This window comes from Prevotella scopos JCM 17725 (assembly GCF_018127785.1).
GTDB lineage: Bacteria > Bacteroidota > Bacteroidia > Bacteroidales > Bacteroidaceae > Prevotella > Prevotella scopos.
The window spans coordinates 288358-519043 of the sequence record NZ_CP072389.1 but is presented as its reverse complement, the minus strand read 5'-3'; the positions used below and the strand labels follow the sequence as shown (position 1 = coordinate 519043).

The 230686-nt window shown below is 39.4% G+C and carries 174 protein-coding genes, 8 pseudogenes and 2 CRISPR repeat arrays (2 of these 184 running past the window's edge); of the genes and pseudogenes, 93 read left to right on the top strand and 89 right to left on the bottom strand.

The genetic code is table 11. The features are described 5' to 3' along the window. Positions 1–53, bottom strand: the start of a protein-coding gene (locus J4856_RS01935) for a glycoside hydrolase family 25 protein (protein WP_025839857.1). 826 nt of this gene lie to the left of the window's left edge; only the first 53 of its 879 coding nucleotides appear in the window; the start codon lies at positions 51–53; its stop codon lies beyond the left edge, outside the window. A 376-nt stretch (positions 54–429) separates the two neighbouring features. Further along, positions 430–2073 carry a diphosphate--fructose-6-phosphate 1-phosphotransferase gene (locus J4856_RS01930; RefSeq protein WP_025839858.1) on the bottom strand — a complete coding sequence of 548 codons (1644 nt, stop codon included), beginning with the start codon at positions 2071–2073 and terminating at the stop codon, positions 430–432. A 267-nt stretch (positions 2074–2340) separates the two neighbouring features. Between J4856_RS01930 and J4856_RS01925 the strand changes: the two genes are divergently transcribed. The 6 genes from J4856_RS01925 to J4856_RS01900 all read left to right on the top strand — a co-directional run bounded on the left by J4856_RS01925 (position 2341) and on the right by J4856_RS01900 (position 8971). Beyond that, positions 2341–2613, top strand: coding sequence for a hypothetical protein (locus J4856_RS01925; protein ID WP_025839859.1), 273 nt, complete (start codon positions 2341–2343; stop codon positions 2611–2613). After that, entirely contained in the window at positions 2613–3164 is a 552-nt protein-coding gene (locus J4856_RS01920) for a 1-acyl-sn-glycerol-3-phosphate acyltransferase (RefSeq protein ID WP_025839860.1), read from the top strand. Before J4856_RS01925 ends, J4856_RS01920 begins: the two co-directional genes overlap by 1 nt. A gap of 7 nt (positions 3165–3171) precedes the next feature. Beyond that, positions 3172–5760 carry a golvesin C-terminal-like domain-containing protein gene (locus J4856_RS01915; RefSeq protein ID WP_025839861.1) on the top strand — a complete coding sequence of 863 codons (2589 nt, stop codon included), beginning with the start codon at positions 3172–3174 and terminating at the stop codon, positions 5758–5760. Positions 5761–5798: 38 nt separating this feature from the next. After that, positions 5799–6128, top strand: coding sequence for a hypothetical protein (locus tag J4856_RS01910; protein ID WP_025839862.1), 330 nt, complete (start codon positions 5799–5801; stop codon positions 6126–6128). 85 nt (positions 6129–6213) lie between these two features. After that, positions 6214–8343, top strand: a complete 2130-nt coding sequence (locus J4856_RS01905; RefSeq protein WP_065368033.1) for a YgiQ family radical SAM protein — start codon at positions 6214–6216, stop codon at positions 8341–8343. Between the two features lie 112 nt (positions 8344–8455). Further along, positions 8456–8971, top strand: coding sequence for a hypothetical protein (locus J4856_RS01900; RefSeq protein ID WP_234967287.1), 516 nt, complete (start codon positions 8456–8458; stop codon positions 8969–8971). Here J4856_RS01900 and J4856_RS13085 read toward each other — a convergent pair. Further along, a pseudogene (locus J4856_RS13085) lies at positions 8962–9171 on the bottom strand (plasmid mobilization protein); the annotation flags it as partial. The gene J4856_RS01900 and the pseudogene J4856_RS13085 sit on opposite strands and share 10 nt — an antisense overlap. An 822-nt stretch (positions 9172–9993) precedes the next feature. Here J4856_RS13085 and J4856_RS01895 point away from each other — a divergent pair. Genes J4856_RS01895 through J4856_RS01885 form a run of 3 tightly spaced genes read left to right on the top strand, consistent with a single transcriptional unit; the run spans position 9994 to position 12164 of the window. Further along, positions 9994–11559 (top strand): acyl-CoA carboxylase subunit beta, encoded by a 1566-nt coding sequence (locus J4856_RS01895; RefSeq protein ID WP_004359500.1) that lies wholly within the window; start codon positions 9994–9996, stop codon positions 11557–11559. 17 nt (positions 11560–11576) lie between these two features. Continuing rightward, entirely contained in the window at positions 11577–11726 is a 150-nt protein-coding gene (locus tag J4856_RS01890; RefSeq protein ID WP_004353441.1) for a hypothetical protein, read from the top strand. 9 nt (positions 11727–11735) lie between these two features. Next, positions 11736–12164 (top strand): biotin/lipoyl-containing protein, encoded by a 429-nt coding sequence (locus J4856_RS01885; RefSeq protein WP_025839864.1) that lies wholly within the window; start codon positions 11736–11738, stop codon positions 12162–12164. A gap of 842 nt (positions 12165–13006) precedes the next feature. Here the strand turns inward: J4856_RS01885 and panD are convergent. Next, positions 13007–13351, bottom strand: coding sequence for an aspartate 1-decarboxylase (panD, locus tag J4856_RS01880; RefSeq protein WP_025839597.1), 345 nt, complete (start codon positions 13349–13351; stop codon positions 13007–13009). Positions 13352–13354: 3 nt separating this feature from the next. Beyond that, positions 13355–14206: a pantoate--beta-alanine ligase gene (gene panC, locus J4856_RS01875; RefSeq protein ID WP_025839599.1), complete on the bottom strand. Its 852-nt coding sequence runs from the start codon at positions 14204–14206 to the stop codon at positions 13355–13357. Between the two features lie 227 nt (positions 14207–14433). Here panC and J4856_RS01870 point away from each other — a divergent pair, with 227 nt between their 5' ends. The 4 genes from J4856_RS01870 to J4856_RS01855 all read left to right on the top strand — a co-directional run bounded on the left by J4856_RS01870 (position 14434) and on the right by J4856_RS01855 (position 19525). Continuing rightward, positions 14434–15243 (top strand): glycogen/starch synthase, encoded by an 810-nt coding sequence (locus tag J4856_RS01870; protein ID WP_025839600.1) that lies wholly within the window; start codon positions 14434–14436, stop codon positions 15241–15243. A 33-nt stretch (positions 15244–15276) separates the two neighbouring features. Beyond that, on the top strand, positions 15277–16722 hold the full coding sequence (locus J4856_RS01865; RefSeq protein ID WP_025839602.1) for a DUF4270 domain-containing protein: 1446 nt from the start codon (positions 15277–15279) through the stop codon (positions 16720–16722). Continuing rightward, on the top strand, positions 16712–16843 hold the full coding sequence (locus tag J4856_RS01860; protein ID WP_025839604.1) for a hypothetical protein: 132 nt from the start codon (positions 16712–16714) through the stop codon (positions 16841–16843). Before J4856_RS01865 ends, J4856_RS01860 begins: the two co-directional genes overlap by 11 nt. Positions 16844–16981: 138 nt before the next feature. Further along, positions 16982–19525 (top strand): ATP-dependent Clp protease ATP-binding subunit, encoded by a 2544-nt coding sequence (locus tag J4856_RS01855; RefSeq protein WP_065368031.1) that lies wholly within the window; start codon positions 16982–16984, stop codon positions 19523–19525. Between the two features lie 758 nt (positions 19526–20283). Here J4856_RS01855 and imm40 read toward each other — a convergent pair. Continuing rightward, complete coding sequence (gene imm40 / locus J4856_RS01850) at positions 20284–20637, bottom strand: Imm40 family immunity protein (RefSeq protein WP_025839606.1); 354 nt, start codon at positions 20635–20637, stop codon at positions 20284–20286. A gap of 214 nt (positions 20638–20851) precedes the next feature. Then, entirely contained in the window at positions 20852–22597 is a 1746-nt protein-coding gene (locus J4856_RS01845) for a phospho-sugar mutase (RefSeq protein ID WP_025839608.1), read from the bottom strand. Between the two features lie 189 nt (positions 22598–22786). On the opposite strand from J4856_RS01845, the gene J4856_RS01840 reads away from it, so the two are divergent. Further along, the gene (locus J4856_RS01840) at positions 22787–23137 is read left to right on the top strand and encodes a DUF4491 family protein (RefSeq protein WP_025839610.1); all 351 of its coding nucleotides are present in this window, start codon (positions 22787–22789) and stop codon (positions 23135–23137) included. Between the two features lie 80 nt (positions 23138–23217). Here the strand turns inward: J4856_RS01840 and nadC are convergent, their stop codons facing one another. The 8 genes from nadC to J4856_RS01800 all read right to left on the bottom strand — a co-directional run bounded on the left by nadC (position 23218) and on the right by J4856_RS01800 (position 33229). Next, positions 23218–24075, bottom strand: coding sequence for a carboxylating nicotinate-nucleotide diphosphorylase (gene nadC, locus J4856_RS01835; RefSeq protein WP_025839612.1), 858 nt, complete (start codon positions 24073–24075; stop codon positions 23218–23220). A gap of 15 nt (positions 24076–24090) precedes the next feature. Continuing rightward, positions 24091–25083 (bottom strand): quinolinate synthase NadA, encoded by a 993-nt coding sequence (gene nadA / locus J4856_RS01830; protein WP_025839614.1) that lies wholly within the window; start codon positions 25081–25083, stop codon positions 24091–24093. Between the two features lie 68 nt (positions 25084–25151). Continuing rightward, positions 25152–26744: an L-aspartate oxidase gene (gene nadB / locus J4856_RS01825; protein ID WP_025839615.1), complete on the bottom strand. Its 1593-nt coding sequence runs from the start codon at positions 26742–26744 to the stop codon at positions 25152–25154. 185 nt (positions 26745–26929) lie between these two features. Beyond that, positions 26930–27637, bottom strand: a complete 708-nt coding sequence (rprY, locus tag J4856_RS01820; RefSeq protein ID WP_025839617.1) for a response regulator transcription factor RprY — start codon at positions 27635–27637, stop codon at positions 26930–26932. Positions 27638–27678: 41 nt separating this feature from the next. Further along, positions 27679–29235, bottom strand: a complete 1557-nt coding sequence (locus tag J4856_RS01815) for a sensor histidine kinase (protein WP_065368030.1) — start codon at positions 29233–29235, stop codon at positions 27679–27681. 609 nt (positions 29236–29844) lie between these two features. Continuing rightward, positions 29845–31215, bottom strand: a complete 1371-nt coding sequence (gene tilS / locus J4856_RS01810; protein WP_025839626.1) for a tRNA lysidine(34) synthetase TilS — start codon at positions 31213–31215, stop codon at positions 29845–29847. Continuing rightward, positions 31205–32407: a class I SAM-dependent rRNA methyltransferase gene (locus J4856_RS01805; protein ID WP_025839628.1), complete on the bottom strand. Its 1203-nt coding sequence runs from the start codon at positions 32405–32407 to the stop codon at positions 31205–31207. Before J4856_RS01805 ends, tilS begins: the two co-directional genes overlap by 11 nt. 147 nt (positions 32408–32554) lie before the next feature. Then, complete coding sequence (locus J4856_RS01800; protein ID WP_025839629.1) at positions 32555–33229, bottom strand: 3'-5' exonuclease; 675 nt, start codon at positions 33227–33229, stop codon at positions 32555–32557. Between the two features lie 103 nt (positions 33230–33332). Between J4856_RS01800 and J4856_RS01795 the strand changes: the two genes are divergently transcribed. Genes J4856_RS01795 through J4856_RS01785 form a run of 3 tightly spaced genes read left to right on the top strand, consistent with a single transcriptional unit; the run spans position 33333 to position 37955 of the window. Beyond that, positions 33333–35798, top strand: a complete 2466-nt coding sequence (locus J4856_RS01795; protein WP_065368029.1) for an FtsK/SpoIIIE family DNA translocase — start codon at positions 33333–33335, stop codon at positions 35796–35798. A gap of 41 nt (positions 35799–35839) precedes the next feature. Continuing rightward, the gene (lolA1, locus tag J4856_RS01790; RefSeq protein WP_025839631.1) at positions 35840–36454 is read left to right on the top strand and encodes an outer membrane lipoprotein periplasmic chaperone LolA1; all 615 of its coding nucleotides are present in this window, start codon (positions 35840–35842) and stop codon (positions 36452–36454) included. 1 nt (position 36455) lies between these two features. Then, entirely contained in the window at positions 36456–37955 is a 1500-nt protein-coding gene (locus J4856_RS01785) for a DUF5687 family protein (protein ID WP_025839632.1), read from the top strand. Between the two features lie 711 nt (positions 37956–38666). On the opposite strand, the gene J4856_RS01780 is transcribed toward J4856_RS01785, so the two are convergent. Beyond that, positions 38667–39557 (bottom strand): IS256 family transposase, variant Zn-binding type, encoded by an 891-nt coding sequence (locus J4856_RS01780; protein ID WP_143150379.1) that lies wholly within the window; start codon positions 39555–39557, stop codon positions 38667–38669. Between the two features lie 257 nt (positions 39558–39814). On the opposite strand from J4856_RS01780, the gene J4856_RS01775 reads away from it, so the two are divergent. The 3 genes from J4856_RS01775 to J4856_RS01765 are packed head-to-tail and all read left to right on the top strand — an operon-like array spanning position 39815 to position 42135. Continuing rightward, positions 39815–40855: a hypothetical protein gene (locus J4856_RS01775; RefSeq protein ID WP_025839965.1), complete on the top strand. Its 1041-nt coding sequence runs from the start codon at positions 39815–39817 to the stop codon at positions 40853–40855. A 50-nt stretch (positions 40856–40905) separates the two neighbouring features. Beyond that, entirely contained in the window at positions 40906–41118 is a 213-nt protein-coding gene (locus J4856_RS01770; protein ID WP_025839964.1) for a hypothetical protein, read from the top strand. A 33-nt stretch (positions 41119–41151) separates the two neighbouring features. Further along, complete coding sequence (locus tag J4856_RS01765) at positions 41152–42135, top strand: hypothetical protein (RefSeq protein ID WP_065368027.1); 984 nt, start codon at positions 41152–41154, stop codon at positions 42133–42135. Positions 42136–42304: 169 nt separating this feature from the next. On the opposite strand, the pseudogene J4856_RS01760 reads toward J4856_RS01765, so the two are convergent. After that, a pseudogene (locus tag J4856_RS01760) lies at positions 42305–44805 on the bottom strand (zinc-dependent metalloprotease). 53 nt (positions 44806–44858) lie between these two features. Continuing rightward, positions 44859–45548 carry a peptidylprolyl isomerase gene (locus J4856_RS01755; RefSeq protein WP_065368026.1) on the bottom strand — a complete coding sequence of 230 codons (690 nt, stop codon included), beginning with the start codon at positions 45546–45548 and terminating at the stop codon, positions 44859–44861. 347 nt (positions 45549–45895) lie between these two features. Here J4856_RS01755 and J4856_RS01750 point away from each other — a divergent pair, with 347 nt between their 5' ends. Next, positions 45896–46807 carry a DMT family transporter gene (locus J4856_RS01750; RefSeq protein WP_025839960.1) on the top strand — a complete coding sequence of 304 codons (912 nt, stop codon included), beginning with the start codon at positions 45896–45898 and terminating at the stop codon, positions 46805–46807. 173 nt (positions 46808–46980) lie between these two features. Here the strand turns inward: J4856_RS01750 and J4856_RS01745 are convergent. Continuing rightward, a pseudogene (locus tag J4856_RS01745) lies at positions 46981–47188 on the bottom strand (4Fe-4S binding protein); the annotation flags it as partial. A gap of 626 nt (positions 47189–47814) precedes the next feature. Here J4856_RS01745 and gcvT point away from each other — a divergent pair. From gcvT to J4856_RS01705, 8 genes are all read left to right on the top strand, one after another. Beyond that, positions 47815–48900 carry a glycine cleavage system aminomethyltransferase GcvT gene (gene gcvT / locus J4856_RS01740; protein WP_025839826.1) on the top strand — a complete coding sequence of 362 codons (1086 nt, stop codon included), beginning with the start codon at positions 47815–47817 and terminating at the stop codon, positions 48898–48900. Between the two features lie 48 nt (positions 48901–48948). Then, complete coding sequence (gene gcvH, locus J4856_RS01735; protein WP_025839825.1) at positions 48949–49329, top strand: glycine cleavage system protein GcvH; 381 nt, start codon at positions 48949–48951, stop codon at positions 49327–49329. A gap of 125 nt (positions 49330–49454) precedes the next feature. Next, positions 49455–50765, top strand: coding sequence for an aminomethyl-transferring glycine dehydrogenase subunit GcvPA (gene gcvPA / locus J4856_RS01730; RefSeq protein ID WP_025839824.1), 1311 nt, complete (start codon positions 49455–49457; stop codon positions 50763–50765). 31 nt (positions 50766–50796) lie between these two features. Beyond that, positions 50797–52287 (top strand): aminomethyl-transferring glycine dehydrogenase subunit GcvPB, encoded by a 1491-nt coding sequence (gcvPB, locus tag J4856_RS01725; protein ID WP_025839823.1) that lies wholly within the window; start codon positions 50797–50799, stop codon positions 52285–52287. A gap of 45 nt (positions 52288–52332) precedes the next feature. Continuing rightward, a complete protein-coding gene (gene lpdA, locus J4856_RS01720; protein ID WP_025839822.1) occupies positions 52333–53697 on the top strand; it encodes a dihydrolipoyl dehydrogenase in 1365 nt (454 codons plus the stop codon). Positions 53698–54395: 698 nt separating this feature from the next. After that, positions 54396–55001 (top strand): riboflavin synthase, encoded by a 606-nt coding sequence (locus J4856_RS01715; RefSeq protein ID WP_025839821.1) that lies wholly within the window; start codon positions 54396–54398, stop codon positions 54999–55001. Between the two features lie 251 nt (positions 55002–55252). Continuing rightward, a complete protein-coding gene (locus tag J4856_RS01710; protein WP_025839820.1) occupies positions 55253–56326 on the top strand; it encodes a sensor histidine kinase in 1074 nt (357 codons plus the stop codon). Next, entirely contained in the window at positions 56301–57011 is a 711-nt protein-coding gene (locus tag J4856_RS01705; protein WP_025839819.1) for a LytR/AlgR family response regulator transcription factor, read from the top strand. The genes J4856_RS01710 and J4856_RS01705 overlap by 26 nt, the downstream gene beginning before the upstream one ends. 97 nt (positions 57012–57108) lie before the next feature. Here the strand turns inward: J4856_RS01705 and trmB are convergent, their stop codons facing one another. Continuing rightward, a complete protein-coding gene (gene trmB, locus J4856_RS01700; RefSeq protein WP_025839818.1) occupies positions 57109–57906 on the bottom strand; it encodes a tRNA (guanosine(46)-N7)-methyltransferase TrmB in 798 nt (265 codons plus the stop codon). 135 nt (positions 57907–58041) lie between these two features. Here trmB and J4856_RS01695 point away from each other — a divergent pair, with 135 nt between their 5' ends. The 3 genes from J4856_RS01695 (at position 58042) to J4856_RS01685 (ending at position 61737) form a co-directional block, all read left to right on the top strand. Beyond that, entirely contained in the window at positions 58042–58836 is a 795-nt protein-coding gene (locus tag J4856_RS01695) for a Cof-type HAD-IIB family hydrolase (RefSeq protein ID WP_025839817.1), read from the top strand. A gap of 56 nt (positions 58837–58892) precedes the next feature. Further along, positions 58893–59525, top strand: a complete 633-nt coding sequence (locus J4856_RS01690) for a cation diffusion facilitator family transporter (RefSeq protein WP_025839816.1) — start codon at positions 58893–58895, stop codon at positions 59523–59525. 856 nt (positions 59526–60381) lie between these two features. Continuing rightward, on the top strand, positions 60382–61737 hold the full coding sequence (locus J4856_RS01685; RefSeq protein ID WP_025839815.1) for an alanine/glycine:cation symporter family protein: 1356 nt from the start codon (positions 60382–60384) through the stop codon (positions 61735–61737). Between the two features lie 193 nt (positions 61738–61930). Here J4856_RS01685 and J4856_RS01675 read toward each other — a convergent pair. Beyond that, positions 61931–64096: pseudogene (locus J4856_RS01675) on the bottom strand (alpha-amylase family glycosyl hydrolase). A gap of 90 nt (positions 64097–64186) precedes the next feature. Next, positions 64187–65071 (bottom strand): ACP S-malonyltransferase, encoded by an 885-nt coding sequence (fabD, locus tag J4856_RS01670; protein WP_025839812.1) that lies wholly within the window; start codon positions 65069–65071, stop codon positions 64187–64189. A 202-nt stretch (positions 65072–65273) separates the two neighbouring features. Here fabD and J4856_RS01665 point away from each other — a divergent pair, with 202 nt between their 5' ends. After that, the gene (locus tag J4856_RS01665) at positions 65274–66464 is read left to right on the top strand and encodes an IS256 family transposase (RefSeq protein WP_428842427.1); all 1191 of its coding nucleotides are present in this window, start codon (positions 65274–65276) and stop codon (positions 66462–66464) included. A 267-nt stretch (positions 66465–66731) separates the two neighbouring features. On the opposite strand, the gene J4856_RS01660 is transcribed toward J4856_RS01665, so the two are convergent. The 8 genes from J4856_RS01660 to J4856_RS01625 form a co-directional block, all read right to left on the bottom strand. Continuing rightward, positions 66732–67910, bottom strand: coding sequence for a PD-(D/E)XK nuclease family protein (locus J4856_RS01660; RefSeq protein ID WP_065368025.1), 1179 nt, complete (start codon positions 67908–67910; stop codon positions 66732–66734). 461 nt (positions 67911–68371) lie between these two features. Further along, positions 68372–70078, bottom strand: a complete 1707-nt coding sequence (locus J4856_RS01655) for a DUF4153 domain-containing protein (RefSeq protein WP_065368024.1) — start codon at positions 70076–70078, stop codon at positions 68372–68374. Between the two features lie 72 nt (positions 70079–70150). Continuing rightward, entirely contained in the window at positions 70151–70534 is a 384-nt protein-coding gene (crcB, locus tag J4856_RS01650; protein WP_065368023.1) for a fluoride efflux transporter CrcB, read from the bottom strand. Between the two features lie 31 nt (positions 70535–70565). Then, on the bottom strand, positions 70566–73313 hold the full coding sequence (locus J4856_RS01645) for a DUF5686 family protein (protein ID WP_373277355.1): 2748 nt from the start codon (positions 73311–73313) through the stop codon (positions 70566–70568). A 190-nt stretch (positions 73314–73503) separates the two neighbouring features. Further along, entirely contained in the window at positions 73504–74811 is a 1308-nt protein-coding gene (locus J4856_RS01640; protein ID WP_065368022.1) for an inositol-3-phosphate synthase, read from the bottom strand. Between the two features lie 29 nt (positions 74812–74840). Then, positions 74841–75635, bottom strand: a complete 795-nt coding sequence (locus tag J4856_RS01635; protein WP_025839892.1) for an HAD family hydrolase — start codon at positions 75633–75635, stop codon at positions 74841–74843. Positions 75636–75755: 120 nt separating this feature from the next. Beyond that, positions 75756–76799 (bottom strand): CDP-alcohol phosphatidyltransferase family protein, encoded by a 1044-nt coding sequence (locus J4856_RS01630; RefSeq protein WP_234967325.1) that lies wholly within the window; start codon positions 76797–76799, stop codon positions 75756–75758. 52 nt (positions 76800–76851) lie between these two features. Beyond that, positions 76852–78480, bottom strand: coding sequence for a sugar phosphate nucleotidyltransferase (locus J4856_RS01625; protein WP_025839890.1), 1629 nt, complete (start codon positions 78478–78480; stop codon positions 76852–76854). Between the two features lie 376 nt (positions 78481–78856). On the opposite strand from J4856_RS01625, the gene J4856_RS01620 reads away from it, so the two are divergent. After that, the gene (locus J4856_RS01620; RefSeq protein ID WP_428842427.1) at positions 78857–80047 is read left to right on the top strand and encodes an IS256 family transposase; all 1191 of its coding nucleotides are present in this window, start codon (positions 78857–78859) and stop codon (positions 80045–80047) included. A 176-nt stretch (positions 80048–80223) separates the two neighbouring features. Here J4856_RS01620 and J4856_RS01615 read toward each other — a convergent pair whose 3' ends face one another. The 8 genes from J4856_RS01615 to J4856_RS01580 all read right to left on the bottom strand — a co-directional run bounded on the left by J4856_RS01615 (position 80224) and on the right by J4856_RS01580 (position 88679). Next, positions 80224–81462, bottom strand: a complete 1239-nt coding sequence (locus tag J4856_RS01615; RefSeq protein ID WP_211817816.1) for an ISL3 family transposase — start codon at positions 81460–81462, stop codon at positions 80224–80226. A gap of 656 nt (positions 81463–82118) precedes the next feature. After that, positions 82119–82931, bottom strand: a complete 813-nt coding sequence (locus tag J4856_RS01610; RefSeq protein WP_242403126.1) for a hypothetical protein — start codon at positions 82929–82931, stop codon at positions 82119–82121. A gap of 38 nt (positions 82932–82969) precedes the next feature. Continuing rightward, positions 82970–83563, bottom strand: a complete 594-nt coding sequence (locus J4856_RS01605; RefSeq protein WP_025839660.1) for a hypothetical protein — start codon at positions 83561–83563, stop codon at positions 82970–82972. A 313-nt stretch (positions 83564–83876) separates the two neighbouring features. Beyond that, entirely contained in the window at positions 83877–84938 is a 1062-nt protein-coding gene (locus J4856_RS01600; protein ID WP_025839659.1) for a relaxase/mobilization nuclease domain-containing protein, read from the bottom strand. Further along, entirely contained in the window at positions 84922–85353 is a 432-nt protein-coding gene (locus tag J4856_RS01595) for a plasmid mobilization protein (protein WP_007135880.1), read from the bottom strand. Before J4856_RS01595 ends, J4856_RS01600 begins: the two co-directional genes overlap by 17 nt. 362 nt (positions 85354–85715) lie before the next feature. After that, complete coding sequence (locus J4856_RS01590) at positions 85716–86183, bottom strand: DUF3408 domain-containing protein (protein ID WP_007135879.1); 468 nt, start codon at positions 86181–86183, stop codon at positions 85716–85718. Positions 86184–86187: 4 nt separating this feature from the next. Further along, entirely contained in the window at positions 86188–87195 is a 1008-nt protein-coding gene (locus J4856_RS01585; RefSeq protein WP_025839658.1) for a toprim domain-containing protein, read from the bottom strand. A 209-nt stretch (positions 87196–87404) separates the two neighbouring features. Next, entirely contained in the window at positions 87405–88679 is a 1275-nt protein-coding gene (locus J4856_RS01580; RefSeq protein WP_025839657.1) for a virulence-associated E family protein, read from the bottom strand. A 630-nt stretch (positions 88680–89309) separates the two neighbouring features. Here J4856_RS01580 and J4856_RS01575 point away from each other — a divergent pair. The 4 genes and pseudogenes from J4856_RS01575 (at position 89310) to J4856_RS13430 (ending at position 91308) form a co-directional block, all read left to right on the top strand. Then, the gene (locus J4856_RS01575; protein ID WP_025839656.1) at positions 89310–89597 is read left to right on the top strand and encodes a helix-turn-helix domain-containing protein; all 288 of its coding nucleotides are present in this window, start codon (positions 89310–89312) and stop codon (positions 89595–89597) included. Between the two features lie 2 nt (positions 89598–89599). Beyond that, positions 89600–89890: a helix-turn-helix domain-containing protein gene (locus J4856_RS01570; protein WP_006045711.1), complete on the top strand. Its 291-nt coding sequence runs from the start codon at positions 89600–89602 to the stop codon at positions 89888–89890. 124 nt (positions 89891–90014) lie between these two features. After that, positions 90015–90407, top strand: a pseudogene (locus tag J4856_RS01565) (ThiF family adenylyltransferase); the annotation flags it as partial. A gap of 133 nt (positions 90408–90540) precedes the next feature. After that, positions 90541–91308, top strand: a pseudogene (locus J4856_RS13430) (transposase family protein). Positions 91309–91528: 220 nt separating this feature from the next. On the opposite strand, the gene J4856_RS01555 reads toward J4856_RS13430, so the two are convergent. From J4856_RS01555 to J4856_RS01525, 7 genes are all read right to left on the bottom strand, one after another. Then, a complete protein-coding gene (locus J4856_RS01555) occupies positions 91529–93883 on the bottom strand; it encodes an AIPR family protein (RefSeq protein ID WP_007135871.1) in 2355 nt (784 codons plus the stop codon). Position 93884: 1 nt separating this feature from the next. Then, positions 93885–94889 (bottom strand): PD-(D/E)XK motif protein, encoded by a 1005-nt coding sequence (locus tag J4856_RS01550; RefSeq protein ID WP_025839654.1) that lies wholly within the window; start codon positions 94887–94889, stop codon positions 93885–93887. Then, complete coding sequence (locus tag J4856_RS01545) at positions 94879–97659, bottom strand: Z1 domain-containing protein (protein ID WP_025839653.1); 2781 nt, start codon at positions 97657–97659, stop codon at positions 94879–94881. Before J4856_RS01545 ends, J4856_RS01550 begins: the two co-directional genes overlap by 11 nt. Before the next feature lie 2 nt (positions 97660–97661). After that, positions 97662–99134 carry an ATP-binding protein gene (locus tag J4856_RS01540; protein ID WP_007135868.1) on the bottom strand — a complete coding sequence of 491 codons (1473 nt, stop codon included), beginning with the start codon at positions 99132–99134 and terminating at the stop codon, positions 97662–97664. Further along, a complete protein-coding gene (locus J4856_RS01535) occupies positions 99100–100410 on the bottom strand; it encodes a DNA cytosine methyltransferase (RefSeq protein ID WP_007135867.1) in 1311 nt (436 codons plus the stop codon). The genes J4856_RS01540 and J4856_RS01535 overlap by 35 nt, the downstream gene beginning before the upstream one ends. 7 nt (positions 100411–100417) lie before the next feature. After that, on the bottom strand, positions 100418–100627 hold the full coding sequence (locus J4856_RS01530) for a helix-turn-helix transcriptional regulator (protein WP_006045720.1): 210 nt from the start codon (positions 100625–100627) through the stop codon (positions 100418–100420). An 82-nt stretch (positions 100628–100709) separates the two neighbouring features. Beyond that, positions 100710–101186, bottom strand: a complete 477-nt coding sequence (locus J4856_RS01525) for a hypothetical protein (RefSeq protein ID WP_234967307.1) — start codon at positions 101184–101186, stop codon at positions 100710–100712. Between the two features lie 30 nt (positions 101187–101216). On the opposite strand from J4856_RS01525, the gene J4856_RS13425 reads away from it, so the two are divergent. Continuing rightward, positions 101217–101360 (top strand): helix-turn-helix domain-containing protein, encoded by a 144-nt coding sequence (locus tag J4856_RS13425; protein ID WP_081457513.1) that lies wholly within the window; start codon positions 101217–101219, stop codon positions 101358–101360. Positions 101361–101526: 166 nt separating this feature from the next. Continuing rightward, entirely contained in the window at positions 101527–102057 is a 531-nt protein-coding gene (locus J4856_RS01515) for a DDE-type integrase/transposase/recombinase (protein ID WP_234967306.1), read from the top strand. A 268-nt stretch (positions 102058–102325) separates the two neighbouring features. Here J4856_RS01515 and J4856_RS01510 read toward each other — a convergent pair whose 3' ends face one another. The 5 genes and pseudogenes from J4856_RS01510 to J4856_RS01490 form a co-directional block, all read right to left on the bottom strand. Continuing rightward, positions 102326–102751: a hypothetical protein gene (locus J4856_RS01510; RefSeq protein ID WP_007136140.1), complete on the bottom strand. Its 426-nt coding sequence runs from the start codon at positions 102749–102751 to the stop codon at positions 102326–102328. A gap of 107 nt (positions 102752–102858) precedes the next feature. Next, positions 102859–104067: pseudogene (locus tag J4856_RS01505) on the bottom strand (tyrosine-type recombinase/integrase); the annotation flags it as partial. Positions 104068–104095: 28 nt separating this feature from the next. Further along, positions 104096–105325: a site-specific integrase gene (locus tag J4856_RS01500; RefSeq protein WP_065368020.1), complete on the bottom strand. Its 1230-nt coding sequence runs from the start codon at positions 105323–105325 to the stop codon at positions 104096–104098. Positions 105326–105899: 574 nt separating this feature from the next. Next, a complete protein-coding gene (locus tag J4856_RS01495) occupies positions 105900–106676 on the bottom strand; it encodes an IS3 family transposase (protein ID WP_244885761.1) in 777 nt (258 codons plus the stop codon). An 83-nt stretch (positions 106677–106759) separates the two neighbouring features. Next, complete coding sequence (locus tag J4856_RS01490) at positions 106760–107158, bottom strand: transposase (protein ID WP_065367980.1); 399 nt, start codon at positions 107156–107158, stop codon at positions 106760–106762. A 734-nt stretch (positions 107159–107892) separates the two neighbouring features. Here J4856_RS01490 and J4856_RS01485 point away from each other — a divergent pair. From J4856_RS01485 to J4856_RS01470, 4 genes are all read left to right on the top strand, one after another. Further along, complete coding sequence (locus tag J4856_RS01485; RefSeq protein WP_025839428.1) at positions 107893–108462, top strand: FG-GAP repeat protein; 570 nt, start codon at positions 107893–107895, stop codon at positions 108460–108462. A gap of 59 nt (positions 108463–108521) precedes the next feature. Continuing rightward, on the top strand, positions 108522–111008 hold the full coding sequence (locus J4856_RS01480) for a DUF3160 domain-containing protein (protein ID WP_394365419.1): 2487 nt from the start codon (positions 108522–108524) through the stop codon (positions 111006–111008). Then, positions 110974–111954 (top strand): CapA family protein, encoded by a 981-nt coding sequence (locus tag J4856_RS01475; RefSeq protein WP_065368019.1) that lies wholly within the window; start codon positions 110974–110976, stop codon positions 111952–111954. Before J4856_RS01480 ends, J4856_RS01475 begins: the two co-directional genes overlap by 35 nt. A 153-nt stretch (positions 111955–112107) precedes the next feature. Next, positions 112108–112917: a hypothetical protein gene (locus J4856_RS01470; protein ID WP_025839426.1), complete on the top strand. Its 810-nt coding sequence runs from the start codon at positions 112108–112110 to the stop codon at positions 112915–112917. A 1079-nt stretch (positions 112918–113996) separates the two neighbouring features. Here the strand turns inward: J4856_RS01470 and J4856_RS01465 are convergent. The 3 genes from J4856_RS01465 to J4856_RS01455 form a co-directional block, all read right to left on the bottom strand. Continuing rightward, on the bottom strand, positions 113997–114611 hold the full coding sequence (locus J4856_RS01465; protein ID WP_025839424.1) for a DNA alkylation repair protein: 615 nt from the start codon (positions 114609–114611) through the stop codon (positions 113997–113999). Between the two features lie 95 nt (positions 114612–114706). Beyond that, a complete protein-coding gene (locus J4856_RS01460; RefSeq protein ID WP_025839423.1) occupies positions 114707–116884 on the bottom strand; it encodes a tetratricopeptide repeat protein in 2178 nt (725 codons plus the stop codon). Positions 116885–116919: 35 nt separating this feature from the next. Further along, positions 116920–117840 (bottom strand): ABC transporter substrate-binding protein, encoded by a 921-nt coding sequence (locus J4856_RS01455; protein ID WP_025839421.1) that lies wholly within the window; start codon positions 117838–117840, stop codon positions 116920–116922. Between the two features lie 63 nt (positions 117841–117903). Here J4856_RS01455 and radA point away from each other — a divergent pair, with 63 nt between their 5' ends. Further along, positions 117904–119304, top strand: a complete 1401-nt coding sequence (gene radA / locus J4856_RS01450) for a DNA repair protein RadA (RefSeq protein ID WP_025839419.1) — start codon at positions 117904–117906, stop codon at positions 119302–119304. A 168-nt stretch (positions 119305–119472) separates the two neighbouring features. On the opposite strand, the gene J4856_RS01445 is transcribed toward radA, so the two are convergent. Continuing rightward, complete coding sequence (locus J4856_RS01445) at positions 119473–121002, bottom strand: RagB/SusD family nutrient uptake outer membrane protein (protein ID WP_025839417.1); 1530 nt, start codon at positions 121000–121002, stop codon at positions 119473–119475. A 7-nt stretch (positions 121003–121009) separates the two neighbouring features. Further along, positions 121010–124348, bottom strand: a complete 3339-nt coding sequence (locus J4856_RS01440) for a SusC/RagA family TonB-linked outer membrane protein (RefSeq protein WP_025839416.1) — start codon at positions 124346–124348, stop codon at positions 121010–121012. Between the two features lie 254 nt (positions 124349–124602). On the opposite strand from J4856_RS01440, the gene J4856_RS01435 reads away from it, so the two are divergent. Beyond that, the gene (locus tag J4856_RS01435) at positions 124603–125127 is read left to right on the top strand and encodes an RNA polymerase sigma-70 factor (RefSeq protein ID WP_025839413.1); all 525 of its coding nucleotides are present in this window, start codon (positions 124603–124605) and stop codon (positions 125125–125127) included. Between the two features lie 307 nt (positions 125128–125434). Next, positions 125435–126412 carry a FecR family protein gene (locus tag J4856_RS01430; RefSeq protein ID WP_025839412.1) on the top strand — a complete coding sequence of 326 codons (978 nt, stop codon included), beginning with the start codon at positions 125435–125437 and terminating at the stop codon, positions 126410–126412. Between the two features lie 328 nt (positions 126413–126740). Here J4856_RS01430 and J4856_RS01425 read toward each other — a convergent pair whose 3' ends face one another. The 6 genes from J4856_RS01425 to tamL all read right to left on the bottom strand — a co-directional run bounded on the left by J4856_RS01425 (position 126741) and on the right by tamL (position 134787). Further along, complete coding sequence (locus tag J4856_RS01425) at positions 126741–127697, bottom strand: hypothetical protein (protein WP_065368018.1); 957 nt, start codon at positions 127695–127697, stop codon at positions 126741–126743. Positions 127698–127702: 5 nt separating this feature from the next. Next, complete coding sequence (locus J4856_RS01420; protein WP_025839411.1) at positions 127703–129787, bottom strand: alpha amylase C-terminal domain-containing protein; 2085 nt, start codon at positions 129785–129787, stop codon at positions 127703–127705. 42 nt (positions 129788–129829) lie between these two features. Then, on the bottom strand, positions 129830–130942 hold the full coding sequence (locus tag J4856_RS01415; protein WP_025839409.1) for an MORN repeat-containing protein: 1113 nt from the start codon (positions 130940–130942) through the stop codon (positions 129830–129832). 289 nt (positions 130943–131231) lie between these two features. After that, positions 131232–131396 (bottom strand): rubredoxin, encoded by a 165-nt coding sequence (gene rd, locus J4856_RS01410; protein WP_025839407.1) that lies wholly within the window; start codon positions 131394–131396, stop codon positions 131232–131234. A 198-nt stretch (positions 131397–131594) separates the two neighbouring features. Next, the gene (locus J4856_RS01405; RefSeq protein ID WP_025839405.1) at positions 131595–132401 is read right to left on the bottom strand and encodes an MBL fold metallo-hydrolase; all 807 of its coding nucleotides are present in this window, start codon (positions 132399–132401) and stop codon (positions 131595–131597) included. 121 nt (positions 132402–132522) lie between these two features. Continuing rightward, positions 132523–134787 carry a translocation and assembly module lipoprotein TamL gene (tamL, locus tag J4856_RS01400; protein WP_025839402.1) on the bottom strand — a complete coding sequence of 755 codons (2265 nt, stop codon included), beginning with the start codon at positions 134785–134787 and terminating at the stop codon, positions 132523–132525. Positions 134788–134873: 86 nt separating this feature from the next. On the opposite strand from tamL, the gene J4856_RS01395 reads away from it, so the two are divergent. The 3 genes from J4856_RS01395 (at position 134874) to J4856_RS01385 (ending at position 138348) form a co-directional block, all read left to right on the top strand. Continuing rightward, a complete protein-coding gene (locus J4856_RS01395; protein WP_025839400.1) occupies positions 134874–135596 on the top strand; it encodes an RNA methyltransferase in 723 nt (240 codons plus the stop codon). 52 nt (positions 135597–135648) lie between these two features. Continuing rightward, entirely contained in the window at positions 135649–136698 is a 1050-nt protein-coding gene (hisC, locus tag J4856_RS01390; protein WP_025839398.1) for a histidinol-phosphate transaminase, read from the top strand. A 282-nt stretch (positions 136699–136980) separates the two neighbouring features. Beyond that, positions 136981–138348: a DDE transposase gene (locus tag J4856_RS01385; protein WP_211817815.1), complete on the top strand. Its 1368-nt coding sequence runs from the start codon at positions 136981–136983 to the stop codon at positions 138346–138348. 189 nt (positions 138349–138537) lie between these two features. On the opposite strand, the gene J4856_RS01380 is transcribed toward J4856_RS01385, so the two are convergent. Next, positions 138538–139209, bottom strand: a complete 672-nt coding sequence (locus J4856_RS01380) for a YggS family pyridoxal phosphate-dependent enzyme (RefSeq protein WP_025839508.1) — start codon at positions 139207–139209, stop codon at positions 138538–138540. 33 nt (positions 139210–139242) lie between these two features. Then, positions 139243–139722, bottom strand: a complete 480-nt coding sequence (locus J4856_RS01375) for a DUF4494 domain-containing protein (protein ID WP_025839507.1) — start codon at positions 139720–139722, stop codon at positions 139243–139245. Positions 139723–139947: 225 nt separating this feature from the next. Between J4856_RS01375 and J4856_RS01370 the strand changes: the two genes are divergently transcribed. Further along, positions 139948–141153 carry a pyridoxal phosphate-dependent aminotransferase gene (locus J4856_RS01370; protein WP_025839506.1) on the top strand — a complete coding sequence of 402 codons (1206 nt, stop codon included), beginning with the start codon at positions 139948–139950 and terminating at the stop codon, positions 141151–141153. A 240-nt stretch (positions 141154–141393) separates the two neighbouring features. Continuing rightward, entirely contained in the window at positions 141394–142641 is a 1248-nt protein-coding gene (locus J4856_RS01365; RefSeq protein WP_025839503.1) for an ABC transporter permease, read from the top strand. An 863-nt stretch (positions 142642–143504) separates the two neighbouring features. On the opposite strand, the gene ribH is transcribed toward J4856_RS01365, so the two are convergent. Both ribH and J4856_RS01355 read right to left on the bottom strand, forming a co-directional pair. Then, entirely contained in the window at positions 143505–143981 is a 477-nt protein-coding gene (ribH, locus tag J4856_RS01360) for a 6,7-dimethyl-8-ribityllumazine synthase (RefSeq protein ID WP_025839500.1), read from the bottom strand. A 6-nt stretch (positions 143982–143987) separates the two neighbouring features. Next, positions 143988–144662 carry a tetratricopeptide repeat protein gene (locus tag J4856_RS01355; RefSeq protein WP_025839498.1) on the bottom strand — a complete coding sequence of 225 codons (675 nt, stop codon included), beginning with the start codon at positions 144660–144662 and terminating at the stop codon, positions 143988–143990. 299 nt (positions 144663–144961) lie between these two features. On the opposite strand from J4856_RS01355, the gene recF reads away from it, so the two are divergent. Further along, the gene (gene recF, locus J4856_RS01350) at positions 144962–146068 is read left to right on the top strand and encodes a DNA replication/repair protein RecF (RefSeq protein ID WP_025839496.1); all 1107 of its coding nucleotides are present in this window, start codon (positions 144962–144964) and stop codon (positions 146066–146068) included. A gap of 3 nt (positions 146069–146071) precedes the next feature. Beyond that, on the top strand, positions 146072–146362 hold the full coding sequence (locus tag J4856_RS01345) for a DciA family protein (RefSeq protein ID WP_025839494.1): 291 nt from the start codon (positions 146072–146074) through the stop codon (positions 146360–146362). Between the two features lie 1091 nt (positions 146363–147453). Here the strand turns inward: J4856_RS01345 and dapA are convergent. The 4 genes and pseudogenes from dapA to J4856_RS01325 all read right to left on the bottom strand — a co-directional run bounded on the left by dapA (position 147454) and on the right by J4856_RS01325 (position 151777). Further along, positions 147454–148338: a 4-hydroxy-tetrahydrodipicolinate synthase gene (gene dapA / locus J4856_RS01340; protein WP_025839492.1), complete on the bottom strand. Its 885-nt coding sequence runs from the start codon at positions 148336–148338 to the stop codon at positions 147454–147456. 171 nt (positions 148339–148509) lie between these two features. Continuing rightward, a pseudogene (locus tag J4856_RS01335) lies at positions 148510–149436 on the bottom strand (EamA family transporter). Between the two features lie 10 nt (positions 149437–149446). Continuing rightward, entirely contained in the window at positions 149447–150208 is a 762-nt protein-coding gene (gene truA, locus J4856_RS01330; RefSeq protein ID WP_025839490.1) for a tRNA pseudouridine(38-40) synthase TruA, read from the bottom strand. Positions 150209–150232: 24 nt separating this feature from the next. Then, the gene (locus J4856_RS01325) at positions 150233–151777 is read right to left on the bottom strand and encodes a ComEC/Rec2 family competence protein (RefSeq protein ID WP_025839488.1); all 1545 of its coding nucleotides are present in this window, start codon (positions 151775–151777) and stop codon (positions 150233–150235) included. A gap of 111 nt (positions 151778–151888) precedes the next feature. Between J4856_RS01325 and J4856_RS01320 the strand changes: the two genes are divergently transcribed. Next, positions 151889–152728, top strand: a complete 840-nt coding sequence (locus J4856_RS01320; RefSeq protein WP_025839487.1) for an EFR1 family ferrodoxin — start codon at positions 151889–151891, stop codon at positions 152726–152728. A 9-nt stretch (positions 152729–152737) separates the two neighbouring features. Next, positions 152738–154555, top strand: a complete 1818-nt coding sequence (locus J4856_RS01315; RefSeq protein ID WP_025839485.1) for a M6 family metalloprotease domain-containing protein — start codon at positions 152738–152740, stop codon at positions 154553–154555. A 136-nt stretch (positions 154556–154691) separates the two neighbouring features. Here J4856_RS01315 and J4856_RS01310 read toward each other — a convergent pair whose 3' ends face one another. From J4856_RS01310 to pheT, 3 genes are all read right to left on the bottom strand, one after another. Continuing rightward, positions 154692–156356, bottom strand: coding sequence for an AMP-binding protein (locus J4856_RS01310; protein ID WP_025839483.1), 1665 nt, complete (start codon positions 156354–156356; stop codon positions 154692–154694). Positions 156357–156790: 434 nt separating this feature from the next. Beyond that, positions 156791–157522 (bottom strand): YebC/PmpR family DNA-binding transcriptional regulator, encoded by a 732-nt coding sequence (locus J4856_RS01305; RefSeq protein ID WP_065368016.1) that lies wholly within the window; start codon positions 157520–157522, stop codon positions 156791–156793. A 12-nt stretch (positions 157523–157534) separates the two neighbouring features. After that, the gene (pheT, locus tag J4856_RS01300) at positions 157535–160003 is read right to left on the bottom strand and encodes a phenylalanine--tRNA ligase subunit beta (RefSeq protein ID WP_065368015.1); all 2469 of its coding nucleotides are present in this window, start codon (positions 160001–160003) and stop codon (positions 157535–157537) included. A gap of 282 nt (positions 160004–160285) precedes the next feature. On the opposite strand from pheT, the gene ypfJ reads away from it, so the two are divergent. Beyond that, positions 160286–161170: a KPN_02809 family neutral zinc metallopeptidase gene (gene ypfJ, locus J4856_RS01295; RefSeq protein ID WP_025839481.1), complete on the top strand. Its 885-nt coding sequence runs from the start codon at positions 160286–160288 to the stop codon at positions 161168–161170. A gap of 310 nt (positions 161171–161480) precedes the next feature. On the opposite strand, the gene J4856_RS01290 is transcribed toward ypfJ, so the two are convergent. Continuing rightward, positions 161481–163055, bottom strand: a complete 1575-nt coding sequence (locus J4856_RS01290; protein ID WP_025839480.1) for an NAD(P)/FAD-dependent oxidoreductase — start codon at positions 163053–163055, stop codon at positions 161481–161483. 154 nt (positions 163056–163209) lie between these two features. Here J4856_RS01290 and thrA point away from each other — a divergent pair, with 154 nt between their 5' ends. The 16 genes from thrA to J4856_RS01215 all read left to right on the top strand — a co-directional run bounded on the left by thrA (position 163210) and on the right by J4856_RS01215 (position 188149). Beyond that, positions 163210–165645, top strand: coding sequence for a bifunctional aspartate kinase/homoserine dehydrogenase I (gene thrA / locus J4856_RS01285; protein WP_025839478.1), 2436 nt, complete (start codon positions 163210–163212; stop codon positions 165643–165645). A gap of 760 nt (positions 165646–166405) precedes the next feature. Further along, a CRISPR array of direct repeats spans positions 166406–167738; the repeat unit is 37 nt; unit sequence CTCAGAGAGTATCTTCCATTAGAACAAGGATTAAGAC. 436 nt (positions 167739–168174) lie between these two features. After that, positions 168175–168846 (top strand): CRISPR-associated endonuclease Cas6, encoded by a 672-nt coding sequence (locus tag J4856_RS01280; RefSeq protein WP_025839854.1) that lies wholly within the window; start codon positions 168175–168177, stop codon positions 168844–168846. A gap of 10 nt (positions 168847–168856) precedes the next feature. Then, positions 168857–171331: a type III-A CRISPR-associated protein Cas10/Csm1 gene (cas10, locus tag J4856_RS01275; protein WP_025839853.1), complete on the top strand. Its 2475-nt coding sequence runs from the start codon at positions 168857–168859 to the stop codon at positions 171329–171331. A 16-nt stretch (positions 171332–171347) separates the two neighbouring features. Next, positions 171348–171812 carry a type III-A CRISPR-associated protein Csm2 gene (csm2, locus tag J4856_RS01270; protein WP_025839852.1) on the top strand — a complete coding sequence of 155 codons (465 nt, stop codon included), beginning with the start codon at positions 171348–171350 and terminating at the stop codon, positions 171810–171812. Positions 171813–171831: 19 nt separating this feature from the next. Further along, on the top strand, positions 171832–172509 hold the full coding sequence (gene csm3, locus J4856_RS01265; protein ID WP_025839851.1) for a type III-A CRISPR-associated RAMP protein Csm3: 678 nt from the start codon (positions 171832–171834) through the stop codon (positions 172507–172509). Between the two features lie 2 nt (positions 172510–172511). Then, positions 172512–173513, top strand: coding sequence for a type III-A CRISPR-associated RAMP protein Csm4 (gene csm4 / locus J4856_RS01260; RefSeq protein ID WP_025839850.1), 1002 nt, complete (start codon positions 172512–172514; stop codon positions 173511–173513). After that, complete coding sequence (csm5, locus tag J4856_RS01255) at positions 173506–174618, top strand: type III-A CRISPR-associated RAMP protein Csm5 (protein ID WP_025839849.1); 1113 nt, start codon at positions 173506–173508, stop codon at positions 174616–174618. The genes csm4 and csm5 overlap by 8 nt, the downstream gene beginning before the upstream one ends. Before the next feature lie 3 nt (positions 174619–174621). After that, entirely contained in the window at positions 174622–175743 is a 1122-nt protein-coding gene (locus tag J4856_RS01250) for a PDDEXK family nuclease (protein WP_025839848.1), read from the top strand. A 9-nt stretch (positions 175744–175752) separates the two neighbouring features. Then, positions 175753–177081 (top strand): TIGR02221 family CRISPR-associated protein, encoded by a 1329-nt coding sequence (csx2, locus tag J4856_RS01245; RefSeq protein WP_025839847.1) that lies wholly within the window; start codon positions 175753–175755, stop codon positions 177079–177081. Continuing rightward, positions 177062–177418, top strand: a complete 357-nt coding sequence (locus tag J4856_RS13070) for a hypothetical protein (RefSeq protein ID WP_025839846.1) — start codon at positions 177062–177064, stop codon at positions 177416–177418. The genes csx2 and J4856_RS13070 overlap by 20 nt, the downstream gene beginning before the upstream one ends. Positions 177419–177435: 17 nt before the next feature. Then, the gene (locus J4856_RS01240) at positions 177436–178881 is read left to right on the top strand and encodes an ATP-dependent DNA helicase (RefSeq protein WP_025839845.1); all 1446 of its coding nucleotides are present in this window, start codon (positions 177436–177438) and stop codon (positions 178879–178881) included. A 256-nt stretch (positions 178882–179137) separates the two neighbouring features. Then, the gene (gene cas1, locus J4856_RS01235; RefSeq protein ID WP_065368014.1) at positions 179138–180115 is read left to right on the top strand and encodes a CRISPR-associated endonuclease Cas1; all 978 of its coding nucleotides are present in this window, start codon (positions 179138–179140) and stop codon (positions 180113–180115) included. Positions 180116–180192: 77 nt separating this feature from the next. Further along, complete coding sequence (locus J4856_RS01230) at positions 180193–181209, top strand: CRISPR-associated primase-polymerase type B (RefSeq protein ID WP_025839844.1); 1017 nt, start codon at positions 180193–180195, stop codon at positions 181207–181209. A 56-nt stretch (positions 181210–181265) separates the two neighbouring features. Next, positions 181266–181736, top strand: a complete 471-nt coding sequence (gene cas2, locus J4856_RS01225) for a CRISPR-associated endonuclease Cas2 (RefSeq protein ID WP_025839843.1) — start codon at positions 181266–181268, stop codon at positions 181734–181736. Between the two features lie 203 nt (positions 181737–181939). Then, positions 181940–183852: a CRISPR direct-repeat array (repeat unit 37 nt; unit sequence CTCTGAGAGTATCTTCCATTAAAACAAGGATTAAGAC). Positions 183853–184330: 478 nt separating this feature from the next. Continuing rightward, positions 184331–185620 carry a serine--tRNA ligase gene (serS, locus tag J4856_RS01220; RefSeq protein WP_025839805.1) on the top strand — a complete coding sequence of 430 codons (1290 nt, stop codon included), beginning with the start codon at positions 184331–184333 and terminating at the stop codon, positions 185618–185620. Between the two features lie 171 nt (positions 185621–185791). Further along, entirely contained in the window at positions 185792–188149 is a 2358-nt protein-coding gene (locus J4856_RS01215; RefSeq protein ID WP_065368013.1) for a bifunctional dihydroorotate dehydrogenase B NAD binding subunit/NADPH-dependent glutamate synthase, read from the top strand. Positions 188150–188241: 92 nt separating this feature from the next. Here the strand turns inward: J4856_RS01215 and queC are convergent, their stop codons facing one another. After that, positions 188242–188898: a 7-cyano-7-deazaguanine synthase QueC gene (queC, locus tag J4856_RS01210; RefSeq protein WP_065368012.1), complete on the bottom strand. Its 657-nt coding sequence runs from the start codon at positions 188896–188898 to the stop codon at positions 188242–188244. A 117-nt stretch (positions 188899–189015) separates the two neighbouring features. Between queC and J4856_RS01205 the strand changes: the two genes are divergently transcribed. From J4856_RS01205 to J4856_RS01190, 4 genes are all read left to right on the top strand, one after another. Then, a complete protein-coding gene (locus tag J4856_RS01205) occupies positions 189016–190266 on the top strand; it encodes a phosphoglycerate kinase (RefSeq protein WP_065368011.1) in 1251 nt (416 codons plus the stop codon). A gap of 584 nt (positions 190267–190850) precedes the next feature. After that, complete coding sequence (locus J4856_RS01200) at positions 190851–191486, top strand: SanA/YdcF family protein (protein ID WP_065368010.1); 636 nt, start codon at positions 190851–190853, stop codon at positions 191484–191486. Between the two features lie 112 nt (positions 191487–191598). Further along, a complete protein-coding gene (locus J4856_RS01195; RefSeq protein WP_234967257.1) occupies positions 191599–191976 on the top strand; it encodes a LytTR family DNA-binding domain-containing protein in 378 nt (125 codons plus the stop codon). Then, complete coding sequence (locus tag J4856_RS01190; RefSeq protein ID WP_025839807.1) at positions 191966–192874, top strand: hypothetical protein; 909 nt, start codon at positions 191966–191968, stop codon at positions 192872–192874. The genes J4856_RS01195 and J4856_RS01190 overlap by 11 nt, the downstream gene beginning before the upstream one ends. 350 nt (positions 192875–193224) lie before the next feature. Here the strand turns inward: J4856_RS01190 and J4856_RS01185 are convergent, their stop codons facing one another. Both J4856_RS01185 and J4856_RS01180 read right to left on the bottom strand, forming a co-directional pair. After that, positions 193225–193830, bottom strand: coding sequence for a hypothetical protein (locus J4856_RS01185; RefSeq protein ID WP_242403137.1), 606 nt, complete (start codon positions 193828–193830; stop codon positions 193225–193227). A 99-nt stretch (positions 193831–193929) separates the two neighbouring features. Then, positions 193930–195474, bottom strand: coding sequence for an alpha-L-fucosidase (locus J4856_RS01180; protein ID WP_025839808.1), 1545 nt, complete (start codon positions 195472–195474; stop codon positions 193930–193932). 248 nt (positions 195475–195722) lie between these two features. On the opposite strand from J4856_RS01180, the gene J4856_RS01175 reads away from it, so the two are divergent. The 4 genes from J4856_RS01175 to J4856_RS01160 are packed head-to-tail and all read left to right on the top strand — an operon-like array spanning position 195723 to position 201284. Further along, on the top strand, positions 195723–197039 hold the full coding sequence (locus J4856_RS01175) for an MFS transporter (RefSeq protein ID WP_025839809.1): 1317 nt from the start codon (positions 195723–195725) through the stop codon (positions 197037–197039). 54 nt (positions 197040–197093) lie between these two features. Next, entirely contained in the window at positions 197094–197882 is a 789-nt protein-coding gene (gene nagB, locus J4856_RS01170; protein WP_065368009.1) for a glucosamine-6-phosphate deaminase, read from the top strand. Then, positions 197882–199870, top strand: a complete 1989-nt coding sequence (locus tag J4856_RS01165) for a glucosamine-6-phosphate deaminase (RefSeq protein ID WP_025839810.1) — start codon at positions 197882–197884, stop codon at positions 199868–199870. Before nagB ends, J4856_RS01165 begins: the two co-directional genes overlap by 1 nt. A gap of 19 nt (positions 199871–199889) precedes the next feature. Next, complete coding sequence (locus tag J4856_RS01160) at positions 199890–201284, top strand: sialidase family protein (protein ID WP_025839811.1); 1395 nt, start codon at positions 199890–199892, stop codon at positions 201282–201284. A gap of 134 nt (positions 201285–201418) precedes the next feature. Here J4856_RS01160 and J4856_RS01155 read toward each other — a convergent pair whose 3' ends face one another. From J4856_RS01155 to bamG, 6 genes are all read right to left on the bottom strand, one after another. Then, positions 201419–202339 carry an IS256 family transposase, variant Zn-binding type gene (locus J4856_RS01155; protein ID WP_428842426.1) on the bottom strand — a complete coding sequence of 307 codons (921 nt, stop codon included), beginning with the start codon at positions 202337–202339 and terminating at the stop codon, positions 201419–201421. Between the two features lie 536 nt (positions 202340–202875). Then, positions 202876–204540 carry an AMP-binding protein gene (locus tag J4856_RS01150; protein ID WP_065368008.1) on the bottom strand — a complete coding sequence of 555 codons (1665 nt, stop codon included), beginning with the start codon at positions 204538–204540 and terminating at the stop codon, positions 202876–202878. 217 nt (positions 204541–204757) lie between these two features. Further along, positions 204758–206905, bottom strand: a complete 2148-nt coding sequence (locus tag J4856_RS01145; protein WP_025839664.1) for a peptidylprolyl isomerase — start codon at positions 206903–206905, stop codon at positions 204758–204760. A gap of 100 nt (positions 206906–207005) precedes the next feature. After that, entirely contained in the window at positions 207006–208271 is a 1266-nt protein-coding gene (locus J4856_RS01140; protein WP_025839665.1) for a hemolysin family protein, read from the bottom strand. A 216-nt stretch (positions 208272–208487) separates the two neighbouring features. Continuing rightward, positions 208488–209138: an LPS export ABC transporter periplasmic protein LptC gene (locus tag J4856_RS01135; protein WP_025839666.1), complete on the bottom strand. Its 651-nt coding sequence runs from the start codon at positions 209136–209138 to the stop codon at positions 208488–208490. Between the two features lies 1 nt (position 209139). Further along, positions 209140–210447, bottom strand: a complete 1308-nt coding sequence (bamG, locus tag J4856_RS01130; protein WP_025839667.1) for a BamG family beta-barrel-assembly machinery protein — start codon at positions 210445–210447, stop codon at positions 209140–209142. A gap of 153 nt (positions 210448–210600) precedes the next feature. Between bamG and J4856_RS01125 the strand changes: the two genes are divergently transcribed. From J4856_RS01125 to J4856_RS01110, 4 genes are all read left to right on the top strand, one after another. Next, the gene (locus J4856_RS01125; RefSeq protein WP_025839668.1) at positions 210601–211776 is read left to right on the top strand and encodes a lipoprotein N-acyltransferase Lnb domain-containing protein; all 1176 of its coding nucleotides are present in this window, start codon (positions 210601–210603) and stop codon (positions 211774–211776) included. Positions 211777–211781: 5 nt separating this feature from the next. After that, a complete protein-coding gene (locus J4856_RS01120) occupies positions 211782–212150 on the top strand; it encodes a hypothetical protein (RefSeq protein ID WP_025839669.1) in 369 nt (122 codons plus the stop codon). A gap of 86 nt (positions 212151–212236) precedes the next feature. Continuing rightward, positions 212237–215596 (top strand): preprotein translocase subunit SecA, encoded by a 3360-nt coding sequence (gene secA / locus J4856_RS01115; protein ID WP_025839670.1) that lies wholly within the window; start codon positions 212237–212239, stop codon positions 215594–215596. Next, positions 215577–216329 carry an ABC transporter ATP-binding protein gene (locus J4856_RS01110; RefSeq protein WP_025839671.1) on the top strand — a complete coding sequence of 251 codons (753 nt, stop codon included), beginning with the start codon at positions 215577–215579 and terminating at the stop codon, positions 216327–216329. The genes secA and J4856_RS01110 overlap by 20 nt, the downstream gene beginning before the upstream one ends. A 512-nt stretch (positions 216330–216841) precedes the next feature. Here the strand turns inward: J4856_RS01110 and J4856_RS01105 are convergent. The 4 genes from J4856_RS01105 to J4856_RS01090 form a co-directional block, all read right to left on the bottom strand. After that, positions 216842–216997, bottom strand: coding sequence for a hypothetical protein (locus J4856_RS01105; RefSeq protein WP_172823696.1), 156 nt, complete (start codon positions 216995–216997; stop codon positions 216842–216844). 15 nt (positions 216998–217012) lie between these two features. Further along, the gene (locus J4856_RS01100; RefSeq protein ID WP_025839672.1) at positions 217013–217903 is read right to left on the bottom strand and encodes an RluA family pseudouridine synthase; all 891 of its coding nucleotides are present in this window, start codon (positions 217901–217903) and stop codon (positions 217013–217015) included. Between the two features lie 134 nt (positions 217904–218037). Continuing rightward, on the bottom strand, positions 218038–218571 hold the full coding sequence (locus J4856_RS01095; RefSeq protein ID WP_065368007.1) for an HD domain-containing protein: 534 nt from the start codon (positions 218569–218571) through the stop codon (positions 218038–218040). Positions 218572–218660: 89 nt separating this feature from the next. Further along, positions 218661–220439 (bottom strand): biotin/lipoyl-binding protein, encoded by a 1779-nt coding sequence (locus tag J4856_RS01090; RefSeq protein WP_025839673.1) that lies wholly within the window; start codon positions 220437–220439, stop codon positions 218661–218663. A 151-nt stretch (positions 220440–220590) separates the two neighbouring features. Here J4856_RS01090 and J4856_RS01085 point away from each other — a divergent pair, with 151 nt between their 5' ends. The 6 genes from J4856_RS01085 (at position 220591) to J4856_RS01060 (ending at position 224836) form a co-directional block, all read left to right on the top strand. Next, positions 220591–221406, top strand: coding sequence for a hypothetical protein (locus J4856_RS01085; RefSeq protein ID WP_025839674.1), 816 nt, complete (start codon positions 220591–220593; stop codon positions 221404–221406). Positions 221407–221740: 334 nt separating this feature from the next. Next, entirely contained in the window at positions 221741–222577 is an 837-nt protein-coding gene (locus J4856_RS01080; RefSeq protein WP_025839675.1) for a MotA/TolQ/ExbB proton channel family protein, read from the top strand. A 124-nt stretch (positions 222578–222701) separates the two neighbouring features. Next, positions 222702–223217: a hypothetical protein gene (locus tag J4856_RS01075; RefSeq protein WP_025839676.1), complete on the top strand. Its 516-nt coding sequence runs from the start codon at positions 222702–222704 to the stop codon at positions 223215–223217. Beyond that, complete coding sequence (locus J4856_RS01070; RefSeq protein ID WP_025839677.1) at positions 223214–223759, top strand: ExbD/TolR family protein; 546 nt, start codon at positions 223214–223216, stop codon at positions 223757–223759. The genes J4856_RS01075 and J4856_RS01070 overlap by 4 nt, the downstream gene beginning before the upstream one ends. Next, positions 223756–224232: an ExbD/TolR family protein gene (locus tag J4856_RS01065; protein ID WP_025839678.1), complete on the top strand. Its 477-nt coding sequence runs from the start codon at positions 223756–223758 to the stop codon at positions 224230–224232. The genes J4856_RS01070 and J4856_RS01065 overlap by 4 nt, the downstream gene beginning before the upstream one ends. 94 nt (positions 224233–224326) lie before the next feature. Beyond that, a complete protein-coding gene (locus tag J4856_RS01060) occupies positions 224327–224836 on the top strand; it encodes an Lrp/AsnC family transcriptional regulator (protein ID WP_025839679.1) in 510 nt (169 codons plus the stop codon). A 531-nt stretch (positions 224837–225367) separates the two neighbouring features. Here the strand turns inward: J4856_RS01060 and J4856_RS01055 are convergent. Beyond that, entirely contained in the window at positions 225368–225727 is a 360-nt protein-coding gene (locus J4856_RS01055; protein WP_083130825.1) for an RsiV family protein, read from the bottom strand. Between the two features lie 96 nt (positions 225728–225823). Here J4856_RS01055 and J4856_RS01050 point away from each other — a divergent pair, with 96 nt between their 5' ends. Together J4856_RS01050 and J4856_RS13320 are read left to right on the top strand one after the other, a co-directional pair. Next, positions 225824–227014 carry an IS256 family transposase gene (locus J4856_RS01050; RefSeq protein ID WP_044081378.1) on the top strand — a complete coding sequence of 397 codons (1191 nt, stop codon included), beginning with the start codon at positions 225824–225826 and terminating at the stop codon, positions 227012–227014. A gap of 327 nt (positions 227015–227341) precedes the next feature. Next, a complete protein-coding gene (locus J4856_RS13320; RefSeq protein ID WP_262502761.1) occupies positions 227342–227464 on the top strand; it encodes a hypothetical protein in 123 nt (40 codons plus the stop codon). Between the two features lie 374 nt (positions 227465–227838). Here J4856_RS13320 and J4856_RS01040 read toward each other — a convergent pair whose 3' ends face one another. Then, positions 227839–229461 (bottom strand): MFS transporter, encoded by a 1623-nt coding sequence (locus J4856_RS01040; RefSeq protein WP_065368006.1) that lies wholly within the window; start codon positions 229459–229461, stop codon positions 227839–227841. 161 nt (positions 229462–229622) lie between these two features. After that, positions 229623–230686, bottom strand: the 3' end of a protein-coding gene (gene dpp5, locus J4856_RS01035) for a dipeptidyl-peptidase Dpp5 (RefSeq protein ID WP_025839740.1). The gene runs 1096 nt beyond the window's last position; 1064 of the gene's 2160 nt are visible here — the last part of the coding sequence; its start codon lies off the right edge, out of view; it ends in the stop codon at positions 229623–229625.

The window sequence follows — 230686 nt, the reverse complement described above, 5'->3', positions numbered from 1 at the left end:
GGCAGATGCGCCCAAGTTTTTAGTAGTGAATGAAGTACTTTGGAAATAAACATGTTCTTGCTTTAGGGTAATTTGAAGTTTTACTTAAACTCTGTGTTAACTTGTATTTTACAAACTCTTCTCATGAATGAGGAATTTCTCTTCATGAAAAACGAATTAGTATCGTATTCGAACAAGTTGATGATGGGAATTCAATTGGATACTATATGACCACGTAAATCAAGACTATTAAGTACTACTTATAACCATAAAATATGTCTCTATTCTTTACATTAATACAATAATAGAAGAATAAGAATTAAATGAATTATTAATTCTATTGTCAACTCATTAAATAGTTATAAGACATGACAAAGTTTATGTTGTATAAAGCAAAAGAAGAAACAGAGGATATAATTACCCCTCTATTTCTTCTTTATAAATATACTATTACTTAGCCTGCTCTAACTCAAGTGTCTTGGTAGTCAAATCACATACTGAAGAAGGACCCCAATACTGGATAGGACCTGGATAAATGTAGCAAGTCTCTTTAGCCCATTTCTCACGCTGAGCAGCAAAAGTCTTGAATGGAGCACCATCAAGCTCAACAAGTGCCTTACGAATAACAGGTTTCATCTCACCATTACGTCTCTCCATATTCATCATCATAGTGATTGGCACACCTCCTGCCTTCCACTGATCAGCACTTGCAGTTGTGTTCTTAACGATAGCCATGTAACCAGTCTTGCCATTTGCAATCAACTGAGCTGCAGATGAACCAAGTGCGTAACAGTAGTCTGCATCAAAGTTAGAAGGAGCTGCACAACGACCCTCGTAACCAAAGAAGTGGTGCAAAGGAGAGAACTTACCATTGTACTTACCTTCCTTCTTCCACTGATCAAGCTTAGCTGCAACCATCTCAGAGATAAGCTTTTCTGTCTCGATGAGAGATACCTGTACGTTTCCGTGTGGGTCACGATCGAGAGAAAGCTGACGAGCAACACCCTCTGGAAGTGTCTCAAATGTAGCCTTGTTCTCTGCAGAAAGGTGTTCAAGGATATACTTACGCTGTGCATCCTTGTCAAGGTTCAAATAATCAGCGCCATGAGCAGCGAGCAAATCATTCAACTCCTGAATCAAACGACCGATAGCAGGAATAAACTCGATAAGACCTTCTGGAATCAAAACAACACCGAAGTTGTTGCCCTGCTCTGCACGGTATGCAACAACACCTGCGATATACTCAACGATATCATTCAAAGTCTGATCCTTAGATTCAATTTCCTCAGATACCAAGCAGATGTTTGGCTGAGTCTGCAAAGCACACTCAAGAGCGATGTGAGATGCAGAACGACCCATCAACTTGATGAAGTGCCAATACTTACGAGCAGAGTTACAGTCACGCTCAATGTTACCAATAAGCTCAGAGTATGTCTTAGTTGCTGTATCGAAACCGAAAGAAGTCTCAATCTGATCGTTCTTCAAGTCGCCATCAATAGTCTTAGGGCAACCAATAACCTGAACACCATAATTCTTAGAAGCATAGTATTCTGCCAATACACAAGCATTGGTATTAGAGTCATCACCACCGATGATTACAATAGCCTTAATATCCAACTGGCGGATAATCTCAAGACCCTTCTCAAACTGCTCTTCCTTCTCGAGTTTAGTTCTACCAGAACCAATCATATCGAAACCACCAGTGTTGCGGTAAGCCTGAAGATTTTCTGCTGTAATCTCAATGTATTTGTGATCAACAAGACCACCAGGACCCATGAGAAAACCATAAAGACGGTTTTCTGGGTTTAACTTCTTAACCTCATCAAAGAGACCAGAAATAACATTGTGTCCACCAGGAGCCTGACCACCTGAGAGAATGATACCAACGTTAATCTTAGCATTGTTTGCTGCGTCAGATGGAACAAACTCTACGAGAGGCATTCCGTACGTGTTAGGGAATAACTTCTTGATTTCCTCCTGATTGTCAACACTCTGTGTAGGAGCACCTTCCTTCACCTTTACTGCACCCTGAAGAGCCTTTGGTAACTTTGGCTGATAGCCTGCTCTTTCCTTCTGCAATGCGCTAATTTCCATGTGTTTAATTTAAATGATTTAAATATAATGATTTGTTTTATATCTTTAATTCCGATAATTAAATGCAAACGAGAACAAAGGAAGTTTACCTTCACTTTGTCATTACATCATATCTTCTGCAAAATTACCTTTTTTATCCGATAAAAGAAAAGAAAAAAAGCTAAATTAAAATTTTAACTCTATTTTTATGTGAGAAAGCTTTGCTTTTCTATTTTTTTATTTATCTTTGAACGTTAATATGTAAAATATAGCTATTTAGGATTAAATATGAGTAACAAAAGAGATTTGAAACGCACCATCAATTATATTTGTGGTGATTTGTTCACAGAGGGTATCGCAGCATCTCTCTATGGTGAAAATCGTGATAATGACAATACAGAGGCTATCCTCACTGCCATCTTGGTAATGCACAGCAACTACATCAGACGCGTGTCTCATGTTCAACCTGGTATGCCTGCTAAAGTCTATTTCAAAGACTTAAAGGATAAGTTTAGTAAAGAAGTCAATGAGATTGTTGATCAACTCAATAACCTTGCATAATGTTACAAGCTTTATCTAAGTGGCTTCTTTATAATTTTATGGGGTGGAAGAAGGATGTTAGGTTTACTTTGCCTGACAAAGCTATTATTTGCCTTGCACCTCATACGAGTAATCTTGATTTTCTTATAGGACAACTTTATGCCCGGGCTGAAAAACAGAAAAGTAATTTCCTCATGAAGAAGGAATGGTTTTTCTGGCCACTAGGTCCTATCTTTCGAAGTCTTGGAGGTATTCCTGTATGGCGTGATAAGAAAACGAGTATGACAGACAGATTAGCTGATTATGCAATGAAGGCTGATAAGTTTCAACTTTGTATTACTCCAGAAGGTACCAGAAGTTTAAACCCTGATTGGAAGAAGGGCTTTTATTATATTGCTTTAAAAGCTCAACTGCCTATCTATCTATATGGTTTAGATTATGAACGGAAACTGATAGAGTGTTCTAAGGTCATAACACCTTCAGGTGACATAGAAAAAGATATGAGGGAAGTCAAATTGTATTTCAAAGACTTTAAGGGTAAACATCCAGAATTGTTTACGATTGGAAACTAGACGGATAATGAAGATAAAACTACTGTTTACAGCACTTCTTGCAATATCGTTTGCGAATACCTTTGCACAAGTGGGTAAATCAACATGGGGGAAAACCAATTATGACGATGCGCCTTGGGTGAAAAATGTTTCTCGCCCAAATGAAATAACAGAGGGATTACAAAACAGACATCTTTCTGTTTGGTCGTCCCATGGAAAATATTATGATGCAAATAAAGGCGGATGGAAATGGCAAAGACCCATCTTGTTCTGTACCACGGAGGACCTTTATACACAAACGATAGTTCTTCCTTATCTCATTCCAATGCTTGAGAATGCAGGCGCCATTGTCTTTACACCACGTGAAAGAAACTGGCAAAAGAATGAAATTATAGTTGATAATGATAGTCGTATCGACTATAAGGAAGAAAGTATGAAGAAGAAGTGGGCTACTACATCCACAAAAGGTTTCGCACTACATTATGGCAGCTATAACGATGGTGAGAATCCATTTACAGCAGGTACAGCGCGACAAGTTAAAGCAAGAAAGCGTAACAGTAAGCTTAGTTCAGTCGTCTATCAACCAACCATCCCTGAAACTGGACGCTACGCTGTCTATGTAAGTTATCAAACACAAAAGAAAAGTGTTGATGCAGCTGAATATATTGTTTTTCACAAGGGACAAGAAACTCATTTCCGTGTGAACCAGCGTATGGGTGGAGGCACATGGGTTTATCTTGGTACGTTTGATTTTGACAAAGGAAATAGCATCAATAACTCTGTTGTTTTGACAAATCATAGTTCTCGTAGAGGCATTGTCACCACGGATGCCGTTCGCTTCGGTAGTGGTATGGGCAATATTGTTCGTGGTGGAACAATAAGTGGCGTTCCACGCTTCCTTGAAGGAGCAAGATACTCAACACAATGGGCTGGAGCTCCATGGAGTGTCGTCAGCAAGAGTAATGGTTCTAATGATTATAACGACGATATCAACTGTCGATCATTGATGACGAATTGGCTTGCAGGAGGCTCTTGTTATCTCCCTGATAAGAAGGATGGGAAAAAGGTTCCTATTGAACTCACATTGGCCATACACAGCGATGCTGGCGTAAAAGCTGATGATAGTTTTGTAGGCACTTTGGGCATCTGTACAACACAAAGTGGAGACAACACTTTAGGTGATGGTCTTTCACGTAAGGTTTCTAAGACCTTTGCAGAACAGTTGGTAGCCAATGTTAAGAAAGATTTAGATAATGCTTTCCACATGAATTGGACTACCCGTTCCATTTGGGATCGCAACTACAGTGAAACTCGTCTTCCCGAAGTGCCATCAGCAATCCTTGAAACTCTTTCGCATCAAAACTTCCCTGACATTAAGTTAGGACAAGACCCTAATTTCAAGTTTACTTTAGCACGCTCAGTTTATAAGACCATCTTGAAATATGAAGCAAACATGCATGGTAAGACTTATACGGTTCAACCACTTGCTCCACAAAACTTCAAGATTGAATATGTATCTTCTAAGAAAGTGAGATTACAGTGGAGGCCTACCTCTGACACTAGTGAACCATCAGCTAATCCAACATCCTACAATGTTTATGTTGCAATGGGAACAAGAGGATTTGACAATGGTGTGAATGTTAGTAATCCTTATTTTGAGATAGACTTGCTGCCAGGTGTTGTATATAACTTTAAAATAACAGCTTGTAATCGTGGCGGAGAAAGCTTCCCAACAGCTACACTTTCAGCCTTATACAATGAAGGAGCAAAACAGACAATTCTCATTATCAATGGCTTCCATCGTCTTTCTTCTCCCGCAGTTGTCAACACAAGTACAGAACAAGGCTTCGACCTTGAAGCTGACCCAGGCTTAAGCTATGGTCCTGTGGCTGGATGGACAGGAAGGCAAGCCAACTTCAATAAAGCTATGATGGGCAAAGAAGGTCCTAATGCCTTAGGTTATGGTGGCGAGGAACTTGTTGGTAAGATTATTGCGGGTAATGACTTCAATTACGTTAAAGATCACGCAGAAGCTTTACGATATGCCGGAAAATACAATGTTGTAAGTTGTGATAGTAAGGCTGTGGAGTATAATGAAGTAAACCTTACTAAATATGCAATGATCGACTTACTCCTTGGCAATGAAAAGGATGATGGACATAGTTTGTATTATTACAAAGCTTTCAAGCCTGCACTTTGTCAACAACTATCAAAGTATCTAAATGCACATGGTAAGCTCTTTGTCAGCGGTTCTTATCTTGCATCCGATATGCAAGCTGTTGATGAACAGGAATGGTTGAGAAACAACCTTAAGATATCCTTTGATGGTGCAAACTATGACAACTATAATTCTGTAGTAAGTGGTATGGGAATGTCCTTCGATGTTTATCGAACTATTAATGAGCAGCATTACGGTGCTTACACTCCTGACAACATCTTACCTGCTGACAACGCTTTCAGTACATTAACTTATGCTGATGGACGGACAGCTGCTGTGGCATATAAAGGAACTGACAATAGTGTCTTCACATTATCATTCCCCTTCGAGTGTATCAAGGATGCTGCAACACGCAATAGCATCATGAAGGGTATTGTAACGTTTCTGATGAAGAAGTAATAACAAAGAAATTGGAATAATCTAAAAGCGTAAAGACTATGTATAAAATTCAAGCAAACGCTTCGGGAACACGAAGCATTGAGGTTACTGACAACCATCTTGAGACTATTCAGAAGTATTCACTTCTTTCTGGATTGGTTGATTCCAATGGTATTATCGACGAGAACATCCTCGATAAACTGAAATTCAATGTTCGTGGACTTCTTGAGTCAGAACCTGGTAAAGATAAAGACTTATTGAATTTATGTCTTGATGTCATCTATAATCAAAACATGAAAGCCATCGGACTTAAAAATCTTGTTTTACTCTACAAAGAATGGGGCGTTTCGCATAAAGACGCTGAAGAGGAAAACAAAGAAACAATTTGAATAGTAAACAACTAGGTAGAATAAGGTTCAGATTCTCATAAGTCAATAATACACTCACAGATAACTTTAATTAAAACAAAGACATTTGAGTTCACAAAAAGAAAATAAAAAAACTGCAAAGCAGCATAAAAAAGTAACAGCAACCAAGCGACAAGATAGAGAAGAGGCTGTTAAAAATGAGACTAAGACAGCCAGACCTTCAAGATTTCAGCTAACAGACTTCCTCCCTACTACAAAGAGAGAGGTTGAACTCCGTGGTTGGGATCAGTTAGACATTATCCTCTTTTCTGGTGATGCCTATATTGATCATCCTGCCTTTGGAGCAGCTGTTATTGGCAGAACCCTTGAAGCAGCAGGGTACAAGGTAGCTATCGTACCACAACCTGATTGGCATGGTGACTTCCGCGACTTTAAAAAGTTGGGGCGGCCACGTCTCTACTTCGGTATATCACCAGGCGCCATGGACTCGATGGTAAACAAATACACAGCCAATCGTCGTCTGCGTTCTGAAGATGCATACTCTCCTGATGGCAGACACGACTTGCGCCCAGAATATCCAAGCATCGTTTACTCGAATATCCTCAGACAACTCTATCCAGATGTACCTATTGTCTTAGGTGGTATTGAGGCTTCGTTGCGACGTCTCACCCACTACGATTATTGGAAAGATTGTCTTCGCAAGAGTATTCTCTGTGATGCACGTGCCGATATGATTATCTATGGCATGGGTGAAAAACAAGTGGTAAGGATTGCACAGGAGTTGGAAAATGGTGCTAATATCAAAGACCTGAAACATATTCCACAAACAGTTTATCTTTGTAAAGAATCAGATATTCCAGAAGGAATTAAGGCGGATGATATCGTACTCCATTCACACGAATCTTGTTTGCATAATAAAAAGTATCAAGCGGAGAACTTCAAATACATAGAGGAAGAATCGAACAAGAAACATGCACAACGAATTCTGCAAGCTGTTGACAATGTCTATGCTGTTGTTAATCCTCCCTACCCGACAATGACAACAGAGGAGGTAGATGCGGCATACGATCTCCCTTACACACGTGAACCACACCCAAAATATCGTGGTAAGACAATCCCTGCTTACGAGATGATTAAACACAGTGTGAATATTCATCGCGGATGTTTTGGAGGTTGCTCATTCTGTACGATTTCTGCACATCAAGGTAAGTTTATCAGTTGTCGTTCCAAAGAAAGTATCTTAAAGGAAGTAAAGCAGGTTATGCAGATGCCCGATTTCAAGGGCTATCTCTCTGATCTTGGTGGTCCATCAGCAAATATGTATGGTATGGCGGGTAAGAACCTGAAAGCTTGTGAGCATTGTAAACGTCCAAGCTGCGTAAACCCAGAAATATGTCCTAACCTTGAAACTGACCACACCAAACTGCTTGAAATCTATCATGCAGTCGACGAATTGCCTGGAATCAAGAAGAGTTTTATCGGTTCTGGTGTACGTTACGACCTTCTCCTGCACAAGAGTAAGGATGAGAAGAGTAACGAGGCTGCCAGACAATATACTCGCGAGCTAATAACACGCCATGTTAGTGGTCGTTTGAAAGTTGCGCCAGAGCATACATCAGATCGCGTATTGGGACTTATGCGTAAGCCGTCGTTCCAACAATTCTATGCTTTCAAGAAGATTTTTGACCGCATTAACCGTGAGGAGAATATGCGACAGCAGATAATTCCTTACTTCATATCTTCTCACCCTGGCTGTCAGGAGGAGGACATGGCAGAGTTGGCGGTACTGACAAAAGACCTTGACTTCCATTTGGAGCAGGTGCAGGACTTCACCCCTACCCCAATGACTGTTTCTACAGAAGCTTGGTACACGGGCTATGACCCTTATACCCTCGAACCAATCTTCTCTGCAAAGACACCAAAGGAGAAACTTGCACAGCGACAATTTTTCTTCTGGTATAAGCCTGAGGCACGCCGTGACATTGAGCGAGAGCTTCACCGCATTGGACGTAGTGACTTGATTGCTAAGCTCTATGACAATGTTCCGAAGCGACACCCTCGTGCGGTCTATGATCCTAAGGCAATTGGAAGTACACCCGACATTCCAAACAAAAAACGGAAGGGAAGAGAGGAAAAACCAACAGAGAATCGCAGAAAATCTGCTAAACAAAATGGGAAACAGCCAAAGAGTTTCAATCCAAACTTTTCTGGTAACCATCGTCGCAGACAAAAATAAAAATGCAAGAAGGGTGATATGTCATTTAATGACGTATCACTTAATCCTATTTGTATATGAAAATGAAAAAAAAAGTCATTATTGTATCACCTAATCCTATTTGTATATGAAAATGAAAAAAAAAGTCATTATTATATGTTTCCTGATAATTGCATTGTGTGTATTATTTCTTGAAGTCTTAAATATATCAATTGGTTATTATGGATATGGCTATGATGGAGCAAGAATGTTTTCTTTAACTAAACAGGAATCCAAAAATAATGGTGTATTTGTCAAGGATGTAAAATATAAAGTGTCCCCACTATTACATGTAAAAAGTATTTTTGTTGAAAAGGGATTTAAATGGGACAACTTCATGAACATGCACGCAATCAAGCTAACAAAAAAGGATGATACTGGAAATAATCACCCAGAACTCCCATACCAAATAATAGTTGAATATGATAAATATAACTATGATGATAGTGTTTACTGTATCGTAACCCCATATAATAAGAAACTAAAGAATAGTCATTTCAATGATACTTTGTTTTTTAGAGTTTCTATTTCTCCCTTGAATAATATAACGCACACAAGTTATTACACTCTTAAGGTGTGGGATGATACGAAAAGAGATGATATTAGGTAGTGTCTGAAACTCTCCCCGAGGATTCGGGCACGGACAAAATCGGATTTGCTTACGACACCCGATATATTGTATAAGGCAATGACACGCAGCTGGTCTTTCACGTCGGTCATACGGGTGTCCCATCTATACCAGCATGGCACTTCCTCTGTCTCTCTGTGTCCGTAACGATTGTTGTTGGCTACTTCTAATTTTAGCCTAATCTTATGTTTTATTCTGTTATCTAATCACGACTTTGGAGTGATTTAATCCCCTTTCGGGGCAAGGGTCTTTGTGGTACAAATGGTAATTTGTGGTACAAAGACACACCTTGTTTTTTTTAACTTATAACAATAAAGTGAAATTAAAAAGGGCTTTCCACCCTATTATTTAGCGCATCAAATAATCTAAACACAACTAAGAAAAGGACTACTAAAAACAAACATTTACTGGTAAAATATTACAACAAAAAGAAGATGAAAAAGCACAGCAAATCATCGAAATAGAAGTTTTTTTAGCGCAATCACAACCAATTAGTTTTCAACCAGTTACACAACCACCCAATAAAAGGTGCTTAATTAGACTTCAAAAGGGCGTTAGTAAGACCTCAAAAGGGCATCTCTTACAAGTCAATTAAGCCTTAATTAGAAGCTAAAAGAGCATCTTTTATTTTTCATGATGTGAATTTTCATTACAAAATAGAAGTGTGAATGATAAACACAGAACGATTAGCAACCTATCGCTTTATCAATAACTCAAAAAACATTTATCATCATCAGAATAGCATGTAACAGATACATCTTGTCTATTAAACACCATCTTTTTCCCACGGAGTTATGTAATTAGATACGGATAGAAGTCATTAAACGTAAAACCTTAACAATATTTAAAGAGGTGAAGATAACTATCTCCACCTTTTTTAGTAAATTTGCATTTGATTCTGTTATAAGGTCTTTTTAACTCATTGCGAGTATAATGAGTTGAAGGTTACAGATGATAATTGAAGTAAAAACAAGAAGCTATAAATAAGAAAATAAATTCAAATTATGAGTAAGCAAACAGAAAAGATCAAGGCACTCGTGGAGAAGCGCGAGTTGGCACGCTTAGGTGGTGGTCAGAAGGCCATCGACAAGCAGCATGAGCGCGGAAAGTACACTGCACGTGAGCGTATTGAAATGCTGGTTGACAAAGGCAGCTTCGAAGAATACGATATGTTCAAACTCCATCGTTGTCATAACTTCGGTATGGAGAAGAAGCAGTACCTCGGTGATGGTGTTGTTGCTGGTTCAGCAACTATCGACGGCCGTCTCGTCTACCTCTATGCACAGGACTTCACCGTAAATGGTGGTTCGCTTTCTGAAACAATGGCTCAGAAGATCTGCAAGGTAATGGATATGGCTATGACCAACGGTGCACCAGTCATCTGTATGAATGACTCTGGTGGCGCACGTATCCAGGAGGGTATCTCTGCTTTGGCAGGTTACGGCGAAATCTTCGAGCGTAATATCCTCGCTTCTGGTGTTATCCCACAGATCTCAAGCATCCTTGGTCCATGTGCCGGTGGTGCGGTTTACTCTCCAGCATTGACAGACTTCATCATCATGAAGGAGCAGACAAGTTACATGTTCCTGACTGGTCCTAAGGTTGTAAAGACCGTAACTGGTGAAGATATAGACGCAGAGCACCTTGGTGGTGCAAGCGTTCACGCTTCAAAGAGCGGTGTAACAAGCTTCACAGCTAAGACTGAGGAAGAGGCAATGGACCTTATCAAGAAGCTCCTTTCTTACATTCCTTCAAACAACCGCGAGGAAGCACCACGTGTAGAGTGTACCGACCCTATCGACCGCAAGGAAGATCTCTTGAACGAGATTATCCCAGACGATCCTAACCAGGCATACGATATGTACAAGGTAATTCAGGCAGTAACTGACAACGGAGAGTTCTTCGAGGTTCAGCCAAAGTTTGCTAAGAACATCATCACTGGTTTCGCTCGTTTCAATGGTCAGAGTGTTGGTATCGTAGCTAACCAGCCATCAGCCTACGCAGGAGTATTAGACACCAACGCAAGCCGTAAGGGTGCGCGCTTCGTTCGTTTCTGCGATGCTTTCAATATACCAATCGTTTCACTTGTTGACGTTCCAGGTTTCCTCCCAGGTACTGGTCAGGAGTATAACGCTGTAATCCTTCATGGCGCACAGTTGCTCTATGCTTACGGTGAGGCTACAGTTCCAAAGATTACTATCACATTGCGTAAGAGCTATGGTGGTTCACACATCGTTATGGGTTGTAAGCAGCTTCGTTCTGACCTCAACTTCGCATGGCCAAGTGCAGAGATTGCCGTTATGGGTGCATCTGGTGCTGTTGCCGTTCTCTGTGGTAGAGAAGCTAAGGAAGTTAAGGAGCAGGGTGGCGATGTTAAGCAGTTCCTCGCAGAAAAGGAAGAGGAGTACTCAGAGAAGTTTGCTAATCCATATCAGGCTGCTCAGTTCGGCTACATCGATGATGTTATCGAACCACGCAACACTCGTTTCCGCATCTGCCGTGGCTTGGCTCAGTTGGCTCATAAGAAGCAAGACTTACCAGCAAAGAAGCATGGCTGTATGCCAATGTAATCAGGAGGCACGCAACTATGGATAAAAACGTATATGCAGCTATTGCAATGGCACTCTATGAGTTTGCCGGAAACAATGTTCACGATAACGAACCAGGTATTATCACTATTCTGCCAAAGCAGACAATGTGGGATGCTAAGTTCGAGATAATGACAAAGAAACCATAATAGACAACAATGAAAGAATTCAAATATACTATCGACGGCAAGGAATATAAAGTCGAGATTGGTGAGATTAATGCCGAGAATGTTGCAGAAGTATCTGTCAACGGTGAGCAGTATGCAGTACAGATGGAACAGCCTGCTGAACCAGAGAAGAAGAAGGTTGAGCTTGGTAAGCCAGCTGCTGCTGAAGCAAGTGAGGAGGCAACTCCTGCAGTTGCAATCAACAGTTCTGCAGCTATTAAGGCACCTCTTCCTGGAACAATCACATCTATTGAGGTTGCTGTCGGTCAAGAGGTAAAGGCAGGCGACACTGTTGTTGTCCTTGAGGCTATGAAGATGCAGAACAACATCGAAGCTGAGAAGGATGGCAAGGTAACTGCTATTGCAGTGAAGGTCGGTCAGGCTGTGCTTGAGGACGACCCATTGGTTGTTATTGAATAATTCTGCTATCAGTTGACATTCGTCACTGATGCTATTATCATTATCTTAAGAGGGTGTGTCATTACGACATACCCTCATTTTTTTGATAATAGGACTCTATAACGAATCGTTTGGGTAATTCGTTATAGAGCCTAAGATGTCACAAGATATAGCCTCTAACTAAACACAACTCCAAATTAACCTTAGTTTTAATACGCTTAACGCACATTCTATCCCTACCCTCCAATATACAACAATGATATTAATCTATTGGTGTCCGATAAAACTTTTGAGGAGTTATCTGTATTAGATAAAATAGACTTAAACTTATGATTTCATTAATTTATTTGGTTATTATAAGGCTTCCCTTGTCAAAATAAGCACATTTTATAATGCTTACAGTTTAAAACTGAAAACCAAGCCCATGGATAAGTAAAACGGCTGCAACACCGATGGGTAAAGAGATACAGAACTTTCAGTTTATTTTTATCGGACAGCAATAATATTAATCCTTCGCACATGTGGTGCATACCATCCGCACCATAAGTGCTAAGCACCCGCACCACATGTGCTAAGCACCCGCACCAAACCGATGGAATATCAATACACAACCAACATGATTCGTTATAGAGCCGATAATAGTATATCAATATATAGGACATAGAAAAACACACAATCACATTTCTTTTTTCCAAGTAGGCAGATGATTATCTATTATTAAGTTACACCTTATTAATAAACAATATCCTTATCTTACTCTGAAAGAAGAAATGTGATTGTATGTTTATATCAGCAAGGACGCTACGCCCTACACTTACATCATCAAAGGGTTAATCCTTTAGTTAATTCTGTTTTCTATCTGTTTATAGTCGATTGCCTTCCTTAGGGAATACAATTGAAGGCTTGAAGGTTTTTGCTTCTTCAAAATCCATCAATGCATAAGAGATAATAATCACCTCATCCCCTACTACAACCTTGCGAGCTGCTGCACCATTTAGGCAAATACAGCCAGAACCTCTTTCTCCCTTAATAATATAGGTTTCAAAGCGTTCACCATTGTTGTTATTCACAATTTGAACCTTCTCACCTGCTATCATATTAGCAGCATCCAACAAGTCTTCATCAATGGTAATACTACCCATATAATGAAGGTTTGCCTCTGTGACTATAGCACAGTGTAACTTACTTTTTAATACTTCAATCAGCATTTTTTATCCTCTGTATTTTATGTGATCAATAAGACGAATTGGTGTGTGACCACAATAAACAGTAATACAACCTACAACATACGCTTCCCATGTATTCACTTCAAGGAGCGTGTTGCCATCTACAATATCAAAATACTCTACTTCAAGACCATCAATAGCATTAATATCCTTAATAACTTTATCATGGGTTTCAGCAACGCTGTGAGTCTTAGAAAACTCAACACTATTGCTTAGAGCCTCGTATATCTTCGGTGCTATTGCACGCTCCTCGAATGTTAACAACATGTTACGTGAGCTCATTGCTAATCCATCAGCCTCACGAACGATAGGACATTCTACTATCGTGAGTTTGTCATTCATACCAATGAAGTGTACAAGGCGTTTGATAACAGCAATCTGCTGCCAGTCTTTCTCACCAAAATAAGCTTTATCAGGATGAACAATATAAAATAACCTACTGACAACTTGACACACACCATTGAAGTGGCCAGGCCGTTTAGCTCCTTCCATCACAGTTGATTGTGGTGGAAAATCGAATTGACGATGGTCAGGTTTTGGGTAGATCTCCTCAACTGAAGGGGCAAACACAAAGTCTGCTCCACAAGCTTCAAGAAGCTGACAATCAGCTTCTAATGTACGAGGGTAGCGTTCTAAATCACCCTTATCATTAAATTGTGTAGGATTAAGAAATACAGAAACGACCGTTACATCATTGTCTTTAACACTTTGTTTCACAAGTGATGCATGACCAACATGCAATGCACCCATCGTTGGAACTAATCCAATAGATTTATTTTCTTTACGACAAGAGAATAGTTCGTTCTGAAGTTCAACAATCTTTTGAATAACTTTCATCAGTCACTAAAATTAAAATCACTGCAAAGTAACAACAAAATAATTAAATAGACGAGATTTTAATTAAATAATCTCAATGTGTCACACTTTTTATTTGTTTTCAAGAGAAAGCAAGAGATGTCTCGTTTTTTTTTAGTACCTTTGCAGAAAATAAGTTGCGCATTGAAAAACTATCATTCTTTGCGTTAGCTTACAGTAGTTGCTGATATAAAAAACCAACATAAAGAATGGGAAAAAAAGTATTATTTGTTAATCAAGAAATCATGCCTTACGTGCCTGAGACAGAGATGTCATACTATGGCTCTGAAATGCCTCATATTATGCAGGAAGCTGGATATGAAATCCGTACTTTTATGCCAAGATGGGGGAATATTAATGAACGCAGAGGACAGTTGCATGAAGTTATTCGCCTTTCAGGTATGAACTTGATTATAGACGATACTGATCATCCATTGATTATTAAGGTGGCAAGTATTCCTCAGACACGTATTCAAGTTTATTTCATTGATAACGAAGATTATTTCCAAAAACGTCCAGCAATGACAAAGGATGAATTGGGTAATGACTATGCTGACAATGGAGAACGTGCAATCTTCTTTGCAAGAGGTGTGCTTGAAACGGTTAAAAAGCTAAGATGGGCACCTGACGTTATTCATTGCCAGGGATGGATGTCTTCAGTTATTCCATTCTATGTGAAAACGGCCTACAAAGATGAGCCACAATTTGCCAACTCAAAAGTTGTAACTTCACTCTTTGAAGACCAACCACAAGGTAGCTTAGGTGCGAATTTTAAACATTGTCTAGAATTCCGTGATGTGAAAGCAAAACTGTTGAAGAACTATAGTGATGACTTTAATTTCATGGAATTAGGTAAATTTGCGATTGACTATTCTGATGGTGTCATTGGTACTAGCGACAAAGTTAATGCTGATCTTATCAACTATGCTAAGACGAATGACAAGCAACTATTGGAGCATACAATTGACGATGCTAAACTGAAAGATAAGTATTCAGAGTTTTATGACAAATTGTTCTAAAATTCTTTGAGTTATACAATTAAGAGATTATAAATGAGAAGGAATTTCATTGCAGCTTTTATGCTTGCAGCTTGTATTGGAATGGTATCATGTGATGATACTACAGATAACCTTGGAGGCTCACTTATTGATAATGGCGATAAACTTTCTATAAAGGCAGATACCTTCAACGTAGCTTCTGAGACAATGGTTGCTGATAGTGTTATTGCACGTTCTTCAACTGGATATTTGGGTAGAATGATTGATCCTGAGACAAATACATCTGTAACAGGTAATCTTATGTCACAATTCCATGTGCTTAGCAATTATGAGATGCCAGCAAAGGATTCGATCATGAGTCGTGATGCAAACAATGAGATAATTGCCGACTCTTGTGATATAAGACTTTATTATAGCAATTATTATGGCGACTCGCTAAGTCAAATGAAACTCACTACATACGAGCTTTCAAAGCCTGTTGAAGAGGGTGTAACCTATTACTCAAACTTCGATCCTGAGACACGAGGTTATATCCGACCAGTTGCACAGGGTGGTATTGCTGAGAAACGTTCGTTTACACTGACCGATTATACAGAAGCTGATAGCATCAGAAAGATGAAAGGTTATAATCGCAATATCATTGTACGTTTAAATAATCCGTATAAGGACAAGGCTGGGGTGACTTATAAGAACTACGGAACATACCTGCTTCGTAAATATCATCAGGATCCATCGGCATTCCGTAATCCTTATCGTTTCTTGCATGAGGTTTGTCCAGGCTTCTACTTCAAGATAGATGGAGGTTATGGTTCTATGGCACATATTCAGACTGCACAGTTGAATATTTACTTTAAGAATAAACAAAATGGTAAAGTGTCAGCAATATCAACCAGTTTTGTTAGTACCGAAGAGGTTCTCCAGTTGACAAACTTCTCTAACGACAATACGCAGTTGCAGCAGTTAGCAAATGAGTCAGGACACACTTATCTGAAGACACCTGCCGGTTTGTTTACGAAGTTAACGTTACCTGTTTCTGACATATTGAATGGTCATAGCACTGATTCTATTAATTCAGCAAAGGTTGTTCTTTATCGAGAAAACAATAGTTCCATATCAGGCTACCAATTCGGAATACCACAGAATGTTGTGATGGTTCCAGCAGATAGCTTACATTCATTCTTTGCTAATAACAGATTGCCAGACAATAAGACTTCGTTTCTAGCATCTTACAACAAGATAACAAATAGCTATGTGTTCAACAACATCTCTGGAATTATCAATCTCTTCGCACGCAACACATCAATGCCTGCATGGGGAAAGGTTGTGATTGTTCCTGTTGAATTACTAACCGTGACACAAGGTTCTGGTAGTAATCAGAAAAAGGTTATTACTAAAGTATCTCATGACATGGGACTCTCAAGTACAAAACTGTTAGGGAACACATCTACAGGAAAGAATATTCAGATCTCGGTCATATACGGTAAGTTCAATGGCAGATAACTTTTTAGAGCGTCATCGTGAAGAATATGAGTTGCGTAAAGCTGCATGGCTTCGTAAGAAAAAGCACTTGGCACGACAGCCAAAGGCAAGACTTCAGAAACCTGACGATGAGGCATTGTAAAATAACATAAGAAGTAGAATCGGACTTACAACTTACGTGTATGTCCGATTTTCGTTTTTGGCACACCTTTTGTATATAGTAACCTACTAATATAGGACACATTGTCCGTAAATAAAATAAGAAAAGAAAGGTTAGGATATGATGAATCAATTCTCCCTAAAGGTTTCTGAAATACTTTCATTCAGCAGAGAGGAAGCGGAACGACTGACAAGTAAATCGGTTGCTCCAGAGCATATCATGCTTGCCATTCTCAGAGAAAAGTCAGGACCTGTATGGGAACTATTCAATCAATGGGAGATTGACATAGATAATATTAAAAAAGAAATAGAAAAGAATATTCTTCAAGACACCACTGATACAACTGCTTCAGTACCAGATATGCTTTTAAACGAGCAGGCAAATAACATTCTGAAATTAGCCGTACTTGAAGCTCGTTTACAGCATACACAAACGGTGGATATTCTTCATCTCTTCCTTGCAATTCTGCATGATTCTTCTAACAATGGTGCTAAGAAGGTATTGGAAGAAAGTGGATATAATTATAACAACGCAATTTCGATGTTACAACAACGCACAAACCAACCAAAAAATGGTATAGGCATGGCTGATGAGGAGGAAATGGATGATGACATGATGTCTTCATCGTCTTCAGAAAACAGCAATAATGCAAAAACAACACAAGCTCCACGTACAAAATCGAAAACACCAGTTCTCGATAGTTTCGGAACTGATCTCACCCAAGCTGCATCAGAGGGAAAACTAGACCCAGTTGTTGGTAGAGAGAAGGAGATTATGCGTGTTAGTGAGATTCTTGGCCGAAGAAAAAAGAATAACCCTATTTTAATAGGTGAGCCTGGCGTTGGTAAGAGTGCAATTGTTGAAGGTTTAGCTCAACTTATTGTGAAGCGTCTCACCTCACCTATACTCTTTGACAAACGTGTCATCACACTTGATTTGACAGCTGTGGTAGCTGGCACAAAGTATCGTGGCCAGTTTGAAGAACGTATTCGTGCATTGATTAAAGAAATAGAGCAAAATCCAGATATCATTGTGTTTATCGACGAGATTCATACACTTATTGGAGCAGGTTCTTCACCTGGTTCTATGGATGCAGCAAATATCCTCAAACCAGCATTGGCAAGGGGTACTATACAGTGTATTGGCGCTACAACGCTCGACGAATATCGTAAGTCTATTGAGAAAGATGGAGCTTTGGAACGTCGTTTCCAGAAAGTACATGTTGAACCAACGTCAGCTGAAGAGACACTTCAAATCCTTGAAAATATCAAAGATCGCTACGAGTCTCATCACCATGTAAGCTATACAGAGGAAGCTTTGCAAGCTTGTGTAAAGTATGCTGATCGGTATATTACCGATCGTTTCTTCCCTGATAAAGCAATTGATATTATCGATGAGGCAGGTTCACGTGTTCATCTGCAACATGTAAAGGTACCACAATCTATCATCGATATTCAGAAGGAGATTAAGGTTGCACAAGAAAAGAAGCAAGCTGCTGTAAAGAATCAAAACTTTGAACTAGCTGCAAGCTTCCGTGACAAGCAGACAGAGCTAGAAAAGAAGCTTAAAGATGAACAGGAGAAATGGCAGAATGGTGATATTGAAGATAAGGTTGAAATCAATGAAGAAGCCATTGCTGACGTTGTTTCCATGATGACGGGTGTACCAGTTCAGCGCATGCAAGAGGCAGAAGGTATCCGTCTGAAGAATATGGATGCTGAACTCAAGCAGGTTGTTGTTGCTCAAGACGCTGCAATCGATAAAATGGTGAAGGCCATTCAGCGTAATCGAGTTGGCTTGAAAGACCCTAACCACCCTATTGGAGCCTTTATGTTCTTAGGTCCAACGGGGGTAGGTAAAACTTATCTCGCAAAGCGTTTAGCTGAGATGATGTTCGGTTCTTCTGATGCTTTGATTCGTATTGACATGAGCGAATATACAGAGAGTTTCAACACCTCTCGTCTTGTTGGTGCTCCTCCAGGATATGTTGGTTATGACGAAGGAGGGCAGCTAACCGAGAAAGTACGTCGTCACCCCTACTCTATTATCTTACTTGATGAGATTGAGAAAGCACACGGCAACGTCTTTAATATGCTGTTGCAGGTGCTTGATGAAGGTAGATTGACTGATGGAAATGGTCGATTAATTGACTTCCGCAATACTGTTATCATTATGACTTCAAATGCGGGTACACGTCAGCTGAAGGAATTTGGACAGGGTGTAGGCTTTAAAGCAACGAACCTTAATGGGCTTTCACAGAGTGAAGGGGACAAGGAACGTGCACGTGCTATCATCCAAAAGAGCTTAAGCAAGCAGTTTGCACCAGAGTTCCTTAATCGTTTGGATGAGATTATCACCTTCGACCAATTAGACCTCGAGGCAATAAAGAAGATTATCAATATAGAACTCAAAGGTCTCTTCAAGCGTGTGCATGAGTTAGGTTATGAGATAGAGATAACTGATGATGCCAAAGAGTTTGTGGCCACTAAGGGTTATGATGTTCAGTTTGGTGCACGTCCATTGAAGCGTGCTATCCAAAATCATATTGAGGATGGACTGAGCGAACTCATTCTCTCTGGCGAAATCAAGGCTGGTGACACCATCAAGATATCAAAAGAGAAAGATAATGATAAACTGAAATTTGATATTCTACCAACAGAATAACAGCTAAGAGTGGGAGTTATATCTCTCCACACTTGTGCTCTATATCATCATAAGTCCGTCTTTGGAGATAAATTAAAGTCTACATGCTTTCTCATTAAGCTCTAATGAACATTCAAAATAGACTTAGTTAATATTCAAAAGGTGTTTAGTCAACAGCTGACTAAGCACCTTTTTTTTATGCTCTTTTGTCATTCTTATTGACTGATAAATTCAGATAAGAAAGGATAACATGCTACTCATGAAAAGAGACAGCCGTAATTACGTATTATTACAAGAAAAGTTTAAAATTCATTTGCTGTCATTTTTAACATTTCATGTAACTACACTGTAAGCTAACCAGTTAAGTTCATGAAACGAATGACAGATATGACAGCAAATTTAAAACTATGGGAAGACACTCAATAAGCCGTCTATTAGAAAAGTGGCCACATCGGGATGCGATAACTTCATCTTTCTACACAATATAGAGAATATAATAGTTCTACAAAATAATTCATATCTAACGAACGCAGCTTTATAGATATTATATAATACTTACTTTTATTCTTACTAATACCAACACAAAACTTTACTCGTCTTAAAAAGGGTATGTAAGGTTTTATATGTACAGAAATATCAAAAATAGTATCAGAGAACCACCTTCTAACTTCCCTTCCATAGTAATCACTATCTATAACAGCGATTCGAAGAGGAACAGGAACTTTGTCTGAAGCAGCCAATCAGCCAAAGACTGCACAGCCTTCTCTAAAAGTATTCGATTATTTTAATTGATCTTCTATGGTAAAGGAAAATAAAGGTTTATCACAAGAATGACTTTTGTAAGCCCTTATGTAAGATTCAGATCTATTACAACTGTTTTGTACGTTATTGTAATATGACTCACTTTGAGTCCTATCATAATACCAACTATCATCTAAATCCTCTATTGTAGAATCAGTCAAACTATATACATCACCACCTAAGATTGGAATCAATAAAAGTTTGCATATTTGCACTATTTTAAGTGCTTCTTGGTCTGGGAAAGCATAATCTTCAATACCTAAATGCTTCAAGGAATAATATTCAGAAATATCATTATCTTGAATAATTGAAATTATATCACTCTTTTTCATATACAAGAGACTAAATAATCTATGACTTTGAAAGGATAAAATATCAAATAGCGTAGCCCACTAAAAGAGATAGAAAGCTATCCAAAGATTTATATACAAGAAGGCATAAAACAATAAAAAGCAGGAGTTTCCACAAATAAAACTTTATAGAGACTCCTGCTTTAACTATAATATAAAGCCCTCGCAAATATTATCAAAGGCTAAAAATAGACCATTACAAACCCAAACTCTTCTTGATAGCTTCAATCTTTTCACAAGCACGCTGCTCGCAAGCAGGGAAATCAGAAGCAGAGTTCATTGTATCCTTTATCTCAAGATAGAACTTAATCTTTGGTTCAGTACCTGATGGGCGTACGCTCACCTTAGTACCGTCTGTGCAGAACCACTGGAGAACATTGCTTGTATCAGGCATATCCATCTTCTCCTTAGAGCCGTCAGCCTTTGTAATCTCAAGACTCTGGAAGTCCTTATAAACATCGATTATACTACCACCAAGTTCCTTAGGAGGATTAGAACGGAAGTTCTTCATCATCTGCTGAATCTCATCAGCACCGCTCTTACCAGGACGCTCAACATTGATTGTGAACTCATGGCTGTAACCATACTCCATATAGATATCCATAAGAATATCATACAAAGTCTTACCATGATCCTTTGCATACGCACAAATCTCTGCCAACAAAGCACAAGCACTTACGGCATCCTTATCTCGTACGAAGTCTTCAGCAAGGAAGCCATAGCTTTCCTCACCACCGCCGATATACTGTTGCTTACCCTCAGAGAGAGCAATCTCACGTGCAATCCATTTAAAACCTGTGTAGCAATCACGCATCTCTACGTGCTGCTTCTCTGCAATCTTACGGATAACCTCTGTTGTAACAATTGTCTTTACAATAAAGTCTGTTGGCTTCATCTTGCCAACAGCCTGACGATTAGTGATGATATACCACAAGAAAATCAGGCAAGTCTGGTTACCATTAATCAGTACCCACTCATCATCACTATTCTTACAAGCCATACCTACTCGGTCAGCATCTGGATCTGAGGCCATCAAGATGTCAGCATCAAGGGCCTTCGCATCACGCAAACCAAGTGTCAAAGCTTCTGCAATCTCTGGGTTTGGACGGTCAACAGTTGGAAAATTACCATCCTTAACCATCTGCTCCTTAACACAATGAACATTGTCAAAACCCCAAGAAGCCAACGCACGTGGAATCATTACGCGACCAGCACCATGTAGAGGAGTATAGACAATCTTAAGATCATGCTGATTCTTGATTACCTGTGGATCAATGCTGATAGTCTTTACCTGCTCCAGATAAACCTTATCAACATCCTCACCTATAATCTGAATCAACCCCTTATTGCCTTCGAATTTAACATCCTCAACCTTTACTTTGTTTACCTCGTCAATAATACCCTTGTCATGAGGTGCAAGTACCTGTGCGCCATCGTCCCAATAAGCCTTGTAACCATTATACTCACGTGGGTTATGACTTGCAGTAATATTCACACCTGCCTGTGCCTTCAAATAACGAATAGCAAAAGAGCATTCTGGGGTAGGACGGAGATCGTCGAAGAGATAAACCTTTATACCATTAGCTGAGAAAATATTTGCAACCGTTTCTGCAAAGAGACGTGAATTATTACGACAATCATGGCAAACAACAACACTAATCTGCTCCTTATCTTTAAAACAAATCTTCAGATAATTAGCAAAACCCTGCGTTGCCATACCAACAGTGTAGATATTCATGCGATTAGAACCAGCGCCCATGATACCGCGAAGTCCACCTGTACCGAACTCTAAATCTTTATAGAAACTTTCAATCAGATCTGCCTTATCCTCATTCTTAATCATAGCCTCGACAGCTGAACGAGTCTTTTCATCAAAAGCAGGAGACAGCCATTGTCTTGCTTTTGCTTCGCATTGTGCGATAAGTGTTTGGTTATTGTCCATAATTTAAGCTTTTTCTTATTTACAACTTATATTTGCAAATGTAATCAATTAATCTGAGAAAGACGCTTGCAAGTAGAGTTTTTTTTGTATTTTTGCACCTAATCATTAAACAGAGTTTTTGCTTAGAGCAAAGTGCTTTAAAGCTATTTCTCTCAACAAGAATTCAATTAAATTCTAAACTTAACATAAATGGAACTAAATTTTGAAGGGATACTCCTTGCTGTATGTACGTTTTTAATTATTGGACTTTGCCATCCATTAGTCATAAAAACCGAGTATTATTTCGGAACTAAACCTTGGTGGATATGGCTGATTACAGGTATCTCATGCTGTGTTGCTGCCCTATTTGTTCAAACTATTTTTTGGTCAGCCCTCCTTGGAGTTCTCGGCGCTTCATTCCTTTGGGGTATTGGTGAACTTTTAGCACAAGAGAAACGTGTTCTTAAAGGATGGTTCCCAATGAATCCAAAGCGTAAAGCGCATTACGATAATCTTAAAAAAGATGACTCCGTATGTCCAGTTTGTAAGAATAAAGAATAAAATATGATGAATACCGAATTCTCTTCATGAAGATTTTTCCATCAAGAGAATTCGGATTAAAAACGTTTAAAGTTTGTTCTTTAAACAACAGCCTTGAAGCTCATATCAAGCCCTTTAACGCTATGTGTTAATGCTCCAAAAGAAATAAAATCTACCCCAGCTTTTGCATAAGGAATCATTGTGTCAAAAGTTATACCACCACTTGATTCCGTTTCACAGCGTCCTGAGACAATTTCAACAGCTCTATACGTATCCTCTGGAGTGAAATTATCAAACATAATACGATCACAGCCTTCACTGAGTGCTTCTTCCAACTCTTTAAAGTTTCTCACCTCACATTCAATCTTGAGGTCTTCTTTGCCATGTTGTTTGCAATATTGTTTTGCTCGTGAGATAGCATTATAAACTCCTCCGCAGAAGTCAACATGATTGTCTTTTAAGAGAATCATATCAAAAAGTCCAATTCTATGATTCATTCCCCCACCAATCTTCACAGCTTCTTTTTCCAACATTCTCATGCCAGGTGTTGTCTTACGCGTGTCTAGGACGCGTGTCTTTGTACCTGCATCAATGAGTGCCTGCTGGTATTTATGAGTCATCGTAGCAATACCACTCATACGCTGCATGATATTGAGCATAAGGCGTTCTGTCTGCAAAAGGCTCTGCGTTCTGCCCTTCACACTCATAACAATATCGCCAGGCTTCACATGAGCACCGTCTTCTACATAGACTTCTACCTGTAGTTCAGGGTCAAAAAGATGAAACACCCTTTTAGCAACATTAACTCCTGCCAAGACTCCTTCTTCCTTAATCAGTAATCTACTTTCACCCATAGCATCAGCAGGGATGCAGCAAAGCGTTGTATGGTCACCATCACCTATATCCTCACTGAAAGCAAGTTCGATAAGTTTATCGTTTAGTTCTTCTACTGACAACATAATAATATATTTAAATTATAAACCTAATCTGTTTGAGATATCCAACATTCTATGAATTGATTTGACAGCCTTCTTTGCCATTTCTGGCTCAACCTCAATAGCAGGCCACTCATACTTCAAGCAATTATATAGCTTTCGCAAAGTAATATATTTCATATACTCACACTCATTACAAGGGCTATCACTATCATTAGGAGGAGCAGGAATAAAGGTCTTTTGTGGTGCCAATCGCTGCATTTCAACAAGAATACCACTCTCTGTCACCACTATAAACTCCTGAGCATCATTCTCAACACTATACTTCAATAAGGCAGATGTACTTCCAACCTTATCAGCTAAGCAGAGTATAGTAGGTGGACATTCTGGATGAGCCAGTACTTTTGCAGCTGGATGTTCGCGTTTTAACTGCTGAATCTTCTCCACAGAGAATCTGTCATGCACTTCACATGCACCATCCCAAAGCAACATCTCACGTCCTGTTTGCTCGCTGATATAATGTCCTAAGTTCCTATCTGGTCCAAAAATAATAGGAGTTTCCTTTGGTAAAGACTCAACAATCTGCTTTGCATTACTGCTCGTCACCACAACATCTGTCACAGCTTTGGTTGCTGCAGTTGTATTGACATAGCTTACCACGGTATGATTAGGGTGTGCTTTTACAAACTTCTCAAACTCATCAGCAGGACAACTCTCGGCTAATGAACAAGAGGCGTTAAGGTCAGGGACGAGTATAGTCTTCTCAGGACATAAGATTTTATTCGTCTCACCCATGAAATGTACACCACACATAACAATGATATCGGCTTCTGTGGTTGCTGCCTTTTGTGCCAAAGCCAGACTATCACCTACAAAATCTGCCAACTCCTGAATTACGCCTTCTGTATAATAATGTGCCATGATAAGTGCATTCTTTTCCTTACACATTCGACGAATTTCAGCTTTCACATCAGTCCTTTCAGGAATAGGTTCATCTATAAAACCTTGTTCCAGCCATTTTTTTCCAATCATGTTATTATGTATTATAAACCGAGAATAAAAGTATTTTTACACTTCTCGTATCTTCTAACTTTATTCTTCTACTTCTTCTCGTCGTATGCATGCTTCGGATAATCTACCGTATAATGTAATCCTCGGCTTTCCTTACGCTCTATGGCTTGTCTTGTTATCAGATAACCGACATTTATCATATTACGAAGTTCGCATATATCCTTCGTTGCCGTAACACGCTTAAAGAGGTTTTCTGTTTCCTCATACAATAAGTCGAGTCTTGCCCAAGCACGTTTCAAACGTAAATCACTTCGAACAATACCAACATAGTTGCTCATGATTTCGCCAACTTCCTTAATACTCTGTGTGATTAAAACATGCTCTTCATTAGTCATTGTGCCTTCATCGTTCCACTCAGGAATATTTGTATTAAAATCATAGGTGTCAATCATCCGTAGTGTATGTTCTGCAGCAGACTTAGCATAGACGACTGCTTCTATCAGCGAGTTGCTGGCAAGTCGGTTTCCGCCATGCAATCCCGTGCATGAGCATTCACCGACCGCATAAAGTCTATGAATAGAACTTTCTGCATTCAAATCGACCTTTATACCCCCACAGATATAGTGAGCACTTGGACAAACTGGAATATATTCTTTTGTTATATCAATCCCAATGCTCAAACATTTCTCATATATATGTGGAAAATGATGCTGCGTTTCTTCAGCATCTTTATGTGTTACATCAAGACAAACATGATTTAGTCCATGAATCTTCATTTCATGATCAATAGCTCGAGCAACAATATCACGTGGAGCAAGAGAAAGACGTTTATCATACTTCTGCATGAACTCTTGACCATTCGGAAGTCGCAACACTCCACCATAGCCACGCATAGCCTCAGTAATCAGAAATGCAGGATGTGTCTCAGAAGGATTATAAAGAACCGTGGGATGGAACTGTACAAACTCCATATCCTTGACTGTTGCCTTAGCTCGATAAGCCATTGCGATACCATCGCCAGTAGCTATAACGGGGTTGGATGTCATTGCATAGACAGCACCCACCCCACCAGTTGCCATAAGTGTAACCTTACTCAAAAAAGTATCAACCTTTTGGGTTTCAGGGTTGAGAATATACGCACCATAACATTCAATATCTAGAGTTCTACGCGTTACCTTTACCCCCAAGTGATGTTGTGTAATAATCTCAACAGCATAATAATTTTCAAAGATAGTAATATTAGGATTAGCTCTTACAGCATCCATTAGTCCACGCTGTATCTCAAAGCCTGTGTCATCAGCATGATGAAGAATACGAAAATCACTATGACCTCCTTCACGATGTAGGTCGTATGTACCATCCTTATTCTTATCAAAGTTCACCCCCCATTTGACAAGTGCCTTGATAGCTTCTGGCGCATTACACACAACTTGCTTCACAGCCAAAGGGTCGGAAATATAATCACCAGCAACTATAGTATCATTGATGTGCTTTTCAAAATTATCTATGGCAAGGTTTGTTACAGCCGCTATTCCTCCTTGTGCTTTAGCTGTATTGGCTTCGGCTAAAGATGTTTTGCAAACAAGGGCAACTTTTCCTTTACCACTATTTGCTACACTTAGTGCATAGCTCATTCCTGCGATACCACTTCCGATAACCAGGAAATCGAAATTCTGTATCATCGATGCTCTGTATGATATTAAACAATTAGTCGGTGCAAAAGTAATAAAAAAAGAATATAACGATGTAAGAAAAGAGAATTAATATTTGCAATCGTAAAAGAAAAAACGCTATCCCGACCTCTTACAGAGGAAGAATAGCGTTTTTGTATTATCGTTCTGTAAATAAAACTTTATAGATTAACGTTTTACTGCTCTTCAGGAACAATGAGTTTATAACCCTTACCATGGATGTTGATAATCTCAATTTGTGGGTCTGGTTTCAAATGCTTACGCAACTTAGTAATATAAACATCCATTGAGCGAGCATTGAAGTAGTTATCATCTATCCAAATAGTCTTCAAAGCATAATCACGCTGAAGAATTTCATTAGAGTGTGCGCAAAGCAAAGCAAGCAACTCATTCTCCTTTGTTGTCAGCTTTGTTGCCTTGTCTGGGTTGTTATCCAAAGTAAGCAACTGCTTCTGTGTGTCAAAGGTGAAACGACCAATATTGTACATTGTTGACTCTTTGGTCTTCTTTCCTCTTACACGACGAAGGATAGCTTCAATACGGAACACTAATTCTTCCATAGAGAAAGGCTTTGTGATATAATCATCAGCACCAATCTTGAAACCTTCCAAGATATCCTCTTTCAACTGCTTTGCAGTAAGGAAGATGATAGGAACTTCTGCATTTGCTTGACGTATTTCTTGTGCAAGTGTGAAACCATCTTTCTTTGGCATCATAACATCAAGTACACATATATCATATTTGCTCTTTAAGAAAGCTCTGTATCCAACTTCACCATCTGGGCAAAGGTCAGCCTGATAGCCCTTTGCTTGTAGATACTCACTTAATAGTGTTCCGAGATTCTCATCGTCTTCACACAACAGAATTTTCAATTTATCATCCATAACTTATACGTATTAAATTGTTTATACTCTCTATTTAATTATTATTCTTCACCTTCTTCATCTCGAATAACTGGTAGTTTAATGACAAATTTTGTTCCCTTGCCATATTCACTCAGTACTTTGATTTCACCTTCATGGAGGTCAACCATCTTCTTCACGTATGCCAAACCAAGTCCAAAACCTTTTACATCGTGGAGGTTTCCAGTGTGAACGCGATAGAACTTATCAAAAATTTTCTTTAAGTTCTCCTTCTTTATACCCTGTCCCGTATCACGAACTGAAAGGTAGAGGTTCTCATTGGTGTTCCACGTTTTCAGATAAACATTTAAAGGCTCATCTGGTTTTGCATATTTAACGGCATTGTCCAAGAGATTAAATATGACATTCTGGAAATGCATCTCGTCAACATACATCAGTGAATCTACCGCTTCAATCTCTGTATAGACCTTACCTCCGGTGTGCTCAACACGCAAACTGAACGAATGAGCAATCGTTTCAACCATTTCGTTAAGGTCGGTGTATTTCTTCTTCAACACAGCCTTCTTACGATCGTACATACTCATTTGGAGTACCTTCTCAACGAGAAATCTCAGACGTTTTGACTCATCATTGATGACACCACCCAGATGTTCAATCATCTTAGGACTCATTGTTAGCGTCTTATCATTCATCATCTGGGCTGCCAGAGAAATGCTAGCAATTGGTGTCTTAAGTTCATGCGTCATGTTATTGATAAAGTCGTTCTTTATCTCACTATAACGTTTCTGTTGAAAAATGATCACGATAGTGAAGATAAAAGTAAACAATAGTACGAAAGTGAATATGATTGATGGAATCATAAATCGCACACTCGAGAATATGTAGTTGTTCATTTGTGGGAAATGAACCTTTACAACACCCATTCTGTTTACAGGGTCATTGCGGAACAACACCTGTGAATAGGTATTCTCCTCACCATCACTCACATAGTCAGGGCATTTATAAACCTCACGACCATCTTGTGTTGTCACTGTAAAGTGATAAGGGATATTAATACCATTGTTCATCATTTCCGCCTTGAGGTCTTGATCCAAAAGCTTAAAGTTTATTCTATCGCGTAACGGCTTATCTGAAGCAGAATAAAGGATATTGTATATCACCTCTTCTAGCATTGCTTTTTGATAAACATAACGATTGCGAACAATTTCTTGCATGTTGCGCTTTGTTGCCGACAATGTACTACTGTCATTACGCAAGATCATGGCCTTTGGTGTCAATGAAGGCTTTGCTTGAAGCAATTTTGCCTCGAATGATGTATAAGGCTCACCCTGATTATCCGTAACTGGAGCTTGGTGAGCAGCTGTTGATGTATCTTTATCTGTATTCTGATCTTCGTTTTTGGAATGTTCCTTCTTATTTACATCATCCTCTAAATAACGAAGAGTCTCATTCAATTCCATATTACGAGAGGCCTGATAGAGGGCACGGTTGACTGACTCGTCAAACTGTTCCTTCTTCATCTCAGCCATTTCTTCAATATAGTTGAGCTGGAGCAGAAGCAAACCAAGGAACGAAAGTCCCATGATTGTGGCTATTGTCCAAATTGTTGTCTTCTTCATTACTCTCTGTTTATATGCATACTGCCTTTAGAAAAATCTATGCACAGCATTCAAATATTTTTTACGACCACAAAGATAAGAGTTTCTTAAATAATTAACATCTAAAAGTTAACGAAATACATTATATTTAACTTTATTAACCGATTAGCAGTTTAATAATTGATAATTATTAAATATAAAACTAGCAAACCATCTAAATTGCTATGAAAATATTCTACAAGTACTTCTCACATAAAACCATAATAATTGACGATAATACAATTTTCATACGAGTTGTTCATCATCTTCTTTATATATAGAAAGGTAAAGAAATAACATAGTATGCGTTTAATAATTGTGTAGCTGCTCTACACATGTCGTGCGGGTGCTTAACACCACTTGTGCAGGGCATGAGCACCAATGGTGCAGAGCACATGCACGCAATAAGAATAAACTATAGTGTGTTGGTTATGTGTGTTTATAAAAGCGTCCATTCTATTTCAACGAAGATACTACAAAAAGAATGTTTATCTATGCCATAATAGAAGAACAAAGTTTCTTCCGTTTTAAGCTTAAATTACTTTAGTTGAATATGTAATCTCCGCTTCATCATATTGGACAATAGAACAATTATAAAATCTCTATTCGTAAACAAGCATTGCTCTCTGGAGTCAACTTAAAACTATCATTGATACGTTGGCCGACAACCCAAAGGATGGTACCAGAAGCATCCAGGAGAACCAACTGATTACGTTTCTCAAACCGATTACGTTTGAGATTCGTAAGGAAATCACTCACAAGCTGAGTTCCACGCATGCCAAGTGGAGTAAAACGATCGCCTTCTATAACACATCTCAAAGTCAAAGGGAAACGAATCGAAGTTGCATTAAGGTCAACTATTTTTGGACTCTTTGAAAAAGAAACGTTTGCGGATGGCAGCAAAGTTCGTTCTGTCAACCGAAGAGAGAGATGCTCATCATAGACATAACGTCCAGTTTCTGGGATAACGAGCGTGCGTGATTCAGCCTCATCACGAGGCAAAACTATAAACACCTCACGGTCGTGAGTGAGTTCATGTGTTGACGAAAACCACATTTGTCCCGTCTGACCATCAAGATGGGAAGCCATTTCTTTTATCTGGGAAGATGAAAAGCCAAGTGGTTTAAGCAAGTGAAAAAGCAAGTAAGCGGGTGAAGAATATCCTCTTATTATTGACAAACTAAGCTGAAAAGGTTCATTTTTCAGACTATTAGAATTAACTTCAAACTCTGGATTAAAGAAACGAACAGCTTTATTCAAAACCGCTTTAAGTGATGCCTGTACAATCGCATCGACTTCTGAGAGATGATATGCTGTCGTTAAAATAGTATCATTAACCGATGGATTAATCTCTGACAACTTTGGAAGAACATTCAATCGGATCTTATTCCGCACTACGTCATCAACTAAATTAGTGCTGTCTGTAACATAAGAAACAACTTGTTGACGAAGATATTCTTCTATTTCTTGACGCGTAACACACAGTAAAGGGCGTATAACATCATTCATGCGCGGACGAATCCCCACCAAACCATTCAGGCCTGTTCCGCGAATAAGGTTTATTAGAATCGTCTCAACGGAGTCTTCTTTATGATGACCGACACAAATGCCATCAGCCCCCAACGCCTCTTTCAACTGAAAGAAATAACGATATCGTAGTTCGCGTGCTGCCATCTCAATACTCACCTTATGCAAGTCAGCATAAGTTAGTGTATCAAAATGGACTTTGTGAAACGGAATATTCTCACGTTGACATAGCTCCTCGCAAAACTGTTCATCTCTCTGACTCTCCTCTCCACGCAGGTGAAAGTTGCAATGAACAGCCTCTATACGATAACCTAAATTCTTGAGTAATAACAAAAGAGCAACACTATCTGCACCACCAGATAGCGCAATTAAATAAAGAGCATCTACTCGAAGCAGATGCTCAGAAGCTATAAATCGTTTTACTTTATTCAACATATAAGACTAATCCCTTTAAATATTCGCCTTCGGGATGATAAATATTTATTGGATGGTCAGCAGGCTGATGTAGCTGATGTAGGATGCGGACCTTACGTCCAGCTTGGGCTGCAGCCGTAAAGACAGCCTGTCGGAAATTGTCTTTCGTAACGACTTGTGAACAACTGAAGGTAAACAAGAGTCCCCCAGGCTTAATCTTTTCAAATCCCTTAACATTCAATCGCGTATAACCACGTAATCCATTCTTCAATGCACTACGATGCTTAGCGAAAGCAGGTGGATCGAGTATGATAAGGTCATACTTTCCATCGTTGTCATCAAGATATTTGAAGGCATCCTCACAGATTGCTTCATGACGTGCATCACCAGGGAAATTGAGATTTACGTTCTTATTCGTCAATTCAATAGCCTTAGCCGAACTATCCACAGAATGTACTACCTCTGCCCCACCACGCATGGCATAAACAGAGAAACCACCTGTGTAACAGAACATGTTTAGTACACTTCGTCCCTTCGCATAATACTCTAACAGAGAACGATTCTCACGCTGATCAATAAAGAAACCGGTTTTCTGACCTTTCAACCAGTCGATATGGAACTTTAAACCGTTTTCAATTGCAATATTATTTTCAGTATATCCATAGATGAAACCATTCTCCTGTCCAAGTTCAGCCTTGAAAGGGAGCGTAGTTTCACTCTTATAATAGATACTATCCAACTCATCCCCCATCACTTTAACAAGAGCTTCCGCAACGGCTTCACGACAAACATGCATACCTACAGAATGGGCTTGCATAACAGCAGTCTTACCATATATGTCGATTATCAAGCCTGGGAGATTGTCACCCTCACCATGTACGAGACGATAAGTTGTGTTTGGAAATTCACCTGCTCTGGTACTTTTTTTACGAATAATACCGATAGATTGGCGTACATGAAGGGCAGCACTCAAGCGACTTTCCCAAAACATATCATCAATCTTTACGTCGTGGAAAGAAAGGACACGGACTGCAATTGAACCTATTTGGAAGTGTCCGACAGCGATAAACCTATTGTCATGCGTCATAACACGTACAATATCGCCTTCTTCAAGCCCTTCCTCAATCTTGTTGATAGCACCCGAAAAAATCCATGGATGAAAACGAAGAAGACTCTCTTCCTTGCCTCTTTTTAAATATACTTGTTTATACATAAAGTTCCTTTTTAGCGTTTATCGTATTGCTCTGCTTGATGATTGCTAAATTATTTAATGAAAGAAGATATTGAGCGATGTAATTGATAATCTTACTTTCTTGATGAGAAATAGCAATCTTCTACCAATAATAATTAAACAAAGACATTATTCTTTTGTTATTTCTTCCTCATTATCTGTATGTTCAGACACATCTTTTACCTTTGGCGGAACTACTACGAGTTCATAATCACCATTATGTTTTAATTCATGCAGACGCTCATAAAGCATTATACATGTCCAGGCATCAGTGGAAGCATATATCTTCTGTTTATCGGTCAATATCTGGTTCTCCCAATTTGATAACTGCTCACGTTTCGTTATACGCTCATGGAAAACATTGGCATAAAGTTTCTGAAGGCTCATGTCTTCAACTCCTAAAGACTTAACATAGTCTTGAAGATCAATAAAATAACCAGGCTTAAAATCTACACGCTGATGTAACATCAAGATATCATCGCCTAATGAGAGACCTACCTTCGGTACAGTTTTATCTTCAAGAAAACGTTTAATACAATCGGGTACACCTATGATATTCAGACGAAAGAGAAAACAAACTTCATGGTCACAGGCTTGCAAGAGTGCAACTTTACGGCGTTGTCCCTTCTTGAAGACAGGACGTGTTTCTGTATCGATACCGATAATGTCCTTAGAAAGCAAGTAATTCACCGCCTTCTCTGCCTCTGTTTCATTTAAGACAACGACTATCTTACCGGGGAAGGTAACCCTTGGTAACTGTGAAATTTTACTCTTGTCGAATTTATTGTATAATACTGTACTCATTTCAGATTGCATACTAACTTGCAAAATTAAAAAAAAAGTTTGAAAAACGACACTTATATGGCACTTATTTATTACTTTTGCAAGTATAAAAGAGTAACGATAAATGGCAAAGAAGAAAACAACACAGAAAAGTAAGACTTTCACCGAGGCGCTCGGACTAAATAACATTATTAACGACAAGACTGGGTTTGTTGCAGGGCTCATCCTTTTATGCGTTGCTATCTATATCTGTGTCGCTTTTTTTAGCTATTTCAGCACAGGTGCAGCAGATCAAAGTTTAGTTACTGACCTTCGTCCAAGAGAGGTTGAGAACGCTAATAGAGTTTTCCAGAATGTATGCGGCTCACTTGGAGCTATCATTTCATACGGACTCATCTCTCGCTGTTTTGGTATTCCTGCTTTTATTATTCCTGCTTTTATTGCTCTTTGCGGATTACGCATGATGGGAGTTTATAAGAAGCTAAACCTCATGAAATGGTTCATGGGCATGGCTTTGGTCATGATTTGGCTCTCCGTTACCTTTGCTAAAGTTCTTACTCCTTTAATGGGAGATCAGGTATATAACCCAGGCGGAGACCATGGTGCTTTCTGCGTACAATACATGGAGAATCTCGTTGGTTCACCAGGATTGATTGCTATCTTAGTGATTGTTATGCTGGCTTACCTCACCTATATCACTTCTGAAACAATTACTGTTGTCCGTAAGATGATAAATCCTTTTGGTTATATTCGCGACAAAGTTAAGTTCACTGTTGTACATGACAGCAAGGGCGAGAACGCTGAAAATTTATCAGAGAATGAAGCGATTGAAGATGAAAACGTTGTAAAGCCAACTGAATATGTTGATTCAAATATCGCAGAACCTATTGATTTATCAACCGAATCAACAGTTACTCCACAAGAGTCAGATGTGGTGGCGCAACAAAAAGGCAATGAGAAAGCAAATAAAGGAGCGCAGCAAAATACGCCAAACTTTGAAGTTGAAAAAGAAAACGTGGTAGAACAAGCCAATAGCAACACGCTGGCTAACAACAACCTTCCATTGACTCCTATCAACCCACGTGAACCTTTTACGAAATGGAAGTTTCCGTCACTTGATCTACTCAAAAAATATCCTTCTGATTCCAAGACTAATTATGTTAGCCAAGAAGAGCTAGAAGCTAACAAAGATCGTATTATAAAGGTCCTGAATGATTTTGGAGTTCAGATAAGTAGTATCCGTGCTACGGTTGGTCCTACAATTACGCTTTATGAGATTACACCTGCACAGGGAGTTAGAATTTCTAAAATTAAGAATCTTGAAGATGATATTGCTTTGAGCTTAGCAGCCATTGGTATTCGTATCATCGCTCCTATGCCAGGCAAGGGTACGATTGGAATTGAAGTTCCAAACGCAAAGCCAAGTATCGTATCAATGTTCTCAATTCTAAATTCACGTAAATTTCAGGAGTCAACAATGGAGTTGCCTATTGCATTGGGAAAGACGATTACCAATGAGGTATATATGGTCGACCTTGCAAAGATTCCTCACTTGCTCGTTGCGGGTGCTACAGGTCAGGGTAAATCAGTTGGACTGAATGCGATTATTACCTCTCTTTTGTATAAAAAACATCCAAACGAACTGAAGATTGTACTTGTTGACCCAAAGAAGGTGGAGTTTAGCGTTTACTCTCCGATAGCAAAACCTTTCATGGCTGCTGTTGAAGAAAATGAGGATGAACCAATTATCACTGATGTCCAAAAGGTTGTGAAGACGCTGAAAGGTCTTTGCGTACTTATGGATGAACGTTATGACAAGTTGAAGGCAGCTCGTGTAAGAAATATAAAGGAATACAATCAAAAGTTCCTAAGACATGAACTGAACCCAGAAGAAGGTCATGAATTTATGCCTTATATCGTTGTCATCATTGATGAGTTTGGTGATTTAATCCTTACTGCAGGTAAAGAAGTCGAAATGCCGATCACACGTATTGCACAGCTCGCACGTGCCGTTGGTATGCACATGATTATCGCAACACAACGTCCAACAACAACGATTATCACGGGTAATATTAAAGCAAACTTCCCTGGACGTATTGCTTTCCGTGTAGGAGCAATGATGGACTCACGCATCATCCTCGATCGTCCTGGCGCACAACAGCTCGTAGGACGAGGTGATATGCTTTACCTCAATGGCGCTGACCCTGTTCGTGTTCAATGTGCATTCGTAGATACTCCTGAGGTGGAAAACATCACCAAGTTCATCGCTAACCAGTTAGGACCTGTCCGCCCATTGGAAATCCCAGAGCCGTTGTCTGATGACGAAGTTGGTGGAGGCGGATCACTTGACGCACAAACGCTTGACCCATTATTTGAGGAAGCAGCCCGTGCTATTGTTGTTACGCAGCAAGGTTCAACAAGTATGATACAGCGCAAAATGTCTATTGGCTATAATCGTGCTGGTCGTTTGATGGATCAAATGGAAAAGGCTGGTATCGTCGGTGCTGCTAAGGGTTCAAAACCACGCGAAGTATTGATAAGTGATGAGGTAAGTCTTGACAACCTACTCACCATCCTTCGTGGACAATAAGTTCTTTACAATACGAATAAAACAAATAAAACGATAGGATAATGAGACAGATTAAGTATTTATTATTGTTCGTTGCCATCATGGTGGCAAATGTTGCAATTGCACAGAATACAAATCAAGCTAAGGCTTGTTTGGATAAAGCTACTGCTAAAGTGTCTAGCCTAGGTGGCTTTACAGCACGTTTCGCACTTTCTAGACCGGGTAGTGTTGGTAGAACATCGGGCACTATTTCTGTGAAAGGGACAAAATTTGTAGCTACTACCCCACAGACAACAGTGTGGTTTAATGGTACAACACAATGGTCATATATGAAATCTACTGACGAGGTGAATATTTCTACACCAACAGAGGCTCAGCGTCTTTCAATGAATCCTTATGCCTTGATGACACTATACCGCCAGGGCTATAACCTATCTATGACTACAGAAGGGGGTGCCTATGTAATACATATGAAGGCAACCACCCCAAAACGCAATATCCCAGAAGCTTATGTGACTGTCAATAAAGCTTATCAGTTACAGACCATAAAGATTAAACAGGCTAATAAATGGACCACTATTTCAGTCTCGGACATTCAACGTAAAAACCTTCCTGACGCCATTTTTACGTTTAATAAAAAGAGTCATCCATCAGCTGAGATTATTGACTTGAGATAAAATGACTTATTGGGAGGCTATACAAACATTGCATAAGCACTTCTACATATCTAGTAGGAGGAATAAGATATGGCAAGCCAACAGCGTAGCAAAATATTTTTACTACGCGTTGGCTGTTTTTATTTATGCTTATTTTGTGTGGATTGGATACAAGTTAGCCGACCTCAAAAGCATTGATAATCTTGGAGGTTATCGTTTCGTTTATGCCGTGCTACCTTTGTTTCTGTTTTTTGATTATCTTTTTAGATATACAACCGACCACCGGTTGCTGATGCATATACGTCCATATCTACTCTTGTCGCTTCCTAAACACAGTTATACTGATTATCTAATTCTACGTCAATTGATTGTTTTTAAGAACGCAAACCTCCTCTTTCTCTTCATTCCTTTTAGCATCAAAACCATCATTCCTGAATTAGGTACAAAGGCACTGATTGGCTATACCGCAGGATTATATCTTCTTCTCCTTATCAATGGACAATTCTTCCAGTTTACGCAAGTGTTGACTGCACGTGGTGTTCGATATTGGCTCATACCTATTCTTACTTATACTTCTATCTCACTAATAGCTATCTTCATCCCTACCCCACAAACTTACTTTGCACGTTGTGCAGAAATGGGTAATGCGATGATTAGAGGTGAGTTTTGGATATATGCGCTAATGGTATTAGTGCTGATAGGAATGATTTTGCTAAACCGTACTGTACTTGAACATCGAATCCGCGAAGAACAATTTTCATCTACATTATCTAAGAGTGTCAAAAACAATCTTAAACTTACGTTCTTTGATCGTTTCAAACATATCGGAGAATACCTTAAAATTGAGTTTTGGACAATCACTCGCAATAAGAGAATACGTCTTCTATTCATTTTTAATACTATTGGTATCATCGTTTTTAGTATGATTACTGCTTTCGATCAAGAGAGTGAAATAGTTCAAACCAATGGATTCCTTTACTACAGCTTTATTATTTTTGGGTTAAGTTCACTCACAAGATTGATGTGCTATGAGGGAAATTATTACGAATGTTTACTGATGCAGCGCAATAGCATCAAAAATCTTCTGCTTGCAAAATATTACTTTTATACAGCCTTGCTATCTATTCCCCTCCTAGCATTCCTTCCTGTAGCGATTTGGGGAAAGGTAAGCTTTTGGACAATACTTGCCTTCGCACTCTTCACAGCTGGCGTTACTTATCGTATCCTCTTTCAAATGGCAGTATATAATAAGGTAACATTCTCCCTAAAAGCTACGCATACGGGAAAGAATACAAATACCAACTATATACAACTCGTGGTGACGATTATAGCTTTATTCAGCCCATTCCCTATCTTAGCAGTGGGAACATTTTGGCTAGAACAACCAATCCTTACCAATATCCTTCTTTCTCTTCTCGGTATCATCTTCATTTTCACACACCGTCATTGGATTAGTACAATCAGCCAAACGATGAAAGATAATCAGTACGAACAGTTAGAAGGCTTTCAGAGAAGTAGGTAATAGAATAGTTGAGTGACGTAGGATTTGCTTTTGTTTTCACCTAAGAATATATTAAGGATACTTAATAGCACATAAGATACAATAAAGAAAGTTCCTATCATTCTTGTCTTTTAGAGAAGTCACATAACATGTTAGTTTGCAGCAAGATACGAAAAATATTAAAAGTAAAATTTACCATTATGACTCTATAACGAATCGTGTGTGTAATTCGTTATAGAACCTAAAAATATAGTCAAAAAATATAGCCTCGAAATAAACAAAACTCCAGATTAACCTTAGTTTTAATACACTTAACGCACATTAAATCCCTAACCTTCTATATACAGCAATGGTGTTAACCCTTCGCACATGTGGTGCATACCATCCGCACCATTAGTGCATACCACTAGCACCACATGTGCTAAGCACCCGCACCACACGTGTGGAATATCAACACACAACACACACGATTCGTTATAGAGCCACCATTATGAATTGACTTGCTTGAAACGAAGAATTGCATGTTTTATTGAAGAAAGACTGGTGAACTATAAACCTAATTTGCAAGCTGTTTATTCATACAAGACATCTTATATTGTAAAAATTTAATCTTTTTTCATTAATTAGCTTCCTTTTTATCAACTTTTTTGGCTTATGTGACAAAAGTGTGCTTATTTTAGCGTCGTTTTCTCTTATGTGACAAAAATGTGCTTAAAATCTCCCATTCCCCTTTTATTTCTTAGGAGAATGGGACTTTATAAAGTCTTGGATGAAGATCTTTCTTCTTTCCATACTGATCCCCTTGTGTAGGTTCAATTTTGTCTTTAAATCTGCATTGAGTGATTCAATGGCATTGTTTGTATTTGGCATCTTCAATTCAGGGTAATCATAGTATGTCCACAATGACGACATATTCCTTTTAAGGCTCAAAAAAGCACTACGTAGAGCTTTATGAGTATAATGTGATTTTCCATCTTCTGTTGTTGTCCGTTCCTTAAGAAAATCCTCCCACTTGGTGTACCATTCCTTTAAAGCCCCAATAAAGGACTCCTTGTCCGTATGACATAACATCTTGGATAATTCAAGCAGTTCTTTTGAAGCCTCAAGCTTGGGTCTTGAAGTTAGTTTTGTCTTTATAGTCATTACTTGATGGAACTGGCATAATTGGAATTTATAATTGGGAAAAGCTTGCCTAAGTCCCTTAAAACCATCGCATACAAGCCCTTGAATGGTATACCCAAGTGACTCCAAGTAGCTTATGCCCTCCTTATAGTCTTCAAGACGTTCATGCCTATTGATAAACTTAAACCAAAGTACATCACCAGACAATGAATCCTTCATGATAACGACACCAAAATTACGTCCCCAATAGGTGGCATCCATTAAAACCACTACAGGGCGAACAAGAAGGTTGGGAAGTTCTTCTTTATAAGATTTGGTGAGTTTTCTATAAATTGTCCTGGTTGAAACTCCGTACTCCTCTGATAGATCTTTGACTGTTAGATTACCCTTGGAATAACGATTATTGACAATGGTATTGGTAAGGCGATTATGTCCAACAAAGCTCCTCTTACAGCACTTACAATACCAGCGTTGACTACCATTAAGATGACCACGTTTTATAGTCGATTTTGAGCCACAATAAAAGCAGATTTTTTGCCATAAAAATATAAATAAAACAAAGATAATGATTATTAGATAGTTACAAGGATTTTAAGCACATTTTTGTCATATAGGCCACTTTTTTTTATCTTTGCATCAAATTGAGACTTTAAAAGAGTTTCAACAAAGCGTAGTCTATAAATCCTTCTTCCCTTTTAGAATAGAGACAGATTGAATTGACTACAAACTTGACAAATAGAATCTAATGCTTAATTATTATGTTTAAGAACTTTATCGTCTGTTTTCTAATGGTATTGCTACCCATAAAGATATGGGCACAGAAGCCTGTAATGTTCGATTTTCCAGAGCCCGCTAAAGATGATGTGATTTCTACATTGATAGAGAAGAATGGCATCACGTTGCGGTTCAGTTCAAAATCAGGAAAAGAATCATTACCTCAATATTCACATAATAAAGAATACTCTTATCTAAAACTTGATATTGATGAGCTGTTGACTATTGAGGGTAAAGAATGTGTGATAACATCAATTAAGTTCATTATATTAGATAACCAAAGATGTCTTAAGGTATATGAGGATAAAGATATTAAGCTTTCATGTAGGAAAATTAACAACAGGTCGTCACTTTATAAACAACAAATGGATGAAAAAATAGAAAAAGTTACCTTCTGTCCTCAAACATCCTTAGCCGCTTACATAAAGTCCATAGAAGTATCTTACATTCCTCTAGTTTCAATATCTGCAGCGAAAAGAGCCACATTTTATTATGGTGATAAATCATTTATAATTCCTGATGGAGTTGTTGCTCGTACTTATAAAATTGAAGGTAATATTCTCTCTCAAAACAAGGAGTATAAAGCAGGAATGGTACTTCCAAAAGGTACTGCTGTCGTTTTAGAAGCTAATGAAGGAAAATATTCATTTGAAGAAACACAAGATGCTGGTGAAACAGATTCTCAAAATGCTTTACGTGGATCTGACGTAAAGACGATGACAACAGGAGGGGAAATTTACTATGTATTTGGTAAGGGTCGTAATGGAATTGGATTCTATTGGAAGGAACCTGAAGGGAAACCATTTACAACCGAAGCACACAAAGCCTATCTTGTTTATTCTCCGCCCATAAGCTCACAAGCGAAGAACTTTCTTGGTTTTGATGTTACTTTGGAAGTACAAAAGCCCATTGTAACTGAAAAGGCAACTATGAATAGTCCTATTTATAATCTCTCTGGACAACAAGTGAAGAGAGATTATAAAGGTATAATAATAATGAATGGTAAAAAATATCTTAATAGATAGCCATCTAAAAGTCAGATATTACATAACGACAAATAACTGATCTTTATAACATGAAAACATATATCAAACCATCAATGCGTGTGTATGACATCTTATTTCCTTCTCATTTGTTAGGTGATTCAACAACAAAGTCTGGGAACACTTTGCAGAATGATAAAGGATTGGTTCATAATCATACAGAAGAGGATATAATACAATTATCGAAAGAAGATATGTTCTCTTCTTTCAGTAATTCAGCTTCTGATTCAGAATGGGATAAATAACAAGATTCAATTATAACCTAAACAATTACGAATATGAAAAAACAAGTAACATGGAGTTGGCTTTTATTGTGCATATTTTTATTTGCTGCCTGCGAAAAGCCTGTATTGGAGAGTAGTGATAGTAATAAAAAATCAAAAGAAAAGAACAAGTTGACAAGAGTTATACGTATTCTTCCCAAGGAACTAAGTGTCGAGACTTTCGAAGAGTCAATGGGAGCCAAGGAACAACCATTTACGAGGGCTGGTAGTACTAGCAGATTTTATGCTATCAATGTCTATGAGAAGAAACCTAATGATGAAGGGTATTCTATGTATGCTTACGGCTTGTTTACCAGTTTATCAAAGATAGCATTAAAGATGAATGTGGAAAGCCTTTATAAGGTGGAATGTCTAATAGTTGAGGAAAAGGATGATAAACTCTTTGTCAGTGATGGTGTTTATTCTGCTCCATTTTTTCATGGAAACAACTATGGAACAAAAGCAACCAATAGCTTTGTTTTCTCAAAAGAAGAAAACTTTACCGGCTTAAAAGCAGGTGCAACGACTATTGCAGATGGGAAGGTCGTAAATCATCCTCGTGTTGTAAAGCTCTATGGTACAGTGAGCGATTTTAGTCCGAAAGCAACAAATACATTGCCTATTAACATGAGACGAGCAGTGTTCGGCTTGCATTTCAAAATAACACCGCCTGAAGAAGGGAAGCTGACGGTCAGTTATTTAGGATGGTACGTCTATGTAACGAAAGCGAGTGCAGCCTACGAGAATAGAAAAGTTTATTCTTTTGACGATATTGAAAAAGGAAGTCAAGAGGGTTATCAAACACAAGTTGACATGCAGATAACATGGACAAAGGATGATGGAACAAATGAAAAGGAGACAAAGCAGGTCGTATTAAAACGTAATGTCATGACAGTTATCGAAATAAAAGTTGAAGGGCAGAAGCCTCATGGTTTTACATTTAACGAAGAATCTGGTGATATGAAAACAGAGAATGTTGAATGGAATTTGATATTCTAATTCTTATAATCCACTCCCCTTAACTCAATCATATAATCAAATAAGGAAGAGTACGAATCCGTACTCTTCCTTATTTTTTCACAACTTCAGTTCAAGATGATCTTTTGTCAACGCTCCTGTTGGGACTTTTTGGAAAACAGTCTTTCCATCAATATCTGTTACATTAATATTACTTCACAGTCACCCGACGTTCACGAATCAGCTTTATCTGGCGCAGGATATCATTATAATGAAGCAGATTAATACCTTCACTCTGTGCTGCCTGTGACTTACAGAACTGCTCAACAATATCTAGATTTTGCATCAGATAGAGCATGATGTCTGAACTATTGACACGATCTGTTGCAGTAGGTTTATCCTTCTGAACAGGATTCAAAAGACTATTTATCTGTTCTACATAATGACGCTCAAGTAAACGACGTGTGCGTACCTGCATGTCATTCAAACCTGTTAATGGTTTCCAAACACTATGGAACAAATCATTCAGATAATCCTTAAACTGATAAGCTCCTGTTGCACGCTGATCCTTATAAATCTTATCCATAATGGTTCCGTTCATCATCACCTTTAAGATGCGCTCTTGGTAGCTGCTGATTTCGTCAACAAGATCAGTGCCAGCAACATCCGTCATGGATGACGGATAAAGCCAAAGTGGTGCCTCGAACACTTGACGTCCGATATAATCAACTGCGTCTCTACCCTTCTTTGCTGGTGCAATTTCGTAAGGTTTCTGTCCAGGCATGTTGTTGAGATAACGACCACCGATATTTTTCAGGACATGGTTAGTGTAACGACCATACTGACTTACAACACTTCTCCACAACTCGATACGATCATCATACTGGTCATCAGGCTGACGTGTCCACTCCGGGAGTTTCTCAACGATACGCTTTAGGTTCTTAATACCATAGTCGCTTGCCTTTACATTATCATCGCCAAGATCTTCTGTTTGAGCACGTGGGTCCTCGTTCTTACCCTCACCACCAAACCACAGACGGGAGTTCTTTGCAAGAATAACCGTAGTCTCTGTCATCAGCTTCTCTTTTTCATCCTTTTCATCTTTGAACTCTGGGCGATACTGATAACCCCAACGGATGGCCCACTTATCGTAATCATTCACACGTGGGAAGAGACCACGCTCGGAGACACCATCTTCTGGCTGTGCAACGTAATTGAAACGAGCATAGTCCATGATGCTGGCTGTGTGACCATGTTCCTCAACCCACTTCTTATCACGCAGCTTCTCAACAGGCGTAGCATGGCTTGCACCCATGTTATGACGAAGACCAAGTGTGTGTCCCACCTCATGGCTTGACACGAAACGTACCAACTCACCCATAAGTTTGTCATCCATATGTGCCGTCTGTGCTCGTTTATCCAAAGGTGCACATTGTGTGAAATACCATTTTGTTAAAAGGTTCATCACATTATGGTACCAACAGATATGACTCTCGATAATCTCACCACTACGTGGGTCAACAATACGAGGTCCGTATGCGTTCTCTATTTCGGCAGGGAGATAACGGAGAACATTGAAACGAGCATCGTCAACACTCATTGTCGGATCATTTGGCCACTCTTTTGCTTGTATCGCATTCTTAAAACCTGCTTCCTCAAAAGCTACGTTCCAATCTTCAATACCTTTCATCAGATAAGGTACCCACTTCTTTGGTGTTGCAGGGTCAATATAAAAACACGATAGGTTTGATTGGCTCTACGAGTTTTCCTTTTGCGTATGCTCTTTTATCTTTTGGTTCAAGACGGAAGCGAGAGATAAACTGCTCGCGGTCAGTCTTAGTCTGATCATCACTAAAAATAGTATATCTATTTGTAAAATAACCCACACGCTTATCCCAAATACGCTTACGCATAGGAACCTTTGGAAGAAGAACCATACTTGTGTTCAGCCCGATGGTAACAGCGCCAGTTTGCGATGCTGGTGCAGTAGTCGGCGAACTGGAATAAGTACGGGTCGATACAATCTCAACATTGATAGGATAAACCTTCATTGTATCAATAAAGGTTCTGTCAGCCATCAGTCCACCTAACTTCAACTGTTTAGAATAGTCTGAAGAAACGCTAAGCACAGAATTATCCTTTGAGAACAATGTCGTTACATCAATCAGCTGTGCTTTAGTATCTTTGTTCCGACCAATCACCTTAAAGGAAGCCACAATAGGGTCAGCTGTAGAAGCTTTCAAAGTACGTGAGATACTACTCTTGGGATCAGCCTCTTGTGAAAGAACATAGGCACGAAGCAGCATTGTCTTGTTATCGCGTTGTTCAAAATAAACTGTTTGTTGGTTTACAGCCTCACCTGCAAACTTACCAAAGTTCTGAGGGACGGCTGTAAAAACGAGTTACAGCAAGCAGATAGCGACCGATAATAGAATCAGGAACTTCAAAATACCATTGGTCATCAATGTGTCTAACGATGAAAAGTCCATTCTGGACACTTCCCTTTTTCTTTATAAGTTGTTCGTAAGCAGAAGGCTTTTCTTTTTCTTTATCAGGCGTTTTCTCTTTCAGAGAACTCTGTTTTGTAGTGTCTTTCTGCTGTGTAATAGTATCTTTTACTGCATGATAGGCATACCTGTTGCCTGCTACACCTACTCCACTTCCTAGCATGAATGCAAACAGGCAGGCTGTAGCTTTTCTGTTAATTGACATAAAATTAATTGTAGTTTTACGTTATATATACAATAGAATAAATAAAGATTACTTTATTTCACGATGATAGCTTTTCGAATTCGGACATCAGCAAGTGGGCGTTCTTTATCATCAGTTGGTTGTTTTTGAATACGATCAACAACATCCAATCCGTCTAGCACCTGTCCGAAGACAGTGTACTGACCATCCAAATGAGGAGTTCCACCAATTTCTTTATACATCTTGCGTATCTCTGGTGTCATTTGCACCATACTATCTGTATGTGCGTTAAGGCGCTCTTGCGTCTTATCGAGTTGTCCATCAGAGAACTTTGTTCCCCAAACAATATAAAATTGTGAAGCTGACGACTCACGTTTCGGATTGACATCATCACCCTCACGTGCTGCAGCTACTGCGCCACGTCGGTGTAATAACTTTGGATAATTTATCTCAGCTGGGAGCGAATATGTTTCTGGCGTATCTCCTAAAGCCTCTCCAGGTTTAGCGTTTTTTGAACCGAGGTCACCCGTTTGTATCATGAAATCTTTAACAATACGGTGGAACAAAACACCGTCATACGCACCACTACGGACCAACTTCAAGAAGTTGTCACGATGACGTGGTGTTTCATTATAAAGTTGGATGAGAATGTTTCCACTATCCGTTTCCAACAAAACCTCATGACGTAATGTGTCAGTTAACGACTGTGCTTGAACATTAGCTACGACCAAAGTTAGCAAAAGAGAATATAATAACTTCTTCATCTTTTTTTATAAATTAAAATTATGCACAAAGATAAACAATAAAGAATAAATATCCTAACTAAACGAAGCAAAAAAAATAGTTGAAAGAACAGAAATATCAAGTAAAGAACGTACCTTTGCATGATGAATGCAAGTCAATAATGGCATCATTCTCGAATTATTTTCGTGAAAAGAAAATATTATTTTCATAGAAATAAATATTTCTTCTCATGTAAATAAAGTTTTCTTTTCAAATAAATAATTTGTTAGAACATGCTTCTCAGCAGTAAAGAAGGAATGGAGAATAACGCTTGATATGACTGATGTTCAATCGTTTAATAGCCTTTAGATAATAGGATTAATAGTCAATGACACAAACAAAAAGTATATTTCAGCGTCCACTATGGGTTACCATTTTTGCCCTCACAGCTGCAATAGCATGGGGCTGGGCATATCCGTTGATAAAATTAGGTTTTGCGGAGTTTGGTATCACATCAGATATGACAGGATCAAAAATGCTCTTTGCGGGAATTCGTTTCTGTCTTTCAGGACTCATCGTCTTAGCAATAGCAGGCGTTAAAAAGCGTGATTTCAAGGTAAGAAAGTCTGTCGATTGGTGGTATATTCTTTTGTTCTGTATGATGAATACTACACTGCATTACGCCTTCTTCTACTTTGGACTTTCACATAGTGAAGGCTCACGAGCAGCAATTCTTAACTCGTTAAGTGTTTTCTCTGTGGTCATTTTTGCATGCATCTTCTTCAAAACCGATCGTATGACCATGAAGAAAATCATTGGTTGTTTTGTTGGATTTGCTGGTATTCTATTCCTAAACTTAGGCGGCGTAGAGAGTGGACGATTCACTTGGTTAGGTGATGGAATGATTATTCTCAATGCTCTTTGTGGTGCAACAGCATCACTACTAACGCGTGGATTGGGTAAACGAGTAGATGTCTTTGTTGGTACCGGCTACAGCTTGGCGATAGGTGGTGCATTGTTGATTATTCCAGGTCTGGCTATGGGCGGAGAGCTACCACAGATAACTTTCTTGGGAATTACCTACTTAACCTTACTCATTGCTATCAGTACATTGGGCTTTACGCTCTACAACAAATTACTAACATGCAATCCAGTCGGGAAGGTTGCCATCTATAACTCACTCATTCCTATTGTTGGAGCCGTTACCTCTTGTTTATGTCTTAATGAAACATTCTACATTAAGTATATGATAGCAGGTGCTTTAGCAGCAGGTGGCATATATATCATTAGTAAGAGTTAGTTTCAAATAAGAAGTTCGGAATAAGGCCAATCAGGTTCGCTCAGCGTAAACTCACATCTGCCCCAAGTCAATATATTCTGTCTGCATCTTCATGAGACTAAATCTATTGACATGGGGAATCATTGTGTATCGACGCCACTGAGATTTGACAAAAAGAAAAGTGATGTTTCAACTCACACCCATTTATTTATTTTTGTTACAGGTAGCTTGAAGGGACTTCCCATTGGACAAACGAAACGGCAATAAGGACGTGGCACAAAGAATGACAACAAAACAAACACAATTGTTACCAAGGGAATTATCCAAGGTGCAGAATTAAAAACAAAGGGCCACAAACAGCTCGTAGTTCATCCACTGTGACCAAACACCAGTTAGCAATAGATAAGGGGTCTTCCGGAATTTGGAGTGATGGTATTATACTTTTCAGGCTTCCTTGTTGATAAAAAAGTATTGTAAACCCTTAAATATAAGCTTTTTGTTGTGTGAATAACCCATGTAAGATAAGTGTAGATTTTGTAGCCTTTATTTTAGCACTTTATATTCTTTAATATTCAGTAAACAAAGGGATTTGGAAGAACAGAACTCACAAAAGTTATTGATAATCAGATATTAAATGATATCACTCCAAATTCCGGAAGAACCTTTTTTCCTTTTTTTAACCACTGAACACGTAATTCCCTTGCAACTTTCCGTCACATCGAACTGCAGCTACTGCCAACACCAATATACACGTTAAAAGGGAAATATTTGTTGTAACTTATTCATTAAGCTTACACCTTATATATAATTCTGATTGATGCAAAATCACTAATAAATATCATAATCACCTAACACATTATATATATGTTTACTTTTTATCACTTTCACTTTATTAACATCATTTTCTTTGATATTATTTTGCAAATTCACAGATAATAATTACATTTGCACCACACTTAAATATAGGTCAACCGAAAGATCTACGAAGTAGACTACCAGAGGAAGAACCAATTATAAACCTAAACAATATGACAAATAAAAGAACTTGCCTATATGACAAACACGTTGCACTAGGCGCACTAATTACTCCTTTTGCAGGATTTGACATGCCAATCCAATACACTGGAATCATCGATGAACACAATGCAGTAAGGGAATATTGTGGCGTATTTGATGTTTCTCACATGGGAGAAGTGATTGTATCAGGTCCTGAAGCTGATAAATTCATTAATCATATCTTTACAAATGATGTAAATGGGCTTGCTGCAGGTAAAGTACTTTATGGTATGATTTGTTATCCTGACGGAGGCGTTGTGGACGACACATGTATCTGTAAACTTGACAACCAGCTATTCCTTATGACTATCAATGCTTCTAACATTGAGAAAGACGTGGCTTGGATTGAGGAGAATGCTGAAGGCTTCGATGTTAAAATCGAAAACAAGAGCGAGGCATATGGTCAGTTAGCAGTTCAGGGTCAAAAGGCAGAAAGTATGTTAGAAGATGTACTTGGTCTTCCTTGTAAAGAACTGAAGTTCTATGAGGTGAAACGTCTTCAGAAAGACGGTCAGGAAGTCATCGTTTCTCGTACTGGTTACACTGGAGAAGATGGTTTTGAAATCTATGGAACACCTGAATATATCACAAAAATATGGGATAAACTCATTGAAGCTGGTGTAAAACCTTGTGGATTGGGCTGCCGAGACACGTTGCGTTTTGAAGTGGGCATGCCACTTTATGGTAATGAACTCTCAGACAAGATTACTCCTGTGATGGCGGGTCTATCAATGTTCGTGAAGTTCGACAAAGATGAGTTTAATGGAAAAGAAGCTCTTTTGAAACAAAAGACAGAAGGTGTTAGCAAACGATTACGTGGTATTGAGCTTGACGACAATGCTATTCCAAGACATGGATATAAAGTTCTGAAAGATGGCGTAGAAGTTGGTGAAGTTACTACAGGCTATCGACTTGTTTCTGTCGATAAGAGTTGCGCAGTAGCATTAGTAGATGCATCAGTTCAAATGGGCGATAGAGTTGAAATACAAATTCGCAAGAAGACATTCCCAGGAACTGTTGTTAAAAAGAAGTTCTATGATAATCATTATAAGAAATAAGATCTTAGAAAACCTATTAAGCAAATAAACAATCATAAAAATAAGAAAATGGCAAAAGTAATTGAGGGACTCTACTATTCAGAGTCACATGAATTCGTTAAAGTAGTAGGCAACAATGGCTACATTGGTATTACCGATTATGCACAGCACGCTTTAGGTAACATCGTATATGTTGATATGCCAGAAGTTGATGACGACATAGAAATTGACGAAGATTTTGGTGCGATTGAGAGCGTTAAAGCAGCATCAGACCTTAAGGCTCCAGTATCAGGTAAGGTTATTGAAGTAAATGAAGCCTTGGAAGATGAGCCAGACTTGCTGAATAAAGATTCATACGAAAACTGGATTATAAAAGTTGAACTCACAGATACAGCAGAGCTGAAGAATCTTATGGATGCCAAGGCTTACGAAGAGTTCTGTGCAGAATAAACTTATAACAAACATTATGTAGGCGTTTATAAATGCTAATAGGTGATGATAAAAGCCTATCATCATTTATAAACGCTTGTTTGTGAATATATCAATCTACTACTAACCTAAACTATCCTAAACAAATGATTCATAAGTTTTTGCCTCACACAAATGAGGATATCCAACAGATGCTTGAACGTATTGGTATAAAGAACCTTGACGATCTTTATACAGAAGTTCCTGAAAGCATCCGTTTTAAGGGAGATTACGAGATTCCTGAAACTATGAGCGAATTGGAAATATGCGCATTCTTTGATAAACTTGGTAAAAAGAATTGTACGTTAACATGCTTTGCTGGTGGCGGAGTTTATGACCACTATGCACCAAGCGTTATCCCAAATCTTCTCAGTCGTTCAGAGTTTCTGACATCCTATACACCTTATCAAGCAGAGATTTCTCAGGGTACACTCCATTATATCTTTGAGTTCCAAAGTATGATGGCTGAACTTACAGGTATGGACATTGCCAATGCTTCTATGTATGAAGGTGCAACTGCTACTGCTGAAGCAATGATGGTAGCATTTGATAATGCAAAGAAGGCAGATACCGTCTTATATTCTGAGACTTTGTGTAAAAATATCATTGGCGTATTAAAGACTTACGCACACTTCCATGGTATCAAACTAAAAGCAATTAAGGCTGTTGATGGTGTAACATCACATAGTGACTTACAGAACTTAATGAAAGCAGGTGGCGTAGCAGGTGTTATCGTACAACAACCTAACTGCTATGGCATTATCGAAGACTTCACAGGTTTTGCTGATATTTGTCATAACGAAAAAGCAATGTTTATTATTAACAGTGTAGCTGCTGACCTCGCATTGCTAAAGACACCAGGAGAATGGGGGGCTGATATTACTGTAGGTGATATTCAGAGTCTCGGATTACCGATGGCATTTGGTGGACCATACGCTGGATATATGTGTTCTACTGAAAAACTAATACGTAAACTCCCGGGACGTATCGTAGGTAAGACGGTTGACAGTCGTGGACAACGTGTATTTGCATTAACACTTCAAGCACGCGAACAGCATATTCGTCGTCAGAAAGCAACATCAAACATCTGTTCTAATCAAAGCTTGATGGCACTTTATGCTACAATCTATATGAGCATAATGGGAAAGGAAGGTATAAAAGAAGCTGCTCAGATTGGTTATGATGGTGCACATTATCTTTGCGAGCAACTGGTTGCCACAGGTAAAGTTAAACTTGTATATAACCAACCTTTCTTTAATGAATTCCTTGTTCAATTAGAAGACCGCGATGCCTTCTTCGATAAGGCCATCAAGAAGGGTATTCTTCCAGGTATCAAGGTTGATGATGACAAACTCCTTATCGCCGTTACAGAGAAACGCACAAAAGAGGAGATTGATACACTCGTCGGATTATTATAGTCACACAAAGTCTTTCTAAATCTAAACAACAATGAACAATAAACTATATGGCAATCTGATATTTGAATTATCTCATCCAGGAAGACGTGCTTACAGTCTGCCAGAAAACCCTTTTGGACATCATCCTCTTCCCGACACTTGTAAGCGTGAGAAAGATGCAGAGTTACCTGAATGCGATGAATTGACGGTTGTACGTCATTATACCAACCATAGTGAAAATAACTTTGGTGTTGATAACGGATTCTATCCATTGGGCTCATGTACAATGAAGTACAACCCTGTTATCAATGAAGAGATTGCGTCAATGCCTGCATTTACAGCGCTTCACCCTCAACAGCCAATTGACACTGTTCAAGGAGCATTGGAAGTTGAATACAATATTCAACGCGCACTTGCGTCTATCACGGGTATGTCAGAAGTAACCCTCAATCCTTATGCTGGTGCACATGGTGAACTTACTGGATTGATGATTATCTCATCATATCATCAACAGCGTGGTGACACAAAGCGTACAAAGATTATCGTACCTGATTCTGCGCATGGTACAAACCCTGCATCAGCTGCTGTATGTGGTTTGGAGATCGTGGAAGTAAAGAGTACAGCTGACGGTCTCGTTGATGTCAACGACTTGAAACCATTATTGGGTGACGACATTGCTGGTATGATGATGACAAACCCTAACACATTGGGACTTTTCGAAAAAGACATACCAGAGATTGCAAAACTGATACATAGTTGTGGTGGTCTGTTATATTATGATGGTGCCAACCTTAACCCTCTGTTAGGTGCAGCTCGCCCAGGAGACATGGGCTTTGACGTCATTCACCTCAATCTTCACAAGACATTCTCTACACCTCATGGTGGTGGCGGTCCTGGTGCAGGTCCTGTTGGTGTTTGTGAAAAACTGATTCCATTCTTACCAAAACCTCATGTAAGAAAGGCAAAGGATGGATTTGTTGTTGACAATCCTGATTGTACAGAAGAATTCTCTAGTTCAAATATACGTATTAGTGGATATCTTGGTAACTTCCTCGTAATCCTAAGAGCTTATACTTATATCCTCACACTTGGTAAGAAGCACATCAAGGAGGTTGGACCTTTTGCTACATTGAATGCTAATTACATCAAAGAATGTCTGAAAGATGCGTATGAACTACCTATTGACACGCTTTGCAAGCATGAGTTTGTATTTGATGGTTTAAAGGATAAGAGTACAGGAGTGACAACGATGGATGTAGCTAAGCGATTACTCGATTATGGCTACCATGCTCCAACAATTTACTTCCCACTCTTGTTCCATGAGGCTATGATGATTGAGCCAACAGAAACAGAAAGTAAGGATACCATTGATGGATTCATTGAGGTGATGCATATCATTGCAAAAGAAGCTATCGAAAATCCTGATCTTGTTAAGGGTGCACCATATAACACACCGATTGGTCGTGTAGATGATGTTCTGGCTGCGAAGCATCCAATCCTTACTTATCGACAACTTGTCAATGACACGCAGGAGAATGCATAACAATTCTGTAGAAAGAACATTGTAACTCTATAACAGAGCTAGAATATGAAAAAAACAAATCTATTAATAATCGGTTCGGGACCTGGTGGTTACCGAACCGCTTCCTATGCTGCCCAAAATGGTTTGGATGTAGTCATTGTTGAAAAGGCAAAACCAGGTGGAACCTGTCTAAATGCAGGTTGTATCCCAACCAAGTGCCTTGCGCATGACGCAGAACTACGGCTTACGGCTTCCACTCTCTATGACACAACTCCCCCACTCGACTTTACAAAGGTTATGGAGAGAAAGGAAGGAGTCATCAGTCAACTCAGAGAGGGCGTAAGTTCGCTACTTAGTCAGCCAGGCATAGAATTCATTAATGGTGATGCACACTTTGTTTCTAATCATGTAGTCGAAGTAAATGGTGAACAGATAGAGGCAGACAATATCATTATCGCAACAGGTTCCCGCTCGAAGATGCCTCCATTCATGAGTGAAGAAGACTTCCTAAATCAGCCTGACACAGAACCAAATATTGTCACATCTACTGAACTTCTTTCTATCTCTAAGGTTCCTCAACGACTCACAATCATTGGTGCAGGAGTTATCGGAATGGAGTTTGCTTCTGCTTTCTCTGCTTTCGGTTGCGAAGTGACAGTTATTGAGTTTATGAAGGAATGTCTGCCACCTATTGATAGTGATATCGCTAAACGCTTAAGAAAGACACTAGAAAAAAGAGGTGTTACTTTCTATATGCAGAGTGCTGTTAAACAAGTCATATCACCTTTAGAAGGTGAGCAAGCAGCTACTATAGTTGTTTTCGACAAAAAAGGCAAAGAAGAAAAAGTTGAAACTGACCTTGTATTAATAGCTACAGGAAGACAAGCTAACTATGATAATATCGGTCTTGATAAAACAGATGTAGAAACAAATCCAAAGGGTATTGTTGTCAATGACAACATGGAAACCAACGTTAAGGGTGTTTATGCTATCGGTGATGTCAATGCACGTCAGATGTTAGCTCATGCTGCAACGTTCCAAGGCTTCCATGCAATCAATCATATCCTTGGAAAGCAAGATAACATTCGTCTTGACATCATGCCATCTGCTATCTTTACGTATCCTGAAGCAGCATGCGTGGGTAAGACAGAAGACTTATGCAAAGCCGAAGGTATTAAGTACACTACACGAAAAGGATTCTATCGCTCTAATGGTAAGGCCTTAAGCATGGAAGAGACAGAAGGAATGATAAAGGTTTTGATAGCTGAAGATGGTTCTTTACTTGGTGCACACTGCTATGGTGCGCATTCTGCCGATTTAATTCAAGAAGTAGCAGATTTGATGAACTGTGATGCAAAGCTTTATAAAATACGTGATATCATTCACATTCATCCAACATTGAGTGAAATTCTCCAAGATGCACTCCTATAAAGGAGGAGTACTTGAGCCTGAATATATGTGAATTAGTAAAACTTCTGACTAACGATAAGTAGTATATTACGTTCTCAAGAAGTCATAAGGTAGTTATTTTCAGCACCAACGATGCTCTTGAGCACTACAATATGGACAAGCTTTAACCGTTAAACAAGAAGAGTAAAAGAAGTTTATTAAACCCTATAAGTAGATTATACAGACAAATTGCTATAGGCTGTGTTTTCAATACAGCACTAACTTTTAAGTATAAAATATTTGGGAGATAAAAATCTTTATACTAACTTTGCATACAGAAAGGATACAGATTTAGTCGTATCGATTCGATCGGGATAGTCATCAAATAAATTAGAAAACCCGAGATGACTTCTTTTGTTAATGGCGGGCCACATAAATCGCACTTTAGCGACTAAGCCGCAAGGTCAGTGGATTACAAAGACGAGGAGCTCTCTTATCATTGATACTCGGACTTTTCATCACATCGTCGATACGACTTTTCTATTTCCCATTTCTTAAAAGAAGAGGGATTGAGGTGGGGTTCCAAACTGGTACCCCACCTTTTTCAATTATTCAAGTATATAGATAATATGTAAAACTTAACCTCCAATAAGAAGCCTGTGAAGTTATAAAGATTACCTATCCACGCTTATACAGACCTCCAGACTTTCTTAAAAGAGGATAATAAAAGGAGATTAGCAATGTTCTCAGGAATTGTAGAAGAGATGGCAACCCTTATAGGGATTGAACACGAACAGGAAAATATTCATTTCACATTTCGTTGTTCATTCACAAAGGAATTAAAGATTGATCAGAGTATTGCACACAATGGCGTATGCCTAACAGTAGTTCGTTTCCAAGAAGACAGCTATACCGTCACAGCTATGAAAGAAACCCTTGAACGTTCAAACTTAGGTTTACTCAAAGTTGGTGATCGTGTGAATGTTGAACGTTCAATGATTATGAACGGCAGACTAGATGGACACATCGTACAAGGTCATGTTGACCAAACAGCAAAGTGTGTCAACATGGAGGATGCTGATGGAAGTACCTATTTCACATTTGAGTATCCAAACAATCGTGAGATGGCGCAACGTGGTTACTTTACCGTTGACAAAGGTTCAGTTACTATCAACGGCGTATCTCTAACCGTGTGCGAACCAACAGATAATAGCTTTAAAGTAGCAATTATTCCTTACACACGAGAGAATACCAATTTTGCTGACATTAATGTTGGTACTATTGTAAATCTTGAGTTTGATATACTAGGCAAATACATTGCCCGATTAAATAGTCTTACGCAATAGGTTTTGTAAATATTTATTGTCATCAAAACAAATTACCCTAAACGGCATTAAAAACAAGGTAAAATGCCTTTTCAGTGTCATTTAGGGTTATGCTTTTATGAAAAATAAGTTAATTAACCCGCTTTTGTATATAGATTATTATTGGATAATGTAAAAAAAAACCACATAATCAGTCAATACATTTTATTTTACAAAAAGTTTTATTACCTTTGTTTGCAGATATACGTTATATAGACAAACAAAAGTAATTAATGAGGAAACAAACAGACATATCCAAAACATTTTGGAACCAGATAGTCATCTGGATTCCGCTTTTCCTCATTCCCATTTTGTATGCTCCCCATGGACATACAACATGGCAGAACGATTTGTCTTTTTATATCGTACCACTTTCAATGATGGCGGTTGCATATATAAACTACTTTGTACTTGCACCAATGTTATTGAAGGGCAGTAAGAAGGAGTTTTGGGTTATTAACACCATACTCATTGTTTTCTTATCAGTTTTGCAACACGAATGGTTATACTACACATCGGGTGAGCAAAGCCTGATAACTTATCCTTATCAAGTATCTATTAAGGAAGAAGAAGTTTACCCACACGTATTTTTCATCATCCGAAACATCTTTAATCTTAGTCTATGTGCTGGTGTTGCAACATCTATTCTTATGGCACAGCGATGGGCAAAGGCAGAGAAAGAAAGACGTGAGGCAGAAACAGCCATGACAAAAGCTGAGCTAGTCAACTTACGTCAACAGGTAAATCCACACTTCCTTCTGAACACGATGAATAACATCTATGCGCTCACTGCATTTGATACGGAAAAGGCGCAAAAAGCAATTATAGACCTTTCAAAGATGTTACGCCATATTCTTTATGACAATCAGCAGCCATATGTATGTCTAAAAGAGGAGGTAGAATTCCTGCACAATTATGTAGAGTTGATGATGATACGCATTCCTGAGAATGTGGAAATCAAGCGCGAATGTGATATCCCAGATAATTGCAATATACATGTTGCTCCTATGATATTCATCTCCTTGCTGGAAAATGCATTCAAACATGGCATTAGTCCGGAGCAAAAGAACTTTATTCACATAAAGTTAGAAGCTAACAATGAGAGAATCATCTTCTCCATTGAGAACAGTAATTATCCTAAGGGAGAGACAGAAAGGAACGGACATGGCATCGGTCTCAAACAAGTAGAACGCCGTCTAGAACTCGCTTATCCTGGTAAATACAAATGGGAAAAAGGATTTGATAGTAACAAAAACATATATTCAACAAAAATAATCATTTATGACACTAAACTGTATAATCATTGACGACGAACCTTTAGCAGCGGACTTGCTTGCAAGTTATGCTAAAAAAACACTTTTCCTGAATCTAATCGGTGTTTTTAATAGTGCTGTCGAAGGCGTAAAAGCCATCCGTGAGAATAGGGTTGACCTCATATTCTTAGATATTCAGATGCCAGAACTGAGCGGACTCGAGTTTGCTAGGATTCTACCTAAGGAAACTAAGATTATTTTCACAACCGCATTCAGTCAGTATGCTATTGATGGCTACAAGGCAAATGCTATTGACTACCTTATGAAGCCTATCAGCTACGATGATTTTTTAGCTAGTGCGAACAGAGCTTTAGATTGGTTTCAAAGTACACGTCAGCTAGAGAACACATCTAACGATCGTTTTATCTTTGTAAAGAGTGAATACAAACTGGTGAAAATCATGTTTGATGATATTCTTTATATCGAAGGATTAAAGGACTATGTTAAGATCTATCTTGCTAACGATCATAAGCCTATCATGAGTTTAATGAATATGAAGAAGATAGAGGAATCACTTCCAAAACCTGAATTTATGCGTACGCATCGCTCTTACATCGTACACATGAAGAAGATTGATGGAATTGACCGTTTCCGTATTGTCATCGGTGATGCTATCCTCCCAATATCAGATAGTTACAAGGCTACCCTTCAAGATTATCTTGATGGTCATACGTTATAAGAATATTTAGAAGTCACAAAAAAATTAAAGACACTAATTTCTATATCTTTCAACGAAATAGAAGTTAGTGTCTTTTTCTATGCTTTAGCTTTTCGTCCTACTTACTCGTTGTCAACCCACTACGTTTTGTACGCTTAAAAGAGCGATAGTCATCAAGTTCAATTTCAATATCTGGTTCTATCAATCCACCCTCTCTAGGTAACAGAAACTTCATGTATTTAATATTCAATCCACGCTCAATCCATTGATTTTCATAATAAGTATGAATACCCAGAATCTCACGTGTCTTCTCATCCATCAGCGTCTCGGAACCACTACCCTCTCCTAACTCGTTACCATAAAGGTCTTCCGTACGGAAGAGTACAGGTAGCTTGTTCACATTCACCATATAAGTAGTGTATGTAAAAAGGAAATTAGAATCTGTTTTAAGATGTACAATACCCCCATCTATCAAAAAATGGCGGTAACGATTCATAAAGAATGTAGAAGTCAACCGCTTGTGTGCATTCTTCATCTGTGGATCAGAGAAGGTTAGCCATATCTCTTGCACCTCATTCTCACTGAAGAAGCGGTCAATAATCTCTATACTAGTACGCAAAAAAGCAACATTTTCTAATCCTTCTTCTAAGGCTTGCTTTGCACCCGTATAGATGCGAGCACCTTTGATGTCAACACCAATAAAATTGATATCTGGGTAAACACGCGCAAGTCCAACAGTATATTCACCCTTACCACAACCCAACTCCAGCACAATAGGGTTATCATTATGGAAATATTGTTCATGCCAATACCCCCTCATCTCAAAAGGAACGGTGCTTACGACACTATAAGGATACTGAAAGACGTTTTTAAACGTCTCCATCTCTGCAAATTTCTGTAACTTACCTTTACTCATGAGTGCAAAGATACAATAAAAATAAGTAACGAACCCTACAGAGTAGTATTTTATTTATTTAGACTGACTGGACAACCATAATTTAACAACATTACAAGATAATTTTGTACCTTTGTACACAAAAAGAGATTCATTATGGCAATTAAAGCTGCATTCTTTGATATAGATGGAACCTTAGTCTCATTTCAGACTCACAAAATTCCTGCATCTACAATAAAGACTATTGAACAAATAAAAGAACGAGGAGTGAAGATATTCATCTCCACGGGACGTCCTGTAGCTATAATCAATAATATAGATGCCATCCGTCATCTCATTGATGGGTATATCACCTTTAATGGTGCTCGCACCTTTATTAACGATGAAGACATCACTTTGATGCCTATCCCTGAAAATGAAGTACAAGCAATGATTGAAGATGCCAGCCGTCGCGATTATGCCGTTTTAGTTTGTGGGAAAGACGACGTTGCACTCCATAACCACAAACCGATCTTTGATGAAATCTTCGTTCATGACTTGGGCGTTAACAATATCGATATTAACAAACTAGTAGAACCATTACTTAGCCAACCCGTCCTTCAGCTTACACCATTTTTTAGTGTGGCAGCAGAGGAGGAGATATGCCCTTCAATGCCGCATTGTATTTCAGCACGATGGCATCCAAGTTTTACCGATATCACCGTACAAGGTGCAGATAAAGGTACAGCATTACGTCAGCTAGCTAAGCATCTGGGAATCGGATTAGATGAATGTATTGCATTCGGAGATGGTGGAAACGATATATCAATTCTTCAAACAGCGGGCATTGGTGTAGCAATGGGAAATGCTTTTGAAGGAGTAAAGACCGTAGCTGATTATGTAACAACGAGTGTAGATGATGATGGAATACGCAATGCCTTCATTCATTTCGGAGTTATCAAGAACGCTTGATTCAAGATTTTTATTTAAGACAGATTGTAGTCATCAAACAGGAACAAAAGAAAACAATGTCAAACAATATAGACCGTTCTTCACAAGAGAAACGTACAGCCTTTGTGGTTGTCTTCGCCTTCTGCGTAATGCTTGCCGAGATTATCGTAGGATTATCTTCTCACTCTATGGCACTTTTCGCTGATGGAGTTCACATGGGATCGCATGTGTTAGTTATTGGACTTAACTGGGCTGCATATGTACTAGTACGTTCTTTGCAAAATAAGCGTGCAACTCATTATGATACTGAAAAGGTTCTAAACTTGGCAGCTTTTACAAGCGGAATCTTTTTGGTTCTCACAGCAATCTTTATTATTGTTGAAGCTGTTGAACGATTCTCAACTCATGAAGAAATATTCAACTATGAGCTTGCATTACTCACAGCAGGGATAGGCCTGTTGGCCAACACGATAAGTGTTTCCGTTCTTCACGGTCATCATGGCACGGCAGATTATAATAGCCATGCTGCCTACCTTCATGTTCTTTCAGATGCTTTGACGGAGATTGGAGCCATCATCGGAATACTCTGTGCAATGTTTTGGCATATCACTTGGATTGATTCTGCCGTAGCTGTTATCAGCGCATTAGTTGTTCTACGTTGGGCAAAACGACTCCTATGGGATACAGGCAGACTCTTGACGAAATCTTAAGTTTACTTGTTTTGCTGAATACAAGATGACGGATTTGACCATAAATATAAAGGAGTTTGAGCCGTAAAAAGGTTCATATATCTACCTTAGGCCCTCGTAGAAGAATCTAAAAATTCTTTGGTTTGCATAGTTCCTCACTGATCAGACCACAAAAACTACACCTCCTCCATTACCTTAGTTTCACAATGACTATCTCACAACACATCCCAAACCATCCATTACACTATATATCATAGTGAACATAACCTTCTGCACAACTGGTGCTAAGCATCCGCACCAATTGTGCTAAGCCTCCGCACCAATTGTGCTAAGCCTCCGCACAAAACATGCCAAGTATCAACACAACAGCGAACGATGATGAACATTCTCAAACATTGCGTAAGTTAATACCATAACCCACTCTATCCCATTGGCTGCGTTAGATTTACACAAAGTTAATTGGCTGTAAGTGTTAATATTTAGAACAAAAAGGATATAGTATTCCTCTACTATCTCTTACATAGCTTAATATTTTGTCTCTATACCATCTCATATAGGTAAAATGCTTCTATTTTGTTTATAAAACAATGTGTATGAAACGCTTAGGCTAAACTAAACAAGTACTTTTCATCGACGGACACAATGTATTTCATTATCTTCTGAACTCTAGCAACCGACATAATCCTTTAAAATATCTATCTATAAAACTAAACATTAACAATAACCCTGATATAAGTATTAAAAGTAACAATATAACCAAGAGAAAATAAGCAACTATCATAAAATGTCATTCTTTAACAAAAAAAATCGCAAATCACTTGGAACATATTACAATAAATTCTATATTTGCGCATTCCTAAATTAAAACTATACCCCTATGAGTCTATTAGATTATGTGAAAGCATTTAATGGCATTCTATGGAACGATTTTCTAATGTATGCCCTTCTTGGTCTAGGTCTTTTTTACACTGTTTACCTAGGATTCCCACAAATTAAACATTTGGCTTTAGCCTTTAAGTATGCCTTTGGACCTATTTTTAAGAAAAAAGAAGAAAAACAAGATAACAATATCAACTCCTTCCAGGCACTTGCAACTGCCGTAGCTGCACAAGTAGGTACTGGAAACATTGGCGGTGTCGCTACAGCTATCGCCATGGGAGGAATGGGTGCAATCTTCTGGATGTGGCTGTCAGCTCTTTTAGGTATGAGTACCATTTTCTCTGAGGCAGTTTTAGCACAGATGTATAGAAAGATTAAAGACGGAGAAGTTGTTGGTGGTCCAGCTTACTACATCCATCATGGCTTAAGAAGTAAGATATTAGCATGCTTCTTCTCAGTTTGCTTAATCTGTGCTCTTAGTCTTGTTGGTAACATGGTACAGGCCAACTCTATAACAATAGGTATCACCTCTATTTGTAACATCAGCCCTTATATTGTTGGTTTGTTGATTGCTGCAATGGTAGCCTTTGTAATTGTTGGCGGACAAAAACGAATCACAAAAATAGCAGAGTTTGTAGTACCCTTCATGGCACTCATTTACATTATTGGTTCTATTATCATATTGTTCATGTTCTCTGACCAGATTGGTAACGTCATCTCATCTATCTTCACAGATGCTTTCTCATTAAAGTCAGTGGCAGGTGGAGCAGCAGGAACAGTAATGCGCAACGCTATTCGTTATGGTGTAGCTCGTGGTTTGTTCTCTAACGAGGCAGGTATGGGTTCTACACCACATGCACACGCATTAGCAAATGTGAAAGATCCATCAATACAAGGTTTTGTTGGTATGGCTGGAGTTTTTGTTGATACCATGCTTATTTGTACGTCAACTGCTTTGGTTATCATGGTTACAGGAGCCTACAAGGATGGTTCTCTACAATCAGTTGCTATCACCCAAGAGGCATTTAGAATAGCATTTGGTGAATCAGGACTAACCTTCCTTGCAATAAGTTTGTTCTTTTTCGCTTTCACGACAATCATGGGTTGGTATATCTTTGGTGAAATGAATGTGAAATATCTATTCGGCCCTGGCGGCATAAAGTACTACCGATTGCTCGTCATCATTTGTATCTTCGTGGGATCAATATTTACAGCAAACTTAGTATGGGAACTCGCTGATACGTTTAATGGTCTTGTTGTTATCCCCAACCTTATAGCCTTAATCATATTAGCGCCGAAAGTAAAACGAACATACAAGAATTTCCTCAAACGCAGACATGCTGAAAACATATAATGAGATTTTAATTTTATGATTGAGTTACACTGTTATCTAGAAGAATAAAAACAAATGATAAATATCAGATTCTAAAAGACAATCTGTACTCAAAAAAAATCAAAGAAAATTATAACTTTAAAAATAATCCTCACTTATCTATATCAGTTAAGTGAGGATGTTTCTTTATATAAACTATTTTCTTAAATGCGCTCTATGCAGGAATAACCTTAAAGCGAATTCGGAATGCATGCTTCTCTTCATCCCAGTTTGTGCCCAACATCTCAAAACGCCCAATCTGTGCAGTTGAACGGACGTGTTTACCAATACACAGACAAACATCGAAGTCGCCAATACGAACCAGTCGTAACATATCCGATGCATCATTTGGAAGTTTGCCTACATCAACACCTTCAGGGATACTATTACGATCAACCATCTCAAAAGTTACAGGTAAATCATCCTCTATCAAACGATTCATCTCATCCGCTATTGCCTTCTCTTCTTTCCGATCAGGTTTATGGTCGATGATAAAAGTCATCTTACTCTTCTTTCGTTCAATATGAGCATTATTGCTACGTTCTGCCCCAAACATACGCTTCATCACCTGATTTAGCAGATGTTCTGCCGTGTGAGCAGGAGGGAATTCCTCTTTATTGTGTGCATTTAATACGTAGTCCACTGTTTACTTCTTTATGTGAAACTTATAAATTCTACCATAGTTCGCTTCGATATCCAAAGGTACTTGACCATCACGCTTCAACGCTACTTCTTTTGTAAAGCCTGAAAGCAAGTCGGTCATCTCCACCTTTTGTTCTGGAATACCAAGTAAGTCGAAAGCGTGAGAAGGAATCGTCACGTTGATTTTTACGCAACTCTCATCGAAGTTAGCAACTATCAACAACACTTCATCATCCGCTTTACGCAAGAAGGCAAACTGCTTATGAGGATTAAACTGCTGGCTCTGAGGGTTGACATACATCAAATCAAAGGTCAATCCCTCACGTATAGCTTTCTCACGATTACAGAAACGGAGAATTTCTTGATAAACAAGTGATAACTTCTTCTCATCGATTGTCAAAGCTTTGCGATTGAAGAATCCTTTATAAATAGCATCAACCGTCCAATAATCAAAGATTGTTGAACGACCATCCTGCCCAGAGAACCCTTCTTTATCCATACCTCTTTCACCAAACTCCTGACCAGCATATACCATAACAGGATTCTGTTGAAGCAGAGCAGAAACAATCATACCAGGAACTCCCTTCCAAGGATTACCTGCAAAGAAATCAAAAGCAATACGCTGCTCATCATGATTTTCAAGGAAGTAAAGCATGTGGTCGCGAATATCATCAACCTTTTGCCACTCATGCGTAATAGAAGAAGCAGGACACTCGTCGCACATCACACCACGAACACAGTCGTACATTCCCACCTTATCATAGAGATAGTCGAAACCTGACTCAACATACATACGATATTGATTAGGATCGTAAACCTCACCAATGAATATCATCTCAGGATAACGCTCCTTCACCTGCTGTGTTGCGTATGCCCAAAACTCATGTGGAACCATCTCAGCCATGTCACAGCGGAAGCCATCAACGCCCTTTGCTGCCCAGAAAAGAAGAATATCAGTCATCTTCTTCCATGTAGAAGGAAGAGGATGATAGTGATAACTTCTACCGCCTGCATCACAATAGTCTACACCATAATTTAGCTTTACAGTCTCGTACCAATCGTTCTGCTGTGGGTGAGAATCGAAACGGTCGTTACCAGTACACTTTGCTGGGAACTCATAATAAGCCTCAGCATCATGAGCATAGACATTATCAACAACCCCAGAAAGATCAAGCTCTTCGCCCGGACAGTAATAGAAATTGTTCTGCGCATCAAAGTGCTTTCCTGTATCATCACCTTCTCCAATATCTTCAATACCCTTTGGCTTAGCAATGCTCTTGTATTGGCGAGCAACATGATTAGGTACAAAGTCGATAATTACCTTCATTCCTTCAGCATGTGTGCGAGCTACCAGTGCGTCAAACTCTGCCATACGTGCATCAACATCTACCGCAATATCTGGGTCGATATCATAATAATCGGTAATAGCATAAGGCGAACCAGCACGTCCCTTTACAACACGAGGGTTCTGTGTAGGAATACCGAAGGATGAATAATCAGTACATGTAGCATGACGGATAACTCCTGTAAACCAAAGATGAGTGACACCATAGTCGTGAATGCGACGCAACACACCCTTATCGAAGTCATTCATCTTCCCTACTCCATTCTCTTTTAGAGTACCATACTCTTTATTCGTAAGATTTTTATTACCAAAAGTACGAGTGAAGACCTGGTAGATAACTAATTTAGTTTTCATAAACAAAATAAAAAAGAAAAACCCTCCTTCGTCCCCACTCTCAAAAGGAAGGGAACGGAAGAGGGGTAACTATTTTATTATAATTTTGAATCAAAGAGCGTGTGCATTGACAGTCTTGTCAATACGGCCAATCATACCCTGCAAAGCAGCACCAGGTCCGCACTCAACGAACTCTGTAGCACCATCAGCAATCATATTCTGTGCGCTCTTTGTCCAACGTACGCTTGATGTAAGCTGAGCGATGAGATTCTTCTGAATTTCAGCTGGATCTGTATGTGGCAATGCATCTACGTTCTGATAAACTGGGCACTTTGGTGCATTGAATGTAGTTGCCTCAATAGCTGCCTGCAACTCATCCTTAGCTGGCTGCATCAATGGAGAGTGGAAAGCACCACCTACCTTCAATGGCAATGCACGCTTAGCACCAGCCTCCTTCATCAACTCGCAAGCCTCATTGATACCCTCTGTTGAACCAGAGATAACCAACTGACCTGGGCAGTTAAAGTTAGCTGCAACACATACCTTACCTTCTTTTGAAACTGATGCACAGATTTCCTCAACCTTCTCATCAGGCAAACCGATGATTGCTGCCATAGTACCTGGATTCTGCTCACAAGCCTTCTGCATAGCATTAGCACGAGCAGAAACGAGTTTCAAACCATCTTCGAAACTTAATGCACCAGCTGCAACGAGTGCTGAGAACTCACCCAAAGAGTGACCAGCAACCATATCTGGCTTGAACTCATCGCCTAAACAAAGGGCAGAAATAACACTATGAAGGAAGACTGCAGGCTGAGTTACCTTTGTTTCTTTCAGCTGCTCGTCAGTACCAGCAAACATAATATCGGTTATCTTGAAGCCAAGAATCTCGTCAGCCTTATCGAAAAGTTCCTTTGCTAATGGGTTATTGTCATAGAGGTCCTTACCCATACCAACGAACTGAGACCCCTGCCCAGGGAATACAAATGCTTTCATATACTATTGAATTGTTTAATTATTAATATTCTACAGTGTGCAAAGGTACAGAAAAGAAAGGAGATAGAAAAGAAACTAAGTAAAAAACACTATCTGACGATGTCATATCAACTGTGTCAACGGCTAACACAATAAACTCATATAACCGCTGTTATATCAGCATACTTAGATTTAGCAAATGACACAAGACGAGTACGCCGAGATGTTGTCTCAGGCAAAAGAACAGTTCAAACAAGGTACTCCTTTGTTTGGTAAGGATGGTGCATTCCATCGTGTATTGGAAGATTTCCTCAATTCAGCTCTCGAGTGTGAGATGGACTCTCACCTTTATAACACTAAGACATCCACAAAGATTAATCGCCGTAACGGCAAGATGTCCAAGGAGGTTCAAACAGAGTATGGTCCTGTAGAAATAGATACTCCACGTGACAGAGAAGGGAGTTTTACCCCTGAGATTATCAAAAAACGACAGACGATATTAGCAGAAGGTTTGTCCGATAAGATTATCAGTCTTTATGCTACAGGTCAGAGCATGTCTGACATAAGTAAGTTCCTTGAAGAGAACTATGGTACCAAGATATCCAAAGAGACAATAAGTAACATTACGGACAAGGTCTGGCCTGAGATAAAAGCCTGGCGCACACGCTCTTTGGAAGAAGTCTATCCGATAGTTTGGATGGATGCTATCCATTACAAGGCACATGACGACACGGGTGCTACAACATCTCGTGCAATATATAATGTCATTGGTGTTGACAAGGAAGGACATAAAGATCTTCTGGGTATGTATGTATCTCATAGCGAGGGCGCTAACTTCTGGCTCAGCGTACTTACAGACCTTCAAAACAGAGGTGTCAAAGACATTCTTATAGCTTGTGTAGATGGCCTTACGGGCTTCCCAGATGCCATCCAGAGCGTATTTCCTAAGACGGATGTACAGCTATGTATTGTACATCAAATCCGTAACTCAGTGAAGTATGTCGCCAGCAAGAATCAGAAGGAGTTCCTAAAGGATTTGAAGATGGTTTATGCTGCACAAACTAAGGAGAAAGCAGAGATAGAACTCGATAATTTGGAGAAAAAGTGGGGTAAGCAATATCCTATCGTCATCAAGTCGTGGCGTGACAAGTGGGATAACCTCTCACACTATTTTGACTATACGGAACCTATCAGACGTATCATGTATACTACCAACATTGTAGAAGGTTATCATCGTCAGATACGTAAGGTAACAAAGACAAAGGGAGTTTTCCCAACTGACGAAGCTCTCTTCAAACTCGTATATCTTGCCTATCGTAACATCAAAAAGAAATGGACTCAGCCATTGCGAAACTGGGGCCAGACAGCCCAACAGTTCGCTATAAAGTTTGGCGACCGCTTCCAATTATTATAGGTTCATGAAGTTAGGCATCCGGAAATTAGGCAGTTCAAAAATACTGTCGTATCTTTGCAACACCAAGAGAAGATGCGATGGTTTATACCACCAGCAAATTAAAAATCAGGCTGGGCATCGAGCCCAGCCTGATTTTACCAAGAGAAAGACTGCTCCGGTTTGCCCATCAGCATTACTCATGCTCCTAAAGAAATGAAGCCAATGACACAGTTCAGATGACGTACCCCACTATCTGGTTTGCATCACACTCCCCTCTCATAAATATAATTAATTTGTATTCATCTTATCTTGTACTAACTTTATTAAAGCTACTAAGTCTGCATAACCAGACTCTACTGTTGTATATTTCCAACAATACCACCATATATTATCATTAGTTATCCAGCCTTCTAACTCTCTTTCCATCAATAAAGATTCACAGAAAGTCTTTACTTCTGGTATAAGTTGATCACTTATATGATGCCTACCAAAGCCATAATATATATTCTTATTCTGAAGATTTTGTTCTATAAGCACTGCTATTTTGTACTTTTCACTATAAGGCAATATTATTCCTGTCTTGAGATAGTTATCATCATTACTATGGTGTAACAATTCAAAAGTATTAAACTCCACACCCAACTTAATACTCCATTCTTCAAATATTTTTTTATATGCCTCTATCATTAAAGCATCTATATAACCTGACAAGTTATCTATCGCACTCTTATTAGCTTTCAAAGCGCGAAGCTGTTCTTCTCCATTTTTATCTTCAAGTTGCAAACTTGAGGTTATAAGATTCTTAATATTTGGATCCATCTTTTTGTATTTATAATTGTTTGTCAATTGTATTAAATAAGCTTTATACTGGTAAATACCAGAAGCCAAGTCTTCCTCCTTACGTGGTATCTCTTGATAATATTCATCTAACCAGTCTATTATATCCTCTTTATAAGAAATATCAACATATCGCTTAGAAAAACGACCTTTAAAATTTCCCCAAGTCTGTTCAGATGCATGTTCATATTGTGTACGCGTAATGTAAATAATATAAATCTTTAATAACGAATAACCAAGGCGTATACACTTTTTGATATACCTACTTAACTGTTCTGATTGCTCTTTTGCTCCATGTATCTTATTCTCTATAATAATAGCATACTTATTATGTTCACAAATAAGACCATCAATTCGATACCTCTCAGATGTAATCTGAGGTGAAACCACACTTTCTTCATCAAAATCGAATCTCCTATCATATCTCCTTTTTAAGAAACTAATAAAAGAATGTAAAGTAGTTTTATCCCGAAGCAGGTTTACCAATATCCGACTATGAGCATTCTCATCTGCCCAAACTTCTTCCAATAAATTAAATTTATATGGAAGTTTATTTAATTTTTCACCTAACAACTTCGTTAGTATTAACAACTCTTTGTGACCTAATGGTCTAAACAAATTATTTGGCATCACGATATAATTCTTTTTATAATAGCAACTTTACACTTAAACACAAATCGGTCATTAGAACACAACATTCATCTATCTTACTTTCCATATTATTTCCTAACATCTTTTTTGTCGATCAGATTAGACGGTCTTATTCACTAATGAACGACATGAGCTTGAAAGTTGCTGTCACTACTGTCAGCCTAACATATAACATAAACATCTTATAATGTGTATATTACAAGAAATGTTAAAAGTGACAGCAACTAAAAACAAAATCTATTTAGGTTCTAATGATTGATTTGGATTAAAATTTAAATAAATAACATTATAATTTACCCATACCAACGAACAGAAAGCCCCACCCAGAGAAATCGAATGCTTTCATATTCTATTGAATTGTTTAATTATTAATATTTTACAGTGTGCAAAGATACTGAAAAGAAAGGAAATCATGAAGAAATATTCTCTAAAATAGAACATTACTTCTTAAACAAGATTCCTCTTAAATCTACACTATGCTCATTCAAATCACCTTCAAGATTGGTCATGTAAAAGCAGATATTCTTACCATAGAATGTTATTGGAAGAGGATTGTCTGCTTTATCCATCTCATCCAATGTATTAATAGGAATAGAGATAACATCCTCTACTTTCTTATCATTCAGTATATAGTCCATCGTTATAAACATAGTATTATTCTTTGTTTCAAATGAAAAACGTTCTGAAGAATAATCATGTCCTACAATTCTATAAGAAGTATATCCCTTAGGAATTCTACAGAGTGAATCTGAATGTTTACAATCAATATCTACAAAGTGACTTTCTGTTTTAACCTCTGACCTATATAAAAATTCATATATAAAGACTCCCTTTCTATCAACAAGTTCATCTATAGCCAACGTATCAAATGTGCTTGATAAATAGTAAAGTTTATCGGAAAGCTGTTCACCTTGAACTTCTCCTATTTTATTTAATAGTTTCTTATACGTAGCACTATCCATTGGAAACTTCGTTACGCCATTTTCCATAGCGATCTGCTTTATATCACTTTGCAACTTATTACGTGTAAAAGTAAAGACATTATAAGGCAATACCGTGAGTGTCAGCATCAAAACTGTAAACGAACCTACTATCCATGACAAACGCTTAGACTTTACCACGTAAAGCCCAATGCAAACAGCATAACACCAAAGGTTGAAGGCAAGTAAATATATACGTAATACAGATATTCCATAATCGTTAAAACGACGGATAATACCAATAGACATCAAAAACAATAAGGGTAATACGACTATGGGAAGATAACGTAAAACTAACTGATCAAAGCGTTTCTTCTCTGCTTGGAAATTGACAGGATAAAGCAGATAGACAATGACAATTGTCAGGAACATCAGTGCAGTTACCAACCAACTGACCCAACCATTAGGCAACGTCCACGTTAGAACGATCTTAATAACATAAAGATACAAAGTTAAAAGGTAGACCAAATGAAGTGGTATCACCAAGAAATGTATGACACCATTCATAAACTTATTCTCCGTCCAATTACGAACAGCATATTTATCTTCTCCTGAAGGGGTTTGAAGCACAACTAACGAAGGTGCTAAGAAGAAGAAACAGAAGATAAGGAGATAGAGTACTTGCGTTTCCTCAACATGAAAATCGAACAGAAAAATAAATGACTGTATCAATAACTCCAGACCTAAAAACAAAATTAATGATACAATAAGAGACAAAAAGATATGCTTAACAAAACCTAAGACAAAATTGATTGCAGGTCTATCATCTTTCTGCCCAACAAAAGGAATAACCCAAAGAGCCAATACAATAGCAACACAACAAGCAACACAAGATGCCTTAAAAGAATTATTCAAGGGAAAATTATGCGAGAAGAAAACACAGATAGTCGTCCAAAGAATATTTGATAAAAGATTTATTATCAAGCTTTTTCCTCTGGATTTATTCTCTGAATATAAGTGAACAACATAAGAGAAAACAGTTCCCGACAAAGGCCAAAAGATCATGAAAAACTCTATTCCTGACTCCAAGTTCTGTCGCTTATGGCTGAATATCCATAAATATACTGTTGCTATAATAATATAACAAAAGGTAAAAGGAAAACGTTTTAACGTCTTGACAATATGATCATATTTGTCTGCAAGACTCATTTTATTGAACAGCATCATGAGTATAATTCTTTAAATATAAGTTTCTTCTAACTTAATTATCAAATAAAAGAAATAAGGATAATGGTAGAATTAGTGAATAGACATAACAAGGTGGCGACCAGCTAATAAAGCGATAAAGCCTAATGCAAGGGAGGAAATGATATAAAGGGAGGAAACAATAAAACCATCCCCTCCCTTTAATAACGTTGCATGCTCATTCATAAAAGTTGAAAAGGTTGTAAAACCTCCACAAAAACCAGTAGTAAGCATAAGGCGAACAGCTGGACTAACTCCTCCATTATCACTGGATAATGAGGAAAAAACCCCTATAAGGAAACATCCAAGTACATTTACAACCATTGTTCCCAAAGGAAATGAGCCAGCTACCGCTAACTGAACATACTTCGAAATTACCATTCGAAGACTGCCACCAACAAAACTTCCAATACCGACTAAGATAATATCCTTTATCATATCTAACGATGATTAAATTTGCTCATAGGGATTAGAAAACCAGATTAAAACCAAATCTAATACCATTCTTTGATATTCCAGGAGCATTCGTATAAGTAAGTCGACGAACGTAATCAACCTCCAAAAACTTGAAGATATTATGTACTCCGACAACAAACTCCATGTAAGGATCGCGCGTCATTACACGTGTATCGACAGGGAACTTATACAATTCTGTATCATTAGCATTCTGTGGTAAGTATGGGTTGTTCTTATCTGTTAAGTGTCCCCACATTCCTTTAAAAGCAACATACTCACGCCACTTCAGTTTCTTAATGAGTGGAAGACGATTGAAAATCTTACCTTCTAAGTCCCACGCAAGATTAAACTGTGCATATCGGTCATTAAGGAATTCAAGTCCTTTCATAAGGTTGAACGTTCCTTGATGCTCGAAATAAGACGTGTTTACAGGAGGAGTGATAAGGAATTGGAATGGCACCTTGTTCCATTGTGCACCACCTTGCACACGCGTATCAATGTGGCCCCAGCTACCTAACCAGAAACGTTTATAAATAGAAACCTCAGTAAGATTACTATTAAAGTCGCCCCCTAAGAAATGCTTAATACCCATTGTATGCTTAACATTGAACTCTGGTGCATCGAGATTTACAGTCATACGCTTTTGCTTTGAGTTCACATAAGACTGTCCAGGACGATAATTGAATCCAAGACTAACCTCACTCACACGCAGTTTATCTACCAGCGTACCATCCATCTTCTCATATACAAGTTTACCTGTTGGCCTGTTACTCTCAGTACGAAGTTCCAAACTTGTAGCCAAACCATAATCAGTCTCCCAATTAAAGTTTATCTTCTGACGATTAACAAAATACATCTGCTCAACCTTCACTGGGCGGAATGTCATGAAGATATTATCTTTATTATGCTTCAGATACTTATCTGATGGAGACTCTACGTCACTTGTTGATTCGAAAGATATGGTACGGATAGGGAACTCAATAGGCTGATACTCGGGCTTATTAAACGAGTAGGTAACCTTTGCATCGTAATAATTGCGATGTGACTTTGTACCATAAGCATAGTAACCCTCAAAGAACCAATGAGGATTAAACTTAGCTGTAGTACGGGCAGAAGCACGTAAACGAATGCCATCAACAAAGTTCTTTGAGATAAAAGTGTTGACAGGACCAATATCAAACTTACTTGGCTTGTCTTCTGAACCTGTTTCAATGAAGTTCTCTATCAAAGCCTTAGATGCAAATATCACCCACTTAAAATGCTTAGTATTTGCCATTCGCTTGATAAATGAGTCCATCCCAGCCTCACTCTTCGTCAGTTGCGTTGTTCTATGTGCTGCCCAGAAATCATTATCGCGCATCTTAGCATTGGTATCGTATATAATCTTTGCCTTACCCTTAAATTGTTTGTCATCAATAGGGGCAAAAGAATAGTTTGTTATACCGGTAGTGCGAATGACAATAGCACGTTGCAAGAGGTCTGTCAGCTTCAACTCAGCAATCATGTTGTCTGTTGTCAAAGCCCACTCTCCATTGCTTAACTTCGTGAATTCCTGCTGAAACTTCATTGCATCAACAAAGTTAACACCTGTATTAGCAGGCAACTGCATATCACACTTCTTCACATGAAGTGAACTATCATTCAACACATACAACTCACCACGGAATCCAAAATCCTGTTGGTTGGCTGGCATAAACTGCAAACGAATACACTGATCCTGATTTACATAGACCGTATCGTCAATATAGAAATGATAGAATGAAATAGCTGTAGAGCCTATTGGAGAAGGAAAACGTTTCTGAAGGAGGTCAATATGATCATCATAAAGATTGATATCCTTAAAGAGGTCCTTCACAATTGTATTCAAAGCTTCACCCGTCTGTATAAGTTTTGAAATACCCTTAGTAGACTGTCCCAACACGATATCCTTCTCATCACGTGGATTCTTACGATAAAGATGCTGCGTAAGCGTCTCATCTACAGATATTGGAAGAATAAGTTTGTTATTATAAGGACAAGTCTCCACTTGGTCAAGAAGCCAAGGAGCCTTCTTAAACATAGAGCCTTCAAGTTCATCAGGTGTAAGGTTATTAATAGCCATTGTCACCTTCTGATACTTATCATACTGATAGTAATCATGGTTCTCCAAATGGGTTTGCTTCTTCGCAGCAATAACACGCCGCATCAACTCTACTGCTGGATTATCCTTACGAGAATACTTATGACGTCGCTTAGCCTTCACAACAATCCCTTGAAGTTGCTTAGAGTCTGCAATAAGAGTTACTTTCAACTCTCTTGAAGTATGTGCAGTAATCTTGATATGACGTGGCTTATAACCTACAGCAGTAATAGTAAGCTGTTCACCCACCTTTCGAGCTATAGAAAAATGCCCATCAGCATCACTCGATGCACCTAACTTTAAATTCCGATAGAGCGCATTAGCATAAGGAATACTATCTCCCGTCTGCCAGTCAACCACGTAACATTGGAGCAAAGTACTATCTATCACTGCTGCCTTAGCAGCTATCTTAGCTAAAGAATCCATCATTTGAAGCAATGAGTCTGTAGCTATCACCATCGAATCAGTTGCTGTTAACAAAGAATCTTTAGCTACAAACGAAGAGTCTTTACCCGCCAACAACGAATCAATGTGCATAACATAAGGCTTTGAATTAAAGTACAAAGATTCAAATGTATATGCATGTGCTGAAAATGATACGAACAAAAAGAGAAGAGAGATTATCACTCTCGTCTTTATCATTCGCAGTCCTTCTCTTGTCTTATCAAAGACAAAAAATGTATGATTCGGCTTATTTAGACTCATTAATCTGTTCATATCTTACTTTAGTGTTAGAATCATGCAAGACAACTTATTATCGTCATTTTGCATTCAAGAGTTCTCCTATCCCATAAAAGGGTTTAGAGGACTTTTCTGTTAATTGAGGAGATTATTAATCTATCTCTTCATCTGCTTCATAGCCACCCATCTCTCGAATGGCATTCTTCAGCATGGTATACTGTTCAAAGAGGTTATTGACAGCTTCCTCACCACGAGTGAAATCGTGCATTGGACTCTTGAGGAAGATACTCAAGAAACGCTGAATACCATAACGACCAGCCCTTGCTGCAAGATCAGAGAGCAGTGTGAGGTCAAGAAGCAATGGTGCAGCAAGGATTGAGTCACGGCAAAGGAAATTAATCTTTATCTGCATTGGATAACCCATCCAGCCAAAGATATCAATATTGTCCCATCCCTCCTTATCGTCATTACGAGGTGGATAATAATTGATACGCACTTTATGATAGATATTACCGTAAAGATCGGGCTGCTCATCAGCTCTACAAATGGTCTCAAGTGTCGACAACTTACTTACTTCCTTTGTGTGAAAATTAGCTGGTTCATCAAGAACCAAGCCGTCACGGTTGCCCAAGATATTCGTTGAGAACCAACCAGCAAGTCCAAGGTTACGTGTCTTGATAATAGGAGCAAAGCCCGACTTAACCAATGTTTGACCAGTCTTAAAGTCCTTACCTGCAATAGGCATACATGTCTTCTCTGCTAACTCCCACATAGCAGGTATATCAACCGTTGTATTAGGAGCACCCATAATAAACGGACAACCTTCTGTCAATGCCGCATAAGCATAACACATAGATGGAGCAATATGCTCTCTATCATCTGACTTCATAGCCGATTCCAATTGCTCAAGTGTCTTATGATATGCCTCGTCGTATGGTACATAAATCTCGGTAGAAGCTGCCCAGATAACAACTACACGCTCACAGCCATGCTCTTTCTTAAAGTTCTGAATGTCTTTCTGCAATTCCAACACCATATCCCAACGTGTCTTGCAGTCTTTAACATTGTCACCATCCAGTCGCTTAGCATAGTTTCGATCAAAAGCAGCCTTCAGAGGTTTGATAGCCATCAGTTCCTCACGTACAGGTTCGATATCCTTTGCCTTCAACACTTCAGCATATACTGCAGCCTGATAAGCATTCTGAGGATACACATCCCATGTACCAAAGACGATATCGTCTAAGTTTGCCAATGGAACAATATCTTTGTAATGAAGATATTTCTTATCTGCTCCGCGTCCTACACGGATTTTATCATATTGAGTCATAGAGCCGATAGGCTTCGTAAGACCCTTGCGTGTCATTAACACTCCAGTCATGAAGGTCGTAGCAACAGCGCCGCAACCAACGACCATTATTCCTAATCTGCCTTCTGCAGGCTTTACGTTTGTTTGCTTCATGATTAATACTGCAATATTTAATTAACGCATTAAAGCGGCGTATATTGTCTTAATATAGGTTGTAGTTCAACTAAATTCTTAATAACATAATCTGCCACACACGTTGTTGGCTCTTCCGACGTCCACCCTTCACCTTTTAACCAAATTGTATGGCAACCCATTTCATGAGCTGGAAGTATATCTTTTGTGTAGCTGTCACCAATCACAACAACGTTCTCAGCCTCCTCATCCAAAGAATTCACAGCTAAATTAAATATCTGTGAATCAGGCTTTCGAACACCTACAACAGCACTTTCTGTTACTGTTTCAAAATAAGAAGATAAATCAAACTCCTCAAGAACAACCGACATATTCCCATAGAAGTTTGTTACCAAGCCTAACCTATGGTTCTTCTTTAACTCAGATAGGACTCGCCTACTCTCTGATATATTGGTTTTTACCTTCTCATAAATATCATTCAACAGAATTCTTTGCATCTGTTCAGCCTCAACCTTATCTGCCGCTAACCAACCACAACTAAGTAAGTATTCAAACTCTATACTTAACTTATTCGTTAACATCGAGAAGAATGTGTCATGTGACTGTATAATAGGCTGCTTTCCTAAGGTACGCTCTGCATGTACATAGGCTTCACGAAACTGCTCTTCTGTCACAGGAATTCCATTCCTTTTGTATGCATACCATAGAAACTTACCCCAATGACAACCTGCAGTATCAAGTGTACCACCAAAGTCAAAAAGAAGTGTTATCGACTTCTGCTCATCTCGTTGAGTAGGAAGTGGTGATGCTTCTGTTGATGGTTTCTTGTTCAACTTACTATTCATTCTAAACAATCTAGTTATTAACGATTATAATTAACTGGTGTTCAATTACCTTATTCAATAATGAAAAGTATTTCTTTAACTTTGTATCAATCCAAAGTTGTAGAGCATTACTTGTCTCGGTTACTCCTTAAGCATAAGACGTTTACATAAATTCTCATGCCTTTTGTGCATATAAACATACAGCAAGTTATACAAAGTTATTTCAACTACTAAGTAAACCCATGGACAATTCAACAAACAAGTGACATATAAAAGGATTGCACGACTATTGAACGTCATGAAGTTTGTGAATGGCATTAATGGTCTGCTTCCCTTCAAGAAGCTATCTTTAAGTTCCTGAGGAACCTGTTCTATACTCCCATACTTTTTAAGTAACGCAGCATGAAACTTCTGAAAAGCCGGGGTTCTGCGCTCTTGGCTTTTACAATAACGCTGGTAATTAATATGAAAAGCACGATCCCAAAAGACACCCTTCTTTCCTTTCAAGCTTTCAACTATATCATGTTCATGTTCGTACGAATCTAGTTCTGATCCATCCTTACCCTTTAAGAAATAAAGATGAATCTGTCGGTAATAATCGCTCAATGAACTTTGTGGGGAGTGACATAACAAACTTGCAATGGCTGCCAAGGCTAATCCCCATAAGCCCCACACCTCTGATGTACCGGGTATTGGCTGATACCAAAGTCGTAAGACTATAGCAAGATAGATTGAGAAAAACCACACATCACCTGCAAACCCATCTAAACAGCGCCCCTTCATAGACTGTTGACGAGTAAGCCTTGCCAGTTGTCCGTCTGTTGAATCACAAAAGTTTGCTAACATCAAGAGAAAAATTCCGATGATATTATATAAGGTATCGGTAAAGTAAAACATTACACCCGCACCAATTCCAAGGAAGATAGAAAGAATGGTAATAGTATTAGGCGTAACACCCAAGCGATGCCAGAACAAGGCAAATGCTAAACCTATGGGGCGAGTAAAATAGATATCAAGCCATTCTTCCGTGTCCATAGACTTGAAAGAGGCATGAAGAAGACTAAAAAATCCTATCTTACCATCTTGTCCTTCGCCCAAATAAGGTGAAGAGGACTGAGCTGCAAAATGAGCGTTGTCTTTTGTTTGCTGAGCAGTTGCTATATTATTTTGTTCTTCTTTTGTCATTGTATTCTGATTATTTAGAAACGATTCAAGTTGAAGAATAACTGACTATCAATCAACTACAACTATTCATATCGCCCTTACACTTCTCGTTAGAGGAGGTTTTATAAGAAGCCTCAACCTTCTGTTTCATCCGTCTAACGATAGCTTTTGCCGCTTCTTCCCTACATCTTGAGAAACTGGGAAAGTCATTAAAATCAATGATGACATAACTGCCATCCTCCCGTACTATCGCATCACCACCATAAATAGGCGTCTGTAGTAAACAAGCTAATCTCTCCGCATCAGCCTGTAAGTTAGAAGATGAAAATGAATAATACCGCGGTTTACCATTCCTTTCTTCATCACCAAACTTTGTTTCAGTATCAGCACCTGAATAATAATAACGGAAAAAAACAGTACCTTCAACACCATAGAACTTCACAACGTCACCTTTTACGTGTGCTTGCGTCACAACATCTGTGATACCACGCTGCATAAAGGTTGATTTTATCTTTTCGACTTCTGAACAATCATGACAGAAACAGACGTCTTCTTTGCTTTGTGTCGATGCATCAGCGCGCTTTACCCAATAACCATCATTACCTTCATCAGGTGGTAATGGGAGATGGTTTTCACGCATCACCTTATCTATATTACTCCTTTGACAAGCCCGAACACCAACAGATGAGTTAAGAACTAATATACCACTTCGCTCCAACTGTTCAAGACACTCTAAAGTCTTTGTGCTGCGCGCCATAGAAATAATTTGGCAATTGGCATTTACAGAATCTACTAATTCAGATGAAACAGACTGATTATAAGTACTAAAACGATTGACAAAATCATCTTCACTTATTATCGTGGCATCTTCTAAAAGACTACCAACCTCTTGCAATACAGCTAAATCTTTCTCCTCAGAATTAGGTGAATAGCAGGCTGCACGTTGTATCAACAGGGTTTTCCCCTTACAACAAGAAGATAAGTTATTTACTCCTTCATCAGCCTTTCTTATATCATCTATATGGTCGATATCAAACACCTTTGTCAGCGGATAAGCTTCTATTCGCAAGCCAGCTGCAACCAATGCACGCTGAAAATTACGCATCCGTCTCTCACCTTTTTCTATACAAGATTCAAGAATATCAAGCGAAGAAGCTGTCAACCCATATATACCTGCAGAAATAAAGCGAGAATCTACTTGTGCATTATCGTAATAGCCATTAATGCGCATGACATTGTCAACACCAACATAAAGTGGTTTTTCATCATCAATATAATCTGTAACACCCATCAAAGCGGCTGTCCCATGTGCTATCTTATCTTGAAAGGATAAGACGTAATCATGAAACTCTCTCTCGTCAAAGATTGTATCGACTGTTGTTAGGATAAAAGGTTCATCATGAAGAAAGTCGCACAATTCATAAAAACTATGCATTGAACTCTGCGTAGACTTTACGACAAAACACAACGGGATGGGCAAACCATTCAAACCTTCGTCTTGTATCATCTTCAAATGACTTGCCACATCATACATCTGCTCATTACAGATAACAACAATCTCCGTGGCATTATTTTCCATGAAAATCCTTATTAATCTGTCTATGAGCCGTTCTCCCCTTACCTTCACCAATGGTTTAGGTTCGGTGATACCTTCTTGAGCCAGTCGTGAACCATCGCCAGCTGCAATAATTGCGAATTTCATCATTGCAAAGATACATAATTCTAAGGAGATAAGCCCCTTTCTCGGTAACGTTTTTCTACTTAAATATACCCCAAAAGAAACTTTTATAATACTTTTATCGACTTACAAGCCTTAATACTTAACTAACCCCTCTGAAAGTGACAGAAAACAAATAAGATAAATAAAATAATAACAGCCTCATTGGAGTACATAAGAGCACGAAGAAATTTTATTACAAAAACAAGGAGAAAAAGAGGTTCTTCCGTTAAATGCGTAGACGTCTATCATGCGACGATGTCATATCAACTGTGTCAACGGCTAACACAATAAACTCATATAACCGCTGTTATATCAGCATACTTAGATTTAGCAAATGACACAAGACGAGTACGCCGAGATGTTGTCTCAGGCAAAAGAACAGTTCAAACAAGGTACTCCTTTGTTTGGTAAGGATGGTGCATTCCATCGTGTATTGGAAGATTTCCTCAATTCAGCTCTCGAGTGTGAGATGGACTCTCACCTTTATAACACTAAGACATCCACAAAGATTAATCGCCGTAACGGCAAGATGTCCAAGGAGGTTCAAACAGAGTATGGTCCTGTAGAAATAGATACTCCACGTGACAGAGAAGGGAGTTTTACCCCTGAGATTATCAAAAAACGACAGACGATATTAGCAGAAGGTTTGTCCGATAAGATTATCAGTCTTTATGCTACAGGTCAGAGCATGTCTGACATAAGTAAGTTCCTTGAAGAGAACTATGGTACCAAGATATCCAAAGAGACAATAAGTAACATTACGGACAAGGTCTGGCCTGAGATAAAAGCCTGGCGCACACGCTCTTTGGAAGAAGTCTATCCGATAGTTTGGATGGATGCTATCCATTACAAGGCACATGACGACACGGGTGCTACAACATCTCGTGCAATATATAATGTCATTGGTGTTGACAAGGAAGGACATAAAGATCTTCTGGGTATGTATGTATCTCATAGCGAGGGCGCTAACTTCTGGCTCAGCGTACTTACAGACCTTCAAAACAGAGGTGTCAAAGACATTCTTATAGCTTGTGTAGATGGCCTTACGGGCTTCCCAGATGCCATCCAGAGCGTATTTCCTAAGACGGATGTACAGCTATGTATTGTACATCAAATCCGTAACTCAGTGAAGTATGTCGCCAGCAAGAATCAGAAGGAGTTCCTAAAGGATTTGAAGATGGTTTATGCTGCACAAACTAAGGAGAAAGCAGAGATAGAACTCGATAATTTGGAGAAAAAGTGGGGTAAGCAATATCCTATCGTCATCAAGTCGTGGCGTGACAAGTGGGATAACCTCTCACACTATTTTGACTATACGGAACCTATCAGACGTATCATGTATACTACCAACATTGTAGAAGGTTATCATCGTCAGATACGTAAGGTAACAAAGACAAAGGGAGTTTTCCCAACTGACGAAGCTCTCTTCAAACTCGTATATCTTGCCTATCGTAACATCAAAAAGAAATGGACTCAGCCATTGCGAAACTGGGGCCAGACAGCCCAACAGTTCGCTATAAAGTTTGGCGACCGCTTCCAATTATTATAGGTTCATGAAGTTAGGCATCCGGAAATTAGGCAGTTCAAAAATACTGTCGTATCTTTGCAACACCAAGAGAAGATGCGATGGTTTATACCACCAGCAAATTAAAAATCAGGCTGGGCATCGAGCCCAGCCTGATTTTACCAAGAGAAAGACTGCTCCGGTTTGCCCATCAGCATTCCTCATGCTCCTAAAGAAATGAAGCCAATGACACAGTTCAGATGACGTACCCTATCATGCAGTGCATATAGTCTTAATTTGAAGTATTCTTCATTTCTGAACCCATATATCTGTCTTTTCAAAACCTTTATTTTGTTGTTAATTCCTTCTATAGTTCCGTTTGTTATATAATGGTCATACCATGCTAATATATATGTCTTGTATGCTCTAATAGTTGACGCCATTTTCATTAATGGCTGTATTTTGGATTCTATAGCTTGCTTTACCCATTCATCCAACACAGCTTTAGCCTTTTGCTTACTACACTGATTCCATATTTCCTTAAGATCTTCTTTGAGATAATAGGCAATCATTAGCGGACGGTTTAGGCTTAGGGCGTTCTCCAGTCTATTTCTGTGTGCATGATCAAAAATATCATTTCCATTTCTAAGCAACAACCAACGTGTTCCTTTGATTACTTTACGCTTGTTGACGTCCTTTTCCACATGCCATAACTGTCTTCTTAGCAAGTCCAGCTTTTCGTTCATAAGCTTGGTTACATGAAAGTGGTCTACTACAAGTGCTGCATTGGGAAGATGCTCACTTACAGATCTTGTATATGCTGCAGAAAGGTCTGTACACACTGCTTGTATATGTTCTTTGTCCTTGCCGAGACGGTCCCAGAAACCATCAAGGGCATTCTTCCCATTGCCATCACCGACATAAACAATATGACCATTATCCAAATCTACAACTATGGTCTTATATACATGCCCCTTATGAGTGGCAAACTCATCAATGGAAATACGCCTTAAAGTAGAAAGGTCTGGGTTGGAGTAATTCGACTGCAGAAACTCCATCTGTATATTACGCACTACATCCCAAGATACCTGAAGAAACCATGATATGTCCTGGATTGTAGCAAAGCGAGACAAGTCAAGCACCATATTCGCAAAGGCTATTGTGTGCCGGCGTTTCCCTTTCGCAAAGGCGACGTTTTCTTGTTTGATACAGCCACAGTCGTGACATTGAATACGCTGTACACGCATGTCTATATAAGTCTTGCTCAAACCTATAGGAACACTTACAAAGCGACGAATATGACTGCCGTTACGATTAATATTATGACTCCCACATACAGGACAGCAAAGTTTTTCCTTTGGAGTTTGGATTTCTAAAACTAAGTTATTACCTTCGTAGCGCAGATTCTGACAATCTTGTTGGGAGACGCCTAAGGCGTTTTGCATTATGCTGGTATTCATGTTCTTGAAGTTTGGTCACTACAAAGATACATAATACCAGCTTTTTATATATAACTAATCAGAGATATCTATCCATTTAACGGAAGAACCGAAAAAGAGACTTAATAACAGCCTAAATTAGTATTTTCAACTACTACTGTAACCAAAAGACTATCAAACAATTACAAGACCGTAAAGTAAAAGATGCCTAATTGGACTTCAAAAGGGCGTTAGTTAGACCTCAAAAGGGCATCTTTTGCCTTGCAAGATAATATCTAAAATACAACTTGTTGAAAATAAAGAAGTTACCTTATCGCATAAGCCAAACAGGTAACGATTTGGAAACGAGCGGGCTACTCGGCTTCGCTGTTTTCTGCCTAACAAAGAACGCTTGTTATTCTGTTTACAAAGATAATACTTTGTTTCCGAATAACAAGCGTTTTTAAGGATAAAAAGCAAGCAGGTATGCCAAAATGTAAATATCTTTTTGATATTCTTATAGCTTAAAACAAACCAATATGAAAAGACCATTTCAATAACCGCTTTTGAGAAAAAGAAATGGTCTTTATTTGATTTCAGAAGAATTCTACTTATAGTTTGATAAGTACAAAGTTATAGATTTACTTTTTAGCACATCTTCATAATAAAGAGCCTAACTATAACTTATTGTAAATCTGTTATTGGTCTTTTTTTTTAGAGTTTGATTTGTATAAACTATTTGTTATTACTCCTCTAAAAATGTCTTCATTGAGAAATTCTAATGTTCTATTAAGTTCTGATACATTATGAGTAGGAAGGATAAGTTTTCCCTCATTATTAATCTGGGCTTTTATACCATATTTCTTTAAGAGACTTTTTTTTGTCCGAAGGGATTTACCTATAAATGTTGAGACATTTGTTGTAGATGATAATACTTTGATTAGTCTTCTGGTCTTAACATTTGCAATATCTTTAATACGGACAGCATTAGCTTCTAAGTTTTCATTTTCTCCAAAAGAATCAATTTCTCCATTAGTTGCTTCAGTCACAAAATCTAGTAAAGGAAAAATCTGATTGGCACTTGTGTAACTCTGAAAATAAAACTTTCCATCTTCATATATGGCATTAACTTTTTCTTCAATTACAAACGCCTTTTCTTGCATTTTTGCAAAAGAATTCCCGTATTCAACTTTCAAGACAGTTTTACGCTTTAATATGTTTCTTTTGTTAAATACTTGAAAAAGGTATCTCCCTTCTTCATACCAGAAAATACTTTTAGGAATATCTTCCTCTATATTATATTCAGACATATCTGCTTGATTGTCAGGTATTCTACTGAAGTCGTCTGGCAAGAAGAAATTTACATAAGTAATGTTTTCTCCTTTTCTTGCCATTATATCTCCATTAAATTCATCTTCTTCCATTTCCGCAGTTTTCAACCTCGCTGCACCACTGATAAAAATATTTCTAATATCATTAACCACATCCTCATTGAGTGAAATATACTTCACTGTGTTGTCTGACATTAAAGCGTAAAATTGGCTCATATTTATTCTTTGTCTTTAATGATTAATCCCATATAATCTGTTATATCTGTATATGACTTTATCTCTTTTCTATTTCTAATACATTTTTTTGAAAGTAGTATATATGTATTCTCTTTAGTATGCACCTCATAATAGCGATAGCCTAATATTGAACAAATTATATTATAGTTACTGTTATTGTAACTAGTTATTGCTATAAGACAGCCTTGTAGTACAATGCTAAAAAATAAAATTTTAAAATCTAAATTATCAGCAAAAACCGTGAGCCATGGAATTACTGATGACAGAACTTGTTCCACTCCATTTTGCGACATATTTGTATAAGAAGTAACTGTTATAGTCTTTCCCTCTTTTGGACGCTTACCTTTATGTTTAAGATAGAGTGATACTCCTATTATGCAGAACAACATAAATAGTAGGCTACCATTAATAGCCAACCATTCAAAGCTATTAAGATACGTTTTGTCTGAGAAAAAATTCCTCCATACATTACAATAACTTTCATAATTTTTCACAATGCCAGTTAATGCCAATGAGAAGAAAGTTGGTGCAGTTACAGTAATTGTAAATAATATTTTTGAAAATTTTACTGCCATACATCTATTCTCTTTTATTTCATTAAGAAGATCACATATCTGTAAGTAAGACATATGAATACTATATTCCTGTTTTTATAATATAGTTTCCTAAGAGGTCTATAGCTAATTTTTAATCTAATAAGTCCTCAAATCCTTATAAATCTTTGTTTTATTCAAGAACATTCTGCATTCATAAGTTAGATTAGAAAAGCTGTTTTCTGCCTAATAAAGAACACTTGTTATTCTGTCTGCAAAGATAATACTTTATTAACGAATAACAAGCGTTTTTGATGAGATATTCTTTATTCTGCACTTTTGTATGCTGCTATGTTTATATTCCTCTTCCACGTTTCCTCTTTCTGTTAGCTTGGTTTCTGAGTTTGCGCTGCCACGCTGTTTCAGCATAGTCATTGCCCTGTGTGGATGGTGTAATCAAATCGCCCAAGCCTTCCACAACTTCATCAGCTGCGCCAACAATGGTGTCTGCCACTGCACCAATGGAATCTTGCACTCGTGGGGTGTCATTGTCTCGTGAAATTGAGGAACGGCTTGGAGGTACGAGTTGATAACCTGTATCAGGGCGTTCTTTCCTTTCTGTCGGCTCTTGTACTGTTAGATGTGGTTTCTTTGGCTCTTCCTTGTTGGTTGTTTCAAAGTTCTTCTGCAAGGAACGGTAGCCGAATTCCCTGCCGATTTCGGAAGCTTTGAATGATTCTCCTGCGTATGAGAACTTCAAGCCACAGACCTTGCCTTGCTTGTTCTTCATGCGCTCTATGGCGATGCCGTTTTTGTTCAATTCATAAAGGAACATGGAATGCCCTGTGATGCCTGTGCCTTTGTACTTATCAAGCAAGGCATAGCAAATCTTCTGCACCTGCTGCTTCGTCTGCTCTCTTATTGGACTGGCTTTTGTCTTTTGGTGTCTCCTTTCTGCCTTGACCTCCTTTGCGATAGTCAAGTTTTTCTCCCTGCTTATTTCCTCCGCCACTCTCGCTGCCCTGTTGCTCACAAAAGTAGTATCATAGACCTCTCCGTAAAGGCTGATGCGGTTGGCGATGATGTGAATGTGTCTGTTGTCGGTGTCCTTGTGCGTTACCGCCACCCATTGATGGTTGTCAAGTCCCATTCGCTTGGCAAACAGATGGGCTATTCTCATAAGCTCGGATACAGGCAGTCTTTTCTCGTCTTGTGGTGCGATGCCTATTTCAATGCGGAGGAACTTGTTCCTGCAACGGCTGTTATAGTCACTGACCACTTTCATTTCCTCATAGATAGTCTTTGGCTCCCTGCTGCAAAGGTTGTGGAAGGCAAGCCGACTGCCAAGTTTACCCTCTCTGAAAATATAGTCTAAAGCCGTGCTGCCATGCGCTATCGCCTTACATTTTCCTATCATCTCTTGTTAGATTTAAGACCTTATATATCTCATCGTTCACATGAAAATGGGGGTCGTAAAATCGCTTAAATGCCTCTTTGGCACATAGCGAGAGGTTCTTTGTGATATGTAACCAATCCTCGTTCTTGACCTTGATGAGGTTAGAAATCTGCCCGTAGAACCTTCCTGTATGCTGAAGTATGGCAATGGCTTCCCTTTCATTTTCGGTCATCTTGGGAACGGCTGCCACCTCTCCATTTAGGAGTATCTCACGGCAGTAATCGGAAAACTTACGTCCCGTACTTTCTGCCTTTGACTTAATACGCTGCTTTTCTTCTAAGGTGCATCTTACCTTAATGAACTCTGTCTTATTCATCCGCTGTTCTTCCTTATCCTTTGGCTGCCATCGGGCAGCTTTTCCTTTGTATCTATTCATATAAGTTTCCTTTGAAAGTTAATCATTATAGATAATTTGTTGTTGCTTAATTTCTGAATGCTGACCGATGAGAACGTAGTGATTACGGTCTTATCTCCCCGATAGTCTGACGAGGGGAGCAAGTGCAGTTTGTGGGTACAAACTGACGTCTTGCAATATCAGTTAAAATGCCGATAACACCTAAGGGTGTTGCCCCTACCGAAAGTGAATGCACGACATTCCGTGTTTAACTGCGTTCGTGGTATTCCCACCGTTCAGGCATTGGACTAATAATTATGGTTTTATTTCTTTTGGGGAAGAGTCGAGGGTTTCAAGGAAAAGGGAGGACCTTTCCAAGAAAAGCCCTCGCTCCTTTTTCGTGCTTATAGCTTTCTCCACTTCTCTATATCCTCGTGGTATTCCTCCAAATGACTGCGGACGAGGTTCTCCACGAAACTTGAAAGGTTGCTGCCCCTGTCACCCAATCTTCGCACGATGAGGTCTGCACGTTCCTGTGTTTCCTTACTCAGATAGACAGCCTTTCTATTACTGAGTTTGGCAGGTAAAAGATAGGCTTGCTTGTAGGCTTCAAGCGTTTCCTTTCTCATTTTGGCACTGATGCGTTTCTTAACGGGTGCATTCTCTGGCAGCCTTGCTTGTTCAGTTTCGTGTGAAAACTCGGTACACCGTGATACCTCTGTGTTCTGTAATGGCTCGACATCCTCTGATGGCTTACCACTCCTTGTCATCTTTGTGTGCTGCTGGCTACTTCTTCCGAGCAGTTCTTCTTCGTTACCACCTAAATAATATGAAAGGTCATACTCTACCTCTGTTGTTTTCTTCTTTTCCATTTTTCTATCTCATTTTATGTTTAACTTGTTTTACCTTTATAGAGTTGCTTTGCATTTGCTGCATCACCTGTGATAGTTTCTTCTGTTGCTCACGTACCCTATGTACGTGATATTCGTTGAGGTCTTTGAAGTTCCTGTAATGCACTGACATATCCTCGACCTTGAAACCAGCCCTGATGAAATCATTGGTTGCCCTCTTTCCTGCATCATCATTGTCAAGGAAGGCACGGATATGGGTTAGGTGTCGGTCGTTCAGATAGCGGATAGCCCTTGCAACATTGCTTACGGAGTTCATCACGAGGCAGACACTCATTACTCCTTCTTTCATTGAAAGGAGAGAAAGGAAATCCATAAATCCCTCGAACACGCATACAGGCTGTATCTTATCAGCGTCCTTGTCTCTCAACTTGTCTATGAATATCGGAGTAATGTCCTTCGGGGCAATCGTTCCCTTGAAGGAACCATTGTCCCGAAGCTCATAGCCTCCCGATTGATTGGCAAAGCCGATGGCTTGATAGTGCAGCCCTCTTACCTCATAGCTGATACAACGCAGAAAGGGCATCGCCTTTTCCATGTTGATGCAGCGTTCCTCCATGAGGTATTTCTGCAAATGGGACGGCAAGGTGTCTGATATACCTGTCAATCTCCTTGCTCCTTTTGCAGATGCTGCTTGTCTGATACTTTCCAGCTTGGAAGTTTCTTGTACACACTCTCTTTGAGGACTACACGCAGTATAATCGGGAGTGTTCCGTCCTAAGTGTCGGATGGCTTCCAGTAGCGTGCAGCCTTCCAACCTCATACAAAGGTCAATAATACTTCCGCCCTTGCTTTCGGCATAGTCTATCCAGAGGTTCTTCTCTGTGTCCACCTTGAAGCTCGGATGCGTGTCTTCACGAAATGGTGAACGGTAGAGAGCATAGGCAGGTGTGCTGCGCACTGGTTTGATACCTTTCCTCTCAAGATACTCCACTATGGGGTATCTCTTGATGCGTGATAAATCTTCTTCTTTCATTGTCGTATTGTTTTATTGGTTAAACATTTTTCCATTCTGATTTTTATATCGGATTATATTTTGATTATACTGATAGGGCAAACTTCATTGATGCTTTTTCGTTTCCTAAAGTTTTTCCACAGCAAACTTTTTCTTACTACATACTATTTTGTAATAAGTGGTTGATTATCAGTATCTAATTGTAGTATATAACAATACTACTCATACTACTACATCAGGCTACTACAACTGTTAAGCAGGGGACATGGCAGAATTTTCCTAATCTTATACACATAGACAGGACTACTGCCTTCACGCCTCTTGCTTACCTTTTCAAAGCCAGCCCTTTTGAGTGCTTCGCCCATACGTTTGAGTGTCAAAGGTTGATGCGTATAAACACCTAAATAAGCGAGTATTTCGGTAGTGGTCATGTAAGTACAATGAGGATTGTCCTCTGTTGGCTTTTCAAAACAGCGTAATAGTAATTCCATTTCTGCGGTCTGTACTTGGAAGTCCTCACTCTCCTTGTAGAGTTCCGTGATTTCTTCATCGTTAAACCAATATCGAAAGCCTGCGTTTAGCAAGGCTTTCGCTTCGGTATAGACGGCATCCATAGAAATTTCCTTTGCTCGTTCAATATCAATGGCAAGCACCTCAAAGGGCAGAAATCGTCTGCTTCCTGTCGGGTCTGTCAAAAAATCATTGCCGTTTACCGATGCTACAAAACTCGCCAAGTGTGGGTGTTCCTCCACATACTTGTCGTAGGGCATACGGTATTTGACCATCGGGCAGGTGATGAGGTTCTTCAGCTCGTTCTCGTCACGTTTGTTAAGGGCTTTGAGCTGATCGTCGATGTTCACGATAAGGTTCTGACCGATATAGGTGAGTGTGTCCTTCTCCTGCGGATATATCTTGCCTGTGTAGCTGTAACCTTTAAGCGCGGGCGGACAAAGCAAATCAAGAAAGGTAGTCTTGAACTTTCCTTGTTCTCCTGTCAGTACAAGACAAGTATGGTTACGGCACTCACGGTCGTCTATAGCGTTGGCAACTACTGCAACAAGCCATTTGATAAGGTATGGCAGCCACTTTTCAGAGTTGCGGACGATAACGCACGATGCAAGATTGGCGATGGCGCATTGGTTTATCTCTATCTTGTACAGCACTTCTGAAGCATCAACCGTTGGCAAAGTCTTGAAATACTCCTGTATGGGATTGATACGGGGAGAAAAGCTGCTTTCAATGATGGAATAGAGATTATCAGCGGAAGTAATAATACCTTTCTCGCTATCAAGTTCCCTGCGAAAGGTATTGATGTCATAACGGCTGACCTTACTATACACATTGGCATATTGGGGAGAAAACTCTGTTCTGCCAAGTACAGTGTTGAACCTGAAGTCATAATGGGTGGAGAAGTAGCTTTCTATCTCCTTGTTTTTGGAAGTTTGCCTACTATGCTTCGGCTTATCTTCTGTGCGTATATTGCTATTGTCTGCGCATTTCTTCATAATCGTCCTAAAATGATTTCTGAAAGTGAAGTTAAGGAAGATAATTTTGATAGCCAAGCATTCTCGGTGTGCTTGCATAATGTTGCACAGACTTGCTATAAATTTCCTTGTAGGAAATCATCAAACATCTTAGTTTTTAGTGGATTAAATGGAGAAATCAAAGGGTAAAAGGAAATGATACAAGTACCAATAATTGATTGGCTTTGTAACAAACCACATTCAAATGCGGTATTCTGCACATTTGGGTAGTGAGCTATAAGTAAAGGAATAACAAAGAACGGATAAGGCAAAAATAACTACCTATTTAAACAAAAAGCAATCCACAAAAAGATGTAAGCAAAAATTAAGAGCTTATCTCTATGTTCTCAGAAATCTTAGAACAAGGCAGAATACTTATGTCAAATGGTAGGTTGTATCTTTAATTCTATTGGCAGTGAAAGAAGAAAAGTGGGTGTTTCAGTGTTGATAACGACAAGAAATGAGGAAGAAATTTTCATCGTGTTTCCTTTGTTTTCCCTGCTGTTCCTTAGTGCTTTGAGCATAAGGATACTATCCCTACTTTTGCATCGTGCTGGGGCGCAGAACGCTGCAACACAAGAAAACAGTAACAACAAACAAAACAATAGAAGTATGGGGTATTTAATAATTACAGACCAGAACTGGCAGAAACTAAGGGACGAGATATTAAGTCTTGCCGACTGCTGCCACAAGGCATTTGGAGAGAAGTGTAAGCACACAGATTGGCTGCACAATGGTGATGTGTGCAGGTTACTTAACATCAGCAAGCGCACCTTGCAGCACTACCGTGATACGGGCGTGCTGCCGTTTACACAAATCGAACACAAGTGCTATTATAGGCGTGAGGACGTGGAGCGGTTGTTGCAGACAAAATCAGAGAAAACCAAGAACAATAAATAAAGATGGAAACAGTAAGAGATTTGAACATGGATTCGGACGAGATGCAGGTGGTGCTGTCCGCCATAAGAAGTGTGAGCAAACGGATAAAGGATGTAGCAGAGACATACAAGCCTCTCTTTGGCGGTGAGCATTTCCTCACAGGTAAGGAGGTGTGTGAACGGCTATATATCAGTCCTCGAACATTACAGGATTATAGGGACAAAGGGATTATACCCTATACGCAGTTTGCGGGGAAGATACTCTATAAGGTTTCAGATTTGGAGAGGCTACTAGAGGAAAATTATAACACATAACAATTTTAGCACACCTCTATTTGTTATAAAATCTAAAAAAAACTGTTTCATCTTCTTTTTACACTTTTGTGTAATGTATTTCTTGATATACACTTCTAATTTCGCAAAAAATAAATTATCAGTTATGGAAGAAAGATATAGTAGAAACAGACTCTATGTGAGTGAAAACGAACAAAGCATCATCAAGGATTATAAGATATTCCTTGGTGGTGCTGGTATCGGTAGTATCGTGGCAGAATGTGCTTTAAGATTAGGTTTTGAACATATCACCATTGTTGATGGTGATAAGGTAGAAAAGACTAACTTAAATAGACAAAACTACACGGGAAATGACATCGGTAGGTATAAAGCTGAGTGCTTGGCAGAACGATTGTTAAGTATAAACCCTAATGCACATATAACCGTACATACCGAGTTCTTAACGTCAGATAATATCGAAGCATTGATTGCCAATCACAATGTTGCTATCAATGCTTTAGATTTTAAGGACGAAACTCCTTTTGTCTTTGATAAAATCCCTTATTTCCGCAGCGTTTTTGCTTGCAAGAAAAGCAAGTGCATGATACATAAAAGTATTCAAACACTTGCGTATGTCAGAAAATTCACTTATCTTAGTGCTACTAAACATATAAAATAATCAACCAACTGACATGACAAAAGTAGCAATAAAATCTGACAAAATAACCTCTTTGGGTGGAATTTTTCACGTAATGGATGTTTTTTCCAAACTTGGACTCAATCAAATTATTGACTCCTCGCTTGGTCAGCGTGGCAGTACAAGTACGGCATTCCAATATAGTGATATTATTTCATCGCTGTTTTATAGCTATTTATGTGGTGCTGATTGCTTGGAAGATATTAACACGCTCGTTGCTCAGTTTTCATTATCTCCCAAATGTACACTTCCTGGGGCAGACACTGTTGGTCGTGGTTTAAAAGAACTTAAGGAAGCAAATGTGGTTTACGCTTGTGATAAATTCAAGCACGCTTATAAGTACAATAAGGCTGAGAAATTAAACCAACTTCTTCTGACGATGGTTAAGCATCTTGGTTTGACACACTAAGGAAGCAGCGTTGATTTAGACTTTGACCACCAGTTTATTCCTGCGCACAAATACGATGCAACATATTCTTATAAAAGTGATTACGGTTACTTTCCTGGCTGGGTACACCTGCCTTTCTCCTTTCTTGAGCAGAACACCTTCTTTATGCTCGTTACAGCAATGTTGAAGAACTTCTACCTTTTTCTCATTGATAAATTGTCTCAACAAATAGAACCTCTAAAGAAAAGCAGTCGTTTGAAGAAGTTCATATTACACTTTATCAACGTACCTGCCAAATGGATTAAGACAGGAAGGAGATACGTCTTAAACCTATACACACCCAAAAAGTATTATATCAAGATTTTTAAAGAATAGCTTCAAACTCTTTGCTGAATTTTATCTTCCCTATTCCCTATGGGTAAGGGAACTTGTGTCCAATAACCCAACCTATTTGAGGTAAGTTGAGCAAAAAATGACAAATCGACCTTTCTCGTAGGGTTAAATGAGACGCAAGCAAGTTTTGAAACAAACAAGGAAATTGTTTGCGGAAATAAGGTTATTTGTTAATGTTCGTTTATTATTAAGCATATAGTCCTTATTCTGTAAACCCTCTTTTTTTGAGAGTTATATAGTTCATATACATTCCTCTTTTCATTCTTTCACCCAATGGACGTTTCCCATTGGCTATCTCATCCATAACTTTCCATTGCCAATCTTTGAGGACACGACGTCTGCGATCCCACTCAACCATTTTTTGAACCAACTCAATTGTGATATTATCGTTATCATAATCAGTTGAGGAAGCATGACTTGCACTATGTGCTTTATCGTCTTCGGAAGTAAGCTTATCTGCCTCAAACAACAATTCGATATTCTTCTCACAAACGATATTATAAATATTTATGGCTTTTCTTCTATCTGAATCAGTAAACTTATGATTAAACTTCAACTTATGAGCCGTTTCTTGAGCAGCAGACTGATAATTGATAGACAAACAATCAGTTTCTTTTCCCCATTCAGCAATTTTTCTCCACAATGAAAATGGAATAGATTCTATAATTTCCATATCATGAGCTACATCTTCATCGTTCTTATCAGGATTCAGCGAAAAACCTTTTCTGACTGGAGTTGAAGAATTTATGAGATCAGACTTTATATCATTCAAATCATAAGACCAAGTGTATGCCTTAACCTTCTCCCAGCATTCTTCTTTTTTTGACCACTCGATATAATGTGAAACAGGTGATTCATTGAGAATGAATTCATTAATCTGTTTCATTAGCTCATAAATGAAATCAGAAAGTGCGTTAGAAAGGCATTGGTTCTTCCAAATCTTATAGAGGTTTAGCTTTCCCTTCGTTATGGTAGTTAATAAAGAAATAGCATAAGGAACAACTACTTGTTTCAACTCACCAATATTATTTCCAGATACTTTGGTACCATATCTTTTATCGGCAGTTCTGAATAATATCGTTTTGGCAATGGCATCTTCATAATAGATGCTATTGAAGTTTTTAATACTTTCAGGTAAGTTATTATTTATGAACTTACTGTAGTTCTTTTCGTTACCACGTACCACGATAAACGGACCGATTGCAATCTTTTTCCCATCATACACTTCTTCGTATGCGTTTATATATTTGGCAAGTTCTACCTTCGTAATAACCTGCTTCTTGGGATATTTCAAGTCAAAGGCAGTTTGGCGAGATTTGGTAAACCCCTCCTTTTGACGAAGATTTTTATATTGGCCTCTTGCTCTTTCAAAGAACCAATATGTCTGGATGTTTGAATCTTCTGTTATTGGTGTCATGATGTATCGTGATAACTTCTCAAACGCAATAAGATGGGCATTATTGGCTGTAAAATCAGCCTCATTCACCTTGTTTTGTGTATTTGCATATCGAGAAATGCGTGATACAATATCGGCAAATTCTTCTGCTCTTTTGATCACCGAGATTTTAGCTTGAACAAAAATTCCAGAGATGTCAGCCTTATCCTTTTTCCATGTATGGTAGATAGATGCAGTTGTTTGACCGCCATTTACAATCTGTAAATTAGAAATCTTGACAATGTTTCTGCCTATAGAATCTAATTCGATGTGATTAGCAGTAGCCGCTAATCCATTATTGAAGGCCAAGAACATATGTGACTCTTTTTTAATTGTATCTCTGATACCTTTGTTAATTTTTCCCGTAAATTGGAGGAAAGAACGAACATTTTGTTCCAATAATCTGGCACCAAACCTTTCATATAAATTGGCCAAACATATTCCAGGTATAATAGCTACATATGCTTGATAGTCTGGGTTTTCAGAAGCTGCTGATAAACATGGGACAGTATAGCCTTCCTCCATAAAATTAATCTCAATAGGCACGCGTGACTCTACTGTAACTTGGTAAAGATAGCGAAGGTCAATCACCCGGAAGAATACTTTATATCCACAGATTTCTATATTAGCAGGAATTTCCCCTTTATATTCTCCATTAGTTAGGATAAAGGCATTAACTCTCACCAAATTCTCTTTTAATTCTTCATATGAAGATAGAGTATTTGCGAACTCAAATATTTCAGATGATTCTGCAACTTCATTTGCATAATCACCATATACAGCCTTTCTGAAGAAATTAATAATTCTGGTAGCAGCTCTATCAATTTCAGCTTTAGGAGTTGAATATATGCTTTCTTCACACCCAAAAATAGAAATAAATAAGTCAACAGTTTCATAATTATCAGCTATTGCATAGCCATTAATTTTATGTTGCTTTTTTGTTCCTAAGTCTTTTTCATCAAAAGCTACTGTTGCATTTTCAGTTTCTCCAGCTTCTGACAATACATCAAGAACATATCTAGTAAATGTTTGCTCTTGATTATCGCCATCTTCATTAGATAGTTGGCGGGTTGCAATCTCTTGAATGAGAGATAGATAATATTTATTTATGTCAGTATTCATGTCACTTTATGGTATTAAATAAAACACCTTCAGGAACTAAATGTTCATCGCACATGCCGATAGAAATAACATAAACGACATTACTAACTCCGTTTCTAAGATCATTCTCCATGATTCTTGGAAAATCAGCTAATACTTTATAGTACTTTTCGCTCCTTTTTTTATAAAAACGCTCAGCATATAAGAATTCATGACAAGATATGTACTTCGCTTCAATGAGCTTTTCTTCGAAGATACATAGTGCAGGTACATTGCCACTGAGAAGGGCCTTTATTTCTGACACAATCATAGGCAAACTTTCTCCATTAGTTTTGGATACTTCTAAAACTAAATGATAAACAAATAAATGAGCGACAAGTGAATTATCAAGTTGTCGTTCTCCGTTTATAGTTATGAATTGAGCATTATTGGTAGATGTTGTTTTTACTTCAACTGCCCAATTATCGCCTTGAAAGTCCTTATTTGTTTTCTCAACTCCAGTCCACAATTGTAAAGTAGAAACATAGGTATCATTTGAACTTCTATTTAACAATTTTCTAAGGAAAACCAATTCTCCGTATAAACCTTGCTGTTCTTCTTTTGATAATCCTTCGAATTTAATTTTTCCGAACAAATCCTTCCATCTATGTAGTTGATTTACAACTTCTTGAGCCATTTCTTTTGTAGAAGATAGTGGTTTTAAAGTAGTTATTAAATCTTCACACAATGCGGCGAAAACTCTTTGGTTTTCATTTCTCATCAGTTGAACATGGAGCATCTTTTGTCCTGGCATTGAAGCATCCAAAAGCTGCCTAATTCTTAATTCGCTCAAATTGCTTAAAGACGAAATATCAATCTTGAATTCTTTCGAGAAAGAGACCGCTATCCCAACTATATCATCGGGATAGCTATATGTGGCATATACTTGTATTGGTAATGATGCGTCATACAGTTTCTTCACAACCCCTATAGTTGCAAGGCTTTTTAATGAGCTCCACAACTCTATAATATGATATTTATTCTCCATACTCATTGTCGTTTTCATTATCGAAATTGTCTTCAATATCGGCATATTCTCCTACCATATTCACTTTATAATTTACAGCTATAGATGTATCTGTTGCAGGAAACGAAATAGCAAACCCTACAAAAGGATCATCACCTACTGTAAACACGATTGAACCTTCAACGGGCACATTATTCTTCATAACGTTGGCACCAATAGGATTTAATGGATATATAATTAGAAGTGGTTGAGCTTTGGGTCTGAAATTACTACGTACAACTAATGGCTTGGGATATGCCTTTGCCCAAGTTTTACCACTTTTAATAGCCTCTTGCTTTGTTGCTTCAAGAGCTTCATTTAGCACATTCTTATCTAAATCCACAAATTCATCGGCTTGATTACCTACTATATGATTCTTTCGAATAAAGTAAGTTTTGTAATCGGTATCAATAGCTCTATTACGATAGAAACAATTAACTTTATATTTGTTACAGAAACAATATTCCTTATTCGGTCCACTACCAGCCGTTTTGTTCATTAGAACTACGCTCCAATTCGTTAATTCGCCATATCCTTGTAACTCATTAATATACTTAACTATCAACTCAAGATTTACCTTTTTGAGAGATTCTGCAACAGTAAATTCATTGAAATAATCAGAGATTTGGTTTGCTGGAACGTTCTTCCAAAGATAGTCTCCGTCTTTGATTAGCGGCTCACCTAAACCAGATAGAAGCTCTTCGGTTGCAACAAGGTTTCTATTCTTTAATCCCTTGTCAATTGGCAATTGATACGTTTCAATGAGGCGAGAAGCCCATGATACTTGAATTTCTTTGGTATTTCTCATTTTATTAAGAGCTGTAATCTGCAGGCATCCAGGATGCGTACGCACCTTAAGGGCATACTTATCAGGAGTACTTCTCGATTCTGCAAGGTAGTTGAACTCATCACGCAACTCAGCACTAGCAACAGCTATGTGTCGATACCATTCATTAAGTTCCGCACTTGTAAATAATCTGCATAAATCAACATATCCAGGACGATAACCAAACCATCTGCCCATCTGCATTAATGTGTCATACATTTTAGATGCACGTAGGAAATAGCTTATTGAAAGACCTTCCAAAGTTAGACCTCGAGATAGTTTGTCTCCGCCTATAGCAATTACAGAAACCCCATTTTTAGAACTCAGTTGATAATCAAGAATATCACCTGAAGATCCGTTAATGGATTTCACTTCAATTTTCTGAACAACTTTGAAAAGCAAAGGCTTAATATCTTCCCACTGGTGGACTTGCAAGCAATGATCAATATTGGAAAGCGACGAATTTTTAATTTTATTGGTTGTTTCAGTATAGTCATTCTCTAGCAAATCTTGAAATTCACTGAGCACAGATGAATCGTTTGCTTCTATCTCTTGCTTATAATAAGAAAACTGCTGAGCGACCAATTCTTTAATCTTATTTTGCCATAGCTGATAGCGAGAAACGTGGATAAGCATAGAGTTATGCTTGTTTTCTTGGCCTCTTGCTATACGTATAGCGCATGTCAATATAAAGCTCTTAATAGCCGTCTTTAATGACTCTGGTATATCTGTAAATGTTGGCTTGGGATCATTCTTTTTGTGCCCCTCTGGTATGAAAGTCAGATAATCGCTAATAGGAACCACAATTGGCAACAAGTCTTCTTCATCCTCAACATCCATACTTGTCCCAAATACTTTTTCAGGACCAATATAATTAGTTGGTGCAGGTAGATTGATAATGAAGTCACGTGGAAACAGATCTGATTCGTCTTGTGCTATAAATATATTAGCAAAAGGGGTGGCTGTATATCCAACATAGGCAGACCTATTGAATTGTCCAATCAGCGTTCTAATAGCTTTATTAATTGCTGTTGGGTCTAAATCCTTATCTTTCTTTGTATTGATTGAAGCATTATCCGCTTCATCATCAACCAGTAGCAACGATTTATTGGCAATCTTGTGACCCCCAGCTTGAGCTTTTAGCCAAGTGTTCAAGCGCTTTAATACTGATGCGTTCTTTTTTACAACCAAAATTATAGGTTGCGGTGCATTGAAGTTGAAGCCAGCTGTATTTGCTGCCCTACTATTGAAATCGCCAGAATCCAAACTTGTGGTATAGGAATTAGCTATAGCGGAATCAAAACCAGGAATCAGTCCCACACCGATTTTGGTAGTATTATTGATATTATATGCTCGTTCGTATTGGGTATCAAATCCTAAAAAGCCCTCATCTATTCTACTTTGAGTTTGGCTTCTCAGATTATTCAATATGCCAGCTAGTACAACGATAAAATTGAAGCCAGCATCAGCAGCTTTGCAAATTAAGCCTGTGTAATTAGCTGTTTTACCAGATTGAACTTGACCTACAACTAACCCTTTTTTATCAATTGTGATATTGGTCAGCTGTGGATTAAACAAATTATCTAAAATGCGGTCACTCATATCATCTAATTTTTGAATGACAAGTGGAGCAAAGCCTTTTTGTTCAGACAGATATTGTTTATATCTCACCCAAAAGTCCCAAGTAGATTTGCGTTCAGCTTTGAAATCTCTAAGCCAAGGTTGTCTTCTTTCATTTCCTTCTAGAATTTGAAAATCCTGAATTCTTACTCCATACAAGGATAATAATTCGTTTTTTACTTGCGCAATATCCATATTGGGAAAGATTAGTGATACCCTTGCTATAGCATCATTAATCTGATCGTCTGTTACAACAGCATTTGGTCCGATTAGGACTCGGCACATATTAATAATTTGATTCTGCATAGCTATAAATTTTCGATTAAATCCTCAAAGAGATTAAATGGTTCTACTGTTTTTAGATATGCTTTGGCTTGTTCAGATGTCTTTCCCATTTTAATTTGGTTATCATACACCATCCGCATCATATCTGTTATGATTGAAGGATTGATACCTGTAAAAGGTTCAAGTTGAGACTCTTCACCTTTTGCTTCATTGATATAAATAGTCTTAGTTGGTAACGTTTCCTCAATAAAACTAAGGAGAGTGTTAATAGCCTTCTCTGGGTTATCATGAGCCATACTTTTAATTTGCTGAATCATATCATGTTCACGATTAACCACAAAAGACCATTTGTTATCTTTTTTCTTCTCGCACCATAGAGGTTGGAAAGATGTACCAGCTTTCTGCTTCAGAATCTTTCCTCTATGTCGATAGACTTCACAGCCAATTGATCTTACAGCTTTAGCGTAAGATTCAAGTTGACTTCTATTTTGCATTGGAGGATAGGCTCTTGATTTTTTAATATCAATCTGCCATTCAGTGTCCAATGTATTAGGTAAATCTATCTTAATTCGCACTAATTTATAGTGTTCTTCCTTTCTAAATAGTCCAAGCCAATCACCTGCTAAAAGTAATCTTTTTCCTCTATACACATAGAATCCCTGCTGAGCTGCCCATCCATTTATACCTTCGGCTTTAGTATAGGCTACTTCGCTAGAGAAAGCACTTTTATGAGGCAAAACATACCCCTTGACAGATATTCCACCAATAATATTCTCGGTGGGTCTTATCTGCGTCTTTGGTTCATCTTCACAGAATGGATTCCAAGGCTCTATCTCATGTTCACACCAGAAAATCTTCACAACTTTTTCTTCAATAAAACGGTGAAAAGTCATTGAAATGTGTCGTTTCACCTTATCTAATTGTGAAGAAAATTTAGCCTTTGAGTTAATATCAATCTCACTTGTTTCTGGGTTAATGATTCGGTCTAAACCTGACCATACAACCAAAGTGCCATGAGAAACATCATCAAGAGCATTTATATATTCATCAGGAATCCATTGAAGAAGTTCCCATTGGTTTGTTTTTGCAACATAGTCTAAGTCCCAAGTCCAATAAACGGGCTTGTAATCAGCCTTTTTGCTATATACGGTAAGTCTTCTACATTGAGAGAATGAGGCGGTTTTCAGTCCCAAACCAAATCGACCTAAATCACTTTTTGAACGTTCTTCCAAAGGATTTTGAGAACCCGGTCTCATAGCTTCAATCAGTTCTTGGTGGTTCATTCCAATACCGTCATCTTTAATAGTTATAATGGATTGGCCACCTTTCCAGATTCTTGAAATCCAGATATTATTCGCTCCAGCTGATATAGAGTTATCTAATATATCAGCCATTGCTGTTTCCAAACTATAGCCCATAGCTCGAAAAGTCTCAACCATAGACGCAGCAGCAGGTGTAGCATTAGCGGTTTTGAGTTCTTCGTAATTCATCTTCATGAGCTAATATCTTTTTTATCTCTAAAGCAATCTTCTCTGCAAGTACTACAGGGACAGCGTTACCAATTTGTTTAAATGCGGCAGAGCGACTTCCTTCAAAGAAGTAGTCATCTGGGAATGATTGTATTCTTGCAGCTTCACGTATTGTAATAGAGCGTACATTATCCGTAGTTGGATTAGGAGTTGGATATATGTAATAATGTCCATCCATAGCGATATGCGCTACAACGGTGTGACATACCCCGTTAGGATCTACCACACAAAACCTATTTAAGAATGTCTGCGTATTTTTATGTTTTTGTAGTGAAGGGTCAAGCTTATCATACCGTAAACGTTTCCCTTCATTCCATTGTTCAACCGCTTGCTTATAGATTTCTCTGTCTGTAGGATTGTTAGGACGTGCAATGTGCTGAGTGGTAAAGCTCAAGACTCCTCTAATTCCTGATTTTTTAAGGTATTCCATATCGTTTAAAGGCTTTGTGTAATGAACAATTCCACAAAGTGTACCTTCACCAGCTTTGATTATAGGCAAATCACAAAACAAATCCCTCATTATTTTGTATGGTATTTGCTCTTCAAGAAGGTACGGATAGTGATACGAGGTATCTTCTTGTGTGTCTCTTTTATTTTGCCAACCAACAATAATGACCCTATGACGTTTTTGTAAAACGCCATGCTGTGATGCTATCTGTTCACGAAAATCTATATTGTAATCCAACTCACGCACCAATCGAATAAGATCCCTAAATGGCTCTCCACCTTTAGCAGTAAGAATTCCCAAAACATTTTCAAATACAAACATTTTGGGCTTATAGCGCTTAAGGAACGCTACATAGAATTTATATAAGTCATTACGAGGGTCTTCTTCTATTTTCTTTCCTAATCTGGCACGGCCAGCGACAGAATATGCTTGGCACGGTGGACCTCCAATTATCATATCAACGGGCGTCCCATTACAAAGCTTGTCAACTCTTTCAAAAAGGCTTGGCAATGTTTCTTTCCCTATAGCTTCTTGAATTACAGAGTCAATCACAGATTTAGGAACTTTATTCCAAAGCCAACTTCCATCTGTCTTTTCCTTCTTATTTTTGAGGTATTCTTCGTATATTTCAAGTTTTCCGTTCTCCTTTAAATAATGAAATGCTGCACGAGTTTTCAATGAATCACAAGCATAGTGATCCATCTCAATATGTGCTATGGGTTCATAACCAGCTCTGATAAAACCTTCTGATAGCCCACCAGCACCTGCAAACAAATCTATAAATCTGTACTTCATACGTTAATTATTTTGTTTTATTAAGCAGTTCTGATACATCAACATCTAAGAGATTAGCTATCTCTATCAATTGGTGGACAGAAGGTTGTGAGCGGTTAGTACACCATCTGGAAACCGTCATGTCTGATTTTCCTAATTGATCAGCAAGCCATTTGCTTGTCTTGTGATTATCTGCTAATGCGGCTTTTAATCTATTGGGTATTTGTTTAACGCTCATAATCTCAGCTGAATTTCTTCTATTAAAACGGCAAAAATACTCATTTATTGTTTATTTTCCTACAGATTTTTGATATTTAACCCTAATCAGCTTGCTTTTTTAAGCTCACAATGAACTTATACTCGTTGATTATCTCCTTTTCGGTTACTTCCGATATATCAATCTGACAATCTGGTGATTTGCGTAATACCATCATCATTTTTTCAAGTGATGGCAGCTTCGTTGAGCCATCATAGTGAAAGTTTGCTTCATAACATTCGAATCCTATTTGGCCTATCTTACCCATATCTGGCTTGCCATTCTTCACCAATGAGGAATAAGGGTACCATTTGATATTTGCTACATCGTCAACATTCTCCTCTATGCACTTATATACGTGAATCGGATTTTTGATATTCCTTACTTCCGCAGCGTTTTTGCTTGCAAGAAATGCAAGTGCCTGATACATAGAAGTATTCAAACACTTGCGTATGTCAGAAAATTCACTTATCTTAGTGCTACCAAACATGTAAAACAATAAACCAACTGACATGACAGAGGTAGCAATAAAATCTGACAAAATAACCTCTTTTGGTGGAATTTTTCACCAATAAAGCGTTCAGAGTTAAGTATTGTTCAGGCACTTAAGCGTTTAGGAATCCCAAGGCGTACCTTTTATAATTGGTATAAGAAATATGCTATAGGAGGTTTGAATGCTCTCAGAGCAACACATTGTAGAGCACCGACAACGTGAAACCCGCATACCTGATAATATTCGACAAATAGTGGTTGAACTTTCTTTAGAGCACCCGGAGCTCACCCCTAGGGAATTGTCAGTTCTTTTATTGGAAGAGAGTCAGATATTTGTTTCAGAGTCAAGCTTTTATCGTATATTACACGAAAGAGATCTATTGGAACGTATGGAGCATGATTTTATCTTTGCAGCTGATGAGTTCCATCATAAGACTAAATTCGCTAATGAGATGTGGCAGACCGATTTTACCTATTTCAAAGTCAAGGATTGGGGCTGGTATTATCTCTCTACGGTAATTGATGACTACAGCAGGTATATTATCCATTGGGAGTTATGTCCGAGTATGACTTCTGATGATGTATCCAGAACTATAGATAAAGCAATTGAGAAGGCAGGAGTTACATTCCAGAATCCTCCTTGTCTGTTATCAGATAATGGACCATGTTATATTGCTTCCTCTCTCAAACAGTATCTCTGTAAGGAATATAATATCAAGCATATCCATGGCAAACCCTTGCAGACGCAGAGAAAGATAGAACGATATCACAGATCGATGAAAAATGTGATTAAGCTAAATCATTATTTTTGTCCCTCTGAATTGGAAAATGCTATCGATGGGTGGGTGAAATATTATAATGAGAGAAGGTTTCATGAATCGTTAGATAATCTTACACCCAAAGACGTATATTTAGGGTAAGGGGAGAAAATCAAAAAGATAAGAGAAATAATAAAGCAAAATTCAATCAACAAAAGAATTTTTAATAATATAACAATGAAATATAAGAGTAAATAACTACATTTGCAGTTGTGCACTTTTGTTTGACAACGTATAGTACGTAGTCGTGTCGTAGTAATATGCACAAGTAACCATCAGCTACAACGTATTCCTTTCTCTTTCACCGTATTATCTTGTGTTGTAGTGATGTAGTAAGACAACAGTGAAAGAAAAAGGATTGATACATTATTCAGTTATTGACATCCTTGCCATATATGATGATTGGGGTAAGTGCGTTCCTTGGACGCATCAACTCACTGCACACATGCCTTCTGAATAGGTGGGCTTCTACGCAGTCAAGTTGAAAGGAAAGGGCGATGATTGTCGGTAGTGGGTAAAGCGGTGCGTAGCCCCTTACCTTCTTATCTGTGACAATCTTCCTTTCACCTGCATCCCTTTCATCTGGAGACAAGACGGAATCTTCGGTTATCGCCCGAAGTCTGCCATTGACTTTTCTCCATGTAACTCCGAAGAACCTTGCAAGCTCGCCCTCGGTCATGGCTACTTCGCCTTTTCCCCTGCGGATAACCTGCATACCATTTCCCCACTCGAAGTAGCTGCGCCCCGTGTTCAGACGGATTGCAGTCTTGGTCTTTATTCCATCTTCCGTATTCATGCCGTTTTCTCCATGCTTTTGTTTCTGCTTGTGTTGGCAATAGCCATTGTCCCTATGGTAATAGTTTCCTTTACCGTTACCTTATCATCCTCTTTGTTCTTTTCCTAGTGTTTGGCGATGAGTCTGTCCATATCCTCCGAGATCTTGCAGTCCGTTACCTGCGCATAAATCTGCGTACTTGCAATTGATGCGTGTCCCATCATCTTGGCGATGCTCTCAATGGGAATACCTGCACTTAGACACATCGTTCCGAAGGTATGTCTTCCCATATGATAGGACAGACGTTGTTTGATACCACAAGCCTTGCCTACGATGCTTAACTTCGCTGCTAACACACTTCTACTGCAACAAGGTTGAAAGATAAGACGGTTATCCATATCCGTATTATTGCCTTCTTCTTTCACCGCTTGTAGCTGCCTTTGTTGCGCGATAATCGTCTTGGCAATGGGGTGTAACGGCACAATGGACTCCACCTTGGTCTTCTGACGCTCCTTTCTTATATACATCTGCCCGTCCGCTGCGCTCTTGATATGTCCAGATGTCAAGTGTTCCATATCTGCAATAGCTAAACCTGTGAAACAGGAGAAGATGAACATCCGCCTTGCAAGTTCGGCATCGCTATCACACATCTTCATTGCCATTAGGTTTGCTACATAACTCTTGCTAAGAAAACGAATTGTCTTTTCCACCTTTTCATATTCTGCATGCTCAAATGGATTATAACGAATGATGCGCTGGCTTACCGCACGGAACATCAAACGGCTCAGCCAACAAAGATAATTGTTGATAGAAGAACCTTTCAACCCTTTCTTTTTAAGAAAGAAGCGGTATTCTTCAAACAGTTCCTCCGTTATACTTCGGATTTCTATATCCGTACTACCTAAGTCCTTTATAAACTCGCACAGCATCCTGTTAGCATAGCAAAGGTTAGTGTATGTACCTTCTGCCTTTGATTTTCCCACACCTTCCTTTACCGATTGTAGTTCTGCATTGCTAAGCTCCAACAAAGTGGTGGGAGAAGTTGCAATGCCCTGCAATCTGTTTTTAAGCAGTTCAGCACTTATCACTCCGTCTTTTAAAAGCAGTTCCTGATAGGTCTTTTCTACAAGTTCTCTGAATGATTGCAGGCGAAGGTTTGTTTTCTTATCTGTAGTTATTCCTTGCTTGGCATTCCACTCCGCAGGCTTACATTCTTCGTTTGTAGTAATGACAGAGTTCTTGCCATCTATCGTGATACGGCAGAGTATGGAGGTAAGACCATTTGCTTTGGTCTTTTGTCTGTTGATATAAAACAGTGTCTTGAATGTACTTCTCATCATGATTTTAGTTTTAATACTACTATTGCTAAATACTCATCTGCATATCCTCCGTGAAAGAAAGGAAACGCTCAAACTCCACAAACAGCTTCTGTGGCGTAACCTTTGCGTACCGTTCGGTCATACTCACGTTACTATGCCCCAACATCTTGCTCACCGTTTCTATCGGTACTCCTTGTTCAAGGGTAATGAGCGTGGCAAAGGTATGCCTTGCCGTATGCGTGGTAAAGGGAAAGGCTATGCCTGCTCTTAGGCGCAATGCTTTAAGATACGATTGATAGGTGGCATATTTCATCTGTGGCAATAGGCTTTCCCTTTCATCGCTCTTGTACTTCTCTATTATTCTGATGGCTTCGGGCAACAACTTGATACGGCAAAGTACGCCTGTCTTCTGCCTGTTGAACTTCAGCCAAAGACTTCCCTCATCATCACGGACAAGATACAATCTGCTTAACTCCATCAAATCGCAATAGGCAGCACCCGTATGGCAAGCAAAGACAAACAAGTCCCTTGCGGTTCCCATTTCCTCCTCCAGCTCTTCAAACTCTATATTCATTAGTCTGTCAAGCGAACACCTGTCAAGTGCTTTGGGAAGTTTCTTGTCGCCTTTGCTTACCTTGATTTTGTCAAACAACAAAATATCGGCTAATCCTTCACGATAAGCCAATCTACACACCGTTTTCAGATGGGTAGCGGCATTATAGAACGTACTTTCCTGAAACCCACAAGTATCCATAAAGTATTGTTGGAAGTCGTATATGAATTGCTCAGTAAGCTGTGAAAATGCCAAATCAGAAACATTATACCTCTTTTGTATAAAGTTCTGCAAATGGGTACGAGTGGAATAGTAGCCAAATATACTTCCCTCCTTGATGTCAATGCCGATATGGTTTTCTTTCTCTTTGATGAGCCTATCCATTCTTTCAATAAGCATACATTTAGATTGAACGCTTCCTTGAAATACTTCCTTTACATCAGTTGCATCAAATGGGCAACCTTTGGATAGCAGAGATTGATAGGCTGTTTGGACGGATAGCAGCAGACTTTCCAGCCTGCCGTTCACTTCCACTGCCTCACGGCTCTTGCCACTCATTCTACTCTCACGAGGACTCCACAAATCGGGGTTGCAAGACAGTTTGCAACTGAACTGCGCAATACTCCTACCAAGTGTTATACGTCCCATGATGGGAGCCTTACCCGACTTGTCCATACCGCTCTTTTTGAGGTAGAGCAACACCTTCATCTTTTCTGTTTGCATACGCTTTAATCTTTATGGGCAAAGTTACCCGAATTAAAGCGTTCTTTACTTATGCAGAAAACTGCCGACCAAAGCAACAAACACACGAACCAAATAATTTCAGTTACCTATATCTGCATTTCGTTACCTATTCCCAATCTTGGTAATGATTTAGTAACTGAACTTCTGCTTAAATCCGCACTTTCCTGCCTTTTACAAATAGAGCAGTTTTATGCAAATCGTTTCATATCCTATTCATTATCAGTCAGTTTGCACAAACTTCTATTTTTCTTCATTTTCAAGGATTAGTTGCAAGCCTATTGGGCGTCTTTTCGAAGTCTAAAGGGCACATATTACTTTTTAATATGACTATGCCTAAATTTACTTCACACTTTTCTGGTTATTGTTACTAAATTGGTTTACACATTTTTTACTTGCTTCCTGAACAGCTTTACACCCCCATGGAAACTTTACTGATTCGCTTTACATAGTCATAAATCTTGACAATGAAGTCTGAACGTGTGTAGCACATGTTCAAAGTTAGTATTTTTCCTTCAACTTACAAAATTTAATACCATGAAACGCACAGAAACCCTTATGCTACATTGCAGTGCTTTTCTCTCATTTGTCTTGGCGTAAGCATGCCGTTGCTCATATGGGGTCTCTTATTGTTGTAGAAGTCTATGATACCAGCAATAGTGCATCGTGCATCATCGAGGTTCTTCGGTCGTTTCATGTGGTAGAGCCACTCTTGCTTTATTATTCCGTTCACTCTTTCGGCGATTGCATTATCTGTAGGGTTGTAGTCTTCAGTCATGCTTATGCCCGAGTGTATACTCTCCAGCCTTGCCACGTAGGCGTTGCTGCAGTATTGAACCCCACGATCAGAGTGGTGCGTCATCAGCGAGAGATTCATACCCTGTGAATGTTCTATTGCCATGTCTAGGGCAGCAAGCGTATTGACAGCCTGCAGACTGTCAGAAAGCTTCCATCCGATTATCTCATGAGTGAATGCATCGGTTATGAGGTGAAGATAGACCACACCATCCTCAGTATCTATATATGTGATGTCTGCTACCCAGAGTTGTGCAGGACGTGTAAGAACCATTCCTTTTGCCGTGTTCTTATACTTGAAATAGTTGTGATTGGAGTTCGTGGTGTGGCGACATCTGGATGGCTTCAGCATAAGGTGATGCTTGTGCATTAGCTGGTAGAACCTGTCGCGACCAAGCATTAAGCCAGGATAGATATCCATAAGCATGTGCAAAAGTTTCTGTGCACCTATTCGAGGAGCATCTGCACGAACATCCATTACTGCACGTACGACAATTTTCTCAGTAAGTTTACGATGCTCCCTCTTCTCTTTACTCACAGAGTAATAGCCTTCACGAGTCTTGCCAAACAGTCCACTCAGCAGCCCAATTGATAAACAAGGGTTGCTGACTCGAAGGCTGTCTACTGCTTGGCGCCAGCTTTTTTTAGCAAATCCTCACCATATTCCTTACTGCTTATCTCTATGACTTTCATCAAACCTTGATTGCGAAGTTCAGAATACTCCAAAGCTTTCTTCAAATTCGATACTTGTTCTTCAAGCTCTTCCTCACGAGTTAGAGGGGCTTTCTCCATAGCTTTCTTACTACGCATAGCTTTTAATTTAGTAATAATATCATGCGACAAAGATAGCTTTTTTTCATCTAAATCATACTTTTTTTGCCATTGATAAAAGCTGGCACTATTAATGCCGTACTTACGACAGATGAAATTAATTGACACTTCTGATGAGTAATACTCACGAAGTAAAGTGAGAATAAAGTCCTCACTGAATGTTCTGTGTTTAGAATGTTTACTCCCCATTTTGAATTTTAAATGTTAAAATGATGTGAAGTAAATCTGCTATAAGACAAATAGTTAGAAAATTTATTACATTTAATAAATGACATGGTTCTCGAAAAGTAGAATATAGTTTTCTATGAAATACTAAAAGAAGACATCGTTAGCATCTTGTTCAAGAATTAAAAAGCAAAAATAAAAATCGAGAAAAAAGCGTTTTAGATACAAATAAAATAAAAAACAGTAGAAAACTAAGCGAAAAAGGCAGGCTTAAAGGTCATTATAGTTAATTTTATGTTAAAGCGTGAGCAATCTAAACAAAAAATTTGCTTGTTTGAATATTATATCCTATCTTTGCATATATAAAATTAGAGGATGGCAACAACATCATAGCACAGATTGTTAAAAACAAAAAGAAATAAATCCTCTATAAATATTCACAAGCCAAGTTGAGATTTAATTTGACTTGTATGAGATGAAAAGAGGTTATAAAAAACTATTTTACTAAGGACACCAAAATATACATAGCTACTTAGTTGCGTTAACCACACAGGGATAATTCACGCAAGTAAGAGATTGAAATACATAGGTTAGTTTTTTAAGGTGAAGGATAACAAAATTGTCGCGAGGTCCTATACAGCATATTGCTGGGATATCGAAGACACTCAGCCAGTCCTGATTTCACGTCGGTGAAATCAGGATTTTTTATTTGAAATATTTTGTTTTATCCGTGAAAGTACCTAAATTTGTAACCATATATGTTTAAGAATAGATACAAGCGGTTTGGCTGTCTGCTGCTTTTTATCCTACTTGTAGAAAAAGCTATGGCACAACAGCCCTTGACCTTTGAGTTAGAACGTGTCAACGATTCGCTTTCATGGCTGTGCCTATACTCTAAGGTGCAAGTGAATACTGAGCAGAAAGGACACAAATACAAGTGGAAAACCAGAAAAGCAATTGCCAAATGGAAACTTCCCTACCCTGTTTATCAACTGGTAACAGGAGATGTTAATGGAGATGGAAAGGACGAAGCAATCGTTGGGGTTATCAAACCGACTCGCTTCTACCCACAGCCTGCACGTAAACTCTTCATTTTTAAGCAGATAAATGACAAAATACGCCCTATGTGGATGGGGTCGCGTATGGGTGGAATATTATGCGATTTTCGTTTTATTGAACCATACGTGCGTACATTGCAAGCAACCACCGATGATAAATATGTTGTTGCAGACTATGTTTGGGACGACTTCGGGCTCTCTTTCGTGCGCTTTTTAACTGAAGCTGTTAGCCACGAAGAAGCCGTTAAACGATTTGTTGCAAGCGAATAAATGTAAAACATAACTATTAAAAATAAAACAAGATGAACCACAATTCCTATTACAAGCTAATGCAAAAGAACGCATTCAGAACAGTAGCTATTGCATTCCTGATTTTGTTGTTCTCACCTACTGCATGGGCACAAAGTGAAAAGATAGATGGCAGCAGAGGTGATGCCTATATTGAACGTACAAAGGAAAAGAAGACTCCTCTTATTCTCCCTGGTACTGGAAAAATAAATATTGAAAAACTGAAGGGCAAAATTGATACGCAGATGGACATCTCTAAACTCAATCTTGTAGAACTGCGTGCTATTCGAAATGCCTTTGCCGCAAGACAAGGATACCCTTTCAAGGATGCTACGTTACGTGCATTATACAATACAACAACATGGTATAATAATGCACTTTGGAATGTTTCTGAAAAGGAGGAGACCAGTGGTAAGAAGTTCTCACCACGCTATACGAAAGAACAACTTGCCTTTACAGAGCGCATCCGTGCACAAGAAGCGGAATTACGAAAACTGAACTTTAAACCAGCGAATAGTAAGGACGTGGTGAATATGAAGAATCTTATCAACCCGTTCCAGCTGAAAGAGTTCGACCCAAAGCTATATAGCATGTTGGGACAGAATGGTTTTGCTATCGTTCCTGCCGAACATAATCAGCTTTTCCACGTATATGAGAAGAACGACTATGCTGATTTTCCAAGCTTCGTAACCACTGACCTCTACCTACAACAGTTCCATCTCTATTTTGATTGTGTATTGCGCGATGTGGAGGAAAAGCACTTAGACTCACTGATGATTGTCTTTTCTTCCAAAATGGGAGCAGAGATGAAGACACTTACAAGCAGTCAAAATGCAGAAATAAAGGCTGCAGCGGAATATGGTCAGGCATGGTTTGCCGTCGCATCTTGGCTTTTTAGTCATGATAAAGCACCAAAATCAATGGCTACACTAAATGCCCCAGAAGCATACAAGAAGATGGTAATGGAAGAAATTACTAAGTCTTTCGAGGCTGAAAATGGATATTCTGATATGCTTGAATATGACTCTCAGACAGGAATGTTTGCTTATTCGCTCTTCCGTCCACGTGGTCACTATACCCGTTCTAAGGTTTGTAGTCGTTACTTCCGTGGTATGATGTGGTTGCAAACAGCCCATTTTGGTACGGACAAACCTGCTAAGATGAAGCAGATTGCACTTATTGCCAATGTCTTCAACCAACAACCAAAGCTCAAAACCATATACGACAAGGTAAGTGAACCAATCACTTATCTTATGGGAACACCTGATAATGCTACCCTCATACAGGTTGCAGAACTTGTTAAGAAGATGAACTTACCTATAGAAAAGCTATTATCTTCAAATAAAGACATGGGTAAACTGACAGCAAACATTGAAGCAATAGCAAAGAAACAGACACGTATCGAGTTGAAGAAAACACATGGTAGCAAATATGTTGTAGATATTATGCCGCAGCGTTATCAACCTGATGCAGAGGCATTGATAGCTACTACGGATCAAGATAGCCCTATCTCTCTCCGCCCATGTCCAAAGGGACTCGACTGGATGGCTGTGATGGGATTGCCAGGTGCCGAACGTATTCTCATGGACGAGCTGAAAGAAGCACAGAAATGGAAGGATTTTCCAAAGGCATTAACCACTGCTCGTAAGAAAGTTGCTAATACTCCTTGGGAGGCTTGTGTAGCAAATCAATGGATGTACACGCTCCAGTCATTAGGTGACACCGCACAGTCGCTTCCTTATTTCATGCAGACACCACAGTGGCAGAAAAAGAATTTGAACACAGCACTTGCCTCTTGGGCAGAATTAAAGCATGATGCTATCCTCTATGCAAAGCAGCCGATGTTAGCAGAGTGTGGTGATGGAGGTCCTGAACCACCTGTCGTGAAGGGATATGTAGAGCCTAACGTGAAGTTCTGGGAGAAAGCTATTGCACTCGTAACAAGAATGGATAAAGTCCTCACAACTTACAATTTACAGACTGAAAAGGCAAAGGCTGTATATGAACGAATAAAGGAAATGGCTGAATTCTGCCGTGATATCAGTATAAAAGAACTGAATGGTGGAAAGATAACTGATGAGGAATACAACCAGATTGAAATCATTGGTTCGACCGTAGAGAACATCTCTTTGGAGCTTGTCAGCGAGGACAATCAGATGTTGCAGGGATGGTCTGATGTAGTGAGTACCGACAAGAAGGTTGCAGTTGTTGCCGATGTCTTCACTGCTGGAGGCGAGAATGTTGCCATAGATGATAAATGTGTGCTATATGAAGGAGTTGGTCCTGCCTACGAAATATATGTTGTTGTAGAGATTGATGGATTCCTCTATCTTACACGCGGTTCTGTACTCTCCTATCGTGAGTTCACTCGTTTGATTTCAGACCCACGCATGACGGACGAAGAATGGCAAGAGGAGTTAAAGAAGTCACCAACAGGTGGAACGCCATCATGGATGAAAGAGATCATAGCTCCAGTAAAAGGAATGAGTGCTGATGATGAAGAGACATTCTATAGCTCGGGCTGTTAAAGTTATTATATGCTTATTAACTCCTATCCTACTATCTTTCAATGGGATAGGAGTTAACTTTATCAATCAGAAGAAGTCAGCTCAAAAAAGACCTGACGACACTTTACGTATCGTTATTACAGGTGACCTTCTACTTGACAGAGGAGTAAGACAGAAGATTGATATGGTGGGAGTCGATGCTCTCTTCTCACCTACTATCGACTCATTGTTTCACTCTTCCAACTATGTAATTGCCAACTTAGAGTGCCCTGTGACTAAAATTAGGGAACGAGTGTTCAAACGTTTCATCTTTAGAGGCGAACCCGAATGGTTGCCAACACTACGTCGTCATGGCATAACGCACCTCAACTTAGCCAATAATCATAGTATTGACCAAGGAAGAAGAGGACTTTTAGACACACAAGAACAGATTAAAAAAGCAGGAATGATACCTATCGGGGCTGGTAAGAATATAGCGGAAGCAGCAGAACCAGTACTCATTTCTACAAGTCCACGCCATGTTTGGGTAGTTTCATCCCTACGTTTACCCTTAGAAAACTTCCTCTATCTTCCTCAAAAACCTTGTGTTAGTCAGGAGAGTATAGATAGTCTTATCATGCGAGTTAAACACTTACGAGCCACAGATAAGAATTGTTATATTCTCCTTATACTACATTGGGGATGGGAACACCACTTCAGAGCCACTCCACAGCAGCGTGAGAATGCACACAAACTAATAGGTGCAGGGGCTGATGCTATTGTTGGACACCATAGTCATACGCTCCAGACAATAGAGACGTATCGAGGGAAACCGATTTACTATGGTATTGGAAACTTTATTTTTGACCAAAGAAAACCGATGAATTCACGGGCTTGTGTAGTGGAGTTATCCATTACTGCAGACAAGTGTAAAGTAAGGGCTTTACCTATAGAAATCAAGAACTGCACACCATACCTTAGTAAATAGCGTTTTCAGATTGTGCTTATTTCTCACTTTTGGATAACTTTTCAGCGAAAAAGTTTGGAAGTTTACGTTTAAGTATATACTTTTGCAGCAGGTCTGAGGGTATGGCTTAGCATTAAGCTATACCAAAAAGAAAAATGAAAAAGTAAACACAATATGAAGCGACAAGGACAAGCACTATCGTTAAAGAATCTAACAAAAAGTAATGTGTGGGACATTCAGGAAAACGATGTCTTCCGCCTTTGGGCACAAGCAGAACGTGACGCCGATTTAAGGGATAATGAGCGTCACTATATTGATGTGATTAAAAGTGCCTTTACCATTGAAGAAGTGAAAGTTGACAAGCCAGAGATAATTAAGAAATACGAAGAACGTGGCTGCCAAGTTGGTCAAGTTAGACTTGATGAGGGTACAATCGTAAAATGGGCTTTGAAAAAGAAGCCTATTCAACGTATTACAGACTTAACATTGGAGAATATCCATCATATATCTGCTCAGAAACTTATTGAAGTTCTAGAGCGTAACTTTGGAGGCGGTTGGGAGAGCTTACCTCAGAGTGTGCAGGATATTATCTTAAATGGATTTGATATAAGTACAACAACGCTTCCAACAGCTCGCTTGAAGAAAGCTGGTGGTCTTTATGAGAAGAAAGTTGCTGATGGCTTTGAAGTTCTTGAGATTTCTAAAGGCTCATGGACAGAAGCTATTTTTGCAAAAGAAAAGCCTATCCCAATTGTAGCCAACAAGAAAACAACATCATTTGACGAGATTGAAGACGAGAACCTCTTGAATGACGAAGATGATGAAGATTTATTGTTAGAAGAAGAGAAGAATACTGATGAGGATGAGGACGAGGACTTCGATGAGGACAAGCTCACAGAGGAAAGTTATCGTACTACATTTGACACCAACCCAGAAGAACTGGAGATGCAAGCCGATGAGGATGGAGAAGATGTAGATTTCTAAACAGCATTATAGTAGGCTATGTGTGATTAAACATAGTACCATAAAAAAAGGCCCAATCAACATCATTTGATTGAGCCTTTTCTTGTTACTGAGATAAATATTATTCTCGTTTCTTTTTCTAAGCCTCACAGCCATCCATTATAATAGCAATGGATGCGAATAGTTTGTTTTAGTGCTTTTTAGCCTTCTGTGCCAAAGCCTGACGACGTGCATTCTGAATCTCAAGGAAACGAGCATCAACGCTACTATCAAACTCCTGATTTTTAATTATTAATCTTTCCATAAATGAATTGTTATCTTAAATACTAAATCGGTTACAAAGATACATTTTTCAAGTAATTACAACAAATTTATACATTCTTTTTTATACTTCTTTCAATCACTTTTTGACCAGAGTCAACACCATTGATTTACATCAAAAATTTACTTCGATTTTCATAACAACCACAATAAAAGATCGTTATATCAATATTCTTTCGTACCTTTGCCTTGAATACACAAAGAGAAATAAGTAATAACAGCAAGACCAAAGGGGTTTTGCACAAAAGAAGAAAGGTAGATTATGTTAACATTTGGTATTATTACTATCATTGCAGCCGTAATTGCTGAAGCTTTGATTGTTTCAAAGAAGATTAATCTTGATTAATAAATCAGTTAAACAAAAGACCAGAAATTTAATGGAACACTGTTATAATGTTTAACATTTGACAGATAAAAAAAAGTCGATATATCCACATTGATGTATCGACTTCTTTTTTGTATGTTTTATTATAAGCTTTCAGCGAATATCATTCAGAACCTTTCAGCAGGCAAAATACATTCAGCAATGTAAATTCCTGACAACCCTGTCAGCTATAATAGATACTTAACTTACAGCATTTCAGCAAGGTACGCAAAGTATTAAAAATAATAGCAAAATGAAATGCAACTTTTATTGTAAAATCTGTCATCGCTTCTGACTCATGTAAGAATACATTTACTTTAAAGTTTAGAGCGATATTAGCCCTAGTTACCTTACCCTTCCCACTGTTTCAGCGGTTCAAGCCAGACAAAAGATAACCATTAAAAAGACTAAGACTTTATAGAATATTGAGATCAGCAAGCGCTTTCTGTGCAATAACATCAAACTCCTCACCTAAATCGCAGAAGCTCAAGACACAATTATAAGCCGCATGCTTTAATGAGAGATTCTCACCTTCCAATGTCGTACGAGCTTGATCAAGGAACTCGTTGATTCCACGTTCATTAGGTTCCATACCTCGGGAAAAAAGACGCGCAAGGAGTTGGTAACCACAAAGCTGATACATATCACGACCTGAAGCAATCCATTTATACGCCAAAGTTGGTGCAAAATCAAGATATTGGAGTAAGTTGAAAGCCAGCAATTCAGCCATTTCCTGAGTACGAAGGCGTTCCATCCAAACTTCAACAAGATCCTCATCCATCTTCTCTGCTGGCATAATTAATGTAGCAAGCACTTGACACTCACGGATATCTTCTTTCCATAGTTCTATGGCAAGAGCATAATCTTTACCATATTCAGTTGCCATCTTCTGCAAATCAGGGAGTGGTACACCCCAGTTTATTTTATACGAAACACCTTTCTCACGCATTGAGTGGGATGCAACACCATTCATCAACAATCGGAAAGACTGTTTTATCTCTTTTAGTTTCTCGTGTATCTGTTCATCCATTATTATCTTTACCTATTAAATTTGAAAAAATTATTGTAGCCATTCCATGCTACGACGTCCTTATTATTAAGTCTTTGAGAACATAATCGCAGTTATTATCCACCTACTAAGCTTAACATCAAGTAGCAGTCGGTTTCGGAAATATTGTAGAGTGACAGCGTTTCAACATCACTTTGGAACTCATCTAACAACATTTCTGAACTCCTCCCACTCTTTGCTAACCATTCACGGAATAAATCAACAGCCTGCTGAATATTACCCATGGCCCACTGACAATAGCCAGCATTCAGATAATCCTCATGAGCAGGGGTTGATGTTAGGAGGGTATCATAGAGCTGTGCAGCTTTATCAAGACTCTTATCTGCCAGCATTGCCCATGCAAGGACACGTTTCACGTTCATATCATCAGGGTATTGATAATCAAGACGGAACAACTCCTCACGCACCTCACTGGTCCTACCTAACTTCAAAAGAGCGACACAACGATTCATTGTGTAATTCTTCTGTCCTGGTTCTAACTTCAACAAAGCAGAATAAACTTCTGCTGCAGTGACATAATCCTCCATATCAAGAGCTGCCCTCGCTTTACCTTTCAAGGCCCATAGGTTTTCAGGTTCTTTCTTCAAAGCATAGTCAAAGAACTGATAAGAGAACTCTGCCTTACCCATATCAATATTTGTATAACCCATCAAAATCGCATAGCGTGAGTCTTCACTCTGGAAAGTTGTCAATAGTTCAGCAAGTTCTTCAAATTGTCTATGCTTATACAAATGTAATGCTAAACGCAATTTAACCTTATCTAGTCCTGTACCCATAAAGGTTTTATAGGTAAAGAAGAAGGTGTCTGCAACAAAATCACTCTTACCATTATCCTCAAATGGATTGATAAAATCGCTTGCAGTAGGATAGAGACGGAAGAAACGATAGAGATCCTGAAGATAGGTACGTCGAATGCTCATTGCATCTTCCATATCATCACTTTCAGCCAAAGGACCTAACATTGCATCAGAACCTATCACCTCCTTAATATCAGCAGGCAACTGATTAATGATTTGCTCTAACGCAAAAGCAAAGGAGTATCTATCCGACTCACAGAAGTTACTTCTTTCCATGAGTGTGTTTAAGAACTTAGTATCGCCTAATTTATTTATCACAGAGCGCAAAGCGGGGTGATTCAAATAAAAAGGAATGAACCAATTCACCATGTCATTGAAGAAAGGAAATCGTTTCATCTGACTAAAACCGCCGAAGTAGATATCCGAACCCTGCTTCTGCATGTCCATCATTTTGCGAACGTTTTCTTCCAATTGTTCCATTCGTTTCTCATCAGCATCTTGATGAAGGATATTCTCTATCGCATCTTCTTCTTTCTCCATGATACCAAGACGACCTATCGTAAGATTAGAATTACGCATGAGATCGGGCATGATGTCACGTTGTATCTTATCATTATCCCTCTCTGCGTCCTTACTATAGAAGAATTGTATTTGCAAAGTCAACAACTCTTTGGCTATTGCAGGATTCTCACAGAGTTCACGTACGATTGCATCTTGCTCAGGAAAGATATCCATTCCCTCGAATATCGATAACACCCAGCCAACCAATGCACGTTGTCTCACATGTTCATCAGTGGCTTTTTGATATACATTAGCAAGCGTCTTAAACTTGTTGATATCAAATTGATTCATAGCGCCAAGGCTAATAGCGCTAACTATCACTTGTTGATCAGTTGATGCAAGAGTTGGAGAAAGGAGTAAATCAGTATAGAAAGTACAATCGTCATCAGTCCATTGACAAGATGTCCATAAAGCATTAAAAAGACGATTGATAAATGATAGATGACGTTCGTAAAGTTCAGCTGTTTTTTGTTCTCTCGCCTCTTCTGGCTGAAGTGAGAGCATAGCAATGTCTGAAACAAAGGCTTCTAACACAGTACGAACAAAATCATGACTTGTATTCAGATGGTCAATAACCTTAAACGAGTTAACGTATGCACCTACATTCTTACAACGCCAGCTTATCTCAAGATTGGCAGCAACTCTATAAAGTCGCTGTAACAAAGAGTTGTAGAGCGATTCACGATGACTATCTGAAAAACCTCGTCCCATATAATCGACCATCAACTGATAATCTGTTTTGATTGCTTCAAACTCACCGTGACCCATAAGCGATGGACGCTGAGCGTAAAGTTGATCTAATCGATCAATAGCTTTACTCAATCGCTTGTCCATCAACAAACCTATAGTCTTACTAAGAATCTCATCTACATTCACTGCCCTACTCCTTAATTTTATTACTATACTATACCTTACTTACTAACTTTACCGCTATTAAGATAATTGCGTGCCATAAGTAAGTCTGCCTTACGTGGTGGACCAATCTTCGTATATTTGATGTCAGGTAATGCACGTACAACAGCTTCATCAACCTTCATATATTTCTGAATTAAGTCAGAATAATACTTAACACCATGCTTATTGATTTGGTCAACAGCTTTATCATAAGCCTCAGCAAAGGCGATTTCTTCATCTTGACGACGTATTTTATCCATTATAGCCACCACACCAAGATGAACACCAGCATCCTCCGAATTAAAAAGAGAATTATTATCAGCCGATAAAGCCTTGGCTACTTGTGGCTCAGAGAACCAATAGGCGTCTATCTCGTGATTTTGCAACATAGCAAGTCTCACGAATACATCATTAATTTGTACACGGAAGACTTGATACTTTGGCTTTGCCTTCTTTACGACCATATCAGTCAGCAGGTCTGTTCCTGAGTAACGAGTCATAGCAACAATCTTGTCACTCAAATCAGAAAGTTTCTTTAGTTTTGAACCTTTGTCAGCAATAAGTTGCCAATTAAGATTTGTATCTGTCAGATAGTGCATTAACACTTTGTTTCTATGCTTCAATCGTTCCGTACGAACAAGGTCGCTGAAGACAGCTTGTACACTCCCTCCTATCATTGCTGTATCACAATCCATCTGCGCATTAAACCTACAAAGTCTAATGTCAACCTTGACAGTATCATATAACAAGCTATCCTTCAATAGATATGCTGGAAGGCAATCCATTGTTGGCATCACTGCTATCTTATAGGCTTTCTGATAAGCTTCACGCTCAGCCAGTTGCTTCGCTTTACGTTCTGCTTGCAGTTCTTTATCGCTCTTACCACAGCCGACAAGCATAAGCACAGCCAGGAGGAGCAGGTAATTAATATGTTTCATATAGTTGCAAAATTAAGAATAAATTTTGTAACTAAGAAAAATCTTATTACTTTTGTCTTACTTATGGCAAAGGACAAGATAGCTTTCGTCTGCAGCAATTGTGGACAGGAAAGCACAAAATGGATTGGCAAGTGTCCCAACTGTGGACAATGGAACACATTCAAAGAGATTCGTATTGCTGCTGATACGGGTTCACAGGCTGCACGCAATGCTGCAACAACATTACGTAATGCTGCTTCGGGCGGTTCTGTTTCAGCTTTAGCAAACAAGCCTCAACGACTGCGTGATATATCCTCACACGATGATCCACGTATCGATATGCACGATGGTGAGTTAAATCGTGTGTTAGGTGGTGGTTTGGTAACAGGTAGTATCGTTCTGCTTGGTGGAGAACCAGGTATTGGTAAGAGTACGCTAACACTCCAAACCATTCTCCATTTACCGCAGCGTGTACTCTATGTCAGCGGTGAGGAAAGTCCTCATCAGATCAAAATGCGTGCTGAGAGAATTTCTAAGGATATATCCGAAAACATCATTATCTTATCTGAAACATCTCTTGAACATATCTTTGAGCATATTCGTGACGTACAACCAGAACTTGTCATCATTGACTCAATCCAAACTATCTCAACAGAAGACGTTGATAGTAGTCCGGGAAGCATTACACAAGTACGTGAATGTGCATCAGCTCTTCTACGTTTTGCCAAGACAAGTGGTGTCCCAGTTATCCTTATCGGCCATATCAACAAAGAAGGAAGTATAGCAGGTCCAAAGATATTAGAGCATATTGTTGACACCGTGATTCAATTTGAAGGCGACCAACACTATATGTACCGTATCCTCCGGAGTATTAAAAACCGCTTTGGCTCGACCTCCGAACTTGGAATCTATGAAATGGAACAACAGGGACTTCGTGAGGTGAGCAATCCTTCCGAACTTCTACTTACAGAAGACCATGAAGGATTATCAGGTGTGGCTATCTCAAGTACAATAGAAGGAGCACGTCCTTTCCTTGTTGAGACACAAGCACTTGTATCTTCTGCTGCCTATGGGACCCCACAACGTTCAGCTACAGGCTTTGACCAACGTCGTCTGAACATGCTTCTCGCTGTATTGGAAAAACGTGTTGGTTTTAAGCTGATGCAAAAGGATGTCTTCCTGAACATTGCTGGTGGATTACGCGCGACAGATATGGCAATGGACCTTAGTGTTATAGCTGCTGTACTCTCATCAAATGTCGATACACCAATAGAGCAAGGTTGGTGTATGTGTGGTGAGGTTGGATTAAGTGGTGAGGTACGTCCCGTCAGTCGTATCGAACAACGGATTGCTGAAGCAGAGAAACTTGGTTTTAGTCATATTATTATTCCAAAGTACAACCTTTCAGGACTTACAGGCAAATATAATATTCAACTACACCCAGTAAGAAAGGTTGAAGAGGCACTTAGAGCATTGTTTGGGTAGGAAACTCATACCAAACACAGTAATTGCATTTTTCATAAACAACCCATTTCGTTTTGGTAAATGGAGCCTTGCATCGCACTCTCCTAGATGAACATAATTGAATGTGCAAGGCTTTCTAATGACCTTCATATCTTTAAAAGAGTTGTATTATAAAAGGTAGAAGACTAATTACCTCTGCCACCACATTGGTGTTGCATAATCATCTGGACCACCTAAAAGTTCAACAGCCTTCTCATAATTGCTGCGATTGTTAATCAGTTGATTCTTATCGAATGGAATTCTATTAGGCGTCAACAGCGTATAACCATTTGTAGCCTGCGGCACTGAGAAGATGCGAGGATAGCCTGTGCGACGAATCTCGTTCCATCCCTCCTGTCCATTTGGGAACAAAGCAATCCACTTCTGCGTTATCAGACGCTCCATTTTTTTAGCCATAGGGGCAACATCATCCCATTTAATCGTAATTGTAGAAGCCTTTACAGCAGCCCTACCAAAACCACCTAAGGCATCAGTGTAATTGGCTTCTGTTGAAGTGTCATCCAACAGATAGGTAGCTGCACCATCGGCTCCCCATTGCTCGAAAGATAATGTCACACCTTGCTCATAATAATCCTTCACTGTTCCACTGCCCATATTCCAGCCACGTAATACTCCTTCAGCCTTACAAAATGCCATCTCCGATGCTGTAAGCCAAATTCCAGGTGTCGTCTCTTGCATATTTACAGACGAATAAAGACGCTTAGCAACAACATTGCTTCCTATCGTAGCCCCAGCCCGACAACCAATATATTTACGTTTACCTTGAGTTAATGGTTGCAAAAAATACTTACTCATTCGTGGATCTTTATATCCAGTCATAAAACTTTCAATATCAGCACAGATACGACTATCACCCCATGAAACAGCAGTTGTCCACAAACCAGCTTTATTATAACGAATGGTACAGTTATCCTCGTTTCCTTCTATGACCCCCTCCCGCACTGCTTTCTCAGCTAAAGAACGTGCCATCACAGGTTCTACATTACTAATACGCACAGCGATGCGCAACTTTAACGAATTGGCAAACTTACGCCACTTGTTGAAATCGCCTTTATAAACAAGGTCGTATGGTGCAAAGGTTATCATTTCCTTAGCAAGTTGTGTGTCAGATGAGATGTAAGAAGTAGCCTCATTTAGGTCCTTTATCAGTTGTAAATAAATATCCCGCTGTGACACGTAAACAACATGATTATCCGCATTCACACTGAGGGGGAACGGACCATAGATATCAGTGAATCGCAGGAAAGCTTGTGCACGAAGAATCAAAGCCCAAGCATAAGTGATATTCTCTTTACCATTCAGATTAACCACCTCGTTATACGCAGACACAAAAGGAGGCGCATAAGATGCTGGCCAAGCACGCCATATATTACTTGCATTGAATAGTGTATGATTTTTCGGCTGTTCTTTTGAGTAAGTTGTGTACCGACCCAGATAGTTACCCACAAAGTCAATCATTGTTTGATAAGCATTTTCTTGCTCTGGGAAAGCCACTCCCTGCATCTGAATCAAGAATGAGCCAACAGCATAGTTATCTCGACTCAACTCTTCTTGTGATAACTTACTCCCTGGACGATTAATATCAACAAACTCACTCGTGCAGGAAGATAAGACCACCAGCAAGCAGAGGGACAGAAAAAGTCTCTTACTACAATACATTATCATCTTAAAGTTTTACATTGATACTAAAGCCCAACGAACGTTGACTAGGCTGCATGAAATAATCAAATCCTTGGTAATAAATATCCGTTGAAGGGGTAGCTTCAGGATCAAAAGGTGCTTTACAATAAAGCATCAAAAGGTTTCTCGCTGTCAAAGCAATCGACACCTTTGCTCCGCGAATCAGTTTATCAAAGGTATAACCCAAATAAAGCTCTTTGATTCGCACATTAGAAGCGCTATAAACATACTCCCCCCAAATAGGAGTATCTCCACCAACGATTGTATAAAAATTCTCCGTTGAAACTAACTGATTACCAACAGTAACGCCACCATTGTTTCTTAGTCTGGCTGTCTTCTTAGAAACACCATACGAATCCATGAAAGCTTGTGTCTGTGACACGCAGACTCCACCTAAACGGGCCGTTATCAGCATCCCTAACTCAAATCTCTTCCATGTGAAATTATTTTTCAATCCAAGATGTGCTTTCGGCAAAACGGATCCAACTAAATTTGGTGATGACAACTCCATCTGCATCACCTGCCCATCAGCATTGACGAGAATATTCCCTTGTGCATCACGCTTAAAATCAGTGAATGTATAGAGATCACCCATCGTACCACCTTGTGTCAATATCACTTCACATCCATTTAGCCCACCTTGTCGGAGCGTTTCGTTAGGATTGTCAAGTAATCGTACAATCTGATTATCATTTGTACTATAAGTCATATTCGTCTCCCAGCGAAGATTCTTCCACTTCTTATTATAGCCTACACTCAACTCTAATCCTCTGTTCCGTACATCTCCAGCTTGTATGTACTCACGATTAAAAGCACCACCAAGCGTAATTTGACGAAGGAAGGTCTGATTCTTCGTGTCCGATTGGTAAAGCGTAAACTTCATTGACATGGTTTCCTTAAACAAATGAGCCGTCATACCAACTTCCCATGAGTTTGTACGCTCAGGATAGAAGTTATCAGGAAACTTATAGGTGACCGTATGGTAAGTACCTGTTGAAGGGATATACTCATAACGCCATGAGGATGAAATATTAGGAGAGATAGCGGATCCAACTGAAGCCCACGAAGTACGGAACTTCAAGAAATCAACAAACTTTGGCAACCTAAGCATCTTTGAGAGAATAGCCGACATACCCACAGAAGGATAGAAGAAGGACTGCTGAGCTGTATTACTCAACGACGAATCCCAGTCGTTACGTCCTGTCATCGTGAGATAAACACGTTCTTGCCAGCCTAACTCTACACTTCCAAGTACCGAATGAATTGCATGACGCGTTATATCAAAGATTGGCCGATTATCACTTGACACTCTACTATAGTCGATGCCGTTAGGAGTAAAAATATTCGAAGGAGCCTTTAACCCTCCTTGAAAACCAGCAATATCATAAGATTTATTAGTGAAAGCCGTACCTACATTAGCAACAAGCGACAAGTCGCCCCATCGTTTAGAGACATCAGCCATAACATCTGCATAGAAAGAACGGTCATTTAGCTTACTGTAACTATAATATCCGTAAGGCGAGTGAGCAAAAATATCAAGCGTTGAAGCATATCGTTTGTCTTCCAATTTGTTTACAGCTTCATCCCAACGGAGTCTTCCTTCAAGGGCTAACCAAGTCGTAAAATGATACTTCACACCAAAGTCAGTGAGGTATCTATTACGCTTCGTTGTCTTCAACATACGATTAGTAACCCAATAAGGGTTTTGCATCTTCAAGTCATCTCCATAGTTCCAGTTCTGCAAATTGATATTGCGTACTGCATCATAAGTTTCAAACTCCTTAATAGCATCAAAGCTTTCTCCACGTGGGAAGAGATAGACAGATGTCAGCGGATTGAAGTATTGCCCCTGCGCCAACATATTCCTATCATTTTCTCTAACAAACTTGAAAGAGAAAGTCAGCCTTAATTTATCTTGTAATGCCGTAAAAACATTCTTGAATGTAAGATTATAACGTTCAAAAACATTATTCGGAATGATACCACGCACTGTAGAGGAACCCAAAGAAAGATAGACTTGATTGTGCTCTGTCCCTGACATCACTGTTGCATTATTCGTAAAGTTTACTCCTGTACGGAAGAAGTCGTTAGGCGTGTAACTACCAGTACCTGAAGCATTTTTCGTCCCCCATGACTTCATCTCATTAGTACGATTGCCGTATTCATTCTGAAATTCTGGTAATACAAAAGAAGAGAGAAACTGTGTACTTGTAGAAAACTCCACAGAAGTTTTACCTACTCTGCCTGACTTAGTCTTTATCATCACCGCACCCTGCGCTGCTGCCGACCCATAGAGAGCCGCTGCTGCTGCACCACTGAGCACTGACACACTCTCTATATCATCAAGATTGATATCAGAAATACCCTCTGCGCCTGGCTGCGACGAATAGATACCTCCTTTGATATCATCGTTACTACGATTATTGATAGGAATACCATCAATCACGTAAAGAGGTTGGTTGCTCTGTGCCAAAGACTTCGGCCCACGCATTACCACACGTACTGCGCCTCCCATTCCGGCAGCTGATTCATTGACAGAAACGCCTGCCATTCTGCCTGCCAAAGCGTTTGCAAAATTAGTTGTCTTCACCTTGTTTAGCTCTTCACCCTCCATCTGCTTGACATTATAGTTCAGGGCTGTACCCGAACGGCTGATACCTAAGGCTGTTACAAAGACTGTCGCTAACTCAAAGGAACTCTCCTTCAAAACAAATAACTGATGATCACTATTCTCTATATACTTTTCTATTGCATCAAAACCAATGCAAGATATAACCAAAATAGGGTTTGGCTTTTCTGATTTCAAAATAAATTTACCCTCTAAATCAGACAATGCACGAACCTTAGAACTACCCTTTACCATAATGGTTGCACCAATAATAGGATTACCCGCTACATCTTGCACCTTCCCATTAAAGGTATAGAGCGTTGGTATAACAGGTTCCTCTCTCTTACGTTGTTGGTAAGTTGGTTCCGTGCTATTCGTATATCGATATTTTATAGCTGCTTTTTCCTTCTTTAGATAGATAATATTATCAATAATTTTATAAGTTATCCCTGTATTTTCAAAGAGCCTACTCAACACGAAATCAATAGGTAAATTACTTATAGAAACAGCATTAACCTTCTGTTTACCAAGTGCATCATCGTAGAAGAAACGATACTTAGTTTTAGTTTTAATTCGTTGTATAACAGTCCTTAAATCAGTTTGATTAGTTGTTAGTGACACCTGTGCAGAAGTACTATGTACACCTATCATCAAAAGAAAGGCACACATAAACGTTCTGAGGAAAAGTAATACTTTCGGACTATCAACTATCACCATGAAATCAGTTCAAATAGTATTATTTTACAATACACTAACAACACATTGAGTTTATACACACAAAGATAGACAATTATCTTTATTTAATAAAGATGGCTTATGCCCATTTCACATAAATTAACCCGCTCGTTCGTCTAAACAGATATAAAAAGTGTATCTTTGTTCATAAATACAAAATCTCCTGTAAACACCCTCGCAAAAGATAAAATTGTAGATAGGATAGAACTGGATACAGCAGGGCTAAAAAATAGACAATGACATTACCAGAGCAAAGGTTCCGCCAGATATTTAGGGCATTATATCCCTCCCTCTCCTTTTATGCTACTCGGCTTGTACAAGACGATGAGGCAGAGGATATCGTGCAGGAAGCTTTCATGGAGTTGTGGAAACGCAAAGAAGATATTGAAGACGAAAGCCATATTAAGGCTTTCCTCTATCGAATTGTCTATACTCGTGCCCTGAATGTCATTAAGCATCGCACCATTGTAAACAATCATGCTGACAGCGTAAAGAAGGTTACGCAGTTCAAGTTAGATTACTATAACCCAGAGGCTAATGACGTGATGGGCTATATTGAAGGACTGGAGACAAGAAAGCAAATCAACGACGCCATTGGAGAACTTCCGGCTAAATGTCGCGAAGTTTTCATACTGAGTTACCAGCACGACAAGAAAAACAAGGAGATAGCAGAGCAATTAGGTATCTCAATTCGTACGGTTGAGGTGCATCTCTACAAGGCTTTAAAGACCTTAAGAGCACGACTGAAACAACACGCGTAAAGACTATTCCAAGGAGAAAATGACTGCTTGCAGAAATTATTTTCATGAAGAAAAATATTTTTCTTCATGAAAAGAAATAATTATTTCCATGAAAAGAAAGTTTTTTTATCATGAAAAGAATTCTATTTCAACCATGAGTAAACTATGTTAAACGAACACCTAAGCAAACAAGACAGCATTCTTTATAACATTTTTTTTTAATTCCTATTACGTAAAAAAGCCAACTAGGTTGTTATAAGTAAAGAGTTGCGGTAAAACAGCTTACAAAAATATTAAAATAAATTCGCTTCAGTTGAAACAAAAAAGAATGAGTGAAATCAATAATAAGATTATAAAAGACTATCTTGTTGGCAAAGCAACTGCCAAAGAGATGGAGCAGCTGGCAGAATGGTTAGCGGTCTCGGAGGAAAACCAAAAGGAATTCTTCGAGATGGATTTAGCTTACCATTTAGGGAAAAACAGCCAGATTGCCTCATCTAAGAAAATTGAAGAAGCCGAAACTAAATTATTCAACCAGATTAAAGAATACGAAGAAAAAACAATTAATAATAGCAGAATCCACCTCTTCCGTTATGCAGCAGCCATCGTTGTAGCAGTATTATTGATTGGAGGAGGACTCTTTGCCTTCCTATACCAATCAGCTGAGATAACCACGATTACTGCCATGAATGAGGTAAAGAAGGTAGTGCTACCGGATAAATCTATTGTATGGCTCAATAAAGGAACAACCATCAGTTATGCAGAAGACTTTGATGGCAACGAACGAAAGGTTAACTTAAAGGGTGAAGCCTTATTCAAAGTCACAAAGAACGCTAAAAAGCCTTTTATAGTAAAGAGTGATGCGGCTTCAGCAAAGGTATTGGGAACAACCTTCAACTTCAAAGGACAAGCTGCTGATGGAAAAGAAGTTATCAGCTTGATAGAAGGTAGATTGGAAGTTACTGGACTCAACGGAGAGGGAAAAGTTGTTCTTCATCCAAACCAGAAAGCTACTATCAGCAAAGATTCAAAAGCCATTACGACTGAAAATAGCTATGCCCCAATCGACGCGGTATGGCATGACGATATGATTCCATTCAGCAATATGCAAATCAAAGAGATTGCTCATATCCTTGAGCAACTCTACGATTATAAGATTATTGTTAATTCAAAATTAGATAATAAGAGAACTTACACTGGTGTTATCAAGAGAAGTAAGGATATAAGAACCATATTAGATGGACTCTCTTATACCATCTCCTTCCACTACACCATGAACAACAAAGAGATAACCCTCACAGAATAAACCTCTGCAAGAGTCATTTTCTTTAATCTATAACGGCTAAATCAATCACTAAAATCCCTATTCCCATTGCTTACAATCTGTAAAAGCAAAAGGGGATAGGTTTTTTTATTCAAAAAGATTAGCATGAAGAAAGAATAACATGAATTTAAGAAGTAGTGCATATGCTCAACACCATTCGTTTTTACCATCGGCACCAATTGTGTATATTATCAACACCAATCGCGTATTAGAAGAAACATAAAAGGGTTGACCTGTATTAAAACAACAAGATAAACAAAAACAGCATATGCTCAATTGCTATACCTCATTCCTAACTATAAATGAAAAACTATCTCTGATAATAATAAGCAGCATAACTTCCTTTTCCATAAGGTGGTATCAGTCTTAATCCTTGCTTCTTAAGCGATAGTATCTTAAGTGCTTCCTTATAGTAGCGCGGACGAAGACTATCAGAAGGGTAATACTGCGGGAGATAACGGGCGAAGTCATAGAGATTACGATCTAATAAGAAACCAACCAGCTGGTAATTAGCTGATTTACAAGTTACCTTATAGAGAACGCTATCAGGCAATAACCACGAATGAACTTTCCCTGGGCGTAATATACTTGCACCTCCCATTAAAGGATAATGAAAGAGACTATCTGACAAATGTCCTCGACGAGCAACAGCATAGACCGTAAGCATAGAGGTGACAGAGTCAGTATGTGACATGATTCGCACAATATTCAGCGCACCCGCATAATCTTTCTTGTCGATCAAAGCCTCAACTTTAGCACGTTGATGGAAATAGCGGTCACTATTACTGAAAAGCCCTGTAAATAAAAAGAAACAAAGAAATATTAAGAGGTTAATCCATATTATTTGTGAGAATGGTCCATAGCTACGCAGTTCGGGTTCATAAGGTTCGAAGCGTTTGACAGCAAGCATTACAAAAGTATAAACCACCAATAACAATGGAGCAACCCATAACCAATTACCAAATGTAACACTATTGGATGTTGGTTGTAGATCAGAGATGATTGTAAGAACCAGAAAAGAAGGAAAGTAAGTCAATCCAAAACCACGCTTGTTTAACTTGACCAATGAGCTTACGCCCACTTGGAGCAACTTTAAAGTAAGCGTTATCAATAGTGCACCTAACAATGGGTCATAGAAGGTTTGCCTTCCAGAAGCCAAATGTTGTACTACTGTCATTACATCTGCTTGGAAGAAAAATAGATAGCAAAATGTGAATGAACAAAATAGTACTGTACAAACAGCATGCATAAACTTACTTTCCATCATTGTTTTTACTTCTTTCTTAATACAACAGCACTACGCGCTGGTATGTAAAGTTTGAGCCAACCTTTGTGATCTTGCTGATAAAGAGGGTCAGCATTCGTGAAGTGCTCTACAGTGTCATCAGCAAATCCAAAACCACCGAACTCTTTAGCGTCAGTGTTTAAGACTACGTTATAAGAACCTTCTGGTACCAAGAACCCATAATCTGAATAAGAACGTATAGGTGAGAAATTGAATACAAAAATCAATTCTCCTCTGCTGAATGCCAATATCTGATCACCATCATTGTGCCATATCTCTTGAATAGGAGTCTCATTAAACTTCTTCTCACTTTTGACAACTTCCAACATCTCACGGTCGAAATCACCCAATAGATGATAGCATAATTCTTTATTATCAACCAAGTTCCATTGACGACGTGCATACTTATAGCTCCATCCATTGCCTTCACGTGGGAAGTCAATCCACTCAGGGTGTCCGAACTCATTTCCCATAAAGTTCAAATAACCACCATTGATAGCTGCTATCGTGGCAAGCCGAATCATCTTATGTAGAGCAATACCGCGATGAACCATCTCTGTTTCGTCTCCCTTACGGAAGTGCCAGTACATATCAGCATCTATCAAACGGAAGATAATGGTCTTGTCACCCACCAATGCTTGGTCATGCGACTCGCAATAAGATATTGTCTTCTCATCTGAACGACGGTTTTTGATCTCCCAGAAGATAGAAGATGGCTTCCACGCTTCATCAGGCAACTCTTTGATAGTCTTAATCCAGTAGTCTGGAACATTCATTGCCATACGATAATCAAAGCCGTAGCCGCCATCCTTAAACTTTGCAGCTAAACCTGGCATGCCAGATACTTCTTCTGCAATGGTGATGGCATTCTTGTTCACCTCATGGATAAGACAATTGGCAAGTGTTAGATAACAAATAGCATTATCATCCTGATGTCCATTAAAGTAATCGGCATAATTACAGAATGCTTCACCTAACCCATGACTATAATATAGCATTGATGTCACACCATCGAAACGGAAACCATCAAAATGATACTCCTCCAACCAATATTTACAATTAGACAAAAGGAAATGAAGCACCTCGTCTTTACCATAGTCAAAGCATAGAGAGTCCCATGCTGGATGTTGATGGCGGTCGCCTGGATAGAAGTATTGATTAGGATCGCCTGCTAAATTACCTAAGCCTTCTATCTCATTCTTAACAGCATGAGAATGAACAATATCCATAATAACGGCAATGCCATTCTTATGAGCTTCATCTATCAGCGCTTTCAACTCCTCAGGAGTTCCAAAACGTGAACTGGCTGCAAAGAACGAACTAACGTGATAACCAAAGCTACCATAGTAAGGATGTTCTTGGATTGCCATAATCTGGATAGCATTGTATCCGTCCTTAATGATACGTGGCAGCACCTTTTCGCGAAACTCATTGTACGTTCCTACCTTCTCTTCATCTTGCGCCATACCGATATGACACTCATAAATCAAGAGTGGAGAAGTTTGTGGCTTGAAGCTTTTCTTCTTCCAAACGTATGTGGCTTCAGGGGCCCACACCTGTGCAGAGAATATTTTGCTTGTTTCATCTTGAACAACACGTTGTGCCCAAGCAGGGATACGCTCTCCTTCACCACCTTCCCAATACACACGTATCTTGTAATACTGTCCGTGGCGCATTGCATCATGTGGAAGTGTCAGTTCCCAGTTCCCAGTTCCTTTTATCTTATGACACTGATATGCTTTCTGCTCTGTCCAACCATTAAAATCACCAATAAGGAAAATCTCTGTTGCATTAGGTGCCCATTCACGGAATACCCAACCATCAGCCGTCTGATGCAAACCATAATAGTTATAACCATTTGCAAAATCAGAGAGGGTCATCTTTCCATTCAGTGTAAGCTGATTCAACTTCCAAAGTGCATGTTCGTAGCGTCCACGAATAGCACCCTCATAAGGAGCTAGATAAGGATCATTCTTTACGAGTCCTATATGAGATGGCTCCTTCGCTTTTGTCTTTCTTACAGAAGCATCCTTAACAGGAGTCTTCGTTGTTGCGATTTTCTTCGTTACCATGGTAGAAAAGCTTTATGTTATTTGTTATATTTTTTGTAAAGATTAGTTCGTATGACGTTTCCCGTTTTCGTAATAACCGCTGGCAGTCACATTACCATTTTTATCACGCTCAATGAACTTACCATCACGTCTGTCATCACGATAGCTACCCTCAAAACGCACGCCTTCAGGTGATTCTTCAACAGCAGTCCCATTACGTTTGCCATTATGGTAGCTACCTCGGAACTTACTGCCATCAGCATAGTGAATAATAACAAGGCCTTCAACTAAACCATTTTTAAATTGCCCCTCATAAACATCATTATTTTTCTTGGTCAACTTGCCCTGTCCGTTCTGCATATCTTTTTCCCAGTAGCCCGTGTAAATATCTCCATTATGCCATGACATTGTTCCATAGCCTGACTTAAGTCCCTTCAAGAAATGACCAGAATATTGATCACCATTTTTATAACGGAAGATGCCTTGTCCGGTACGCTCACCATCTAAATATTCTCCGTCATAGCTTTCACCATCTTTGAATTTATAGATGCCTTTTCCATTCTGTAGGTCATTTTTCCATTCACCATTATATTCGTCACCATCGGCATAAATATAAACACCTTTTCCTTCTTTGAGGTTGTTCACCCAATTTCCTGTAAAAGAAGAATGATCTGGCCATTTAAAACTTCCATACCCGTTCTTTATATCGTTTTTCCAACTTCCCTCGTAAAAGGCGCCATTGGCAAAAATATATTTCCCTTCACCATTTCGCTTGTCATGCTCCCAATTGCCAACATACTTATCACCATTGTAATAATACATTGTACCTTGTCCTTGTTGATAATCCTTATACCAAAGACCATCATAGCGATTACCATTAGCAAAATAATAAACACCTTGTCCGTGTTGCTGGTCTTGGAACCATTGACCAACATATTTCTCACCGTCAGCAAACTTATAAGTACCATCACCATGACGTAATCCTTTGATATAATCACCCTCATAGACATTACCATTCTTATAAGTAGTCTTACCTCTGCCATTTGGCTTCCCACGGAACATCTGACCATGATATTGTCCCCCGTCCTTAGTTGTACAAGAACCAATCTCTATATTCTGCGCAAAGAGATAAGAAGGAATAAAACACAACAATATGATGATATATTTATATTTCACGTTTCCCGTTTTTAGTTTATTATGATTAAAATAACCTATATGCAAAGATACCGATTTCATGTGAGAACAACAAATTTATAAAACATTTTTAATCCATGCCCTAAAAAACGTTTGCACATATTTATTTAAATATCGTAAGGACAAAATGTCACTCTTGTCATCGGCTATGTAGTTTTTGCTTTTTACACTTTCTTGGGACTCCCACTCGTTAGTCAACTTCTATGACGAACTTAAAGAAAAAGCCCACTCATCGAATGAGCGGGCTTTTTATTCTATAGTTATAAATTGATTACTCGTCAACAGGCTTGAAATCATCCTTACCTACACCACAAAGAGGGCAAACCCAATCGTCTGGGATATCCTCAAATGCTGTACCTGGCTCAATGCCACTATCTGGATCACCAACTTCTGGGTCATAAATATAACCACATGTCTCGCATTCGTACTTCTTCATAATGCTTTTGTTTATAATGTTAAACCTAAATTTTAATTGAATTATATCGTTTGCAAAGTTACAAGTATTTTGGAATAATTACACAATTTATAAGTTAAAAAATGCTATCTCATTCATCGCTCAATACTATCCGTATAGGCAAATCTCGTTGATTTACAAACAAATACATCATCTGCACACGAGATAAAAAAAGCATCCTTAAGGATATAACTCGTACACTTCACTTGGTATTTTACGTTTCAGGACATCAAGCATGAACTCTTTTCCAATGATGATACCACTATCACGTAAAACCGTTTCTATCGTCTTTTTAGCTAGTTCAGGATGGTTATTCTCATCACTCAAATGGCATAACCATACATGACGCAAAGCAGGCGAGGCATTCTCAACGAGTGCTTTCGCACAAGCTTCATTACTCAGATGACCATTAGGTCCGCTAATACGCTCCTTCAAATGTCGTGGGTAGGGACCTGCTGCTAACTTCTCCGGCTCATGGTTTGCCTCTATTACCAAAAAATTACTGATAGAAATAAATCGTGCTATCTCATCTGTGATATGTCCACAATCAGTGATTAATGTGAAACGAATACCATCATTTTCTATTGAATAACCAACACAGTCAGTACTATCATGAGGCACTTCGAAAGGTGTTACTTTGAATTCACCAATACCAACTTCCTCTCCCTTTTTTAGGTTTCTAACATATTGTGGATCGACTTTACGTCTTACACACCAGTTTTGACTTATTCCTTTATGAACTTCCTCTGTTGAATATACCGGTAGTTGCAAATCACCGCTAATAGACCCAACGGACTTGACATGATCGGCATGATCATGGGTGATAAGCACATTATGAACCATATTTAGTTGCAGACCATAGTTGTGAAAATGCTTCTTTAAGGAACGAATACCAACACCACAATCTATCATCAAACAATCGGTGTCAGTATATAAAAGATAGCAATTACCACTACTACCACTGCCAAAAGATAAAAATTTCAGCATCATTTTTTATTTTAGGCAAATGTAACAAAAGTATTTTGATAGACAAAATTATTGTTTATATTTGCCAGTTCAGATACCCTAGTTTTAGGAATAATTAATTATCCGTATATCTATGAATTGATTAAAATGGAAGCCCTACCGCAAAATGGAACGTAAAGTCTCGCTTCAGATTAGGATGCCATAAAACATAATGTTCCTCCGCACTTGTATAGGCAGGATTTATGGCTTTCATACCACCATCAAAACGAAGTATGAAGTAATCGAAGTTGAGACGTAATCCAAGACCGTAGGCAACAGCAATCTGGTTATAGAAGTCTTTGAAACGGAATTGTCCTCCTGGCTGATCTTCATAATCACGCAATGTCCATATATTTCCTGCATCGATAAACGCTGCCGCATCAAGTTTCCAAAACAGGTGCGTACGATACTCTGCATTTAAGTCAAGCTTCATGTCACCAGTTTGATTAATGAAGTCTATTCGACCATCAACTCCCTTAAACTTACCTGGTCCTAACTCCCTTACACTCCATCCACGAACAGAGTTTGCACCACCCGAGAAGTATCGCTTCTCAAACGGCAGTACGGTACTGTTACCGTAAGGAATCGCTATACCAAAGCCACCATGTAAGGCTAAGGCGTTACGTTCGTCAAAGCGCAGTACCTTTGTATAATCAAAGTCGAACTTAGCATACTGAGCATAGGCTATGTTGAACAATGTTCGTTTCCCTTCGCTGTTTTTTTTGAAATTGAAGATACCACTTAAACCATTCAACACATTACCTGCCAATTCCACTTTTGCTCTGAAAGCTTGATTGGCCCAACTATAATTCAGTCCGAAGCCAGTCCGCAAGATAAACAAATCTTGATAATTATATCGTAAAATAGCGTTACGTGTTGTTGCATTATCAAGATAATCATGCTTAAACGTCTCACTAATCCACGGCATATACACGTAGCTAAGATTAAGTAGATCAAAGTCGTATGTAAGATGTCGATTTGGGTCTAACCAATGATACTTCCACGCAGAAGAAAAGACACGACGATGGAACTCAGGCCTATTTTGTAGGTTCCAACCTACTGAGACTTCTGAGGTAGCACTACTCTTCCGCTTGAAATTCTTTGAAACAAAAGGAGCTAAGAAACGAGGGAATTGAAGATGTGCCTGTACGCTATACTCTTCATAATCACTATTCTTATACCCTTCAAGTCCTTTAATCGCTTCAAAGGCTGCTCGAAACTCCAAACTTAAATGTTCACTACCTCGAAAGAGGTTTCTATTCTGATAAGAAAGTACAGCTGCAGCACCTAAGTCTCCAGCAGTATTCGTTCCTTCTGGTTGGAAAGAGATAGTATTAGGTTTGTTGTTTGATACCTGTATATCTGCATCTAAATAATGTGTAGAAGAGGTGGTATAACCAAAGCTCTTACCTATCACTAGACTATCATAGCGAGGAAGTTCTCTAAAATTGATATTCGTATAACGCACTGCACCAAGCCGAGAGAAGTTGTTATAGGTCTTTTGTAAGTCTGTCGCTGAAAAGTATTTTCCTTTCTCAATCAGCGTATTGTCTTCCAAAACACTTTTTCTAAGATGGAAACCAGTTGAATCAGCCGGAATAAAATTAACATTATTGATGATATAACGTGGATGTAGCGTTGGTTCAGCTTCACTATGCTCAACATATTTCATCAAGTGTAACGTTACGTTTACATGCTGCTTGCCCTGTGTTGAATCGGCAGTATAATAGATAAAATCCTTATGAAACCGGTAGAATCCAGAATCATTCAGTATATGCGTGAGTCTTTTACGTTCATCATCCAATGATGTTACGGTGAACTGACGAGGAGGTTTGGTATCCGTGTTAAGGTGAGAAGCAAGTACTTTTCCAATAATTGAATCCTCTATATCGTAATTAAATTGATCAATGATATATGGATCACCGGGATGAAGTTGGTAATTAAGCGTAAGCTTCTTACCTTTAACCTTTTTATCAACATCAACCGTAGCGTTCATATAACCCATATTCTGCATCGCAACCGTTAAATCCTCAGCAGAAAGACGAGCCTGCACAGAATCATACAATACAGGCTCCTCGCCCATCCGTCGGAGTGTACGATTTATCCATTTCGTCGTGTCTTGTCCTGCCATCGCATAGGTTCCTAATGGAATTTTAAAGAGAGAGAACCAACGTGAGTTTCCTTTCTGACGTACATATTGCATCAGTAGCGACGAGTTTACGTCTTTCCTATCAGAACGAAGCTCTACCTTGTCCAAAAGGTACTGCCCATCAGGAACAAACTTATCTGATGAACATGCTATGATCACAAGCGTAGTCATCACGATAAAGAGTGGTGTAAGAAATCTATATGATTTTGAAAATAACATTGATATCCTAATTTATTTTATGCAAAGGTAGTAAAAAGTTAAGAAGTAATGGATGACGAGTGGATAGTTTTTTGTAATTTTGCGAGGTGATATCAAAAAATAAGATAAAGCTTATCCGTTCTCTTGAGACCAAAAAAGGAAGAGAGAAAGTTGGATTATTTGTAGCAGAAGGACCCAAAGTTGTCAATGATCTACTACACGAGGGATTTGTGGCTGAAGATATATTAGACAATATAGAAGACATCAATAAGGTCTCATTTCTCCAACACCCACAGTCTCTACTGGGCGTTTTCAAACTACCAGAAGTAGCCTCAAACACTATGAATGATTACTTAATATTATTCAAAGAAGGCATTGAGAACCAACTTGTTTTAGCACTTGATGGTGTACAAGACCCTGGCAATCTTGGTACAATCATTCGCATTGCAGATTGGTTTGGCATTGAGGATATCTTCTGCTCGCATGAAACGGCAGATTGTTGGAATCCAAAGGTTGTTCAGGCAACAATGGGAAGTATAGCAAGAGTGAAACTTCATTATCTAAACTTGTATGAAATGATAGACCAACTCCCTACTGATTATCCCATCTACGCTACCCTACTCGATGGCAATAATATCTATGCACAAGAACTCTCTCGTCACGGAATGATAGTAATGGGCAATGAAGGAAAGGGCATATCCCCACAGCTAAGAACGAAGATTAATCGAAAGCTCTTCATACCCAACTATCCGCCAGAACGTGAGACAGCCGAGTCATTGAACGTAGCAATCGCAACATCAATTGTTTGTGCAGAGTTCAGAAGACGATAAAGGCTACTTATGGCAGGGAGGTAACAACTACTAACCTACTAATAGACGTAATATGATAGACTTACAAAAACTGATTAGACCCAACATTAGAGAATTCATTTCTTTCGATTATACTCCTAAAGAGAAGCAGGAAAGAGGTACGACTCACATCATGCTTGACGCTAACGAGAACCCTTACAACAAACCTTACAATCGCTATCCTTCTGAAAATCAGACAACACTAAAGGAAGAATTAGCTAAGCTGAAAGGCGTTAAATCCAAAGAGATTTTCTTGAACAATGGCTCTACTGAGGCGATTGACATGTGCTATCGTATATTTTGTCAACCTAAAATTGATAATGTAGTATCCATCGATCCCACCTGTGAACTGTATAAACGTTATGCAATATTGAATGAAGTTGAGTACCGGCCTGTTCGCTTGAATGAAGACTTTCAATTGAAAGCTTCAGAGCTTCTTAAGGCTTGTGATAAACAGACAAAGTTAATTTGGCTCTGTTCGCCTAATACGCCAAGCGGTAACATTCTGGATGTTGAAGAGGTTGAGAAAGTCTTGAATGAATTTACTGGTATTGTTGTCATAGATGAAGCTTATGCAGACTTCTCACACTCACGAAACTTCAGAGAGCGGGTCTCAGAGTTTCCAAATATGATAGTGCTCAACACTTTCTCAAAGGCTTGGGCTAATGCAGCAATCCGTTTAGGTGCGGTCTATGCACAAGAGGCTATCATCAACATCTTCAATGCAGTGAAGGCCCCTTACAATATCAGTCAACTTACACAAGTACAAGGACTGGAAGCGCTTAAGCATCGCTATGACATTGAGGATTGGAACAAGATACTACTGCTAGAACGGAAACGTATGATAAATGCCTTTTCGACTTTAGCTTGTTGTAAGAAAGTTTATCCTTCAAATGCTAATTTCTTCTTAGCGCAAATGAAAGATGCACAAAAGGTTTATAACTATCTATGCGAAAAAAGTATTAAAGTTAAGAATTGTTCAAACCTATCGTTATGCAACAATTGTTTGCGCATAACAATTGGTTCTAAGGCAGAAAACGCAGAAATACTAGGCATACTTAGATATTATAAACCTACTATATAGGCTTATCACCTATCGCCGATGCTTTCTTAATTAGAACATCAAGTATGGTTACACCATAATATCATCCATCATGTATAGCACTGATGGGTAGCATCAATGGTGCCTTGGTAAGCACCAATGATGCGGAATACGCTTACACTTACTTGAAAATTTAATATAGGGATATTCAGAATTTTTCTAACTAATTGTTTGTCAGTGTAATATATTATTTGTACCTTTACATAAAATCCCCCGAACGACCCTTCACGGGCAGAATCGGGGGAAAAATTTAAAAAAAACGTCGTGAAGATACAAAAAATTTCTGATATAACACCAACTTTGCCCTTTACAGAGTTTGATTTTTTACAGAGCTATCGTGACAGCTTTGCAAAAAGCGAACTTGGACGTATCCATTCCCAGCTCCCACTTAAGGAGTTGGCAGCAGCATGTACGAGTCGTAGCCATAAGAGCAAGCGGGGCAAAAAGCCTCTTTTTTCGTGTGAGGGAGAAATAGCCCTGATGTTCCTCAAGTCATACACAGGTCTGTCTGACGATGGCTTGATAGAGATGCTTAACGGAAGCATCCACATGCAGATGTTCTGTGACGCTCTGATAGACCCTTCCTGTCCCATTAGGGATGGAAAGATTGTAAGTGCCATACGCAACCGTCTTGCCCGTCTTCTTGACATAGACAGCCTTCAGGGCATATTGTACGCCAAATGGAAAGACAGCCTCAAGGACAAGGACCTATGCCTGACGGATGCGACCTGTTATGAGAGCTACCTGCGCTTCCCGACAGACATCAAGCTACTCTGGGAGTGTTGCCATTGGCTTCACAAGCTGCTTGTCTCCGAGTGTAAGCACCTGTCGGAGCGTGTTCCGAGGAGCAAGTATAATGATGTTGACAAGGCTAGGCTTGCATACGCCAAGCAGCGCAAGCACACAGCATCATCCACGCGCAAGCTCAGGAGAAGACTTCTGAAACTGCTCTCCAAACTTCTTTCTCAGTGGTACCGTCTTTGCAAATTGTATAGCCCTTGTATCAGCCTGTCGGCAGAACAGGAAAAGCGTCTATCCGCCATACGTGCCGTATTCCGCCAACAGTCAGCCTTGTTTTCAGGCAAGGAAGTCAGGCACCGTATTGTCAGCATCGACCGTCCCTACCTCCGTCCCATTGTCAGGGGCAAGGAAAACAAGCGTGTGGAGTTTGGGGCAAAGGTCAACAACATACAGATTGACGGCATATCATTCATAGAGCACCACAGCTTTGAGGCTTTCAACGAGGGTGTTCGTCTTAAGCAATGTGTTGAGTATCAGGAATCTCTGACGGGGGTCAAAGTTAAGCGTGTCGGTGCCGATTCCATATATGCCAACAATGCCAACCGAACAATGTGTACGGAAAAAGGCATAACCACCTGTTTCGTCAGAAAAGGTCCCAAGCCCAAAGAAGAATCAGAATGTCTCAGGACGGCGAGAAAGATTATTGGAAACCTCAGGGCCACTGTAATGGAGGGCAGCTTCGGGAATCAGAAACAGCACTATGCCGTTGGGCGCATCAAGGCACGTAACATGTTCAGCGAAACATTACTGCTCTTCTTCGGAATCCATACGGCTAATGCCGCCATTCTTGCCGCAAGGCTGATGGCCAGGGACATGAAGAAGGTGGCTTGATAAAAAGATAAGGTGATTTATATCCATCCATAGGCAGGTATGGAAGGGGCAGGTATGCCCATACGGCTCAACATTTGAGATTTTTGAGCAGAAAACACTGCAAATTCTTTTTCTAGGAACTTTTCCAAGAAAAAGAATCCAGTTTTTGAATGCTCTTGGCAGGTTCAGGAGTGAATTAACTGAAATTCCCTAATATACACGTGGACCAAAGATAGTTGTACCCACGCGAACCATCGTTGAACGACACTCTACAGCGATGTCATAATCATGACTCATACCCCATGACCGCTCTTTGAATTCAGGGTCGTTAGCAAAATACTTAGCTTTCAGTTCATCGAAGAGATTGGCTGCCAACGTCATCTCTTGTTTTATCTGACTACGATCATCTACATTTGATGCCATCATCATCAAGCCTGAGATGTGTACATTCTTAAGCTCCCGCCATTCTCCATTCTCTAAGAACTCACGACAAGCATCTGGGGAAAACCCATATTTTGTCTCTTCTTTAGCTATATGAAGTTCAAGAAGAACATTGATAACTCGATTGTACTTAGCAGCTTGCTTATTAATCTCTTTCAATAGCTTCAAAGAGTCAACTGCTTCAATCATCGAGATATAAGGTGCAATATACTTCACTTTATTGGTCTGAAGATGACCAATAAAGTGCCACTCAATATCTTTAGGAAGTGTCTCAACCTTACCAGAAAGTTCCTGTACCTGACTTTCGCCAAAGATACGCTGCCCTTCTCGATAAGCTGCCTCTAAGTATTCGTTCGGGTGAAACTTACTGATGGCAACCAACTTCACACCATCAGGAAGATTCCTAAGCACCTCGTGTAAATTTTTTGCTACATCGTACATAACTGCAAGTTCCGTTTATATGCGTGATTTAAATTATTTCTCGAACTCTGGTTTATCGTTCTTCTTCCCAGCACGATGCTCAAAGACATCCATAATCTTTGTTTCAGTAATGGCAACGATCTCATAATCTATCATTGTTGAGCCCATCACCTCATCAACATGCTTGACGGCACCACTTACAGAATGCGCCTGAACAAGATAAGTTACAGAAGTACGCTTTTCCTTTTCTGTTTTTTCGTCTAAAGTAATAAAGGCAAGCTTTGCTTTGAACCACTTGTCATCAGTATCAATATCACTAAAGAATATCTCACCATATGTAGCTGGCGATATCGCTTTTACATCAAACTCACCACTAACATAATGTGACATCTCCTCCGTGATGAACTCCTCAGCTTCAGAGAAACTCAAGGCATCAACCACATACTGCTCAATGACCTTCTTATTCTGACCATCCTCCATGGTTTTGTCATATCTAACTCGTGTTTCAAACCAAGTGCTTGTTCTAGTTCTCATAATTAATCTTTATGTTTTTTAGCCTTGCTTTTCAGCTATCAGATAAAGACAAACCAAAGAGCTTTAGGCAGTTTTTTATATGTGCAAAAGTAGTAAAAAATCTGCGTTAATCTGACAAAAGTGCGGTTAAAATAAAAAAAATGTCTATCTTTGCAACATTGTAGATAGAACATAAGAGCAGAACTTTCTGCTCTCTCCATTATTGAGAGAATAAACAAAATTATTATGCCAGAAATATCAGTTCGAGGACTTGAAATGCCGGAGTCACCTATTAGAAAATTGGCTCCACTTGCCGTTGCAGCAAAGAATCGTGGTATAAAAGTTTATCATTTGAATATTGGTCAACCTGATCTCCCCACACCGCAATGCGGATTAGATGCTCTGAAGAAGATTGATCGTAAAGTTTTAGAATATTCACCTTCTCAAGGATATCTTTCTTATAGAGAAAAACTCTGTACTTTTTATGAGAAGTTCAATATAAAGGTATCTCCTGATGAAATAATCATTACCGCTGGTGGTTCTGAAGCTGTACTGTATTCGTTCATGGCTTGTCTAAATCCAGGAGATGAGATTATAGTCCCTGAACCTGCCTACGCCAACTACATGGCTTTTGCCATATCTGCAGGTGCAAAGATAAAGACGATAGCAACATCCATTGAAGAAGGATTTGCCTTGCCTAAGGTTGAAAAGTTTGAAGAGCTTATCAACGAGAAGACACGTGCCATCTTGATATGTAATCCGAACAATCCTACGGGTTATCTGTACACAAGAAGAGAGATGAATCAAATCCGTGATCTCGTAAAGAAATATGATCTCTATCTCTTCTCGGACGAAGTTTATCGTGAGTATATCTATACTGGTTCACCTTACATCTCTGCAATGCACTTGCAGGGAATTGAGAACAATACCATACTCATCGACTCTGTATCAAAACGTTATAGTGAGTGTGGTATTCGTATTGGTGCGCTGATTACGAAGAACCAAGAGATACGTAAAGCGGTAATGAAGTTCTGTCAAGCACGCCTCTCTCCTCCACTGATTGGTCAGATTGTTGCTGAGGCAAGTCTTGATGCGCCTGCTTCTTACTATCGTAGTGTCTATGATGAGTATGTGGAACGCCGTAAATGTCTTATTGACGGGCTCAATCGTATTCCTGGCGTTTACTCTCCTATCCCAATGGGAGCCTTCTATACTGTAGCAAAACTTCCTGTTGACGATTCGGATAAATTCTGTCGTTGGTGTTTGGAGGAGTTTAGCTATGAAGGTGAGACCGTAATGATGGCACCAGCAAGTGGTTTTTACACCACACCAGATGCAGGTCGTAATCAAGTACGCATTGCCTACGTACTGAAACGTGAAGATTTACAACGTGCGTTGATAGTACTTCAGAAGGCTTTAGAGGCTTATCCTGGACGTATTGAAGAAGAATAAAGGTATTTATAATTCCATAATTCAGAACATAGAATTCAGAATTATAATAACTGATATTTGTTGCCTATAACAATACTCAAACTTAATTGGTAGCGTTTTCAAACAAAGAGATAAGTATAAAATTATAGATAAGGTATAAGTACTTAGATATGTAATTTGGATATAAGGAAAGACTTCAGTCCTACCGAATGATGGTAATCATAATTATGAATTCTGAATTTTGAATTATAAATTAAACCAATGAACTACCCACTTTTCATTGCTCGTAAGATACATAACGGAGGAGACAAAACTCGAAAAGTGTCAAAACCCGCTATCACCATTGCAACAGTTGGTGTTGCAATAGGTTTGGCTGTGATGATTGTGTCAGTCTGCGTTGTATTAGGCTTTAAACATTCCATCCGTGATAAGATGGTAGGGTTTGGAAGTAATATAACGGTTGCCAATTTCCTTACACTTCAGAGTTCTGAGCAATATCCTATAGCAGTAAATGATTCACTGATAAAGGTGCTGAAGGCGGTCCCTGGCGTAAAACACACAGAACGATATGCATATACACAAGGTATCTTGAAGACTGATAATGACTTTCTAGGTGTTATGCTGAAAGGAGTTGGGACAGACTTTGACTCAACCTTCATTCATGACAACATGATAGAAGGTAGCCTACCTCGCTTCTCCAATACAGAAAATCAGCAAAAACTAGTTATTTCTAAAACGATAGCTGACAAACTCAATCTAAAGGTAGGCCAACGTATCTTTGCTTATTTTATCAACACTCAGGGTGTTCGTACACGTAAATTTACGATTGCTGGCATCTATGCCACAAACATGAAGCAGTTTGATTCTCAAATGTGTTTCACCGATTTGTACACAACAAACAAACTAAATGGTTGGGAACCTGACCAATGCAGTGGCGTAGAATTAGAAGTCAATGACTTTTCACAGTTAGATGCGGTTACGCTACGTGTCCTAAAGAAGGTAAAAAATACGGTTGACCATTATGGTGAAACTTACTCTGCAGAGAACATCATAGAGCAAAACCCACAGATATTCTCTTGGCTCGACTTGATGGATATGAACGTATGGATTATCCTTGCATTGATGATTTCTGTTGCGGGAGTAACAATGATATCAGGCTTATTGATTATCATTCTTGAACGTACACAAATGATTGGTATCTTGAAGGCACTTGGCTCTCGCAATCGTCAGATACGTCACATCTTCCTTTGGTTTGCCAGTTTTATAATAGCTAGAGGTCTGCTTATAGGTAATATCATAGGACTGGGAATTGTCTGTTTACAGAAATGGACCGGATTAATAAAGCTTGACCCACAGACTTACTATGTCAGCACAGTTCCTGTAGAACTAAACCTCCCACTTATCTTAGCATTGAACATTGCCACTATGTTAGTTTGTGTTATTGTATTGATTGCACCAAGCTATCTTATTAGCCATATCCATCCGGCTAAATCAATGCAGTACGAATAAAAAGAGAATAGTTCTTGTTAAGCTTTCAAGTATTTCGACTGAAAAAGTTAGTCTACTGTTCGGACATAAGTTTACAGATGAAAATCCTATAAAAGTACTTGTGACTCGGTAGAGAATTATCGTTCCAAACTTTGGAATAACAAGAGTTCGCAAATAAGAATTATTTGTCTCTATAACGCAGTGTATGGGTTGTGGGTTGTGTGTTGATATTCCACACGTGTGGTGTTGGTGCTTAGCACGTGTGGTGTTGATGCTTAACACTTATGGTGCGGATGGTATGCACAACATGTGCGAAGGGGTAACACCATTGTTGTATATGGAAAGATCGAGATTTAATGTGTGTTAAGCGTATTAAAACTAAGGTCAATCTAGAGTTGTGTTTAGTTGGAGACTATGCTTTTTGACAATATTTTAGGCTCTATGACGAATTACTCACATGAATCATTGTAGAGCCAAAAATTATCGTATTAAACAAACAATACTTTTATTTTAGGTTGCTATCATTTTTAACATTTCATGTATCCTACTATAATATAACGAGTTATACACCCAATAACAATGACAGAAATGACAGCAAATTGAGTTTATCGATTACATAATCTAACGCAGTAGGATAAGTGGTATAGGCTTTTTGTTCTTCCGATATAAAAAATGATGAAAGTAAGTCTCTCGATAGATTATCTAACACAAAGAAAAGAAGAGTACTCTAGGTTTTAGCAGGGAACTCTAAGTTTGCAGCAGAGGTAACCATTATCACCCAACAAACATCACCCATCACCAAACCTTTCCTACAGAGCCAAAAAAAGGCAGTAGATGGTAAACCATTACTACTGCCTTTTTTGATTTTATTTAATGAGATCGCTTTAGAATTTAGCCATCTTAATAGCATCTATAGCACACTCATCGCCCTTGTTTCCAAGTCGGCCACCGCTACGATCTTTAGCCTGCTGGAGGTCGTCTGTTGTGAGAAGACCATAGATAACAGGAATATTCTGCGATGCGTTGAGACGAGCAATTCCATAGGTAACACCCTCACAGATATAGTCGAAATGAGGAGTTTCACCACGGATGACACTTCCAAGAATGATAACGGCATCAAAACCATCGTTCTTGGTCATCATCTGTGCACCATAAATGAGTTCAAAGCTACCAGGAACAGTCTTGATATGAATATTCTCTGGGATAGCACCATGCTTCTCGAGGGTTTTTACAGCACCATCAAGTAAAGCACCAGTAATCTCCGAATTCCACTCAGCTACAACAATACCAAAACACATGTTACTTGCGTCTGGTACGCTCTGTACATCATAGTCGGATAAATGATGAAGTTCTGTTGCCATGGTTGCTTAATTAGAAGCACGCTCAATGTACTTGTCAATGTCCTGATAGACAGGAGAGTTGACATATGTCTTCTTGATATCCTTGTAGATCACAAGTGCATCAGCCTTCTTGCCTTCGCTCTCGAGGAGGATACCAGCCTTACGTAATGCTAAAGGAGCTATGCTCAGGTTTGTATTGTCTGCAGCCTCAGCGTTAGCCATCTTAGCAGCCTTCTTGAAGTATTCAACCGCCTTATCGTTCTGGTTATTGTTAGCGTAGATGTCACCAAGTGCCATCTGAGATGCTGGACTAATCATTTCGTCATCAGATGTACTGAACTTCTCTGCATTCTCCAAAGCCTTTGTCCAATTTGGCTTAGCCTGATGAGCATAGCAAAGAGCTACGTAAAGGTTTGCGAGGTTACCTGCATCTGTGTTACTGTAATCACTCTGCACTTTTTGGAAGCCAGCGAGTGCCTGATCATACTGCTGATTATTGAAGAGTGTCTGGCTCTTAGCCAACTCTGTACTAGCCTCAGCCTCACGAGGACCAGAGATGTAGTTTTTGTAAAGGAAAAAACCAGCTACAGCTACTATGATAGCAACGACGGCGATAAGAATAGGCTTCTTGTACTTCAAGAACGCAACCTCTGATTTGTTAAGGGTATCGTCGAATGTACCCTGTTCTTTGTTGTTTACCATTTTAAGTTATGATGTTTTTTATTTTATTCTAATCTATAAGGGGTGCATAATAGCGGGACAAAATTAATCAAAAAGTCGCATATATTGAAATTTATCAACGACTTTTTTCTTTTATTGAATGGAAATGAGTTAACTTTGCAAAGAATGAGAAGGATAATATTGAATTTAAAGAAGCTCTGGATTAATTGAATATTTTATTCTCTAAGGATAAGGGAGGATTGTCTTTCTTAGTTTTATAACACATAAGAAGGAATAGTTAGCATTCATTTCCCTTTCATTCAAAGCAAAAATATAAGACAATGCAATTAGAAAAACTTTCCATTATAAACTATAAGAATATTCAGGCGGCAACATTAGACTTGTCGGCTAAACTTAATTGTTTTATTGGACATAATGGTGAGGGAAAGACCAATCTGCTGGATGCAGTTTATTACCTTTCCTTCTGTAAGAGTGCTTTTAATCCAAAAGACTCTGAAGTCATGCGCCATGATGCTGACTACTTTGTCCTAGAAGGAGACTATAGCACGGATGCTGGTGAGCGTGAGCAGGTCTATTGCGGAATGAAACGTGGAACAAAGAAGCATTTTAAACGCAATAAGAAAGAATATAAACGCTTATCACAACATATCGGAATGGTGCCGCTAATCTTTGTTTCTCCAGCTGATGCAACACTTATTGAAGGAGGAAGTGAGGAGCGGCGAAAGCTAATGGATGTTGTTATCTCACAGTACGACACACCTTATATAGAATCGCTCAGTCGATACAACAAGGCTTTGCAACAGCGTAATAGCCTCCTGAAACAAGAGGAGGAACCTGATATAACACTCTTAGAGCTGTTAGAGATGCAGATGGCAGAACATGGTGAAGCTGTCTATAAGAAGCGTGCTGCCTTTGTGAAAGAGCTTACTCCCGTCTTTCAGCGTATTTATCAGACCATCTGTAATAATCGCGAGCAGGTATCACTTGAATATATTTCGCATTGTCAACGTGGCAACTTATTAGAAGTCATTCAGCGAGATCGGGCAAAAGATCGCATCATGGGGTTTTCACTTCATGGTACGCATAAGGACGACTTAGTCATGAAACTCGGTGGGTATCCTATGAAAAAAGAAGGAAGTCAGGGACAAAACAAAACCTACGTGTTAGCACTGAAACTTGCTCAGTTTGATTTCCTGAGACGTACAGCAGGGAACAACACACCGCTACTCTTGCTCGACGACATCTTTGACAAACTCGATAGTAGTCGTGTCGAACAGATTGTACGCCTAGTTTCGGGTGACGACTTCGGACAAATCTTCATTACAGATACCAACCGTGACCACTTAGACAAGATTTTACAAGGTAGTGGATTTGATTATAAACTATTCTCTGTTGAAGGCGGAGAAATCAATGAAAAAGAAGACTAAATTATGTTCAGAAGGAAAGTACAACCTTTAGACGATCTCCTCAATCAGTTTTTGCGACAGGAAGGACTTGAATCCCCCCTATTGCAAAAACGTATCATTGCAGCCTGGGATACCGTCACCGGAGAGACGATAACGCGTTATACTCAAGAGAAGTTTATAAAAAATCAAACGCTATTCGTAAAAATAATAAACCCAGCACTGCGTTCTAACCTTTGCATGATGCAATCGGACTTGGTCAAAAAACTTAATGCAGCTGTTGGTTCTATGGTTATCACTGAAATAAAGATTTACTAGAAAAGAGGTTCTAGCATTGCAAAGAACATACTTAAACTAACAAACTAAGACAAAATTGAGTTACAATCATCACTGTTGTAAAACTCAACAAACCATCCTATTTGTAATTGATACAAATCAAGAAACCATAATTTCATGTAAAATTATGCCTAAAACATTTGGTGTGTGCGCAAACAATACGTACCTTTGCATCGTCAAAAGACAAGTAATAGATTGTTTAGGTTAGTAGTAATAGATTTAGGTTTTTAGTTATTTTTTTTAGGTAGAACAAAAGAGATTGTTCAGATAACATAAATAGGTTTAGTTAAGGTATTAAAAAGAATTGATTAAGGGTAACATTGATGCAAGATGATTGGGGATTGCCGTGAGGCATGAACCAAAAATCAAGCATAAAACAGAAATTTCATACATGAAATAGAAAGAGCATGATAGGTTTCCTATCGTGCTCTTTTACTTTTCAGAGAATTAGAAGGAAGACCCAGAGCTGCCCTAAAACAGGCTCAGTAGGAAAAAGGTAGAGAAATAGGTACAGTTAAAAAGCACACAGAGAAACTGAGACACAGAGGTAAGCGTCATATCATGGAGATACCAATGCTCTCAAAGAGCAACGATACCATAGCATGCTGTTAGCTGATGGCTTTATAGAAACTTTAAGGGCATTTAGAATTTGAAGTAAGAGGGTAAATCATCTCTATAATCTTGCACATTGAGAAGGGGAGATTACAGAGGATTACATTATCACCAAACACCAAAGTCACAATCAGTTCTATTTCTTATATAATAAAACTGGCTGACAATGTTCTTAGATGGCTCTATAACGAATCGTGTGGGTAATTCGTCATAGAACCTAAAAATATTGTCAAAAATATAGCCTCCAACGAAACACAACTCCAAATTGACCTTAGTTTTAATACGTTTAACTCACATTAAAATCCTACCCTTCCATATACAGCAATGGTATTAATCCTTCGCACATGTTGTGCATACCATCCGCACCACATGTGCTAAGCACCCGCACCACATGTGCTGAGCATCCGCACCACACGTGTGGAATATCAACACACAACCCACACGATTCGTTATAGAACCTCTTAGATTCTCATTCCCTTGAGAATCTCATTCATCTTCTGTTTTGTTTCGATACGTGTTGGAACCAAAGGAAGACGCAAAACATTCTGAATCATACCCATGTCATTCAAAAGCGCTTTACAGCCTGCAGGGTTTCCATCAACAAAGAGAAGTTTATAAAGTTCGGTAAACTTATGGTGTATCTTGCGCGCTGGCTCATACTCACCCCTAAACTCCAAACGAATCATACGTGAAAACTCCTTAGGCAGCGCATTACCAATAACAGAGATAACTCCTACAGCACCACTAGCAATCATCGGGAAAGTCAAAGCATCATCACCACTGATAACCTCAAAGTGCTTTGGCTTGTTCTTGATAATCTCATCAACCTGCTCCAAGCTACCAGAAGCTTCTTTAATGGCAACAACGTTTGGGAACTCTGAGGCGATTCGAACAGTTGTCTCAGCAGTCATGTTGACACCTACACGGCCAGGCACGTTGTACAAAACAATAGGTAGTGGACTTGCTTTTGCAATAGCCTTGAAATGCTGATAGAGCCCCTCCTGACTAGGCTTATTATAATAAGGGCAAATACTGAGAATACCATCAATACCACTCCAATCAGTTGTCTTAATCTCTTCAACAACAGCTGCAGTGTTATTTCCGCCACAATATTTCAGAATTGGAACACGTCCATTAACAACTCTTTTGATAACAGTGGTCAATTCATTCTTTTCTTCATGTGATAGGCAAGGTGACTCACTAGTAGTAGCAAGAATACAGAAGAAATCAGCACCATTGTCCAAATGGTAGTTAACCAAATTGATAAGTGCTTCATAATCAATACTGAAGTCTTCCTTAAATGGTGTTACCAATGCTATACCTAATCCATGAAAAATATTCTGCATAGTAATTATCTTCTTTTAAGAGACTCACGGCATAGACTCCACAAAGAGTTAATGCGCTGTCTTATTCATATTAAACGCTATGGCGCGTCAACCAATATCGTTGCAAATATAGCAAATAATTATCAATATCCAAAGACTTTTACTCTTAATCTTAAAGAGCAACTCATCATCTTAACGTGAGCCTATCCATAGGAAGATCATTCCCAGAAGTACAAAACATAAATCGATAGCTTTTGCCTTTAGATTCTTCTCTCTAAAGAGTACTGCCCCACATAAGAATGACACGAGAACCGATCCACGACGAACCATCGAAACAATTGATATCATTGCTCCTGGCAATGACAGAGCATAGAAATAGGCAAAGTCGGCCATAGACAGAAATATCGAGATAAGTAAGATAGATCACTTCCACGAAAAATGAGCTCTTTGTCCTGTCTTCTTTCGTTGGTCGTAAACATAGATAAGAAGAACTACACCCATCATCATACATTGATAGATGTTATACCAGCTTTGCGCCATCATACGATCGAGCCCTACTCCACCATTTTCAGGACTTGCCATCAAATATTTGTCCAACAAACCGCTGCATGTCCCCATCACAGCTGCCAACACCAAGAAGAATATCCACTGATTGTGCTTAAAGTCAATACCTTCTTTCTTACCACTACGTGCCAATAGGAACAAGGACACAATGGCCAAACTAACACCTATCCATTGCCATACATTCAATCGTTCGCCAAAGATAAGCATTGCTCCAACGAGTGTCATTACGGGGCGCGTGGCATTGATAGGACCAACTATTGTCAAAGGTAAATGGGCGATCGCAAAATAACCGAACACCCAAGAAAGCAATACGATGACACTTTTGAGTATGATCCAACGATGCATCTCCCAACCACCAGTCCCAACATGGAAGATACTAGAATCGAGAATGTGGGTATATTGTGACAATACTATTAACGGTAAAAAGATTGCCGAACAAAAGAGGGTGTTGAGAAAGAGTACCGGAATGACATCATTATCACGAAGTGAAAACTTCTTTGAAGTATCGTAAAGTCCCAACAACGTTGCTGAGATAAAAGCCAAAAGAATCCACATAATCTTTTTATTAATACTTTATATCCCAAAGGAACAGCGCATTACCTGGCATACTTTCACCTGCATCGCTTCGTGTTCCCTCATCAACAATCCTTTTGAAATCATCGAATGACAAACGACCCCGACCCACTTCAACTAAAGTTCCAACAACCGCACGTACCATATTGCGTAAGAAGCGATTAGCTGTTATAACGAAACACCAATTTGTAACTTCATCTCCTGTCGTCAAGGCAAATTCATCGTGAATTGGAATCCAGCGTGCTTCTGTTAGATTACAAATGGTTGTCTTCACATCTGCACCTGTCTTACAGAAACACTTAAAGTCCTTCTCACCAATCAAATAAGCTGCAGCTTCATTCATTTTATCGAAGTCTAAGCCATAATGAAGCGCACACGAATACTGCCGTGAGAAAGGCTGTTTCCCCGTATGTACATAATAATGGTAGCTACGTGAAGTCGCTGAAAAACGTGCGTGTAGATCTGAATTAACAGCTTCTATCTTAATCACTGACACATCCCGCGGCAAGAGTCTGTTCACTTTATACACTAACTGTTCACAATCAAATGCCTTTTCGGTATCAAAATGTGCAACCATCATTCTGGCATGAACACCTGCATCAGTACGTCCTGCACCCGTAACAGCAATTGTTTCTCTGAGTATTGTAGATAATGAATACTCCAACACTTCCTGCACAGAAATACCATTTGGTTGTATCTGCCAGCCATGATAAGCTGTACCATCGTATGAAAGGGTGATAAAATATCGTTGCATAACTATCTGCAAAGATACAAATAATTACTTAAACTCTATCCTCCCAGATAAAAAACTCCATAATACCCAAACAGCTAACAACATTAGATAATAGATAAAAAGCTGAAAGATACTTACATGAACATCCTCAATACTCGCACAAGGAATACTTGCAAGGAAATGTAACGAAACATTTAAAAGCCCTGTAACAATATGGATAAACTTTCCAATCAAAAACGACAAAGAAGAAAAAGCACTTAAAAGTAGCATACCCAATGAGGCTGAAACTATTAGCATCGTACTTGGAATCGCAACAAGACTACTAATCGCAAAGACTAATGATACTCGACCGAAATAATAAGCTATTAAAGGAGCTGTACCCAATTGGGCAGCTAAAGAAACAGCAGTCATCCCCCATAACCATCTGAAAGGTACAAGAATTTTCGTTTGTTTCAAAGGAATTAATTCATTGATGAGCGGATAGAATAACAGAATTGCCCATACGGAAACAAATGACAACTGGAAACCTATATCAAAGAGGTTGTAAGGATTAGTGATAAGCATGATGATGGCGGTTAAGGCTAATGTATTCACCGATAGTCGTTCCCTATTGAAAAGCGTAACAAAAGAATAGATAGTCAACATCACAGCAGAACGAACGACAGAAGGAGACATACCGACTAACACAACGTAACTCCAAAGAATCAGTAGAATAATAAGTTCTATCAAACCTCTTTTAAACACTCGCGGCAGTATGCGCTCAAACCAACTCATTAGGTATAAGAGCAAGCCAGACAAGATTGTTAAATGTAAGCCAGACAACGCCAAGACATGACTTGCACCAGTAATTGAATAATCTTCTTTTATAACACTACTAATCAGGTGCTTATCACCTAATGTCATTGCAGCCACTATAGCCAAGTGAGTACTATCAAGATTGCTTTCTAACACCTTCATCAACTTCTCTCTATAACTAGCTGCAACTAAAGATGTTCGTTGAAGAAAACTCATCCGACGAAGACTCACTTTTGCTTTTTGCCATTGATTATAGAAGATAAAAGTTTCTGCAGAATAACCATGGAGTCTTAACCATCGCGCATAGTCAAACGTAGCATCTGAGAAATTCATAGGTTGTTCAAGATAAGCCGTGGTTTCTATCCCATCGCCGAGATGTAGCGTTCGATAACGGTTTGTTATTGTATCACGTAGGATTGAAGCCCTAACCTTCATCGTGTTGTCTTTGTTCATAACCATCAAATCGGTCTGGATGACTTTACCATGAACAACGGGGTTCGTAAGAAGAACTGCCTGAAAGGTTATTTTATTTTCAGGTAATTGCACTTGCATCGTCTGTCGTTTCATTGAAACAAGGGAACCGCCAACAAAAAAGACTACAACGAGTAGTGAAAGACTTTGAAGATACTTTTGATTCCATACAACAAAACTAATGGCAATCACAATGACTGTCATTATCAACCACAGAATAGACGTAACAACCTCTCCTAATGCATCTCCAACTACAATTCCCAAAACTAATGGAAAGAGCAACTTTACTGAGGGATACATCAGCAAGTCCATTTTCTTCTTCACAGCATTAATGTTTTCATGTATATGTTGCAAATGTAAGAAAAAGAACTGAAAAACAACTACATTACACATCTATATCTTGCATGATTTGCAAATTATCAGTAATTTTGCAACATGATATTCTACTTTTCTGGTACAGGTAATAGTAAATGGGCCGCACAGACATTGGCTTTAGATACAGATGACACACTTGTTGCAATCCCAGAAGTAATCAACAGCGATTGTTCTTTTACATTGCAAAAAGATGAACACGTCGGATTCATCTTTCCTATCCACGGATGGAGAGTACCGAGTATTGTAAAAGACTTCATAACAAAATTAACGATAAAGACAGAAGAAGCAGACGCTTCTCGCATAAAACATTATTGTTTTTGTTTGGTTACAGCTGGAGATACTATTGGCAAGGCCGTAGAACGCTTCCAACAGCAGCTTGAGACTTCTGCAGTTGGTGATGCCTTGTCACTTAAAGCGGTATGTTCTTTGATTATGCCTGAGTCTTACGTTGGCTTACCAGGCATGGATGTGGATACAAAAGAGAAAGAATTAGAAAAAAAGACACTTGCCTCAACGCAGTTAAAAGAATTCTCAAAGGTTCTGAAAGAACGTCCTTTTGCGGAGAATCAACAAATTTGGGGTTGGCAACAACTGAAACGTGGTCCTATTCCTTCGTTCTTCTCTGGTCCTGTAGGAGGTTTCTTTGAGCACTTCCTTATCACAGATCATCCCTTTCATGTAGATCATCGTCTATGTGTAAAGTGCGGTATCTGTGCTAACGTCTGCCCTGTTGATGACATTAAAGGTGGCTTAGGCTACGAACCTGAATGGCTGCATAATGGCAAATGCCTCACCTGTTTCTCTTGTTATCACCATTGCCCACATCATGCTATTGAGTTTGGCAGACGTACACAGAAGAAGGGACAATATTTCTATAATAAACTAAGTAAACGAACTTAAACTAAAGATATGATTAAAACATTAAAACAACTATCTCTCATTGTATGTTTAATGCTTTATTCCCTTACTACTTGGGCAGCAAAGGCAGAATCAATCCCTGTACAAGTAAGACAAGCTGATGGTTCTGTTATTACTGTCATCTTGCGTGGTGACGAACATATCAACTGGTACACAACCCTTGATGGTACACTGCTTGTACAAGGTGCGGATAACAACTACTATATCGGTAAAGTAGAGAAAAGTGGCAACCTTATTGCTACCAAACAACTTGCACACGAAGCGTTAACTCGTTCACAATCAGAGCGTAACCTGATAGCTAAGCAAGATAAAGAGAAGTTCTTTGCTTACGTTAATAAGGTTGCAGAAGAATCTGAAAACGCTTACAATAACTCTCCGCTTACTCGTGGTCCGGTCATTGGTACAGGATCTTATGGAATTCCTTATTTTCCACATACAGGAACTCCCAAAGCTTTGGTGATTCTCGCAGAGTTCCAAGATACAACTTTTACTATTAAAGATACAAAGAAGGTGTTCACAAACTATTTGATGAATGAAGGTCATTTCACAGATACTCGTTATGGTCAGAAGCAAAACTATAAAGGTGTACGTGGCTATTTCAAAGATTGTAGCTATGGGAAGTTCACACCTATCTTTGACGTTGTAGGACCAGTAAAGTTGCCGAAGGCGCATGATGTCTATGGTGCAGGTGATGATAATATGGACTTCTTGCTTGCTGATGCATGTACTGTTGTAGATGATACGGTAAATTTTGCGGATTATGATGCAAACAACGATGGCTTCGTTGATTTGGTTTATATTATTTACGCAGGTCATTCAGCAAATATAAATGGCAATAAACCAACAAATATATGGCCAAAATCAGGAATTGTTACTATTTCAAACAAATTTGATGGCAAAAATATTCGTCGCTATGGTGTGAGTAACGAACTAAATGGAAGTGACAAGACTTCTGAGAAAAATAAAAAAATCAATGGTATAGGCTTATTCTGTCATGAGTTCTCTCATACACTTGGACTTCCTGATATTTATGCTACCGCAGGAGATGCGCAAAACCAAGATAACCAAGGTATGGAATTCTGGGACATCATGGATGGAGGTACAGCAATCCAAGATGGACGTGTACCAGCCGCTTATCTTGCTTGGGAACGCGAAGTGATGGGTTGGATGAATATTGATGAACTTAAAAACGATACCACCATCAACAATCTTAAGAGTATCGATAATGGTGGAAACGCCTACAAGATTGTCAATAGCGCAAATGATAATGAATATATAGTTTTGCAAAGTATGCAGAATGGTGCTTGGAATCGAGGTTGGGGGAATGGTACTTGCGGTAAGGGGTTGTTTGTTTATCGCATTTCATACAATACAAACAAAGTGAATCTTTTCGATAACCCCAATAATGTAAAGGGTAAACCACGTGTTGTTCCAATCCCTGCTGATGGTAAAGTATTAGCAGCTGCCAATGCGGGAGGCTCATTACCCAAATACATAGCCCAGCTCAATGGCGACCCTTATCCTTACAACAATATAAACAAGATAGATAGCTTTAAATGGTTCGATGAATCCACGTTGAATAAATCTATCTTAAATATTGTTGAGAATGATGGTTCAGACACAAATAGTCGTTATGTAAACTTTGAGTTTAAGAATAATGAGCCAACTCATATCCAGTCGGCTTCAATCATTGAAAGGAACACTTCTGACAATCGTATCTATACCCTTGACGGACGATACGTAGGCACTGACGCCTCAATCTTACCGCATGGAATTTATATTCAGAATAATAAGAAGTTCGTAAAATAACATTCACTTTTGAAGCATACTTAAAGCCGCCTCTTAATGGATTACCCATTAGGAGGCGGCTTTTTATTATGTTATTAACTCTGCGTACAATACTCGAAATGCAATAAGAGGAAACGCAGACTATTGTCTAGCCCTGTTATTTGTCCTGGTAGAGATAACGCTTAATACTCTTTTTCGGCGTCTTTGCAAACTCCTCATCACGTAGCTCTATGGCAGATAGATGGCAGAAAGTTGGTAACATACGATTGAGTTCTACTCGATTTTGTTCCATAACGTCTTGCAAGTCGGCTTGTGTGAAGCCCATTTCCTTTGCTTCTTCAAGATCTGGATAAACCAAACCAACGATTTTATCACCACGCTGAATGACAATACACTCGCTGACCATAGACAATGAATAGAGTTTATCCTCTATCTCTTCTGGATAGACATTCTGCCCGTTAGAACCTAAAAGCATGTTCTTAATACGTCCACGGATAAACAGATGCCCGTCAGCACTCATCGTACCAAGGTCACCCGTGTGATACCAACCATCTGTATCTAGAACTTCTTTCGTAGCCTCTTCATTCTTGAAATAACCAAGCATGACGTTCTCACCTCTGGTAATCACCTCACCTGTAACGTTTATAGGATCAGGACTAACAATCTTAACTTCCATGTTCATGACTGGTGTACCGCAGGAACCTGGTACAAAATCCTTGTAATCGCTAAATGTGACCAGTGGACCACACTCGGTAGCTCCATAAACACTTGTTATTGGGAAATCAATGCTTACCAAGAAATCTTCTATCTCTTTGTTAAGCGCAGCTCCACCCGTAACTACCTCGTAAGCATTTCCACCAAAGGTATCCATTACTATCGACCGGATTTTTTCCTTCACCTTTTTGCTAACGACAGGCATCTTTAACAACATGCGGGTTGAGGTGCTCTGTACCTTAGGGAAGACATTCTTACGGATGATTTTCTCAACAACCATTGGCACTGCCATGATGATAGCAGGCTGAATATCTCTACAGGCTTGTGCAATCAAAGAAGGACTTGGCAGACGCGTGAGGAAATAAAGATGGCTACCAAAACTAAACTGACAAATAAACTCACAAATCATACCGTACATGTGAGCCATTGGCAACATACAAAGGACATTGCTATCTGGTTTGATATGTGGTTTAATTTCAGCTGTTGCCCAGGCGAGATTACTACGCACAGAGCGGTAACTAAGCATGACTCCTTTTGAAAAACCCGTCGTTCCACTAGTATAATTAATCAATGCTAGGTCGTCAGCCTCATCTTTATAATAGTTTACATCCTCTGCGCGGAAGAACTTTGGATACTTCTTTCCAAAGAGTGCATTTAAGTTCTCACGAGCATGTGTCAAAGTCTCTGAACGAGATAGTATCAACGAAAAGTCTGGGAGATAAATAATACCCTCCAACGCTGGCATCTGCTCACCATCAATCGTTGTTGCAACAACATCACCTACAAAGAGGAGTTTTGATTCTGAGTGATTAACAATATTGTATATCTGTTCTGGCTTAAACTCATGCTGAACCGGTACAGCCACAGCGCCATACGAGAGTGTTGCAAAGAAAGCAACAGCCCATGAAGAAGAGTTTCTACCACATAGAGCTACCTTATCACCTTTCTTCAATCCACTATTCTCAAAGAGAATGTGTAACTTCTCTATTTTACGTGCTACATCATGGTACTGAAGTGTAGCACCTAGATAATCTGTCAGAGCATCCTTATCCCAGTTATCCTTGATACTCTGTTCTATAATCGAGTTGAAACTTGTTTTAGAATACATTGCACAAAAGAATAATTTGCGTGCAAAGGTAAATAAAAATCTGCACAGCTACAAAAACATTGTGCAAGAAAATACACTGAATTAATAAATTGTGGAAACACTTGCTTCTGCTGATGCTACTTCAATGTGTGGAAAATCAGAAGGTTACGAATAGAACCATTATTATTCAATGATACAAATGAAAAGTCAATCAGTTAAAAAAATCCCCAGCCTTTATTCTACTGAGTCTAGGAAACTGCAGATAGAAACAAAAGAAAAGAGACCATCTTAAAAATGTAGAGATACACAATTTGCGCACCCGTCAGTTGCAATGGACATGGAAAGATAGATATGCTCTCCATCCAAAGCGTTGACTACATTTTTGAGATAGTCTCTTTCTATATTCTTAAAACCAATTACACCTTATTATATATAGGGTGCATTGGCATGTAAGCTTATTCCTCAGCAGGCTTCATGTTTGTGTAAACATTCTGCACGTCATCGAAGTCTTCCAAACGCTCAACCATCTTATCAATTGTCTCACGCTCCTCTGGTGTAACGTCTTTCAAATCGTTAGGAATACGGGTAAACTCTGCAGAGGTAATCTCGAAACCATTATCCTCTAAGTGTTTCTGAATCTCACCGAAGCTTGTTGGCTCACCATAGATTGTGATTTCGTTCTCTTCCTCATCCTCATCGAACTCGTCCTCAACACCGTAGTCAATCAAATCGAGAATCAACTCTTCCATATCCAAGCCGTCTTTCTTCTTAAAGGTGAAGACAGCCTTTTGATCAAAAAGGAAACTAAGAGAACCTTGAGTGCCGAGGTTACCATTAAACTTGTTAAATATTGAACGAACATCACCTACAGTACGTGTAGTGTTATCTGTCAATGTATCAACAAATACAGCAACTCCATGAGGTCCATAACCTTCGTATGTCACCTCCTTATAGTCGCTGGTATCCTTACCCATTGCGTTCTTGATAGCACGCTGGATATTGTCCTTCGGCATATTCTCACGCTTACATGTCGCAATAATCGCACGAAGGCGTGGGTTATTCTCTGGTTCAGGACCACCTGCCTTTACAGCAATAGCGATTTCCTTACCTAACTTAGTGAAAGTGCGGGCCATGTGACCCCATCTCTTGAGCTTACTTGCTTTGCGATATTCAAATGCTCTACCCATTGGAATTGTTTGTTAACGGAGTTCTGCTCCGAGTTTATTTGTTAAATTCTTAATTAATTTCTGCATGATGGCATCAATTGCCTTATCATTGAGTGTCTTCGTCTCATCCTGAAGGATGAAGTTGACAGCATAACTCTTCTTGCCTTCTGGGAGGTTCTTACCCTGATAAACATCAAAGAGTTCAACACGCTTCAAGAGCTTCTTGTCAGCCTGACGAGCAATCTCCTCAATCTGAGCAAACTCAACATTGTTGTCAACCAACAACGCAAGGTCACGGCTTACAGCTGGATACTTAGATATCTCTTGGAACTGAAGTTTATTCTTACGAATAGCCTTCATGAGTCCTGCCCAATCCAACTCTGCATAGTAAACCTTCTGATCAATATCGAAACTCTTCAAGAGTTTGTGACTAAGAATACCCATCTCAACCAGCACCTTACCAGCACGTGTCTTCAGAGCAATTGCCTTGTCAAAGACATTATTATCTGACTTCTCACTAACGAGCAAGCCCTGTGCGATACCGATTCGACGAAGAATATTCTCAACGTATGCCTTCAGTTCATAGAAAGAAGATTCCTCATCAGGGTGTGCCCATGAACCTTGGATGCGCTTTCCTGTCACCCAAAGTGCCATGTGGTAATCCTGTGCATAAGCCTTGATAGGGTTCTCTTCAGTCCACTTCTCTTTATTGTACTTATAGACATTACCAACTTCAAAGAAACGAAGGTTCTGTGCCTTACGGTTTACGTTGCGTACAATACTCTCTAAGCCTCCGAAGAGAAGGGTCTGTCGCATCACACCTAAGTCGGCAGAGAGAGGATTCATCACCTTCACAGTCTCTTCCCAAGGATAAGCATTGAAGCCTGTCTCCTGATAGTAAGAACTCTTTGTAAGTGAGTTGTTCATAATCTCAGAAAAGCCAGCACCAACCAACTGCTCACCAATGATATTCTCACGATGATAGTTTTTATCAGCCTCTTCAGCAATTGTCAATGATGACTTCAACTCTGTAGGAATCTCTACATTATTATATCCGTAGATACGGAGTATATCTTCGACTACATCACAAGGACGCTGTACATCAACGCGATAAGGAGGAACCAGCAGGTTGAGACCTTCTGCATCTTCCTTTTCAACCTTCATCTCAAGGCTCTCAACAATTCGCTTGATTGTATCATTACCGAGTTTCTTACCGATAAGACGATCACAATACTCATAGTTCAAACGAACTGGGAAACCTTCCATCCTAGTAGGATATACGTCACGAATATCCATACTTACCTTTCCGCCGGCAAGCTCTTCACAAAGAATAGCAGCCTGCTTCAGTGCATAGATAACGCCATTGGGGTCAATACCACGCTCAAAACGGAAACTTGCATCCGTTGAAAGACCATGACGACGAGCACTCTTACGAATCCATGTTGGGTGGAAGTAGGCACTCTCCAACACAATATTTTTGGTTGTTTCATAAGTTCCACTACCCTTTCCACCGAAGACACCAGCAATACACATTGGGTCTTCCTCATTGCAGATGGCAAGGTCGTGTTCGCCAAGGGTATGCTCATCGCCGTCCAAAGTAACGAACTTCTTACCTTCGTTCTTGTCCTTAACGATAATATGATTGCCCTTCACCATGTCTGCATCAAAGCAGTGCATTGGCTGTCCGTAAGCCATCATAATATAGTTGGTAATGTCAACAATGTTATTGATTGGGCGTAAGCCGATGATATTCAGTTTGTCCTTCAACCACTGTGGACTTTCCTTCACCTCACAATCCGTCATACTCAAACAAGCATAACGACGGCAAGCATCCGTATTCTCGATTGTCACATCAATAGGAAGGTCATGATTGTCAACCTTAAACGCATCACAAGAAGGGCGATGCAATGAAGTTTCATAACCATTCTGTACCAACCATGCATAGAGGTCGCGTGCCACACCATAATGACTTAACGCATCAGCACGGTTTGCAGTAATGTCTATTTCAATCACCCAGTCACTGTCTAACTGGTAATACTCTGATGCAGGCTGACCTACTGGAGCATCCTCTGGCAACACAATGATACCATCGTGTGCTGTACCTACACCAATCTCATCCTCAGCACAAATCATTCCAAGACTTTCTACTCCACGCAGTTTACTTCTCTTAATCGTAAACTCATTGTCACCATCATAGAGAACGCAACCTAAGTCGGCTACAATTACTTTCTGTCCTGCTGCAACATTTGGTGCACCACATACAATCTGCTGTGGTTCTCCCTTGCCAAGGTCAACGGTTGTCACGTGAAGGTGGTCAGAGTTTGGATGTTCCTCGCATGTGAGAACCTTACCGACGTACAACCCCTTCAGTCCACCTCGTATCGTTTCAACTTCTTCCAATGAGCCAACCTCCAAACCAATTGAGGTAAGCGCAACGGCAATCTCCTCTGGAGACAGATTGAAGTCAACGTATTCCTTAAGCCATTTGTATGAAATCTTCATTATATTGATATATTGTTTATTCCAAAAATACATGCAAATTTACGAAAAAACTCAGACATAGCAAAAGGATAAAAGAAAAAAACAGTGATGGTAGAGGAAACTCTCTGTTTCTGCCATCATGACAAAGAATAAAACAAAGATTTTGCCATCTGAACAAACGGTCTTAAGCGATATTCTGTTCATAAAAGGAATAGTGATTATTCCTTAATAATTGCAGATATCAAGATAATCTCTTACCTTTGTGAGCATAAAACAAATTTAGCTTAAAGAACAAAAGACAAAATGAGACTTACAGGACGCAGAGAGAGCAATAATGTAGAAGATCGCCGTGGCATGGGTACTGGCGCAAAAGCAGGTATTGGGGGTATCGGAGGTATTATCGTCATAGCGCTTTTCACCTTTTTGAGTGGTGGAAACATAGGGGATTTTGTTAACAACGTCGTACAAACACAGATGCAAGGACCGGCTGAAGTACAGACCAATGGGGACCAACACCAGTTCACGGAAGAGGAGGAGAAACTTGCTGATTTCTCAAAACAGATTCTTGCAGGTACCGAAGATGTATGGACGGAACAATTCCAGTTGCATGGCATGAAATATCAATACCCTACTCTTGTTCTCTTCACAGGTGCTGTACAAACGGCTTGCGGTAATGGCTCTGCTGCAATGGGACCGTTCTACTGCTCAGGTGATCAGCGTCTTTACCTCGACTTGAGTTTCTTTAGCGGTATGCGTAAGGATTTAGGAATACAAGCAAAGGGCGACCTTGACTTTGCTTATGCTTACGTGATTGCACACGAAGTGGGTCATCATGTGGAATATCTCCGCGGAATCCTTGGCAAATGTCATGCAAAGATGGCGCGTGTTAGTAAGGAAGAAGCGAACAAACTGAGTGTGAAGTTAGAACTCCTTGCCGATTACTATGCTGGCTGTTGGGCACATTATGACAATGAGAAATATCAAAGTCTTACTGATGGTGATATCGAAGAGGCTATTGACTGCGCTGAGAAAATCGGAGATAACTATCTCCAAAAGAAAGCTCGTGGCTATGCACTTCCTGAGACTTTCACACATGGAACATCCGAACAGCGTATGTACTGGTTAAAGAAAGGTATCGAAACTGGTGATTGGAACACAACAACCTTTGCGCCAGGGGATTTAGATTAAAGAAATCAAAATACCTTGTCGTTATCTAAAAGTATATTTATAACATGGCAAGTTACGCTTGCCGGCTACCCCTATAGAATACTTTTAGAAACAAAGTGACCATAGATTACAATTTATCTTCATGATAAAAAGAATTATTTTCACGAAAAGAAATATTTATTTACGTGAACAAAAATATTTCTTTTCGTGAAAATAATTCGATTAGAATAGTTTATAGAAGTAGAAAAAGATACTACGAGAACTCTAATACTTTCTCAATCAAACTATAAACAAAGCTTATTCTGCTTCTTACTATCAGAAGCAAATGACCTTACAATTGCTGGAGATAAGCGGAAACCATTTCTGCACAGCGTTCTCCATCAATGCCCGCACTAACGATTCCACCTGCATAACCAGCACCTTCTGCACAAGGGAAAAGACCTTCAAGGCGCACATGCATGAGTCGTTCTCGGTCGCGAAGAATACGAACAGGGGAACTGGTGCGAGTCTCTGAAGCAATCATGACAGCTTCATTGGTTAGGAAGCCATGTGCTTGACGACCAAAGGTCTTAAAAGCTTCTTGAAGTCGTTTCGTCACAAAGGATGGCATCCAGAAATGAAGTGGACTGGAAATTAATCCCGGCGCATAACTTGATTTGGGAAGGTCATACGACAGACGATTATTCACAAAGTCAGCCATGCGCTGCGCTGGAGCGGTTTGCTTTCGATTTCCCTGCTGCCAGGTGTCACGTTCAAGTTGCTCTTGATAACGTAAGATACGCAGCACATCATCACCTTCAACATCCTCTGGATTCAACTGAACGACCATACCCGAGTTCGACCATTGCGTACCTCGATTGGCAGGGCTCATACCATTGGTAACTATCTGCTCAGGGCCAGTAGCCGATGGTATCACAAATCCACCTGGACACATACAGAAGGAATAAACGCCACGTCCCTGTGCTTGTGTCACAAAGGCGTACTCTGCGGTAGGAAGATACTTCCCCTTTCCGTTCTTATTATGATATTGTATTTGGTCTATCAGATGAGAAGGATGCTCTAAGCGCACACCTACCGCAATTCCTTTTGCCTCCATCTCAACCCCGGCTTCTGCAAGATAACGATAGACATCACGTGCTGAATGCCCCGTTGCAAGAATGACAGGACCATGAAAAGTTCGCTTCACAGCGATTGCGCTTCGATTATCCACAGCCTCAACACCAACGACCTTATCACCATCGATGATGAATGAGGTCATCTTGGTTTGGAAATGAACCTCACCCCCACAGTCAAGTATCGTATTACGCATGTTCTCAATCACACGTGGAAGTTTATCCGTACCAATGTGTGGATGCGCATCTGCAAGGATAGAAGGCGATGCACCATGCTGACAAAAGACGTTTAGAATCTTATCCACGGGTCCGCGCTTCTTACTTCGTGTATAAAGTTTTCCATCTGAATAAGCTCCAGCTCCACCTTCACCAAAGCAGTAATTCGACTCAGGGTCAACGGCTTGCGCCTTAGTGATTGAAGCTATATCGAGTTTACGGTCACGTACATTCTTTCCACGTTCAAGGACGATTGGTCGCAAGCCCAACTCTATGAGCTTTAGAGCAGAGAACAAACCAGCAGGTCCCGCACCGACAACTACAACCGCAGGACGACAGTTTACATCCTGATACTCAGTCTTCACATAAGGGTCATCCTGTGGGAACTCATTAATGTAAACACGAACCTTCAGATTAACATATATGTCACGATGACGTGCATCGATAGAACGTTTCAATACCCGAACACGATAAATGGTACGCTCATCCAGCCCCTTCTCCTTCGAAAGATATGCTTTTAAACTATTTTCATTATAGGCTTCTTGGGGCAAAACGCGCAACTGATATTCCTCTGTCATAGATAGTCTAACTTCTTCTTTTTGCCACAAATTTACTCAAATATATCGAGAAAAACGTTGGCTGTTGCAATATTTCTTATTATTTTTGTGCCTAAGTTTTGCACCTACCCTATTGTAAAGGGAATGCTAAATAATAACAAATTAGAAATCAGGAATGAAAGTATTAAAGTTTGGTGGAACATCCGTAGGTTCTGTTTCAAGTATTTTAAGTCTGCAGAAGATTGTAGAAAAGGAGGCTAAACATCAACCAGTTATTGTGGTTGTTAGTGCCTTGGGAGGTATAACTGATCAACTCATCGCAACATCCCGGCTCGCTTTTCAAGGTAATGAAAACTGGCGAACGGAGTTCAATTCAATGGTAGCACGACATCATAAGATGATTGATACCATTATCACCAACCCAGAGGACCGTGAGCATCTTTTCAGTAAAGTAGATAGTCTTTTTGAACAACTACAGTCTATCTATTATGGTGTATTCTTAATTCACGACCTCAGTAAAAAGACTGAGGACACTATCGTTAGCTACGGCGAACGTCTTAGTTCAATAATAGTGACAACACTTATTCGTGGAGCGAAATGGTTTGACGCACGTGAATTTATCAAAACTGAAGAGAAGCATGGTAAGAGAAGTCTTGATTCAGAACTGACGAACAAACTTGTCTCAGACGCTTTCGCTGAGCTTCCCCGCATCTCCCTCGTGCCTGGTTTCATAGCACAAGATCGTGATTCTGGCGACATCACCAATCTCGGACGTGGCGGAAGTGATTACACTGCTTCTATCCTTGCTGCCTCGCTCAATGCTGAGGTGTTAGAGATTTGGACGGATGTTGATGGCTTTATGACCGCTGACCCAAGAGTTATCAAGGGAGCTTATACGATTAATGAGCTTTCTTATACGGAGGCGATGGAGCTCTGTAACTTTGGCGCAAAGGTTGTTTATCCACCAACGATTTATCCTGTGTGTGTGAAGAATATACCCATTAAGATTAAGAATACCTTTAATCCTGATGGGCAGGGCACAATCATCAAAGCACACATTGAAAACAATCAGAAACCTATCAAGGGTATATCTTCAATTAAGGGTACAACACTCATCACCGTGACAGGTCTTTCTATGGTTGGTGTTGTGGGTGTCAATCGTCGTATCTTTAGTTCACTTGCAAACAACGGTATCAGTGTTTTCCTCGTGTCACAAGCCGCATCAGAGAACAACACCTCTATCGGTGTGAAGGATGAAGATGCTAACAATGCTGTAAAGGTGCTCAACGAAGAGTTCCGACTTGAGATTGAGGATGGACGTATGTTCCCGATGCACGCCGAGAGTGGCTTGGCAACAGTGGCTATCGTTGGCGAGAACATGAAGCGTACCCCAGGTATTAGTGGTAAGCTTTTTGAGACGCTTGGCCGTTCTGGTATCAGCATCAACGCTATTGCACAGGGTGCATCAGAGATGAACATCTCGTTCGTTGTGAAGGGTTCGGATTTAAGGAAGTCGTTGAATGTACTTCATGACTCTTTCTTCCTATCAGAATATAAAGTACTAAACCTCTTTATCTGTGGCGTTGGCACTGTTGGTGGAAAGCTCATCGAACAAATCAAGAGCCAGTATGAAGAACTTAAAAAGAATTCTAACTTAAAGTTGAAAGTTGTTGGTATCACCTCGTCTAAGAATGCAATATTCAATCGTGACGGTCTAAATCTCGATACTTATCGAGAAGAACTCAAGGAGAGTGAACCTTCAAACCCTGAACACCTACGTGACATGATTCTCAAAATGAATATCTTCAACTCGGTGTTTGTGGATTGTACAGCTTCTAAAGAGGTGGCAGCGCTTTATCTGTCTCTGCTGGAGAATAACATCTCGGTGATAGCAGCCAATAAGATTGCAGCATCCAGTGCATACGATAATTACTATCACTTAAAACAAACAGCCATGCAACGTGGCGTTAAATTCCGTTTTGAAACGAATGTAGGTGCTGGTTTACCTATTATCGGTACTATCAATGACTTACGTAATTCGGGTGATAAAATACTTAAGATTGAAGCCGTATTATCAGGTACGCTAAACTTTATCTTTAACGAAATAGCAGCTGATGTTCCTTTCTCTGAAACTGTCAGACGTGCTAAAGAACAAGGCTATAGTGAACCAGACCCTCGTATCGACCTTAGTGGAACGGATGTCGTTCGTAAGTTGGTCATCCTTACACGTGAGGCAGGCTACAAGGTTGAACAAGAGGATGTTCAGAAGCATCTATTCGTACCAGACGATTATTTCAATGGTTCAGTAGAAGAGTTTTGGAAACGTCTTCCTGCGCTTGATGCCGACTTTGAAGCACGCCGCAAGAAACTTTATAAGGAAGGCAAACGATGGCGTTTTGTTGCCACAATGGAACATGGCAAAACCAGCGTCGGACTGAAAGAGGTTGATGCAAACCATCCTTTCTATAATCTGGAAGGTTCTAACAACATCGTACTTCTCACAACTGATCGCTATAAGGAGTATCCAATGCAGATTCAAGGATATGGTGCCGGGGCATCTGTTACTGCAGCAGGTGTGCTTGCGAACGTCATAAGCATTGCAAACATCTAAAGATATTTAAGAAACATCCTATTTTTCAAACAGAAAAGGGCATACACTGCGTATGTCCTTTTCTGTTTGTAATTTCTAGTAGCCCATCCCCACCCGTCCAGCTTTGACTTTTGACCTTTGACTAAACCCTCCGCACATGTGGTGCATACGCTCCGCACATCATGTGCTGAGCCTCCGCACCACTCGTGCTAAGCACCCGCACTAAACCTGAAGGATATCAGCCGAACAACTGATGAGACTTAACATGCCCAAAGAAGTTATCAGTCGAAGCCTTAAACCCATCCTATCACATTGATAGATATAATCTTACCCTGTTTTAATCAGCCGTAAATCATGATATTTAGAATTAAAAAGTAAGCAAATGTTTCTTTTAGTCCTGATTTCCATAGCCTGAAACCTTGACACTATTTCATCTCCTCTGAGTAGTAGTTTTTTTGTTTTGCCTGTCAGCTTATGATTGCGATACACCAAGACGTCACTAAATAAACGACTACTTCCTACGAATATTACGAACATTAGTTTATTCGGGGCAATCAACTCACACAAAACGTTATAGAGTCAGTTTAAGGGAAAAATGTAAGTCTGATTGAAAAAGCAGCCACAAAATAAAGCATATTTAACAAATTATCATACACAAGTATGATTCTTTATTTGTACCTTTGCAGCCGAAAAGAAAGCAGTTAATTTATGTTAACAGGAGGCTTTTTTAAGATCAAAGACACTTCAAATAGTGATAAATAAAGGAATCTAAGTCTTAGCTCTCAGAGAGTATCTTCCATTAGAACAAGGATTAAGACAACACGAACATAGTTCTCTTGAGGAACAACGTTCACTCAGAGAGTATCTTCCATTAGAACAAGGATTAAGACTGCGTCTTTGCAGATGTAACCTGTAACTGAAAAATCTCAGAGAGTATCTTCCATTAGAACAAGGATTAAGACTCTTAAAATATATTGTTTGAAGTACTTCATAAGTCTCAGAGAGTATCTTCCATTAGAACAAGGATTAAGACTCTTCCAACACCAAACTAAACTACAATTATAATACTCAGAGAGTATCTTCCATTAGAACAAGGATTAAGACAGCTTTATTTTTTCTGTCATAAAGCTGTCTATTGCCCTCAGAGAGTATCTTCCATTAGAACAAGGATTAAGACAAAACATTTTCATATCTTTGTTTCTTTTTATGTCTCAGAGAGTATCTTCCATTAGAACAAGGATTAAGACTCGTACTGAACTTCAGTATGCTCCTCGAATAAGTCACTCAGAGAGTATCTTCCATTAGAACAAGGATTAAGACCCAATGCATCAGCGCCATTTGAGAAATTCAATAGCTCAGAGAGTATCTTCCATTAGAACAAGGATTAAGACAAATATTTATCGTATTTTGGAATTTCCGAGAAAACCTCAGAGAGTATCTTCCATTAGAACAAGGATTAAGACAATTAATGAAATCATACATCACAATGCTAAATGTTACTCAGAGAGTATCTTCCATTAGAACAAGGATTAAGACAGTGCCGCAAAGTGTTGAAATACTGATATTACCGCTCTCAGAGAGTATCTTCCATTAGAACAAGGATTAAGACCAAGCACGTGCGATTGTTGACATCTTGTTGTTGTCTCAGAGAGTATCTTCCATTAGAACAAGGATTAAGACCAAGGTATATATCACATACCAAGTTAACTGTGTCGTTCTCAGAGAGTATCTTCCATTAGAACAAGGATTAAGACAGTGCCGCAAAGTGTTGAAATACTGATATTACCGCTCTCAGAGAGTATCTTCCATTAGAACAAGGATTAAGACCAAGCACGTGCGATTGTTGACATCTTGTTGTTGTCTCAGAGAGTATCTTCCATTAGAACAAGGATTAAGACGCTAAAACCCTTCTTGCGTCCTCAACCTTTAGGACCTCAGAGAGTATCTTCCATTAGAACAAGGATTAAGACGGAAGTATGTTTTTGTTGCAGAATTTCAAAGATATACTCAGAGAGTATCTTCCATTAGAACAAGGATTAAGACCATTGAGAGAGTCCGCAATACCTAAGATAGTGAACTCAGAAAGTATCTTCCATTAAAACAAGGATTAATACTCGCAACAATTATCCTTAACTCATACTTTTGAACATTGACTTGTTTTTCAATCTCATCAATGGATACATGTCTTAAATAAACTTCCTATACGTGAGATATTAGAAGTCTGTTGCTGCCGTCATTCTGATTTCACCATACGATAAACACGCAAACACTTGACTATATAATTTTCGTTATTAAGCCTACTGGTTTCTTGTACCCATTCAACAATGTGCATGTTCAGTGTACATGGAAAATGGTAAACATCATGAATACTTTTTCTATTTCATTAATAAAAATATAAAAAATGATGCACAATTTATTAATTTTTTATATCTTTGCATGCATAGTCCTAATCACCATAAATCATTTCACCGGAAGAAATTCCTTGATAAGAAAGATAGAGATTTAGCGACAAAGTCACTATAAACATTACCTAAGATATGAAAACAAAGAATGACTAAGATAAAAACACTAACCATACAGTTTGACACACCTTTACGGCGTTCAGAGATTCCCTTATTCCGTGGAGCAATTATTGCAGCAATACCATCAAGCAATATCCTTTTTCATAATCACGATGGCTCATCCCTCCGCTATGCTTATCCCCTGATACAATATAAACGTATCGGTGGAAAAGCAGCCATCACCTGTATTGGTGAAGGTGTGGACGCAATGGGAGAGTTTTTCTCTATAAACAAAGATTATAAAATAAGGCTTGGAGAAGAAACAAGAAACTTACCCTTGCAAAATATACAAGCTCAACAAACAGAAATACAATGTTGGGATTGTAAGTTTGATTACCGAATACGGGATTGGCTACCTTTAAATGAGAAAAACTATAATGTATTTAACGAGACAACAGATATTATTGACCGAATAAATATACTTGAAAAGATACTTGTCGGCAATATTCTTTCACTTGCAAAAGGACTGAGTATGAACATTTCTTCAACAATTACCGTTTCTATAACAGACATTGAAAACATACGAGATATTAGATATAAAAGGGTCCCATTACGATGTATGGACATACGATTTAGGAGTAATATATCTTTACCTAATTTTATAGGAATAGGTAAACATACAAGTGTGGGATTCGGTATAATAACTAAAGAAAAAAACTAAAAATTTAAATATGAACAACATAAGAGAACATATCTACTTAGCTGCATTGTTACGTGAGATTGGAAAATTTTATCAAAAAGCAACCACAAAAAATATAGCAATAAATAGTAGAATCAATAATACTGGTGAACTTGAGAAAATCTTCTTTTTAAATAATGAAGATGAAAATACTTTGTGGACAAGACTTTTCATCAAGGAGAATGAGCATATCTTCAAGAGATTGCTTGAAAACTCTCAAAACGAATTTACAAAAAAAGATAATCTAAGAAGTCTTATCAACGCACAATTTCAACAAATAGTACAGATTTTCGAAGAAGCAAAATTATTATCTTCGTCTAAAAACGAGATTGGAGAAGAGGAACCAACAAAGATAGAAAGGAATTGTGACACATACAACAACGACAGATTGATTCCTATACTACAAACTATTGGTAGTCACGGAGAACTTTTAAATAACAAAGAATGGTATCAACTTCCAATAAAGAAGCTAACACCTTCTATAGAAAATTTCCCAAAGAAGACATTTCCGGATGCACCCGATTATAGTAGTCATTGGAATGAATTTAGAAGTGAATTTGAGAGTATGCCTTGTAATAATTATCAAGCATTTTCAGAAACACTCCTAACGCTACTATCCAAATATACTTCCTGTATCCCATCTGGAATATCTAACTCTCCAGACATCTCACTATATGATCATATTAAAACATCAGCTGCATTCGCCATTTGTTTATATGATCTTATGTGCTCAGGTGAAAAAAACAAAGATCGTTTCCTCCTCATCGGCGCAGATTTTAGTGGAATCCAATCTTATATCTATCAGATTATATCAAAATATGCAGCCAAGAACCTTAAAGGAAGGTCTTTTTATGTCCGTGTATTATCAGATGCCGTCGTACGTTATTTGTTGAAAGAACTAAACCTATATCAAGCAAATGTCATTTATAATAGTGGTGGAGGATTTTATCTTTTAGCACCTAATACAACTGATGTTGAAGAGAAGCTTAAGAAAGCTGTCAGAGAAATAGAACAGAAAATCTTTAGAACACACGGCATATCATTATATGTTGCTATTGATAGTATTACTATTTCTGACGATGCTTTACTATATAGGAACGAAGAAGATTTAGGTAATCTATGGGGGAGATTGTTCTTGAAAAGAGATCAAAAAAAGAATCAAAGATATGCAGAGATAATAGCTGAGGACTATAAAAAGTTTTTTACCCCACAATCTGGACTCAACAAATTTGATTGCATCTCAGGCGAAGAAATTCCTACAAACGAACAAAGTTACAAAGAAGGAGAACTATCACCTCTACGCTTCATTACAAAAGAGCAGATTGTTTTAGGCCAGAAACTTCGTAATTTTGATTTTATCATTATCAGCGAAACGGAATTATCTTATTTGATTGACAAAAACCCATTAGAGCCTGCTCGATTAGGCTTCTATTACTACCTTTTAAAAGAAGAGGAATTAATAAAGATAAAAGATAAGATAAAATCAGAGAGAGGGACTCTTACAATTCTGCAATCTAATACAAACAAGATGAATCAGAGCCTTTTGGAACCAAAAGGTTCTTCTAACATCATCTATGGTTTAATCCACTATGGAGGAAACGAATTAGGATGTTCAAAAATACCAACCTTTGAAGAATTGTGCAACAAGTCAGAAAAAGCTTTTAAACGCTTAGGAGTTTTAAGAATGGATGTTGATAACCTAGGACTTGTATTCCAAAAAGGTATTGATTCCACTCGTACATCTATATCACGTTACTCCGCATTAAGCCGTTCATTCGACTATTTCTTCTCTGGATATTTGAATGAAATCTGGAGAGAAATAGCACCAAGAGAATCAATAATAATATATAGTGGAGGTGATGACCTATTCATTGTTGGTAGCTGGGAAAAGACCATTGAAATAGCAAAGCGTATCAAGGAGGATTTTCGTAAATATACTTGTAATAATCCCCATTTATCAATTTCTGGCGGTATAGCTTTGCTAACTTCAAAATACCCCATAATGAAAGGGGCAGAAGAAAGTGCCGTTGAAGAAGAGAGAGCTAAAAAACATCAATGCGATAATAGTGAAAAGAACTCCTTTTCTCTACTCAACATGGCATTAAACTGGGACAAAGAATTCCCTGCCGTTGAAGCTCTAAAAAACGAAATAAAAGACCTACATGTTGACGATGCTATCAAGAGTTCCTTCATATCAAAGATACTAAGGCATAAAATAAATGCAGAGATCAAATCACATAAAATAACTAACTTCAAGACCTATTGGATGATTGCATACGATATGGGAAGAATGAAGAGCCGTACAAAAAATTCACAGGCAAAAGAACTAATTAGTAAATGCATCAAAGAGATATGTAGTAATAATAATTGTCTAAATGGAGAAGCTATAAACTCTTCCTACCACCCATTAGAACTATGGGCATTGGCATGTAGATGGGCAGAACTAGAAATACGAACAAACAGATAAATATAAATTAAAAACTATGGTAAAATCTAACAATGAGAACAGATTCCCTGACCGGGGGAGAAACAGTTGGAATGCAAACAGGACAGAGATAGAAAGTCCGCAAGATGTTTTTACAAAAGCTGGCTTTGACGAAACTTGGCTTACTGAAGGAGCCAATGAAAAACTTCCAGATTTTGCAGAAAAAATTGGGAAGTACATGGCAAGAAATGGACTTACCAATTCTAAGATTCGCAGTATTTATGGCGAGATAAAAAGAATACAAATGGGAAAATTTGAAATCGAAAAAGCCTCATTCTTTTTGCTCCGCCCCAAAGTAGCCTATGCTTTGGGGAGAGATGAAAAAAACAAGGGACTACAACTATTTAAAATTGTCTTCGATAAAACTTACCCTTTTGTCAAGGACCATACAACTTATCATAATTTTTGCAACCTTATAGAGGCTATCCTTGCGTATCATAAAGCGTATGGAGGTAAAGACTAAAACAATAAAAAAATAATCTATGGCTACAACAAAATTAAAAAACAAGATTGTCTATACTGGTATAATCAGATTAAAGACAGGTTTACATATTGGAGGAACGAATGCTGCACTCAACATTGGAGGACCAGACAAGTTTGTCGTTCGAAACCCATTAACCAACATTCCTTATATACCAGGGAGTTCTCTTAAAGGCAAGCTACGAAGTTTGGTAGAATTAGCAAATGGAGAAACAAATGCAGGTAAACCATCTAACGATCCTAACAGTAAGTCTGGTGCGTTATTTGGGACAGCGGGGGATAGTGAGTCAAATCACGCATCAAGGTTAATTGTAAGAGATGCAGTTATGGTAACACAAGCTGACGATGAAGATGAACTAATGATCTTCGGACTTGAACGTTCTGATATACCCGATTTTAGTAATACAGATTTACCATTCACGGAGAGTAAGACTGAAGTAAACATTGATCGTATAACAGCTAAGGCCAACCCTCGAACATTTGAAAGAGTACCAGCAGGAGCACTCTTTAAGTTAGAAATGGTCTTAAATATCTTTGAAGGAGAAAACGAAGATGATTTAAAAAACACTTTAAAACAAGGAATTACTCTGCTACACGACGATTATCTTGGAGGAAATGGTTCACGTGGATATGGACAAGTTGAGATAAAAATAACAAAAGAGGACGTTAAAAAATATTGAGTATGAAAACATTCTCAATCATAAAACTCACCAACCTCTCTCCCATTCATATAGGAATGGGTAGAGAGGTCACTGATAATTCTGCGCATACGTTACATTCCGATACACTTTCTGCAGCATTAGCAGCTATACGAGTACAAACCAAAGGAGCTGAAAGAATAAAAGAGTTTATAAATTCATTTTCTATCAGTTCAGCTTTCCCTTTCTGGGAAGGTCAGCTTTTTTTACCGAAACCACAAGGACGACTGCATGTCAAAGTTGAAGAAAAGGAAGAAAGTGAGATACGTAAAGTGCTTAAAGGTGTCCAATATATAGAAAGTAGTCTGTGGAACAAACTCATTAAAGGAGAAGTCCTTTGTGTAAAACCAAACCAGATACACCGTAACTTACTACTCGCAGAATCATCCAACAGTTTACACCCAATTATTTCACGTTCACAAGTTAACGAGCGCGTCTCTGTTTCTCGCGAAGATGGGAGAGATGCAGAACCTTTCTTCTTCGAGTGGGATTTTTATCATAGTAAAGCAGGATTATATATTCTCACCGATGCAAAAGAAGAATTATTTGAGGAATTATATGACCTCTTCACAATTCTCGGTGAACAAGGTATAGGAACAGACCGAAATATTGGAGGTGGAAAATTCGAGGTTGAAAAAGGAGGAACTATAGAATTAGGAGAAACAAACGAAAATAGTAACGGACAGCTTCTGCTCTCTCTTTTTATCCCGACAGAAGAAGAGCTACCAAAAATCAATCTCAAAAGTTCACATTACAGCATTCTGCTCCGAGGTGGCTTTATGGCTGGTAGTTATAATGAAAGACTCCGGCATCTTCATAAAAAAAACATATATATGTTCAACGTCGGTTCTTTCTTCAAAACAGAAGACCATTTACAAGGGAAAGTCGTAGATTTACAACCTAATTGGAATAGTGACGAAATCCATCCTGTTTACAGAAGCGGATTACCTCTCAGCGTACCTGTTAAAATGATAAACTATGAGTAAAGTTAAAATAGATATCGTAAGTAGAATTCATATTGGTTCTGGCGATACACTGCAATATGGAAGTGATTTTATTAACTTTCAAGAAGACAATGACAAATGGATAGGCATTATATCTCCTCGTAAGATAATGTCACTAATAAAAGATGATACAAAAGCTTTAAACGCCTGGATAGCTACTATTGAACGCAAGAAGTCTATAATTGATTTTATGAAGGCTTATGTCCCAGATGCTATTATAGATGATTATTGTATCCGAATAGACCAGACGTCTGAAACGCTTAAAGAAACTGATACGCTTCAAACTTTTATTCATGATGCACTTGGCAGGCCCTACATCCCAGGAAGTTCGATCAAAGGCGCAATACGTACTGCTATTCTTTCTAATATCATCAAAGATAAAACTGAAATAAAGAATAGTATTAACCCCTCAAAAATAAATGCAAGGGCAATAGAACAAAAGTTGTTAGGAGAGAATCCTAACAAGGATATATTTCGCTTTCTGAAAATAGGAGATGCAATCTTTGGTGATTATTACGAAAATATTGTTAGATTATACAGTATTAATGAACGAGAGAAAAACAGCTTCTGGGATACGACTAAGGGTCAAATGGTTGAAACATTAATGCCTAAAGATTCTTCTACCTGTGATATGAAACTGGATTTAAATGCTTATAAAAATGCAAAAGAATGTGTTCAAACGCTTCCTGAATGTATGACATCTTTAAAAGATATCTTTTCCACTATCAATCAACATTCAGAAACATTATTAAATCAAGAAATAAAATATTGGCAGGATCAAGTTGATAAACCAAATGCTGACAACGTTGATAAATACATAAAAGGCTTAGATACAATTATGAATCAAATTCAGCAATGCAAAAAAGAAAGTAAGAGTACGTGTATCCTAAGATTAGGAGCAGGTTCTGGCTGGCGATTCATTACAGGGGCATGGGCAGAGAATCTTGAAAACTTCAACGAAGACATTGTACCAGCTGCACGCCCTCATAATCAAAGATACACTGACTATAGTTTTCCTAAGTCAAGAAGAGTTGACAAGAATTGTAAACCTTTAGGTTTTATTCGTATGACATTATTAGAAAGTTAAGTAATGAAGAAAAAAATACACATAGCACTCGTTGGTGGACAAACTATGCCAATTTTCCTTGGCATAAAGGAAAGTTCTCCAGATGAGGTTCTACTTGTACATTCAAAGAAAAGCCTGTCTGAAGCTAAGCATATAAAAGAACTATGTTCAGAAAAATGCCAGTTACTTGAATTCCCACCAGTTGACTATGAAGCTATTAAAATATCTGTAGAATCATTATTAGATAGACTTACTGATGATGAAATTACCATCAATCTTTCAGGGGGAACAAAACCATGGGCTCTTTTGTTCGCTTTACAAACACAAAGAATGGAAAATGTTACTCTATTATACATTGATCAGAATGGTATTTGTTATGACTACACACAACAAAAGAAATGGAGAAGCAAAGGTCTTAGTATGAAGGAAATCATGCTATATAATGGTCAGCCCGCAGAAAGACATACCTTATTAGACGATTATACAGAAGACGACTTTAAAGCAATGCGAGCTATCAAGGCGATAAGACAGTACAATTTCAAAGAATTCAAAGAACTAACGACTCCTCGCAAAGAAGGACAAATAAAGATAAACAATCAGAGTAAAGGAACACTTCGGACTTCAAATAGCTCATATATAGAATGGGATAAAAATGAAAATCGAGTGACCCTTTCACTGTATGGCAGATCTGGATTTAAAGAGAGTACCTATGAATCCCCTCACATCATGCAGATTATCTTTAACTCAGGCTGGTTTGAATATGAAGTCGCACAAATGATTAGCCAGTGGGAATATGCAAAAGAAGTATGGTTAAATAACATTTATCCATACAATAACAAATTACCAAAAAATGAGATAGATGTAATTATCAACACGGGATATAAACTACTTATGGTTGAATGCAAGACACAGATATATGACAACACTGATATTGACAAATTCAATACTGCAGCCAAAAACTATGGTGGGCTGGGCTCGAAAGCTATCTTTATAACAGATGCAAAGATGAGACCTGAAGCTATCGAAAAATGTTCTGATAGCCATATTCTCTCATTCAGTATGAAAAATTTTAATAATCACCATTCTGCACAAGAGACATTGTTTCAACTGCTTAACCAAGAACTATTTTACACAAATACTAGATAAGAGCTATTTATGGCACGAAAACTATTCATATCCGTTCTCGGAACAGGTCTATACGAAAAAGGTGTATATACACAGGGAGACTTCAGGTCAAGTGAAACAAGATTCATCCAGCAGGCAACACTTGAGTTGATTGGATGTAAGGAAACTTGGACAGAAGAAGACAGGATTTGCCTCCTGCTCACAGACAAAGCGAAAGAATCAAACTGGGAGGTATCATCACGCAAACATCCACATACGAAGGAGGAAATAGCCTATGAGGGACTGAGCACTTTACTCCAGAAAATGGATTTACGTTCACATATTATACCTGTATCAATCTGCGATGGGAAGAATGAGGACGAAATGTGGAAGATATTCCAGACTACATTTGAACAGATACAGGATGGGGATGAACTTTACTTCGACCTTACTCACAGCTTTCGCTATTTACCAATGCTCATTCTTGTTCTTGGTAATTATGCCAAGTTCCTAAAAAATATACGTATAGCACACATTTCATACGGCAACTATGAAGCACGCAACGAGGAGGGGTCTCCTATTGTAGATTTACTACCGCTGACAGTTCTTCAAGACTGGACCTTTGCTGCTGCCGATTTCCTGCACAATGGACGTAGCGAGCAGCTGACACAACTCACCCAACAGGTTTTTAAGCCAATTCTTCGTGACACTCGTGGACAAGACCAACAGGCGCGAGCACTCAGGGATTTCTCAGACGCTCTGAATAATATTACAAACAATCTTCAAATGTGTCGTGGATTAAATATTACAGAGGAAAAGGGCATCTGCCGTCTGAAAGAGTCTATCAACCAGTTATCTGAGGACATCATTGCTCCTTTAGTTCCTGTGGTGAAAAGGATAGAGCGGTCATTTACAAAGTTTATCTCAGACGCTAATATCCTTAATGGACTGCATGCTGCACAATGGTGCTACGACAACCACATGTATCAACAGTCTATAACAATTCTGCAAGAAACGATTGTAACCTATATCTGTAATAATAATGAACTCTCAAAAACTGACAAAGATGCACGAGCTCTGGTCAATGCGGCTTTCTACATTGTAGAGGAAAAACTACAGCAGGAGGAAGAGAAATGGAAACTGCCGAACTATGGTGAGAATTACGAGGCTATAGACAAGGTAAGAGAACTTATTAAAGATCCTGACGTAGAAAAACTTTCCAGAAGCTTTAAAACAGCTACCGATGTTCGTAACGATTTCAACCATGCTGGATTCCGTCCTAATCCAATGTCTGCAGATAGACTGACACAGAAGATTGATGAAAGCATAAAAGAAGTGCATAATATTATATCTGACAATTATGTTCATCAACCTCTCTAACCACCCTTTCGCTACCTGGTCATCCTCGCAACTATCAGCTGCAAGGGAATATGGTGAACTGCAGGAAATTGCCTTTCCGAATATTGACCCGAAACTTAGCAAGGCTATCGTACAGAAGGAGGCTGATGCCTGTGTAACGATGATACTGGAGACCTACCCTACAGAAAACCTAACGGTACATATCATGGGCGAACTTACTTTCTGCTACTATGCCGTCAGACTACTGAAGAAGGCGGGAATACGTTGTGTTGCATCTACTACAGAACGAATTGTAGAGGAGACAGAAGACCATCAGAAACTTGTACGTTTCTCCTTTGTCCAGTTCAGAGAATATTAATCATTGCTATCAAAGAAATGACAGAAAAGAAAGACAAGCAGATAATTCTGACACCTTCCCAACAGCAGGCTTTCAATAAGTTGAAAGACTTTGTCAATGGTAGTAGTGCCAATACATTCATCCTTACTGGATATGCTGGAACTGGAAAGACTACACTGATGAAGACACTCATTGAGTGGATAAACGAGCAAAACAAAGAATTCCAACTGCTTGCCTCGACAGGCAGAGCGGCAAAGATTCTCAGCAACAAGACAGAATGTGAGGCTAAGACAGTTCATAGTTGTATCTATACCTTTGCAGATTTCAATCAGGATATCGAGAAGGTTGTCGAACAGATTGACGATTCGAAAGGTATTGATGATACAGGACAGTTACTATTGCAATTTACACCAATCTTAGCAAAGAATTCTGATTATAACCGCAAAGTCTATATCATTGATGAAGCATCTATGATTTCTGATTTTCCCGATAAAAACCCTACTCAGGCTATATTTGGAACAGGAAGATTACTACACGATCTCATCAACTACGATTTCAAAGGCTGTTTTATCTTTGTAGGTGATGCTTGTCAGCTACCACCTATTGCACAAGACTTCTCGCCTGCGCTTGACAAAGAATATCTGGAGGATGTTCACAATATGACTGTTGAACGTGCTACGCTCAATGAGATTGTACGTCAGCAGGATGGCAACGACATTGTCGTCGCTGCCACACGTATGCGCACACTCTATCAGAATCCGCCTCAAGTGAAATGGGGAAAGTTTCCTTTCCGTGGTTACAAAGACATCAAGATACATCCTAATCAGCTATCAATCGTCAATGCCTATATCAACAACGTAAAGCAGAACGGTTTTGAAGATGCTACCCTACTCTGTGGAAGCAATGCTGCCTGCAACACACTGACGAGTATCGTACGTCCTGCACTCGGTTTCAATAAGTCCTTACTTGAAGTGGGCGAACTATTGCTTATCACTCAGAACAACAATACGACAAGGCTCATGAATGGTGACCTCGTAAAGGTTATCTCTACAGAACGGCGCGTAAGACGTGCAGGACTCACCTTCCTGCAAGTTGAAGTGGAAGAAATGGTAAGCAAGCAAACTTTCTCTCTCTTCCTCATAGAAGACATTCTATATGGTAATATGACCAATCTTACACAAGATTCTCAAAAAGCACTCTTCATCGACTTCTACCGACGAATGAAAGAGCAGCATATCAAACCCAAGACTGAAGACTTCAAGGATGCTATGTTTAACGACCCTTACCTCAATGCCCTCCGAGCTGTCTATGGTTATGCACTTACTTGTCACAAGGCACAAGGAGGAGAGTGGAAGGACGTGTATCTCGACATCCCCCGACGCCTCAGCCACTCTCCGAAGCGTTCAGTCTATCAGTGGCTCTACACTGCTATGACACGCGCCAGTGATTGTCTACATGTAGCAGATGATTTCTTTATTGGTTAAATAAAGACCGTCAAATAAGAGCTATTGCTCTCTGATAAAACGAGGATGTACAGGACCTCCGCACCATTAGTACGAACGCTCCGCACACAACGTGTTAAGCGTTAGCACCACGGGAAAAGGAGGCGAAAAAAATGAGAATCATCTTCCTTGTAACAAGATAAAGCATTTCTCCTGACATCTTACCTAAAATAGGCAAGTTCTATCAGACATCAATAATAAAGAATAAAAACAAGAATTAAAACACACTTCTAACTTTATGGAATTAATACTCAACACATTTGGCGTTTCACTTAATCGTGACAATGAAGGTTTCGTTATCAATACATCTGAGGGTAAACAACGCATACCTGCTGTAGGCATAGATAGCATACAAATCAGCCGTGGTGCACAGATAACAAGTGATGCTGTAATGCTCGCAATAGAACACGAGATAGAAGTAATGTTCATGGACAAGACTGGAAAACCTATCGGACGTATATGGAGTCCTAAATATGGTAGTATTTCTACTATTCGAAAAGGGCAGTTGAACTTTATCTACTCTCACAACGCAGTAGACTGGATAAAGGAGGTCCTACTCAAGAAGATAGAAAATCAACAGGCCCTGATGTTACTTTTCAACAATGATGACCATCCAGAAACAGATACAGAAAAAAACATAGCAAGATTAGAAGACTACCGCAATAAAATCCGCACACTTGATGGCGACATTGTTAATGACATTGCTCCTATGTTACGTGGATGGGAGGGACAAGCCTCACGCATATATTTCAGCACTATAAATGCATTCCTTCCAGAGCAGTTTCGCTTCAATATCCGCTCACAACATCCTGCGCTCGACATCACAAATGCGTTCCTTAATTATGGTTATGGTATCCTCTACGGACGCATTGAGGGAGCGCTTATTAAAGCAGGAGTTGACCCATACATTGGTGTTCTACATCGTGACGACTACAATCGTCCCGTTCTTGTCTATGATATCATCGAGATGTACCGTATCTGGGTAGATTATGTTGTCTATACACTTCTTGCACAAAATGTTATTACGGAGGAGTTTTATTCTGTTCGTGAAGATGGCTCTTACTGGCTTGAAGCCCTTGGACGTCGTGTACTCATACAATCACTCAACGACTACATGGACGAGGTGATAACCGTAAAAGGAGTAACAAGGTCTCGTTTGACCATACTCTCACTCTATGCACAATCCCTTGCCCAAAAATTTAAAGAGGAAATGTAAAGAATTAACGAGGAGAAAACTGAAAAACAGTTTAGTCTCCTAACTCTAATACATTAATACTTTCACCCGAGAACACTATGCTACTATTCGGAACAAACATACAATCTGCAGCTGACGAATTAAAGAAGGTACAAGAAGAGTATCTCTATAATAGCCTCCGTAACCCTAAGCCTACTATTGCTGCAACAATCCAGCAACTACGTATAGTTTACAGCATGGATGCTAAAGCCTATGCGCAGCTAAAAAGAAGACTGCCATATTTTGTCTGTGGACAATTTAACCCACCTTTCCGCAGAAAGGAGAACTTTGCTTACACAGAAAGCTTTATTCTTGACTTTGACCATCTATCATCTAAGCAACTATCAATGAAAACTATACGTGATAATATTGTGAAAGATGAACAAGTCATGATGTGTTTTACGTCACCAAGTGAGGATGGCCTGAAAGTTATGTTTCGGCTTAAAGAACGATGCTATGATGCAGGATTATATTCTATTTTTTACAAAGCCTTTGCTGCTACTTTTGCTATGCGGCATAATTTGACCCAAGTAACTGATAGTAAGACCTCAGATGTTGCACGTGCATGTTTTATCAGCATAGACCCAAATGCCTATTTCAATCCAAATTCAATACCTGTTGATATTAAAGCTTATCTTGACGAATCAAATCCAGACTTGCTCTTCAAAATAAAACACGAACAAGACGAACATGACAAAGTTATCAAGAAGAGTGACGACGAACAGGTGCCTTTACCAAAAGATCCTGACAAAGATATATTAACACGTATTCGACAGCAACTTAATCCAAAGGCACAACTGCCAATAGAACAACATCCAGCCTATGTACCAGAACGGCTCAACGAAATAATTGCTGAATTAAAACTCTTTATAGAAGAAACAGGACTACAAGTAACAGAGATTATTAATATACAATATGCTAAGAAAATTCGAGCACGATTAGGACAAAAGGAAGCCGAGGTAAACCTCTTTTATGGTAAACGTGGATTCAGCGTCGTCATATCTCCCAGATTTGGAACAAATGAAGAACTGAACGAACTACTTGCAGATTTAATTAAAGCTTTTCTACAAAAGTAAAAAAGACAAATCAAGTCTAAATTCTTGATAGCTTTACACAAATATAAAACCCAAAAATGAGAAAACCTATTCCATACATAGAAATCCTACGAAAACTTTCGAGAGCTGGTGTACAGAACTCACCTCCCATCAATCGACGGACAGGTGATTTTAGTAACATACAGACACTTCAAGAACGTGTAGACTTTCTTATGGGAGTAGTAAACAAGCCCAAACGGCCAGCTACCAATATGCTATTCTTCGTTATGTATGATATAGAAAGCGACAAGGTGCGCTATCATATTGCAAAATATCTGGAACGTAAAGGATGTACTCGCATACAGCGTTCTATCTTCCTTGCCGACCTCGATAAGAAAGTCTATGACTTAATCAAAAGCGACCTTGAAGAAGTACAATCGCTCTATGACAATCATGACAGCATCATCATATGTCCCGCCTCCACTGATCAATTACAAGCAATGAAAATTATCGGTGAAGATATAAGTATAGACATCATAACTCGTTCGCGTAACACATTATTCTTCTAAGAGATAAAACTAACAAAACTCTTTTAGCAAAAAAGAATGTACTATTTCTTAAAGAATATTTAACGCAGTGATCTTTGACATCTTGAAAATTATTTGTAATTTTGCACCCGCAAATAAGCGGGTTAATTTATGTTAATAAAAGCGTTTCTAAAAGCTTGAACATACCCCAAATACTCGTATACAAAGGAACATAAGTCTTTGCTCTCTGAGAGTATCTTCCATTAAAACAAGGATTAAGACACAACACTCTTTTCATAATTTGTAGCACAGACTCTGAGAGTATCTTCCATTAAAACAAGGATTAAGACATGTTATCTTGCCCTTCTCAATTTCCTCTTTGATGCCTCTGAGAGTATCTTCCATTAAAACAAGGATTAAGACCTCTGCAAGAGTAGAATAGTAATCTTTAGGAGCTTCTCTGAGAGTATCTTCCATTAAAACAAGGATTAAGACTTGCCCGTGCATGATTTTATGCACTTTACCATCATCGACTCTGAGAGTATCTTCCATTAAAACAAGGATTAAGACTGATTCAGGACGTGAAAGAATGTGATTAACTGCAAAAGCTCTGAGAGTATCTTCCATTAAAACAAGGATTAAGACGTTTTCTTTGTACCACAAAGTGTCGAAATTGAACTCTGAGAGTATCTTCCATTAAAACAAGGATTAAGACAGTGCAGAACGACTACACACAAAAAGTACAATACACTCTGAGAGTATCTTCCATTAAAACAAGGATTAAGACCTTACTAACTTTTGGAGTACCCGCCAAAGTAGCTCTCTGAGAGTATCTTCCATTAAAACAAGGATTAAGACATCTTAGATCTTTCTGCTCTTTTTAAAGAATGACCTCTCTGAGAGTATCTTCCATTAAAACAAGGATTAAGACGCCTCCCTGTGCTGCTAAATCGATAAAATCAAATTCTCTGAGAGTATCTTCCATTAAAACAAGGATTAAGACGTTATATATTGGATTTATCGGGTTTCTGGAGCTCTCTGAGAGTATCTTCCATTAAAACAAGGATTAAGACTGGTTTATAACCATTTAAAGCCTCGATATTCCACTCTGAGAGTATCTTCCATTAAAACAAGGATTAAGACTTGCAGATGTAACCTGTAACTGAAAAATTGTTCACTCTGAGAGTATCTTCCATTAAAACAAGGATTAAGACCGAGCGATGGCTGCCTTGTCGAAGTTCTTAACGTCTCTGAGAGTATCTTCCATTAAAACAAGGATTAAGACATCATATTCTGCTTTTGTATTGAATGTTTTTAAGTCTCTGAGAGTATCTTCCATTAAAACAAGGATTAAGACAATCTATCAATTACTAATAGCTTGTTTAGGTCAACTCTGAGAGTATCTTCCATTAAAACAAGGATTAAGACCATATTAGGAAAGGCTTAAATAGTTACTACCGATCTCTGAGAGTATCTTCCATTAAAACAAGGATTAAGACCAATCTTAAAACTGTTACCCGCAGTCAACAAAGACTCTGAGAGTATCTTCCATTAAAACAAGGATTAAGACCAACCTTATTATCAGAACTACTAAAAGGATTAGTATCTCTGAGAGTATCTTCCATTAAAACAAGGATTAAGACGCAGCATCATCATTGTCTCGAAACTGAGCAACAACTCTGAGAGTATCTTCCATTAAAACAAGGATTAAGACCGACTAAGAGGATTAATAACAATAACTAAAAACTTCTCTGAGAGTATCTTCCATTAAAACAAGGATTAAGACGTAACAGCCTCAACCCATTCACGTTTTTCACCATTCTCTGAGAGTATCTTCCATTAAAACAAGGATTAAGACGTGCAGAACGACCACGCACATGAAATACAGTACAAATGACTCTGAGAGTATCTTCCATTAAAACAAGGATTAAGACATTGCAATACGTTTGTGTATCCTGCGTTCTTTACTCGCTCTGAGAGTATCTTCCATTAAAACAAGGATTAAGACTGAGAGTACTCTCACCAACGCACTACTCTTAATGGTCTCTCTGAGAGTATCTTCCATTAAAACAAGGATTAAGACAAAAACCTAAATCAATTCAAAGCAAATTCAACACCTAACTCTGAGAGTATCTTCCATTAAAACAAGGATTAAGTGTAATCTAATAGTACTATAACAAAGATTCCCCCGATATTAAGAAATAACAGAGTTCACATATATCATAAGTTCTCCTGACTTAACTAAGATTATAGCAAGCTATTTTCTCAAGTTAAATTTCCTGTCACTCCTTTCAGCCTACACACGCATACAAACACTTGATTAACAGGAGATTTGTTAGATATGTTAAAAGTGACAGTAAATTAAAAACAACATTACTATCATAAAAATCACCATAAATCTTCTTCTAACTCAGTAGACTTTATCACTCCATATTTGGGAAATAGCAAAATTATAAACACGCAAAGCATTTATAATGGCATTATTTTTCGTAAATACTTCTTTCATAAACAGAACCAACTACCCCCTCCATTCCTACAAGTAAATAACAAAATAAGTAATATAAATGTTTTTGACTTATAGAAGTTTTTTCGTAACTTTGCTCTCAGAAACAAATTAAAATAAAGATTAGAACGTTATGCTTACATTAAAGCTCATCAGTGAAGAAACTGAACGCGTCATCAAAGGATTGGAGAAGAAATACTTCAATGGTGCACGTGAAGCAGTAGAGAAAGTATTGGAATATGACCGTCTGCGTCGTGAGACTCAGCAGAAGCTTGACACAAACAAGCAGCAGCAGAATCAGCTCTCGAAGCAGATTGGCGGACTGATGAAAGAAGGAAAGAAAGACGAAGCTAACAAGATAAAGGAAGAGGTAGCACTCTTAAAGTCTTCTGACAAGGCTCTCCAAGAGATAATGGATATAGCACAGAAGGACATGACAGACGTGTTGCTGACTATTCCAAATATCCCTAACGAACAGGTACCAGAAGGTAAGGATGCTTCTGACAATGTCGTTGTAAAAGAAGGTGGTGAGATACCTAACCTTCCTGCTGACGCCTTGTGCCACTGGGACTTGCTGAAGAAGTTCAACTTAGTAGATTTCGACCTTGGTGTGAAGATTACTGGTGCTGGCTTCCCACTCTATATCGGTAAGATGGCTCGCTTCCAGCGTGCCTTAGAGGCTTTCTTCCTTGACGAAGCTCGTAAGAGTGGATACTTAGAGGTACAGCCACCATTGGTAGTAAATCAGGACTCTGGTTTGGCAACGGGTCAGCTGCCAGACAAGGAGGGACAGATGTATCACGCCAACCTTGATGACCTCTACCTCATTCCAACAGCTGAGGTTCCTGTAACCAATATCTTCCGTGATGAGATTCTGAACGAGCAAGACCTGCCAATCAAACGTTGTGCTTATTCAGCTTGTTTCCGTCGTGAAGCGGGCAGCTATGGTAAAGACGTACGCGGCTTGAACCGTTTGCACCAGTTTGACAAGGTTGAGATTGTACGTATTGACAAACCAGAACATTCTTACGAGTCATTAGACGAGATGCTCGAGCACGTAGAAGGCTTGTTGAAGAAATTAGAACTTCCTTACCACATCCTCCGTCTGTGTGGTGGCGATATGAGTTTCACATCAGCCATCTGTTACGACTTTGAGGTGTGGAGTGCAGCTCAGGAGCGTTGGTTGGAGGTATCAAGCGTATCAAACTTCGAAAGCTATCAGGCAAATCGTCTGCACTGCCGCTTCCGTCATGCAGATGACAAGAAGATTGAGCTCTGCCACACCCTGAATGGCTCAGCACTTGCCTTGCCACGTATCGTTGCAGCTATCATCGAGAACAACCAGACCCCAGAGGGTATTCGTGTACCAAAGGTACTCGTTCCTTATTGTGGTTTCGAGATGCTCGACGACAAGATGAACTAAAATATACAGCCCCTCCCTTTAAGAAGGAGGGGCATTATTACTGCGAACAACAAATAAAAATAACAAAAGTTACTTACCTTAAACTATCAGTTTAGCCCTCATTACATTGAATACCATCCATTGTATAAAGGTGATAAAAGGTGAGAACTTTTTAATATCTATTACCACTCCATGAACAAGATTATCCGTAAACAACAGTTTTCCGAGAAGGTATTCTGCATAGAAGTAGAAGCACCACTCATTGCACGAAGCTGCCGCCCTGGTAACTTTATCATCGTGCGTGTTGACAACCACAGCGAACGTGTACCTTACACCATTGCTAAGTCCGACCCAGTAAAGGGTACGCTCACCATGGTTATTCAAGAGGTAGGACGCTCATCAACAAAGCTTTGCCAGTTGAATGAAGGCGACGAGATTGTCGATATCGTCGGCCCACTTGGTACCCCATCCCACATTGAGAACTATGGTACGATTATCTGTGCTGGTGGTGGTATCGGTATTGCCGCCATCCTCCCTATCCTCACAGCCTTGAAGAAAGCAGGCAACAGAGTTATCTCTGTTCTTGCTGGTCGCACCAAGGAATTGGTTATCATGGTAGATGACGTAAAGAAATACTCTGATGAGGTTATCATCATGACCGATGATGGCTCTTACGGAGAGAAGGGCGTTGTCACTGTGGGCGTAGAAAAGGTGATACAGCGTGAACACGTTGACAAGGTATTGGCGATTGGTCCTCCTATCATGATGAAGTTCACCTCACTTTTGGCGAAGAAGTACGGTATTCCTAACGACGTATCTCTCAACACCATTATGGTAGATGGAACTGGTATGTGTGGTGCTTGCCGCCTGACGATTGGTGGTAAGACTCGCTTTGTCTGCATTGATGGTCCAGAATTTGATGGCGACCTCGTTGACTGGGATGAGATGTTCAAGCGAATGGGAACATTTAAGGAGATTGAGACCTCCCCCAGCCCCTCCAAAGGAGGGGAGTGCCAAGCGGAAAACAAGGCAGGAACAGCTTGCGAAGCCGAAAAAGCTACAGAAAGTTGTCAGAAAGAAAATGCTGCTGCCCATACAACCCACCTTTCAGAAGAGATGGCGGACGACGATTGGCGTGCTGTTTTGCGCAAGGCCCTCAAGCCAAAGGAGCGCACAGCAATCGAGCGTGTAAAGATGCCAGAGCTTGCCCCAGCCTATCGTGCGAAGACTCGTTTAGAGGAAGTAAATATTGGTCTGACACCTGAAATGGCTATGCAAGAAGCGAAACGCTGTCTTGACTGTCCGAAACCATCGTGCGTTGAGGGTTGTCCTGTAAACATTCACATCCCTGATTTCATTAAGAATATTGAGCGTGGCAACTTCTTCGAGGCTGCCAAGATACTCAAGGAGACATCTGCCCTGCCAGCCGTATGTGGTCGTGTTTGTCCACAAGAAAAGCAATGTGAGAGCCGTTGTATCCATCTGAAGATGAAGTCTCCAGCCGTTGCCATCGGTTATCTGGAGCGTTTCGCAGCCGATTACGAACGTGAGAGCGGGCACATGGCATTGCCAGAAGTAGCACCATCAAATGGTATCAAGGTTGCTGTTATTGGCTCCGGCCCTGCTGGACTAAGCTTTGCAGGCGACATGGCCAAGCGTGGATTTGAGGTTTATGTCTTCGAGGCGTTGCATGAGATTGGTGGTGTATTGAAATATGGTATCCCTGAGTTCCGTCTGCCAAACAAGATTGTCGATGTCGAGATAGATAATCTTCGTCGCATTGGTGTACACTTCCAGACAGATACTATCGTCGGTAAGACCATTAGCATAGAAGAGTTGGAGGATAAAGGTTTCAAGGGCGTCTTCGTTGGTTCAGGTGCCGGATTGCCTAACTTCATGGGTATTCCTGGTGAGAACGCCATCAACATCCTTTCAAGTAATGAGTATCTGACACGTGTCAACCTCATGGATGCTGCCAACCCAGAGACCGATACACCTATCATCATGGGTAAGAAGGTGTTGGTGATTGGTGGTGGTAACACCGCTATGGACTCTTGCCGTACAGCAAAACGATTAGGTGGCGACGTAACCCTCGTCTATCGTCGTTCAGAAGCTGAGATGCCAGCACGTCTTGAAGAGGTGAAACATGCTAAGGAAGAAGGTATTAAGTTCCTTACCCTCCATAATCCAAAAGAGTATAAGGCCGATGAGAAGGGACGTGTTTGTGCTGCCGTCTTAGACGTAATGAAACTTGGAGAACCAGACGCAAGTGGACGCTGTCGTCCAGAGTTAACAGGTGAGACCATAACCGTTGATTGTGATCAGGTTATCGTTGCCGTAGGTGTATCGCCTAACCCATTGGTTCCAAAGTCTATCAAGGGATTGGAGTTAGGTCGCAAAGATACCATTGTAGTCAACGATCGCATGCAGAGTTCACAGCCAGAAATCTTTGCCGGTGGTGACATCGTTCGTGGTGGTGCAACCGTTATTCTCGCTATGGGTGACGGAAGAAGAGCTGCTGCGAATATGGCAGAACAATTGATTGGTTAAATCTCATCACTTATCAATAACGAAACAGTCGGATAGAAACCTCTACCCGACTGTTTTGTTTTTAGTTGTGGATGAAGATTTCATCACTCGATTTAGTCCTTGTGATAGATCGTTGGATCCTGCACGCCAGCTTCCTCAAAAGCCTCCTTGCGTTCCACACACGTTCCGCACTTACCACAATGTACGTCAGCACCTTTATAGCAACTCCATGTCTTGGAATAATCAATACCCAATGCCGCACCACGAGCCACGATCTCAGCCTTTGTTATTTTAGTATAAGGAGCTTCTATACGCACGTTTACAAACGTGCCAGCCTCAGCAGCACCATTCATTGCATGGATAAACTCTGGGCGACAGTCAGGATAAATCGTGTGGTCTCCACCATGATTAGCGATATACACTCGCTTCAATTCGTGACTCTCAGCAATACCCGTGGCAATCGCCAACATGATGCCATTGCGGAAAGGCACAACCGTTGATTTCATATTCTCTTCTTCATAATGTCCCTCTGGGATAGCATCAGCCCCATCCAGCAACGAACTCTTAAAATACTGGTGCATAAACGACAACGGAATCGTTATATGAGGAATGTCCAATTTCTCACAATGGTACTGAGCAAAAGGTAGTTCCTTAGCCCCATGATTCTGACCATAGTCAAAAGAAATTGCCAAGGCGATTGTCTCCGCCTTGTCATACAATAACGTGATAGAATCTAGTCCACCACTGACAATAATAACCGAATCTTTCATTACAATCTTATTTTTCTGCAAATTTACAAAAAAGATAGTGTTTGATTTCACCAATCCATCAAAAATTAGTATTTTTGCCGATACGAAAATTATAACATTACAAATAATAAAAAACAAATGAAAATTAACGATTTTAACTTCGCAGGACATAAGGCTATCGTCCGCGTAGACTTCAATGTGCCTTTGGATGAGAAGGGTCATGTTACTGACGATACACGTATCCGTGGTGCTTTACCAACACTGAAGAAGATTTTGTCTGACGGTGGTGCTCTCATCATGATGAGCCACATGGGTAAGCCAAAGGGAAAGGTGAAGCCAGAGCTTTCATTGAGTCAGATTGTTAAGAACGTTAGCGATGCTCTCGGTGTTGAGGTTAAGTTCGCTAAAGACGCTGGCCATGCTGAGGCTGAGGCTGCAGCATTGAAGCCAGGCGAGACTCTCTTGCTTGAGAACCTCCGTTACTATCCAGAGGAGGAAGGCAAGCCAGTAGGTGTTGAGAAGGGTACTCCAGAGTTCGACGCTGCAAAGGCTGAGATGAAGGATCGTCAGAAGGACTTCGCTAAGAAGCTCGCTTCATACGCTGATGTATATGTAAACGATGCCTTCGGTACAGCTCATCGTAAGCACGCTTCAACAGCAGTTATCGCTGATTACTTCGATGCTGACCACAAGATGTTGGGTTACCTCATGGAGAAAGAGGTTACAGCTATTGAAAACGTATTGAAGAATGCTCAGCATCCTTTCACAGCTATCATTGGCGGTTCAAAGGTTAGCTCTAAACTCGGTGTTATTAAGAACCTTCTCGACAAGGTTGACAACCTCATCATCGGTGGTGGTATGGGTTATACCTTCATCAAGGCACAGGGTGGTAAGATTGGTAAGTCACTCCACGAGGACGACTTGATGCCAGAGGCTTTGAACGTAATCGCTGCAGCTAAGGAGAAGGGTGTTAACCTTTCACTCTCTGTTGCTACTGTTTGTGGTAAGGAGTTCTCTAACGACACTGAGCGTAAAGTATTCCCAATCGACCAGATTCCTGATGAGTGGGAAGGTATGGACGCATCTGAGGAGAGCATCGATGCTTGGAAGAAGATTATCCTCGCTTCTAAGACTATCCTTTGGAACGGTCCTGTAGGCGTATTCGAGTTGGAGAACTTTGCTAAGGGTACTGGCGAGATTGCCAAGGCTGTTGCACAGGCTACTCAGGAGAATGGTGCATACTCACTCGTTGGTGGTGGTGACTCTGTTGCTGCTGTTAACAAATTCGGTCTTGCAGACAAGGTATCTTACGTATCTACTGGTGGTGGTGCTATGCTCGAGGCTATCGAGGGTAAAGTACTCCCAGGTGTAGCTGCTATCCAGAAGTAAGAGATTTATTTCTCAAATATACAAAAGCCGTTGCTTCCTTATGAAGTAACGGCTTTTTTTATATAATGACTAATAGAAGAAACAAACCATATATCCACAGTAGTATCTAATAGATTACAAAAACAAAATTACGATTTACATCCCAACAAGAGATTATAAACTTCATCAAGCCACTCTCTTTTGTAATAAGAACTTCACATCTACAATTTTATCCTTTGAACTTTGAATATTGAACATTGAACTTTATGATTTGTACTATTAACTTTGAACAATTACCGACTACGAATTTCTCTAATTACGCTAAAATTTTTGCTAAATAATTCGTGTCATTCGCATAATTTGCAGTTAACTTTTTGATTTGCGTTTAACCCTTAAGCTACATCAGTAATCATAATTATGAGTTTTGAATTATGAATTAACAACTCGGGGTTTCATACAGCCTGAGTACTATTTCATCAGCAGATAGAAAAAAGATAAGCGTAGGAAAAACATAAAGCATAACTTTGTATCAAGGTTATTAAAAACAATATCAAAACAAGACATTCATGTGTCTGACAACTTAAAACATTTAATTCAAAAAGAAAATGAAAAGAAACAAACAGAGAAAGAAGCGAATCTTTTATTCTACCTCCATTATCATTGCCATACTCGGAACTATTATTACGTTGTGCAATATAATCGTTGATAAGAATGCCAAGGGAAGAACATTCAATAATATCAATGAAGTCCCCACTATGCATACAGCCCTACTGCTTGGCACTAACCCGAAGGCAAGGGGAGGTAAAAGACCAAGTGCCTTCTACATGGCACGTATCAATGCTACAGTAAAACTTTACAAACACAGAAAGTTCAAATATCTCATCATCAGTGGAGACAAGCGCAAAGGATATGACGAACCACAGACTATGCGACAAGACCTGATGAAAAGAGGCGTACCCGACAGTATCATCACTATGGACGGACAAGGCTATCGCACCCTACTCTCTATGAGAAATATTAAGCAACACTTTGGAGTAAATGATATGATTATTATCTCACAGAAGTGGCACAATGAGCGCAGTATCTTCTTAGCAGACAAGATGAACATTAAAGCTGTGGGATATAATGCTGATGACGTACGACATCCAAGGGCTATATGGACACATATAAGAGAATTACTAGCAAGAGTTAAACTCTTTATTGATTTATATGTTACACATAGGAAAGACTTCTGTGAGTAGCCATCCTAAACCATTGAATACCCGAAAGAAATAGATTCTTATACAAAACCATAAGAGTATAGCTTTTTATTACTAAATTTGCAGTAATATAACAATTCATTGATAATAAGTAGTGAAGCAGCTGTTAATCATACAAAACGGAAGCACAGAAATGATGCGACTGGCGTTTGACGAGATTCTTTATATCCGGTCAGACGGCAACTATTGTGTGATGACACTCTCAAATGGTGAGGAGATACAGCTATGGATAAACCTCAAAGCCATTACAGAACTCATTGACCAACAGATGCGACAGCAAGAAATCGTGTTTGTAAGAGTGGGTAAACAATATGTTCTCAACCTTCACTATATCAGTAGAATTGACACAAAGAAGGACCAGCTGAGCCTATGGAGAAAAGAACTTTCACAAAAGATAGTTCTTGATTCTATTTCCCATAAAGCCCTGCAACTTCTTGAAGAGGGATTAAAACAAAAGCAAAATGAGTTATAGTGACGACGATATTCAGTTCTTAGGAGGTACAGACTTTAAGCCTTCTCAGAAAGAAAATAAGCAGAAAACAGCATCTCGAAGATGGTGGGTAGGACTTGTTGTGCTTGCTTTCATTGTCCTTTCTGCAGCAACCTTCTACTTCTGGCAGAAAGCAAACAGCCGTACACTCGCTTTTGATTACCCACTAAGTCGCACATCAACAGAAATCATTCGCGACTTGGAAAAGATGCCGTCAGACTCTTTACAAGGCGTAACGATGACGGTAGACTCACTTTATGGTGTGAGCATGAAACTATATGAATTGCACGGACTTACGCCTACCCTATCTCGCACAGCCCCTTCAGACAGCGACTCAACCATCTGTCTTGTCACACATGGTTGGGACTTTTATTGGGATGAAAACCATGAATACAAGTATATTGGCGACTTTGTCTATCAAGGAAAGGAATATGCAAATGGGCATAGCAAGGCTGGCTTTGTAGCTATTGTTGGCGACAAGTGGCAAATAGGTATCGGTCAAGACGATTCTATAAAGGAGTATGTAAAAGCCCACAACGGTAGTATGTTCCGCCAATTCGCCCTCGTATCAGCAGGACAAATATGTGAGGAACAGTTTGCCTTAAAGGGAAAAGTGACACGCTGTGCATTGGCACGTAAAGCCGGCTCTACAACGATTTGCTATGTTGAGACAATCCATAAAGAATCCCTCTACGACTTTGCACAAGCCCTTGCTGACTATGGCTTTACCGATGCCATCTATCTGACAGGTGGAAACAACGGCAACACCTTCTATCGTACACCATCTGATAGCATCTGTGGAGTGGCTGATTGGAAGGAGTATGCAGATAACCTATTGATATTTAAGAAACAACAAACCAATAAGTTGACAAGGAAATAAAAGACCATTAATGCAAGTTATATAAAAAAGAGGGTGTGTCAAAATGCAAATACCATTTTGATAATCTAACAATTTGAAACAATCCAATAAAAATGCCATTTCCATATTCGATTTTGAGTAAAGAAATGGTCTTTTCTTTGCCTTTTGAAGATTCTACTTATAGATTGAAAGTTGTCAAGTTATTAATTTGTATTTTGACACACCCTCTTTTATATAACTTATCTACTTGCTCTAAGTTCTTTTATATATTGTTAGCCATTAAGATGTTTGCATTATGTACAGTCTTCGTCTCGTGTAAGAAATGTACGATTATACCTATAACACAATCGCCACTTTAACTTGTAGAAGACTTATTTACCACTATATTTATGAAAAACATGTTCGTCTCCATTATCTTGATTTATATAGATAAAAACACTGTGAGGTATCTCTTCCTTAAAGTTTAATAAATTGAGGACCCCAAGAACAGGCTGCCCATTCAAATCTTCTTCCATCACGTCCTTTATGTGTAAAATATTATCTTCAACTTTTACAAAAAAACCTTTGGGGAAATTTGAGTAATAACCTTGTCTTATTCTATTTTTATACACAATAATATTTCCTGAAGAATGAGGACTTTCTTTTAGTCCAAATGTATCTTCTTTTTTTAAAAAGGATATAGTGTCAATATTTGAATTGAGAATACTCCCCACAAAAAGAATCTCTGACTTACAGATATTATTTCTGTCTTTTGCTATTATAACAACCTTTTGTTTTATATGATTAACAATTGTATTTTCATATCTCACAACGGTCCTATCATATTTTTCAAAGGTTGTATAGATTGTATCTCCAACAAAGCCCTGACTTATATTGTGAGATAAGCCTTTTGAATTATAACAACTGCTGATGCAGCTTATAAAACAAAATAGTAAGAAAAGTCTGTACATATACTTATCTTTTATAATCAGAACCATAAAAGCTATGGTTCTGATTATTAACTTTTATATCATATGGCTTATGTATATATTCACTTTTGGTAGATAACTTATTGTAATAAGCCTAAGAAAAATAGCTTAATCTCTTAATCGGTACAAACCAATCTCAGAAATAGCAGGTACGGCACGCACCTCACTGATGATAAGGCGCACCTCTTTAGCAGTCTCAACAGGGAACTTCAACAAACGCTTATGACCAACAGTTGTTCCCCCTGTTACCTTCTTCCAGTTGCCCTTAGCATCCTTTACTTCGAGTGAGAACTTCTCTACACGCTGTCCCTTACGGATATCCTCCTGCACGGAAAGAACGTTGAAAGTAGCTGGCTTCTTCAACTTAAATTGGAAGACAGCCTTACCATCCTTCATCTTTGGACGTACAGATGTGTCGTAATTGTCGTCAATAACATTGCGACCCTTACCTTCTGAAACTGCGCAAGTAACCTTTGCCTTTGCCAAGAGGTTATCAGTGAAGGTATTTACATACAACTGACGGAAACCACGAAGACTTCTTATATCAGCCTCAGAGAGTTTGCCTTCCTTATTAGGAGGGAGATTCAAGAGGAGTACACCATTCATTCCGACAGATGTGAAATAGATGTCCATCAGTTCCTTTGGCGACTTCACCTTGCTATCCTGATCCTCATGATAGAACCAACCTGGACGGATAGATACGTCAATCTCAGCAGGATACCAAATAAGTGACTTTGCCTTCTCAATCTTCTTACGACTACCAAGGTCCTGCCCCATCATATCACCGACAGGTGCAGTCAGTACTTCCTGCTGTGAGTTCTTAGCAATCGCATCCTGATCAAGATTATCCTTAGGAACAACACTCCATTCCATCTCACGCCCACGACCAGTCTCAGTACCAACCCAACGAACATCAGGTCCCATGACAGCTATCACTGCCTCAGGTTGTAACTTACGGATAAGCTCATACCAACGTACAAAATCGTACTCCTGCTTCTTGCCATTTGCCCCTTCGCCACAAGCACCATCAAACCATACTTCGCTCACCTTACCATATTGCGTCAGCAACTCAGTCAACTGCTTTACGAAGAAATCATTATACTCTTTTGTTCCATAAAGTGGAGAATTACGGTCCCAGGGAGAGAGGTAAACACCAAACTCCATACCATACTTTCTACAGGCGTCGCTGACCTCACGCACTACGTCTCCCTTCCCATTTTTCCATGGAGAATGTTTTACACTATGCTCCGTATAGGCTGATGGCCATAGACAGAAACCATCATGGTGTTTACAAGTAAGAATAGCACACTTAAAGCCAGCTGCTTTCAATTCACGTATCCACTGGTCCGCATCAAGGTCTGTTGGGTTGAAGATAGCAGGTGACTCCTTACCATCGCCCCACTCTCGTCCTGTATAAGTATTAACGCCATAATGTAAGAACGCCGTTAACTCCTGACGTTGCCAATTGAACTGACGCTGGGAAGGAATAACATTCGCTGCCTTACGAACAATGTCAGCAGGAGAATCTGTCGGGTTAATCACAACAACATTCTGTTCCTGCGCATGGATTACTGGAAGAATCGCTGGAGCAAAGAGTAAACCCGAACAAGCTATTGTCGTCTTAAAGAAACGGGAATAAGTATTCAGCCACATAAAAAAGGTAATGATTTTAATATATAAAATTGATATTCGCAGCAAATTTAGGCAAAATCATCGAAAGAACCAAACACACACACAATAAAAAACAACTAATAGACGTTATATTTACAATTATTAGAAGAAAGGAAGTTTCAAAAGCAAGAGAGCTATTATGTTCGCAAATTAAAGTTAAATAAGACTTTTTTAATAAGTAAAAATGCTACTTTAGCTGTACTTTCTTTAGAAAATCTTATAAAAAGAAAATGAATTTAAATTCTAAGAACCTAAAAGAGGAAAACAAACTGCTGCATAGCCCAGCGACATGGGTTCCTACGCTTTATTTCGCCATGGGTATGCCTTTCGTCGTACTCAATATGGTATGTACACTCATGTATAAAGGAATGGGAGTATCTGATAAACAGATAGCCTTTTGGACCTCCCTCATCATGCTTCCATGGACACTTAAACCACTATGGAGTCCGTTCTTAGAGATTTACAAGACAAAGAAATTCTTTGTTGTATTGACACAGCTGTTAACAGGTGTGCTTTTTGCATTAGTAGCCTTTGCACTTCATCTTCCGTTCTTCTTTTCAGTCACGATTGCGATACTCGCTGTCATAGCATTGAGTGGTGCTACACATGACATTGCTGCAGATGGTATCTATATGTCAGCACTCTCAAACGAAGAGCAAGCACGCTGGATAGGTTGGCAAGGAGCTTTTTATAACATTGCAAAGATTGCAGCAACAGGTGGACTTGTTTACTTGGCAGGAACATTCATTGAGCATTTCGGCGTAACGAAAGCATGGATGTTTATCATGCTTATCATCGCTACAATAATGATTGTGATAGGTTGTTACCATGTCTTTATCCTTCCAAACCCAAAAAAGGCTACAACGGAATCGCCTAAATCATTAAAAGATTCATTAAACGAGCTTGTTGAAGTGTTCCGCGACTTTTTTAAGAAGAAACACATTATATATTATATCTTCTTCATCATCCTCTATCGTTTTGCAGAGGGTTTTGTAATGAAGATTGTACCTCTCTTCCTTAAGGCATCACGTATCGAACAAGGTTTGGGATTAAGTGAACAAGAGATTGGGCTCTGCTATGGTACCTTTGGTGCTGCAGCATTCGTTATTGGCTCAATCCTTGCAGGCTATTACATTGCATGGAGAGGATTGCAAAAGAGTCTTTTCTCCCTCGCATTGGTATTCAACATCCCATTCATAGCCTATACATTCTTAGCAATCTATCAACCAGAGAGCCTTTGGTTGATTGGCGGTGCTATCGTAATGGAATACTTCGGCTATGGCTTCGGCTTTGTTGGACTATCACTCTTTATGATGCAACAGATTGCACCAGGTAAACACCAGATGGCACACTATGCTTTTGCAAGTGGTATTATGAACTTGGGGGTAATGTTACCGGGTATGTTGAGTGGTGTTTTCAGTGACTTCTTCGGTTATCGTCACTTCTTTATCTTCGTCTTGGTATGTACCATTCCTGCGCTACTTATAACATGGTTCGTTCCATTCACATACGCAGACAACACGAAGAAAGAAAAGATTGGAGCATAAAAATAGAGACTTTCTAAACATAAAACCAGAAATAAATAATTAAAACCAAAAAGTATGAGATTAATTATAGAACCTAACTACGAGAAGTTATCTAAATGGGCAGCAAACTACGTCATTGAACGTATCAATGCTGCTAAAAATCAAGACAAGCCATTTGTACTCGGTTTGCCAACTGGTTCTTCACCAGAGGGTATGTATGCAGAGTTGGTAAAGGCTTATAAAGAAGGAAGAGTGAGCTTCAAGAATGTTGTTACATTCAACATGGACGAGTATGTTGGTTTGCCAGAGAATCACCCACAAAGCTATCACAGCTTTATGGCAGAGAACCTCTTCAATCACATTGATTGTCCAAAGGAGAACATTCATATCTTGAATGGTAACGCAAAAGACCTTGAGGCAGAGTGCCAGCATTATGAGGACATGATTCGTGAGGCGGGTGGTATCGACCTCTTCTTGGGTGGTATCGGCCCTGATGGTCACATTGCCTTCAACGAACCAGGTTCATCTCTCCGTTCACGCACTCGTATCAAGACATTGACATCAGACACACGTATTGCCAACTCACGTTTCTTCGACAATGACCCAAATAAGGTTCCTGTTCATGCCCTGACAGTAGGTGTTGGTACCGTAATGGATGCAAAGGAAGTATTGATTCTTGTAAATGGTCACAACAAGGCAGAGGCCTTGCGTGCGGCAGTAGAAGGCGCAATCACACAGAAGTGGACAATCAGTGCTTTACAGATGCACGAGCATGGTATCATTGTTTGTGATGAGAGTGCTACAGACAAATTAATAGTAGAAACATACAAATACTTTAAAGACATAGAAAAGGAGAACTTGTAATGAAACTGAATTTAAGTTCACAGATTGTACTCAATCAAATACCTGAGGAGTTTTATCGGCCAGCAACAGCTATTGAACGTTCGGAGATAACACGTTTTGAGAAGGTTCCTACTGATATCTTCCCAACAATTGAAGAAGGCACAATCGACATAGCTAATCAACTTGAAGCAGACATCAAGAAGAGAGAGCAAGAAGGAAGAAAATATGTTATGAGCATTGGCTCTGGCTCTTCCCTCACACCAATTTTCCAGGAGCTTATCAAGCGTCATCAAGCTGGCAAATTGAGCTTTAAGAATGTTGTCATCTTCAATGCTTACGAATACTTCCCACTCAGTGTAGAAAACGTAAACCGTAGCATTAACCAGCTCAAGGAACGTTTCTTGAATCATATTGACATCGAGGTAGAGAACATCTATACACCTGATGGTACAATTATTCAGGACGACGTACAGGAGCATTGCCGCCAATATGAACAGAGCATAAAAGAGTTAGGTGGACTTGACGTTATCCTTTTGGGTATTGGCCGTATGGGTAATATCGCAACCAACGAGCCTGGTTCAAGCATAACATCTGCTTCACGTCTTATCTTGATTGATGAGACCTCACGTGAGGAGATGAAAATGAGCTTTGGTTCACAGGAATCTGTACCTCCTTGTTCTATCACAATGGGCATCAGCACCATCCTTTCAGCACGTAAGATTTTCCTTACTGCTTGGGGTGAAGAGAAAGCTGAAATTATCAAGAAGACTGTTGAGGGTAAAGTAAGTGATGCTATTCCTGCATCTTTCTTGCAGACACATAACGATGCACATGTTGTTATTGACCTCTCTGCAGCCGCTAAGTTGACACGTATTCAGCATCCTTGGCTTGTTGCTTCATGCAAATGGACAGATAAGTTAGTACGCTCTGCACTTGTTTGGCTTTGCCAGGTTACAGGTAAGCCACTTCTCAAGTTGACCAATAAGGACTACAATGAGAATGGCCTTAGCGAACTTCTTGCCCTCTATGGTTCAGCATACAATGCAAACATTAAGATTTTTAATGACCTTCAGCATACTATTACAGGATGGCCAGGCGGTAAGCCAGACGCTGACGACACCTATCGTCCAGAGCGTGCAAAGCCATTCCCTAAGAGAGTGATTGTATTCTCTCCACACCCTGATGATGATGTCATCTCAATGGGTGGAACACTCCGTCGTTTGGTACAGCAGGGACACGATGTTCATGTAGCTTATGAGACATCTGGTAATATTGCTGTTGGCGATGAGGAGGTTGTACGCTTTATGCATTTCATCAATGGTTTCAACCAACTCTTTACTGGCGAACAGGATGAGGTTATAAAGGCAAAGTACAAAGAGATCAAAGAGTTCTTGAAGAACAAGAAGGAAGGTGATATCGACTCACACGATATTCGTGTCATCAAAGGTCTTATCCGTCGTGGTGAGGCACGTACGGCTTCAACCTTTAATCAGATTCCTCTCGACCATGTTCACTTCCTCGACCTTCCTTTCTATGAGTCTGGTAAGATCGAGAAACTCCCTATGGGTGAAGCTGATGTGAACATCGTAAGAGAACTCATCACAAAAGTTAAGCCTCACCAGATTTATGTGGCAGGTGACTTGGCCGACCCTCATGGCACACACCGTAAGTGTACTGACGCTGTTCTGGCTGCTATCGACCTAGAGAAAGAAGCTAAAGCTGAATGGTTGAAGGACTGTCGTGTATGGATGTATCGTGGTGCATGGGCAGAATGGGAAATTGAGAACATCGAGATGTGTGTGCCTATCAGCCCAGAGGAGTTGCGTGCAAAGCGTAACTCTATCCTCAAGCACCAGAGTCAGATGGAAAGTGCTCCGTTCCTCGGTAATGACGAACGCCTCTTCTGGCAACGTTCAGAAGACCGCAACCGAGGTACTGCTAAGCTATATGATGACTTAGGACTTGCTTGCTACGAGGCAATGGAAGCATTTGTAGAATACAAGTTTTAATACTTAGCTAATACAATTAATGTATAAAAAGTTTTTATTAACTATTTCTCTCTGCGCCTCACTCTTACAAGTAGGTGCAGTAGGAACAGACAAAAGCAAGAATATCAAGAACGATGATGGTTTTACCACCATCGTTTTTGATAGAGCGAATAGCCCAGTCCCTTATCGTATCCCTGCAATTACCGAGACACGTAAGGGGACCTTACTAGCTCTTTGCGACTTTCGTTTCAGCCACACTGATGTGGGATGGAATAACAGAAATGGATTATGGCAGATTAATGTTGTGATGAAGACCAGTAATGACTTCGGCAAGACATGGTCTGACAGTGTTTGTGTAGCTCGCGGTAATGAACATGCAGCTGACCCAATCCGCACTGCTTTCGGTGATCCAAGTATCATTGCTGACCGCACCTCAGATAACGTACTGCTTCATTGTGTAGCGGGTAAGAGTGCTTATCAGACAGCTACTCGCCAAAACCCACTACATGCTTACTTCTTCCATAGCACGGATGGTGGCAAGACCTGGGACAATGGGACAGACCTTACCGAGATGATTCACGGCCTTTATGATGGCAAACTCCCTAATGGTGGTAATCCTGATGCCATCTTCCTGACTTCAGGTAAGATTATGCAGAGCCGTTACATTCGTAAAGGGAAGTTCTATCGTCTTTACGTGGCACATCCTATCCGTCAGAATGGCGTTGACCGCTGTGGAACTTTCGTCATCTATTCTGACGACTTTGGTCGCACATGGAATGTCTTAGGATCACCTTCAAAGGCTCCTTCAATTGCTCAAGACGAATCAAAGGTTGAAGAAATGCCTGATGGTAGCGTATTACTTAGTTGTCGTGAGCTTCATGGAGGCAGACGATTCAACATCTTCACTTATAAGGATGCTGTAAAAGCAATAGGTAGTTGGGGTGAGGAAGTTATGCCGGAGAATATGACTGGCAAGCAAGTCAACGCCTGCAATGGTGAAATCTTGATTGTTCCTGCAAAGCGTGTGGCTGATGGTAAGAAACTTTTTGTTGCCCTTCAGTCTGTACCTCTCAGTGCACGTCGTGACAGTGTAGGTTTCTTCTATAAGGAGTTAGCATCTTATGGTGACTACTCTACTGCAAAAGCATTAGGCAGCAATTGGAAGAAAGGTCTGCGTGTTACTGACGAATCATCTTGTTACTCAACAATGGTCCTTATGAAGAATCAACACATCGGCTTCCTGTATGAAGTTCGAGGACAGAACGACGGCTATGACATTGAGTTCAAGAGTCTCTCACTAAAGACTATTACAAAGGGGGAATATGAAATACTTCCTTATGTTGATCGCTCAAAGTACTTAATTGAGGTAGCAAAGGTTCACCAGACTAAAGCATCACTTGCTATTGTAAAAAAGCAAACGAAAAGAAAGAGATAACAGCCTGTAAAGGCGAATGTATCGGAATAGAGTTGCCATTACCTGAAGTTGGGCTTATGTGACAAAAGTGTGCTTATTTTAGCGTCGTTTTCTCTTATGTGACAAAAATGTGCTTAAAATCTCCCATTCCCCTTTTATTTCTTAGGAGAATGGGACTTTATAAAGTCTTGGATGAAGATCTTTCTTCTTTCCATACTGATCCCCTTGTGTAGGTTCAATTTTGTCTTTAAATCTGCATTGAGTGATTCAATGGCATTGTTTGTATTTGGCATCTTCAATTCAGGGTAATCATAGTATGTCCACAATGACGACATATTCCTTTTAAGGCTCAAAAAAGCACTACGTAGAGCTTTATGAGTATAATGTGATTTTCCATCTTCTGTTGTTGTCCGTTCCTTAAGAAAATCCTCCCACTTGGTGTACCATTCCTTTAAAGCCCCAATAAAGGACTCCTTGTCCGTATGACATAACATCTTGGATAATTCAAGCAGTTCTTTTGAAGCCTCAAGCTTGGGTCTTGAAGTTAGTTTTGTCTTTATAGTCATTACTTGATGGAACTGGCATAATTGGAATTTATAATTGGGAAAAGCTTGCCTAAGTCCCTTAAAACCATCGCATACAAGCCCTTGAATGGTATACCCAAGTGACTCCAAGTAGCTTATGCCCTCCTTATAGTCTTCAAGACGTTCATGCCTATTGATAAACTTAAACCAAAGTACATCACCAGACAATGAATCCTTCATGATAACGACACCAAAATTACGTCCCCAATAGGTGGCATCCATTAAAACCACTACAGGGCGAACAAGAAGGTTGGGAAGTTCTTCTTTATAAGATTTGGTGAGTTTTCTATAAATTGTCCTGGTTGAAACTCCGTACTCCTCTGATAGATCTTTGACTGTTAGATTACCCTTGGAATAACGATTATTGACAATGGTATTGGTAAGGCGATTATGTCCAACAAAGCTCCTCTTACAGCACTTACAATACCAGCGTTGACTACCATTAAGATGACCACGTTTTATAGTCGATTTTGAGCCACAATAAAAGCAGATTTTTTGCCATAAAAATATAAATAAAACAAAGATAATGATTATTAGATAGTTACAAGGATTTTAAGCACATTTTTGTCATATAGGCCTGAAGTTGTAAAAAACAACTTAAAATAACAATGAGCTGTAGCAATCGACTCCTGTCGAATGATACAGCTCATTTTTTAATATCATTATCATTGATGTCTTCTAATAAGAAGCTAAACACGCTGACTCATTACAAACATGGTTCATGAATGACCTCATTGGTGATGTTAATATCAAAGTTCGTGTTGCAGTAAGAGTACAAAAGCAATGACAAAATTCTTCCAAACTATGGACTAATAAGCTGTCTAAAAAAAGAAAGATATTATCACATAAATCAAAGAATAGTTTAATTTAATGTTGCTGTCATTATTAACATTTCATGCAACCAATTGTAACATAACAAGTTAAGTATCCGCAATGAATGACAGTAATGACAGCAAATCATGTTTCTAGTTTCAGAGTACCAAGAACATCGGACAACCAACACCAAGCACCCAACACCTTACAGCGCTTTATTCAGTGTAAAGGAATCGCTTGATAGATTTCTTTGGAGTCTTTTCGAATTCCTCCTCTTGAATACGAATTTCTGATAACTTACTATAGGCAGGAACGACAGCATTCAATTGTGTGCGGTTTTCCTCCATAATATTCTTAATATCCTCCGCATTAAGGCCCAAGTTTTGAGCCTCATCATAATCAGGATGTACCAAGCCTATAAGTTTATCACCACTCTGAATAACCAAACATTCATTCACAAGAGGTAGAGAGTTGAGTTTATCTTCAATCTCCTCTGGATAAATATTCTGTCCGTTACTTCCAAGAAGCATATTCTTTGAACGTCCTTTAATAAAGACATTACCATCATCGTCCATCAAGCCAAGGTCACCAGTGTGGAACCAGCCATCAGCATCAATCGTCTGCTTTGTTGTCTCATCATTCTTATAGTACCCCAAAAGTACATTTGGTCCCTTAGTGAGAATCTCACCCGGCACATGTTCTGGGTCAGAACTATCGATACGAACCTCTTGATGCAAAGCTGCCTGACCACATGACCCCTGCTTAAAAGTCTTCCAATCACGATAACAGATAATTGGACCACATTCTGTTGCACCATAACCTACAGTATATGGGAACTCTATGCGACGTAAGAAACTCTCGATTTCACCATTGAGAGCTGCTCCACCAATAATAATCTCGTAAAGATTACCACCAAAGGCTTGATATACCTGCTCACGAATCTTTGCACGTACCTTCTTATTAATTACTGGCATATTCAGCAGGAGACGCATACGATTGTTCTGAATCTTTGGGAATACCTTCTTACGAATAATCTTCTCAATTACCAAAGGTACAGCAATCATAATTACTGGCTTTACCTCTTGAAGTGCTTGAGAGATAATAGCAGGAGAAGGGATACGTGTCAAATAGTAAATGTGAACACCTGAGAGGAACTCATAGATAAACTCGAATGCCATTCCATACATGTGAGCCATTGGAAGAATACTGATAACATTATCTCCGGGCTTAATTACATGGCCTAAAACATGCTTAGCAAAATCAGCATTGCTCCATAAAGAACGGTATGGAAGCATTACACCTTTAGAGCGACCTGTGGTTCCACTGGTATAATTTATCAAAGCAAGTTCGTCTGGACTCTGCTCACGATAGTAATGTATATGCTCTGGACGGAAGTACTTAGGGTAACGACGTCCAAACTCCTCATTGAGATGTTCACGTGCATAAGTCAACTTATCCGTACGACTTACTACCAATGAGTAATCTGGAATATAAATAATTCCCTCCAAGTTTGGCATCTTCATGGCGTCAATCTGAGTTACAACGACATCACCTACGAAGAGAAGTTTTGCGTCTGAGTGATTGACGATGTTATGAATCTGCTCTGGCATAAACTCATGTAAGATAGGTACAGCCACAGCACCATAAGTGAGTACTGCAAGGAAAGAAGCAGCCCAAGCAGAAGAGTTTCTTCCACATAGCGCTATCTTATCACCACGTTTTACACCACTTGCCTCAAACATAATGTGCAGCTTTTCTATCTTTCTGGCAACATCATGATATTGAAGGGTCTTGCCTTTATAATCTGTTAGAGCATCACGGTCCCAATGTTCGATGATACTCTTCTCTATTAATTCATTAAAACTCGGAATCTTTTCCATTGCACAATATTTCAATCTGTGTGCAAAGATACATATTTATAAACACATTTCAAAATATTATGTGCAAAAATATATCATTATAAGCTTAAAGAGCAGCAGAAAGGGTTAGATTCTACGTCATGAACTATCATGAAATCTACTCACCGAAGTTTTCGAAAACAAAAAGACGGATGCACTTTAACAGCACATCCGTCATATTTATGGTTGATATTATCTCTTAGAAGAAGAGGTAACGATTGTCAACTACATTAGCCTTCTGAATAAGATCCTGCATGAAGTTACTCAACAACTGCATATTCATCTGTGCCGCCTGTTGCATTGTCAATGCCTCATTGTACTTAGAGCCTGCACGCATAGCCTTCTTTTCTACCTGGAATACGTAAACACCAGCGTTACCTTTTACAGGAGCCTTAGAGAACTTGCCTGCCGCAGTAGCTGCCACTGCACCAGAGAGTGCTGGCTCAACAGAACCTGTTGCCTGTACAAAGGCTGGAGCAGCAAATGTAATTTGATTTACAAGAGTAACCTTAGCACCCTTTGCCTGAGCTGCAGCGATAGAGTTTACACCTTTGAGCTTAGCCATAAGCAACTTAGCCTTCTTATCCTTGATAATCTCACGCTTCAGAATTTCCTTCACCTGTGCGTCATCCCAAGTACGATAACCCTTTTGATGAACAGCCGTCAAGGCGATAACCAAGAGATGATCATTGTTACCACACTCGTAGAGAGGTGAAATATCACCAGCCTTAGCCTCAAAGAGCCACTTGAGTGCATCGCGTGTTCCATTGATGCCAGCAACATAGTGTTCTGCTGTAGAGATATCGTTAAGAGACTGAACATGATAACCAAACTTAGGAGCGTTCTTCTCAAGATCAGCTACGTTGTTACTCTTTGCTACAAACTCAGAGAACTTATTGTAAGCATCGCCACGTGTAGCCTTTGAGAAATCGATTACCTTCTTGATAACAGCAGCTGTTGTCTTGGTTGTGAAATTCTTCTTATCAAGCACCTGCAAAATGATGCTACCCTGTGTAAGCGCAAGATTCTGAGTGGCATTTACTTCACCATTAAGCAAAGCATTTACAAAAGTACGATTGTCCTGACTCATACTTGGAGCCATCTCATACTGCTGACCAGTAAACCATACCTTCTCACCAGTCTGACCATAACGCTTAGCGAGTGCATCGAAGTCTGCACCACCTGCCAATGCCTTCTGAATTGAGTCAGCCTTAGCACGTGCCTCCTCGATAGTATTTGCTGCAATATTAATCTGGCGGAACTGGATTGAGTCAGCCAACTGTGCCTTAGAAAGCACACGAATGATATTCAATGTGTTGTCCTGCTTATTCTCTGTTACACCTGTTGTTCCTACAGAGAGAGAATCAATCTTTGATGCAATATCAGGATACTGCTGATAAGCCTTGCTGCTTACAGGAAGACCCAAGTAAGGAATTTCAGAAGCACTCTTGCTAACGATAACTGCTGGATCCTGCGCTGTAGCAAGCTGCTTTTGGAATTCATTCATCTCCTTAACAACCTGATTGCGGTCGGCTGTGCTAGCTTTAATCTGGTAGTCAACAAACTTAATATCGCGTGTCTCTACATTCTGACGGAAAGCTGGCTTGAGTTCTGCATACTTACCCATAAAATCATCGTCAGTAACCTTAATATCGGCATCCTTTACAGAACTATAAGCCAATGATGCGAGTTGAATCTGACTTTCCTCATTATTGTCCTTAAACGCCATCTTAGCTTCTGCCTTGTTAGAAAGAACACAGCTTGCAAGCAAGGCCTGATACTTCTGTGCGAGCAACTGCGTGCGGAGGTTCTTCTCAACGAAGAGCCAATAATCATAAACAGCCTGCATCTGCTCGAGCTGAGGAGAGTTAGCTGATTTAGCCTTGTTATAGCTATCAAAGAACTGCTTGAGCGCATTTACGTCAAAACGACCTGTCTGCTGATTGACGAAAGGAGTCTGTGCCAACATTGGATTGGTACCATCGGACAAAACATTCTCCAATTCCTTCTCTGTAACAGTAAGACCAACCTTTGCAGCATCAGCTTCAATTACTCGATTGCTTACGAGCTGCTGCCATACTTGATCCTTAACCTGGTTAAGTTCCTGCTCAGTGAGGTTATCACGTTGCATCGTAAACTTAATTGCTGACTGATATTCATCAATCAACTTCTGATAATCCTGGACACTTACTTTCTTGCCCAGGATTTCTCCAATCTGCTGACGCGCTTCACCCTTGATACCATTACAAGAGCGGAAACCCTCTTCAGCCAAGAATGCAAACAAGGCAAGACCGATAGCTGCTACCAGTATGCCACCTTTGCTTCTGATTTTTCCTAATGCTGCCATTTTAGATTTATTATTTGATTTTAATTATTCAATTTAATATGACAAATTGCGCACAAAAATACAAAAAAATGGGCAAGTATCATAATTTTTCATTCAGAAATTACTCTGTACCATTGACTTTTAGCCGTACGAGTTCTATTTTTGTCATGGTCTTCTTGATTATCTTAAACTCATATTGACCAACAGTAACGATTTCGTTCAGTTTGGGGAAACTTTGATAAACATGTAGCAACAAGCCTCCAACCGTCATGTAATCGTCATCTTCTGGCAAATCAAGATTAAACATTTCATTCACCTTGTCAATCTCTAAACGTGCCGAAAGAACATATTCATTGTCGTTTATCTGCTTGGCAATATACTTCGTGTTATCGTGCTCATCCTCTATTTCACCAAAGATTTCTTCAACAATATCTTCTAATGAAACAATTCCACTTGTACCACCAAACTCGTCAACAACAACACCCAAGCTTTTCTTTTGAAGGAGGAACACCTGCATAAGCTTATGTGCAGCCATTGTCTCAGGAACAAACGGCATCTGTCGGATATGCTCTTTCCAGTTTTCGGGTGAACGAAACATCTCAGAAGAATGAATGTAACCCTTGATGTGATCGATATCACCTTCATATACAATGATTTTGGAGTTACCACTCTCAATGAACATTTGTTGTAGCTCTTGCAAAGGGCAATCTATTTCGACGGCATTAATCTCAGTACGTGGTACCATACAATCACGCACCTTAGTATCTTGAAAGTCTAATGCATTCTGAAAAATCTTCACTTCATCTTCTATCTCATCTTCATTCGCAGCATTTTGAATAGAAGTCTGAACAAGGTGATCAAGATCTACCTTCGTGAATGTTCCATCGTTTTCCTCTTCATCCATCCTTACACCAAAGATACGTAAGATGACACGTGCCAAAAAGGTTGCAAAGCGACTTATCGGCCAAAGGATAATGAAAAAGACATAAGCTAAGGGAGCAAAAAAAGTAAGTAAGCGATTAGGATTACTCTTAAACAATGTCTTGGGTAAAAATTCTCCGGTAAAAAGAATAACAAGTGTTGAGGTCAAGGTGTCCAATATAACACGTGTTGCAGAGTCAAATGATGCGAACAGCGTTGCATCAAAGAATTGTGCAAATAAGATACCATATATGACAAGCACAATATTGTTACCAACAAGCATCGTTGACACGAAGCCATTTGGATTGTTATAATAGATAGTCAGACACTTTTGAGCAATACCATTCTTCTCCTTGTCCATTTCAGCAAGAAGTCGGTTACTCGAAACAAAGGCTATCTCCATTCCTGAGAAGAATGCGGAGAGCACCATCGTTATGATGATTTCTATGATTAAATCTATATCCAATTTTTGTTATTATTTAGCGCTGTCCAATAAATATTCCGCTTATACGTTAACCATCAACTGTTTATGAAATGACGATCATAAAGCTATTCACTATCCTCTCCCTATCTTCGTGTTCATACTCAACACCAGCTGTGCGGAGACTTAGCACCAATTGTGCGGAGGCCCAACACGAAATGTGCAGATGGTATGCACGGATGAAAGATACTGAAGTTGAAGTTACTTTTGATGAACTATGGGGCCTTTCATGCTATCAACATGTGTGGTATCCATTGGTGGAGACGGCATGCCCTCAGCTGACATAAACGACTCATTAGAGAAGATGCCCCACCCTTTCGTCTGGCGAATCTCATAGTTAGTCATTTGTTCATCACTGCGGAACCAGTCACCTTCTAATTCTTTATCAGGAGTCTTAAGATGCGAGTAAGAGTATGACCACATCTGATGTTCACGCTCATCCCAATAGAGCTCATTGCTATAAAAGCGGAGTCCTTGTGCTGTGAGTATTCTTACACGTCCTCTTAGCTCCCAACGACGATCCTTATCAAAATAGACCGCAGAGTCACATTGAATATAACCCACCACGTGTTTTTTCAAGTTAAACTGTGTAAGGAGGATTCCTTTATTGAAAGTCCATCGTGAAGGTCGCTTATTTTCGTTTATTTCCCAACACTCTGTAACGATACGATATTTTATTACGCCCGAATCAGAGATGAGCGTGTTGACACCATATGTGGTCATCACCGGAACAGAGTCACGATCATAAATAGCAGGAGCAGTATGCTCACGTTCCTCTGAACAAGAAACAATGGCACAGCCCACTATCAAGAATGCAAAGCCTACGAATAACGATTGAAGGTCTGAACGCATATTATTCAACCTTGAACTTAGCAAACCAGCGCTCATTAAAGGTAAAGCCGACGTTGACACGGAAGGTATTCTCCTTAACCAATCCAGTAACACTTTGGTTCACCCATTCTGCACTGACATTCAACATGCTACGATTGTTATAACTATTCATGATAGGAATACCAACACCAAGACTTGCTGAAAGCTCGCGCGGACCATCGGCACCATTTATCTTAAGATAAGGACTGGCATAGCTAAAGCCCGCACGATAGTGCATACGGCTAAAGAAACCACGATAGCGTTCGCCCTTGCAGTAGTCGCCACCCAATGTCAACTTATGACGATCGTTGAATTGTCCATCAACGAGGCTATAACTAGTCGTACCACTGCCAGTCGTTATCTGTGGATACTTTAAGCTTGCCCACTTCTGCAACTGATAGTCAACACCGAACTTCAAGCGGTTATTGTGGTTCCACATCAAGCCTACACCAAAGGTATGAGGAAATTCAAGTGCATTTGAAACAGCATAATGTGTTGTGTCAGAAATGCTTGTCTGTGAGTTCGTTGATATCAAGTCACAATCAGCAGTCGCATTCAGCTTATGACCAAGTGAGTAAGCCATACCTAAGGTCAACGCATTCTTTTTATCTACTGTATAAGTATATTGCGCACCAAAATCAATTTTATAACTCTTTACCTGTGTAGAGTAATTCTTTGACAGCGTATTGACATAACTATCACTATAAGTATTCGTTGAGTTACGGTTCAACGTTCCCCAAAGATAACCAACGTTCGCACCAAATGAGAAGCCCTTAAATGGTTCCCAGCCTGCACCTAAATAAACAAGATGTAGGCCACCATTTCCACTATAAGTGTTGGAATAAGTTGCATTAACAGAAGATGTACTTGGGAAAGCATTAACGTTTTGCGTGTTGCTGAAATTGTAGCCAACGTTTGTATAAGGTAAGAGACCAAAGCTTACACCTACATGCTTAAAGGCTCTGAATGAAGCAACAACATATTCGATATCAGCATTTTTAGCATTCACCTTGTTACCATTCTCCTCGAAATTTGTCAACAGAAGGCTAACACCAGCATCAAAGATGAATGAAAGAGAGTCAACCGAAGCGTAAGAAGCTGGGTTCATATAGTTCACCTGATTACGCTCATGAAAACCATATGCTAATCCGTTCATACCACGATTAAAACTTGTTGCCTGTGATGCTAATGCGCCTAAACCATATTGACTGTATGGAGAGTTAGTTCCGCTCTGGGCTGACGCTTGTAGTGCAAGGCCTGCAAGGAATGCTGCTGCAATTATCTTTTTCATTCGCTTTATTTCTTATTCTGACGTTATGTCTAAACAATATAATGGCGCAAAGTTATTAAAAAAAATCTAGATTGCAGAAAAACAATAAAGGATTTTGATTTTTAATAAGCTTTCTTTGTGCTCTCATGCTTTTTTACTACCTTTGCGCACAAAATGAAAAAGGGATTATTATATATTGTACTGACTTGCCTTCTGTCTGTCGTCCAACTTACAGCAGGAGCACAAGGTATGGGCAATGCTGATAGCATTCAGATATCCCTTTTAACCTGTTCACCAGGTAAGGAAGTTTGGGCGCAATATGGTCACACCGCAATTCGCTATTACAACAAAGAAAGTGGAGAGGACCTTGCCATTAACTATGGTATCTTTTCGCTCGACCAAAGCTACTTTATTCCCCGCTTTGTTCTAGGTATGACAGACTATCGCATGGGGGTTCAATCCATGGAACAGTTCCTTGCACAATATGAGTATGAGGGACGAGGGGTTACGGAGCAGGTTCTAAACCTGTCAGCTAAAGATAAGGAAGCTATCTATAAGGCTTTGCAGGAAAATTTGAAGCCTGAGAATGTAGTTTATCGCTATAACTACTTCTTCGACAACTGCACTACTAGGGCACGTGACATAATCGTCAACCACCTGCATGGGAAGGTTGTTTATCCGCCTGCTGATTCAGATGCAACGTTCCGTTCTATGCTACATAAATGGAACAATGAATACAAATGGACACAGTTCGGAGAAGACCTCCTGCTCGGTGTGAATGCTGACCGCAAGACAACAAAGTCTGAACAGCAGTTTCTACCCGAGAACTTAAAAAACGACTTTGACAAAGCAACCTACAATGGGAAGCCTTTAGTAAACGAGACGAGAGAACTATTGTCAGCTAAGACTGATACAGTAGAACCATCTTTCCCACTCTCCCCTCTTGCAGTAGCGATTCTTTTTGCAGTCGTTAGTCTTGTAATGATGAGCTTTAGCTATCGCAGAAAGCAGGTTTATTGGGTTTGGGATGCAGCGCTGATGATTACATCGGGCTTGTTGGGTATCGTCTTCTTCATCATGATTTTCTCACAACATCCATGTGTTAGTCTGAATTTCATTTTGCTCTTCTTTAATCCTTTACCCCTTTTCTTCTTGTATAGTACCATCAGAAAGAAGAAAGTAATGTGGTGGAAGATATGGGGAATACTCATTATTTTGGGGCTATTCGGAAGTCTATTTCAGGATATACCACAGCCAATATTAATTGTGGCATCATTCTTGTTGTTACATTGCATATTACATATACGAATTCATAAATCGGTTGCAACTGCGAGTGATTCAAAGAGATAAAGATAATGAATAAATACATCACTGCTTTACTTGTCGTTCTCGCGACAACAGGAGTCGAAGCACAGAACTATCAGTCTGCGCTTAAGATTGCATTGGGTGATGTCAATATAGAAGATCTTTGTCATCAACAAGCATTTAAAGGTGTTGAGCAGGAAGTATTGTCAGTCCTCGAAGCCTTTAAACAAATTAAAGAAGATGACGAAGTTGAGCCTGTACAAAACAAAGCGATATTTGTAGCAGACTTATACGAAAAATATCCTATTGCTTTAATCTCTCAATCAAATAACAACCAGGAATTACAGCTATTCCTTCCTAATCCTTCTTTAAGGACAGGGATAAATATTCGTGCTCCGAATTCATTTTCTTCTTTATAATAAGCTAAGCGCTAGCTTATACGAATGAAAAAGCAGATAGAGGTCAACGAACCCCAAATATAAATTAAAACAACAATTAAGAAGAAATGAATTTCAATAAAATATTAAAGGCTCTTTTTGGAGATAAGTCAACACGTGATATGAAGCTTATACAGCCCTACGTAGATAAGGTTAAGGCTAAATATCCAGAGATTAAAGCACTTAGCAATGATGAATTGCGTGCTAAAACAAAGGAAATCCAAAAGTATGTTCAGGATGCAGGTAAGGAACAACGTGAAAAGATAGCTGAACTTCGTGCAACGATTGAAAGCACTCCACTTGAAGAACGTGAAACAATCTTCAATCAGATTGATAAACTTGAGAAAGAGACGCTCGACAACTATGAGAAGGCACTCGATGAGGTTATGCCTATAGCATTCTCTATTGTTAAAGATACAGCACGCCGTTTTGCTGAGAATGAGGAGACTGTCGTTACAGCTACCGACTTTGATCGTGAGTTGGCTGCTGACCCTTCAAAAGACTTTATTACTATTGATGGCGATAAGGCTATCTACCATAATCACTGGACAGCTGGTGGCAATGACCTCAAATGGGAAATGGTTCACTATGACGTACAGATTTTCGGTGGTGTCGTTCTTCATCAGGGTAAGATTGCCGAGATGGCTACGGGTGAAGGTAAGACCCTTGTTGCTACCCTACCAGTATTCCTCAATGCCCTTACAGGTAATGGTGTTCACGTCGTAACAGTCAACGACTATCTTGCAAAACGTGACTCTGAGTGGATGGGACCTCTCTATATGTTCAATGGACTTTCAGTTGATTGTATTGATAAACATCAGCCAAACTCTCCTGCTCGTCGCAAAGCTTACCAAGCAGACATTACTTTCGGTACGAATAATGAGTTCGGTTTCGACTATCTGCGCGACAACATGGCAGTATCACCAGCCGACCTCGTACAGCGTCAGCACAACTACGCTATTGTCGATGAGGTTGACTCTGTCTTGATTGACGATGCACGTACACCACTTATCATTAGTGGTCCTGTACCAAAGGGTGACGTTCAGATGTTTGAAGAGTTCCAGCCATTGGTTCAGAACCTTTATGAGGTTCAACGCAAACAGGCTACAGAACTTCTTTCTGAAGCTCGTCACAAGCTAGCTGAGGCACAGAAGAACGCTAATAATAAAGAGACTTTCCAGAAGTTACAGGAGGAAGGTTTCCTCGCCCTCTATCGTTCATTCAAAGCACTGCCTAAGAACAAGGCACTCATTAAGTTCCTTTCTGAGGAAGGTATCAAGGCTGGTATGCTGAAGACAGAGGAGTATTACATGGCTAACAACAACCGTGAGATGCCGAAGGCTATTGAGCCACTCTACTTCGTGACTGACGAGAAGATGAACTCATGTGACCTTACTGATAAGGGTACTGCATGGTTGGCTGCACAGGTTAAGGATGATCAGTTGTTCGTATTACCTGATATTACGACAGAACTTTCTGAACTTGAAAAGCAGAAGGATGAGAAGGTTATTGATGAGCAGACTTATATCGATAAGAAAGATGCGATGATGGCTCATTATGGCGTTCAGAGTGAGCGTGTGCACACATTGCAGCAACTCTTGAAGGCTTACACGATGTTCAACAAGGACGATGAGTATGTTGTCTTGAATGGTGAAGTTAAGATTGTCGATGAGCAGACGGGACGTATCATGGAAGGTCGCCGTTGGAGCGATGGCTTGCACCAAGCTGTTGAAGCGAAAGAGCACGTAAAGGTTGAGGCTGCAACACAGACTTTCGCAACCATTACCTTACAGAACTACTTCCGTATGTATCACAAACTTGCAGGTATGACGGGTACCGCTTCAACTGAGGCTGGTGAGTTCTGGGATATCTATAAACTCGATGTAGTTGAGATTCCAACCAATCGTCCTATCCTCCGTAAGGATATGGAAGACCGCGTTTATAAGACAGCACGTGAGAAGTATGCAGCTGTCATCGACGAGATTGAGGAAATGAGAAACCAAGGCCGTCCTTGTCTTGTGGGTACAACCTCTGTCGAAATCAGTGAGCTCTTGAGCAAGATGCTTAACATGCGTAAGATTCCACATCAGGTATTGAATGCTAAGCAGCACTTGAAGGAGGCTCAGATTGTTGCCGAGGCTGGTCGTTCTGTGAATGGTCTTGGTGCAGTGACAATCGCTACCAACATGGCGGGTCGTGGTACAGACATCAAGCTTTCTCAGGAAGTGAAGGATGCAGGTGGTTTGGCAATCATCGGTACCGAGCGTCATGAGAGCCGTCGTGTCGATCGTCAGTTGCGTGGTCGTGCTGGTCGTCAGGGTGACCCAGGTTCATCAGTATTCTATGTTTCACTCGAAGATAAGTTGATGCGTCTCTTCGGTTCAGAACGTATCGCCAAGGTGATGGATAGACTTGGCTTTGAAGATGGCGAACGTATTGAGAGTTCAATGATTTCAAATAGTATTGAACGTGCTCAGAAGAAGGTTGAGGAAAACAACTTCGGTATCCGTAAGCGTCTGTTGGAATACGATGATGTCATGAACAAGCAGCGTACGGTTATCTATGAAAAGCGTCGCCATGCGTTGATGGGTGAGCGTATCGGTATGGATATCTCTAACACTATCTGGGACCGTTGCATACACATCATCGAGAGCAATGACTACGAGGGATGCAAAGAAGAATTCTTGAAGATTCTTGCTATGGAATGTCCATTCACTGAAGAAGAGTTCAATGGTGGCAACACAGCTGAACTTGCTGAACGTAGCTTCCAAGTAGCTATGGAGACCTTCGACCGTAAGACAGAACGTATCCAAACAGTGGCATGGCCTATCATCAAGCAGGTATATGAGAATCAGGGTGCAATGTACGAGCGTATCATGGTTCCAATCACTGATGGTCAGCGTGTTTACAACATTCCATGCGACTTAAAGGAAGCTTACGAGAGCGAGGCTAAATCTGTTGTTAAGCAGTTTGAGAAGGTAATCCTCCTCCATATCATTGATGATGACTGGAAAGAGAACCTCCGCCAGTTAGACGACCTTCGTCACTCTGTACAGAATGCTTCTTACGAGCAGAAAGACCCATTGCTCATCTTCAAGTTGGAGAGTGTGAAGTTATGGGACAACATGATTGACGATATGAACAATCGTACGGCAAGCGTTCTGATGCGTGGCCAGATTCCTGAGATGCAGCCAGCTGATGAGATTCAGGAGGCTGCACCTGAGGAGCATAGTCAGAACTATAAAGAGGAAAAGGTTGAACTCAACGACCCTAATCAGGTTGCTGCTGCACAGCATGACACCCGAGAAGGTGCAAACGAAATAAACCATACTCCTTATCGCGCTGAGAAGATGCCTCTTCCAAACGACCCATGTCCTTGTGGTAGTGGTAAGAAATTCAAAAAATGCCATGGTCGCGATATCCGTTAATAACCTTATAAAGAAGTTCGGGGATAAGACAGCTGTGTCTATCCCCGATTTTTATTTCCCTCCCAATGAGATAATTGGTCTTGTTGGTAATAATGGTGCTGGTAAGACGACGCTCTTCCGTTTGATTCTTAATCTCATCAAAGCTGATAGCGGTAGTGTAAATTTCTGTCTTACTGATGAAAAGGATACGCTGGACAAAGACAAGTCTGTTGGCAGAGAGACCGTCATCTCAAACCTTAAAGAATCTTGGAAGAGCTTTATTGCAGCTTACTTGGATGAAAGTTTTCTAATAGATTTCCTTACCCCAAAGGAGTTTTTCAGCTTCATTGCTAAAGTGAATAACATCGATGAAAAAGATGAGGAAGAACGATTGAACAGTCTTCATACATTCCTTGGTGATGAAATTCTTGAGAGGAAGGTATATATCCGTGAACTTTCAGCTGGCAACAAACAAAAGGTTGGCATAGCCGCAGCACTACTCTCCTTTCCAAAGTTTATCATCCTTGATGAACCTTTCAACTTCCTTGACCCAAGCAGTCAGAATCATTTAAAGAAGGTTCTTATGGAATATAAAAATAAACACAAAGCCTCAATCCTTATCTCGAGTCATAATCTATACCATACGACCGACATCAGTGACAGAATTGTACTAATGGAGAATGGCAAGATAATAAAGGATATAGCTGAGGTAACCCAGGATTCGATTAAGGATTTAGACAACTACTTCTTCTAACGTGCTTATCTGTCTTGCATAACTACTCTATTGTGTGTTCAAAACAAGCAAGTCTTGTTGCATGTGGAAGGAGCTGACTGCTTCAATAAAATGTTTCTCGTATGCAACAAGTATCTATGTGAGAGTTCGTTTAAAATAGGTTTCTTCTTAGGATTAAACTATCTTTGACTTAAAAGAAAAAGGGCAACTTTGTAAATATATTTCCTTTTATTATTTTTCAATCACGCTCAACAGCATTCGCATTAACGCCCTTTCGGCTTGTAAAAGGTGCCCTTCAAGCTCCTTGTTAACGCCCTTTTAGAAGCGCATTTATAAGTGCCTGATAACTAACAACTTGCGAATGCGTAAAAATTGGCTATTTTCTCAAACTTTACAAGCCCTTTGCCTACTATTTTGTAAATATAATTCAAACTTTGAAAGGTATGAATTTTGAACATCATCCCTAACTTTTCAGTTCTTAACTATTCTCCTTTTACTTTCTTTTAGCACATGAAGCAGTAAATACAGAACAGCTAAAGGATGTGTAATCCCATCAAAGCCCAATAGCCCACAACGAGAACAATAACAGCTATGATGATACGAAAGATACACCCTGTTATCTTCTTAATAAGGAAGATACCGATTACAAGAATAGCAAGTAAACCGATAAAATATTCTAGATTCTCCATTGGGGTTTTATGTAATTACTTGAATAAATGTCTAAACGTAGCAGGCACAGACGTCTCAAACTCCATGCGCTGATGTGTAACAGGATGATAGAAACAAAGTACGTAGGCATGTAAGCAGAGGCGATGCAACGGATCATCACCATTACCATACTTCACATCACCACAGACAGGATGCCCCATATCTGCTGAATGTACACGAATTTGATTCTTACGACCTGTCTCTAACTGATACTCAACAAGGCTGTGCGCTACCGTACGATCAAGTACATGGAAATGTGTAACGGCATATTTTCCACCATTATCCACTGGCGAACTATAAGTTACGTATGATTTATTATCCTTTAACCAATTGGCTATTGTACCCTCATCATGCTCCATCTCTCCACTGACTACAGCTACATAACGACGGTCGTAAACAATGTTATGCCAATCATGCTCCAACAACTGTTCTGTTTGCATGTCCTTAGCGTAAATCATCAATCCTGATGTGTCACGGTCAAGACGATGTACAACGTGTGCTGAACATTTCTGCTTGGTCTTACGAAAATAATCATCAAGAACCGTCTTCACATTCAACGAAGAATGACCAGCTGCCATCGAAAGAATACCGACATTCTTCTCAATCACAAGCAAGTATTTATCTTCATAGACAATCTTCACATAGCGACTACGGAAGAGATCGTTCTTCTTGCTCTTGCTAACAGATATCTTGTCGCCAGCCTTCAGTGGATGGTCAAACTGTGTAACGCACTTACCATTCACCTTGATACCACGATTCTGTAGCGTTGCCTTAACCTTACTCTTACTCTCATTCAGGTTAGCCAACAACCATTCAAGCAACGGAGCGGGGGCCGTCACCTTATAATGCTTATATTTTTCTTCTGTATATGGGTTCTTTCTTATCATACTACAAAAGTACAAAGAAATAATGATTAAAACTATTACACACCTAACAAATCAGTCGAATGACCTACGACAGAGATAAAACAGCTGACATATTGCTTTCCTATAATAAGGTTGTTAATACGCTCAATGCCGTTTTAGAATATCTTAACCCACTCACGAAAGCGTGCAACACCTTCTTCGCCAAACTTGGAAAGACTTGCTATTGCTTGCTCTATCGTCTTCTCTTCATCAAGATGAGACTTGGAAAAGAACTTATCAGCATAACATATTATCTTCTCTTCCATTGTTTCAGGGAGAAAATCTTGTTCTGGAAGTGGTAGCTTTTGCGCAATGATTTGGCTACGAGTGATACCCGCTCCAGTATGACGTTCACAAACGCGAGCATGTTGAGGGAAGCCTTCTGCACGCAACATCTCTGCACCAATACGACCATGACAGATATAAGGCTCAGTGCCGAAACATTGTATACCTGGAGCATTGCAACGAACAATACCTATATCATGCAGCATAGCAGCCTCCTCTATAAACTGACGGTCAAGCGATAACTCTGGATGACGATCAGCTATAGCAAGTGCTTTATCCGCTACAGCTCTGCTATGAACAAGGAGAATATGACGGAGTTCGTTATCCTCAGGATAATATTTATTGATAATTGCTTGGTAATCCATATCACGAAAAAAGCCACACCTCCTCTCCCAGTCGGCTTACACCGCCATGAATGAGGAGCCGTGGCCCTATCATTTATAATACTGATTCTTTATTCTTCGTGTGCTCTCTCGATGTAAGCGATAACGTCGCCCTTGTCTACCTTAGCACCCTGCTTAGCGTTGATCTCCACTAACTTACCACCAAGGGCAGCAGGAACAGTTACGAACTCGCCCCAAGGAGCCTGAACGTAGCAGAATACATCACCTTCTTTATACTCCTTACCGATGAATGGTTCGATAGCTGGAGCAGCCTCACCATCACCTTGGAATTCCCAGAAGAGCTGACCCTTAACAGGAGAAACGATAGCATCAGCCTTAGCATGCTTGAATGCTGCTGCCTCCTCTGGGCTTACCTTTGCACCGAGTTTAGCATCCTTTGCTGCCTGAAGGTCAGCAAGGAAGTTCTTCTTAGCCTGTCCGCTCTTATAGTTACGGTACTGCTCTGGGTGCATAGCCAACTCGAAGAGTTCCTCATCATCCTGTCCGTAATCCCATCCGTTCTCATCCATTTCCTTACGGAAGTCGTCGAGAGCGTTTGGAAGTAAGGTGTGAGGATCGGCATCAGTGAACTCAAGACCCTTCTGCTTAGCAAGGTCTTTCAACTCCTGACATATCTCACCAGGAACACGACCACTCTTACCAAGAATCATACCCCACATAGAATCGTCCATCATTACGAAGCGACCCTTACCCTGCTCAAGAGTGAGGAGGTTCATAAGGGCAATGTTCTTTGTATATTGTGAGAATGGAGTTACCAATGGAGGATAACCTACGCGTGGCCATACATATGCCACCTCATCGAACAACTTAACGAGCATATCATCTACTGAAAGCTCTGGTTCGCCCTTCTTCTTGCGGAGGTTATTAATAGTAGAACGAATACCACCAAGGTCAGCCATCATAGAACCCATCATACCACCAGGCAAACCACACTCAAGGAGCAATGAACTCATAATCTTGTTCTGTGGGTTGATGAAGTAGCCGAGCCATTCATCAATGAACTCCTGAGTCATAGCACGAGCCTTCATGTAGGCATCCATGTTGATTTCTGGTACATCAAAGCCAGCGTTCTTCAACATGCTCTGTACAGAGATAACGTCTGGGTGTACCTTACCCCATGACAATGGCTCAATAGCAACATCAAGAATATCAATACCATTCTTAGCTACCTCAAGCATAGAAGCCATTGACAAGCCAGGACCAGAGTGACCATGATACTCAAGAATCACGTCTGGATGCTTCTCCTTAATGCGACGAGTCAACTCACCAAGGAATGCAGGCTGACCGATACCAGCCATATCCTTCAAGCAAAGTTCCTCTGCACCAGCTGCAATTTCCTCATCAGCCAACTTGCAGTAGTACTCAATTGTATGAACAGGAGAGGTAGTGATACAGAGTGTACCCTGTGGAGTCATACCAGCTTCCTTAGCCCACTTCAATGCAGGCGCAATATTACGAATGTCGTTCAGACCGTCGAAAAGACGAGTGATATCCACACCCTGTGCATGCTTTACACGATACATCAATGCACGAACATCATCAGGAACAGGATACATACGCAAAGCGTTCAGACCGCGGTCAAGCATGTGAGTCTTGATACCAGCTTCGTGCAGAATCTTAGTATAAGCACGTACTGACTCATTAGGGTTCTCACCTGCCAAAAGGTTTACCTGCTCGAAAGCACCACCATTGGTTTCTACACGTGCAAAACAGCCCATCTCAACGAAGACTGGTGCGATACGAACTAACTCATCCTTACGTGGCTGGAACTTACCAGAGCTCTGCCACATGTCTCGATAAATGAGACTGAACTGAATTTTCTTTCCCATATATATTTTTGTATATATTTTCTGTTGTTATCTGAAAAGAGATTGTAACATGCAATCTGACCTGCAAAATTAGATAAAAATTTCCAAAAAACGACTGACTGATAATATTTTTTGCAATAATTGACTAACTTTGCAGTCTAAAAGTAAGCATATGAAGAATTTGGTTTTCCTTCTTATTGGTTTTATATTACTACTCCTTACAGGTTGCTATAATCAAGTGCCAACAGGAAATAATAGTGCAATTGACGTTGAGGTTCAATTAAAAGGGGACAGCACACGCTATGGACTAGCATGTGACGGCTGTTCCGACTCTATCATTGTTCTCTTACCGAATGAGGGAGGTGACCCAATAAAGTTTGATATCGTGACAGCTAAACGTAACGGCATGGTCTATGGCAACCCACAGATTGGTGATGCCCTAGCTATTGTGCCAAATCCAATAGACTCACTTGAAGCTGTAATGGTTATTGATCTCGAGCAGATGAAGGGTACTTGGACATTTCAGGTGTTACCAAAGCTGAAACCTAATCCAACAAAAACGGACGAAGAGATACTTGCTGAGATGAGTGATTCGATGAAAAAAGCACTTTTCATACCACGTGAATATGGTTTTACACTAAAGAGTTATAACCAGGCATCACCTGTGGGTTATATCATGAAAGCCAACTCGTTAGAGGATGAAAGTCCTGTTGAATATCCAAAGGTAACGGTTTATACAAGTTGGCATATCTTCAATGGCAGGTTGTACATCTATAAAGACACGATTGACGAACAAGGGCATCGTATCCCACAAGACTCAGTGGGCTTTGATTCTGGCTCCATGCGTTATCTGTCAGCTGACTCAATGGCTGCCCTCTTCGGTAAAAAAGTTATGCAATATCACCGAAAGAAAAATGCTTTAGAGGCAAATAAAGAAGCTCAAAAGGCTGAAGAGCAAAAATCAACGACAATGGATAATAAACATTAACACAATGATTCTTATCAGTTAGAAGTTCTCCTACAATGCGTTGAAACTTCATTGATTATGCAACAAGTTAAAAAGCAAGGAGAACTTTGTTTAAATAACTTGAAACCAATCGTCGCCACGACTTACCAGACATGAAAATATATTATTCAAATGATAGCAAATCTTTTTCCGTCATTAAAAGTATAAAGATTTGGCTGTTATTACATTTTTATATACCTTTGCACGGATTAAGCAGATACAAAAAGGAGGATAAGTTTGCTTTAGTTTGATTCGTCTTTAATAACCAAAAAGCAATAAGGCTTTTATAAAAAGGAGACCATTATAGGTTTTTAATATGAAGAAATTAATTGCATTGTTTTCATTCATAACAATTCTCACATTCTTTAGTTCATCACTCGTTTCTGCACAAGCACCTTCTGCAGCGGCTACAGCAACAGCAGATACACTATCCGATGCAGCATTGAATGATACTGGTGTTGCAGACACAGCAACAGTAAAACCAACCGCAGAAAAAGATGCAAGCTTCCATCAATCCTTAAAACAAAAGTTCATTGAGGGTAATGCTGGCTTCATGTCACTCGTGGCGTTAGCCCTAGTGCTGGGTTTGGCTTTTTGTATTGAACGTATCATCTATCTCAGTCTTTCTGAAATTGATGCAAAACGATTCGTTGGAAAACTGGATGATATGATTGTTGCGGGTGAGATTGAACAAGCAAAAGCACTCAGCCGCAACACACGCGGACCAGTAGCATCTATCTGCTATCAAGGTTTGCTACGTATTGACGACTCAATAGAAAACATCGAGCGTAGCATCACCTCATACGGAAGTGTTCAAAGTGCTAACCTCGAAAAGGGCTGTTCATGGATTACGCTTTTCATAGCCATGGCCCCATCACTTGGTTTCCTTGGAACTGTTATCGGTATGGTGATGGCATTCGACCAGATTCAAGAGGCTGGCGACATCAGTCCAACTATTGTAGCATCGGGTATGAAAGTGGCATTGATTACTACAATCTTTGGTATCATCGTTGCACTTGTTTTGCAAGTATTCTATAACTACATCCTCTCAAAGATTGACCACATTACAGCGCAGATGGAAGAATCAGCCATCTCTTTGTTAGATGCAATAATGAAATATAAGTTGAAAGCAAATCAGAATAGCAATTCATAATGCCGAATTCAAATTCAACGATTATGATTACCAAGTCCAACCGCTAATGCTTTAAATGTTATGGACTTGCAAAGTCATCATAATTATGATTCTGATTTATGAATTCTGAATTAAAACAGGTTGTATGAAAAAAATAAAAGGAATAGCAAAGATGGACGAAGAACGAATCTCACAATGCGTTCTCTACTTGATAGTAGCCCTATCAGCCATTGTCTTCTTGGCATTCTATCTTATTGGCTATGACGTACCCTATTCAGCTGACGCATCCTTCAATGCGCCAATGCTTACCGATGTTTTGCTTGGATTTATGTGGGGATTGCTGACCATCGCTATCATAGCGTCAATCATTGCTGTCATTCGTGGTATTCAAAGTGCTACCCGGAGCGAAGGAATTACAAATGGTATTCCAGCGAAAAAGATAACCTATATCACCTATGGTGCAACAACACTCATCTTAGTCTTGACTTTTATCTTCGGTTCTACACAGATGATGATGGTCAATGGACAAAAGTTTACAGATAGCTTTTGGCTCCGCATGACAGATATGTTTATAAACAGTTCATTACTTCTCCTTGTTATCGCTGCAGGAGTGGTTGTCTTCGGAGCAACACGCTATTATAGAAAGGGACATGGAAAATGATGTTTCGAAAGAAAGAACGACGCAAAGTTCCTATACTAAATACTACGTCAACAGCAGATATCTCGTTTATGCTGTTGATTTTCTTCCTTGTTGCCTCATCTATGGATCTCGACAAAGGACTATCACGTCAGTTACCAGCGATTGACAAGACAAAAACACCACCAACTGCTGTCGACAGCAAAAAGGTTATCCGCCTTGTTATTGACGCCAAGAATCAAGTAACACTAGATGGCAAGTCTGTAACGATGAAGGAAATTCTACAACGTGCGACACAGTTCATCCAGACAAATGGAAAGGCACATCTCATCCAGTTGCAGAGTGACCGCAACGCATCATACGATACCTATCTACACGTACAAAACCAACTTGTAGCGGCCTACAATACTCTTCGTAACCAACGTTCGCTCAATCTTTTTGGTAAGAATTTTGAACTATGTAGCTACGAACAGCAGAAACAGATTGCCGATGAAATACCTGTTCGTATTTCAGAAGTCTATATTGCTAGTAAGATTGACAACGCAGAGGAAGGAGGTACAAAATGAAACTTTATCGTGGTAGGAATCATGAAATTCCTACGTTGAACACAGCATCACTACCCGACCTTATCTTCTCTATCCTCTTCTTCTTCATGTTGGTTGTTCACATGAGGAAGGCCACTGTACACGTGAAATATCAAGTGCCTATGGCTACAGAACTTTCACGAATGTACAACAACTCAAGCATTCAACATATCTATATCGGTCGGCCAATCAATAAACTTGGGAAAGTTGAAAGCAACAAGATGGTTGTTCAGTTAAATGACAACATCACTACAATCCCAGAGATTAAAAAATATTTAATACAACTTTCTGCCGTTTTACCACCTGAGCAACGCAAACAACTCAGCGTGAGCATCAAGGCTGACCGCCATGCAGACATGGGTATGATAATGGATCTTAAACAAGCGCTGAGAGAAGCTAATGTGTTGAATATCAACTTTACAGCAACAATGAGTAGAGATAATAAATTGAAATAGATTATAAAGTTGTAATTTGATGTAAAAAACTTGTTTTCATTTTGCTTATTGGAAGTTTTTTAATACCTTTGTAAACAAAAATAAATTAGAAATAATGGCACATAGAAGTTTAGATCGTCTTGATAAGAAGATTCTGCACCTCATCTCTGAGGATGCACGAATTCCATTCCTTGAAGTTGCACGTGCTTGTAATGTCAGTGGTGCAGCCATTCATCAACGTATTCAGAAGCTAACAAATCTTGGAGTAATAAAAGGTTCACAATTTATTATTGACCCTGAGCGCATTGGGTATGAGACCTGTGCCTTCATTGGATTGAACCTTAAGAATCCAGAAAAGTTTGACGATGTTGTAGAAGCTTTGCGTCAGATTCCAGAAATTGTAGAGTGTCACTATACTACAGGTGAGTACGACCTCTTCTTGAAAATCTACGCATATAACAACCATCACCTTATGTCTGTCATTCACGATAAGTTGATGCCACTTGGTCTATCACGCAGTGAGAGTTCTATCTCTTACAATGCTGTTATCGACCGCACCTTGCCTATCGAGGGTATGAAGGTAGATGACATCGTTCTGGAGGATGAAGAAGAGGAAGAAGAGTAAAACAACTATCTACTTATTATCTATAGTGTAGAAATAAACAAAGTCCTTCACAAAGGATTATCATACGAAGAGACCCGCACAATGATTGTGCGGGTCTCTTCGTATTCATATTATCAACTTGTGTAAAAACATTTAACAAGTTCCGTGGTTATCCCGCAGTCCATTTATTCTATTGGCTCTATAACGAATCGTCTGGGTAATTCGTCATAGAGCATAAATTATTGTTAAAAGGTATAGCCTCCAACTAGACACAACTCCAGATTGACCTTCATTTTAATATGCTTAATTCACATTAAATCCCTACCCTTCCATATACAGCAATGGTGCTAACCCTTCGCACATATGGTGCATACCATCCGCACCATTAGTGTTAAGCACCCGCACCAAACCGATGGAATATCAACACACAACCCACATGATTCGTTATAGAACCACTATTCCATTCAAAGAAAGGAATTGTTTGTAAAAAGGGTTTATAAAAAGTCCTTTTCAACTTAAAAGCCAAAAAGTAATCAATTCGACTCACAGAAATTACTTAATTCCTGCAAGGCGTTGTGCCTCAGGAGAAAGGAACTTTTCTATCTTACTATAAGGAACCGTAAAGGTAGGCATTCCAATCGCATACGGACCAATCTCATATTGTCCATAAACAAAGACAACACCTTTCGGAGAAAGATAAACCTCATCCTTAGGCAGCGGGATAATCCCCTTCTCAAGAAAGAGTCCCTCCATATCCTCTTTGACACGACTACTTACATTATGCGTACCATTATCCTCTTCACAACTTCTAAAATAACTTTCCACGCCAGCTCTGAGGATAGGTTGTAGTTCCTTAACATTATTCACTTTCAAGATATTACGCAGCATAGCACCCGTCTTCGACGATGTCATATCAACTGTGTCAACGGCTAACACAATAAACTCATATAACCGCTGTTATATCAGCATACTTAGATTTAGCAAATGACACAAGACGAGTACGCCGAGATGTTGTCTCAGGCAAAAGAACAGTTCAAACAAGGTACTCCTTTGTTTGGTAAGGATGGTGCATTCCATCGTGTATTGGAAGATTTCCTCAATTCAGCTCTCGAGTGTGAGATGGACTCTCACCTTTATAACAGTAAGACATCCACAAAGATTAATCGCCGTAACGGCAAGATGTCCAAGGAGGTTCAGACAGAGTATGGTCCTGTAGAAATAGATACTCCACGTGACAGAGAAGGGAGTTTTACCCCTGAGATTATCAAAAAACGACAGACGATATTAGCAGAAGGTTTGTCCGATAAGATTATCAGTCTTTATGCTACAGGTCAGAGCATGTCTGACATAAGTAAGTTCCTTGAAGAGAACTATGGTACCAAGATATCCAAAGAGACAATAAGTAACATTACGGACAAGGTCTGGCCTGAGATAAAAGCCTGGCGCACACGCTCTTTGGAAGAAGTCTATCCGATAGTTTGGATGGATGCTATCCATTACAAGGCACATGACGACACGGGTGCTACAACATCTCGTGCAATATATAATGTCATTGGTGTTGACAAGGAAGGACATAAAGATCTTCTGGGTATGTATGTATCTCATAGCGAGGGCGCTAACTTCTGGCTCAGCGTACTTACAGACCTTCAAAACAGAGGTGTCAAAGACATTCTTATAGCTTGTGTAGATGGCCTTACGGGCTTCCCAGATGCCATCCAGAGCGTATTTCCTAAGACGGATGTACAGCTATGTATTGTACATCAAATCCGTAACTCAGTGAAGTATGTCGCCAGCAAGAATCAGAAGGAGTTCCTAAAGGATTTGAAGATGGTTTATGCTGCACAAACTAAGGAGAAAGCAGAGATAGAACTCGATAATTTGGAGAAAAAGTGGGGTAAGCAATATCCTATCGTCATCAAGTCGTGGCGTGACAAGTGGGATAACCTCTCACACTATTTTGACTATACGGAACCTATCAGACGTATCATGTATACTACCAACATTGTAGAAGGTTATCATCGTCAGATACGTAAGGTAACAAAGACAAAGGGAGTTTTCCCAACTGACGAAGCTCTCTTCAAACTCGTATATCTTGCCTATCGTAACATCAAAAAGAAATGGACTCAGCCATTGCGAAACTGGGGCCAGACAGCCCAACAGTTCGCTATAAAGTTTGGCGACCGCTTCCAATTATTATAGGTTCATGAAGTTAGGCATCCGGAAATTAGGCAGTTCAAAAATACTGTCGTATCTTTGCAACACCAAGAGAAGATGCGATGGTTTATACCACCAGCAAATTAAAAATCAGGCTGGGCATCGAGCCCAGCCTGATTTTACCAAGAGAAAGACTGCTCCGGTTTGCCCATCAGCATTACTCATGCTCCTAAAGAAATGAAGCCAATGACACAGTTCAGATGACGTACCCTATACATATGATAAAAATAAATGGTCATTGCACAATGAATACTCCACTACTATGTCTATTAATATGAGATGACTAATGCCAGTAACGAGGGGTTTTAAGATATGAAGAAAAAGAGATTAGATTATTGGAAATCACCAATACCAAGTGGAATGTATGGGGTTATAATGCGTGATATAGCTCCTAAAAATAAAGCAGACTTCGATTATTATATAAAGCATTATTAAGATGGTTTCTTTGATTATAATGAATTTGATTCAAAACCTTTAGGGGGAGCCTATATGTCACCCCTGCACTTTTTGGTCTCTCAAAAGAAGGAGGATACACATGATACCATTCTTTTAAGAAAACGTATTTTATTTGGTGTCCAGCAACAAAAAATTGCAAAATGAGCCATACGACACATTCTCACACAATATCCAACTTCCATTATCTAACACAATTAAACATCATTACCTAACACCCTCACATGAAAAAGTCCTCACAAGTAAATAAATACTAGTGAGGACGATCCAATAAATATCTTTATTCTGAAGAACGGCTTACATGTACACCATTATAATATGAAATAATGGAACCTGCATCCTATCCCACAGCCTTACTATGCCTTGATATTTGGTTCTTCCAAACCAAGGTGACGCTTCTTATCTACAACCTTCAAAGTAAGACCAATAACAAGAGCAATCACACCCAGACCAGCAAGCATAATCAGCGGAGCCGTATAGTTGAGCTGTGTTGGATCAGTAACACCTACGTTTGTCTTATCAAGTACCTTACCAATAAGGAGTGGGAACAGCCACAAACCGATGTTCTGAATCCAGAAGATAAGTGCGTAAGCAGAACCGATAATCTTTGCATCTACAAGCTTTGGAACACTTGGCCACAATGAAGCTGGTACAAGTGAGAAAGAAGCACCGAGAACGAGGATAGTTACATAAGCTACGATAACACCGCCTACCTGACTTGACTTGAACTGTGGAAGAACAAAGGCAAATGTAAGGTGACAAACTATCAGAAGCAATGAACCCAACACGAGCATAGAGGCTGCCTTACCCTTATGGTCAACATAACTACCGAGAATTGGAGTAATACCTACTGCGAGCAGTGGGAACACAGCAAAGATTGACTCAGCAGACTGACGCATATAGCCCATATAGCAGTAAACGACAAGGCTCAAAATAGACAAGCAGAGCATAGAGTTCTTCAAAGCCTTATTCTTCATGAAGTTGAACATGAAAGCAGTTGCTGCTACAACAAGCATAATAACGTATTGAACGATTGTCACACTTGAGGAAGCCCAGAATGAATCTGCAGGAAGTTCATGGAAAGTAAGGTTACACTGAAGCATATTTACAGCGTACTTTTGGAATGGGAAGATAGCTGAGTAATAAAGCACACAGAGCAATGCTACAAGCCAGAATCCCATACTTGAAAGAATCTTACCGAGGTCGCTAATCTTAAATGGATCGTCTTTCTCCTCAGCCTCACCCGTCTGTGAGTCGAGTTTCTTATCCATAAAGAAGTAAACGATGAACATCATTAGTGCAATACAGATAAGGACAACACCAAAGGCTACCGAACGAGATACATCAATACTGCCACCAAACTTTGCAAAGAAAGGAGAGAATATCATACAGGTAGCAACACCAAGACGTGCCAAAGCCATCTCTGAACCCATTGCCAATGCCATCTCACGCCCCTTGAACCACTTCACAATACCACGAGAAACAGTGATACCTGCCATCTCTGTTCCACATCCAAATATCATAAAGCCACAAGCAGCAACCTTAGCTGACGCTGGCATACCCTCATAGAAAGGAGAGACACCTAACTGCTCAAAGATAGGAATGTGGTTTAGATTGTTAGTAAACCATACGTCAAGTGCACTACCAGCAAAGCTATCACTGATAGCGTAATACTTAATCAAAGCACCTGTTAACATCACTGCACCAGAGAGAATAGCAGTGAAACGAACGCCCATCTTGTCGAGGATGATACCTGCGAAGATGAGGAAGAACACGAAGACATTAAGGAATGTCTCAGAACCTTGCATAGTACCGAAGGCGGTTGAGTCCCAACCTCTCTGCTCCTGCATTAACTCCTTAATTGGAGAGAGGATGTCAACAAAGATGTAGGCACAGAACATTGCCAGGGATAAAAGGAGGAGAGCCGTCCAGCGCATTGCTGCTGAATCTCTCAGTGTTGTTTGAATTTTATCAGTCATGATGAATTTATTAGTTAACAAGTTTACGAGTTGACAAGTAAACGAGTTATTTGTTATGGTATAAGTTAAAAGTGAACAAGTTTACGAATTGACAAGTAAACGAGTTAATACTATCAAGCATCTTGTTTACTTATAAACTCGTTCACTTGTCAACTTGCCAACTACTTCTTAAGCCAACGATCGAGCCAGTTAAAGAAGGTACGCTGCCAAAGAACTCCGTTCTGTGGTTTCAGTACCCAGTGGTTCTCATCAGGATAGAGGAGCAACTCTGCAGGAATACCACGTAGGCATGCTGCATTGAAGGCACCCATTCCCTGATTAGCATTAATACGATAGTCTTTCTCGCCGTGAATACAAAGGATAGGAGTATCCCACTTATCAACATTCAAATGAGGACTATTTGCATATGTGCGCTTAGCAGCCTCAGTCTTATCCTTGTTCCAATAAGCATCATCATACTCCCAATTGCTGAACCAAGCTTCCTCTGTATCAGTGTACATACTCTCAAGGTTGAAAGCACCATCATGTGCGATGAAACACTTGAAACGCTTGTTGTGAATACCAGCAAGATAGTAAACAGAGAAACCACCGAAAGAAGCACCAACAGCACCTAAGCGGTCCTTATCAACGAATGGAAGATTGTTAGCTGCATCGTCAATTGCTGAGAGGTAGTCGTTCATACACTGACCAGTCCAGTCGGTACTTACTTCCTCGTTCCATGCACTTCCAAAACCAGGCAAGCCACGACGGTTTGGAGCAATAATGACATAGCCATTTGCAGCCATAATCTGGAAGTTCCAACGATAGCTCCAGAACTGTGAAACAGGACTCTGTGGACCACCCTCACAGAAGAGCAAGGTAGGATATTTCTTGTTTGGATCAAAGTGTGGAGGAGTAATCACCCACTCCATCATCTCCTTGCCATCAGTTGTCTTTACCCAACGTGACTTTACATCACCCAAGGCCAACTGGTCATAAATATGTTTATTCTCAAAGGTAAGCTGTGTCTGAACGCTCGCCTTATCCTTCTTGGCTGGAGTAACAGCGAAGATTTCATTTGCTTGAGAGATACTCTGACGGATAGCGAGCAACTTCTTATCACCAAGCATTGAGATGCTTACATAGTTATGGTCACCCTCTGTCAGCTGCTTCACCTCACCCTTAAGGTTAGTCTGATAGACATTCACCGTAGCATGCCAAACACCTATGAAATAAAGGTCCTTTG

Bases quoted from the DNA above. Each gene is read 5' to 3' on its own strand.
- J4856_RS01930 (WP_025839858.1), bottom strand. From the start codon at position 2,073: ATGGAAATTAGCGCATTGCAGAAGGAAAGAGCAGGCTATCAGCCAAAG.
- J4856_RS01925 (WP_025839859.1), top strand. From the start codon at position 2,341: ATGAGTAACAAAAGAGATTTGAAACGCACCATCAATTATATTTGTGGT.
- J4856_RS01920 (WP_025839860.1), top strand. From the start codon at position 2,613: ATGTTACAAGCTTTATCTAAGTGGCTTCTTTATAATTTTATGGGGTGG.
- J4856_RS01915 (WP_025839861.1), top strand. From the start codon at position 3,172: ATGAAGATAAAACTACTGTTTACAGCACTTCTTGCAATATCGTTTGCG.
- J4856_RS01910 (WP_025839862.1), top strand. From the start codon at position 5,799: ATGTATAAAATTCAAGCAAACGCTTCGGGAACACGAAGCATTGAGGTT.
- J4856_RS01900 (WP_234967287.1), top strand. From the start codon at position 8,456: ATGAAAAAAAAAGTCATTATTATATGTTTCCTGATAATTGCATTGTGT.
- J4856_RS01895 (WP_004359500.1), top strand. From the start codon at position 9,994: ATGAGTAAGCAAACAGAAAAGATCAAGGCACTCGTGGAGAAGCGCGAG.
- J4856_RS01890 (WP_004353441.1), top strand. From the start codon at position 11,577: ATGGATAAAAACGTATATGCAGCTATTGCAATGGCACTCTATGAGTTT.
- J4856_RS01885 (WP_025839864.1), top strand. From the start codon at position 11,736: ATGAAAGAATTCAAATATACTATCGACGGCAAGGAATATAAAGTCGAG.
- panD (WP_025839597.1), bottom strand. From the start codon at position 13,351: ATGCTGATTGAAGTATTAAAAAGTAAGTTACACTGTGCTATAGTCACA.
- panC (WP_025839599.1), bottom strand. From the start codon at position 14,206: ATGAAAGTTATTCAAAAGATTGTTGAACTTCAGAACGAACTATTCTCT.
- J4856_RS01870 (WP_025839600.1), top strand. From the start codon at position 14,434: ATGGGAAAAAAAGTATTATTTGTTAATCAAGAAATCATGCCTTACGTG.
- J4856_RS01865 (WP_025839602.1), top strand. From the start codon at position 15,277: ATGAGAAGGAATTTCATTGCAGCTTTTATGCTTGCAGCTTGTATTGGA.
- J4856_RS01860 (WP_025839604.1), top strand. From the start codon at position 16,712: ATGGCAGATAACTTTTTAGAGCGTCATCGTGAAGAATATGAGTTGCGT.
- J4856_RS01855 (WP_065368031.1), top strand. From the start codon at position 16,982: ATGATGAATCAATTCTCCCTAAAGGTTTCTGAAATACTTTCATTCAGC.
- imm40 (WP_025839606.1), bottom strand. From the start codon at position 20,637: ATGAAAAAGAGTGATATAATTTCAATTATTCAAGATAATGATATTTCT.
- J4856_RS01845 (WP_025839608.1), bottom strand. From the start codon at position 22,597: ATGGACAATAACCAAACACTTATCGCACAATGCGAAGCAAAAGCAAGA.
- J4856_RS01840 (WP_025839610.1), top strand. From the start codon at position 22,787: ATGGAACTAAATTTTGAAGGGATACTCCTTGCTGTATGTACGTTTTTA.
- nadC (WP_025839612.1), bottom strand. From the start codon at position 24,075: ATGTTGTCAGTAGAAGAACTAAACGATAAACTTATCGAACTTGCTTTC.
- nadA (WP_025839614.1), bottom strand. From the start codon at position 25,083: ATGATTGGAAAAAAATGGCTGGAACAAGGTTTTATAGATGAACCTATT.
- nadB (WP_025839615.1), bottom strand. From the start codon at position 26,744: ATGATACAGAATTTCGATTTCCTGGTTATCGGAAGTGGTATCGCAGGA.
- rprY (WP_025839617.1), bottom strand. From the start codon at position 27,637: ATGGATGATAAATTGAAAATTCTGTTGTGTGAAGACGATGAGAATCTC.
- J4856_RS01815 (WP_065368030.1), bottom strand. From the start codon at position 29,235: ATGAAGAAGACAACAATTTGGACAATAGCCACAATCATGGGACTTTCG.
- tilS (WP_025839626.1), bottom strand. From the start codon at position 31,215: ATGTTGAATAAAGTAAAACGATTTATAGCTTCTGAGCATCTGCTTCGA.
- J4856_RS01805 (WP_025839628.1), bottom strand. From the start codon at position 32,407: ATGTATAAACAAGTATATTTAAAAAGAGGCAAGGAAGAGAGTCTTCTT.
- J4856_RS01800 (WP_025839629.1), bottom strand. From the start codon at position 33,229: ATGAGTACAGTATTATACAATAAATTCGACAAGAGTAAAATTTCACAG.
- J4856_RS01795 (WP_065368029.1), top strand. From the start codon at position 33,333: ATGGCAAAGAAGAAAACAACACAGAAAAGTAAGACTTTCACCGAGGCG.
- lolA1 (WP_025839631.1), top strand. From the start codon at position 35,840: ATGAGACAGATTAAGTATTTATTATTGTTCGTTGCCATCATGGTGGCA.
- J4856_RS01785 (WP_025839632.1), top strand. From the start codon at position 36,456: ATGACTTATTGGGAGGCTATACAAACATTGCATAAGCACTTCTACATA.
- J4856_RS01775 (WP_025839965.1), top strand. From the start codon at position 39,815: ATGTTTAAGAACTTTATCGTCTGTTTTCTAATGGTATTGCTACCCATA.
- J4856_RS01770 (WP_025839964.1), top strand. From the start codon at position 40,906: ATGAAAACATATATCAAACCATCAATGCGTGTGTATGACATCTTATTT.
- J4856_RS01765 (WP_065368027.1), top strand. From the start codon at position 41,152: ATGAAAAAACAAGTAACATGGAGTTGGCTTTTATTGTGCATATTTTTA.
- J4856_RS01755 (WP_065368026.1), bottom strand. From the start codon at position 45,548: ATGAAGAAGTTATTATATTCTCTTTTGCTAACTTTGGTCGTAGCTAAT.
- J4856_RS01750 (WP_025839960.1), top strand. From the start codon at position 45,896: ATGACACAAACAAAAAGTATATTTCAGCGTCCACTATGGGTTACCATT.
- gcvT (WP_025839826.1), top strand. From the start codon at position 47,815: ATGACAAATAAAAGAACTTGCCTATATGACAAACACGTTGCACTAGGC.
- gcvH (WP_025839825.1), top strand. From the start codon at position 48,949: ATGGCAAAAGTAATTGAGGGACTCTACTATTCAGAGTCACATGAATTC.
- gcvPA (WP_025839824.1), top strand. From the start codon at position 49,455: ATGATTCATAAGTTTTTGCCTCACACAAATGAGGATATCCAACAGATG.
- gcvPB (WP_025839823.1), top strand. From the start codon at position 50,797: ATGAACAATAAACTATATGGCAATCTGATATTTGAATTATCTCATCCA.
- lpdA (WP_025839822.1), top strand. From the start codon at position 52,333: ATGAAAAAAACAAATCTATTAATAATCGGTTCGGGACCTGGTGGTTAC.
- J4856_RS01715 (WP_025839821.1), top strand. From the start codon at position 54,396: ATGTTCTCAGGAATTGTAGAAGAGATGGCAACCCTTATAGGGATTGAA.
- J4856_RS01710 (WP_025839820.1), top strand. From the start codon at position 55,253: ATGAGGAAACAAACAGACATATCCAAAACATTTTGGAACCAGATAGTC.
- J4856_RS01705 (WP_025839819.1), top strand. From the start codon at position 56,301: ATGACACTAAACTGTATAATCATTGACGACGAACCTTTAGCAGCGGAC.
- trmB (WP_025839818.1), bottom strand. From the start codon at position 57,906: ATGAGTAAAGGTAAGTTACAGAAATTTGCAGAGATGGAGACGTTTAAA.
- J4856_RS01695 (WP_025839817.1), top strand. From the start codon at position 58,042: ATGGCAATTAAAGCTGCATTCTTTGATATAGATGGAACCTTAGTCTCA.
- J4856_RS01690 (WP_025839816.1), top strand. From the start codon at position 58,893: ATGTCAAACAATATAGACCGTTCTTCACAAGAGAAACGTACAGCCTTT.
- J4856_RS01685 (WP_025839815.1), top strand. From the start codon at position 60,382: ATGAGTCTATTAGATTATGTGAAAGCATTTAATGGCATTCTATGGAAC.
- fabD (WP_025839812.1), bottom strand. From the start codon at position 65,071: ATGAAAGCATTTGTATTCCCTGGGCAGGGGTCTCAGTTCGTTGGTATG.
- J4856_RS01665 (WP_428842427.1), top strand. From the start codon at position 65,274: ATGTTGTCTCAGGCAAAAGAACAGTTCAAACAAGGTACTCCTTTGTTT.
- J4856_RS01660 (WP_065368025.1), bottom strand. From the start codon at position 67,910: ATGCCAAATAATTTGTTTAGACCATTAGGTCACAAAGAGTTGTTAATA.
- J4856_RS01655 (WP_065368024.1), bottom strand. From the start codon at position 70,078: ATGATGCTGTTCAATAAAATGAGTCTTGCAGACAAATATGATCATATT.
- crcB (WP_065368023.1), bottom strand. From the start codon at position 70,534: ATGATAAAGGATATTATCTTAGTCGGTATTGGAAGTTTTGTTGGTGGC.
- J4856_RS01645 (WP_373277355.1), bottom strand. From the start codon at position 73,313: ATGATAAAGACGAGAGTGATAATCTCTCTTCTCTTTTTGTTCGTATCA.
- J4856_RS01640 (WP_065368022.1), bottom strand. From the start codon at position 74,811: ATGAAGCAAACAAACGTAAAGCCTGCAGAAGGCAGATTAGGAATAATG.
- J4856_RS01635 (WP_025839892.1), bottom strand. From the start codon at position 75,635: ATGAATAGTAAGTTGAACAAGAAACCATCAACAGAAGCATCACCACTT.
- J4856_RS01630 (WP_234967325.1), bottom strand. From the start codon at position 76,799: ATGACAAAAGAAGAACAAAATAATATAGCAACTGCTCAGCAAACAAAA.
- J4856_RS01625 (WP_025839890.1), bottom strand. From the start codon at position 78,480: ATGAAATTCGCAATTATTGCAGCTGGCGATGGTTCACGACTGGCTCAA.
- J4856_RS01620 (WP_428842427.1), top strand. From the start codon at position 78,857: ATGTTGTCTCAGGCAAAAGAACAGTTCAAACAAGGTACTCCTTTGTTT.
- J4856_RS01615 (WP_211817816.1), bottom strand. From the start codon at position 81,462: ATGAATACCAGCATAATGCAAAACGCCTTAGGCGTCTCCCAACAAGAT.
- J4856_RS01605 (WP_025839660.1), bottom strand. From the start codon at position 83,563: ATGGCAGTAAAATTTTCAAAAATATTATTTACAATTACTGTAACTGCA.
- J4856_RS01600 (WP_025839659.1), bottom strand. From the start codon at position 84,938: ATGATAGGAAAATGTAAGGCGATAGCGCATGGCAGCACGGCTTTAGAC.
- J4856_RS01595 (WP_007135880.1), bottom strand. From the start codon at position 85,353: ATGAATAGATACAAAGGAAAAGCTGCCCGATGGCAGCCAAAGGATAAG.
- J4856_RS01590 (WP_007135879.1), bottom strand. From the start codon at position 86,183: ATGGAAAAGAAGAAAACAACAGAGGTAGAGTATGACCTTTCATATTAT.
- J4856_RS01585 (WP_025839658.1), bottom strand. From the start codon at position 87,195: ATGAAAGAAGAAGATTTATCACGCATCAAGAGATACCCCATAGTGGAG.
- J4856_RS01580 (WP_025839657.1), bottom strand. From the start codon at position 88,679: ATGAAGAAATGCGCAGACAATAGCAATATACGCACAGAAGATAAGCCG.
- J4856_RS01575 (WP_025839656.1), top strand. From the start codon at position 89,310: ATGGGGTATTTAATAATTACAGACCAGAACTGGCAGAAACTAAGGGAC.
- J4856_RS01570 (WP_006045711.1), top strand. From the start codon at position 89,600: ATGGAAACAGTAAGAGATTTGAACATGGATTCGGACGAGATGCAGGTG.
- J4856_RS01555 (WP_007135871.1), bottom strand. From the start codon at position 93,883: ATGAATACTGACATAAATAAATATTATCTATCTCTCATTCAAGAGATT.
- J4856_RS01550 (WP_025839654.1), bottom strand. From the start codon at position 94,889: ATGGAGAATAAATATCATATTATAGAGTTGTGGAGCTCATTAAAAAGC.
- J4856_RS01545 (WP_025839653.1), bottom strand. From the start codon at position 97,659: ATGCAGAATCAAATTATTAATATGTGCCGAGTCCTAATCGGACCAAAT.
- J4856_RS01540 (WP_007135868.1), bottom strand. From the start codon at position 99,134: ATGAAGATGAATTACGAAGAACTCAAAACCGCTAATGCTACACCTGCT.
- J4856_RS01535 (WP_007135867.1), bottom strand. From the start codon at position 100,410: ATGAAGTACAGATTTATAGATTTGTTTGCAGGTGCTGGTGGGCTATCA.
- J4856_RS01530 (WP_006045720.1), bottom strand. From the start codon at position 100,627: ATGAGCGTTAAACAAATACCCAATAGATTAAAAGCCGCATTAGCAGAT.
- J4856_RS01515 (WP_234967306.1), top strand. From the start codon at position 101,527: ATGGAGCATGATTTTATCTTTGCAGCTGATGAGTTCCATCATAAGACT.
- J4856_RS01510 (WP_007136140.1), bottom strand. From the start codon at position 102,751: ATGAATACGGAAGATGGAATAAAGACCAAGACTGCAATCCGTCTGAAC.
- J4856_RS01500 (WP_065368020.1), bottom strand. From the start codon at position 105,325: ATGCAAACAGAAAAGATGAAGGTGTTGCTCTACCTCAAAAAGAGCGGT.
- J4856_RS01490 (WP_065367980.1), bottom strand. From the start codon at position 107,158: ATGGGGAGTAAACATTCTAAACACAGAACATTCAGTGAGGACTTTATT.
- J4856_RS01485 (WP_025839428.1), top strand. From the start codon at position 107,893: ATGTTTAAGAATAGATACAAGCGGTTTGGCTGTCTGCTGCTTTTTATC.
- J4856_RS01480 (WP_394365419.1), top strand. From the start codon at position 108,522: ATGCAAAAGAACGCATTCAGAACAGTAGCTATTGCATTCCTGATTTTG.
- J4856_RS01475 (WP_065368019.1), top strand. From the start codon at position 110,974: ATGATGAAGAGACATTCTATAGCTCGGGCTGTTAAAGTTATTATATGC.
- J4856_RS01470 (WP_025839426.1), top strand. From the start codon at position 112,108: ATGAAGCGACAAGGACAAGCACTATCGTTAAAGAATCTAACAAAAAGT.
- J4856_RS01465 (WP_025839424.1), bottom strand. From the start codon at position 114,611: ATGGATGAACAGATACACGAGAAACTAAAAGAGATAAAACAGTCTTTC.
- J4856_RS01455 (WP_025839421.1), bottom strand. From the start codon at position 117,840: ATGAAACATATTAATTACCTGCTCCTCCTGGCTGTGCTTATGCTTGTC.
- radA (WP_025839419.1), top strand. From the start codon at position 117,904: ATGGCAAAGGACAAGATAGCTTTCGTCTGCAGCAATTGTGGACAGGAA.
- J4856_RS01445 (WP_025839417.1), bottom strand. From the start codon at position 121,002: ATGTATTGTAGTAAGAGACTTTTTCTGTCCCTCTGCTTGCTGGTGGTC.
- J4856_RS01440 (WP_025839416.1), bottom strand. From the start codon at position 124,348: ATGGTGATAGTTGATAGTCCGAAAGTATTACTTTTCCTCAGAACGTTT.
- J4856_RS01435 (WP_025839413.1), top strand. From the start codon at position 124,603: ATGACATTACCAGAGCAAAGGTTCCGCCAGATATTTAGGGCATTATAT.
- J4856_RS01430 (WP_025839412.1), top strand. From the start codon at position 125,435: ATGAGTGAAATCAATAATAAGATTATAAAAGACTATCTTGTTGGCAAA.
- J4856_RS01425 (WP_065368018.1), bottom strand. From the start codon at position 127,697: ATGATGGAAAGTAAGTTTATGCATGCTGTTTGTACAGTACTATTTTGT.
- J4856_RS01420 (WP_025839411.1), bottom strand. From the start codon at position 129,787: ATGGTAACGAAGAAAATCGCAACAACGAAGACTCCTGTTAAGGATGCT.
- rd (WP_025839407.1), bottom strand. From the start codon at position 131,396: ATGAAGAAGTACGAATGCGAGACATGTGGTTATATTTATGACCCAGAA.
- J4856_RS01405 (WP_025839405.1), bottom strand. From the start codon at position 132,401: ATGCTGAAATTTTTATCTTTTGGCAGTGGTAGTAGTGGTAATTGCTAT.
- tamL (WP_025839402.1), bottom strand. From the start codon at position 134,787: ATGTTATTTTCAAAATCATATAGATTTCTTACACCACTCTTTATCGTG.
- hisC (WP_025839398.1), top strand. From the start codon at position 135,649: ATGATAGACTTACAAAAACTGATTAGACCCAACATTAGAGAATTCATT.
- J4856_RS01380 (WP_025839508.1), bottom strand. From the start codon at position 139,209: ATGTACGATGTAGCAAAAAATTTACACGAGGTGCTTAGGAATCTTCCT.
- J4856_RS01375 (WP_025839507.1), bottom strand. From the start codon at position 139,722: ATGAGAACTAGAACAAGCACTTGGTTTGAAACACGAGTTAGATATGAC.
- J4856_RS01370 (WP_025839506.1), top strand. From the start codon at position 139,948: ATGCCAGAAATATCAGTTCGAGGACTTGAAATGCCGGAGTCACCTATT.
- J4856_RS01365 (WP_025839503.1), top strand. From the start codon at position 141,394: ATGAACTACCCACTTTTCATTGCTCGTAAGATACATAACGGAGGAGAC.
- ribH (WP_025839500.1), bottom strand. From the start codon at position 143,981: ATGGCAACAGAACTTCATCATTTATCCGACTATGATGTACAGAGCGTA.
- J4856_RS01355 (WP_025839498.1), bottom strand. From the start codon at position 144,662: ATGGTAAACAACAAAGAACAGGGTACATTCGACGATACCCTTAACAAA.
- recF (WP_025839496.1), top strand. From the start codon at position 144,962: ATGCAATTAGAAAAACTTTCCATTATAAACTATAAGAATATTCAGGCG.
- J4856_RS01345 (WP_025839494.1), top strand. From the start codon at position 146,072: ATGTTCAGAAGGAAAGTACAACCTTTAGACGATCTCCTCAATCAGTTT.
- dapA (WP_025839492.1), bottom strand. From the start codon at position 148,338: ATGCAGAATATTTTTCATGGATTAGGTATAGCATTGGTAACACCATTT.
- truA (WP_025839490.1), bottom strand. From the start codon at position 150,208: ATGCAACGATATTTTATCACCCTTTCATACGATGGTACAGCTTATCAT.
- J4856_RS01320 (WP_025839487.1), top strand. From the start codon at position 151,889: ATGATATTCTACTTTTCTGGTACAGGTAATAGTAAATGGGCCGCACAG.
- J4856_RS01315 (WP_025839485.1), top strand. From the start codon at position 152,738: ATGATTAAAACATTAAAACAACTATCTCTCATTGTATGTTTAATGCTT.
- J4856_RS01310 (WP_025839483.1), bottom strand. From the start codon at position 156,356: ATGTATTCTAAAACAAGTTTCAACTCGATTATAGAACAGAGTATCAAG.
- J4856_RS01305 (WP_065368016.1), bottom strand. From the start codon at position 157,522: ATGGGTAGAGCATTTGAATATCGCAAAGCAAGTAAGCTCAAGAGATGG.
- pheT (WP_065368015.1), bottom strand. From the start codon at position 160,003: ATGAAGATTTCATACAAATGGCTTAAGGAATACGTTGACTTCAATCTG.
- ypfJ (WP_025839481.1), top strand. From the start codon at position 160,286: ATGAGACTTACAGGACGCAGAGAGAGCAATAATGTAGAAGATCGCCGT.
- J4856_RS01290 (WP_025839480.1), bottom strand. From the start codon at position 163,055: ATGACAGAGGAATATCAGTTGCGCGTTTTGCCCCAAGAAGCCTATAAT.
- thrA (WP_025839478.1), top strand. From the start codon at position 163,210: ATGAAAGTATTAAAGTTTGGTGGAACATCCGTAGGTTCTGTTTCAAGT.
- J4856_RS01280 (WP_025839854.1), top strand. From the start codon at position 168,175: ATGACTAAGATAAAAACACTAACCATACAGTTTGACACACCTTTACGG.
- cas10 (WP_025839853.1), top strand. From the start codon at position 168,857: ATGAACAACATAAGAGAACATATCTACTTAGCTGCATTGTTACGTGAG.
- csm2 (WP_025839852.1), top strand. From the start codon at position 171,348: ATGGTAAAATCTAACAATGAGAACAGATTCCCTGACCGGGGGAGAAAC.
- csm3 (WP_025839851.1), top strand. From the start codon at position 171,832: ATGGCTACAACAAAATTAAAAAACAAGATTGTCTATACTGGTATAATC.
- csm4 (WP_025839850.1), top strand. From the start codon at position 172,512: ATGAAAACATTCTCAATCATAAAACTCACCAACCTCTCTCCCATTCAT.
- csm5 (WP_025839849.1), top strand. From the start codon at position 173,506: ATGAGTAAAGTTAAAATAGATATCGTAAGTAGAATTCATATTGGTTCT.
- J4856_RS01250 (WP_025839848.1), top strand. From the start codon at position 174,622: ATGAAGAAAAAAATACACATAGCACTCGTTGGTGGACAAACTATGCCA.
- csx2 (WP_025839847.1), top strand. From the start codon at position 175,753: ATGGCACGAAAACTATTCATATCCGTTCTCGGAACAGGTCTATACGAA.
- J4856_RS13070 (WP_025839846.1), top strand. From the start codon at position 177,062: ATGTTCATCAACCTCTCTAACCACCCTTTCGCTACCTGGTCATCCTCG.
- J4856_RS01240 (WP_025839845.1), top strand. From the start codon at position 177,436: ATGACAGAAAAGAAAGACAAGCAGATAATTCTGACACCTTCCCAACAG.
- cas1 (WP_065368014.1), top strand. From the start codon at position 179,138: ATGGAATTAATACTCAACACATTTGGCGTTTCACTTAATCGTGACAAT.
- J4856_RS01230 (WP_025839844.1), top strand. From the start codon at position 180,193: ATGCTACTATTCGGAACAAACATACAATCTGCAGCTGACGAATTAAAG.
- cas2 (WP_025839843.1), top strand. From the start codon at position 181,266: ATGAGAAAACCTATTCCATACATAGAAATCCTACGAAAACTTTCGAGA.
- serS (WP_025839805.1), top strand. From the start codon at position 184,331: ATGCTTACATTAAAGCTCATCAGTGAAGAAACTGAACGCGTCATCAAA.
- J4856_RS01215 (WP_065368013.1), top strand. From the start codon at position 185,792: ATGAACAAGATTATCCGTAAACAACAGTTTTCCGAGAAGGTATTCTGC.
- queC (WP_065368012.1), bottom strand. From the start codon at position 188,898: ATGAAAGATTCGGTTATTATTGTCAGTGGTGGACTAGATTCTATCACG.
- J4856_RS01205 (WP_065368011.1), top strand. From the start codon at position 189,016: ATGAAAATTAACGATTTTAACTTCGCAGGACATAAGGCTATCGTCCGC.
- J4856_RS01200 (WP_065368010.1), top strand. From the start codon at position 190,851: ATGAAAAGAAACAAACAGAGAAAGAAGCGAATCTTTTATTCTACCTCC.
- J4856_RS01190 (WP_025839807.1), top strand. From the start codon at position 191,966: ATGAGTTATAGTGACGACGATATTCAGTTCTTAGGAGGTACAGACTTT.
- J4856_RS01185 (WP_242403137.1), bottom strand. From the start codon at position 193,830: ATGGTTCTGATTATAAAAGATAAGTATATGTACAGACTTTTCTTACTA.
- J4856_RS01180 (WP_025839808.1), bottom strand. From the start codon at position 195,474: ATGTGGCTGAATACTTATTCCCGTTTCTTTAAGACGACAATAGCTTGT.
- J4856_RS01175 (WP_025839809.1), top strand. From the start codon at position 195,723: ATGAATTTAAATTCTAAGAACCTAAAAGAGGAAAACAAACTGCTGCAT.
- nagB (WP_065368009.1), top strand. From the start codon at position 197,094: ATGAGATTAATTATAGAACCTAACTACGAGAAGTTATCTAAATGGGCA.
- J4856_RS01165 (WP_025839810.1), top strand. From the start codon at position 197,882: ATGAAACTGAATTTAAGTTCACAGATTGTACTCAATCAAATACCTGAG.
- J4856_RS01160 (WP_025839811.1), top strand. From the start codon at position 199,890: ATGTATAAAAAGTTTTTATTAACTATTTCTCTCTGCGCCTCACTCTTA.
- J4856_RS01150 (WP_065368008.1), bottom strand. From the start codon at position 204,540: ATGGAAAAGATTCCGAGTTTTAATGAATTAATAGAGAAGAGTATCATC.
- J4856_RS01145 (WP_025839664.1), bottom strand. From the start codon at position 206,905: ATGGCAGCATTAGGAAAAATCAGAAGCAAAGGTGGCATACTGGTAGCA.
- J4856_RS01135 (WP_025839666.1), bottom strand. From the start codon at position 209,138: ATGCGTTCAGACCTTCAATCGTTATTCGTAGGCTTTGCATTCTTGATA.
- bamG (WP_025839667.1), bottom strand. From the start codon at position 210,447: ATGAAAAAGATAATTGCAGCAGCATTCCTTGCAGGCCTTGCACTACAA.
- J4856_RS01125 (WP_025839668.1), top strand. From the start codon at position 210,601: ATGAAAAAGGGATTATTATATATTGTACTGACTTGCCTTCTGTCTGTC.
- J4856_RS01120 (WP_025839669.1), top strand. From the start codon at position 211,782: ATGAATAAATACATCACTGCTTTACTTGTCGTTCTCGCGACAACAGGA.
- secA (WP_025839670.1), top strand. From the start codon at position 212,237: ATGAATTTCAATAAAATATTAAAGGCTCTTTTTGGAGATAAGTCAACA.
- J4856_RS01110 (WP_025839671.1), top strand. From the start codon at position 215,577: ATGGTCGCGATATCCGTTAATAACCTTATAAAGAAGTTCGGGGATAAG.
- J4856_RS01105 (WP_172823696.1), bottom strand. From the start codon at position 216,997: ATGGAGAATCTAGAATATTTTATCGGTTTACTTGCTATTCTTGTAATC.
- J4856_RS01100 (WP_025839672.1), bottom strand. From the start codon at position 217,903: ATGATAAGAAAGAACCCATATACAGAAGAAAAATATAAGCATTATAAG.
- J4856_RS01095 (WP_065368007.1), bottom strand. From the start codon at position 218,571: ATGGATTACCAAGCAATTATCAATAAATATTATCCTGAGGATAACGAA.
- J4856_RS01090 (WP_025839673.1), bottom strand. From the start codon at position 220,439: ATGGGAAAGAAAATTCAGTTCAGTCTCATTTATCGAGACATGTGGCAG.
- J4856_RS01085 (WP_025839674.1), top strand. From the start codon at position 220,591: ATGAAGAATTTGGTTTTCCTTCTTATTGGTTTTATATTACTACTCCTT.
- J4856_RS01080 (WP_025839675.1), top strand. From the start codon at position 221,741: ATGAAGAAATTAATTGCATTGTTTTCATTCATAACAATTCTCACATTC.
- J4856_RS01075 (WP_025839676.1), top strand. From the start codon at position 222,702: ATGAAAAAAATAAAAGGAATAGCAAAGATGGACGAAGAACGAATCTCA.
- J4856_RS01070 (WP_025839677.1), top strand. From the start codon at position 223,214: ATGATGTTTCGAAAGAAAGAACGACGCAAAGTTCCTATACTAAATACT.
- J4856_RS01065 (WP_025839678.1), top strand. From the start codon at position 223,756: ATGAAACTTTATCGTGGTAGGAATCATGAAATTCCTACGTTGAACACA.
- J4856_RS01060 (WP_025839679.1), top strand. From the start codon at position 224,327: ATGGCACATAGAAGTTTAGATCGTCTTGATAAGAAGATTCTGCACCTC.
- J4856_RS01055 (WP_083130825.1), bottom strand. From the start codon at position 225,727: ATGACATCGTCGAAGACGGGTGCTATGCTGCGTAATATCTTGAAAGTG.
- J4856_RS01050 (WP_044081378.1), top strand. From the start codon at position 225,824: ATGTTGTCTCAGGCAAAAGAACAGTTCAAACAAGGTACTCCTTTGTTT.
- J4856_RS13320 (WP_262502761.1), top strand. From the start codon at position 227,342: ATGAAGAAAAAGAGATTAGATTATTGGAAATCACCAATACCAAGTGGA.
- J4856_RS01040 (WP_065368006.1), bottom strand. From the start codon at position 229,461: ATGACTGATAAAATTCAAACAACACTGAGAGATTCAGCAGCAATGCGC.